This is a genomic window from Devosia sp. Root436 (assembly GCF_001426345.1).
Classification (GTDB): domain Bacteria; phylum Pseudomonadota; class Alphaproteobacteria; order Rhizobiales; family Devosiaceae; genus Devosia.
The window spans coordinates 430941-658388 of record NZ_LMEM01000001.1 but is presented as its reverse complement, the minus strand read 5'-3'; the positions used below and the strand labels follow the sequence as shown (position 1 = coordinate 658388).

Genomic DNA, 227448 nt, shown 5'->3' with positions numbered 1-227448 from the left:
GTTTTCGGATGTGCGCAATTTCACCGCCCTCAGCGAACGCACCGCGCCGGCGGACCTGGTGACCATGCTGAACCGGCTGTTCGCCGGCCTCGGCGCGGCCATCGTGGCCCATCACGGCACGATCGACAAATTCATGGGTGACGCCATCATGGCCTTCTGGAACGCCCCGGTCGATGTGCCCCGCCATGCCCGCCACGCCTGCGAGGCGGCGCTGGACATGCGGGCGGCCCTGCGCGGGCTCAATGCCCAGCAGGCCGGCGGCGAGCCCATCGCCATCGGCATCGGCATTTCCACCGGCCCGGCTTTGGTGGGCAATATGGGGTTCGAGGCGCGCTTCGATTATTCCTGCATCGGCGACACGGTGAACGTGGCCAGCCGCCTCGAAGGCGCCTGCCGGAGCGTCGGCTACGACATTCTGGTTACCGCCGAAACGCGCGCAGCGGCGCCCGAACTCGCCTTCCTCGCGGCTGGTTCGATCGTGCTCAAGGGCATCAGCCAGCCCGAACCCATCCACCTGCTGGTTGGCGACGAAGCCCTGGCGGATTCGGAAGCCTTCACCACGCTGGCCGCAGCCCATGAAGCGCTGCTGGCGGCCTGGGCCGATGATGCCGCCGACGACCCCATATTCGAGCGCTGCCGCGCCCTGGCGGGCGCTATCGATCCCAGGCTCGTCGCCTTCTACGATGCCGGCTTAAGCCGTTCTGGTGATTTCCAAATCTTGCAGTCCGTTGCCTAGAACCGGCTCATCGCCCGCCGAACCTTGTCGACGAAACCGCCAAGGCGTTCGGGCGTGGAATTGTTGACGTCGTAAAGCGCCAGGAATTTCGGCGGCAGGCGCGTGCCGAAGGTGACCCAGGCCCAGCGGCGGGCCAGCCGGCGCGGTGGATCGCCCATGATCATGGTGCGCCAGCGGCTGCCGCCATAGGTGGTGACGAAGGCGACCTTGCGGATCCTGTGGAGGTTGGAGACCACCCGGCCACGATCGCCGCCGCCATCGAGCGTGAACGACACGCCGGGCAGGAAGACGCGGTCGAAATAGCCCTTGAGGATGGCCGGATAGCCGTAATTCCACACCGGATGCACGAAAACCAGGGCTTCGGCTGCCAGCAGCCGGTCCACATAGGGGCCGACCAGCGGCGTCACGTTATCAGGCACATCGTGATAGTTGAGGCGCTCCGTGCGGCTGAGCACGGCGTCGAACCCGGCATCATAGAGGCTGAGCGCATCGACCTCGTGCCCGGCCTCGGTCAGCGCATCGACAACTGTATCGAACAGCGCGCGATTGAGGCTGCTCTCGACCGGATGGGCATGGATGACATGGACGCGCATGGCTCGTGTCTAAGCGCGGATCGCCCGGACATCAATCCATCCTGTCCGGAACTGCAATGGGCAATGGCCGTTACTGTGAGGTCGCCCGCATGCCGGGCCCGAAACAAAGCGTCCGATGCCTGATCCCGCCTCCCACATTCTCCCGACCGCGTCCGATCTCGGCGCGCCCGCCGCCGGCAGCGCTCTCTGGTCGGTCGAGCGGGCGGCGTCGCCGCTCATCGGCACGGCCATTCACAATGGGCATGCCCTGCGCGACGAGGTTGCCGCCGTCATGGGCCTCGACGATCCGGGGCGGCTGCGCGAGGAAGACCCGTTCACTGCCTATGCCATAAAAGATGTGCCCAACCGCATCGTCTTCCATCGCTCCCGCTTCGAGATCGATCTCAACCGCGATGCCGAAGGCGCGGTCTATCTGCGCCCGGACCAGGCCTGGGGCCTCGATATCTGGGCCCAACGGCCCGAAGATGGGTTGGTCAAACGCTCGCTGGATGTTCACGCCGCCTATTATGCCATGCTGCACCAGACACTGGCCGCCATCGCGGCCGAGCATGGCCAATTCGTGCTGCTCGACATCCACAGCTACAACCATCGCCGCAACGGCCCCGAGGCCGATCCGACCCCGGAAGCCGAGGCGCCGCAGATCAATATCGGCACCATTTCCATGGATCGCTCCCGCTGGGCCCATGTCGTCGATCCCTTCATCGACAGCCTGCGCAGCTTCTCCTTTCGTGGTCGGCCCATGGATGTGCGCGAAAACATCGCCTTCGAGGGCAGGGGCGAGCAGACCCGCTTCGTCCACGCCAACTTCCCCGATACCGGCTGCGCCATAGCCATCGAGTTCAAGAAATTCTTCATGGACGAATGGACCGGTGCGCCCGATATCGAGGCGCTGGCCGCCATGCGCGCCATGATCGCCGCCTCGCTGCCGGTGCTGCTGGACAGTCTCAAGGCGTCCGCATGACGGCGGCCGACGAAAAACTGCTGGCCGAGTTCGCCAAGGCGCTGGCGGCCGGAGAGCCCATCCGTCGCGATTTCGGCCGCGGCGAGCGCCTGCATATCGACCGCCCGCTGCCCTTCCTCGTTGTGCATGTCGGCCGCCGCCGCGAGCCGGCGGCGCTGGACGTGGTCAGCGCCAATTCCTCCTATCTGCTGGTGCGCAATCTCGGCACCGCCGCCACCATCATCAAGTTGGTCGCCGAGGTGATGACCGAACGCTTCGGCGCCTTCATCCTGCTCGATATCGGCGAATTGGCGCGCGACCGTCTGGCCGGCGATGCCGATTATCTCCCCCCCTTCGAAATGAGCGTATCGGCATCGGGCAATGGCCCCGCCAAGCAGGCATTGCTGGCATTTTCGGCAGCTGCCGAGCAGGCCAAAGCCAAATATCGCGCGCCCCAGATCGCCCGGCCCAGGATTGGCGACGACCCGGCGGCGAAGCTGGCACGCCTGCTGCCCGGTATCGCCTCGTTGACGGTGCGCTTCGCGCCCATCTACCGCGTCCCGGAATCCGAAGCGGTTTACCCCGAACTGCGCGAGCGGCTGGTGGCCAATATCGTCGATGCGGGCCTGCGCGCGGTGGCCAGCTTCGTCGATGCGACCGGCAGCCTGGCGCTGGCCTCGCATCGCGCCCTGGGCCGCCGGGCCTTCGTCGATGCGGTCACCCGCGCCGACCGGGCCATCGACGACGTGGCCCAGTCCTTCGACTTCCTCCTGGCGGTGACGCCGATCAATGCCCAGGCGGCCTGGGCCGAGTTCAAGGAAGCGGGCGGCGAACAGGCGCCGCGCTTTCTCTACCGGCCGCTGACGGTCGATGTCGCCAGGCAGAAGAAAGCGCTGTTCTCCGTAACGCTGGACCGCTTCGAAGACCCGGTGCTGACCACGCTCTACCGCGAAAAGCAGCAGGAGCTCGACCTGCAACTGTCCCTGCTCGCCGCGCGGGAAACCCCGCGCTATGTGGAGTTCGGGCGCGCGCTCTACGGGCCGGTGGAATCCGGCCTGCTCAAGGCAGCCAATGACATCCTTGCGGACACCAGACCCCGCCGTGGCCAGCGCAAGGGCGATGGCGACGATGCCGACGTGGCCTTCGTGGAGCGCCGCGCCCGCGCGATGATCAAGACCTATGCCGGCGATTATGACGGCTTTGCCGCCAGCGTCGAACTGCGCGATGACCTGCCTTCCGGCCTCATGGTATCGGGCGGGCGGCTGCTGATCTCGCGCAACACCACCATGGCGCGCCAGCGCGTCGAAGCACTGCTCAGCCATGAGGTGGGCGTGCATCTGCTCACCTATTTCAACGGCTCCGCCCAGGGCCTGCGTCTCTTCCGCTCCGGCCTTGCCGGCTACGAGGGCGTGCAGGAAGGCCTGGCCGTGCTGGCCGAATATCTCGTCGGCGGCATGACCGTTGCCCGGCTGCGGCTCATCGCGGCGCGGGTCGTCGCCTGTGCCGATATGCTCGATGGCGCCAGCTTCATCGAGTGCTACCGCCGCCTGGTGCGCGCGTTCGGTTTTTCCGAATCCACCGCCTTCAACCTGGCTTTGCGCGTCTATCGCGGCGGCGGGTTGCCCAAGGACGCGGTCTATCTGCGCGGCCTGCTCGAAGTGCTGGCCCATCTGCGGGCCGGCGGTTCGCTCGATCCGTTCTGGATGGGCAAGATCGCGGCCAGCCATTTCGGCGTCATGCAGGAACTGGGCACGCGCGGCCTGCTCAAGGCGCCGCGCCTGCTGCCGCAATTTCTCTCTCACCCGCAAGCGGCCGAACGGCTCAAGGCGGCTTATGCCGGCATCACCCCTCTCCAGATGCCGGAAAACTAGGAGCGTCACCCCATGCGCATTGCGTTTTTTGTCAATTCCATCGAAGGCGAAACGGCCAACTACTCCACCACCCACCTGGCGCTGGCGGCGCTTAGTCGTGGCCACGACGTCTGCTATCTCACGCCCGGCGATTTTGTCTTGCGGCCCGACGACAGCCTCTCGGTGCGGGCGCTGACGCTGCCGGCGAGCAACTACAAGAAGGCCGAAACCCTGTTCAAGGATTTGCAGGGCAATGAAACCACGGTGGAGACGCTGGACGTCTCCGAAATCGACATCCTGCTCCTGCGCAACGACCCGTCCGAGGATTCGGCGGACCGCCCCTGGGCCGCCCATGTCGGCGCGATCTTCGGCCGCCTGGCCGCCGCCCGCGGCGTTATCGTGCTCAACGATCCCGATGGCCTCGCCCGCGCCCAGAACAAGCTCTATTTCCAGGATTTCCCGGCCTCGGTGCGCCCCGAAACGCTGATCGCCAAGAGCCTCGATGAAATCCGCAGCTTCATCGAGCAGCAGAAAAAGGGCGTCATCCTCAAGCCCCTGCAGGGCTCGGGCGGCAAGAACGTGTTCAAGATCGCCTCTTCAAAAGAGTCCAACATCAAGCAGATTTTCGAGGCAGTCAGCGAGGAAGGCTACCTGATCGCCCAGAGCTTCATGCCTGAGGCCTCCGAGGGCGATGTGCGCTTCTTCCTGATGAACGGGGTGCCCCTGCAGCGCGACGGCAAATACGCCGCCTTCCGCCGTGCCCCGGCCAAGGGCGAAATCCGCTCCAATATCCATGCCGGGGGCAGCGCCGTGGCCATCGAGGTCACCGGCACCATGCTTGATATCGCTGAAACCGTGCGGCCCAAGCTGGTGCAGGACGGCATGTTCCTCGTCGGCCTCGATATCGTCGGCGACAAGCTGCTGGAGATCAACGTCTTCACCCCCGGCGGGCTCAACAATCTCAGCCAGATGTACGAGGTCGATTTCCCCATGGCGGTCATCGAAGCGCTGGAACGGAAGCTGGAGATCAAGAAGGGCTATCGCGGCGCCCTGAGTAACCGCGAACTGGCAACGCTGTAGCTATCGATTTCTTCCTCAGCGCCCGGGCTTCTTCCCCTTCTCCCCTTGAGGGAGAAGGTGCCTCCCCGTGTCGCTTCGCGCACGAGGACAGGCTCCGGGCGGACGAGGGGTGTTGAGCCATCCACGAGCACTGAAGCATGGGCGAGCGCAGCACCCCTCACCCGGTTCTTCCGCTGAACGCGGAAGAACCGCCCTCTCCCTCAAGGGGAGAGGGGCGAAGAAGCGAAATGACCTACTGCCGCGGCATGCTGGCCGGCGTGAGGCTCCGCTTCTGCGCGGCGATGCGGAAAGGCGCATTGACCGCGCCATAGCCTCGATACTCGCCCGCCCGCTGCACCACCTCGAAGAAAAAGCCTTCGCCCACATTGGTCGAATAAAGCTGGAAGAATTCCCCGCCGGCATCGCGGTCATAGAGGATATTGGCGGCCCGAAGCCGCTCCAGCATGTCCGCACCGATGCCGAGCCGCGCCTGCAGGTCGCTGTAATAATTCGGCGAGATTTCCAGCGTCTTCATGCCATTGCTGCGCAAGGCGTCGGCAGTGGCGAAAATATCGTCGCTGGCAAAGGCCAGGTGCTGGATGCTGGAGCCAAACGTTTCGGCGATGAAATGCCCGGCCAGCGTACGGTGGCTTTCGGCCCCGTTCAGCGTCAGCCGCAGCGAGCCCGAGGCATTCTCGATCACCTGGCTGCGCACCAGCCCAGAAGGATCGACCACATCGACCATGGGGCTCTTTTCGGCAACGAAGATGGACCGGTAGAACAGGATCCAGGTCAGCATCTCTTCGTAGTTCATCGTCTGGGCCACGTGATCGACCCGCCGCAACCCGGCATCCCGGCTGGGCGCGGGATCGTCCACGGAATCGAATTCGACATCCCAGACCCGGCCCAACGGGCTCTTTTCGTCGAGAAAATAGATGACACCGCCGCCAATGCCGCGAATGGCTGGAATGCTGAGCTGGTCCGGCCCCACCCGCTGGCTGAACATCTGCGCGCCCAATGCCCGCGCGCGATCCACCGTCGCCGCCGCATCATCCACCATCAGCCCCAGCGCATAGGCCGAGGTGCCATGCGTGAGATAGGCCGAATGCGCCAGTCCCTCGCGCTCGGTGTTGATGACGACATTGATATCGCCCTGGGTAAAGCGCTCCACCGCCTTGGTCCGGTGCCGGCCGGTCAGCCGGAAGCCGAGCCGGCGCAGGTGGCCGGCCAGCGCCAGCGCCTCCGCCTCGTCAGCCGCGAATTCGACAAAGGCCACGCCCCGCACATCCACCCGTGGCGGCAATAGCGGAACATCGAGGGCAATGTCCGGCTCGCTGTGGCGCACCTGGTCCATCAGGTAGACCAGCGAGCGATGCCCATCCGCCGCGATGGTGCGGGGCGAGCCGGAGCGGAACTGGTCGTTGAAGATTTCAAGCGAGACCGGGCCGTCATAGCCGGTTGCCGCCACCGCCCGCATGAAGCCGGTCACGTCGAGGTCGCCTTCGCCCGGCATGTTGCGGAAATGGCGGCTCCAATAGAGCAGGTCCATGTCGATGCGCGGGGCATCGGCCAGTTGCACGATGAAAATCCTGTCGCCGGGGATCGAGCGAATGGAATCAGGATCGATCCCGCGCGCCAGTGTGTGAAAACTGTCGAGGATAATGCCGATATTGGCATGATCGGCCCGGCGCACGATTTCCCAGGCGTCGCGGTGATCGTTGACATGCCGGCCCCAGGCCAGGGCTTCATAGCCGACGCGAAGGTTGCGCCTCGCGGCTCGCTCACCCAGTTCGCGCAGGTCGGCCGCGGCCCGGTCGATCCCGCCCAGCGCCAGCGGCGACACGCTGGAACAGACCAGCATCAGCTCGGTGCCCAATTCCCCCATCAGGTCGAACTTTCGCTCGGCTCGCTCGAATGCCTGGCTGCGCTGCGGCTCCGGCAGGCCCTCCAAATCACGGAACGGCTGGAACAGCGTGATGGTGAGCCCGAGATCGGCCACCATCGCCGCCACGTCGCGCGGCGAGCGGTCATAGGCCAGGAAGTCGTTCTCGAAAATCTCGACCCCATCGAACCCGGCCGCCGCAATGGCCTCCAGCTTCTCCCGCAGGTCACCACTGATCGACACGGTCGCAATCGAGGTTTTCAAGGCGAGTCCTCCTGTTCGTATAAAGAGTACGAACTAGTTAGTACATTTGCAAGGAGATGACTGAGAGGTGGAGCGGAGTGGGGGCACTGCTTGGCGGAGGGAGCAAAGGTGCGGGAGCACAATCCCATTCCCATCCCCTGATCGTCATCCTCGGGCTTGACCCAAGGGCTCTGCACTTACGGAGCATTGGGTAAAGTGAAGTGACCGAGGGTCGAGCCCGAGGATGACGCGCGGTGGAAGTGGCATCATGTCACCCCACCCCGATGTCATCCCGGCATAGGCCGGGATCCATCCTGAGATCGTGCCATAAGGTAGATGGGGGCCAAGCACCCCACCCTCATTCCCCGGCGCCAGATCGATCTTCAGGGGGTCATCTCGAAATGTTCAGCATCCGCGGGACAGGCTTCCCTCCCCTTGTGGGAGGGAATGAGGGGGGAGTCACGCGCACCGACTTATCCATCTTATCCCCGCCCCTGATTTCTCCCCCATACTCCTGCCGTTGCCCACGTCAGAGCCCAGTCATGACGAGTGATGGTCGTGGGGATAGCCGGGGAGGGAGGTCGCTCCCTCGTGCGGGGGAAATACGGCAGCCGCGCCTGCGATAACGGTAGCGCCTGAACCATACCCGTTCGAAATCCCGGCATGGTGGCGAGGCAATTGCCTCACACTTAAAAATTATGAGAGGCAAGCGCCTCGCCACCATCGCTCTATCCACGAGCGAAACCGACGACACGATAACCGCATCACAGGCGGCGCTTTCGCATGCCCTGCGGGCGCCTCAAATCGCGCCCAGCTTCTCCGCCTTCACCACGAACCGGATCACCATGTCCACCGTCTGCCGCCGCAGCGATTCCTGATACGCCGCGCTGCCCACGTCCTTGCCGAAAATCTTGGAGAACGTCGCCCGGTTGGAGACGTTGAAAAAGCACAGCGCGCTGATCTGCCAGTGGATTTCCAGCGGATCGAGCCCGGCGCGGAACAGGCCGTCGGCCAGCCCCTTGGCATAGATCGCCTCGATATTGCCGATAGCGGTGATATTGAGGTCGCGGATCACGCCGCTGCGTTCGAGAAATTCCCCATGATGGATATTCTCGATCATCACCATGCGGATGAATTCCTCATGCTGGTGATGGTGGTCGAAGGTGAATTCCACCAGGCGCTTCAACGCATCCAGCGGCGACAGGCCTGCCACGTCGAGCTTGGCTTCGCCCTCGCGCACCTGCCGATAGGCATTTTCGAGGGCGCTGACATAGAGGCCCTCCTTGCTGCCGAAATAGTAGTATATCATCCGCTTGCTGGAGCGCGTCTTGGCGGCGATTTCGTCGATGCGGGCGCCCGACAGGCCGTTGAGCGCGAATTCCTGTGCCGCCACTTCGATGATGTTCTGCCGTGTTCCCTCGGGATCCTGCACGCGAGCAACGCCGTCCCGGGATTTGCTGCGGGATGTCGAAACTGGAGTGCTCATGCCGTCGTCGCCTTCCTGGAGCGGCAATTGACTAAACTAACCAGTTCGTACATTTTGCCGCAAATCGCCTTGCAGCATTTATCGGGTGCCGCGAGGGAAAGACAAGGCCGCCGCCGCTTTTCCAGCGGCGGGCGGCACCAGGGAGACCGCCTTGCCCATCGCCAGCAGCCAGTCCGCGCAGCCGCTTCGCGTCTCGGTCCTGCACAATCGCTTGCCCCAGCCCGATGGCATCACCATCGGGCTGGTGGGCCGGGGCATCGGCGCGTCGCTTTCGCCGCTGATGCACGAGCAGGAAGGCGCGCGGCAGGGTCTGGACTACCGCTATCACCTGATCGATTTCGATCGCCTGGACCTCGACGATTCCCATTTGCCTCTCATGCTCGCCGAGGCCCGCGGCCTTGGCTTTGCCGGCCTCAACATCACCTATCCGTTCAAGCAGGCAATATTGCCGCTGCTCGACGATCTGGCGCCGGATGCTGCCGCCATCGGCGCCATCAACACGGTGGTTTTCAATGACAGGCGCACCATCGGGCACAATACCGATTGCTGGGGTTTCGCCGAAAGTTTCCGGCGGGAATTACCCGATGTGGCGCGGGGCAGGGTGCTGCAGATCGGTTCGGGCGGCGCCGGCGCCGCGGTGTCGCAGGCGCTGCTGCAATGCGGCGTGGAGCGGCTCGATATCTACGATACGGACGCTACGAGGGCGGAGGCCACCGCGGCGCGGCTGCGACGCCTGCGTGGCGCCGATGTCCACGCGGTGGCCGATGTCGCCGCTGCGGCGACTGGGGCCGATGGCATCGTCAATGCGACACCGGTCGGCATGATCAGGCATCCCGGCCTGCCCATCGACCAAGCACTGATCGAAAAACGGCACTGGGTGGCCGACGTGATTTATTTCCCGCTCGAAACCGAGCTGGTTCGCCAGTCCCGCGCCCGCGGCTGCCGCGTGATGCCCGGCGGCGGCATGGCTGTTTATCAGGCGGTGCGGGCGTTCGAACTGTTTACCGGCCTGCAGCCCGATGCTCCCGCCATGGCCGCGACCTTTCGGGCCGCTGTGAAGGGATAGCCGGCCCTTAAATCCGCCCTGTGCTCAGCACATAGTCCACGCCGCTGCGAATATGGCTCGTCAGTTTGTCGACAATACCCTCGGCATCGCGCCGCATGGCCAGGTCGAACAGCGCCCGGTGATCGTCCATCACCGCCGAGCCACGGAAGCTCGTCGCCAGCATGTGGTAGCGGATGAAGCGGTCGAATACCGAGGCATGCAGATCCAGCAGCGTGCGCGAGCCGCAGGCCGAAATCAGCGCATTATGGAAGGCGAAGTCATAGCGCACCCATTGGGCGGTGCGATCGATCTCGCCGGCCAGCAACTGCGCTTCCACCACCGACAGCTTATGATGGGCGGCCACGACGCGCCCCTCCCAGTCGAGATCGCCGGTCGCCAGCGACAGGCGGATGGCGTGGCTTTCGAGCAAAAGCCGCAGGTCCGCCACCTCGCGCAGATTATCCGCCGTTGCCGGCGCCACCTCGAAGCCGCGCTGCCCCTCGGCCACTACCAGATTCTCGCTGGCCAGCCGGTTGAGGATTTCGCGCAAAGTGCTGACGCTCGCGCCATATTGTGCCTTGAGGGCGTCCAGCTTGAGTTTTATCCCCGGGCGCAAAACGCCCGCTACAATATCATCCCGAATGCGCCGGAAGGCGATATCGCCGATGCCTTCTTCCGCGAGCTGCTTGTCGTCTGCCAATGCCGCCTCCATTTCGGCCCTTCTACCCGGGAAGGCCAACAACGTCAAAGCGATGATGGAATATCATATAAATTAAAAAACACATGACAGACTGAAAAGGCGCAGCTAGTTTTCCACCGATCGGAAACGGCCATTGACTTGAACGAACTATTTCGTACATTGTGCACCGGGACGGAAACGACGGCGAAGCAGCCGAGCGTCCGGTGAGGATGCCTGGATCACAGGCGACAAATGGGAGGATGACAATGCGTTTTGGATTCACGCGCCGCGCGGTGCTGCTTGGTAGCCTGATGCTGGCGGCCGCGATGCCCGCCATGGCTCAGGACAAGCCGGTGCTTCGGTTTTCGGCGGTGTTCTCGGCCGAGGATATCCGCGCCGAGATGATGGACCTGTTCGCCAGCCAGATCATCGAGGATTTCACCCTCGAGCCCTATTATGGCGGCAACCTGTTCAAGCAGGGCACCGAACTGGTCGCCTTGCAGCGCGGTAACCTGGAAATGGGCAACATCGCCCCGCAGGACGTCTCCAACCAGATTCCGGCCTGGTCGGTGCTGACCTCGGCCTATCTGTTCCGCGACGCCGCGCACCTGCGCACCTTCTTCGACAGCGATGTCGGTGCCGAGTTCAAGGCCATGGCCGAAGACCAGCTCGGCATTCACATCCTGGGGCCGACCTATTTCGGCGCCCGCCAGGTCGGTCTGCGCGGCGACAAGAAGATCACGACGCCTGCCGACATGGCCGGCATCAAGCTGCGCATGCCCGGCGGCGACGCCTGGCAGTTCCTCGGCGAGGCGCTGGGCGCCAACCCGACGCCGATGGCCTATGCCGAGGTCTATACGGGCCTGCAGACCGGCGCCATCGACGGCCAGGACAATCCGCTGCCCAACGTCGAGAACATGAAGTTCTATGAAGTGATGGACCAGATTGTCCTGACCTCGCACCTCGTCGGCTATGACCTGCTGGTCATTTCCGGCGATGCCTGGAATGCCATGACGCCCGCGCAGCAGGAAAAGGTCCAGGCCGCCGCGACGGCTGCCATCGACTTCAGCCAGCAGGCGCACCTCGATCGTGAAGCCGAGCTGCTAGAACAGTTCAAGACCGTTGGCCTCGACATCTATGAGCCGGACCTCGATGCCTTCCGCAGCCATGCCCAGCAGATGTATCTGGACTCCGACCTGGCCAAGGACTGGCCTGAAGGCGTGATCGACCGCATCAACGCCCTCTAGACTGATCTTCGGATGCGGCGGTGCCGGTAGTCCCGTGCCGCCGCATCCGGCGAGACCTCCGCCTCGGAGACTGCTGATGAATTCCCGACTTGCCGCCCTCGGCGCGTGGTTGCATGCCCGCGCTGAAAATGTCCTCGCAGCCATGCTCGCCGTCATGTTTTCGGTGTTCATCCTGCAGATCGTCTTCCGCTACATCCTCAACCTGCCCATTGGCTGGACGCATGAAATCAGCGTCGTCATGTGGTTGTGGATGGTGCTGTTCGGCACCGCTTTCGTGGTGCGCGACAGCGAGGAAATCCGCTTCGACATCCTCTATTCGGCCGTCAACGACCGCTGGCGGCGGATCATGGTCGTGGCGACCGCGGCCACCCTCATCTTCTTCTTCGCCCTCTCGCTGCCGGCGGTCATCGACTATGTGACCTTCATGAAGGTCGAGAAGACGGCCTATCTCAAGATCCGGTTCGACTGGCTCTATTCCATCTACGCCATCTTCGCGGTGGCAACGATCGTCCGCCAGTTCTGGCTCGGCTACCAGGCCATCTGGGGCAGGGGCCCCGAGGCGTCCGATCCCACCAGGGCGAGCTCGGGCATATGATCCTCTCCACCGCTTTCACCCTCGCCCTCGGCCTGATCATCGTGCTGTCGGTGTTCGGCCTGCCCATGGGCCTCTCCATGATCTGCGCCTCCGTGCTCTACCTGCTGATGCGCGGGCAGGACATGGGCATCGTAGCCGAGCAGTTCCTCAACGGCATGTATTCCAACTACATCATGCTGGCCGTGCCACTGTTCATCCTCGCTGCCGAAATCATGAATTCGGGTACCCTGTCCGAGCGCCTGCTGCGCTGGTGCGACGCGGTCGTCGGCCGCTTCCGCGGCGGGCTGGCCCAGGTCAATATCCTGCAATCCATCGTCTTTGCCGGCATGAGTGGCTCGGCCATCGCCGATGCCGCCGGCTCGGGCAAGATGATGCAGCACATGATGACGCAGGACGGCAAATATACGCCCAGCTATGCCGCGGCGCTGACCGCCGTCACCGCCGTCATCGGACCGATCATTCCGCCCTCCATCCCCATGGTGCTCTACGCACTGATCGCCGATGCCTCCATCGGCTACCTGTTCCTGGCCGGCGTCATTCCCGGCCTGCTGATGGCGGGTGCCATGATGATCCAGGTTGCCGTCACCGCCCGCACCAGGAACTTCCCGGTCGAAAAGCCGGTGCCCCTGCGCCAGTTGCCGAAGATGACCTGGCAGGCCCTGCCGGTGCTCTTCATGCCGATCGTGCTGATGTACGGCATCTATGGCGGCATCACCACGCCGACCGAAGCGGCCGCTGTCGCCGCCTTCTATGCCCTGGTCGTCTCCATCGTCGTTTATCGCAGCGTCAAGTTCCCTGATCTCTATGCGGCCCTGCTGACATCAGCCAAGACCACCGCGTCCATCGGCATGCTGATCGCTGGCGCATTGGTCTTCAACTATGTCGTCACCGTCGAGAACATCCCCCATAGCCTCAGCGCCGTTCTGCTCGCCTGGGACCTCAACCCGATCACCTTCCTGATCGCGGTCAATATCCTGCTGCTGATCCTGGGCTGCCTGCTCGAAGGCACCACGATCCTGCTGGTCATCGTGCCGGTGCTGATCCCCACCGCACAGGCGCTGGGCATCGACATGGTGCATTTCGGCGTCGTCGTGGTGGTCAACATCATGCTGGGGCTGGTGACGCCGCCCTATGGCCTGCTGCTCTTCATCATGACGCGCATATCGGGCGCGCCGATGAAGGACATCGTCGCCGACGTCCTGCCTTTCCTCCTGGGGCTGATCGCGGCGCTGATGCTCTTTACCTTCGTGCCCGAAGTGGTGCTGTGGCTGCCCAGGATGTTCGGTTATGGCGGTGTGGGCCTATGAGACCGATCTACGTCCTCAACGGCCCCAACCTCAACCGGCTGGGCAAGCGGGAGCCTGCCATATACGGCACCACGACACTGGCGCAGGTGGAACAGATCTGCCGCGCCGCCAGCGGCGAGCGGTCCATTGTATTCCACCAGACCAACAGCGAGGAAAAGCTGATCGACCTCGTGCACGAGGCCATAGACGAGGGCGCCGGGATCATCATCAATCCCGCCGCCTTCACCTTCACTTCGCTGGCGCTGCTCGATGCCCTCAAGATGTTCGAGGGGCCGGTGATCGAGTTTCACATTTCCAACATCCACCGCCGCGAGCCGATCTACCACCGCTCCTACGTCTCGATGCGCGCCGACGCGGTCATGGCCGGCCTGGGCGCAGAGGGCTATGCCACGGCGGTCTCCGCCATGCTGGCCATGCTCGCCCGGCGCGGCTAGCACAAGCAAGCCAGCGGGCGGTCGCGGCCCCTCCTAGTTGGCAGCAGGGGCCGGCGCTTGCGCCAGAAGGTCTCGAAGACTCGTTTCGCCATTTATCGCGGCGATCTCGACCAGGTATTGGGTGTCGCCGACGACAAGCTCGCAAGGCCGCATCGACGCAGCCAGAAAGCTGCTGGCCAGCCAATGCTCGATGGTCTGTTCGCTGGACGGGGCGGGTTTGGCCGTTACGTCGAAAGCTGAATCGGAAATTCGCGTGAAGCGATACTGCATGGTTGCGATCGCGACAGGCTCGTCGCTCAAGGCCAGCAAGCCGTGAGCCATGAGTTTGTTGTCGTTTACGCAAAAACCCGGGAAATAGATATAGGATGATTCTCCTATCGCAAGGTCGAAAGCCGTGCGGGTGCCGAGGTGCGTGCGCATATCGGCGGGGGAAAGATCAATGTCAAAAGCTGCAGCCGGTGTGGTGGCCAGAAACAACAAAACCAAAATTTTTCGCATAAGGGCCCCTTTCCACGCCCTCCTTAAAGACGCCCGGTTAAGCCAAGTTTACCCCTGGGAGCTCAAATATCCGCACCGAAGGGCGCCCGCTATCACGGCTGCTTTCCTGCGGGCATTCCTCTTTGTCCCATACTCCCGAAAAATGGGTCGCCGCAAAAGCCCTGTCTCGCACCTAGAAGTTTTCCCAAAACGAGAAAAGCGCCTGCTGGGCTGGCTGGTGCGACAGTTCTTCGGGATGCCATTGCACTGCAAGAATATTGTGATCGGCCGACTCATAGCCCTCAACCAACCCGTCTTCAGACTTCACGGTGGCGGTTAATTCCGGAGCGAGCGTTTTTATGCCCTGCCGGTGAATGCTGTTCACCATAAAGGGCGCCTCACCGAAGGCTCGCCCGAGCGTTCCCCCTCCGGCCACGACGGGATGGGCGAGATGGTTCCGGGGAGCGTCGGGGCGATGATTGTCTTTCCAGTGCTCCGCCGCCAGATTCTGCGTCAGCGTGCCACCAAAATAGACATTGATCATCTGGAAGCCGCGACAGATGCCGAGGATGGGAAGGCTTCGCTGCAGCGCCCCATCCATAAGCGCCCATTCCATCGCGTCGCGGTCTTCATCGACCGCCTTCCTTATGCTGGGGTCGAGCGCCTGGCCGAAGCGGGCGGGATGGACGGCGGCGCCGCCGCAGAAAATCACGCCGGCCGCTTGTTCAGGCAAGGCCTGGATTTCGCCATTGGGTACCATCGTCAGTGCCTCGCCGCCGGCCGTCTCGACCGCCCGAACATAGGGCAGGGGATCGGTGGCGGCGCCGACGGAGACGATGATGAGCGGGCGGGATGTCATGGTGCAATTCCTGTATCTGCCCCTTCTTAGTGCTCTTCGGCCCCCCGATCCACGCCATTGCCAAAGCGGAAGCGTGTATTGAGTTTTGTTATGGACATTCCTGCCAAGCGAGCCGGCAAGTGCATAATCCAGCCTTATGGAAATAGTGGGCAGCGCAATATGGTTTTGCTGCCGCAGCAGAGGCGCTAGCGTCCCGCCCGATTGCAGACCCAACGGCTTGTGACCGGAGCAGACAATTGGATTTCATGGCTGACGCGGGGAGTTTGCCCGCCGACCCCAACATCACGGTAGACTGGCGAGCGGAGGCCGAAGTGCCCCTGTTGCTATCCTTTCCCCATAGCGGATCGACCTATCCGGAAGACTTCGGCTATGACGCGAGCCTGCCCTTCAACGTGGTGGACTATCCATCTGACAAATATGTCGATGAGCTCTTCTCCGGTGGGGCCGCGCTTGGCTTGAGCTCGATCCGCGCCAATTTTCCGCGGGCTTATATCGACGTCAATCGCCACCAGCACGACATCGATGGCGCCATGCTCGAAGAGCCCGAGCTCTGGTATGGCCGCATGCAGCCGACGGGTTTGCGCGACGGCACGACGCTGTTCTGGTCGCAGGCCAAGGAGACCGCGCTCTATGATCGCAAGCTCAGCCATGCCGAGGCCAAGAAGCGCCTGGCCACCTGCCATGTGATCTATCACCAGGCGCTGACCGGCATGGTCGAAACCACGCGCCGCAAACATGGCGCGGTGGTGGTGCTCGACTGCCATTCGATGATGAAATTCGACACCACGGCCCAGGGCGGACGGGCCCGGCCGGAGGTCGATATCGGCACGCGCCGCGGCGAATCCTGCGACCCGGCCCTGGCGGCAAGGCTCGTCGAGTGCTTCGAGCGGCGCGGCTATGACGTGGGTCTCAATCGGCGTTTTGCCGGCGGGGAGATCACGCTGCGCTATGGCTGGCCGGAAATCGACCAGCACCTTTTGCAGATTGAGTTGCGTCGCGACCTCTACATGGATGAGGAGACGCGCTTGAGGAACGACCGCTTCGACGCGGTCAGGGAGGACTGTTCGGACATACTCTCCGAGTTCAGGCAGTTCGTTAGTGCGCGGCAGCAAAGCCGCAGGAACAACGGGGACAGGGAACACGAAGAAATGGAGAACACCAATGGGTAAGTCATTCCTCGCCGCGCTATTGCTCGCCTCATGCAGTGCCTTTGCCGCCGGCACCGCCAACGCGGAAACGCTGCGCATGGCCTATGGCACCGCACCGGTCAGTGCCGACCCCTATCCCTATAGCGACACCCAGACCGGCTCGCTCAGCGAGCATGTGTTCGAAATGCTGGTTGGCCTTGACGACACCCCGCTGCTCGCCACCGGCTGGGCCTGGGAAAGCGACAATGCCATTGTCTTCAACTTGCGCGAGGGCGTGAACTTTTCGAGCGGCGCGCCCTTCACGGCCCGCGACGTCGTCTACAGCATGTGCCGGATGATGTATCGGGTCGATGGCCGCGCCAACGTGGTGACCTCGGCACTGGGCCCGGTGACCGATGTGGTCGCGATCGACGATCACACCGTGCGCTTCGAGACCACCGCGCCCTATCCGATAATCACCCAGAAGCTGAAATTCCTCAAGATTCTCTCGGCCGAGGCGGCAGGGATCGCGGGCGACATCACCTTTGATCGCGACGGCGATTGCGGCATCGTGGATTCCTATCCGAGCCAGGCCGATTTCGATACCGGCTCGGCCGCCATCGGCACCGGCCCCTACATCTATGAAAGCTTCCAGGCGACCGGCGACGCCAATCTGCTGCGCAACGACAATTACTGGGGTGAACTGCCCGAATGGGACCGCGTCGAGATCCGCTCGGTGCCCAACAATGGCGCGCGTATCGCGGGACTGCTGGCCGGCGACTATGACGTGGTCGAGCGTCCCAGCGCCGAGGACCTGCAGGTGATCGAGCGCGATCCCAATTTCGCCTACAGCACCGTGCCGGGCCTGCAGACGATCTTCATCGTCCTCGATACCAATGCCGACGGCGCCGCCGGTGTCACCGCGGCCGATGGCTCGGCGCCGCTCGCAGATGTGCGGGTGCGCCAGGCCCTTTCCATGGCGATTGATCGCCAGGCCATCACCGAGCGCCTCTTTGCCGGCAATGCGACGGTCGCCAACCAGTTCGCCCCCAGCTACATGCCCGGCGCGCCGAAAATGCCTGACCTGGCCACCGATCTCGACGCGGCCAAGGCGCTTCTCGCCGAAGCCGGCTATGCCGATGGCTTCGAGCTTGAGCTCAATGTGCCGGCCGATCGCTATACCAATGGTCAGCTCGTGGCCCAGGCCATCACCCAGTACTGGACCCGTCTCGGGGTCAAGGTGATCCTGCGCACCGAGCCCTGGTCGGTGTTCCAGACCCGCCGTACCGAGGGTCAGATGGGTGTGTTCATGTATGGCTGGGGTCACCCGCAAGGCGCTGCCCAGCTGATTTCGGGCGCCTTCGCCCAGCGCAATGACGATCTTGGCCTCGGCGCTGCCAACTATTCGAGCTACGACAACCCGGTCTTTGAAGACGCCATGCAGGCCTGGGCCGTGGAAGTCGATCCTGCCCGCTCCAATGAGCTGGTGGCCCAGGCCATGGCGCAAGCCGTTGCCGACCTGCCGGGTATTCCGCTCTACTATAATCACGAACTCTGGGCGCATCGTGCCGGCCTGCAACTGGTCGGGGGTGCCGAAGGCCGCACCGTCGCCATGATGGTGAAGTCGAACTGACTGCCAGAGCTGCCAAACCCGTCCGTGGCCGCCCGGCCACGGACTTTCGCCTCATGATAACGGCACTGCTTCAGCCGACCGCCGGATTGTCCTTGCCATGATAAACTTCGTTTTGCGTCGACTGGGTCAGAGCGCCATCCTGCTCGTCATCATGTCGCTGCTCGTCTTCGTGGGCATGTATGTCGTCAGTGATCCGGTGGCGGTGATGGCGGGCGAGGACGCAACGGCCGCCGACCGCGCGGCTCTGGCCGCCGCCTATGGGCTCGACCAGCCGCTTCCGGTGCAATACCTGACCTTCCTCGCCAATATCGTGCAAGGCGATTTCGGCACCTCCTTCGTCTATGGCCGCCCCGTGCTCGACCTCATCTTCGAACGGCTGCCGGCAACGCTCGAAGTGGTGTTTCTCGCCATGGTGCTGGGGCTCGCCTTCGGCATTCCCATGGGCATTTTCTCCGGCCTCAATCGCAGGAAGCCGGCAACCAGGCTGATCAGCATGATCACCACGATCGGCTATTCCATTCCCAATTTCTGGCAGGCCTTGCTCTTCATTCTGGTCTTCGCCGTCTGGCTGCGCGTGCTGCCGGCGACCGGGCGTGGCCCGACGACGGACTTTCTCGGCCTGCAGCTCTCGTTGTTCAATGCCGAAGGCCTGCGCTACATGCTGCTGCCGGCGGCCAACCTCGCGGTGGCATTGATCTGCATGCAGACGCGGCTCGCCCGCTCGGGCACGCAGGAAGTCATGTATCAGGACTATATGATGTTCGCGCGCGCCAAGGGCATTGCGCCGCGCCGCCTTATCGGCAGGCATCTGCTGCGCAACATCCTCATTCCCATTGTCACCATAACGGCGCTGGAACTGGGCACGCTCATCGCCTTCTCGACCGTCACCGAAACGGTGTTCTCCTGGCCGGGCATCGGCAAGCTGCTGCTCGACTCCATCTATCGGTCAGATCGGCCGGTGGTCGTCGCCTACATGATCCTCATCACCCTGATGTTCGTGTTGATCAATCTCGCGGCCGACATCATCTACGCCGTTCTCGATCCCCGGATCCGCTATTCATGAGCGCCATCAAACGCCTGTCCGGACCCTCCCGCATCGACCCGTTCCTGGTGCCGTTCCGGCACTATCCCGCTGCCATTGCCGGGCTCGTTGGTATCTGCGTCTTCACGCTCGCCGCCATCCTGGCGCCGCTGATCGCGCCGCAAAATCCGTTCGACCAGGGCCAGCTCGATATCATGAACGGCCTCCTGCCACCCATGAGCGAAATGATGGATGGCAGCGTGAGCCTGCTCGGCACCGATGCGGTGGGTCGCGACATTCTCTCGGCTGTGCTCTACGGCATGCGCACCTCGCTGCTCGTCGCCATCGTGGCGGTGAGCATCGGCATGGTCGTGGGCGTCGTGCTGGGCCTGGTTGCGGTGATGCGCGGCGGCTGGGTCGATGCGGTCATCATGCGGGCCGTCGACCTGACCGTCAGTTTTCCCGGCGTGCTGCTGGCGCTGATGCTTCTCGCCGTCTTCGGCTCGGGCGTCGACAAGGTGATCCTGGCGCTGGCCATCGGCATCTGGGCGCAGAATGCGCGCATGGTACGCGCGGTTGGCCTCTCGGAGATGAAGAAGGACTACATCGCCGCCGCGCGCATCGGTGGCCTCGGCGACCTGCGCATCATGTTCCACTTTCTGTTGCCCAATGCCATTTCGCCGGTTCTGGTGCTCATGCCCATGGCAATCTCGGGCGCCATCGTCGCGGAGGCTACGCTCTCCTTCCTCGGCGTCGGCGTGCCGATCACCGAGCCTTCGCTTGGCCTGCTGATCTCCAATGGCAACGACTACCTGCTTTCGGGCCGCTGGTGGATCAGTGTCGTGCCGGGCCTGGTGCTGGTGCTGATGGTGCTTTCCATCAATGTCGTGGCCGATCGGCTGCGCGACCACGCCAATCCCTATCTCCAGGCCAGGGGTTAAAGCGATGCTGCTCACCATCGACAGGCTCTCCATCGCCTATGAACTGGCGGATGGACGTGAGCTCGAAGCCATCAAGGATTTTTCGCTGACCCTCGAGCGCGGCCGCATCGCCGGCATTGTCGGGCAGAGCGGGGCCGGCAAATCCACCATCGGCAAAGCGGTCCTCGGGCTGCTGGGCGAAAATGCCCGCATCAGCGGCGGCCGCATCCTGCTCGAAGGCGAGGATATTGCCGGCTTCTCCGAACGCCAGTTCGGCGCCATTCGCGGCAAGCGTGTCGGCTATATCTACCAGAATCCGATGACGGCGCTGAACCCGGTGCTCTCCATTGGCGAGCAGTTGATCGAGACCATCGAGACCCATACCGACAAGCGCGGCACGGCGGCGCGCAGCTATGCGGTGGAACTGCTCACCGGGGCTGAAGTCAGCCATCCCGAGGAGCGGCTGACCAAATATCCCCACCAGCTCTCGGGCGGGCTCTGCCAGCGCATCGTCTTTGCCATCGCCATTGCCGCCCAGCCCGATCTCATCATCGCCGACGAGCCGACGACGGCGCTGGACGTTACAGTGCAGAAGGCGGTGCTGGGCACGCTCAAGCGCCTGGCTGCGCAGGAAAACATCGCCATCGTCCTCATCACCCACGACATGGGTGTCGTCTCCCAGATGTGCGACGAGGTCTATGTGCTGCTGCGCGGCCAACTGGTCGAGCGCGGCCCGACCATGCAGATCATCACGGCACCCCAGGAGCGCTACACCCAGGAGCTGATGGCCGCCATTCCCAGCGTCGAGCAGCGCCGCGCACGGTTCGACGTGCTCGATGCCTTCGAGGAGACACCCGGTCGCCAGCGCGGCATCGATTATCTGCGTGCGGGCACGGTGGCCCTGGCGCATGGGGATACCATGCTCGCCATCAGCAACCTTTCCAAGACTTTTACCGGCGAGAAGGGCGGGGCGGGCTTCAAGGCGCTCGACAGTGTTGGCTTCGCGGTGCGGCGCGGCGAGACCTTCGGCATTGTCGGGGAATCGGGTTCAGGCAAATCCACCATCGGCCGGGCAATCCTGGGCCTTGTCCACCCCGATCCTGGGGCCATCATCGCGCTCGACGGGCATCCGATCGGCCAGGAGAACAGGCAGGCATTGTCGCGCAAGCTGCAATGCATTTTCCAGGATCCCTATGCCTCCCTCAATCCGCGCATGGATGCGGGCACCAATATCACCTATGGCATCCGCGCCGCTGGCCTTGTTCCCCGCAAGCATGCGCAAAGGCTTGCCGAGGATCTGCTCGAAGTCGTGGGGCTGCCGCGGGCCGCCGCCACCAAGATGCCGCATGCCTTTTCCGGCGGCGAGCGGCAGCGCATCGGCATTGCGCGCGCGCTGGCCTATCGCCCCGGACTGATCTTCTGCGACGAGCCGACCTCGGCGCTCGATGTGACGGTGCAGGCCGAAATCCTCAATCTCATGAAGGAATTGCAGGACAGCCTGGGCCTGACTCTGGTCTTTGTCAGCCATGACCTGGCGGTGGTGCGCCAGATGTGCGACAGCGTCATCGTCATGAGAGCCGGCAGGATCGTCGAGGAAGGCCCGGCCGAACAGGTCTTGACCGAGCCGGCCGACCCCTATACGCGCCAGTTGCTCTCTGCCATGCCGCGTTTCTTGCGCAGTGCCGCTGCGTCATGACCGCTGGCGAACAGGGCGCATCCGGTCCATCCGTCGCGGAGCAGGTAATGGTGCAGGCTCCACCGCGCACTATACGACGCCTGAAATATATCGAGGCCTTTTCCGCCGTCATCATGACCGGCTCGATTTCGGCTGCGGCGCGCCAGCTCAACATGTCCCAGCCCGCCATGAGCCAACTGATCAGCAATCTCGAAAAGTCGGTGGGCGTGGCACTGTTCGTGCGGCGCAACGGCGCCATCTTCCCCACTCAGCGCGCCGAGGCGCTGCATGACGATGCGCGCGACCTGCTGGCGCTCATCGATCGCATCGAGATGCATCTCAAGCCCCGCGCCGACAAGCTGCTGTCGCAGATCCGCATCTCGGCCACCATGTCGCTGGTCAGTGAAATCCTGCCCCTGGTGATCGGCGAGGTACATCGCCACCATCCTACGGGCAGTTTCTCGGTTACCTCGCAGCCGGTCGACGAGATGACCAATGCGGTGGCCGAAGGTCATGTGGACTTTGCCTTCCATACCCGCCCGCTGCAGCACGCCAATATCGTCAACCTGCTGCAATGCGAGGTGCCCCAGGTCTGCATCCTGCGGGCCGACCACCCCCTGGCCAAAAACACGCGCATCGAACTCGGCCAGATCAATGGCCACGACGTTATCTGGCCATCGCGCCGCGATCCTTATTACCAGTATTACCGCGACCTCTTTAGCCGCCACCGCCTCAACTGCCGCACGGCCTTGCAGTCACCCTTCGCCAATTTCTCCATCCGAATGACGGAGGTGCTGAATGCCCTGTCGTTCAACAATGCGCTCATGGCCTCCATCATCTGCAAATCCTCGGAAAACATGACCTGGCGCCCGGTTGACGGGATCGACGCCAGGACCAAGTTCTATCTCTCCTTCCCCGAAGTTCTCTCGGGCACCGAGACGCAGCTGCTCATGCAACGGTGCTTCGACAGCTCGATCGCCGAAGCGGTGGCTGACCTGGATTGGCTTACGACCTGATTGCCTGCGCGCCTGCCGCAGTGTGCTTCAGGACAATATCACTGACACCGGCTCAAAATCACCCAGCCGCAACGTTACTGTGCCGGTTGGCGGCACTTCGATCAGGGCGCAGAGCGAGCCGGTGGTGATGGCCATGCCGGCGCGCAGGCCGCCGAAATGGTCAAAGGGGGCGCAGGCATAGGCGATGATGGGCTCGAGTACGCCGCCGAAGGGGTGTTTGGCCGGTCCGAGGTGAGTGGCGCCGGCAGCGGTTTCCAGCGTGATCGGCAGGCCATCCACTTCGGGCAGGGTGGAGATGGCCTGCAGGCCCGTCACATAGCCGGCCGTTATCATGAAATCGGAGAGCGGACCGAATGGGCCGGCCTGCTTGTGCTGGTCGATGCGCGTGCCGATCAGTTCGATGCCGACGATGAAATGATCGATTGCCCCGAGCACGGCCGCCTTGCCCTGGCGCGCGATTTCCGGGCTGAGATCGCTTTTGAGAACGGCGGCGATCTCCATTTCGAGGCCCATCAGGTTGCGGCCATGCAGTTGCAGCGTGCCACCGCTTCTGGTCACCCAGCTGTCGATGATCGGCGCGGCCAGGGCCGGGCTCCCGGCGGGTGCCGCGACCTTTGCCACTGCTGCGGTCTCGCCCAATTGCCGTAGCACTTCACCCTGCACGGCCATGGCGCCGGCGGCGTCGAGCGCCTGCAAGATGGCGGCCGGTACCGGCCTGGCCGGGTCGCGATGGGCGGCGATATAGGCCTGGATGAGTTGTTCGGTCGATTGGCTAGACATGGCGGACCGCGATTTCCCTTTTTTCGCTATTGGCCTGATGCACCGCTTCGATGATTCCGACAATCTGGCGGGCATAGGCGCCGCTGACCGCCACCGGCGCAGTCCCGGCTATGGCATCGCGCATCGCGCGCCATTCGCGCGCCACGGCGTGGTGCATCCAGTCGGGCTCGATCGAATCCGGCACCGGCGTCCAGACGGCATCGCGACCGATCGAAACACCATGGTCGAAGTCGATACGCAAAGTGCCGCTTTCGCAGACCAGGTCCATGGCAAAGCCGACCGCGCCATTGCGATAGCCGACGCTTTGCACCTGGCCGATGCCGCCATTGGCGAAGCGCAGGCCGATCAGCGCGCTGTCATCGGCCTGCTGCTCATGAAAGAAGGTGCCGGCCAGGGCATTGACGCCCACCACATCCTGCCCCATCAGCCAGACCAGCCGGTCCAGCGCATGGATGCCGGCCGTCATCAGCATGCCGCCGCCCGAGGCGGTATTCTTGTGCCAGTCGCGGCGATTGCTCTCCATCCACAGCTTGATCATCCAGCTCGACCCCAGCACCGGCCTGCCGATCACGCCGGAGTCGAGAATGGCCTTGGCCTTGAGGCAGGGCAGGGCGAAATGCATCACATGACCGACCATCAGGTGGACACCCGCCCTGGCGACGGCAGCATTGATGGCGTCGCAGGCTCGCGTGGTCGGTGCCATCGGCTTTTCCAGGAGGATATGCTTGCCGGCCTCGGCCGCGCCGATGGCGATTTCCTCATGCAGGTGATGCGGCGTGGCGATGACGACGGCATCGACTTTTGGGTCGGCGAGGAGCGCACGCCAGTCGGAATAGGCGCTGCCGCCATGCTCTTGCGCGAACTGCTCGGCGGCCGCCCGGTCTTCCCGGCAACTGGCGACGAGCTGCACGCCGTCGACTTCCGCCATCGCCTTCGCATGTACCGCGCCGAAATGTCCGGCCCCGATGATACCAATTCCAATCATGATCTTGCCTTTGCATATGCGGCATCGATGAGGGTCATCGCCGCGAGATAGTCATCCAGGGTGATTGCCGGCGCACGGCCGTCGCGCAGGCGCTGAAGCGTGTCGGCCATGAACAGGCGATAGCGCGTGGCTGTCGGCTCGGGCGGCAGTGTTTGTGTGCGTGCATCATCGAGCGTGACGCAACTGGCGCTGTCGCCGCGATCCAGCAGCGTGGCGTTTGCCGTCACCATGCGCCATTCGAATTCGCCGCCCGGCGCCATCGAGGCATAGGTGTAGCCGGCCTCGACCGTGAACAGCGTGCCAACTGCGTCACTCAGCACCAGCAGGGCGTGGTCGTCCACCGCCTCGCTATGGATGCGGTTGGCGATATTGGCCGAGACCAGGGTGACCGGTCCCTGCGCCAGGCTCAGCACGGCATCGACGCCGTGAATGCCCAGATTGCGCAGCGCGCCGCCGCCGCCAATGGCGGGGTCGAGCAGCCAGCCGACGGCGTCCTGGCGATAGCGTTCCGGCGGGCCATTCACCAGCCGGAAGCTGGCATGGGCCAGCCGGCCGGCGCGGCCGGTTTCCTGCAACTTACTGTAAGCGCCGAAAATCGGCCCGAAGCGGTTGGGCAGCGGCACGCCGACAAAAGTGCCGCGTTCCCTCGCAAGTTTTGTCAGTTCCGCGATAGCGGCTGTGTTGCTGGCGGCGGGCTTTTCCAGAATCAGGGGAATACCGGTCTCGATCAGCGACCGCGCGCGGCCGGGCAGGGTGGATGGGTGCCCCATCAGCACGATGAGGTCGGGTGACAGCGCCAGTCCGTCGGTGATGCTCACTACGAACGGCAACCCATGCTTGTCTGCAAATCCGGCCGCGTGGGCCGGGTCTTCGTCCCACACGCCAACCACTGTCGCCCCGGCCGCGCGCACCGCATCCAGGTGCATTTCCGCGTGCCAATGGCTGGTTCCGAACAACGCGATCTTCATGTTTTGGTTACCTATCCAATATCGACTTGCAGGATATCCCATATGTTGCTATACAACAAGCGTTGACGGTGTCGATCTGTGCCGCCCAAAAAGCTGGAACAGATAAACGAGGACCACGATGTCGAATTTGAAATCGATGACGCCGTTGAGCCGGGCCCCTCTCCTCCACGTCACCGTGCAGGAGAGCCTCAAAGATTATATCGAGGCCAACCAGCTCAAGGCCGGCGACCCGCTGCCGCCCGAGACTTTCCTGGCCCAGCAGCTGGGCGTCGGGCGCAATTCCATGCGCGAGGCAATCAAGGCGCTGGAATCCCTGGGTATCCTCGAGACGCGGCGCGGCATCGGCGTCTTCGTCAAGGAATTCTCGTTCAAGCCGCTGCTCGACAACCTGGCCTATGGCCTGCAGGACTCGCTGCGCGACGTCGAGGAATTGCGCGAAATCCGCCGCGTCCTTGAAACCGGGCTGATCGGCAAGACCATCGCCATGATCAGCGAGGCGGACCTGGCCGCTTTGCGCGATGTCACGGCGCGCATGAAGGTGCGGGCGGAACGGCAGGAGAGCTTCGCCGAGGAAGACCAGCGCTTCCACCAGCTCCTGTTCCGCTGCCAGAACAATCACATGTTGAGCGCGTTGATCGACATCTTTTGGACGGCCTTCAACAAGGCTTCCAATTTCAACAATCTCGATAATCCCGAACCGCTCGATACGTGGCGGGACCATCACGAAATCGTCGAAGCGGTTGCCCGCAAGGACGTAGAGCAGGCGCGCAAGCGCCTGGACGATCACTACCGCGGAATCCAGCAGGTTATTGCCAGGAACCGCACCGAACCATCCAAAGCCTGATCTTTCCGGGGAGGAAAACCATGCATATCAGGACTATCACACAAGCTCTGGCCATCGGTGGCCTGCTGCTTGGTGCAACCGCGCTCACCACGCCCGCCTTCGCGCAGGACGTAAAGACCATTACCGGCGGCTTCGACGTCGGCCCGGGCGGGTTCCCCAAGAACTTCAACCCGCTCGCCGCGACTGGTGGCTTTACCTGGCTCAACACCTATTTCGAGCCGCTGGTGATCTACAATGCCGAGCTGAGTGCCATCGAGGGCGATCTCGCCACCGATTATACCGTCAGCGACGACATGTTGACCTATACGTTCAACCTGGCGGAAGAGACCTGGCATGACGGCGAGGCCTTCACCTCCGCCGACGTCAAGTTCACCCTCGATCTTATCCGCAATGCAGCTTCGGGCAGTGTCTTTACGGGCCGCCTGGGCAAGATAGCCAATGTCGAGGCGCCCGATGACCGCACGGTCGTCGTAACGCTTTCGGAGGCCGATGGCGGCCTGTTGTCGGTGCTGGCGCAGGTCATGATCCTGCCCGAGCATGCGCTGGCTTCGATCGCGCCCGAGAGCATCGCCACCAGCACCTGGTGGTCGACCACCCCCATCGGCACCGGCCCGTTCAAGTTCACCAAATATGTCACCGACCAGTATGTCGAACTGGCCGCCGACGAGGACTACCGTCGCGGTGCGCCCAAGGTTGACCGGCTGATCAACCGCTATTTCGAGAACCCGGCTGCCGCCGTGGCCGCGCTTCGCGCCGGTGAAATCCAGTTCACCTATGTCGAGCCGGAAGATGCAGCGACCTTTGCCGGCAACGAGGCCTTCACGGTCATCGAAGGCGACTCCTATGTGGTCAACTATATCGGCTTCAACCAGAAGGTCGATTTGTGGAAGGACGTTCGCGTCCGCCAGGCCTTCATGTATGCCATCGACCGCGCCGCGATCGTCGAGAGCCTTTATGGCGGCGCTGCCAAGCTCGCCAATTGCGGCTATGTCGCGCCGCATCTGGTGCCCGAGGGCCTCAACGACTACGCCTATGATCCGGAAAAGGCCAAGGCGCTGCTCGACGAAGCCGGCTGGGCCGACATCAACGGCGACAAGCCGATCACCTGGCTGACCTATTATGGCTCGCCCCAGGCCGCCAATGTCATGGCTGCGGTACAGGCCATGCTGGCCCAGGTTGGCGTCAATGTCGTGCCGCGCGTCGTCGACGTGCCGACCTATAACGGCACCGTCTACCAGGAGAACAATCCGGACTGGAACGAATTCCCGCTGATCTACGCGGGCCTGCAGAACGGGCCCAATCCGGCGGGTATCAATGTCGGCCTCAACAAGTCGCAGCTGCCGCCGGCCGGTGCCAACATCATGCGCATCGAGTTCGACGATCTCAGTGCCGCGTTCGACGCCGCCATCGGCGAGACCGATGCCAGCCAGGTCGACGCCCGCTGGCAGGACGTCTGCAAGGTGATGAACGAGGATCTGCCCTGGGCCACGATGTGGGTCGCTAACCGCTATGGCGTGGCATCCGCCAACCTGGTCGACTTCGTCTGGACGCCGGCGCCGGCCGGTGGCCCCTTCGCCGCCCATCCCGAACTCTGGGACATCAAGTAAGCGCGGTTCTCCCCTGCGCTCGGCGGCGCGGTCGATCCGCGCCGCCTACCCATTCACACCGGACCTGGCCATGTTGACCTACATCGCACGCCGTATCGGCATTGGACTGTTGATGCTGATTGCCCTCAGCGTCCTTGTCTTCGTGCTGCTGCGCCTGGCGCCGGGTGATGCGATCGACGCCTATATCAATCCCGCCGCGCCGCTCTCGATGGATGAGCTTGCCGCGCTCCGCGCCCGGCTCGGCCTGGACCAGCCGCTGCCGGTGCAATATTTCGGCTGGCTGCGGGCCGCCATATCTGGCGATTTCGGCTTCTCCACCCAGCGCGCCGGGGTATCCGTGCTGCCGCTGGTGCTCGAACGCATCGGGCCGACGGTCCTGCTGATGGGCACGGGCATGCTGCTCGCCATCGTGCTGGGCATCGCCGCCGGCATCATCAGCGCCGTGCGCCGCAATTCGGTGACCGACGTCGCCCTTTCGGTCACCTCGTCCATCGGCATATCGAGCCCCGCCTTCCTGACGGCGCTGCTCGGCCTCTACTTCTTCTCGGTGCAACTGCGCTGGGCCCCATCGGGCGGCATGCTGACGCCGGGCGCGCCATTTTCCGTGGCCGACCTGTTGTCCCACCTCATCCTGCCGGCCTTCCTGCTGTCCATCGGCCACGCTGCGCTCATCATGCGCTACATGCGCTCCTCGCTGCTCGAAGTGCTGAACCAGGACTATGTCCGCACGGCCCGCGCCAAGGGCGTCCGCGAATTCTGGGTCATCATCAAGCACGCCACGCGCAATGCCCTGCTGCCCGTGGTCACCCTGATCGGTTCGACCATCGGCATCGCCGTTGGCGGCGCCATCTTCCTTGAAAGCGTCTTCAACTGGCCGGGCATGGGTCTGCTGCTGGTCAATGCAGTCAACACGCGCGACTACCCCGTCATCATGTGCGCCACGCTGATCGTCGGCGCCTGCGTGATCGCGGTGAACCTGCTGACCGACATCACTTACGCCGCGGTCGACCCGCGCATCCAGGTGGCCTGACATGAGTGATGCAGCGACCGCCACCATCGAGCGAACCAAGGGTCCGACCCGCCGTTCCATCGAGCGCTTCTTCGGCAACCGCGCGGCCCTGGTCGGGCTGGCGATCTTCGTGCCCATTCTTGTCGCCATCGTCACCTATGACTGGTGGTGGGGGCTGGGGCCCAATGCCATCGACCTGCGCGCCCTCAACAAGGGGCCGTCGCCCGAACACTGGATGGGCAGCGATGGCGTCGGCCGTGACGTGATGGCGCGGCTGCTGCAAGGCGGCCGGGTTTCGCTGATCGTGGCCGTGGTCTCGGTGGCAATTTCCATCGTCATCGGCTTCCTCGTCGGCGCCTTTGCCAGCTTTGGCGGGCGTGTGGTCGATGCCTCGCTCATGCGGCTCGTCGACCTCGCCATGACCCTGCCGCCGGTAATCTTCCTGCTGGTGCTGGCCTCCATTGCCGGTACCGGCATCATGCCGACGATCCTGGTGATCTCGTTGCTGTCCTGGCCGACCCTGTCGCGCATGGTCCGTGCCCGCCTGCTCGAACTGCGCGAGCGCGATTTCGTCGTGGCCGCACGCGGCATGGGCGCCAGCGTACCCCATCTGCTGTTCAAGCATGGCCTGCCCAATTGCATCGACATCCTGGTGGTCTACGCCACTTTGCAGGTTGCCAATGCCATCCTGCTCGAGGCGGGCCTGTCCTTCCTCGGGCTGGGCATCGCGCCGCCCGAGGCCAGTTGGGGCAACATGCTCAACCTGGCGCGCTCCACCGTCGTTCTCGAGCAATATCCCTGGCAATGGATGTTCCCCGGCGCGGCCCTGGTGCTGACCGTGCTTGCCATCAACTTCATCGGCGACGGCCTGCGCGATGCGTTCGACCCTCGCTCCGCTCTCAACTGACCTGAAGGTTTTCTGAAAATGCCCCTGTTTACCGGCGTCGTCCCTCCCGTCGTAACGCCACTCAACGCCGATTTCACCGTGGACTATGCGTCCTTCACCCGCGTTCTCGAAAATCTGATCGATGCCGGCGTCCACGGCCTCTTCGTGCTCGGCTCGACCAGCGAAGTGGTGTTCCACGACTCGCAGACCCGCCAGGCCATCGTCGAACACGCCATCAAGGTCACCAATGGCCGCGTCCCGGTACTGGTCGGCACGATCGACCCCACCACGGACCGGGTCATCCAGCATTCCCGCATCGCCAAGGCCGCCGGCGCCGACGCCGTGGTGGTTACCGCGCCCTTCTATACGCGGACCAACCAGGCCGAGACCGTCGACCACTTCCGCTACATCAAGGATGCGGTGGACCTGCCGGTCATCGCCTATGACATTCCCGTCTGCGTCGGGCTGAAGCTCGAGCGCAAGACGACCGTGACGCTGGCCAGGGAAGGGGCCATCGCGGGCCTCAAGGATTCCAGCGGCGACGACGGCAACCTGCGCTACGTGCTGGCCGACATGCAGGACGATACCAATTTCTTCGGCATGACCGGCTCGGAAATCGTCGTCGACAGCGTGCTGGCCATGGGCGCCCATGGCGTCGTGCCCGGCCTAGCCAATGTCGATCCGCATGGCTATGTCAAATTGTGGAACCTGGTGCAGGCAGGCGATTTCGTCGGTGCGCGGGCCGAGCAGGAACGGCTGTGCAAGCTGTTCGAGATCGTCTGGATTTCCACGGCCCGCACCAGTGCCGGTTCGGCCGGTGTCGGCGCCTTCAAGACCGCGATGCGTCAGCTTGGCATCATTGCCACCAACACCATGGCGCGCCCGCAGCGCCACCTCAATGACGAGGAAACGGTCAAGGTCGACGCCGTGCTCAAGGCCGTCGGACTGCTCGGCTGACCATGGGTGTCCCGATCCTCGACATTGCTGGCCTACGCACCGTGTTCCGGATCGGCGGCGCCGACATTGCCGCCGTCGAGGACATGGAACTGACCATCGCCGCGGGTGAGACCGTGGCGCTGGTCGGCGAGTCCGGGTCGGGGAAATCGGTAACGAGCCTCTCGGTGATGGGCCTGCTGCCAAAGCGCGTGGGTCGTATTGCTGCGGGCAGGGTCATGCTGTCGCGCAAGAGCGGCGAGGTCGTCGACCTTGCCGCCGTGTCCGACGAAACCCTGCGCCAGATCCGGGGCAATGACATCGGCATGGTTTTCCAGGAACCCATGACCAGCCTCAACCCCGTATATACGGTGGGTGAGCAGATCGCCGAACCGATCCGTATACATCTGGGCAAGTCGCATCGTGAGGCCGCTGCCGATGCCGTGCGCCTTTTAGCCGATGTCGGCATTCCTGACCCCGCCCGCCGGGCCCAGCAATATCCGCACGAGCTTTCGGGCGGCATGCGCCAGCGCGTTACCATCGCCATGGCGCTGGCCTGCGATCCGCGCATGCTGATTGCCGACGAGCCGACCACGGCGCTCGACGTCACCATCCAGGCGCAGATTCTGGACCTGTTGCAGAAGCTGCAGCGCGAGCGCGGCATGGGCATCCTGTTCGTCACCCATAATCTGGGTGTCGTGGCCGAAATCGCCGATCGTGTCGTGGTGATGTATGCAGGCCGCATCGTCGAGTCGGGTCCGGTGGCGGAAGTGTTCGCCCATCCGCGGCACCCCTATACCAAGGGCCTGCTGCGATCGGTCCCCAGGCTGGGCCAGGCAGTCGAGCTCAAGCGTGCCGGCACGCCCCTGCCCACCATTCGCGGCAATGTGCCCTCGCTACGCAACCTGCCCAAGGGCTGCGCCTTCGCCAATCGCTGTGATTACGCTATCGCGGCCTGCAGCGCCGCCATGCCGGCATTGGTCGAGACGACGCCGGTGCAGAAAAGCCGCTGCATCCGCTGGCAGGAACTCTGATGACGCAACAGCCCTACCTATCGGTCAGAAACCTCTCCAAGCATTTCAAGCCGGCCGCCTTTTCCCGCGGGCCGGTCGTCAAGGCGCTGCAGGATATTTCCTTCGATATTCCCCGCGGCCAGGTGGTCGGCCTGGTCGGGGAATCCGGCTCGGGCAAGACCACGATCGGCCGCTCGGTGCTGCGCCTGATCGAGCCGACCAGCGGTGAGATCATGCTCGACGGCGTCGATGTCACCACGCTCACGGGCGAGCAATTGCGCCGGCAGCGGCGCAAGATGCAGTATATTTTCCAGGACCCGTTCGCGAGCCTGTCGCCGCGCATGACCATCGGGCAGATCCTGACCGAAGGGCTCGACATCCAGGGCATCGGCACGCGGGCCGAGCGGCGCGTACGTGCCGAAAAGGCGCTGATGGCGGTTGAACTGCCGGTCGACGCCTTCGACCGCTACGCCCATGAATTCTCCGGCGGCCAGCGCCAGCGCATCGGCATTGCCCGCGCATTGACGCTCGAGCCGGATTTCATCGTGGCCGACGAGCCGGTCTCGGCGCTTGACGTGTCGATCCAGGCGCAGGTCATCAATCTGCTGCGCGACCTGCAGGTCCGTCTGGGCCTGACCATGCTGTTCATTTCCCATGACCTGGCCGTGGTGGAATATATCTGCGACACGGTGATCGTGCTCTATCTCGGCCGCATCATGGAAATGGCGCCCGCTGCCGATCTCTATGCCAGGCCCAGCCATCCCTATACGCGGGCGCTGCTCTCGGCCATTCCCTCGCCCGACCCGGCAACGCGCCCGCAACGGCAGATTCTGACCGGCGATATTCCGAGCCCAGCCAATCCGCCGTCCGGCTGTGTGTTCCGCACCCGCTGCCCGTTTGCCATCGAAGCCTGTGCCGGCGACGTTCCGGCTTTGCGCGAAGTGGCCCCCGGTCACCTGCGCGCCTGCATCCGCGACGACATTCTCTGACGCCTGAAGGACAGCGATCCGTGCCGCACAATGCCCAATTCCTGACCGACCTCCAGGGTGGCCTGATCGTTTCCTGTCAGCCGGTCGATGACGGGCCGCTCGACACCATCTCCGCCATCGTCGCCTTCGCCCAGGCCGCCCGCAATGGCGGCGCGCGCGCCCTGCGCATTGAAGGAGCGGACAATGTGGCCGCGGTAGCCGGGGCCTGCGACCTGCCGATCATCGGCATCGTCAAGCGCGACCTTCCCGATAGCCCGGTGCGCATCACTCCGTTCGTCGGCGACGTCGAGGCGTTGGCCGCAGCGGGAGCGACCGTCATCGCCATCGACGGCACCGACCGGCCCCGCCCGGTGCCGGTGGCCGAACTGCTGGCTGCCATTCACGCCGCCGGGTGCCTGGCCATGGCCGACCTGGCAACGGAAGCGGAAGCAAAGCTCGCCAAACAGCTCGGTTTCGACATTCTGGGCACCACCATGTCCGGCTATACCGGTGGCCCCGTTCCCGACGCGCCCGACCTCGATTTCGTGGCGGCCTGTCGCCGTCTTGGAGGCGTGGTTGTGGCCGAAGGGCGCTACAACACGCCTGCGGCGGCAGCCTCGGCCATCGCGGCCGGCGCCTCTGCCGTCTGCGTCGGCTCGGCCATCACCCGCACCGAGCATGTAACCGCATGGTTCCGCGGCGCCGTGGACGATGCGGTCAGCAGGAGCGAGGCCACCGTGCTGGCGCTCGATGTCGGCGGCACCAAGACGCTGGCGGCGCTGGTCCGCAACGGGAAAATTCTCGACCGGCAGACGATACCGACGCCGCTGGGCGTCGGCACGGATGCCTGGTTCGCCACGATAGGCGCGCTCGCCACCGGCTGGCAGGGGCGCTACGCCGCCGTCGGCGCCGCGGTGACAGGTGTGGTACAGGACGGTCATTGGTCGGCGCTCAATCCGCGCACGCTGGCCATTCCCGATCGTACGCCGCTGGTCCAGCGGCTGACGGCTTTGTTCGGCGTACCGGCCATCGCCGTGAACGACGCGCAGGCCGCGGCCTGGGGCGAATATCGCCACGGGGCCGGTCGCGCGCAGGACATGGTATTTATCACCGTGTCGTCGGGGATAGGGGGCGGGATCGTCCTGCAGGGCAGGCTGCTGCAGGGCGCCAATGGCCTCGCCGGCAGCCTTGGCCAGACCTTGGGCGCACGAGGCGCGGAGCGTCTCGAGACACGCGCTTCCGGTTTCGGCATCGCCGCTTCCGCCTCCGCTCTTGGGCATGCCTCAACCACGCATGAGGTTTTTGCTGCGGTCGAAAGCGGCCTGCCATGGGCCGAGGCGCTGCTCGATGAAGCGGTCGAGGATCTCGCCGTGGCCCTGGGTGACTTGCAAAGATTGATCGATCCGGAGGTCGTGGTGCTGGGCGGCGGTATCGGCATGCTGCCGCAATTTCGTGACCGCCTGATCACCCGGCTGTCAATGCAGCCCGACCGTCTCCGTCCGGCGATCAGACCGGCGGCATTGGGCGGCGACGCCGGAATCGTCGGCATAGCCGATCTGTGCCACGCGCCTTGACCGTGGTTCCATGGCGATGCCTTTCGGCGGTGAGCCGATAGGCATGCGCAACGGCTCTCGACCGAAATACGCGGTTGAAGACCACGAAACCACGGGTCATTTGTCCCAGCACCATCCTGTTTCGGCTTGTTCTTGTTTGTTCACACCCGCCAAAAACAGGGTTGCGCTAAACGCCCGGAATCTCTATCTGTCCGCGCAGTCGGGGCGTAGCGCAGCCTGGTAGCGCATTTGTCTGGGGGACAAAGGGTCGTCGGTTCAAATCCGGCCGCTCCGACCATTTCTCACTCTCGTATTCGTTGCGCCGAGGCCGGCATCGGCGCCGCGTTGCCGGTCTGGAGTCTTGCCGATGCCACTGATGGCGCGTGAAGTAGAGCCCGCACTGTCGGCCTGGGCCGAGGTAGAGGGCGGTTCCGCCCGGCTCATCAACCACTCCGAGAACGAGACCTTCCAGCTCGATACGCCGGCACAGGGTAGCTTCACGCTGCGCGTGCATCGCGCCGGCTATCAGTCGCGGGGCTCCATCGAGAGCGAATTGGCCTGGCTGATGGCCCTGCGCCGTGACACCTCGCTCGCCATCCCCGAGCCGGTTCCCGGCCGCGACGGGAGCTTGCTGCAGAGCTTCCAGACCCCGCGCGGCGAGCGGATGGCCGTGCTGTTCCGCCATATTGCCGGCAGCGAGCCGCAACCCGACAGCAATCTGGGCGACCTGTTCGTGACACTTGGTGCCTATGCCGCCACCATGCACAATCACGTGACCGGCTGGCAGCGCCCGCCCGGTTTCGACCGGCAGGTCTGGCAGGCGGCGACCATTCTCGATTCCGACGGCCCCTGGGGCGACTGGCGCATGGCGCCGGGCGTCAACGAATACAACCGGCCCATCCTCGACCGGCTGGATTCGGCGCTCTGGCTGCGCCTGGCCGCCTATGGCACCAGTCCCGAGCGCTACGGGCTGATCCATGCCGATATGCGCCTGGGCAACGTGCTGGTCGATGACAGCAAGGTCTCGCTGATCGACTTCGACGATTGCGGATTCTGCTGGTTCACCTACGATTTTGCCGCGGCCATCTCCTTCCACGAAACCAGTCCGGCTGTTCCCGCGCTCAAGGCGGCATGGCTGAAGGGCTATCAGTCGGTGCGCCAGCTCGGCGCCGACGATCTGGCGGCGATCGACGCCATGGTGATGCTGCGACGCATGGCGCTATTGGCCTGGATCGGCTCGCACGCCGAAACCCGGCTGGCCCAGCAGCATATGCGCGGCTTCGCCGATGGTACGGCGCAACTGGCCGAGCGCTACCTGCGCGGCGCCATCTGGCCATAGAACAGTCAGACCAGCATCTGCTCTCGCGGCGCCCCGCGGCGGTCGTCATTGCCGATGGCGCTGGCTATGCCCCAGATCAGCCCGACCAGCAGATACCAGTGGCGCCAGTGGTCGGAGTCGATGATCGCCGATTCCCCCACCAGCATGGCAAAGGTCGCCACCAGCGGGATCATCATCAGCCTGTAGGGGGAAGGGCGGGCGAGCGCGCCGATGCCACGCCACAGGGTCAGGATGATCAGCAGGTAGTAAAGCGCCCCGCCGCCCCAGCCATAGACATGCAGCACCGTGACATAGACGTTGTGCGGCTCCTCGATGATACGCAGGTTGTGGAACTCGCTGGGGCCAAGGCCCAGGGGATGATCCAGCGCCAGTTCGAACGCATAGCCTTGGCGGCCGAAGCGCCCGGTTTCCCCTGAATCGTAATTCTGCCCGGCGGCGCGCGTCTCGAACAGGTCGGCCACCTGGGGAATGCTGAGCAGCCCCGCCAGCGCCACGACAAGCATCGCCGCACCGACCAGCGACATGATCATGATACGCACCTTGTCGCGGGCCGCCGCCTCCAGCCAGAAGCACAGCACCAGCACGATCAGCGACGACAGCGCAAAATGCCCCCAGGCCGCGCGCGAGAAGCTGACGAATACGCCCACGAACAGCACCATGTAGATGACGCTGGCGACGATGGCGGTGCGCCCCGAAGCCAGCAGCACGCGCTGCAGCGCATACATGGCCGGCAGCACCAGGAACGGGCCGAAGACATTGGGATCGTTGAATGCGGCCTTGGCCCGGCCGTAGCGCAGGAAGATGTCGGCGCCCGGCATGATGCCGAGATAGGCCAGCGTACCCACCAACGCCGAGATCACCGCGATGGCGGTATAGGCATTCATGACGATCCGCATCCGCCGCTCGGTGGCTTCCGCCACGTAATTGGCGACGAAATAGCTGGTCAGCAGCAGGAAGATGGTGACGATGGAAAAGATCAGCGCATTGCCGATCGGCGTGTAGCGCACCTGGAAACACGCAATCAGCGCGAAGGGAACGAAGGCCAGGAGCAGGGCAAGCAGCCCGAAGGTCGACCGGTAGAGCCCGAGGCCGGCAACGAAGGCCAGCGGCAGCACGATGAGAAAGGTCAGTTCGTACGGCGAGGGTTCGAACAGCACCAGCCCGCCGGTGAAAATCCATCCCCCGACCATGACATCAAGCAGGCGCATGGCGCGCAGGCGGATGACGGCAAGGCCGAGTCCACGGGCCCCGGCCTCCTGATTGCCATCAAGGGTCCCCGCTGCGCTCAATAGGCATTCTCGTTCTTGGCAACGAGCGACACCGGCGTCATCGCCACGATGTAGAGGTCGAACAGGAGCGACCAGTGCTCGATGTAATAGAGGTCGTGGTTCACCCGCTGCATGATCTTGTCGATCGTGTCGGTTTCCCCGCGCCAGCCATTGATCTGGGCCCAGCCCGTCATGCCCGGCTTCACCCGGTGGCGTGCAAAATAGCCTTCCACGGCTTCGTAATAGAGCTGGTTTTCCGCCTTGGCCTGCAGTGCATGGGGGCGGGGGCCGACGATGGACAGCTCGCCCTTGAGCACGTTGAACAACTGCGGCAACTCGTCGATGGAGGTCTTGCGGATGAACTTGCCGACGCGCGTCACGCGCGGGTCGCCCTTGGTCACCAGCTTGGCCGCTCCGGCATCGAGCATGTCGGTCCGCATCGAGCGGAACTTGTAGATCTTGATCAGCTCGTTGTTGAAGCCGTGCCGGTTCTGCATGAAGAACACCGGCCCCTTGCTCTCGAGCTTGACCGCGATGGCTGCGGCCACCATCACCGGTGACAGCAGGATCAGCGCCGTCAGCGCCACCACCTTGTCGAACACCCATTTGAAGACCAGGTTCCAGTCCGAGATCGGCCGGTCGGCCATGTCGAACACGGCGATATCGCCGACATAGGAATAGGCCTTGTCGGTGAATTTGAGCTTGCTCATATGGGCCGACAGGCGGATGTCCACCGGCAGCACCCAGAGCTGGGTCAGCATGTCCAGCACGCGCTTTTCGGCCGATAGCGGCATCGACACCATCACCAGGTCGACCTGGGTCCGCCGGGCGAATTCGATGAGATCGGCCACCTTGCCCAGCTTGGCATAGCCCGCGACGATGTCGGGCGACCGGTCGTCGATACGGTCGTCGAACAGGCCCAGCAGCAGGATGTCGTTGCTGGCGCCGGCCTTGATTTGCTCGATCAGCGTCTCGGCATCCTTGCCGCCGCCCACGATCACGGTGCGGCGGCGCAGCCGTCCCGCCGCCGTCCAGTTTTGCACCAGCGCACGCAGGCCGATGCGGAAGGCAACCAGCAATACGGCGCCGCCGAGATACCAGCTGACCAGCCAGACGCGGGAAAACAGGTCTGCGGCCTTGAAGAAGAAGATGCCGACCGTCAGCACCGTCATGACCAGCGTCCAGCCGATCAGCACCCGGCCGATTTGGTTGAACACGGTCCGGTAGGCCGCGATGCGGTGGGCTCGTGCGGCGTTGAACAGCACATTGGCCAGCAGGCACGCGGCCAGGATGACCGGGATATAAAAGGCCGGCTGGCCCAGCTCGACGTAATATTCGTAGATGCCGTAACCCAGCGCCGCCAGCAGCACGGCTTCGGCCACCTGGGCCAGCCCCACCACCACCGCGCCTGAAATGCTGCGCTCCGCCGGTGCGGCGATAATGGCCTCTGCCTGGTCGGAAAGCCGCCGCTCCTTTTCGTCTGCCGCGCTCTGCTTGGACACGTGCTCCAGCACGGCCTGCTTGGGATCAACTCGATACATGGGACGCTACCGGAACGAAAATCTCACCGGTATTGTCGCCGGAAGGGGTTTATTTCAGATGAAGCCGAAGCTTCAAGCTCGCGCCAATACGGCCCGATAGAGCGCTTCAATGCCATCGGTCATCGTCGCCAGCGAAAAGCGGCTTTCGATATGGGCCAGGCGCTCGGCCATCTCCGCCTGCGCGGCCGCCGGGTCGTCGATCGCCTGCTGCATCGCAGCGCCGAGCGCGGCGGCATCGCCGGGCGGCACCAGGCTCGCTGCGGTTGGGCCGAAAATTTCGGGAATACCGCCGACACGGGTCGAAATCACCGGCAACCGGGCCGCGGCGGCTTCGAGCACCACATAGGGCAGGGACTCGGCCAGCGACGGCACTACCGCCACCCGGCCTCTGGCAAAAGTCGGCCGCGCCGGTTGCGCGCCGAGCATGGTCACGCGCTTGCTCAGCCCCAGCCGCGCGACCTGTTCCTTCAGTTCCGCCCGGCTGGGCCCGTCGCCCGCCATGACCAATGTCGCCGGCTTGCCATCGGCGCGTTTCACGACCGCCAGGGCATCGGCCAGGACGTGAATGCCCTTGAGGTCGCGCAATTCGCCGACGAATACGAAATCGGCCGCCTCCGCCGCCGGTGGCACCGGCACGAATTCCTCGGGCGCCAGCCCGTTGTGGATGACTTCGGCGGGGCAGGTGGGCTCGCCGACCAGCGCAGAATAGGTCGCCTGCGCATAGGCGCTTTCGAAGATGATCGCCCCCGTCCGGGCCATCAGCGCCCGCTCCAGCCGGTGAAACAGCCGGCCCGATGCCGAAGCCTTGGAAAAATGCAGCACGCCGCCATGCGGCGTATAGAGCGCCACGGCATTGCCGCCGCCCAGCAGCGCCAGGCGCGCATAAAAGCCGCCCTTGGCGCCATGCCCGTGCATCACGTCGATATTGAGCCTGCGGGCCAGCCTGCGGACGGCAAAGGGCGTCCGGAGATCGCCGCCACCCAGCACGCGCGGCATGGCAAAGCGATGAATGCCGAGGCTGGCATGCGGCAACAGTTCGGCCAGCTTGCCTTCGGTCTGCGCGTCATTGGCCAGGCTGTCGACCACGAGGCCCACCGCGTGGCCATTGGCCGCCAGCGCCCGGGTCAGGTCCGCGACATGCCGGAACAGTCCCCCGACCGGCGCGCGCATGACCTGCAGGATGCGCAGCTTGCCCCCGGCCATCGATCTGCTCCTGCTAGAACCAGCGTTCGAGAATAACGACGGTATCGCCCGGATAGATTGGGAAGTCGAGGTCCACTGTGCCTTTGACCATCTGGTCGCCCTGCCGGCGGTAGACCACGGCACGGCCGCGGTCGGCGGTGTCGGAGAACCCGCCCGACGTGCTGATGGCGGCCCTTACGGTCATGCCGTAGACATATTGGAACTGCCCGGCATTCTTGACTTCGCCCTGGATGAAGAACGGCCGGTATTCCGCCACTTCCACGGCCACGTCGGGGTTGCGCATATAGCCATTGGCCAGCGCCGCGGCGAGCCGCCCGGCGGCAACATTGGTGGTGACGCCGCGCACCTGCACCGGTCCGACCAGCGGAAACGCGATCGCGCCGCTGTCGTCGATCCGATAGGTGTCGCTCAATTCCTCGTCACCGTAGACCGTGACCCGCACCGCGTCGCCGGTATCGAGCTGGTACGGCCCCTTGGTCTCGACCAGGTATGTCGCCGGGCGCGTGGTGGCGCAGGCCGCCAGTGGCAGCATCAGCGCGATCGTGAGAATGGGCAGCCAGCGCATGAGAATCCCGGGCAATTCAGCTGCGCCAATGTCGCGCTATCGTGGTTAACAAAGTCCTTCCGTGAACACCGTATTCTTGCGATCTGCACCTGGGTTAACGGATTGATTACCACGTCGAAGCGATAAATCGGCCCATAGGACGAGGGATGGCAATGGCGTTTGAGTCGCAGATGGCGCGCGACGCTCGGATCGATGTTGGCGCGGTGCTTGGTGCCGTGGTGAAGCGGCTGTCGCGCGTGGCCATTGTCACGGCGGGGCTGCTGGCCGTGACCTTCGTGATCGTCATGTTCATGCCGCGCCTCTATGAATCGTCGGCTTCCATCCTGGTCGAGCCGCGCAGCAACATCTATTTCCGCGCCTCCAACGAGCAGGTGCCCAGCCCATCGGGCAGCGATGCCAGCGTGGTGTCCAGCCAGATCGAGCTCATCAAGTCGCGCGATACGCTGCTGCCGGTCATCGACAAGCTGGACCTGCGCTCGGTGCCCGAATTCAACGGCGCCGGCGGTGGCGGCTTTTCGCCCTTCGCCATCGTCTCGCAACTGCTCGGCCGCCGGTCGACGCCGGTCAGCGTCGACGAGGTTGTGCTCAACAATCTCTACGATCGCCTGACGGTGATTCAGGAGCGCGATTCGCGCATCATTTCGGTGCTGGTGCGCTCCACCAGCCCCCAACTGGCGGCCGACATCGCCAATGCCGTCGCCAATGCCCATGTAGCGCGCCGTGCCGAGCTGTCGCTGTCCGATACCGCCGAAGCGTCCAGCTGGCTGGCCGACGAAATCGCCAAGCTGCGTGTCTCGGTCACCGCGGCCGAGACTGCCGTCGCCAATTTCAAGGTCGATAACGACCTCTTCATCGGCTCCAACAATACCAGCCTTGCCGATCAGCAGCTCTCCACCATCGCCACCCAGATCAGCGCGGCGCAGGAGCGCAAGAATACCGCTTTGTCCCGCGCCGCCCTCATCCGCGGCATGATCGAGCAGGGCCAACCCATCGACGGCGTGGCCGATGTCCGCGAGTCGGTGGTCATCCAGCAGCTCAGCCAGGAAAAGGCGCGCCTGCAGGGCGAAAAGGCCCAGCGGTCGGCCACCTTGCTCAGCAATCACCCAACCATCCTGGCGCTCACGGCCCAGATTGCCGAGTTAAACAACCAGATCACCCTCGAAGGCCGCCGCGTCGCCAATGCGCTCGAAGCCGAGGCGCAGATCGAGGCCGACCTGGAAGTGTCGCTGCGGGCCGACCTCACCAATGCAAAATCCTCGGCCTCCACCGCCACCCAGGACACCGTCACCCTCGATGGCCTCGAACGCGAAGCCAAGGCGCAGCGCGACCTGCTCGAAGGCTACCTGCAGCGCTACAGCGAAGCCATGTCGCGTACCGAATCCAATTCCGCCTTGCCCGATGTCCGCGTCGTCAGCGTCGCCGCGCCATCCGTGTCGCCCGCCTCGCCCAAGACCCAGCTCATCCTGCTGGCCGTCGGCATGGTGGCGCTGGCGACCCAGCTCGGCATCATCATCTTCGGCGAACTGATGTCCGGCCGCGCCATCGTGCCCGCCCAGGAGCCGGAACGGCTCCAGGATGAACTGGACGAGGTGCCCTTCATCGAGGCCGAACTCGAGCCAGAGCAGCGCTGGGAAGAGCCCGAGCCCCTCACCGCCATGGCGCCGCTGGCCGAAGCGGCCTTCGAGCCCGAGCCCGAACAGGAGCCCGGCCCCGAAGAAGCGCCCGCCATCATGGACGAGGCGATTGCCGAAGGTCCGGAGGCCGATGCAGAATCGGCAGGCTCCAACGTGGAGCGCTTCATCCAGGCACTGACGGATGCGACCTATGTCAGCCAGCCGGTGCCGGCGGCCGAATTCGTGCCCGAGCGTCCAGCCGTGCCACCCGCCGAGCCGGCTCCACAGCCGGAGGCGCTGTATCCAGAGCCACCGGCCCCCGAGCTTCCGAGCCTGGTCGCCCTGTCCGATCTCTCCTCCGACCTCGTGCTGGGCCGGACCCATCTGCTGATCCTGGCCGCGCATCGCAGCAATGCCGATTGCGCCGCCTTGGCCGAGGAGCTGGTCGCCGGCGCCTTGGCGCGTGGTCTCAGCGTGGCCCTGGTCGATGCCGGCAGCGTCCAGCCCGGCGACGAGCCGGGCCTGTCCGACCTCAGCCTCGATACCGCCAGCTTCGGCGACGTGGTGCAGAAATCCGCCGATAACAGCTTTGCCGAAGTGTCGTGGGGGCAGGGGCGTATCATCGATACCAGCTCCACCAAGCCTCTGACCCTGATCGAGGCCTTGGGCGACATCTACGAAGTGGTGGTGCTGATGACCGGCCGCGTCGGCAAGGGCTCCACCCTGCCGATGTTCGACGACCTGGATGGCCGCCTGGTGCTCGTGGCCGGCGATGACGACGATCTCGCCGCCGTCGCCGGGATGCGCGAGCAATTGCTGGCGGCGGGCTTTGATCGTTGCGAGGTTACGGCCGCACCCAGCCGCGTTGCGGCCTGATCCGGAGACGTGATGTCAGCCAGATATGCGGCCATCCGCGCCATGTTCGAGGCCCTGTGGCTGTCGCGGCTACCCGGCCTGATCAGGGCGCTGTCATCGTCGCGCGGGGTGATTTTTACCCTGCATCGCGTGCTGCCTGAGGAACCCGCCGATTTCTCGCCCAATGCGATCCTGCAGGTGCGGCCGGACTTCCTCGAATATGTCATCGAGCGGGTCCGCGATCTCGATATCGATATCGTCGGCCTCGACGAAGCGCTCGAACGTCTCGCCGCGCCCACGGCAGGCCGCCGCTTCGTGGTGTTGACCTTCGACGATGCCTACAAGGACAATCTGCGCCACGCTCTGCCCGTGCTGCGCCGTCAGGGGGCCCCGTTCACGCTCTACGTGCCCACGGCCCTGGTCGATGGCGTCGGCGAGCTCTGGTGGCAGGCCATCGAGGATATCATCTCCCGGCAGGAGGCCATCGCCATGGCCTCGGGTGGAGAAACCGACTACGTCGATACCAGCACCACCGCACGGAAGAACGAGACGTTCGACGCGCTTTACTGGCAGATGCGCAAGATGCCCGAGGCCGACCGCGTCAAGCTGGTCCGCAGCTTCGCCACCGCCTATGGCTACGATCTCGACCGGCAATGCCGCGACCTGATCATGGACTGGCATGAATTGCGCCTGTTTGCCGGCGACCCGCTCTGCACCATCGGCGCCCACACCGTGCATCACTATGAACTGGCCAAGCTGCCCGTCGAGCAGGCGCGCAACGAAATGGCCCAGTCCGCCGATATTCTCCTCGCCCAGTTCGGCCAGCGCCCGGCGCATTTCTCCTATCCGCTCGGCGGCCCGCTTTCCGCCGGCCGGCGCGAATTCGACCTCGCCCGCGAAATCGGCTTCAAATCCGCCGTCACCACCCGCCCCGGCGGCCTCTATGCCCACCACGCCACCGCGCCGCACGCTCTGCCGCGTGTATCCCTAAATGGTTACTTTCAATCTCGCCGCTATGTCGATGTTTTTGCTACGGGGGCGATCTTCTCGGCTATGGGTAAGCTGACTGGATAAAACGTGCCACGCCCTCGTGGTTCGAGGCGCTGAAGAAGCGCACCTCACCATGAGGGCTGTTGATACACCGAGTTGGAAGTAGCCCTCATGGTGAGGTGCGAGCTCTTCGCGAGCCTCGAACCACGAGGGCGTGCCCCTAGGCATCCGGCTTGGCCATCCACCGGATGATCCCCATCGCCGGAAACAGCCACCCCATCCCTGCCACGATGAAATAGGGCATCAGCACCCAGATCGGCAGGCCGGGCGGAAACGCCAGGTAGACCGATGTAAAAATCGACAGCCACGCCACGATCGAGCCGAGGATCAGCAGGATGCCGAGTGCTTTGCGGTTACGCTGGGTCATGTGCGGCATCGCGCCTATTGCAGGGAGGTCTCGCCGGGCATACCACTCCCGCGCATCCACCGACACCGGGAAACCGCCGTGACAGCCGTCCAAAATGCCGCACTGAGCCAGACCATCATTGCCGGGGACCGCCTGCGCCCGGTGCGCATCTGGCTCTATGCCATCGCTCTCATGGTGCTGTGCATGGTCATGGTCGGCGGCATGACCAGGCTGACCGGGTCGGGCCTCTCCATCACCACATGGCGGCCGATTTCCGGCATCATTCCGCCGCTCAGCGAAGCCGACTGGCTGGCCGAATTCGCCGGCTACAAGCTGATCCCGCAATATGACGTCTACAATCACTGGATGACCCTGGAGGACTTCAAGGGCATTTTCTGGTGGGAGTGGATCCACCGCTTCCTCGGCCGCATGATCGGCTTCGCCTTCGCCATTCCCTTCGTGGTCTTCCTGCTGCAAAAGCGCCTGACCCGCGACATGGCCGTGCCGCTGGCCTGTCTGTTCCTGCTCGGCGGCTTCCAGGGCTTCCTGGGCTGGTGGATGGTCTCTTCGGGCCTCACCGAACTGACATCGGTGTCGCAATACCGCCTCGCCACGCACCTGACCGCCGCCCTGTTGCTGCTGCTGGCGCTAGTCTGGGTCGCCCGCCGCATGCGGCCGCAACCGACCGAGGGCAGGGTCACCCGCTTCAACATAGTCTCCATCGCCCTGCTGCTCGTCCTGCTGGTGATCCAGATCGCCGCCGGCGGCTTCGTGGCAGGCATCGACGCCGGCATGGGCTACAACACCTGGCCGCTGATGGAGGGCAAGTTCATCCCCGACGGTTTGGGCGCTTATGAACCGGGCTGGCGCAGCGTGTTCGAGCATGGCCTGACCGTGCAGTTCAATCACCGCATGCTGGCCTATGCCATCGCCGCAATGACCGCCGTGCTGCTGATCCTGCAGGCGCGCCGGGCAGGGCTGGGGGGCGTGCATCGCTGGCTGGTGCTGATCGCCGTGCTGGTGCTGGTCCAGGTGGGATTGGGCATCTCGACGCTCCTCTCCATGGTGCAGATCGACCTGGCCGTCAGCCACCAGGGCCTGGCCTTCGTCCTCGCCTCGAGCGTCTGCGCCTACCTCGCCGACCTCACCAAGACACATTCGCTGGGGATGCGGTAAGATAATACCGCATCCATAAGCCTTTGAAATATAACCTTATTTTTAAGGCGCTTGACCTGCGGCGAATCCTGCTCTAGTGGAGCCCCGAACGGGCCGCTTTTATCCTCGGATGAAGGCTGCAAGCCCCAGGAAATCTAGGGAATTCTAGCATGAGCACTTACTCGGCAAAACCGAGCGAGATCGAAAAGAAGTGGATCCTGATCGACGCCGATGGCCTCGTCGTGGGTCGCGTCGCTTCGATCATTGCCTCGCGCCTGCGCGGCAAGCACAAGCCCACCTTCACCCCCCATATGGACATGGGCGACAACATCGTCGTCATCAATGCCGACAAGGTGAAGCTCACCGGCCGCAAGCTGGACCAGCACAAGTTCTATTGGCACACCGGCTTCCCCGGCGGCATCAAGGACCGGACGGCCCGTCAGCTCCTGGAAGGCCGTTTTCCCGAGCGCGTGCTCGAAAACGCCGTCCGCCGCATGATGCCGGGCGGTCCGCTGACCCGCGCCCAGCTCAAGAATCTCCGCGTCTACTCGGGCGCCGAGCATCCCCACGAAGCGCAGAACCCGGCCAAGCTGGACGTTGCTGCGATGAACTCCAAGAATGCGCGGGTGAAGTAATATGGCCGAAACCATCAACTCCCTCGAAGACCTGGGCACCACCACTGTCGCTCCGGCCGTCAACACCGCTCCGGTGCACGAGCAGAAGCTCGACGCCCAGGGCCGCGCCTATGCCACCGGCAAGCGCAAGAACGCCGTCGCCCGCGTCTGGATCAAGCCGGGCAAGGGCACCGTGACCGTCAACGGCCGCGAATTTGCCACCTACTTCGCCCGTCCCGTTCTGCAGCTTATCGTCAAGCAGCCGATCGTCGCCACCGAACGTACCGACCAGTATGACGTCGTCGTCACCGTCGCCGGTGGCGGTCTGTCCGGTCAGGCCGGTGCCGTCCGTCACGGCATCTCCAAGGCGCTGAACTTCTTCGAGCCGGCTTTGCGCCCGGTGCTCAAGAAGGGTGGCTTCCTGACCCGCGACAGCCGCGTCGTCGAACGCAAGAAGTACGGCAAGGCCAAGGCCCGTCGTTCCTTCCAGTTCTCCAAGCGCTAAGCTTCGGATCATCAATGCAAGGGCCGGGAAACCGGCCCTTTTCTTTTGTCGCGCGCCTCCTACATCCACCGCGTCATTCCCGCGAAAGCGGGAATCTCCCTTACAGGGCGAGGGGGATTCCCGCTTTCGCGGGAATGACGCCGTGAGACCAACGCCATGCAAATCCTCGTCACCCGCTTCCACCTGCTGCTGTTGACCGTGACGCTGGCCATGTCTGGCGTCGGCGCTATCAGGATTCCCGCCGATTTCATCTTCTCCGCCCACTGGTCCGGCAATGCGGCCGACTGGCTCTGGCCACGCGAGGCCATTTTCGTGGCCCCGGTCGTTCAGCTCGGGCTCATGGCCGCCTTCTTCACCCTCGGCCGCCTGCTGACCAAGAACCACTACGCCAAATCCCAGCACATTCTCGATCCGGCCTTGACCACGCTGATGGGCGTGGTCGCCTCCACCCAGCTCGGCCTGCTGCTGTCAGGCATCGGTTCCGATCTCGATTTCATCCGAGTGACCGCCTACGCCCTGGGCGTAGCCCTGCTCCTGCTTGGCGTCATTCTGTTCGAGGCCGAACGCCATACCTATGCCGGCCTGCGCATGCCCTGGCCGGTGCGGAACGACCACGCCTGGCGCATCGTCCACCGGGCCGCCGGCCTTGCCTATGGCCTGGCGGGGCTGCTTCTGCTGGCGCTGGCCTGGCTCGATATGGGCCTCGCTTTGCTCACGATGTCCTTCGCCGCGGCCCTGTTGCTCCCCGCCGTCATCGCCGGATTCGCCACGCTGCTTTTCGACCGCCGCTGACACGATCAGCATTGTCATTGCCGCGAATGGTTTCGTCCCGGCAGAAATTTTTCCGATGCGGCGCGGAATCGAAAAGCCTTGCGCAGCGAATTATCGTTCAAACGGGTAGAATCGTGCTTAATTTCGAGGCGTGCAGCCCAATTGTTGGGCGGGCGCCTTGGCTCATTGCAGGTCAAAACATGTCACCCACCACTGTCTCAGCCGCCCGGACTCCGCGCGCGCCAAAACCGCTTTATCGCTCATTCGGCTTCCAGGTCCTGGCCGCGATGGTCATCGGCCTTATCCTTGGCTACATCGCCCGCCAGATGGGCCCCGACGCTGCCGGCGGCGCCAACTGGCTGGTCCAGACCCTGTCCACCGTCGGTTCGGCCTTCGTGTCGCTGCTGCGCGCGCTGGTGCCGGTGCTGGTCTTCACCGCCATCGTGGCGTCCATCGCCAATCTCCGTGAACTCCAGAACGCGGCCAAGCTGGTCTGGCAGACCCTGCTGTGGTTCGCCATCACCGCGCTGATCGCCGTGGCCATCGGCATTGCGCTCGGCCTCATCATCCAGCCGGGCCTCAATACCGCCGTTGCGGAAACCGCAGCCCGCGCCCCGTCTTCCAGCGGTTCGTGGCTCGACTTCCTCAAGGGCCTGATCCCGTCCAATATCCTGGGCCTGCAGGCCTCGACCCGCGTCTCCGACAGCGGCGCCACCACCAGCCTCAACTTCAACGTGCTGCAGATCCTGGTGGTTTCCATCGTCGTCGGTGTTGCCGCCCTCAAGGTCGGCCCGGCCGCCGACACCTTCCTGGCCTTCAACCGCTCCTTCCTCAAGATCGTCCACAAGATCCTGTGGTGGGTCATCCGTCTCACGCCCATCGGCACCATCGGCCTGCTCGGCAATGCCGTGGCCGTCTATGGCTGGGATGCCTTGGCTCAGCTCGGCTGGTACTCGGCAGCCATCTATATCGGCCTCGCCCTCGTGCTCTTCGTGGTCTATCCGGTGCTGCTGCAGGCCCATGGGCTCAACCCCATCCGCTACTTCCAGAGCGCCTGGCCGGCCATCCAGCTCGCCTTCGTGTCGCGGAGCTCCATCGGCACCCTGCCGGTCACCGAGCGCATCACGGAGAAGAACCTGGGCGTGCCGCGTGAATATGCCGCCTTCGCCGTGCCGCTCGGCGCCACCACCAAGATGGATGGCTGCGCCGCCATCTATCCGGCGATCTCGGCCATCTTCGTGGCGCAGTTCTTCGGTGTGCCGCTCGGCATCGAGCACTACCTGCTGATCGTCTTCGTGTCGGTCATCGGTTCGTCCGCCACCGCGGGCCTCACCGGCGCCACCGTCATGCTGACGCTGACCCTCTCCACCCTCGGCCTGCCCCTCGAAGGCGTCGGCCTGCTGCTCGCCGTCGATCCCATCCTCGATATGGGCCGCACCGCGGTCAACGTCGCCGGCCAGGCGCTGGTCCCGACCATCGTCGCCAAGCGCCAGGGCATTCTCGACCAGTCCGTCTACGACGCCGGCGAAAGCATCGACTCGCTCGATATCGCAGACGCTGTCCCGGCCGAATAGGGCAGGGCACATAGCCAGGATGAAAGGGGAGGTTTTCACCTCCCCTTTTGTTTGCCCGCGGCTCGACGAGTGAACATCCTCCTGTCTGCAGTGGAGCCACCCCTCGTCCCTCGTGGAAGAGGGGGGGCTAATTTCCTCGTTCAGAGGAAATTGCCGGGTGAGGGGGCTGCGCCATCCCATGCTTCATTGCCAATTGATAACGCGGCGCCCCCTCATCCGTCCGGAGCCTGCCCTCGGGCGCGACGCGACCCGGGGGAGCGCCTTCTCCCATGAGGGCAGAAGGGGACTCCGGCGGGTGTTGCTGGGGGTGTTCGACTGCTTTGGATGGCGCGCCAGCACCTGTCTCCGGCCAGGCGTCAACGCTCATGCCACACCCTGTCAGCAGCCTGTGGCACGACATGGCGATACCTCAGGAGATATCCAATGCTGGACCATATCGGCCTTCGCACCACGCAATTCGACACTCTGATCGCCTTCTACAAGGCCGCCCTGGCGCCTCTCGGCTACAAAGTGATGATGGAATTTCCCGGCACCGCCGGCATCGGCCGGGACTACCCCGATTTCTGGATCGGAGCCGACGACAAGGGCAGTTCCAACGTCCACCTGGCCTTCAAGATCGATGATCGCGAGGCAGTAGATGACTTCCACGCCGCCGCCCTCGCCAATGGCGGCAAGGACAACGGCGCACCAGGCCTGCGCGACTACACGCCGACTTACTATGCGGCCTTCATCATCGATCCTGACGGCAACAATCTCGAAGTGGTCTGCGACAAGCAATAGGACTGGAGACACGCCCTCGTGGTTCGAGGCTCGCGAAGAACTCGCACCTCACCATGAGAGCTACTGTTAGCTCGGTGTCCCAGTAGACCTCATGGTGAGGCGGGAGCGTAGCGACCCTCGAACCCACGAGGGCGTGGCACTACCCCACCAGCTTCAGCGCCGGTTTCTTGACCTTGCGCGGCTTCTTCGCCTTGGGCATGCGCGGCACATAGTTCGCCATCACCCGCTCGATCACCTTGATCGCCTTTTCCGCCCCGTCCTCGCCATGCAGCTTCTCGGCAATATCGGCGGCGTTGCGGCGATAGTCCGCGTTGGTGGAAAGGTCCGCCAGTGCCCCGGCCAGGATTTCCGAGGTCAGCTTGCGCAGCCGCACCGGCTTGGGTCCGCAGCCCAGCTCATAGACGCGGCGCCCCCAATAGGGCTGGTCCACCGTCTGCGGCACCACGAAGGTCGGCCGGCCCAGATGCAGCCCCGCCGACGTCGTGCCCGCGCCGCCGTGATGCACTACCGCCGACACATATTTGAACAGCTTGTCGTGCGGCGCCTTTTCAATGGCGAAGATCGTCTCGGGCAGGTCCTGCGGATTGATGCCGCCCCAACCGCGCGCCACCACGGCCCGGCCGCCCCACATGGCCACCGCTTCCTTGAGGATCTTGGTATTGCGCTCCGCCCCGAACGGCATCGAGCCGAAGCCGATATAGACCGGCGCCTCGCCCTCGGAGAGAAATTGCTGGAACTCGGCCGAGGGCTGCCAGTCGGTTCGGTCATGCAATTGCCAATAGCCGGTGACCAGCGCGCTTTTGGGCCAGTCGCGCGGGCGCGGCGAGACGATCGGCGAATAGGCATAGAGCGTCGTCAGCGACGTGCCGTCGGTATTGCGGAAGAAGCCGCCCTTCTTGCGCGCATCGAGCCCCATCAGCTCGCGCCGCAGCTTGTTGCGCGGCAGGTTGTAATAGATCTGCTGCACCGTCATCGCCGTATAGGTCAGCTTGTTGAAGGCCGGCCCGAAATCGGCGCCATAGTAGATGCAGAGCGGGAATTCGCTGGTCGAGTTCAGCGGCTGCAACGCCACCATGATCGCCGGAATATGCAGCGCCTCGGCAATGTCGATGCCGAAGCTGGTATTCATGTTGAGGATCAGCATGTCGGCGCCCTGGCACATATGCCAGGCATGGCGCGCTGCCGTATCGACGATCTGCTGCCCCTGCCGCAGCAGGGAGGGGCCGTTGATGAGCATGGACTGGCTCATCGCATTTTCGAATCGCTGCTGCGTCAGGAACGACTGGATCGACGGTCCGAGCGTGTGGAACTCGATTCCATAGCTCTCCACCATGCCCTGGAATTCTTCCGAGGCACCAAGGACGACTGAGTAGCCGCGCTCCCTGAGAGAGATAGCGAGGGCCAGATAGGGTTGAACGTCGCCTTGCGTGCCGATCGTGACAAGGGCAATGCGCTTCAAAGTCTTAACCTCACCATATGACCGTCTGGAGCCGAAGGTTGGCACCCCCCGGACCATTTACAATACCCCGTGGAGGATTTATGAACGGCCTGTCGATGCTGATTTCCTTACAAAAATCGCATCTGAAGGGCAAGGGACATGCGGTCGCTGTACACTGTTGCTAAGGTTGGAGCCTCGCTCGCCGCAAGTGCAGTGGCTGTGCTCGCCTCAGTGGCGGCGGCAAACGCCCGCTAGCTCTTCCCGCATGGCCTTGCTGGGGCCGGGAAGAGCCGAACACGAGACCGGCCCTGCCAGGGGTCACTTAACCCGTTCACAACCATAATTCCGCGATAATCACGGCCTCAATGAGAGGCGTGGCGCTCCGAGCGCGTCGCGGCCAGTTCAGGTCCCCTGAGGACCGCCGAGGAAATCATGAGCGACGACTTCCACAAAATCCGCCGTCTTCCCCCATACGTCTTTGCCCATATCGATCCGCTCAAGGCCAAGGCCCGCGCCGAAGGCGTCGACGTCATCGATCTGGGCATGGGCAATCCCGATATGCCGACGCCCCAGCACATCGTCGAAAAGCTGCAGGAAACGGTCAAGGACGGCCGCACCCACCGCTATTCCACCTCCCGCGGCATTCCTGGCCTGCGCAAGGCCCAGGCCAGCTACTATGGCCGCCGCTTCGGCGTGAAGCTCAATCCCGATACCCAGGTCGTCGCGACCCTCGGCTCCAAGGAAGGCTTCGCCAACATGGCCTCGGCCATCACCGCCCCCGGCGACGTGGTGCTGGTGCCCAATCCGACCTATCCCATCCATTCCTTCGGCTTCATCATGTCTGGCGGCGTCGTCCGCTCCATGCCGGCCGATCCGAACGAAGATTTCATGCGCTCGCTCGATCGGGCCGTGCGCCACTCCATCCCCAAGCCCATCGCTTTGGTGCTGAACTACCCGGCCAACCCGACCGCCTACACGGCCTCGCTCGATTTTTATACCGAGGTGGTCAAGTACTGCCGCGAGCACGACATCTTCATCCTCTCCGATCTCGCCTATTCCGAGATTTATTTCGACGAGAATGACCCGCCGCCATCCGTGCTGCAGGTGCCCGGCGCCATGGATATCTCGGTGGAATTCACCTCCATGTCCAAGACCTATTCCATGCCCGGCTGGCGCGTCGGCTTCGCCGTCGGCAACGAGCGCCTGATTGCCGCTCTGGCCCGCGTCAAATCCTACCTCGATTACGGCGCCTTCACCCCGATCCAGGTCGCCGCCGCCGCCGCCCTCAATGGCAGCGACGACGTGATCGACGAGGTCCGCAAGATTTACAAATACCGCCGCGACGTCATGGTGGAGAGCTTCGGTCGCTCCGGCTGGGATATTCCGGTGCCCAAGGCCACCATGTTTGCCTGGGCCCCGATTCCCGCCCAGTTCGCCCATCTCGGCTCGCTCGAATTCGCCAAGCTCCTCATCAAGGAAACCGGCGTCGGCGTTGCCCCCGGCGTCGGCTTCGGCGAATATGGCGACCAGTATATCCGCCTCGCCTTCGTCGAAAACGAACAGCGCATCCGCCAGGCCGCCCGCAACATCAAGAAGCTGCTGGGCTCCAAGACCGGCGCCGGCAACGTCGTCCCGCTGGTCGGGTCGGGCGCCTCTTGAGGGAGAGGGCGCCCATGTCGTGGGCGCCCAACTGATCAAATCGGTCCCCCGCCTGCCGCTCTCTCGATCAAATGGGGGTTTCCCCATACATCAAGCTGATCGCCGACGCGCTAAGGCGGCTGGGAAGTAGCAAGGGCAGGCACTCCCGTCCCACACCCGCGGCGTCACCCGGCCTTGAGCCGGGGCCCAACCCCAAACCGCGCCGCGGCAGCGAGGTGGTGGCGTGACGATCTCGCGGCTGTTGTGACATCCCGGGTTGCCTCAAGGCCGGGACGACCTCGCCGTGGCGGAGGCCCCGCAACCCACACAGGCCGCTGACTTTCCCACCAAACTCCTATTGACGGCTAGGCATATTCCTATGCAGATGGCGCCACCATGAGTGATATCGCTTCCTTCCGCCAAGCCGTCGAAACCTTCATCTCCGCCCGTGGCTGGACGCCGACACGGTTCGGCCGCACTGTCGCGGGCGATCCGCTCTTCGTCTTCGACCTGCGCGAGGGCCGCGAGCCGCGCTCCGATACCCGCGCCCGCATCCTCAAGGCCATGGCCGATTTCGGCGAGGGCGAGGGCCTGGCGCCCCTGCGCATCGGCGTCGCGGGCCTGGGCAATGTCGGCGCCACCCTGGTCCGCATCCTGCAGAAGGACGGCGCCGAGCTGACCCGAAAACTTGGCCGCCAACTGGTGGTGACGGCCGTTGCCGCGCGCTCGCGTTCCCGCGACCGCGGCATTGATATTTCCGGGCTCGACTGGTTCGACGATCCGGTAGCCCTGGCCAAGTCCGACGGCATCGACCTTTTCGTCGAACTCATCGGCGGCGAAGACGGCCCGGCTTTCGCCGCGGTCAAGGCCGCGCTCGAAATCGGCCGCCCCGTCGTCACCGCCAACAAGGCTTTGCTCGCCAAGCATGGCGTCACGCTCGCCCGCCTGGCCGAGGAATCCGGCGCCCAGCTCGGCTTCGAGGCCGCCGTGGCCGGTGGCATCCCCGTCATCAAGACCCTGCGCGAGGGCCTGGGCTCGGCCCGCATCGCCAAGGTCTTCGGCATCATGAACGGCACCTGCAACTATATCCTCACCCGCATGGGCAATGAGGACATCAGTTTCGCCGATTGCCTCAAGGATGCGCAGGCGCTCGGCTATGCCGAAGCCGATCCCACCTTCGACGTCGAAGGTTTCGACACCGCCCACAAGCTCTCGATCCTCGCCACGCTCTGCTTCGGCTACGAGATCGCGCCCGACGAAATCCGCGTGGAAGGCATTTCCCGCATTACCCAGCACGACATCAAGGTCGCCGCCGAGCTCGGCTACAAGATCAAGCTGCTCGGCATTGCCCAGCGCACCGATCAGGGCATCGAGCAGCGCGTCCATCCGACCTTCGTGCCCAAGGGTTCGGCCATTGCCGGCGTCGATGGCGTGATGAATGCCGTGGCGCTCGAAACCGACCATGTCCACGAACTGCTGCTGGCCGGGCCCGGCGCCGGCGGCCCGCCCACGGCCTCCTCGGTGCTGTCGGATATCCTCGATATCGCCCGCGGCACCCGCGTTCCCCCGCTCGGCGTGCCCAGCGACGAATTGCTGCCCTATAAGCAGGCGCCGATGCGCGCCCACGATGGCGGCTACTATATCCGCCTCAATGCCAAGGATGTGCCCGGCGCCCTGGCCGCTATTGCGACCCGCATGGGCGAGCGCGGCATTTCCATCGATAGTGTCATCCAGCGGTCCGATTTGGGCGCTAAAGCCGTCGCGCCGGATGGCTCGCCCACTCGGACGGTGGTGATGATCACGCAACAGACTTTGGAATCGGCCGTGCGTGAATCGCTTGCACAGATCGCCGAGGACGGGTTTATCGTCGGTGAACCGCAGTTGATCCGCATAGAGACGCTGTAGCGCCTGGCTGATTGCTGTTTTCCAACGGGTCATTCCCGCGAAAGCGGGAATCTCCCTTTGCCATGCGCAAGGAAACCGGGACTCCCGCCTTCGCGGGAATGACGCGGTGATGCTGCCGACCGGTTGCGGTCCCTGGCGAGTCTTGGGGGAGGAAGTATGAGACTGAGCAAGGCCGGGGACGAAAAGAGCCCCGCCAATCTGCATCGCAGCCTGACGCTGGAACTGGTACGCGTCACCGAGCGCGCCGCCATCGCCGCCGCCGAATGGCGCGGCAAGGGCAATGAGCAGGCGGCCGACGAAGCCGCCGTTCTCGCCATGAAGGCCGAGCTCGACCGCGTCGCCATTTCCGGCCGCATCGTCATCGGCGAGGGCGAAGCCGGCGAGGTCGATACTCTGTTTATCGGCCAGTCCGTCGGGGCCGGGCAGGGGCCTGAAGTCGATATCGCCGTCGATCCGCTCGAAGGCGTCACCCTCTGCGCCAAGAACCAGCCCGATTCCATCGTCGTGCTGGCCATGGCCGAACGCGGGGGCCTGCTCAACGTCGCCCGCAACGTCTATATGCACAAGATCGCCATCGGCGCCGAATACGCCCCCGGCACTGTCCATATCGACTGGACCGCCACCGAAAACGTCAAGGCGCTCGCCAAAGCCAAGGGCGTACCGCTCAGCGAAATCACCGCCATCGTGCTCGATCGCCCGCGCCATGCCGCCCTCATCGAGGAACTGCGCACCACCGGCGTCGCCGTCAAGCTCATCAGCGATGGCGACATTGCCGGCGTCATCCACGCGGTCAACACCGAGGATACCGGCATCGACATCTATCTCGGCTCCGGCGGCGCCCCCGAAGGCGTTTTAGCCGCCGCCGCCTTGCGCTGCATTGGCGGCCAGATGCAGGGCAAGCTCATCCTCGACACCTCGTCCAAGCGCGAACGCGCCGTCACCATGGGCATCACCGACCCCAACCGCATCTACGACGTCACCGAACTGGCCGCCGGCGACGTCCTCGTCGCCGCCACCGGCGTCACCGACGGCACCCTGCTCGAAGGCATCCGCCTCCGCCGCCGCTCGGTCGAAACCTCAACCATCGTCATGCGCTCTTGGAGCCAGACCGTCCGCTGGATCAAGGCGCAGCACGCGAGATAGTGCCACGCCCTCGTGGTTCGAGGCGCTGAAGAAGCGCACCTCACCATGAGGGCTGATGATACATCGAGTTCCCAGCAGCCCTCATGGTGAGGTGCGAGCTCTTCGCGAGCCTCGAACCACGAGGGCGTGGCACTAACCCCTCGCCCCTTGAGGGAGAGGGTGGTTTTCCGCGTTCAGCGGAAAACCGGGTGAGGGGTTCTGCGCCATCCCATGTTTTGATGGTTGTGGATAGCGCAGGACCCCTCATCCGCCCTTCGGGCACCTTCTCCCTCAAGGAGGGAGAAAGGGACCTCGACCGCGCCCCTCAAATCGCCTACCTCTCCCCCATGCTCGACGCGCCGCGCCCCTTCCTTGACGTCACCCGCTCGGTCACCGGCCGCGCCTGGACCGACCGGCTGGACACCACCACCACCCGCACGGCCACCGCCATTGCCCAGCGCGCGGGCATTTCCGAAATTCTCGCCCGCATCATTGCCGCCCGCGGCGTTGGGCTGGACGAGGCGGCGGCCTACCTTGAGCCCACCATCCGCGGTCTGATGCCCGACCCGTCCACGCTCACCGCCATGGATACCCTCGCCGACCGCCTGGCCAAAGCCATCGCCGACAACGAAGCCATCGCCCTGTTCGGCGACTACGACGTCGACGGCGCCTGTTCCTGCGCCCTCATGGCCCGCTACCTGCGCCATTTCGGCATCGAGCCGCAGGTCCACATCCCCGACCGCATTTTTGAAGGCTACGGCCCCAATATCGCGGCCATGGACAAGCTGATCGACGCCGGCGCCACCCTCGTCATCACCCTCGATTGCGGCACCACCAGCGACGGCCCCATCGCCCATGCGCGCGGCCGGGGCGCCGATGTGCTGGTTATCGACCACCACCTCAGCGACCACGACCTCCCCGACGCCACCGCTCTGGTCAATCCCAACCGTCCCGACGACATTTCCGGCCTCGGCTACCTCTGCGCCGCCGGCGTCACCTTCATGGTGCTGGTCGCCGTCAACCGCGCCCTGCGCAATCGCGGCGATACCGGCCTGCCGGACCTGCTGAAACTGCTCGATCTCGTGGCCCTGGCCACCGTCTGCGATGTCGTCCCGCTCACCGGCCTCAACCGCGCCTTCGTGGTGCGTGGGTTGGAGGTCGCCCGCCGTGGCGACAACAAGGGCATTGCCGCCCTCGCATTGGCCGCCCGCCTCAGTGGCCCGCTCAATCCCTACCATCTCGGCTTCATCATCGGCCCGCGCATCAATGCCGGCGGCCGCATCGGCAATGCCGCCATGGGCACCGAGCTGCTCACCGTGGAAGACGAACACCACGCTCTCGCCCTCGCCGCCCGCCTCGACGAGCTCAATTCCGAGCGCCAGCGCATCGAGGTCGAGGCGGTGGAGGAAGCCGCGGCCGTGGCCGAAATGGAAATCGGCAATGGGGAGGGGCCGCCGGTCCTCGTTCTCGCCTCCGCCAATTGGCATCCCGGCGTCGTCGGCCTCATCGCCGCCCGCCTGCGCGAGCGCTTCGAGCGCCCCACCTTCGCCATTGCCCTGGGGCCCGACGGCACCGGCACCGGCTCGGGCCGCTCCATGCCCGGTGTCGATCTCGGTCGCGCCGTCATCGAGGCTGTCGAGCGCGGCCTCATCGCCAAGGGTGGCGGTCACGCCATGGCGGCCGGCGTCACCATCAGGCCGGGCCAGCTCGGCCCCTTCCGCTCCTTCCTCGTCGAAACGCTGTCCGTCGATGTCACCGCCGCCCGTGCCGCTACGGCGCTCTCCATCGACGCGGCCCTCACCGCCCGCGGCGCCAGCCTCGATCTGGTGCATGATCTGGAGCGGGCAGGGCCCTACGGCGCGGGCAATCCCGGCCCGCTTTTTGCCTTTCCCGCACACCGCGCCAAATTCGCCCAGGTCGTCGGCAAGGGCGGCCATGTCAGCTTCACCCTCACCTCCGAAGACGGTGCCCGCCTAAAGGCCATCGCTTTCCGCGCCGCCAGCACCGCCATCGGCGATGCCCTGCTGCGCGATGGCGACTCGGCCTTCCATTTTGCCGGCGCGCTCTCCATCGATCACTATCAGGGCCGCGAGCAGGTGCAGCTCCGGCTCACCGACCTGGCCCGGCCCAAGGGCTGACCGTTCCCACCGGACACCTCATGGTGAGCCTGTCGAACCACGAAAACTGCTGCTTGCATATCCTCTTACGGCGGCTAAACTGTCGGGAGGCATGGCCCGAAACACGGTTTTCAGAGCGGGCCCATGCCGCCAACGCTTACATTAAGGCGGCAGCTCAAGCGTCGCCGCCAGGTTTAGTAAATTTGGACAAAGCGGCCCAATGACCAAGTCCGTCGTAGAGAATACCAATACCGGCGCCACGCCGTGGACCAGTTTTGCTTCCTGGGCAGTCGAACGCATCGGCGTTGCCCTGATTGGCAAGCCACGCTATGGCGCCCTCACCGTCATCTTTCCCAATGGTCGCACCCGCACCGTCGGCAATCCGTCGACCGGCGAACACGCCACCCTGCGGCTCAACAATTTCCGCGTCCTGAGCGAGGCAATGCAGCGCGGCACGGTCGGCTTCGCTTCGGCCTATATGGCGGGCGATATCGAGTCCGATGACCTCACGGCCTTGTTCCGCTTCTTCCTGCAGAATCGCGACATGTTCGAGCATGCCAATCCCGGCTTCTTCCGCCGTGCCGCGACTGACCTGCATTATCACCTGTCGCGCCGCAACACACTGGAAGGCTCCAGGAAGAACATCGCTGAGCACTACGATCTCGGCAATGACTTTTACGGCCAGTGGCTCGACCCTTCGATGACCTATTCCTCGGCGGTATTCACCTCCGGCGACCAAAGCCTCGAGGAAGCCCAACTCGCCAAATACCGCCGCGTCGCCGACATGGCCGGCGTCACCGAGGGCTCGTCGGTCCTCGAGATCGGCTGCGGCTGGGGTGGCTTCGCTGAAACCGTTGCCCGCGACTACAAGGCCCATCTGCGCGGCATTACCCTGTCGGCCGAACAGCTCAAATTCGGCCTCGAACGCCTGGCTCGCCAGGGCCTCGACAAGTTCGCCACCCTGGTCTTCGAGGATTATCGCCATACCGAAGGCCAGTTCGACCATATAGGCTCCATCGAGATGATCGAGGCGGTGGGCGAGGACAACTGGCCCAGCTATTTCCAGACCGTGCATGATCGCCTCAAGCCTGGCGGCACTGCCGCCATCCAGGCCATCACCATCAACGAGGCCGATTTCGAGGGCTACCGCAGCGGGCCGGACTTCATCCAGCGCTACATCTTCCCCGGCGGCATGCTGCTCACCAAGACGGTGATGAAGGATTTCGGCGACAGGTACAATCTGGTGCTGGAAAACGTCGAGACCTTCCGCCTCAGCTACGCCAAGACGCTGAAACTCTGGCGCGAGCGCTTCCTCGAACGCTGGCCGATGATCGCCCCGCTCGGCTATGATGAAGAGTTCAAGCGCAAGTGGGTCTATTACCTCTCCTATTGCGAAGCCGGCTTCACCGAAGGCTCCATCGACGTCGGCATCTACAAATATCGCAAGCCGGCCTGACCGGGTTTTTCTGCGCTTTCCGTTTGCCCCAGGCCCACCACGCCACCCGGGAGACCTACTGGTGAGCCCGTGGAACCAGGGCAGGGGCTAGTGCGCCATCTGAATTAGATTTGGAACTCGGCTGTGCCCCAAAAGTGGAGCCACCCTCGCCCCTTGAGGGAGAGGGTGGTTCTTCCGCGTTCAGCGGAAGAACTGGGTGAGGGGTTTGCGCTCGCCCATGCTTCGACGCTCCGGATCATTCGCCCTTCGGGCACCGTATCTCGCAAGGGAGAAGGGAAGGGCGTATGCGAGACGGTCAGATCTCAGGCCGTGCGGGGGCGAACGGGTCGACCCAAGTACCGTTTCGCATCGAAGGGGAGGTGTTAGGATGGTATTGCTAGGAGGCCCCTTCGCTCCGGGCCCCAATGGCCCCGGATAGCGCATACCGTCATGATGGTTGGCGCCACCACAAGCTCAAATGCTGCAAGGAAGGGTTCCTGGTACGGCCACGGGGAATCGAACCCCGCTCTGCACCGTGAGAGGGTGCCGTCCTAACCGATAGACGATGGCCGCGGACCTAGGAACTTCCGGCTCAATATAGGCCATTCCACATCAAGAAGGAATGGTACGCCCTAGGGGAGTCGAACCCCTCTCTGCACCGTGAAAGGGTGCCGTCCTAACCGATAGACGAAGGGCGCCTGAGCGCTGGTGGACCGTATAGTTGGGGGATGTCCGATGTGCAACCCCCTGTGCGCCCAAAGCCGATTTTTTTAACAGCCCGAGAAGGTCACCGGCCGGCTGTAGCCACGCGGACGGTCGCGCACGTCCACATGGATGAACGATTTGCCCGGATAGCAGCCCAGGCCCCCCACGCTGCCGGTCTGCATGGCAAAGGCGATGAGCTGGCCCTTGTCGACGCCCGGAATGTAAAAATCGGCCGCCATGCATTTGGTGTGATAGGAATTGTCCGCTCCGCCCGCCGCGCTGTTATGCTGGCCGTCGCGATAGCCTGAATTCATGATGACCTTGCGGCCGAAATGGCCCTCGAATTCCCAGATCAGGAAGCGCAGCTTGGGGGCGATGCAAAGCGCATTGACCTCGCGGCTGGAAACGAAGGTGCCCCAGTCGCTGCGTTTGCCGGCATAGCCCGCACCGCTCGAGCTGGCGAACATGGCCATGGGGGCACAGGCCGCTAACGTGAGGGCGGTAACCATCAAGGCGGCGATGGAGCGGGTCTTGGTCAGCATGGCGACTTCCGGAAACCGCCTGTTGCGCGGGCGCAACAGGCAATGGTCCATTCTGTGAAGTCGCTAAAATACGAGTCTTTTCGCTAACCGCCGGCTAAGCGTGACGGTTAGCGAAATGCTAACAGTCTGCTAGCCAATTCCTACCACTTGCCGGTGTTTGGCATCGACAGCCACGGCTCCTGCGGCGGCAGCGAACCGTCCTGGATCAGCTCCACCGAAATCCCGTCCGGCGAGCGCACGAAGGCCATGTGCCCATCGCGCGGCGGCCGGTTGATGGTGATGCCCATGTCGCTAAGGTGCTGGCAGAGCTTGTAGATATCCTGTGTGCGATAGGCCAGGTGCCCAAAATTGCGCCCGCCGGTATACTCTTCGGGATCCCAGTTATAGGTCAGCTCCACCTCACCCCCGGCATCGCCGGGCGCGCGCAGGAAAATCAGCGTATAACGACCCTTCTCATTCTCGCTCCGCCGCACCTCCTCCAGCCCCAACCCCTCGCAATAGAACCGCAGGCTGTCCTCGACATTGGTCACCCGGACCATGGTGTGCAGGTACTTCATGGCGCGCTTCTCCTTGGCGAAATCGTTGCAGATGGCCTAGCAAGCGCGCGTCCGCGCTGCAACCGGTGCAATTCCAAACAGAGTCTTAACAATTGCCTTTGAATCGGACAGAGTGTCCCCCTGTCTTGTGGAGTACCTCGCGACGGCGAGGCGAGTACGAAGGGCTTGGGGAGCATGGGGGCCAAGTTTACTGGCGATGGCGAAGAGGGCGCGAACCTGTCCGGCGAGACAGGATCGGCTGCCCATACTGACGCGCTGTCCCAGGATGGCGGCCAGGACGCCACGATCGAAGTGTCCGGCGCCATCAAGTGGTTCGATGCCGGCAAGGGCTTCGGTTTCATCGTGCCCGACAATGGCATGCCCGATGTGCTGCTGCATGTGACCTGCCTGCGCCGCGACGGCTACCAGACGGCCTATGAAGGCGCCCGTATCGTCGTCGAAGCGCTCAATCGCCCCGGCGGACTGCAGGCTTTCCGCATCGTCTCGATGGACGAATCGACCGCTCGCCATCCGGCCCAGATGCCGGCGCCGCGCACTCATGTCGTCGTGGAACCGACCTCGGGCATGGTTCGGCTTGAAGTGAAGTGGTTCAACCGCATCCGCGGCTTCGGCTTCCTTTCGGCCGGCGAGGGCACGCCCGACATTTTCGTCCATATGGAAACCCTGCGCCGCTTCGGCATTACCGAGCTGCGTCCCGGCCAGTATGTGCTGGTGCGCTACGGCAATGGACCCAAGGGCCTTATGGTCGCCGAAATCCGGCCCGATGGTTGGGGCGACGCACCGTCCTCCCACTAGGAAATCCGCCATGATGATGTTTGCCCAACGCCTTGCCCCGGTGCTGCGCCGTGCCGCCGTGGTGATAGCCATCGGCGCCGTGGCGCTGCCGCTGGCGGCCTGCAGCGACGAGGGCAAGCTGGTGCTGCATTCCTCGACCGGCGACTATAGTTTCAACGTGGAAGTGGTGGATACGCCCGAAAGCCGCGCGCAGGGGCTGATGTATCGCACCGAGCTGGCCGACGATGCCGGCATGCTGTTCGACTTCAAGGAAGAACGCCCGGTGTCGTTCTGGATGCGCAACACCTTCATTCCGCTCGACATGGTGTTTGTCGGGGCCGACGGGGTGGTGAAAACCATCCATGTCAACGCCCGTCCACACGATATCACCTCCATTCCCTCCGAAGTGCCGGTGCAGTTCGTGCTGGAAATTCCGGGCGGCCGCTCGGAGGAAATCGGGCTGAAGCCCGGCGATACGATGGAACACGACCGGGTGACGAAACCGGCCAACTGACCTACAGCCGGTGGATGACCATGCAGTCGATCACCGCCCAGAGATGCAGGCTGGCCCCGGCAACCACGAAGACATGCCACAGCGCGTTCTGGAACTTGAGCTTTTCCCACAGGTGGAAAACGATCCCCAGCGAATAGGTGATCCCGCCTGCCAGCAGCAGCCACATCGTGCTGACGGGCAGCGTCTGCGCCAGTGACTGGAACACCAGGACGCCGCTCCAGCCGATCGCCAGGTAGAGCACGATGGCGAGCCGTCCGAACCGCTCCGGCACGATCAGCTTGAGCGCCACCCCGATCAGCGAAGCGCCCCAGACGAAGGTGGTCATCAAGACGCCCGTCGTGGTGCCGCCGATGACGGCCAGGAAGGGCGTATAGGAGCCGGCGATGAACAGGAATATGGCCGCCTGGTCGAAGCGGGCCAGCAGCTTCTTGATCGGCGATACCGGCCACAGATTATAGGCCAGCGACACCCCGAGCACCGCCACCAGCGAGCCGACATAGACCACCAGGGCAGGGGCGATCTCCGGCGCCGTCTCCAGAACGGCATAGGCCAGCAGCACCGAGCCGGCCACGATGGCGACGATCAGCCCCAGCACATGTACCACGCCGTCCACCACCACTTCGGCAAGGGTGAACGGCCGCTGCTCGCGGCTCCACCATGAATATCTTGCCACTGGCTTTTGCACTTATGTCTCCTTGTCGCCGACCTTGCCGCAGGGAAGTGACCAGATTATTGCGCCAAAGCGGTCATCGTGCGGCATTGTAAAGCCTCACTCAACGCATCTGGTGAATAACCCGTTGCCCGGCAAGGCGCGCGCTTGACGGGTAACGCTAGCGTTACTACTGCATCGGTGAACCGCTCTGGAACACGCATGCCCCCGCTCCCCCTCCTTGTCGCCCTGGCCGACCCAACCCGTTGCCGCATCATCGAAATTCTGCATGCCGGCCCCCAGCCGGTGCATGTGCTCACGAGCCATTTCGATATCAGCCGCCCCGCCATCTCGCGCCATCTGCGGGTGCTCAAGCAGGCCAAGCTCATCAGCGAAAAGAAATCAGGGCGGGAAAACCGCTATGCGCTCCATGCCGGTCGCCTCAAGCCGGTGCTGGACTGGCTCGATACGATGGCGGCGGCCGATAAGCCCGTAAGCGAGCCGGGGCCGGCAGCAAAGCCGGCCCTGGTCGCCGCGTCGGCTCCACCCATAATGGGACCCCCGAAGCCGGCCCGCGAAAAAGCCGCCTCGCAGATGGGCTTTGATTTCTAGTCCCGGTATTCCACGCCCAACTCCCTCAGCGCCCGCCAGGCGACGCGGCAGGTCTGCGGCCGATGCCCCGGCGCATGCAGCAGGAACACGTCCGGAATACCCGCCACCTTGGCGACTTCCAGCTTCGCACCGGTATCGGAGACGTTACGGATGATACAGGGCAGGCTGGTTTTGCCGAAGCTGATCAGGGCTTCGATACTCGTGTTCCGGCGTGGGGCCATCCTGCGTTCGAGCAGCAGGGCCGATTTTCCGGCATGGAGTTTGGACAGGTCGCGCATACCATCAGCTACCGATGCCGCCCTTGCCGAAATCTTAAGGCCCGGCTGCCGCCACGCGACGCCGTTACCCGTGTCTCTACCCATAAGCTACATTTGTAAGGAAACTGGCGATCCCGGGAGGACTCGAACCTCCGACCAACAGCTTAGAAGGCTGCTGCTCTATCCAGCTGAGCTACGGGACCAGCGCATTGGCCCCATTTAACGCATTTTCGCGTAAAGGAAATGCCCTTGTGCGAGGCTAACGCACAACCAGGGCCGGCGATAGCGACGCCGGTGCGGTGGGGGCAGGGGGGCGAGCGGTGGTGCCGCGCACGATCATTTCCGAGCTCAGCACCATATGCATCGGCACCCGGCTGCGGCGCTCACCCTCGATCAGGTCGATCAGTGCCCCGGCGGCGATCCGCCCCAGCGCCGCGCGGGGCTGGCGCATGGTGGTGAGCGGCGGCCAGATATGCGCCGCCAGCACCAGGTCGTCGAACCCCACCACCGACACGTCGTCCGGGCAGTCCAGCCCATGCTGGCGCAGGCCGGAGATAAAGCCCACGGCGCTTTCGTCATTGGCCGCGAAAATCGCCGTCGGCCGGTCGGCAATGCTGATGAAACGCCCAGCCGCGGCGCGACCGGCCTCCATCTCGAACCCGCCGGCCAGCACCCACTCCGGGCATATGGGCAGGCCCGCCGCCTGCATAGCGCGGGCATAGCCCTGTTCCCGCTCGGCGGTCAGCACATTGCCGTCGGGTCCCCTGATATGGCCGATTCGGCGATGGCCGAGGTCGATGAGATGGCGCGTGGCCCGTTCGGCGGCGTAGCCATTGTCGGTCTTGACCGTATGGAAGGGCGCGTTGGGGATTTCCTCACAGGCCACGATCAGCGGGACGGGCGTCGGGTCGCCGGTCAGCATCATCAGTTGTTCGAGGTCCACCGAGCCATCGAGCAGCAGCAGGCCGTCGACGCGGTTGGAGAGGAAGTAGTCCCGCATGCGCAGGCCCGAATCCATGCGCGGGAAACGATTGGCCACCAGCACGCCATAGCCGCGGGACGCCGCCTCTCGCTCCACCGCATCGAGGATGACCGAGAAGAACGAATTGCCGATATCGGGCAGGGCGACGAGGATCGTCCGGGCGGTTCGCTGGCGCAGCGAGCGGGCCGACTGGTTGGGTGTGTAGCCGGTGACGCGAACGGCCTCGGAAATACGCGCACGGGTCTGCTCGCTTACCCGTTCCGGGCTAGAAAGGGCGCGGCTCACAGTCGCCGTGGACACATTTGCGAAACGCGCAACGTCTTGAATTGTCGGCGTTTTCTTTACCAGAGTCATGCCTGGCAGCGCCCCCTCTCGCTGTCAGTAACCCAAACTGTCTAAATCGGTATTGACAGGTGCGCAAGGCGTGTACGAAACTAATGCAATCGATTGCAGAGGTTTCGGGAGCCGAACGATGCAATCGATTACACGCCGCCAGCACGGGATGCTTCGCAAGAAGGCAACCTTGCGGCTGGCAGCTTCGCGGGAGCGCTTCGCTCCAAGTGATCGTTGGGAGGACATTCTATGAAGAAGTTTGCAGTGGTTGCCGCTATGGCGACCGCTTTGCTCGGGTCGACTGCTGTCATGGCGGCAGACCTCGAAGTGACGCACTGGTGGACGTCGGCTGGTGAAGCCGCCGCCGTGGCCGAATTTGCTCGCGTGTTCGAAGAGCAGACCGGCAATCATTGGGTGGATAGCGCCCTTGCTGGCTCGGGCACTGGTGCCAACCCCGTCATCATCAGCCGTATCATCGGCGGTGACCCGATGGGTGCGACCCAGATGAATACCGGCCGTGACGCCGAGGAGCTGATCCAGGCTGGCCTGATCCGCGACCTGACGCCGATCGTCGAAGAAATGGGCGGCCTCGACTTCTACGTCGATCAGTCGCTGCTTGCTCCGTGCACCTACGACGGCAAGATCTACTGCTTCCCGGTCAACATCCACTCGTGGGATTGGCTGTGGCTCTCCACCAAGGCCTATGAGACGATCGGTCAGCCGGTTCCCAAGGACTGGAATGAGTATGTCGCCTCCTGGCCTGCTCTCGAAGAAGCCGGCATCCTGCCGTTCGGCCTGGCCACCGGCTGGCCGTTCTCGGGTATCCCGGGCGTGCTGATGTCGGGTCTGGGTGGTTCGGACCTCGTCCTCGCCATCAACCGCGACAAGAGCGCCGACGCTGTTCGTGGCCCCGAATTCCGCAAGGTTGCCGAGGCTCTCGACCACCTGCGCAGCGTGATCTCGCCTGACATGATGGTCCCGTCCTTCGGTGACGTCGGCAATCAGCTGCTCGAAGGCACTGCTGCCGGCAATATCCACGGCGACTGGTTGCAGGGTGACCTGCAGGTGGCCGGCGGCGTTCCCGGCGTGGACTATGAATGTCTCCCGGCTCTCGGCCTCGGCGATCAGCTGACCGGCGGCGGCGACTCGTTCTACTTCCCGGTCCTGCCTGAAGGCACCGACCCGGCAGTGATCCAGGCCCAGACCGATCTGGCCAAGATCCTGATCTCGCCTGAAGCCCAGCTCGCCTTCAACCTGAAGAAGGGCTCCATGCCGATCCGCACCGACATCGACCTGTCGGGTGCCAATGCTTGCATGGCCAAGGCATTGAAGCTGCTCGACAACGGTCTGCTGCCTTCTGGCGACTTCGCACTCTCCAGCGATACCCAGCAGCAGATGCAGGATCTCAACACCGAGTTCCTCGACGACGACAGCATCACCGTCGATGACTACATCGAGCGCTACGCTTCGATCATCGAGTCGGCGGAGTAATCCTCCGGCGACTTGGATGGGATTGAGTTCTCATCGTTGAAAGCGGTGGTCGGCCTTGATTGGCAAGGTCGACCACTTTCTTATGGAGAGACTGATGGCGGATACAGCCGTTCAGAGGGTAGAGGGCGCCGGAATATCCGGTCAGCGCGGCTTCCTTCGAAAAACCTTCGTTCACAACCTGCCCGCCAAGATTGCGGCTCTGCCGATGATCGCCACCGTGCTGATCGTCTTTGTCGGCTGCACTGTCTGGACCATCTATTATTCATTCACTAACTCGAAGCTCCTGCCGACCGGCAAGTTCGTCGGCTTCGAGCAGTATGAACGCCTTTTCGGCACCTCGCGCTGGAACGTCTCGGTCACCAACCTGATCAGCTACGGCGCGATGTCGCTGGTGTTCACGCTGGTCCTGGGCTTCCTGCTTGCCGTGCTGATGGATCAGAAGATTCGCTTTGAAAGCGCCTTCCGCACCATCATGCTCTATCCCTTCGCCCTCAGCTTCATCGTGACGGGTCTTGTCTGGCAGTGGATCATGAACCCCACGCTGGGCCTGCAGACCACGATCCGCAATCTGGGCTGGACCGGCTTCAGCTTCGACTGGATCGCCAATCCGCGCATGGTGCTGTTTGCGCTGTTGATCGCCGGGTTGTGGCAGGGCGTCGGCTTCTGCATGGTGCTCATGCTTGCCGGCCTGCGCGGCGTCGACGACGAGATTTGGAAAGCCGCCCGCGTTGACGGCATCCCCACCTGGCGTACCTATATCTCGATCGTGCTGCCCATGATGCGCGGCGTGCTGGTGACTGCCGTGGTGCTGATCGGCTCCGGCATCGTCCGCCTCTATGACCTCGTCGTGGCGCTGACCAATGGCGGTCCCGGCATCTCCTCGGAAGTGCCCGCCAAATACGTCTACAACTACATGTTCTCGGGCGGCAATATCGGCCAGGGCCTGGCCGCGGCGAGCATGATGCTGTTGACTGTCGTCATCATCATGATCCCCTGGGCCTATCTCGAATTTGGCGGAAAGGGACGTCAGTCATGAGCCAGACCGCAACCATGGCCGGCTCCGCACCGGATACTGCCGTCGGCGTCGAGCCGCGTGGACCCCGGCCCAAGCCGTTCTTCACCCCCACCAAGATCATCATCTATTCGGTGCTGGTTTTCTTCACCCTCTACTTCCTGTTTCCGCTCTATGTGATGGTGGTGACGTCGTTCAAGACGATGCCGGAAATCCGTTTCGGCAACATTTTCGCCCTCCCCAACCAGATTAATTTCGACGCCTGGATCAAGGCATGGACCAGCGCCTGCACCGGCCTTACCTGCGAGGGTCTGGCGCCCGGTTTCTGGAATTCGGTCAAGATCACCATTCCCAGCACCATCGTTTCGATCTTCATTGCGGCGGTAAACGGCTATGCGCTGATCAATTGGCGCTTCAAGGGCTCGGAACTCTTCTTCGCCATCCTCATCTTCGGCTCGTTCATCCCCTACCAGGTGTTCCTCTATCCTCTGGTGATGATCACCCGTGAAATGGGTATTTTCGGCACCCTGCAGGCCGTCATCATTGTCCACACCATCTTCGGCATGCCGATCCTGACGCTGCTGTTCCGCAACTATTTCGGCTCGCTGCCGCAGGAGCTGTTCAAGGCCGCGCGCGTCGATGGGGCAGGGTTCTGGCGCATCTTCTTCGAGATCATGCTGCCCATGTCGCTGCCGATCTTCGTGGTGGCGCTGATCCTGCAGGTTACCGGCATCTGGAACGACTTCCTGTTCGGCGTGGTCTTCGCCGGGACGAAGAACCTGCCGATGACCGTCCAGCTCAACAACATCGTCAATTCGGCTCAGGGTACGCCGGAATACAACGTCAACATGGCTGCGACCGTGCTGACGGGTCTGGTACCCCTGATCATCTACTTTGTGTCCGGCAAGCTGTTTGTTCGCGGCGTCGCCGCCGGCGCCGTGAAGGGATAATCTCAATGCAACATAGCGTTTCCATCCGCGATCTATCGCTCAACTTCGGCAACGTGAAGGTGCTCGAGACTCTCAATCTCGACATCGAGCAGGGCGAGTTCATCGTCCTGCTCGGGCCCTCCGGTTGCGGCAAGTCCACGCTGCTCAACTGCATCGCCGGCCTGCTCGACGTGTCCGCCGGCCAGATCTTCATCAATGGCAAGAACGTCACCTGGGAAGAGCCCAAGGACCGCGGCATCGGCATGGTGTTCCAGTCCTACGCGCTCTACCCGCAGATGACGGTCGAGCGGAACCTCAGCTTCGGCCTGCGCGTCGCCGGGATGAAAAAGGAAGAGATCGAGCGCCGCGTCGCCCGCGCCGCCGAAATCCTCCAGATCCAGCCGCTGCTAGGCCGCAAGCCGGCCAATCTGTCGGGCGGCCAGCGCCAGCGCGTGGCCATCGGCCGTGCCTTGGTCCGTGACGTGGACGTGTTCCTGTTCGACGAGCCCTTGTCCAACCTCGATGCCAAGCTCCGCTCGGACCTGCGCGTCGAGATCAAGCGGCTGCATGCGCGGCTCAAGAACACCATGATCTACGTGACCCACGACCAGATCGAGGCCCTGACGCTGGCCGATCGCATCGCCATCATGAAAAATGGCGTGATCCAGCAGCTCGCCGATCCGCACACCATCTACAACAAGCCGGTCAATCTCTACGTCGCCGGCTTCATCGGCTCGCCATCGATGAATTTCATCGAAGGCACGCTGGACGGTTCGTCCTTCACCGCCGAAGACGGCACGGTGGTTCCGGTCGCGACCTACGACTTTGCCGACAAGTCGAAGGCATCGGGCAAGGCCGTGCTGGGTGTTCGTCCCGAGCATATCCTCATCGGCGAAGAGGCATCCAGGATGCCCTACAATGCCGAAGTCGAGATCGAGATCGTCGAGCCCATGGGTTCGGACACGCTGGCCTGGACCAAGATCGCGGGCCGTCCCGTGACCTTCCGTGCCGCCAGCGATGTCCACCTCGAACCCGGCCAGAAGCTGGTTGTCGGGTTCGACCCGGCTCGCGGTTCGTTCTTCAGCTCCGAGACCACCGAGCGTCTCTAGCATCGGCTTCGTCAAGCTGCGGCGGCGCCTCCGGGCGCCCCGCTCCTGTCCGCCGCCGCCTCCCGGCCAGATATTACTTTTGCGGTGATTGGCCTGTCCGGCAGGCGCGACAACATCCCTGAACAAGGCTACCCCGTGCATCGCCAATCCGATGCCACCTGTCCATTCTAACGTTCCAAAAGAGGCCACGATGACCGAACTGTCATTCCAGCTCTACAGCGCCCGCAATGTTCCCTCGCTCGCCGATTTCCTCGTCACCCTGGGTTCGCTCGGATACACCCAGACCGAAGGCTTCGGCGGGCTCTATGCCGATGCCGCCGGCCTTGCCGCCAACCTCAAGAAGAACGGCCTCACCATGCCGACCGGCCATTTCGGCCCGGCGCAGGTCGCCGACGTGTCCACCACGCTCAAGACCGCCGAAACCCTCGGCATGAAGAAGATCATCGTCCCCCATATCGGGCCCGAGGGTCGCAGCGAGGACGAGTCCAAGTGGCTCGAACTGGCCGAAACGCTGGCCAAGGCCGCCGAGACCTATACCAGGGAAGGCTACGGCTTCGGCTGGCACAACCACGATTTCGAATTCAAGGCGACCAGCTCCGGTCGCACGCCGATGGAAATCATCCTCGAAACCGCGCCCAATATCGAATGGGAATGCGACGTGGCCTGGGTGGTGCGCGGCAAGGCCGACCCGATCGCCTGGTTCGACCGCTATGGCAGCCGCATCACCGCCGTCCACGTCAAGGATATCGCCCCAGCCGGGCAGAACCTCGATGAAGACGGCTGGGCCGATGTCGGCCATGGCGTGCTCGATTGGGACAACCTGATCGGCAAGGTCGAGGCCAAGACCAAGGCGCAGTATTTCGTCGCCGAGCATGACAAGCCCTCCGATGCGGTGCGCTTCGCAACGCGCTCCATCGCCGCTGCAAAGAAGTGGAAGTAATCCAAATGGCCAAGACTTTTGGCGTCGGCATCATGGGTGCCGGCAACATCTCCAGCGCCTATCTGCGCCTCGCGCCCCTGTTCAAGGGGCTCGAGGTGCGCGCCGTCGCCGATATCCTGCCGGCCGCCGCGCAGAAGCGCGCCGAGGAATTCGGCGTCAAGGCGCAGACGCCCGACGAGTTGCTCAAGAACAGCGAAATCGACGTTATCGTGAACCTGACGATCCCGGCCACCCACTATGCGGTGTCGATGGATATCGTCTCGGCAGGCAAGCATGCCTATTCCGAAAAGCCCTTCGTGCTCAGCCTCGAAGAGGGTATGGCGCTGAAAAAGGCCGCCGATGACCGTGGCCTCAAGGTCGGCTCGGCCCCCGATACCTTCCTCGGCGGCGCGCACCAGCAGGCCCGCGACATCATCGACAGCGGCAAGCTCGGCAAGATCATGAGCGGCACCACCCACGTCATGAGCCGCGGCATGGAACACTGGCATCCCAATCCGGACTTTTTCTTCCAGCCCGGCGCAGGCCCCATCCTCGATCTCGGCCCCTATTACGTCACCGACCTGATCCACCTGCTGGGCCCGGTCAAGCGCCTGTCGGCCTTCACCAACATGGCCCGCACTGAGCGCGAAGTGACCGCCGAAGGCCCCTATAAGGGCACTTTCGTCAAGGTCGGCACCCCCACCACCATTCATGGCGTGCTCGAATTCGTCTCCGGCGCCATCATCACTATGGGTGCGAGCTGGGACGTGGCGGCGCATGGCCACCACAATATCGAGCTGTACGGCACCGATGGCTCCATCTTCGTGCCCGATCCGAACTTCTTCGGCGGCGATCTGGTCACGGCCAACATTGCCGGCGAGCGCAGCAAGGTCACCCCGTGGGATCACCCCTTCGGCAAGGCCAACCAGGACCTCGACAAGGAACATCCGCGCGCCAACTATCGCGCGGCCGGCCTTGCCGACATGATGGCGTCCATCGACGGCGGCTACACTGCCCGCTGTGGCCTCGATGTGGCGCTGCATGCCGTGGACGTGATGACCAGCCTGCTCAAGGCCGGTGAAAGCGGCCAGGTGCTGACGCTGTCGACCACCTGCGAGCGCCCCAAGGCACTCACCCCGGCAGAAGCCCAGGCCCTGCTGAAGTAATGAGGTGCGTACCTCATTGACAGGCCTATGGGCCTGTCGAACAATGTGATCCAAAGTAGACCTCGTGGTGAGCCTGTCGAACCACAAGGTCGTGCCCGGATGGTGCCACGACCTCGCCCTTCGACAAGCTCAGGGTGAGGTCTGCTGTTTCAAGCGGTACAAGCTGAGGCGCCAGGCGCCAATAGGGAGAAACGATATGCGCACCATCAAGGGGCCGGCTATTTTTCTGGCGCAGTTCGCGGGCGACGCGGCGCCGTTCAATTCCTTCGACGCCATCTGCAGCTGGGCCGCCAATTACGGCTACAAGGGCGTGCAGATCCCGACCTGGGTCGGCAGCCTGATCGACCTGGAAAAAGCCGCCACCTCCAAGACCTATGCCGATGAACTGGCCGGCACCGCCGCCAAACATGGCATTGCCATAACCGAGCTGTCGACCCACCTGCAGGGCCAGCTCGTCGCCGCTCACCCGGTCTATGACACCATGCTCGATGGCTTCGCCCCGGCATCGGTCCACGGCAACCCCAAGGCCCGCCAGGAATGGGCGGTGCAGCAGCTCAACTGGGCGGCAAAGGCATCGAAGAATCTGGGCCTCACCGAACACGCGACCTTCTCGGGCGCACTGGCCTGGCCGTTCCTCTATCCGTTCCCGCAGCGCCCGGCAGGCCTCGTCGAAGAGGCCTTCGACGAACTGGCCCGCCGCTGGACCCCCATCCTCAATGCCTTCGACGAAAACGGCGTCGACGTCTGCTACGAGATTCATCCCGGCGAGGACCTGCATGACGGCGTCACCTACGAGATGTTCCTCGATCGGGTGAAGAACCACCCGCGCGCCAATCTGCTCTACGATCCCAGCCACTTCGTGCTGCAGCAGCTCGATTATCTCGACTACATCGACATCTACCACGAGCGGATCAAGATGTTCCATGTCAAGGACGCCGAGTTCAATCCGACCGGCCGCCAGGGCGTCTATGGCGGATACCAGAGCTGGATCAACCGGGCAGGGCGCTTCCGCTCGCTGGGCGACGGCCAGGTCGATTTCGCCTCGATCTTCTCCAAGATGGCGCAATACGACTTTGCCGGTTGGGCCGTGCTCGAATGGGAATGTGCCATCAAGCATCCCGAGGACGGTGCGCGCGAAGGCGCCGAATTCATCAAGAACCACATCATCCGCGTCACCGAACACGCCTTCGACGACTTCGCCTCGTCGGGCACGGACGCCGCGGCAAATCGGAAGATCCTGGGGCTGAGCTAGCCTTTAACGCAGCGGCGTAACACAGCAGTTCAAGGAGGCATCAATGGCTGAAAACGGCGCAAAGCGCATTCGCCTGGGCATGGTCGGCGGCGGCACCGGAGCCTTCATAGGCTACGTTCACCGCGTCGCGTCCCGCATCGACGGGGACTACGACCTGGTGGCCGGCGCCCTGTCGTCGCGCCCCGACGTGGCCAAGGAATCCGGTCGCAATATCGGCCTGGCCGAAGACCGCATCTACACCTCCTACGAGGACATGGCCCGCGCCGAAGCGGCCCGCCCCGATGGCATCCAGGCCGTGTCGATCGTCACGCCCAACCACATGCACTATGGTCCGGCCAAGGCCTTCCTCGAAGCCGGCATTCACGTGATTTGCGACAAGCCGATCACCAGCACATTGGAAGATGCCCGCAAGCTTGCAGCGATCAAGCCCGCCAATGGCGCCCGCTTCCTGCTGACCCACAACTACACCGGCTTCCCCCTGATCCGGCAGGCCCGCGAAATGGTCGAATCTGGCCGCCTCGGGAAGATTCGCGTCATCCAGGTGGAATATCCGCAGGATTGGCTCACCGAAGCCGCCGACGCAGACAACAAGCAGGCCTCCTGGCGCACCGATCCAGCCCGCTCCGGCGCCGGCGGGGCCATCGGCGATATCGGCACCCATGCCTATAACCTCGCCCGCTTCGTCACCGGCCTCAAGACCGATTCTGTCTCGGCCGATCTCACCAGCTTCGTGCCGGGCCGCCAGCTCGACGACAATGTCCACATCCTGCTGCGCTTCGAAGGCGGCGCCAGGGGCATGCTCTGGGCCAGCCAGGTCGCCGTCGGCAACGAAAACGGCCTGCAGCTCCGTGTCTACGGCGACAAGGGCGGTCTCGAATGGCGCCAGGACAATCCCAACTACATGTGGTTCACCGAATTCGGCAAACCCAAGCAGCTTTTCACGCGCGGCGGCGCCATTTCCGGCAATGCCGCCTCAACCATGAATGTCCGCATCCCCTCCGGCCACCCCGAAGGGTATCTGGAAGCCTTCGCCACGCTCTACAGCCAGTTCGCCGCCATCATCCGCGGCGACGGCGCCGCCTATGAAGGCCTGCTGCCCACCCTGGCCGACGGCGTCGAAGGCATGCAGTTCATCACCGCCTCGGTGCAGTCGAGCAAGAACGATGGCAAGTGGACGCGGCTCAGCGAGGTGTGAGCTCTTCACCTCTCCCTTCGGGGGAGAGGTCGGCCGAAGGCCGGGTGAGGGGGCCTTTACCGTGTGAGGTGCCTGGGAAAGGCCCTCGAAGACAGACCAACCTCTCAATTCGGGGAGAGGTTCGGTAACCTACTGAATCCGCCTGACCTCATACCCCGCATTGTCCAGCAGATCGAGCACGCTGCCATCGCCCACCAGATGCGCGGCGCCCACAATCACCAGGTTCTCGCTGTTGTCGGCCAGCATGGCTTCCAGTGGCGGCATCCAGTTGCGGTTGCGCGCATAGATCAGCCGCTCCAGGAACGCCTCTTCGAAGCCGCCCATGCCGGTCAGGAACACGTCGGTCAGCCGATCCGGCGTACCGCCGAGCCAGCTTGCCAGCATCTTGTCCATCAGCTTGGGCAGTGTGTCCAATTGCTCCAGCGTCGCCACCAGCATGGCGATCTGTTCGTCATCCGGCGCGCCCGCGAGCACGTCGAGCTGCTGTTCGCCCGTTTCGAGAAAGCCCAGCCGCTCGCCGGCTAGGTCGGCCAGCAACTGAAGCTCGACACCGTCGGTGGCGAGGCCCTTGCCGGCCATGGCCTGCACGGTGATCGTATTGGCCGCCAGCCACGGCCGCATGGCCTGCACCATGCCCACAGGCATGTTGATGTCGGCGGCCTTGGCGCGCAACTGCGCCTCCACCGTCTCGCCCAGCACGTCGGTCAGCATGGTGCCGTCGACATAGATGCCGCGCACATAGGCCTCCGCACCCACCTGCGCTGCCGCCGCCGGACGGATATCGGTCTCGAGCACCACCGTTTCGGCGTGAGCAAGGATGGTGTCGAACAAGTCGCTGCGCCATGCGGTCCCTGCGGGCAGTATATGGAAAGAGCCGAACAGCCATATGGCACTGTCATTGTCGCGTATCTCCCACATTGCCGGCTCGGCCAGTGCGGGCAGGGTGGTGAGGCCAAGGGCGGCAAGGGCGGGGAGCAGGCAGCGAGCGGGCAGCTTCATCGGCGATTCCTCGGTGTCGGCCGCTCCAAAGATAGGGTGTTCGCTGTCAAAGGCTAGAGCCAGGCGGCAACACTACCCCAGACCAGCGTCGCACCCGACACCAGGAGCAGCAGCAGGATCAGCCGGCGGAAGGTCCGCGTTGCCAGCCGTCGGAACAGCAATACGCCCAGCACCGCCGGAATAGAAAGCGCCGGGGTGATCCAGGCGAACATCACCAGCGCCTCACCGGTGATCGAGCCCGACAGCGTGTAAGCCGTCAGCGTTGCCACATGCATGGCGATGTTGAAGGCCTGCAGCACACCGCGCTGCGTGTCCTTGTCCCAGCCGCGCAAGGTGGTCCACAGCGTCGGTACCGGCCCGGAAATTCCGGCCAACCCGCCCAACACCCCGCCGGCAAAGCCCGCGACGCCATCGGCGATGCGCCCGCCATGTGGCCAACTGAAATCGGCCGGCAGCAGCAGCATCAGCGGGCAATAGATGAGCAGGAACACGCCCAGGGCAAAGCGGAACAGCGTCGGATCCAGCCACTGCAGCAGCACCGCACCCAGCGGCACGCCGATCAGCCCGCCCACCACCAGCGGCAGCAGCTTGCGCAGCTCGAAGCCGCGCCACACCCAGGGCAGGGCGACAAGCTGACCCACCAATGCGCCAAACACCGACATCGGCGCCGCCAGCTGCGGCTCCACCGCCCAGGCCCATACCGATAAAGCCACCAGCGAAAACGCAAAGCCGGACACCCCCTGCGCAAATCCGGCAGCGGCGGCACCGGCTAGTATGATCAGCAGGGCGGTGTCCATGCGCATCTCCCAAAAAGCAAATGCGCCACAATCACTTGCAGCGCATTACGGATTCTTTGCCGGAAGCGGGCGTCAATGCGTCCAGGGAGTCTTGCGGTCGGATCTGAAATTGTCAGGATAGCTCACGCGCTTGGGCGTGGCGTCATGGGCCGGCTGCACCGAATAGGCGATGCCATTCTTCTGCGCATAGGCTTCCGCTTCTTCCTGCGTCTCGAAGCTGAGGCGCACCTGCTGGCGGGTATCGCCCGACGTCGTATAGCCCATCAGCGGGTCGATCTGCTTGGACTCGGCCAGTTCGTGAACCAGCACCCAGTTCCTGGATTTCCCTTTTCCCGACTGCATGGCGTTACGGGCCGGGCGGTAGATACGGGCGGTCATGCAAGGTCCTCAACACGATGCGCTAAACGCTTCAGATGCGATGGTCGGAGTACAAAGATTCGAACTTTGGACCCCCGGTTCCCAAAACCGGTGCTCTACCAGGCTGAGCTACACTCCGAGATCGCCCATTCCGTTACCGTGTTCGGTTCCAAAGGGCAAGCAGCCGATGCACCCACCCGCACTATTGACGCCGGGGGGCATCGCCCTGCAAAAACATCGGCATGACCGATCTTACCAAGCCCTGGCCACTGGGCCTCGACGCCCGGCGCTGGCCGCTATTCTGCCTTGGCGTCGTGCTCGGCATCGCGCTGCTGTCGCAACTCGATGTCTGGGCCTCGCGCGGCGCTATCGGCTGGCCCGATCAGTGGCGCGCCCCGTTCTTTTTTATCACCGATTACGGCCTGTCGGACTGGGTGCTCATCCCATCGCTGGCGGTGTTCATCCTCGCCATGCTGGCCGTGCTACTGCTGAAACGCCTGTCCCGTCTTGCCGCCATCGAAGTGGCCATGCTGTCCGCCTTCGTCTTTCTCGGCGTCGGCGTGCCGGGGCTCATCGCCAATCTGCTCAAGCGCCTCGTCGGCCGCAGCCGCCCTAGCGAATTCGAGGTTTCCGGCGCCTTCTCGTTCCAGAATATCTTCAACGACTGGCAGTTCCAGAGCTTTCCCTCCGGCCACACCACCACGGCCATTGCCCTGGCCTTCGTCATCGGCTTCCTGTGGCCGCGCCTGTTTCCAGTGTTTTTCGTCGTCGGCGCCGTGGTGGGCCTGTCGCGCGTGCCGGTGGGCATGCACTATCCCACCGATGTTTTCGGCGGCCTGATTGTTGGCATGCTGGGCGCTTACCTGGTACGCAACCTGTTCGCCCGCCGTCGCTGGCTGTTCGAGAGGCGCCCCAATGGCCGAATCGTGCGTCGCCAACTCGCCGCCCTCAGGCGCGCATTTCAGCGCGTTCGCGCATAACGCTCGATGGCCGCCTTGAGGTCGGCCTTGAGGTCGTCGACACCCTCCAGCCCGATATGCAGCCGGAACAGGTTTCCGTCGGCGGTCCAGGGCCTGGCCGTGCGGTTCTTGCCCAGCTTTACGGGAATGCAGAGGCTCTCATAGCCGCCCCACGAATAGCCCATCGTGAACAAGCCCAACCCGTCGACGAAGGCGGCCACCGAGGCGCGCGGGGCAGGGGCCAGCAACACGCTGAAAAGGCTGCCCGACCCGGTAAAATCGCGCTCCCACAGCGCATGATCGGGGTGGCTCGGGAGGGCCGGGTGCAACACCTGCCCCACCTCCTCCTGCCCTTCCAGCCAGCGGGCGATCTCCAGCGCCCGATCCTGATGTTCCTTCATGCGGATCGCCAGCGTGCGCAGGCCTCGCGCCACGAGAAAGGCCTCATCCCCGGCGGTGAAGACGCCCAGATGTGCCCGTGTGCGCTCCACCTCGGCCCAGGCTTCCTCGGTGGTCGAAATCGTCCCCGCAAAGGCGTCCGAATGGCCCACGAACATCTTGGTGCCGGCATGCACCACCAGGTCCGCGCCCAGTGCCAATGGCTGGTGGTAGAGCGGGCTGGCCCAGCTATTGTCGACCACCAGCCGGGCGCCGCCGGCATGGGCGGCCTTGGCCAGCGCCGGAATATCCTGCACCTCGAACGTCAGTGAGCCCGGGCTCTCGGCCAGCACCGCCCGCGTATTGGGCCGCATCAACTCCGCCAGTCCCGCGCCGATCCGCGGGTCATAGTAGCGCGTCGCCACGCCCATGCGCGCCAGGAACCCGTCGCTGAACACGCGTCCCGGCTCATAGGCGCTGTCGCTGACCAGGATGTCGTCGCCCGCCTTGACGCAGCTCAGCAGCGCGATGGTGATGGCGGCCAATCCGGACGGCACCAGCCGCGTGCGATAGGCACCTTCGAGCTGGGTGACGATCGCCTCGACACCGTCGGTCGTCGGGTTGCCGGCCCGGCCATAGAGATAGCGCTGTTGCTGGGCCTCGATATCGTCGAGCGTTTTGAACAGTACGGTCGAACCCCGATAGACCGGGGTATTGACAAAGCCGAACTGCTCTTCGGGCTTCCGGCCCGCGTGAGTCAGTATCGTTTCGATGGAATGGCCGGAAATGCTGCCGTTTTTGTTGTCATTCATGCCAGGCTCGGTGCTTAAAATAGGATCATTTCGCGGTGTGTGGCTAATTAAGAGACAGCTTTACTGTCCCAAGCTGCCATCAGCCCTTGACGCAACGGTCAATAGACGCTTGCATGCTTAACAGCATCACAACCGCCATTAAAGGCGGTGGTGCAACCGGAGACGCTGGCGCAAGCCTGATGAGCTCCGGGACAGGGTCAGGAAACAAAAAAGGCAATACAATGCAAAAAACGCTCGTAACGATCGCTCTCGCGGCCTCGCTCGGCCTCGTCGCGACGACGGCACAGGCAGACATCCTCGATGACGTGAAGGCCAAGGGCTATGTTCAGTGTGGCGTGACCGGCGGTGTGCCGGGCTTCTCCGCCCCCGATTCGAACAACGTCTGGACCGGTATCGAAGTCGACTACTGCCGCGCGCTGGCCGCTGCGATCTTCAATGATGCCGATGCCGTCCGCTTCACCTCGCTGACCAGCCAGGAACGCTTCACCGCCCTTTCGGCCGGTGAAATCGACGTGCTGTCGCGCACCACCACCTGGACCATGAGCCGCGATACCCAGCTCGGCATCAGCTTCGTCGGCACTATGTTCTATGACGGCCAGGGCTTCATGGTTCGCAAGGCCGATGGCATTGCTTCCGCTCTCGACCTCAGCGGCGCCGCCATCTGCATCGAATCGGGCACCACCACCGAGCTGAACGCGGCCGACTACTTCGCCGCCAACAACCTCGAATTCAATACCGTGGTGTTCGTCGACCAGGACGAAGTCGTGAAGGCCTACGAAGACGGCCGTTGCGACGTGTACACCACGGACTCCTCGGCTCTTGCGGCCGAGCGCTCCAAGTTCGCCAACCCCGATGACCACATCATTCTGCCGGAAATCATCTCCAAGGAGCCCCTTGGCCCCGTGGTCCGCGCCGGTGACACCACTTGGTTCAACATCGCTCGCTGGACCTATTTCGCTCTGCTCGAAGCCGAAGAACTCGGCGTCTCGCAGGCCAATGTCGATGAGATGCTCGGCTCGGACAACCCGGCCATCAAGCGCCTTCTCGGCGTTGAAGGCGATTTCGGTACGCCGCTCGGCCTGACCAAGGACTGGGCTTACCAGATCATCAAGCTGGTCGGTAACTACGCCGAGACCTATGACCGCAACGTCGGTCCCGCCACCCCGATCGGGCTGGAGCGCGGCCTGAACGCGCTGTGGAAAGATGGCGGCATCCAGTACGCCGCGCCGATCCGCTAAGCTGAACAGGCCCGGCGCTCCCTTGTGGGGCGCCGGGTGCTTTTGTTCCGTTGTCCGTCGCCCCCGGGTGGCGCGTGGAGCGGTCGGCATGGCTTGGGGACATCTTTCACATGACCACACTTGATACGGGGCGCGCTGCGGCCCCCAGGGTTTCGTTTTTCAACGACCCGGTGATCCGCGGCATCATCTACCAGGTCGTCGTGGCCGGCCTGCTCGTTGGCTTCATTGCCTGGATCGTCGGCAATACCGCAGCCAACCTTGCCGCACAGAACAAGACCACCGGCTTCGATTTCCTCTGGAAGACCGCCGGATTCGACATCAGCTTCTCCCTGCTGCCCTGGTCGCGCGGGTCCTTTTATTGGGAAGCCTTTCTTGTCGGCATCACCAACACGCTGCTGGTTGCCTTCATCGGCATCATCCTGGCGACCATGCTGGGCTTTACGCTTGGTATTGCGCGCCTCTCCAGCAATTTCATCATTTCGCGCCTTGCCACGGTCTATATCGAGACCATCCGTAACATCCCGCTGCTGCTGCAACTGTTCTTCTGGTACTTCGCGGTGCTCAAGGCCATGCCGGCCGTGCGCGAGTCACTGGCTCTGCCCTTTGACATCTTCATCAACCAGCGCGGCCTGATGGTGCCGCGGCCGACGCCGGACCAGGAATTCGCCTGGGTCATGATCACCTTCGGCATTGCCGTCGTGGTGGCGACCGCCTTGAGTGTCTGGGCGATGCGCACCCGCACGCTGACCGGCCATTATCCGCGCCAGGTCGTGCTGGCCGGTAAAGCTGCCGATGCTTTCGTCACCTTCCTCATTGCCTTTGCTGCACTGCTGGTGCTGTTCGCGGTGATCTTTCCGATCTCCAATGCACCCGTGCTGGCGGCGATCCTGGCTGTCTTGCTGGCTGCCTTGTCGGTCACGCGCTTTGCGGCGCTGACGCGGGGCGTGCTGAGCTTCGTCATTGCCTTCCTGGTGCTCGATACGGCGCTGGGCAGCATGTTCTCCTGGTTGCCCTCGCTCTTCGTCACCGTGCTGGGCGCGGCCGTCGCACTGGTCATCGCCCGTGTCGTCTATACCGGCGCGCTGGAACGCCCGCCCAGCGAGGCGCGCTTTCCCCTGGCACTGATGGCGGTGATCGTGATTGGCGCGCCGGCCCTGGTCTATTGGCTGAGTGGCGCGACACTGGCCTTTGAAGTTCCGGTCCTGCAGCGCTTTAATTTCGTTGGTGGTCTGCAATTGCCGCCTGAATTTGTCGCGCTCGCCTTCGGCCTCACCATCTACACGGCGTCCTTCATCGCCGAAACGGTGCGGGCCGGCATCCAGGCCGTCAACAAGGGTCAGACCGAAGCGGCCCAGTCGCTTGGCCTCAAGGAAGGGGACCGGCTGCGGCTGGTCATCGTACCCCAGGCCATGCGGGTCATCATCCCGCCGCTGACCAGCCAGTATCTCAACCTCACGAAGAACTCCTCGCTCGGCGCCGCCATCGGCTATCCCGAGTTGGTCAACGTCTTCGCAGGGACGGCCCTCAATCAGACCGGACGCGCCATCGAATGTATCGCGCTGACCATGCTGGTCTATCTCATCTTTTCGTTGCTGACCTCGTTGATCATGAATTGGTACAACGCCCGCGTCAGTCTGGTGGAAAGGTAGGAGCCCGCCATGACCGATATCGGATTCGTTCGTGCAGACATGGTTGATGCCAAGCCCGCGCCAAATCGCACCAGTGGTGCGATTGCCTGGGCGCAGAAGAACCTGTTCGCCACACCCCTCGATGGCGTGCTCACGGTGCTGGGCGTCGTCTTCCTCCTCTGGATCGTCCCGCCGCTCTACAACTTCTTCATCGGCCACGCGGTCGGCCCCTCGGGGACGGTCGAGGAATGTCGCATGGAGAATGCCGGCGCCTGCTGGGCCTATATCAGCAGCGAGATGGAATTCTTCATCTACGGCTTCTACGACATCCCCCAGCAGTGGCGTCCCAACATCGTCTTCGCCCTCGGCGCGGCTTTGCTCATTCCGCTGCTGATCCCCAAAGTGCCGTTCAAGCGCACCAATGCCGTGCTGTTCCTCTTCGCCTATCCGGTGGTCAGCTATTTCCTGCTGGCCGGCGGGGTCTTCGGTCTCATGCCGATCCCGACGGAGAAGTGGGGCGGCCTCTTGGTCACCCTCATCATTTCGGTGGTCGGCATTACCCTGTCCTTCCCGCTGGGCATCATCCTGGCGCTGGGGCGGCAATCCAAGATGCCTGTGATCAAGACACTCTGCATCGGCTTCATCGAGCTGGTTCGCGCCGTGCCGCTGATCAGCGTGCTGTTCATGGCGTCGATCATGCTGCCGTTGTTCATGCCCCAGGGCATGACCATCGACAAATTCCTGCGTGCCCTTGTCGGGGTGACGCTGTTCACCTCTGCCTATATGGCCGAAGTGGTGCGCGGTGGCCTCCAGGCCATCCCACGCGGGCAATATGAGGCGGGTGCGTCGCTCGGTCTCAGTTACTGGCAGCGGATGTATTTCATCATCCTGCCCCAGGCCCTCAAGCATGTGATTCCGGGCATCGTGAACAGCTTCATCGCGCTCTTCAAGGATACATCGCTCGTCTACATCGTGGGCATGAAAGACCTGCTCGAAGCGGTAAAGACCAAGAACGATACCGCGCTCGAATGGCAGTCCGCCAATACGGCCACCACCGGCTACCTGTTCGCCGCCATGGTGTTCTGGGTCTTCTGCTTCAGCATGTCGCGCTATTCCATCTTCATGGAGCGCCGTCTCAATACTGGCTACAAGAGGTAGTTCCAATGTCTCAGGTTTCCGAAACTACCGGCGCGCCAACCGCGCGCTCTACAATGCAGATTTCCGATACCAACGTGGCCATCGAGGTTATCGGCATGCACAAGTGGTATGCCGACTTCCATGTGCTGCGCGACATCAACCTCAAGGTGATGGAGGGCGAGCGCATCGTCATCGCCGGCCCCTCGGGCTCCGGCAAGTCGACGCTCATCCGCTGCATCAACCGGCTGGAAGAGCATCAGGAAGGCCAGATCATCGTCAATGGCACCGAGCTGACCGCTGACCTCAAGCGCATCGACGAGGTGCGCCGCGAAGTGGGCATGGTGTTCCAGCACTTCAACCTCTTCCCGCATCTGACCATTCTGCAGAACCTCACGCTCGCCCCGATCTGGGTGCGCGGCATTCCCAAGGCCGAGGCCGAGGCGACCGCCATGCACTATCTCGAGCGGGTCAAGATTCCCGAGCAGGCCAACAAGTTCCCCGGCCAGCTTTCGGGCGGCCAGCAGCAGCGCGTTGCCATCGCGCGTTCGCTCTGCATGCAGCCGCGCATCATGCTGTTCGATGAACCGACCTCGGCCCTCGACCCCGAAATGGTCAAGGAAGTGCTCGAAGTGATGATCTCCCTGGCCGAAGACGGCATGACCATGCTCTGCGTGACCCACGAAATGGGCTTTGCGCGCCAGGTGGCCAATCGCGTCATCTTCATGGATCAGGGTCAGATCATCGAGCAGAACGAGCCCGAGGCCTTCTTCTCCAACCCGCAGCACGAGCGCACCAAGCTCTTCCTCAGCCAGATACTGCACTAGGAGCCGGCCCACAGGGTAAAATCGCGCCGGTGGCGCGATTTTAGGGTCCTAGGCCATGAGGGCTATGCCCGAATGGCCCAGGTGTCCCGCATACCCGGTGCCTTCTATGCACAGGCAATCCGCCCTCCGGCTTGACCCTGCCTCCCGGCCTGCCAATATGTGGCGAGAAGGCAAGGGAAGCCGCCGGTTTTGAGCAGATTTTTCAAGCGATTGCTGTCTTTGGCAGCAGGCTTTGCCTGCGCGCTGACGCTCGCCGTCGCTCCGGCTGCCGCCCAGACCCTCGATGCCGTGCGCGAGCGCGGCTTCCTGATATGCGGCGCCACCAATCCGCTGCCCGGTTTTGCCCAGCAGGACGCCCAGGGCCGCTGGTCGGGCTTTGACGTCGATCTCTGCCGGGGCATCGCCGCCGCCGTATTCGGCGATCCCGAAAAGATCGAGTTCCGGGCCTTGCGCGGCGAAACCCGCTTCGCGCCGCTGCAGACCGGCATGGTCGACGTGCTGACCCGCAACGGCCCCTGGACCGAGCGCCGCGACACCCTCTATGGCGCCGCCTATGTCGGCACTGCCTTCTTCGATGGCCAGGCCTTCCTCGTGCCGCAGGCGCTCGGCGCCGTTTCCGCCTTCGAACTCGACAATGTCAGCGTCTGCGTCATCGATGGGGGCGAGGAACTGGAGCGCATCCAGGAATTCTTCTTCGTCAACCAGGCCAGCTATACCGAGGTCCCCTACGAGGATGTCGCCGATCTGGCCGTGGCCTACCAGGCTGGCCTGTGCCAGGCCGTTTCCGCCTCTGGCCGCCAGCTCCAGGCTATCCGCCGCGCGCTGCCCGACCCTTCCGCCCACCGCATCCTGCCCGAGCGCATCTCCAAGGAATTGCTCGGCCCCGTGGTCCGCGAGGGCGACACGCAGTGGTTCGACATCGTCCGCTGGACCCTGTTTACCCTGATCAATGCCGAGGAAGTCGGCATCACCCAGGCCAATGTCGATTCCCTGCTCGCCGCCCGCACCCCGGCCGTGCGCCGTATCCTCGGCGTCGAGGGCGATTTCGGCACCGCGCTCGGGTTGAGGCCGTCCTTCATGGCTGATGTACTGCGCGCCGTCGGCAATTACGGCGAGCTCTACGACCGCCATTTCGGTCCGCAAACCGGTGCGGCCCTGCTGCGCGGCCAGAATGCCCTCTGGACCAATGGCGGCCAGCTCTACGCCCCGCCGGTGCGCTGACTTGAGCCCTACACGAGGCTCTCAGTCTGCCACCCTCCCCCTTTTGGGGAGGGAAGCGAGATAGGACTTAGCGTCAGCTAAGTCCGTTGAATCGAGCAGGGTGGGGGTATCTCTCCGCGAGTCAGGAGACGGTTGCGAGTTCATTTACTCCACGAAAACCACGCTCACGCGCCGGTTCTGCTTGCCCTTTTTCTCGATCTTGCCGAGGGCAAGCCTGCCGATTTCCTGCGTATTTCTGACATGCGTGCCGCCGCAGGGCTGCAAATCCACGTCGCCGATGCGGATCAGCCGTACGCGGCCCTGGCCCATTGGCGGTTTCACATTCATCGTCTTGATCAGGTCCGGATTGGCAGCCATTTCGGCATCGGTGATCCATTCCTGCGTCACCGCATGATCGCCCGCCACTAGTCCATTGAGCGCCGCTTCCAGCGCCGGCAGGTCCTCGGGCACTTCGGGCATGTCGAAATCGAGGCGCCCCTTGTCCTCGCCCACCGAGCCGCCCGTCACCGGGAAGGCAAACACCACCGACAGCAGGTGCAAGGCCGTGTGCATCCGCATCAGCCGATAGCGCCGCGCCCAGTCGATATCGGCCGTCACGGCCTCACTCACCGCCACCGTGCCCTGACCCTCCGCCGGCACATGCACGATCCGCGTCTTGTCGCCCTCGGGATGAATGGCCGCCGCGATAGCTATGGCCGACCCATCGGCCCGCCTGATCGTCCCATTGTCGCCCGGCTGCCCGCCCGAGGCGGCATAGAACACCGTCCGGTCGAGCACGATACCACCGTCCCCGGTCACTTCAACCACCTTGGCGGAAGTCGATTGCAGATAGCTGTCGTCGCGGAACAGGAATTCGGTCATGGCAGAAAAATCTCAGAGCAGGGGGGAGAACAGGCGCGCGGCCTGGGTCAGGAAGCGCATGGTCAGCGAGCGGCCCTTGACCTCGGTCATGTCGACCTGGCGGCAAAGCTTGAAATCCTCCACCAGCATGGTCTCGACATTGGCGATGGTCTGCTGGTCGGCAAACCACAACGTGATCTCGAAATTGATGGCAAAGGAGCGGTTGTCGAAATTGACGCTGCCGATGGAAGCGATCTGGTCGTCCATCAGCACCACCTTCTGGTGCAGAAACCCGTCCTGGTAGCGATAGATGGCAACGCCATGCTCGATCATGGCGTCAGCATGGGCGATGCTGGCGAGCCACACCAGCTTGTGGTCGGGCTCGTTGGGCAGCATTACCCGCACATCCACGCCCCGCAGCTTGGCCGCATAGAGTGCCGTGCGGATATCGGTATCGGGCACGAAATACGGGCTGACGATCCAGATGCGGTCCCGCGCCCGCCCGATAATGTCGGTAAAGGCGATGGCGCATTCTTCCAGCTTGTCCGCCGGCCCGCTCCCCATCACCAGCACCGGCTGGTCGCCCGGCGTCGCCACGTCCTCGGGCGGCACCGCGGGCAGCTCCTCGCCGGTCGCCCATTCCCAATCCTCGCGGAACAGCAGCGCGCACCCCAGGGCCGCCGGTCCCGAAACCCGCACATGCGTATCGCGCCAGCGCCCGAAGCGCTGGTTCTCGCCGAGATATTCCACGCCCACATTGTGCCCGCCTACCCAGGCGTGCTCGCCATCCACCACCACGATCTTGCGGTGGTTGCGATAGTTGATCCGCGTCGGGCCATAGACGCGCAGGAATTTGTGCCGCTGGTTGAAGCCCGCCACCTTGATGCCGGCCTTGCGCAATTCGGCCCGGTAGCGTTTGGGCATCCCGGTGCTGCCGATATCGTCATAGAGCAGGTAGACCTTCACCCCGGCATTGGCCCGCTCGATCAGCCTTTCCGCCAGTTCCTGGCCCAGCGCATCGTCCCGCACGATGTAGAACTGTACCAGCAGGTATTCCTTGGCCCGCGCAATGCCCTCGAAGATCGAGTCGAAGGTCGCCCGCCCATCCACCAGCAGTTCCACATCGTTGCCGTTGAGAAACGGCACTTCCGACACCTTCACCTGCACCGGCCATCTGTGGCTGGTTTCCCGGTCGATCAGCGCCAGGTCCTTGGCGCGCAAAGGACGCGCCGCGCGGCCATTGCGGATGCGGTCGGTGGCATAATCGTCAAACGCCTTCCACCCGAACAGCAGGTAGAGCAGCACGGTGGGCAGGGGCAGCAGCGCCAGCGCCAGGATCCAGGCGATGGACCCCTGCGACGTGCGCGAATTCATGATCTCGCGGACTGCGCAGACAAAGGCCAGCACATAGATCGCCGCCAGGATGGCCGCCACGATATGCAACTCGGCCAGCAGCGTACCCAGATAATACTCGATACCGATCAACATGTGCCCCGGAGTCGTGAGGCCGTCACTCTATCAGCGTGGCACGTTTGAACAATGGCGCCTTTCCCTCTCCCTCGAGGGAGAGGGTGGTTCTTCCGCGTTCGGCGGCAGAACCGGGTGAGGGGTCTGCGCTCCTCTGCGCTCTCCATGCTTCAAGGCCTGAGGAAGCGACCCCTCATCCGCCCCTTCGGGGCTCCCGCAAGGGGAGAAGGAAACGGACCGCTACTCCGCCTCGATCACACCAGAAATATCGATCGGCGTGCGCCCTTCGAGCCAGCCAGGCACCGGCAAGCCCTTGCCGTGCAAAAACTCCGGGTTGAAAATCTTGCTCGCGTAGCGGTTGCCATAGTCACACAGCACGGTGACGATGGTCTTGCCCGGCCCCAGGTCGCGCGCCATGCGCACCGCCCCGGCAATGTTGATGGCGCTCGATCCGCCCAGACATAGGCCCTCATGTTCGAGCAGGTCGAAAATGTAGGGCAGGGCCTCGGCATCGGGAATCTGGTAGGGATTGTCCACGGCCAGCCCTTCCAGGTTCGCCGTGATGCGTCCCTGACCGATGCCTTCGGTGATCGAATTGCCCGAGGATTTGAGCTCCCCATTGGCGTAGAAATTGTAGAGCGCCGCGCCCTCGGGATCGGCAAGCCCGATCTTCACATCCGGATTGCGCGCCCGCAGTGCCTCGGCCACGCCGGCCAGCGTCCCACCCGAGCCCACGGCGCAGATGAAGCCGTCGATCCGGCCACCCGTCTGCTGCCAGATTTCCGGCCCGGTGGTTTCCACATGCGCCCGCTTGTTGGACGTATTGTCGAACTGGTTGGCCCAGACCGCGCCGCCGGGCAGTTCGCGATTGAGCTTCTCGGCCAGCCGCCCGGAAATCTTGATATAGTTGTTGGGGTTCTTGTAGGGCTTGGCCGGAACCTCGATCAGCTCGGCGCCGTATAGACGCAGCGCATCCTTCTTTTCCTGGCTCTGCGTATCGGGGATGACGATCACCGATTTGAAGCCCAGCGAATTGGCCACCAGCGTCAGCCCGATGCCGGTATTGCCGGCCGTGCCCTCGACAATGGTGCCGCCCGGCTTGAGCGTGCCCGATTTCACCGCGTCATGGATGATGAAGAGCGCCGCCCGATCCTTCACCGATTGGCCCGGATTGAGAAATTCCGCCTTGCCCCAGATTTCGCAGCCGGTCAGTTCGGACACCCGGTTGAGGCGGATCAGCGGCGTATTGCCGATGGCGGAAATCAGGTCTTCGTGCTTGGACATGGATCAATCTGGAAGGTCGATGAAAGACTTATGCTAGGTGTGCGCCCGTTCGCCGGCAAGCCTTAACCGCCTCACCCGGCAAGGCTTTTCGCGCACGACCCTTGCCACGCAATGCCAGCCTGCCAGCGGCAGGGCGGCAGAAATTCATTCCAGTCTCACGCGGCTACAGTCGCCCCGCCGCCTCAAGAGCCCGAATGCGGCTCGCCTTGAGGTCGACGATCGGCCGCGGATAGGTCTGCCCGATCCGCACGCCGGCCTGCTCAAGCACCTCACGCGGCGCTTCGGCCGGCTGGTGGAGCCATTTGTCGGGCAGGCCGGCGAGTTCCGGCACCCAGCGCCGCACGTAGTCGCCTTGCGCGTCGAAGCGCTCGCCCTGCGAGACCGCATTGAAGATGCGGAAATAGGGCGCCGCATCGAGCCCGCTGCCCGCCACCCATTGCCAGCTTGCCGGATTGTTCGCCACGTCGCCATCGACCAGACAGTCCCAGAACCATTGCTCGCCCAGCCGCCAATCGATCAACAGGTTCTTGGCCAGCAGCGAAGCCACCAGCATGCGCACCCGGTTTTGCATGTAGCCGGTTTGCCAAAGCTCGCGCATGCCCGCATCGATGATTGGCAGACCAGTCTGCCCGCGCTGCCAGGCTTTCAGGTCCTTGTCGGCGCGCCGCCAGTCCATACCGGCATATTTGCTCTGCATCGGCACGGTGGCGATATCGGCGCGATGGTAGAGCTGGTGGTAGCTGAAGTCGCGCCAGGCCAGTTCCGACAGGAACTTGCCCACGGCCGCCTGCTTGCCGTGGTCGGCATGCGCCACGGCCTGGGCCGCGTGCCACACCTGCCGAGCAGAAATCTCCCCGAAGCGCAGATGTGGCGACAGCCGCGAGGTCGCATCCTGGCTGGGAACGTCGCGCCCCTGGGCATAATCGTCGAGTTGCCGGTCGAGGAAGTCATCGAGCCGCTCCCGCGCCCAGGTTTCGCCGATGCTCCAATGCGCCGCGAGCTTTGCGCTCCAGGCTGGCGCGGTATAGCCGCCGTCACCTTCGGCCGCTTTCACCGGCTTCGCCGCATCCGGTCGCCGCTGTGGCTGCGCGATCGGCATGTCCCGCAGTGTATTCCAGAACGGCGTGAAGACGGAATACGGCTTGCCCTGTCCCGTGGCGATCTCCCAGGGTTCGACCAAAACATTGCCGGCAAAGGACTCGACTGCGACGCCATCTGCCCTGAGCCGCGCCTTGATCGCGGCATCGGCGCCGCGCTCGCCCGGCGCATAGCGGCGGTTCCAGAACACCGATCCTGCGCCGTGCTCGGCAGCAAGGCCGGGCAGAACCTCCGTTGCATCGCCATCTCGTACGACCAGCTTTATGCCGCGTTCCGCCAGCGCCACCTTGAGCGCTTCGAGGCTGCAATGCAGCCACCAGCGCGCCGCCGCGCCGGGTGGCCGCACTCCTGGGGTGGTCTCGTGGACATAGACGGCAAGCGTCGTCTCGCCCACGCGAACCGCCGCGCTCAGGGCGGGGTTGTCGGCAATGCGCAGGTCATTGCGCAGCCAGGCTATACTGCTGGACGTCATTCCGATCTCCAATTGGAGATACGTGGGGGATGCCCGTTGGTTTCAGGCTATTCCATAACCTCGGCCAGATGCTCCAGCGCCGCATTCCAGGCCTCCATGGAGAAGATGCGCGATTCCGGGTCGGCATGCGCCAGGCCCCGTTCGGTGAGCGTCACCCGCGTCTGGTCCTCTCCCACCGCCTGGAAGGCAATTTCGAGCACGAAGATCAGCTCTTCGGCATCGTCCTCATCGCTATCCCGGTGCACCCAGGACATGACCAGTTTTTCGTTTTCCTTGAATTGCAGGATTTCCCCGCTGACCACGTGATCGTCCGGATCCTCGTCGTCGCCGAAGGTGGTGAATTTGTATTCCCCACCTTCGAAGGCATCGAGTTCGGCCTCATCGGCCTGCCATTGCTCGATCAGCGCCGGATCGGTCCAGGCCGAAAACACGTCGGAGACATTGGCATCGATGGTCCGCGTCAGCGTGATCTGGCTTTCGCCATCGGTGTCGTGGCCGTTGCCGTTTGCGCTGCTCATGCGGGTACCTCGTGTAGCTCTTTGTGTCGCGGCAGGAAGATGGTGAGGAATCCGAGGAACGGCAAGAAGGCGCAGAGGCCGAATGTAGCGACGATGCCGATATGGTCGGCCAGTAGCCCCAGCACCGCCGCCCCGATGGCGCCGATGCCGAAGGCAAAGCCGAACACGAATCCCGCCACCATGCCCACCTTGCCGGGTACCAGTTCCTGCGCATAGACCACGATGGCCGAAAAGGCCGACGACAGGATCAGCCCCACCGCCACGCTGACGATGGCGGTGCCCATCAGGTTCATATGCGGCAACAGCAGCGTGAAGGGCAGGGCGCCCACTATGGAGCACCAGATCACCGTCAGTCGCCCGAACCGGTCGCCCACCGGCCCACCGATAAAGGTGCCGGCGGCGATCGCGCCGAGGAACAGGAACAGATAGAGCTGCGCTTCTTCGGCGGAGAGCCCGAATTTCTCGATCAGGAAGAAGCTGTAATAGCTGGTGATCGAGGAAATATAGACATACTTGCTCAGCAGCAGCCCGCCGATGACGAGGAAGGCCACCGTCAGCCGCCGCCGCGACAGGATTTGCCGCGCTGCCTTGGGCACCGGCTTGCCCAGGCTGGCCCGCTGATGCGCCGCATACCAGCGGCCGACCGCGCTCAGGATCACCAGGGCGGTGATGGCCACCACCGCAAACCAGATCGTGCTGCCCTGGCCGCGCGGCAACAGGAAATAGGCGGCGGCCAGCGGCCCGATGGCGGTGCCGAGATTGCCACCCACCTGGAACAGCGATTGCGCAAAGCCCAGCCGTCCGCCCGAAGCCAGCCGCGCCACGCGCGAGGCCTCCGGATGGAAGATGGCCGAGCCGACGCCGCCGACCATTCCCGCCAGCACCAGCAGGCCGAAAGTGTTCGCCGTGGCGATCAGCACGATGCCCACCAGCGCGAACACCATCGAAACGGCCAGCGCATAGGGCATGGGATTCTTGTCGGTATAATAGCCCACCAGCGGCTGCAGCAGCGACGCGGTCATCTGCTGCGCCAGCGTGATCAGCCCGATCTGCACATAGTCCAGCCCGTAGGTGTCCTTGAGCAGCGGGTAGAGCGCCGGCAGCAAGAACTGCATCAGGTCGTTGAGCAGATGCGAGGCGCTGACCGCCAGGATGATGATGACTGATGTCCGCTGCACCGCCGGTGCAGTCTTGGCCGAAACGGCGTCCATGGGGAAGAAGTCCAAAATGCCTAGAATATGAGCAGGCACCCGTACCTCGCCCCACTGGCTCTGGCAATGGTCACCACAGGTGCAACGACAATGGCGCGCCTGCGTTTTGTCGCAGGGAGGATACCATGACCATCGATCATTTCGTCGTATCGCAGCGCGACAGCGTCTGGCAATTCAGTTTCCGGGGCGACGTCACTGCTCCCTTCGCCGACCGGAAGGCCGCTATCGATGCCGCCATTGCCGCTGCGGGCAAGATCGCGGAATCCGAGGTGGTCCTGCGGGACGGGGACGTCCATAGCGAGACCATCTGGCGCAGCGGCCAGGCCGATCTCAGCGCGCGCGAATCCGAGCGCCTGGCGGCCGATATCGAACGCGACAGGGACGCCTGAATGACTGCAATAGGAAGGAAATGGCTCCGCGAGCTGGACTCGAACCAGCGACCATTCGATTAACAGTCGAACGCTCTACCAACTGAGCTATCGCGGAACATCGATGCTTCCTTGCCGGAAGCGAGGTCCATGTAACGGACTTGTTTTGGTTTGCCAAGCCCTTTCGCCCCTATGTGCAAAAGTCGGGCGAGGGGCTATTCGCGCCGCCCCAGCGACAGCAGGTGCGCCATCGTATTGACGTTGAGGAATGGATCGGCCGCATGCCGCCTCGTCCAGTCCACCCGCCGCGCCCCCATGCCGGCCTGCAGGGCCTTGAGGCTGCCCGGCGCCGTGCCGGCGATCACCCGCTGCGGCAAGTCACGCAGCGCCTCGATCCGCCAGATGGCATTGGGCGGGTAGAAATCCGTCCCCCACGCGGCAAAAGCCGCCGGTGCATCGCCCAGTTCGCCCTCCATCACCACCACGAAATCATCAGGCAGGAAGGGCGTATCCACCGCCGCTGACACCAGCAGCCCCTCGCCGATTCCGCGGGCCTGCAGGTTCGCAACCGCCGCCGCCAATCCCGCCAGCGGGCCACCCACTGGCGCTTCGAGGTCGGGGACTGGAAGAGCGTTGACCCGCCTCCCCCGTCCATCATCGACCGGCCCCACCGCGATCATCAGCGGCGATGCGACCATGCCCAGCGCCCCGGCGACACGATCGACCAGCCGCAGCCCGCCGATCCGCAGGTCGGCCTTGCGCACGCCGCCAAGCCGCTCGCCCTTGCCCCCGGCGATGATCACCCCATGCGGCAGGCTCAATTGCCCGTCGTCCCCGGATCGAGCCGGATGCCGAAGCGCAGCACCACCATCATGCAGATGCCCGCCACCAGCCCCCAGAACGGCGCGCCGACCCCGATAATGGTAATTCCGGACGCCGTGGTGATGAAGGTCAGCGCCGCCGGCAGCCGCGTCTCCTCGACCACCAGCGCCCCCGATAGCGCCGCCGCCAGGCTGGACAGCAGCGCCAGCCCGGCCACCGCCTGGATCAGCAGCGGCGGCGAGGCGGCGATGAAGGCCGCCGCCAGGCTCGCCCCCGGTGCCAGCAGCAGGTAGACCACGCCCGCCGATACCGGAGCCGGCCAGCGCCGGGCCTTTTCAGGATGCGCCTCCGGTCCGGCGCAGATGGCCGCCGTGATCGCCGCCAGATTGCTGCTATGGCCGCCAAAGAACGCCGTCGCGGCGCTGGCAATGCCGGTAATGATAAAGAGCGGCGCCGGCTTGAGCTCGTAGCCATTGGCTTTCATCACCGCCAGCCCCGGCAGGTTCTGCGACGCCATGGTGACCACGTAGAGCGGCAGGCCGATGCGCAGAATCGCGTCCAGCGTGAAGACCGGCACGACCGGCACCAGGCTCGGCCAGCTGCCATCCAGCGCCCCCGCCGGCAGATGCGTCGTCGTCGCCAGCACGATCCCGGTCACCACCACGGCGATCGGCACCGCATAGCGCTTGGCAAAGCGCAGTCCGATCACCCAGGCCAGCAGGATCGGCAGCGCTAGGCCGGGCATTTCGGCGACGGCGCTGATCGGGGCGAGGCACAGCGTGAACAGCATGCCCGCCAGCATTCCATTGGCCAGCGGCGCCGGAATGGCCGCGATCAGCCGCGCCAGCGGCTTGATCAACCCGGTCAGCACGATCAGCGCCGCCGCCACGAGGAAGGCTCCCGCCACCGCCGGAAATCCCCCCACCGGCTCACCCACCGTCAGGATGAACGCCACGCCCGGCGTCGACCAGGCGAAGCTCACCGGTAGCTTCACCCGCGCGCTGACCACGATATTGAGGATACCGATGGCGATGCAAACGCTCATCAGCCCCGAGCCCGCCTGCTGCGGGGACGCCCCGGTCGCCGTCAGCGCCGCCAGGACCAGCGTGAAGGTGCTGGCATAGCCCACGATCGCTGCCAGCGCCCCCGCCATCACCGGCTGCAGATATTCACGCCGGCCGCCGCCGGCTTCCAGTCGTTTGCTCACCGCTTGTCCCCGCTTCATGCGCCAGCAACCTATGCAAGCCCAGGGTTCGGGTGAAGCGCAAAACGGAATCGAGCGCGCCGTTCACGCGGCCGTGAGAAAATAACCCTTTGGCAACCCGATGCCTTGCATAAGAAAGGGCGCTGGACTAGAACCCCGCGCCAGAGGCCACGTGGCGGAGTGGTGACGCAGCGGATTGCAAATCCGCGTACTCCGGTTCAATTCCGGACGTGGCCTCCAATGATTTTCCAGATACTGTCGGGTGATTATCGGTCGTTCCGGGAGGACGTCGTGAACTACGCCTTGTTCTGCAAGCGCGCCGTCACGATCCTGCTGTCCGAGCTGGCAATCTCTGCGCTACTGCTCCCGGCTGCTCCCGCCGATGAAATGCCGCCTGCACGATTTCCGCGTGGTCGAACGATACCGACACAAACGGGCTCAATATCCGGGCAGGCGCCGGAAGCGATGCTCCGGTCATTGGCCAGGTCCCGGTGGGTGGGGAAGTCTCGATCACCGGAGCGAAGGATGGCTGGTTCAGAATCGATCAAGCCGTACTGGTCGGCTACGATTCAGATGAAACCACCGATGTCTTGCCGGCGAGGGCTGGGTTTCCGGGCGGATGCTCGGCCTTGGCCTCCATGACGATCTGCATGCCGCCCCTTCGGACGACAGCCCGGTCGTGGCCCGGTTGTTCTCCGAGGATGCGCAGCGACATGTCGGCGGGGCGGATTCCTTTGGAGTCAGCCGAATCCTCGCCTGCCAGGGAGACTGGGTTCTGGTTGAAGGGACGTTCTTCGACACCCCGTTGACCGGCTGGGCGACCCGGACCTGCTCAAATCAGGTGACCACCTGCTCCTGACCGCTTGCCCAGCCAGGGCGAAGGAGGCGTCGGCCAGGGCCGGACGAATATAGCGCCTCGCATGGCCGCCATGCACCGCCATTTTACCGCATCGCGTTCTCACCCCTTGCCATGCTCCATGCCCGACTATATTCACGTCCGGCATATGGTTTTGCCCGGGGCGGGTGGTTTCAATGGTCGATTTCGAGCGCGCGCGGGCGCAGATGGTGGAAAGCCAGTTGCGCGGCGGCGGCGTCACCAGCGCACCCATTCTGGCCCGCATGCGCGCCATTCCGCGCGAAAACTTCGTCGCCGCCGACCGGCGCGCGCTGGCCTATATAGATGACATCCAGTGGCTTGGCGACAAGGCGTCCGGCCGCTTCATGGCGGCGCCGGCCACCCTGGCTAAATTGCTCAAGCTCGCCGACATCGCCGAAGGCGAAACCGCCCTCGATATCGGCGCCTGCACCGGCTATTCCACCGCCGTCATTGCCGGCCTTGCCGCATCGGTCGTCGGCCTCGAAGCCGATGCGGGGCTCGCCGCGGCCGCCTCGGCCAATCTTGCCGCGCTCGGCCTCGCCAATGCCACGATCGTCGCCGGCGATACCGGGGACCTTGGCCCCACCCGCTTCGATGTCATCCTGGTGCAGGGCGCGCTCGATCGCGTGCCTGATGCTTTTTTCGACGCCTTGGCCGATGGAGGGCGCCTCGTGGCGCTTATTCGCGCCGGGGCGGTTTCGGTGGCCCATGTTTTCGTAAAGTCCGACAGGGGCGTAACTGCGCGGGCCGAGTTCAACGCCTTCCTGCCGCCGCTGTTTGCGGCGCGGACCAACGAGGAATTCGTGTTCTGAGGCGATGCCGCCGGCCGGTGTTGCCTCCGGGGCACGCGACTGCATGAATCGCACATTAATGTTTCGTAGGGATTGTCGCGGCTGGTTGTCTACCCCATGTGCCGCGCATAGTGTTTCGGGGTTTTGGAGGCGGGCAATGGGCTTTCGCGTTAAATTGGTTGCCAGTGCGCTGGCCCTGGCTCTTGCGGCCGTTTCGGTGGGTGGCGCGCAGGCGCAGTCGATCACACAGGCGCTGACCATCGCCTACGATCATGCGCCCGATCTGCAGGCGGCTTTGCTGAGCGCCAAGTCGGCGGCGGAAAACGTTGCTTTGGCGCAGGCCGGCAAACGGCCGACCATCGGCGCTTCGATCAGCGGCGCACACAATTGGAACCTGGTCGGTGGCAACGTCACCGAGGGAAATTCCTTCACCACCGGCCTCTCCTACAACCAGACTGTTTTCGACAATTTCAAGACCGACGCGCAGATCGAGGCAGCGCGTGCCGGTGCCGAGGCCGCCGAGTACCAGATCCGCAATACCGAGCAGAACGTGCTGCTCGCGGTGGTCCAAGCCTATATGTCGGTGCTGAGCGGTCGCCAGTTGGTCGCCCTCCGGCAGGAAAATGTCAGCTTCTTCCAGGCCCAGTTGCAGTCGGCGAAGGATCGGCTCGATGTCGGCGAGGGCACGCGCATCGACGTGGCTCAGGCCGAAGCCCGCCTGTCCCAGGGCGATGCGAGTTATCGCGCCGCCGTCAGCAGCCTCGAAATCAGCCAGGCGACGTTCCAGCGCTATGTCGGCACGGCGCCGCAGAACCTCGATGCCTCGCATAATTATGGCCGCCTGATCCCCTCCAGCCTGCAGGCCGCCATTTCTCAGGCCGAAACCGGCCACCCCGCCATCCTGCTGTCCAAGGCGGCCATCCGTGCCGCCCAGGCCGGCACCGATGCGGCCCAGGCCTCCTTCGGCCCCACCGCTTCGGTCACCGGTTCGGTTGGCAGCCGTTATACCGGGGGCGGCCCGACCGACGGCTTCAGCGGCTCGATCGGCTTCCAGGTCACCATTCCGCTTTATGCCGGCGGCGCCATCGGCGCCAATGTGCGCAAGGCCAATATCGAGCAGATCAAGTCCGAGGTCGACGCCATGTCGGCCTATGACCAAATTCGCGAGGCGGTCATTTCCGCCTGGGCCGGCATCCAGAGTGCCGATGCGCAGATTTCCGCCGCCAATGCCGCTGTCTCCGCCGGTCGCACCGTGCTCGATGGCGTCATCCAGGAGCGCGACCTGGGCACCCGCACCACGCTGGACGTGCTCAACGCCCAGGCCGAACTGACCACGGCGCGCGAAGGGCTCATCAATGCCTCGACCAACAAGGTCGTCGCCACCTTCTCGCTGCTGGCCGCCATGGGCCATCTCACCGCGACCGATCTGGGCCTGGCTGTCGAGGTCAAGTCCGCCGTGCAGTATAATCAGGCCGTCGATGACGTCTGGCAGGAATTGCGTACCGTCGCCGACTGATCGGCGGCTCGCGCGGGCCGTTTTTCGGTAAACTGCGTCCGCTGTCTTTGCTGTTCTGCAATCTCTTGCGGCCAGCATCACTATCGAGCCGTGGTGGTCGGGTCATGCCCGGCCACAACTTTTAGTGGAAGACCGCTTTGAGCATGCTGTGGCGATTCCTAATTGGGACGGCTGGCGCTAAGGTGTTGGTGACGAATCAGGTTGGCGGCACCGGCGGATGCTGCGGTCGGTTCGGGCGCACGAGTAAGAGGCACTGATGAACAAGCCGGCACCCAAAGAACCCTCCATGGACGAAATCCTGTCGTCCATTAGGCAGATCATTGCCGATGACGATGCCGCCGGGGTGCCGCGCCGTCCGACAATTCAGGCCGCGCCACCCCCGATGCAGGCCACTCCGGCCCGCCCCATGGCCGATTCGCTGGATCGCGACCTGAGCGACATGCTCGACGATATCGAGCCGCTGGCGCTGTCGCCCAACCAGATCGTCGATGGGGGCGATGACGATATCGGCGGTTTCAGCTTTGACTCCATCCTGGCCGATACCGCGACCGAGGAGCCCTCTGCCGCCGCCGCGCCGCAACTGGTCGAGCCGGACGATATAACCTTCGACGTCGCCGAGCCGGCCGAGGAAGAAGAACTGCCCGCCTTCGACCCGCCGCCGGTGGCTGCGCCGCGCCCGCAGGCCAGCGTGGCCCAGGCTGCACCTTTGCCCGATCCGACCCTGTCCAGCGACATGGCCGACCAGTTGCTCGGCCCGGCCACCCAGGCCGCCGTGCGCAGCTCCATCACCAAGCTCAATGGCCTGGGCCTCGGCAATGCCGGCGCCACCATCGAGTCGCTGATGCGCGACATGCTCCGCCCCATGCTCAAGGAATGGCTGGACGAAAATCTGCCTTCCGTCGTCGAGCGCATGGTGGAACGTGAAATCACCCGCCTCTCCCGCGGGGAATGAGTTAGGCCAAGAGCCTCCACACCCTCGGTGTCACCCCGGCGAAGGCCGGGGCCCATCTCGAGATCTCTCAACGGCCGCAAGGTCGTTCGAAGTTCGATTGAGCGAGTTGAAGCCTCTCAGGATGGATCCCGGCCTTCGCCGGGATGACATCGAGGACTTGCCTAAGCCGTTGATCGGCCAAACGCGCACTTCCAGTTGACCCCGCACCCCGCATTTGCTTGAAGTCTGCCAACCTGTCCATTCCGGCCCGCCAAGTCCTTCCTGAAAAGGAACTCGTCCTGGCGGGTCGCTGCTGTTGCGAGTGACCTATGCTTGAAAAGTCCTATGAGCCCGGTGCCGTCGAAGACCGCGTCTATGCCGATTGGCTCAAGGCCAATGCCTTTGCCGCCGGGGCAGGGGCTGCCGAGGGTGCCGAGACCTTCACCATCGTCATTCCGCCGCCCAATGTCACCGGCTCGCTCCATATCGGCCATGCACTGAACAACACGATCCAGGACATCCTGATCCGCTTCAACCGCATGCTTGGCAAGGACGTGCTGTGGCAGCCCGGCACCGACCATGCCGGCATCGCCACCCAGATGATCGTCGAGCGCCAGCTCATGGAACGCCAGCTTCCCGGCCGCCGCGATATGGGCCGCGAAAAGTTCGTCGAGCGGGTGTGGGAATGGAAGGCCGAAAGCGGCGGCACCATCATGAACCAGCTCAAGCGCCTCGGCGCCTCGGCCGATTTCTCCCGCGAACGCTTCACCATGGGCGAGAACGGCGCCGCCGACGACCAGATGGTCCGCGCCGTCATCAAGGTCTTCGTCGAGCTGCACAAGCGCGGCCTGATCTATCGCGCCAAGCGCCTGGTCAACTGGCATCCGGGCCTCGAAACCGCCATTTCCGACCTCGAAGTCGAAAATATCGAGGTCAAGGGCCACATGTGGCATCTGCGCTATCCGCTGGCCGATGGCGTCACCTACCAGTTCCCGATTCTGGACGAAGAGGGCAATGTCACGGGCCACGAGAGCCGCGACTACATCGTCGTCGCCACCACCCGCCCCGAAACCATGCTGGGCGACAGCGGCATTGCCGTTCACCCCGAAGACGAGCGCTACGCGCCGCTGGTCGGCAAGTTCGTCACCCTGCCATTGGTTGGCCGCCGCATCCCTATCGTCGCAGATGAATACGCCGACCCCACCCTGGGCACCGGCGCCGTGAAGATCACGCCCGCCCACGATTTTAACGACTTCGAGGTCGGCACCCGCAACAATCTCGACCAGATCAATGTCTTCACCACCAACGGCGCGATCATTTCGGCTGATTTCATCCCGGCCGCCTATCGCGGCCTCGACCGCTTTGCAGCCCGCAAGGCCATCGTCGCCGACCTGACCGCCCTCGCCGAGGAAAACCCCACCCGCGGCCTCGATCACATCGAGGACAAGAAGATCATGGTGCCGCATGACGAGAAGAGTAAGCTCGTCGTCATCGAGCCTTTCCTGACCGACCAGTGGTGGGTCAAGGCCGACGTGCTGGCCCAGCCGGCGCTTGCTGCCGTCCGCGAAGGCCGCACCAAATTCGTGCCCCAGCAATACGAAAACACCTATTTCGCCTGGCTGGAAAACATCAAGCCCTGGTGCATTTCCCGCCAGCTCTGGTGGGGCCACCAGATTCCAGCCTGGTACGGCCCGGACAATCACGCCTTCGTCGCCTATAGCGAGGCCGAGGCGCAGGCGCAGGCCGATGCCCATTATATGAAGCCGACCCAGCTCACCCGCGACCCCGACGTGCTCGATACCTGGTTCTCCTCCGCGCTCTGGCCCTTCTCCACCCTGGGCTGGCCGGATGACACCGCCGAGCTGCGCCGCTACTATCCCACCGACGTTCTCGTAACGGGCTTCGACATCATTTTCTTCTGGGTTGCCAGGATGATGATGATGGGTCTTGAATTCCTGGATGAAGAGCCGTTCCACACGGTCTACATGCACGCTCTGGTCCGCGACGAGAAGGGCCAGAAGATGAGCAAGACCAAGGGCAACGTCATCGACCCGCTCCAGCTCATCGATCAATACGGCGCCGACGCCACCCGCTTCACCCTCGCCGCCATGGCCGCGCAGGGCCGCGATCTCAAACTCTCGCTCCAGCGCGTGGAGGGTTACCGCAACTTCGTCACCAAGATCTGGAACGCCGCTCGCTTCCTGGAGATGAACGAGTGCCGCCGCGTCGAGGGCTACGATCCCAAGGCCAACAAGCTCCCGCTCAATCGCTGGATCGTTGGTGCCACCGCACGTGGCGCGGCAGCGGTCACCCAGGGCATTGTCGACTACAAGTTCAACGAAGCCGCCAATGCCGCCTACGATTTCGTCTGGGGCACCTTCTGCGACTGGTATGTCGAATTCGCCAAGCCCGTCCTCATGGGCGAGGACGAGGCCGCCAAGGCCGAAACCCGCGCCACCGCCGCCTGGGCGCTTGACCAGATTTTGGCCATCCTGCATCCCTTCATGCCCTTCGTCACCGAAGAGCTCTGGGCCGAAACCGGCAAGTTCGGCTCCCCGCGCCCGTCCATGCTGATCCTCAGCCGCTGGCCCGACCTCGCTGGCCTCGAAGACCCGGCAGCCGATGCCGATCTCAACTGGCTCATCGATGTCATCACCAATGTCCGTTCGGTCCGTAGCGAGATGAATGTCCCCGCCGGCGCCAAGCTGCAGATGGTCGTGGTCGGGGCAGGGGAGGACACCCTGCGCCGCCTCGTCGCCGGCACGTCGCTGATCACTCGCCTCGCCCGCCTCGACGAGATTTCGCCGCAAGTCGAGGTTCCGGGTGAGTCCGCCCAATTCGTCGTCGGCGAAGCCACCTGGGCCCTGCCTTTGGCCGGCGTCATCGACATCGCGGTCGAAAAGACCCGCCTCGAAAAGGAAGTGACCAAGCTCGACGCCGAAATCGCCCAGATCGACAAGAAGCTCGGCAACGAGCAATTCGTCGCCAAGGCCCCCGAAGAGGTTATCGACGAACAGAAGTCCCGTCGTGAGGCTGCCGTGGAACGGCGCCATCATATTCTCGAAGCCCTCAAGCGCCTGAGCTAGTAACAGATGGAGGACACCGTCCCGCGCGAACCACCGGCCCGCCATGTCGCTAACGGCATGGTTGGCGTTGGCGCGGTGCTGGTCTTCGACGGCAGGGGCGGGGTCGTGAGGCACGAGCCCACCGCCGCCGAACCCAAGGTGCCCGTCCGTGGCTTCAAGCTGGTCTGCGGCAATTCCAAGGCGCCCGAATTCAAGGTCTGGCTCAAGCAGGAGCTGGGCGAATTCAATGCCGACCTGCTGACCGTCCCCAGCACGCGCTCGCGCTGTACCGTCATCGAGGATCGCGCCATGGTGGTGCTGCGCGTTGCCCGGCCCGGCGCTGAGCCCAATGATATCGGCCGGCAGTTGCTGACGCTCTGGATCGAGAAGGGCCGCGTCATCATCGCGTCCGAGCTGAACATTCTCGATTTCCTGGGCATCACCAAATGGGTGGCCTCCCACCACGCGCCGGTTTCCCCGGCCGATCTTGTGGCGCGGCTGGGCCTGCGGGCTGCCGACCGGCTGGAACCACTGGTGGAAATGCTGGGGGACCGCCTCGACGACATTGAGGAAGCCCTGATCGTCCAGAACAATGCCAAGGCCAATAATCGCCTGGCCGAGCTCCGCCGCACCCTCATCAATTTCCGCAAGATCGTCTGGCCGCAGCGCGATGTGCTCAACACGCTGGAAATCGAAGACCTGTCCCATTTCACCGCCCGCGATCGCCTTCGGCTGCGCGAGGCCTCGGCCCGTTCCGCCCGACTGGGCGACGAGTTGCAGGCACTGTCCGAACGGGCTGTGCTGGTGCATGAACAGATCATCGATGCCCGCGCCGAGCAGATGAACCGCACCATGCTGATCCTGGCCGCGGTCACCGTGGTCTTCATGCCGCTGACCCTGCTCACCGGCGCGCTCGGCATGAATGTCGCCGGCATTCCCTTTGCCGATAATCCCCACGCCTTCTGGTCGGTCTGCGTCGCCCTCTTCGTGCTCTCGCTCGGAATCGTCTGGTGGATGCGCGGCCGGCGCTGGCTCTAGCGCCGACCACTGCCATTAAATGCGCGCCGAAACCCGATGCAGCCCGGCATAAAGCCCATCTGCGGCCATCAGCGTCTCATGCGTGCCCTCCTCGCCGAGCCCCTCCGGCGTCAGCACCAGGATGCGGTCGGCATGCCGCACCGTCGACAGCCGATGCGCGATGACCACCGTCGTCCGCCCCGCGGCCAGCTCCAGCAGCGCCTGCTGCACCGCCCTTTCGCTCTCATTGTCCAGCGCGCTGGTCGCCTCGTCGAAGATCAGCACCGCCGGATTCTTGAGAAACGCGCGGGCAATGGTCAGCCGCTGCTTCTGCCCGCCCGAGAGCTTCACCCCACGTTGCCCGATATCGGTGTCATATCCATCCGGCAGGGCTATGATGAAGTCATGCGCATTGGCCGCCTTCGCCGCAGCAACCAGCTCCTCGTCGCTGGCCCCCGGCCGGCCATAGCGCAGGTTCTCCGCCACCGTGCCGCTGAACAGATAGATGTCCTGCTGCACCACCCCGATGCTGCGCCGCAGCGAGGCCAGCGTCACGTCGCGGATATCTTTTCCGTCGATGGTGATGGCTCCGCCGCCGACATCATAGAACCGCGGGATCAGCGCGCAGAGCGTGCTCTTGCCCACGCCCGACGCCCCCACCAGAGCCACGAACTCGCCCGCAGCGATATCAAGCGATAGCCCGCTGAACACCGGCGCTCCGCCATCGCCATAGCCGAAGCTGACATCGCGAAAGCTGATCGCCCCGCTGATCGGGCCGATATCCACCGCGCCGGGCGCGTCGGCAATGTCGGGCTCCTTCTCCAGCAGTTCCATGGCGCGCACGAAGCCGGTCGCGCCCTCCTGCCAGAGCCGGATGAAGTTATCCAACCGTCGCACCGGATCGACCAGCACGCCCACGCAGAGCAGGAAGGTCAGCATGTCCGCCACACTCAGATCGGCGTGAAGGATGCGGATGGCGCCGCCCACGATGACCATGATGGTCACCAACTGCGCAAAGCCGTCCATGCCCACCCAGAGCAGGGCTTCGCTGCGATAGCCGTCGCTGCGGCTGCGCAGGAAGTTCCGGTTCTCCACCTCGAAGCGCTCCAGCTCCACCGCCTCATTGGCGAAGGACTGCACCACCCGCACGCCGCCCAGCGCGTCCTCCACCCGCTCGTTGATGGCCGCAATGCGCTCCTTGGTGGTCTTGAGCGCCACATTCATCCGCCGGTTGAAATGGCGGGCATAGAGCACGGCCGGTGGCACCAGCAGCGCAATCAGCCCTGCCAGCACCGGATCGATAATGGTCAGCACCGTCATCGCGCCGCCGAGTTTGAGCAGGCTGATGGCGAGGTCTTCCGGGCCGTGATGGAACAATTCGCCCAGCCACAGCGAGTCATTGCTGATCCGGCTCATCAATTGCCCGACGCGCTGCCGGTCGTAGAAGCCGAAGGAGAGTTTCTGGCAATGCTCGAACAGCTCCTTGCGCAGGTCGGCCTCGATCCGCGCGCCCATCACATGGCCCCGGTAATCGACGAAATAGGTAGCCAGCGATTGCACGATGAAGACGGCCAGCATGATGCCGCCCATGCCCAGGATTTGCGCCAATGCGTCATCCGCTTCGGCCAATACTGGCAGGCGCGTGGTGATGTAGCTGGCGCAAAGCGGCAGGGCGATCGCACTGGCCGCAACCAACACTGCACAGGCCAGGTCTGCCAGCAGCAGCGGCACATAGGGGCGATAATAGCCCAGGAATTTCCGGGCGCGCGCCACGGCGCGGCCGGGATCGCTGCCCCGATTTCCGGTCAGCCTGGCGAGAAGTTTGAAGAAGAGCTGGTTTTTGAAGGAGAGGTGGCTACGGCCGGCGTCGCTGCGCTGCTCCGTCCACGAATTTTGAGACTGCATGAATGATCATGTCCTGATTGCGTTTGCTTCCTTTCACGTTGGACAGGGTTTTCATGCTGCGCTCCTTGGATTCGCGATGGCTACGAGTATGCCGATCGGGCGAGCGGGCACAACCTTCCGGCAGGGCATGGTGGCGATGCGTTGCTGTTGGGAAACAGTTTGGCGACGACTCTGTGACGATTCCGCAACAATGCGTGTGAATCGATTTCAGGACGGGGCGCGGCAACGATTTGGCGATATTTGTCGCCACAATCTCACCCTAAACGAGACGGCATAGGCATCTGGGGGCGGATGACCTGTAGGCGGTCGGGCGTTTGCCTGCCCGCTTGCGCGTTTTCTCCCTCGAATGTCGAACCGACGGTGAAGCTCCTGGCTTGGCTCTCTCGGGGTGAACGACGCAGTGCCCGCATCATACCTCCCGATCGCCACGCGGTCGGCCGAATGCGGTCACAAACGGGGTTTACCGAAATCTTAACGCCCGCCCTCCCGATCCGGGAGATACCGGGCGACACAGTTCGCCCGCTCCACCGCGGGCAAGAAGGAGCAAGATGCGGACCATTAGGGACCATTCCCTGATTTCCGTTACGACGGCAGCGCTCTTCGCCCTTGCGGCGGCGGCGATGCCCGTACACGCCCAGACGGCAGCCGATGCGGCGCTGAACATGGCCAACATGCTCGACGGGGCAGGGGGCGGTGTGTCCGGCGACGATCTGCTTGCGGCGCTCGAAGATGCTGCCAGCGCCGGCCAGCCCATGGCCATGTGGCAGCTCGGCACGATGTATGAAAATGGCGAAGGCGTCGACAAGGACCCGGTCAAGGCCTTCGGCTATTTCGCCCAGATCGCCAACCAGCATGCCGATGCCGCTCCACGCGGCGTCGAGGCCGACATCGTGGCCCAGTCCTTCGTCAAGGTCGGCGATTACTACAAGGAAGGCCTGCCCGATGCCGGCATCCCTGCCGATGCCGAGCGCTCGCATGCCTTGCTGCTGCACGCCGCCACCTATTTCGGCGATGCCGATGCGCAATATCGCGTTGGCCTGCTCTATACGCAGGAAAACGAAATGGGCATCAACCCGCTGCAAAGCGCCCGCTGGTTCTCGCTGGCCGCCCGCAAGGGCCATTGTCCGGCCCAGGCCCATCTCGGCGACATGGTGTTCAACGGCGTCGAAGGCATCGAGGCCCAGCCAGTCGAAGGCCTGATGTGGCTCACCATTGCCCATGAGCGTTGCGCCGGCACTGGCGATGCTGCCTGGATCGATGAAATGCTCAACCGCGCCGTCTCCATCGCCACGCCCGAGCAGCGCACCGAAGCCTTCGCCCTCGCCGAGAGCATCGCGCCGCAATTCGCCGGTTTTTGAGGGTGATGCCACACACCTAAAACCGAAACTCCCCCTCCACCGGCACGTGATCGCTCGGCTTGTCCCAGCCGCGCACATCCTTGTGTACGATCACATTCTCCAGCCGATCCGCCGCCTGCGGCGACACCATCAGGTGGTCGATGCGGATGCCGGCATTGCGCCGCCAGGCGCCGGCCTGGAAGTCCCAGAAGGTATAGGCCGGCTCCGCGTTGACTGCGCGCAGCGCATCGGTCAGCCCCAGATTGCCAAGCGCGCGCCACCGCTCCTGGCTCTCGGGCCGGTAGAGCGCGTCGCCCCACCACGCCTCGGGATCATGCGCGTCGATCGGCGCCGGAATGATGTTGAAATCGCCGAGCAGGATGAAGGGCTCTTCCAGCGCCAGCCGGCCCTCGACATAGGTTTCCAGCCGCCGCATCCAGTTGAGCTTGTAGGGAAATTTCTCGCTGTCGACCGGATTGCCGTTGGGCAGGTAGATGCCGCACACCCGGATGGCGCCGGTCTCCACCGAGAACACGCCCTCGATCAGCCGTGCCTGCTCGTCGCTGTCATCGCCCGGCAAACCGCGCGACACCTCGTCGAAGGGCAGCAGCGACAGGATGGCCACGCCGTTCCAGCTCTTCTGCCCATGCGTTTCCACATTATAGCCCAGCGCCTCGATTTCGAGCCGCGGGAACCCCTCGTCCACCGTCTTGATTTCCTGCAGCACCACGATGTCGGGCTTTTCCTCGCTCAGCCACTTCAGCAGCAGCTCGAGCCGGGCTTTGACGCCGTTGATGTTCCAGGTGGCAATGCGCATGGCGAGTCTCCGTTGGCGCCAAGCTAGACGCAGGCCGGGCAGGGGGCAACCGGTGAGGCTCGTCAGGCGTAGACGGCTTGCAGGATATCGTCGCGGAACGGGCCGTTGCAGCCCTCGAAGGTCGTATTGGTGCAGACGACGATGGTCATGCGGTTGACTGGATCGACCACCCAATTGTGTCCCCAGGCGCCACCCCAGTCCACCGTGCCGGCGGGGCAGGGATTGTTCGCCGCTTGCGGGTCGGCGAGCACCGCGCCGAGAAAGCTGAAGCGCTTGCCGGCGTCGTTGGCGCGCCGTGGCAGGTCGCCGATCTGGTTGGCCAGCGCCATGGCGACGGTTGCGGGCTCGAGCAGCCCCGGCCTTCCACTATAGACTTCCAGCATCTTCATGATGTCGTCGGCCGTTCCCGCCATGCCCGCCCCGCCATTCTGCGGCGCGGCCGGGTTGAAGATGCGGCTCGGCGAAAACGTCGTGCTGCCATATTGATCGCCCAGCACATGCGGCTCGCCCATGCGCACCGGTGGCCTGCCATCGCCATAGGGCACCGCCAGCCGCGCTGGGTCGGTCACATAAAAATGCGCATCCGCCATGCCCAGCGGCCCGGTCACATAGCGCCCCAGCGCATCCTCGACATTGGACCCGTTGATGGCAGCCAGCACCCCGCCCAGCACATCGATGCTGGTACCATAGTCCCAGCCGGTGCCCGGCGCGAAGGCCAGCTTCACCTTGGCGATATTCTGCAGGGTTTCGGTCAGCGAGTTGAGCGGCCCCGACAGGCCGCCGGTGGCATTGTCAGGCACATTGCCATAGGCCAGCCCCGACGTATGGCTCAGCAGGTGCCGGATGCGGATATCGGCCATGCTGCCATCCGGATTGGCGGGCGTGAACCACGGCAGGTAGCGCGTCACCTTGTCATTGAGCCCGATCAGCCCCAGGTCGACCAGCCGCAACACCGCCGTCGCCACGATAGGCTTGGTCACCGACGCCAGCCGGAAGATCGCGTCGCGCCGCATCGGCACATTCGCCTCGCGATCCGCCAGCCCCGCGGCACGGGCATAGATCTCCTCGCCGTCCCGGTTGATGAGGATCACGCAGCCGACAATGCGCTGCCCCAGGGCGGCGTCCACCGCCGCATCCACGCGTTCACTCAGGCCCATGCGTCTCTCCATCGTTGGCGAGACGCTACGGCCTGGTCGTCAGGATTTCAATGGTTTAGACGGCAAAGCTCGTCCCGCAGCCGCAGGAGGCGACCGCATTGGGATTCTTGATCTGGAAGCTCTGCCCGATCAGGTCGTCGACATAGTCAATCTCCGCCCCACCCATGAATTCGAGGCTCATCGAATCGATCAGCACCACCGCGTCGCCCTTGGAAAGAACGATATCGTCGCTGGCCGGCTTTTCCTGTACGAGATTGTATTCGTACTGGAATCCCGAGCAACCGCCGCCCGCCACCGAAATGCGCAGCACCGTACCTTCCGGTTCCTTGGACAGAATCCGCGACACCCGCTTGGCAGCGCGATCGGTCAGCACGACGTCGGGAGAAGCAAGGGCAAGAGCGGTCATCTGATATCCATGCCGTAATGTCATAACGGTAGGGCTAAAATAGTAACTCTTGCCGGAAATGAAAAGGCTTTTGTCATCACCGATGAGCGAGACCGCCCCATACGCCAGTAAGCCCGAGCTGTCCCTTGGCCGCCTGCATGGTACTGGCCCCAGTCCCACGCGCTCCGAGTTCCAGCGCGACCGCGACCGCATCATCCATTCCACCGCCTTCCGCCGCCTGCAGCAGAAGACCCAGGTGTTCCTCCAATATGGCGGCCACTTCCGCAATCGGCTGACCCATACGCTCGAAGTCAGCCAGATGGCCCGCTCAATGGCCCGCGCTTTGCGGCTCGATGAAGACCTGGCCGAAGCCGTCGCCCTCAGCCACGATCTCGGCCACACCCCGTTCGGCCATGCCGGCGAACGCGCCCTGCACGCGGCCATGGCGCCCTATGGCGGCTTCGACCACAACATCCAGGCCATGCGCGTCGTCACCCGCCTCGAAAACCGCTATGCCGAACATGACGGCCTCAACCTCACCTGGGAAACGCTGGAGGGCATCCTCAAGCACAATGGCCCCCTGACCAATCCCGACGGCACCCCCCACGGCAAATATGCCGGCGAGGGGCTGCCCGCCGGCCTCGACGATATCCCCGCCATTGCCGACCTGCGCCTCGCCAGCTTCGCCTCCCTCGAAGCCCAGACCGCCGCCATCGCCGACGACATCGCCTATAATGCCCACGATATCGACGATGCCCTGCGCGCCGGCCTCATCACCCTCGCCGACCTGGCCGAGGTGCCGCTGGCTGGCCCCATCGTCCGCGAAGTCCTCGCCCGTTACCCCGATATCGCCCCCAAGCGGCAGGCCCACGAAGTCCAGCGCCGCCTCATCACCCGCGGCATCGAGGACGTCATTTCGACCACCGCCGCAAATATCCGCGTCTCGAGCGTCGCCTCCGCCGAGGCGGTCCGCCAGGCCGGCCGTACGCTGGTTACCTTCTCGCCATCGGCCGCTGCAGCCGAACATGGCCTCAAGAGCTTCCTCTTCGAACGCGTCTACCGCCACGAAACCGTCATGCGTCCCGTCCGCCAGAGCGAGACCGTCGTCACCGCGCTCTTTGCCCGCTATATGGAAGCCCGCGACCTGCCCGGCCGCTGGGGTATTGCCGCCGCCGCGGCGCCCGATGACAGCAGTCTCGCCCGCATCGTCGCCGATTTCATAGCCGGCATGACCGATCCTTATGCCCTCGACGAATACCAGCGCCTGTTTGACGCTCGCCCGGATTTCCGTTAACCCCGGCGCACTTTACCATCCGGGTTCATCATGGACGTTTTCGCGCTCTTTTCCGCACGCATCGGCAATGCCATGCAGGTTCTCTTCCCCCAGGCCGGGGCGGACCTGCTGGCCCGCATCGTCGTGGAGCCGCCGCGCGATCCGGCCCACGGTGACCTCTCGACCAATGCCGCCATGATCGTGGCGAAGCCCCTGGGCATGAATCCACGCGAAGTCGCCAATGCCCTGGTGGACCACTTCAAGCACGATACCGACGTCACCTCCGTCGAGGTCGCCGGCCCCGGCTTCATCAATTTCCGCCTGGCCGCGCCGATCTGGCACCAGGTGCTGCGCTCCATCGCCAGTCTTGGCGCCGATTACGGCCGCTCGACCCTGGGCGGCGGGGAGGCGGTCAATATCGAATATGTCTCGGCCAATCCCACCGGCCCCATGCATGTCGGCCACACCCGCGGCGCCGTCTTCGGCGACACCTTGGCCTCGCTCATGGCCTTTTCCGGCTATGAGGTGACGCGCGAATATTACATCAACGACGCTGGCAGCCAGATCGATACGCTGGCCAATTCCACCCTGCTGCGCTACCGCGAGGCCCTGGGCGAGACCATCCAAATCCCCCCCGGATTCTATCCCGGCGATTATCTGATCCCGGTCGGCCAGGCGCTCAAGGCCGAGTTCGGCGATAGCCTGCTGTCGCGTCCCGAGGCCGAGGTTATCCCGCTGGTCAAGGATCGCGTCCTCGCCGCTATGCTGGAGCTGATCAAGGCCGACCTGGCCCAGCTCAATATCCATCACGACGTGTTCTTCTCCGAGCGCACCTTGCACGGGCAGGGGGGCGACATCCAGCTCACGCTCGATTGGCTGCGGCACGAAGGCATGATCTATGAAGGCCGCCTCGAGCCCCCCAAGGGCAAGACGCCCGACGAATGGGAAGACCGCGAGCAGACCCTGTTCCGCGCCACCGACTATGGCGACGATGTCGATCGGCCGCTGGTCAAGTCCGATGGCTCCTACACCTATTTCGCCGCCGATATCGCCTATCACCGCAACAAGTTCCTGCGCGGCTTCAAGCACATGATCAACGTGCTCGGCGCCGACCATTCCGGCTATGTCAAGCGCCTGCAGGCGGCGGTCAAGGCCGTATCGCTCGATGCCGCCGATATGGATGTGCGCATCTGTCAGCTCGTGCGGCTGCTCAAAAACGGCGAGCCGTTCAAGATGAGCAAGCGCTCCGGCGACCTGGTCACCCTGGCCGATGTGGTCGAGGAAGTGGGCGCCGACGCCACCCGCTTTATGCTTATGTACCGGCGCAATGACGCGGCGATGGATTTCGACTTTGCTTTGGTCAAGGAGCAGACCAAGGACAACCCGGTCTTCTACGTCCAATATGCCCATGCCCGGACATACTCGATCTTCAAGACTGCCGCGCGCGACCTGCCGGCGCTCGATTTCTCGCCCGCCGCCCTGGCGGCGGCAGAGATCGAGCGCATCGTCACGCCGGCCGAACTCGACCTGGTCCGGGTGCTCGCCGCCTGGCCGCGCACCGTCACCGCGGCGGCCATCGCCCATGAGCCGCACCGCATCGCTTTCTATGTCCACGAGCTGTCGGCGGCCTTCCATGGCTTCTGGGCCAAGGGCAAGGACGATCCGCATTTACGATTTGTTAACGATGCCGATCCAAAGCTCACTTTGGCCCGACTCGCGCTGGTCGATGCCGTGCGTCAGGTTATCGTCAACGCCCTAGCAATTCTGGGCGTTTCCGCGCCCGAGGAGCTTTCATAATTCGGGCGCATTACTATGATGACTCGCGGCACAATGCCCTCAGTTCGGGCGCCGAAGTAGTCGTAATTGAGAGGGCGCTGGTTGATGTCAGCGAAACCGCAGCCAATGGCCGGACAACCCGACGCCGCAGATGATCTGATTGCCGAGCTTGCCAAGCTCATGGCCCAGGATGCCAAAGGCGACCGTCCGGCGGAACCGGCTGCTCCTGCCTTTACCGTGCGTATTCCCGGTGATGACACGCCCGCTGCGCCTGCGGCCAGCGCGCCGACCCCGCGTTTCGATTTCGACCACACCATGGCCATGGCCGCCGAGCGGCCTGCCGCAACCGTGCCGGCCGTGCCCGACGAACCGGTTGTCGCCGCTCCCGCGCCGTCAGCCGAAACGCCCCAGCCCTTCCGGTTCGATTTCGACCTCGCCACGCCCCGGCGCAGCCCGGTCGCGGCCGTTCCGCCCGGGCCGCCCGCCACGCCGGTTGCTCCGGCCGAACAGCCTGCCGCGCCGGTCCTGGCGGCGGCTGTCATCGATGATCACGATGGCATTGCCGATCTGATCGCCGCCGAACTCTCGGCCGAGCCGATCTCGGCGCCTGCTGCGTCGGAGCCCGTGGCGCCCCCTATCTCTCCTTCCACGCCGCAGACCGGCCACGGCTGGGTGCCGACGACCGTCGCCGCCAATCTCGGCGGCCAGGACAAGTCGGCGCGCCCTGAATTGCGTGCGCTCAACCTCCAGCCCGCGCCGCGGCCCGAGCAGGACCGTTTCAAGGTTCCACCCGTCTTCGGGCTTGGCTCCAAGCCAGTGCCGGTCGAGCCATCGGTCAGTCCTGTCGTAACGGAGCCAGCGGCTTCCGAGCGATCGGCGCCTTTCGCCGGGCTGCATCAGCCCGCGCCTTCCGTGGTGCCCGCTGCGGCGCCGCAGGATGATGGCCTCGGCAGCGATCCGATAGACGAGATCGAGCATCTGATCGGCCGCGCCATGCGCGTCGAGTTCGACAAGCCGGTCGAGACCACCGGCGTTGAACGGCCCGTTCCGAGCCCGGCGTTGCGCAGCCTCGCCACGCCGACCGCTCCGGCTGCGCCCGTCGAGGACGCTGCCCAGGCTGCGCCCCGCGCGCTGTCCGGTGCCGACGAAGCCATTCTTGCCGCGGCACAGGCCACCGGCGCCGAAATTGGCTGGGTCGAGGCCCCCGAGGTCGATGATGCCGGTGCGGTTGCCCCTCCGGTCCGTCGAGGCTTCCGCTCCCGTGGCATGACGCGCGCCGTTGCCGGTCCGCTGGTCGCTGTCACCCTGCTGCTGGCCGCCGGCTTCGGTCTTTATTGGGTGCTTGGCCTCGGTCGCGATTCTGGCCCGGCGCCGCTGCTCACCGCCGATACCAGCCCGGTCAAGGAAACCCCCGCCGTCGAGCCCGATGCCGCTGCGGCCCCGCAGTCCATCGTGTTCAACGAGATCAACGGCGTCGTCCCCGGTGCCGAAGAACAGCTCGTGTCGCGCGATCAGGCCGACGTCAACGAAGTCACTCAGGTTCCGCCCACCAGCGATCTGAGCGAGGAAGGCCTGGCCAATCGCAAGGTGCGCACCGTCACCGTCCGTCCTGACGGCACCATTGTCAGCGGCGACGAAAGCGTTGCCGGCAGCGCCATCCTGCCTGTGGATCGCCCCAATGTTCCCGCGGTTCCGGGCGCGGAAACGGCTAGCCCCGATCTGGTGGCCAGCGTCCAGCCCGAGCCCGCCGCCCCGAGCACGCCTGAGCCGGCTGCTGCCACCGAGGCTCCGGTGACGCCGGTTACCCCCGGTTCGACCGTTCCGGCCATCGATCTGGCCGGTAACCTGCTGGCCGGCAAGTCCGCGCCGGTTCCCATGCTGCGCCCCGCCGGCCTCGTGCAGGCGACCGCTCCGACCGTCACCGCGACGTCGCCGGTCAACGCCGTGATCGATACACCCGCCGCCGGTACCGGCAACCTTTTGCCGCCGCCACCCGCCAATTCCACGCTCGGCGCCTTGCCCGCAACGCGACCCGCTATCACCCAGCCGGCTGCCCAGCCTGCTGCCGCTACCCAGATACCGGGCGCAATGGAGGTCGAGGCCCTGCCCAATTCGGCGCCCGCCTATGCCCAGCTTGCCTCCCTGCGGAGCGAGGAAGAAGCCCGCCAGGCCGCACAGGCTCTGGTTACTCGCTTCGGCCCGCTGTTCGGCGGCGCCAATATGGAAGTACAGCGCGTCGATCTTGGCGCCCGTGGCATCTACTATCGCGTCCGGGTTCCGGCCGCCTCGACCTCGGCTGCCGGCAACATCTGCACCAACGTCATTGCCGCGGGCGGCGATTGCGTCCCGATGTAGTCGGGGCAGCCAGGTTCGCCGCGCCATTCTCCTGCCCACGACGTCATTCCCGCGAAAGCGGGAATCTCTCGTCTTCAATGCTTGACGCCTGCGGACCCAGCGGCCAAGGATGACCGGACGTTCCTGCAGCGCGGCACTGAATTTATGACGACTGCCCAGACCGACTGGTTTGACACGCCCGCCGAGCCGGCGGCCGAAGATGTCATGTATGTCGATGTCGGCGGCTATGAAGGCCCGCTCGATCTGCTGCTCGATCTCGCCCGCCGCCAGAAGGTCGATCTCGCCGCCATTTCTGTGCTGGCTCTGGCCGAGCAATATCTCGCCTTCATCGAAACCGTGCGCGAGAAGCGCATCGAGGTCGCCGCTGACTATCTGGTGATGGCCGCCTGGCTGGCCTATCTCAAGAGCCGGCTGATGGTGCCGCAGGCGCCATCCGACGACGAACCGTCAGGCGAAATGCTGGCCGCCATGCTGCAATTCCGGCTCAAGCGCCTCGAAGCCATGCGCCGTGCCGCCAGCCAACTGATGAACCGGCCGCGCCTCGGCTACCAGGTCTACGCCCGCGGCATGCCCGAGCCGATCGAGATCAAGCGCACCAGCCTCTGGGAAGCCAGCCTCTACGACCTGCTCAAGGCCTATGCCGGCCAGCGCGAACGCGGCATCACCACCGACTATTCGCCCATCCAGCGCACCGTCTGGTCGCTGCAGGAGGCGCGCGATATCCTCCAGCGCCTGATCGGTGATAGTTTCGAGTGGGTGTCGATGGATTCCTACCTGGTCGACTACCTCGCCACCCCGGCCGAGCGCGCCACCGTCCGCGCCTCGAGCTTCGCCTCGAGCCTCGAACTGGTCCGCCTGGGTCAGATCGATCTCCGCCAGACCGAAACCTTCGGCCCGCTCTTCATGCGCCGCCGCAAGGCAGACCGCCCGTGAGCGCGCTTTCCGATGATCACAGCGAGATAGTGGAGCGTCACCTGCGGGTGCTCGAAGCTCTCCTTTTCGCGTCAAGCGAGCCTCTCGATGCTAACAGTCTGCTAACGTATCTGGGGGAAGGCGCCAACATCGGTGAACTGCTGCTGACGCTCCAGGCGCGCTATGCCGATCGGGGGGTAAACCTGGTCCGGCGTGGCGACAGATGGGCCTTCCGGACCGCGGAAGACCTGGGTTTTCTGCTCCGCCGCGACGAGCAGGAAAACCGCCCGCTCTCCCGCGCCGCGCTCGAAACCCTTTCCATCATCGCCTACCACCAGCCCGCCACCCGCGCCGAGATCGAAGAGGTCCGCGGCGTCGCCACCGGCAAGGGCACCATCGACCTGTTGATGGAAGCCGGCTGGATCCGCATGCGCGGCCGCCGCCGCACCCCGGGCCGCCCGGTAACCTACGGAACCACTGAGGCTTTTCTCGATCACTTCGGCCTCGAAACCCTCAGCGATCTGCCTGGCCTCGATGAGCTCAAGGGCTCGGGCCTGCTCTCCGGCCGACTACCGCCCAACCTGCAAATTCCGCTCCCCTTCGATGGCGCCGCCCTCCGCGACGACGAAGACCCGCTCGACCCCGACGATCCGGGTGGCGACGAGGATCAGGACTGATGGTCGAAAAATCCAGCTCTGACTGGGGCTTGCGCGGCACCACCGGCGTCAGCTTCGCCGCCACGCTCGAATTCGACGCTGTCGAGGTGAAACTCGGGGGCAGGGTGGTGCTCGACCGCTTCAGCCTCGCCCTCAAACCCGGCGAGATCGTCTGCCTGCTCGGCGAATCCGGTTCGGGCAAGTCCACCGCCTTACGTGTCGCGGCCGGCATCCAGCCGGTTCATGCCGGCGCTGTCCGAATCAATGACGAGATTGTCTCGGCCCCAGGCCTGACGATGCCGCCAGACCGGCGCGGAATTGGCCTGATGTTTCAAGACTTTGCCCTCTTCCCGCATCTAACCGTCTTGCAGAATGTCCTCTTCGGCCTGCGCCAGCTCGGCCGCACCGCCGCACTCGCCCAGGCCCGCGCCGCCCTGCGCCGCGTTGGTCTGGCGGACCGCGAAGCCGATTATCCGCACCGGCTCTCCGGCGGCCAGCAACAGCGCCTGGCGCTGGCTCGCAGCGTCGCCCCGCGCCCCGGCGTCCTGCTGCTCGACGAGCCCTTCTCCAGCCTCGATGCCCGTCTGCGCGAGACGGTGCGCGAGGAAACCCTGGCCGTGCTGCGCGAAACCCATGTCACCAGCCTCATCGTCACGCATGACCCCGAAGAAGCCATGGTGCTGGGCGATCGGGTGGCTTTGCTGCGCCACGGCCGCATCGCCCAGATCGGCACTGCCGCCGAGATTTACCGCCGGCCGGTCGACCTCAACGCCGCCCGCTTCTTCTCGCCGCTGAGCGAGATCGACAGCGTGGTTTCCCGCGGCCGCGCCGATACGCCTCTGGGTTCCGTGCCCACGCCGGGCCTGGCGGAGGGCGCTCCCGTCACCATCGCCATCCGCCCCGCAGGAGGTGCCGCCATGGCAGTGGGCGGCCCCGGCACGCCCGGCCGCATCGTCAGCAAGCGCGATGCCATCGGCACCGACATCTGCGAAGTCATGGTCGATGGTCTCGACGCCCCGCTCGGCCTGCGCCAGCCGTCCGACGCAGCCCTGCGGGTGGGACAAGACGTTTTCGTGACTCTGAACCCTGAGCACGTTCTTGTGTTTGCGCGCGATTGACCCTATTTCTGACCTATCTTTCGCGTGTAACGCGTTCTGAAATTTAGGGAGACCAATATGCACGCGCCAGGAATTTGGGGCATTCTCGTTGTTGCCGTTGTCGTGATCCTGCTGTTCGGCCGTGGCAAGATTTCCGGCATGATGGGTGAAGTCGCCTCGGGCATCAAAGCCTTCCAGAAGGGCATGAAGGACGACGACAAGCCGGTGGAACGGGTAACGACCACCGCCGCCGCGCCTGTCGGCGAGCCGGAAAAGAAAGACGTCTGAAGACGTTACTGCCGACCCCGCCGCCGCTTTGAAGGAATAGGACTATGCTCGGCTTGGGCTGGACAGAGATGCTGGTGATCGGTGTCGTGGCGCTGATCGTCATCGGACCGAAAGACCTGCCCGTGGTGATGAACCGCATCGGCAAGATAGCCGGGCAGATTAGGCGCATGGGCAACGACTTCCAGCGCGAGATCAACAAGACTACGGGGCTCGATGAAGTGCGCAACCTGCGCAATTCCATCACCGCGCCGCTCAAGAAGACCAGCGATGAAATCCGCAAGGAGTTCAACGCCATGACCCCGACTGGCACCAAGCCGACCGGCGTCATCAAGCCTGCCGATCCAAAGGCCGAAAGCGTCGTCGACGAAATCAAGGCCGCCGCCGGGATGACGCCGCCCAAGACCGCAGCCCAGATCGGTGCCGAAGCCGGGTTCCGGGCCGAAGGCCCCATGGTAACGCCGCCGACGGCCCCCCCCATGAAACCGCCCGCCAAAAAGGCCGTCCGGGCCAAGGCTGCTCCGACGCGCCCTGTTGTCACCTCCGACCTGGCCCCGCTCGAGGCGCCGGCACCGGCAAAAAAGGCCGCCGCGAAGAAGCCTGCGGCAAAAGCCGCCAAGGTTCCTGCAGCGAGCAAGCCTGTTGCCACTGCCAAGCCGGCGCCGAAGAAGCGCTCGGCAAAGCCTGCCGCGACTGCCAAGGCCGGAGACGCATAGACCATGGCCGATACCAAGCAGATCGAAGGCAAGACCGAAGAACCCGAAGACGAACTCGCCGGCAGCGAGGCGCCGCTGCTCGAGCATCTGGTCGAGCTGCGCAAGCGGCTGATCTATTCGGCGATCACCATCGTCGTGCTGATGGCATTCTGCTTCATCTTCGCCAGCACCATCTACGAATGGCTGCTGATTCCCTATAAGCGCGCCGTTCCCGATGCGAATCTGATCTTCACCGCGCCGCAGGAACTGTTCTTCACCTATCTGAACGTCGCCCTGTTCGGCGCGATTTTCCTCGGTTTCCCCATCGTCGCCAGCCAGATCTACATGTTCGTCGCGCCCGGCCTTTACAAGCACGAGCGCCGGGCGTTCATCCCCTATCTCGTTGCCACGCCGATCTTCTTCGTCGCCGGTGCGGCACTCGTCTACGTCGTCGTGCTGCCCATGGCGTTGCATTTCTTCGCTGGCATGCAGACCGAGGATATCCAGATGCTGACCAGCGTCAGCGAATATCTGGGCCTGGCCATGCTTCTGATCCTGGCCTTCGGTGTCTGCTTCCAGCTGCCAGTGATCCTGACGTTGCTGGCGCAGATCGACCTGATCCATGTCGATGTGCTGAAGAAGGGCCGCCGTTACGCCATTGTCGGCATCCTGATCTTCGCCGCCTTCATCACCCCGCCCGACCCGATCTCCCAGATCGGCCTTGCCGTGCCCATGTACCTGCTCTACGAACTTTCGATCATCTCCGTCCGGATGGTCGAGAAGCGTCGTGCCGCGGCTTTGGCGGCGGGGGAAGCTGAACTTTCCAGCTCATCGTCCGAATAGCAGAGTAGACCTCATCCTGAGTATGTCGAAGGACGAGGTCGTGGCACCGTTCCGCCACGCCCTCGTGGTTCGACAAGCTCACCATGAGCGCTATTGACAGTTTACCAACCAGAGGCGGGCAGCGTCCCGTAGCAACCGATGTTCGATATCAAGTGGATCAGAGCCAACGCCGAAGCCTTCGACGCCGCCGTTTCGCGGCGCAAGGGGATTTCCGTGCGTGCCTCCGACCTGCTCGCCATCGACGACAAGCGCCGCGACATCATCACCCGCCTCAATGAGGCGCAGGAAAAGCGCAACGTGCTCTCCAAGCAGATCGGCCAGGCCAAGGCGCAGAAGGACGAAACCAGGGCAGCCGAACTGATGGCCGAAGTTGCCAGCCTCAAGGATTTCATTCCCCAGGGCGAAGCCGATGAACGCGCCGTCGAACTCGAACTGCGCAATGCCCTCTCGGTCATCCCCAACCTGGTCTTCGACGACGTGCCCGACGGCACGGACGAAACCGGCAATGTCGAGTATTTCGGCCGCAACGGCTCGCCCGAAACCGCCGCCCAGCTCCGCGCGCCCAAGCCCGTTCTCAGCTTTGCCCCCAGGGAGCATTACGAGATCGGCGAAGCCATGGGCCAGATGGATTTCGAAACCGCCGCCAAGCTCTCGGGCAGCCGCTTTGTGGTGCTGAAAGGGCAGGTGGCCCGGCTCGAGCGCGCCATCGGCCAGTTCATGCTCGACCTGCACACGACCGAGCACGGCTATACCGAAGTCCAGCCGCCGCTGCTGGTGCGCGACGAAGCCTTGTTCGGCACCAACCAGTTGCCCAAATTCGAGGAAGACCTGTTCTTCACCCCGCATGGCGATAGCCGGCTGGCCCTCATCCCCACGGCGGAAGTCCCGCTGACCAACTTCGTCCGCGAGTCCATCCTGGCCGAGGACGAACTGCCCCTGCGCCTGACCGCGCTGACGCCCTGCTTCCGCTCCGAGGCCGGCTCGGCCGGGCGCGATACGCGTGGCATGCTGCGCCAGCACCAGTTCAACAAGGTGGAACTGGTGTCGATCACCACGCCGGAAACCTCCGTCGATGAGCATGAGCGTATGCTGGCCTGCGCGGAGACGGTGCTGCAGCGGCTGGGCCTCCACTATCGCGTCATGAATCTCTGCACCGGCGATATCGGTTTCGGCGCCCAGAGGACCTATGACCTCGAAGTCTGGCTCCCCGGCCAGGATACCTATCGCGAGATTTCCTCGGTTTCGGTCTGCGGCGATTTCCAGGCCCGTCGCATGGACGCCCGCTATCGCCCGGCGGGCGAGAAACAGGCGCCGCGCTTCGTTCACACGCTCAATGGCTCCGGCACCGCAGTCGGCCGCTGCCTGATCGCGGTGATGGAGAACTACCAGCAGGCAGACGGCTCGGTCACCATCCCCGATGTGCTCCAGCCCTATATGGGCGGCGTCAAATCCATCGGCATCCTTGGATGAGCCTGCGCATCCTCATCACCAATGACGATGGCGTGGACGCGCCCGGCATCGCCATCATGGCCGATATCGCCCGCGCGCTGAGCGACGATGTGTGGATCGTGGCCCCCGATGGCAACCAGTCGGGGGCAGGGCACCGCTTCACCCTCGGCCGCGAGTTGCATCTCGATCGGCGCGATGAACGCACGTTTTCCGTAGTCGGGGGCTCGCCCGCCGATTGCGTCGTCGCCGGCATGACCCACCTGTTGGGCGATCGCCCCGCCGATGTCGTGCTGTCTGGCGTCAATGCCGGCCAGAACCTGGGCGACATCATCAACTGTTCGGGCACCGCGGCCGGCGCGCGCGAAGGCGCGTTACAGGGTGCCATCGGCATCGCCATGAGCCAGGGCATCAACTACGAGCAGGGCCGCGAGGTGGATTGGTCCAATTCCATCCGCCACGGCGCCGCCGTCGCTCGCGCCGTCATCGCCGCGGCGCAGGGCAGGGACCACTACTACAACGTCAACTTTCCCTTCTGCGCCCCCGACACCACCAAGGGCATCGCCGTGGTGCCGCACCAGCGCTTCTCGCGCTCGCCGTTTCGCTATTTTCCCAGCGACAATGGCGGCAAGTTCTTCGTCGCCATTCCCGAAACCCCGATGCCACTGGATCGGACTGCCGATTTCGAGGTGATGCGCCAGGATGGCTATGTGACGGTGACGCCGATGCTGCTGCAACAGACCGATACGGCACTGGTGGCGCGACTGCGGGGCACGCTGTCGCTTTAGCGGCCTCGAACCACGAGGGCGTGACACCGGGGTACCGCCTTAACCTTACCCAATCCAGAATCCCACCGACACGATTTCGCTCAAATCGCATCGGCTTTAAACTCGTCTTTACCTTACCGGCCTAGTCTCAAACTCGTGTTGAGTACCTGCGTACGAGTAAGCTGATGAGTATCCGCGTATCCCGTCGGGCGCCCAAAGGTGCCGTTGCGATGGTTGGCCTGGTCGCCACTGCCGTTGCACTATCCGGGTGTTCCAGTCTCGGTAGCCGGTCGTTTGGCGATCCGACGACAACCGGCTCCCTGCCGCAGAGCGCTCCCACAAGCTATAGCCAGCCCATGCCGGCCAGTCTGGGTTCGCCTCAGAACATGGTGGCCGAGAGCCGCTTCCTGCCGCCCGCCAATGTCGGCGGTGGCTGGAACGCTCCAACGACCGCTGGCGTCCAGCCGGCCTGGAACCAGCCCGCTGCGGGCTATCCCCAGCCGATGGGGACGGCCAACGCCATGCCATCCGTCCAGTCCCAAGACCTTCCTGTACTGAGTAACCCGTCTTCTCAGGGATCCCTGCCCACCATGCAACCACAACCCGCTTTCGCTTCGGCCGCGCCGATGCCGTCTCCTGCCGTTCTCGGCACCCTGCCGACCAACAGCTCGGTCCCATCGCTGGCGGCGGCTTCGCCCAGCCCGACTTTGCCGGGTGCCGCCGGCACCGGCTTTACCCACACCATCGCCAGCGGCGAGTCGCTCTATACCATCGCCCGCCGCTACGAGGTGACGACCCAGGCCATCGTCCAGGCCAACAATCTCTCCTCGCCCGACAAGATCGTCGTCGGTCAGAAGGTGATCATTCCTGGCCGCGCCGACCTGCTCGCCACCAAGGCGCCGACCACCCAGGTCGCCAGCACCACGCCGATCACCACGCCCGCTCCGGCCCAGCAGACGCTGCCGCAGGCCGCTCCCAACGCGCTCCAGGCCGCGGCCACGCCGGCGGTGACGCCCACGCTGCCGCAGCAACAGGCCGCGCCGGTCGCTCAGCCGACCCAGGTCGCCAATGTTCCGGCCGCGGAGCCCGCAATGTCGGGTAGCGACAAGTTCCGCTGGCCCGCCAGCGGTCGCGTTCTGGTCGATTTCGCCTCGTCCAAGGGCACCGGCATCAATATCGAAGTGCCCGAAGGCTCGGCCGTCAAGGCCGCAGAGAATGGCACGGTGATCTATGTCGGTTCCGGCGTTGAAGGCTATGGCAACCTGGTGCTGATCCGTCACCCCAATGGCTACGTGTCGGCCTATGCCCATCTGCAGTCGATGAGCGTCGCCAAGGGCGCCGTCGTCGGTCGCGGCGACACTATCGGCGCCGCCGGCATGACCGGTTCGGTCACCAAGCCGCAACTGCATTTCGAGCTGCGCAAGGGCGCAACCCCGGTCGACCCAGTGCCACTGCTGGCAAGCTGATAAAGCCAGGATGTCACGAAGGCCCCCGCGAAAGCGGGGGTTTTCGTTTGTGGCCAGGCTTCGCCAACCGGCGATCGGGCGATGACGAGCTTTCGGACGCTTCTGCTAGATGGCCTTGCCCAGTTCGCCTGCCAGCGTCCGCACCAACTGGATCGCCACGCGGCCCGAACGGGCGCCGCGGGTAGCCGACCATTCGATGGCGCGTGCCCTCAGCGTCTCATCGTCGATATCGAGCCCGTAATGGTCGGCATAGGCCCGCACCATGCCCAGGAAAGTCGGCTGGTCGCAATTGTGGAAGCCCAGCCATAGCCCGAAACGGTCCGACAGCGACACCTTCTCCTCGACGGCTTCACCCGGATTGATCGCGGTCGAGCGCTCGTTCTCGATCATGTCGCGCGGCATCAGGTGGCGGCGGTTTGAGGTGGCGTAGAACAGCGCATTCTCCGGCCGCCCCTCCAGCCCGCCATCGAGGATGGTCTTGAGCGATTTATAGCTGGTCTCGCCATTGTCGAAGCTGAGATCGTCGCAGAAGATGACAAAGCGCGCCGCCTCGCCGCCGATGCGGCGCATCAGGGCAGGGAGGGTTTCCAGGTCCTCCCGTGCGATCTCGATCAGTACCAGTCGCTGGAAGCCCTCGGCCCGCCGCTCGACGATGTTGCCGTGGATGGCCTTGACCAACGAGCTCTTGCCCATGCCGCGCGCGCCCCACAGCAGCGCATTGTTGGCGCCATGGCCGCGGGCAAACTGTTCGGTGTTGCGCAGGAGAATATCCTGCACGGAGTCGATCCCCTTGAGCATGGCCAGCGGCACCCGGCTCACCTGGGGCACATCAATCAAAACCCCGGCATCGCCATCCCAGTGGTAGGCATCGGCCTCCGACAGCGCCGGAATCGGTTCGTTCGGAGCCGGCGCCAAAGCCTTGAGCGACAAGGCGATTTCGTCAAGCGTGGCGGCAATCCGGGCGAGGTGGTCTGGGTTTGTCAAAGCAGGCATTTCCCGTGGTAGACGCGGCAATTTGCGACCCCCGGAATGGCTTTGCAATCGGCAGGGTGCAAATGTATAGTCCGCGCGATTTTGACCGGGGTGCAAGTGCAACAAACCCCATATGCGTCCAGTAGCGTCGCAACGTTGATGCTGGTCTCTGGCGCCGCCCCTCCACAAGCCAAGAAGAAACGATAGGAGCCTCGCCTCATGTTTGTAACGCCCGCTTATGCCCAGGCAGCCGGTGCCGCGCCCGCCGGTGGTGGCATCAACGACATCCTCATCCAGTTGATGCCCATCCTGTTGCTGGTGGTGATCTTCTGGTTCCTGATCTTCCGCCCACAGCAGAAGCGTCTCAAGGCCCAGCAGGCCATGCTGTCGGCGATCAAGCGCGGCGATACGCTGGTGACCACCGGTGGCATCATCGGCAAGGTGACCAAGGCCGTCGATGGTGAAGACCTCGAAGTCGAGATTGCCACCGGCGTCAAGGTGAAGCTGGCGCGTGGCATGGTTGCCGACGTCCGCTCCAAGGGCGAGCCTGTCAACGACAACAAGCCTGCCTAAACGGCAGCGCCCGACCAACACCGGAGCTTACGAGCTCCGGTTTTCTGCTTTCAGGACGTCCTTTCATGCAGTTTTCGCCTGTTCGTACCGCCATCATCGCCATCGTTGCCCTGCTGGGAATTCTGTTCACCATCCCCAGTTTCCTGCCGCAGAATGTGCGCGACGCCTGGCCGGGCTTCCTGCCGAGGCAGACGGTGGTTCTGGGGCTTGATCTGCAGGGCGGTTCGCACCTGCTGCTGCAGGTCAACGAGGACGGTATCGTCTCCGAACGCCTGCAGACGCTGCGTCGCGACGTACGTAACACGCTGGCCAACGACAACGGCATCGGCAACCTGATCACGACGGACGAGGCGGCGAAGTCGCTGACCATCGAGCTCACCGATCCGACGCAGAAGGAGGCGGCCCGCACGGCCATTGCCGGCCTGCAGAATGCCATCAGCAATTCGCTGATATCGGTCGGCGGCGTGAACGAGCTGGCCTTCGGCGAAACGGCGGACGGCAAGCTGACCGTGACGCTCACCCCCGAGGGCATCAGCGAGCGCATGTCGGCTTTGGTGGCGCAATCCATCGAAGTCATCCGCAAGCGCGTAGACGAGCTGGGCACCACCGAGCCGTCGATCCAGCGCCAGGGCACCAACCGCGTGCTGGTGCAGGTTCCCGGTTTTGGCGACAGCCAGCGCCTCAAGGACATCATCTCGCGCACGGCGCGCCTGACCTTCCACATGGTCTATCCGGGCATGACCGCGGACCAGGCCGAGGCCCAGGGCCTGCCGGCCGGCACCATGGTTCTGCCCAGCCAGGACGGCGGCAAGGAACTGCTCTATGAAGATGTCGCCCTTGGCGGCGAGTCGCTGGTCGATGCCCAGCCGAGCTATGACCAGCAGCGCGCCATGCCGGTTGTCAGCTTCAAGTTCGATACACGCGGCGCCATCACCTTTGGCCAGATCACCGGCGCCAATGTCGGCAAGCGCTTCGCCATTGTGCTCGACGACACCGTCATCACCGCCCCGGTAATCCAGCAGCCCATTACCGGCGGCTCCGGCCAGATCAGCGGCAGCTTCACCACCGCCACGGCCAACGACCTCGCCGTGCTGCTGCGCGCCGGTGCGCTGCCGGCTTCGCTCGACGTGATCGAAGAGCGCACCGTGGACGCCAGCCTGGGCGCCGATTCGATCCGCGCCGGCCTGACCGCCGGTGTGGTCGCGGCCGTTCTCGTCGTCGCCTTCATGGTGGCGGCCTATGGCCTGTGGGGCGTGTTCGCCAATGTCTCGCTGGTGCTCAACATCATCCTGATCTTCGGCGCGCTCTCCATGCTGGGGGCGACGCTGACCCTGCCGGGCATTGCCGGCATAGTGCTGACCATCGGCATGGCCGTGGACGCCAACGTGCTGATCTATGAGCGCATGCGTGAAGAGCAGCGCTCCGGCAAGTCGCCGATCCAGTCGATCCAGGCCGGCTTCGAGCGCGCCTGGGGCACCATTGTCGACTCGCACCTGACCCAGCTCATCGCGGCCATCGTGCTCTACTTCCTGGGCTCCGGCCCGGTACAGGGCTTTGCTGTCACCCTGGCGCTCGGCATCCTGACCTCGCTCTTCACCTCCTATACGGTCACCTCCTACCAGGTGCATGCCTGGTACCGTGCGGTGCGGCCAAAAGTGCTGAAGATCCAGCATTTCCGCTTTGTGCCTGATGGCACGAAGATCCCGTTCATGAAGATATCGCGCTATGTGATCGCCTTCTCGATCGTGGCAAGCCTGCTGTCGGTTGGCTCGGCCTACTTCAAGGGCTTCAACCTGGGCATCGACTTTGTCGGCGGCACCGCCATCGTCATCCAGCATGATGACGGACCGGCCGATGTCGGGCAGGTGCGTGAACTGCTTGACGGGCTCGAACTGGGCGAAGTGCAGGTGCAGGGCTTCGGCACGCCTGAGGACGTCCTGGTGCGCGTGCAGGCCCAGGAGGGCGGGCAGGACGCCGACCAGGTCGCCGTGGCCAAGGTGCGCGATGCCCTCGCCACCGAGAACTATACCGTGCGCAGCACCGAGGCCGTCAGCGGCACCGTTTCGGGCGAACTCGCCTGGAAGGGCGCCATCGCCGTCATCATCGCGCTGGCCGCCATCCTGATCTACATCTGGTTCCGCTTCGAGTGGCAGTTCGCCCTGGCCGCGATCACCACCACGACGCATGACATCATCATGACCATCGGCCTGTTCTCGATAACCGGGCTGGAGTTCAACCTGACATCCATCGCGGCGGTGCTGACATTGGTGGGTCTGAGTTTGAACGAAACCGTGGTGGTGTCGGACCGCGTGCGCGAGAATCTGCGAAAGCATCGCAAGATGCCGCTGCCCGAGCTGATCGACCTGTCGATCAACCAGACCATCGTGCGCACCACCATCACGCAGTTCACCGTGTTCCTGGCCCTGATTCCGCTGGTGCTGTTCGGCGGCGAAGTCATCCGCAGCTTCACCATCGCCATGACCTTCGGGTGTCTTGTCGGCATGTATTCGTCGATCATCGTCAACGGCCCCATCCTCATCAACTTCGGCCTCAAGTCGAAGGCTGAGGAGGACAAGCCGGTGGCCAAGGCCGCCGACGGGGCTTCTGTCTGAGACGAGGCTAACGTGACCGACACGCCGCATTATCCCGGCCAAGTTGGCATCGACGCCTATGGCAATGGGGGTTTCCGCTTTGCGGGGATCTCCCATCGCGGCTCGTTGCTCTGCCTGCCCCAGGGCATGTTTGCGTGGAATGTCGCCAATGCGGGCGAAATCACCGCCGAAACGCTGGCCCCGGTCTTCGCCGTCGCCGACGATATCGACGTGCTGCTGATCGGGGTTGGCCCCGACATCGCCGCCATCCCGCGCGAGTTGCGCGAGGCCCTGCGCGAGCGGAAAGTGATCGTCGAGGCTGTGAACACGGGCAGCGCCATCCGCACCTATAATGTGCTGTTGGCCGAGGAACGCGCCGTCGCGGCTGCCCTGATCGCCGTCGACAAGGTGCGCTGATGGCCGAGGCCAGCTTTGCCCACGCCGCCCAAGTCCTGCGCCAGAGCGACCGCGACCGCTATCTCTCGACCCTGGTGCTATCGGGCGCCCAGCGCGGCGCGGTGACCGCGCTCTATGCCTTCAATGCCGATGTGGCTTCGGTGCGCGAGCGCGTTTCCGATCCGGCCCCCGGCGAAATCCGCCTGCAATGGTGGAGCGATGCGCTCGACGGGGAGGGCCACGGCGCCGTGCGCCAGAACCCGGTGGCCGACGCATTGCTCGACACCATCGCGCGCTACGCCATTCCGGCCGGCACGTTGCTGCGGCTGATCGGCGCCCGGCGCTTCGATCTTTATGACGACCCTATGCCCGACCTCGAAAGTTTCGAGGGCTATGCCGGCGAGACCGTCTCGACGCTCTACCAACTCGCCGCGATGATCCTCAACGAGGGCGAGACCATCGAGACCGGCGACGCCGCCGGCCATCTCGGCGTCGCCCATGCCATGATCGGGCATCTGCGGGCCTTCGGTTCGGTATCGGCGCAGGGCCGCATCATGCTGCCCTGGTCGGTCTTCGCCGCCAATGGCGTGCGCGAAGGGGAGATTTTCTCCGGCACCGAGAGCGAGGGCCTGTTCGAGGCATTGGGGCAGATCGAAGAATTGGCGGCAGACCATCTCGGCAAGGCCGAGACGGCGATTGCAGCCCTGCCAGGGCGGCTCAAGCCGGCTTTTACCAGCATTGCCGTGCTCAAGGCGCAGCTCGGGCTGCTGGGCCGAAGACCGGGGATTTTTGCCCTGCCTGCCGATGATCCGGATTGGCTTAAGATTGCCCGGCTGGCCTGGTGGAGCTGGCGGAACCGGTAGTGCCACGCCCTCGTGGTTCGAGGCGCTGAAGAAGCGCACCTCACCATGAGGACTACTTCTAGCTCGGTGTTCCAGTAGCCCGCATGGTGAGGTGCGAGTTCTTCACGAGCCTCGAACCACGAGGGCGTGGCATCAAAGCCTATCCTTGCCGAAGGCCACGAACTCGCCGTGGAACTGGCCAGCTTTCTGGCCTTCATAGTCCAGCGCAGCCTTTAGCGCGATCCGCCCGCGGCCCTTGCGGGTGAGCATGCGCAGGAAGGCATCCCAATCGCCATCTAGTGTCGCCGTGGCGGTGAAGTCGCCGGCAATCGGCGCCAGGTAGTCCATAATGCTGGATTGGATCACGACGCGGCTGGGCAGGCCGGCATTGGTCAGTCGCAGATGCAGCAGCGACCAGGCAGCCAGAGTAGCGATCGAGGCGGCGCTGCCGCCAAACACCGTGTCGCGGTGATTGATATTGGGCGCCAATGGTGCACCGAGTGTAACCCGTTGATCGGTAATCGAAATCACTCGCACGTCCATGGCCCGCGACAGCGGGATATGCTCGTGCAGGTAGGTTTCGAGTTCCGCTTCGGTCATGCCCAGGCTTTCAGATCCTCCAGCGCCCGCGCGGTAATGGCCCGGCGCTTGGCGATGGTCTTGTCATTGCCGCGCCAGCGCCCCGCGCCTTCGGGCTTGCTGACGGTCACCTCGGGAAACAGGCCGAAATTGACGTTCATCGGCTGGAAGCTGCGGGCGCCGCTATAGCTTTCGGATTCGATATGTCCGCCGGTAATATGGTCGACCAGCGCTCCGAGCGCGGTGGTCCTGGGCGGCGTAGCCATCGTTTCGCCCCGCGCTTCGGCGGCGGCGAGGCGGCCGGTGATGAGGCCGACAGCGGCGCTTTCCACGTAACCTTCCACGCCCGTCACCTGGCCGGCGAAGCGGATACGTGGATCATTTTTCAGTTTAAGATCATTTCGCAAAACTTTGGGGGAGTTGATGAATGTGTTTCTGTGCAGCCCACCCAGACGCGCAAACTGCGCATTCTCGAGGCCGGGGATCATGCGGAAGATATCGGCCTGGATGCCGTAGCGCATCTTGGTCTGGAAGCCGACCATGTTCCACAAAGTGCCCAGCGCATTGTCCTGCCGGAGCTGGACGATGGCATAGCATTTGACGGTGGGGTTGCGCGGATTGGTCAGGCCGACCGGCTTCATCGGTCCATGGCGCAGCGTCTCGACGCCGCGCTCGGCCATGACTTCGATGGGCAGGCAGCCGTCGAAATAGGGGACCTTTTCCCAGTCCTTGAATTCATGCAAAGGTGCGGTTTTCAGCGCCTCGACAAAGGCAAAATACTGGTCCTTGTCCATGGGGCAGTTGAGATAGTCGGCGCCTGTGCCGCCCGGACCGGCCTTGTCGTAGCGCGACTGGGCCCAGACCACGTCCATGTCGATGCTGTCCTTGTGGACGATTGGCGCGATGGCGTCGAAAAAGGCCAGCGCGTCCTCGCCTGTCGTGGCCAGGATGGCGTCGGCCAGGGCGGGGGAGGTCAGCGGCCCGCTGGCGATGATGACGTTGCCCCATTCGGCCGGCGGCCAGCCTGCGACTTCCTCGCGCAACACCGTGATTTTGGGGTGATTGTGGATGGCGCGGGTCACTTCGGCGGAAAAGCCATGCCGGTCCACCGCCAGCGCGCCGCCCGCCGGCAGCTTGTGCGCATCGGCCGCGCGCATGATCAGCGAGCCGCAGCGGCGCATTTCCTCATGCAGCAGGCCGACGGCATTCTGCTCATGGTCGTCGGAGCGGAAGCTGTTGGAGCAGACCAGTTCGGCAAAGCTGTCGGTACTATGCGCATCGGTCTCTTTGACGCCGCGCATTTCGTGGACGATCACCGTAGCGCCGGCCTCGGCAGCCTGCCATGCGGCTTCGGAGCCGGCGAGACCGCCGCCAATGATGTGAATGGGTTCTGATGTGGACATGGCGGGCAGATAGCAAGCGCGGAGAGGGGGCGCAACCGGCACTTGTGGTTGCCAGCACGCAGATTAGCATGCGCCGCGAAACGGGAGGATAACTTTGAGTCCAAATCTGACGCTATGGGGACGCGCCAACTCTGCCAATGTGCAGAAAACACTATGGGCATTGGAGGAACTGGGACTGCCCTATACGCACAAGCTGGTCGGCGGGGCCTATGGCGGGCTGGACGAGCCGGGCTATCGGGCGATGAACCCCAACGGATTGGTGCCGACGCTGCAGGATGGCGAGATGACCGTGTGGGAGAGCCACGCGACCCTGCGTTATCTGGCTGCCAGCTATGGCGAAAATACGCTCTGGCCGGCCGATCCACGCGAACGGGCCCTGGTGGATCAATGGACCGACTGGACCGCCACCACCTTTCAGCCGGGCTGGATTGCGGTGTTCTGGCTATTGGTGCGGACGCCGCCGGAGCAGCGCGACGAGAAGGCAATCGCGGCGGCGCTGGCCAGGACGGTCGCGGCTTTGCGCATACTCGATGCGAACCTTGCCGAGCGGGATTATGTGGCCGGGGACAAGTTGAGCTATGCCGATATCGCAGCCGGCGTGGCGCTCTATCGCTGGTTCACCATGGAGATCGACCGTCCGGCCATGCCCGGCGTGGAGAACTGGTATCGGCGGCTGCAGGAAAGACCGGCTTTCCGCAAGGCGGTCATGGTCAGTTATGACGAGCTTGCCGGCAGATCAGCCTTCTGACCACAAAATAAAAACAGCCGCATCTCAAAGAGAGGCGGCTGTTCGATTTGCGCAGGCTGAAGGTTCAGTCGAGCAAATATTAGAGGGCGCTGGCATGATCGCGGGCAATGCGATTGATGTCGGTGCGCGAAATGCCCAGATCGTTGAGCTGACGATTGTCCAGAGCGGCGAGCTCACGAACGGTCTGCTGATAAGCGGCCCACTTCTTGAAAGTCTTGCGGATGTCCATTGGAAGTCTCCTTTCGTTTACGAGATGATATCTAGGGCAGTGCCCGCCGGATGAGCAGTGCGATATTGATCAAATGGGTCATGCACTCAGCGCGGGGCTTTAACCAGGCTCATTCATATGACGTTAAGGCGTCGGGCAAAGTCATGGCCGCTCGGTGGCGATCCGGCGGCCATGCGAACTCGTCAGGACGACAAACGCTCAGCGATCGAACAGCGATCGCGTCATCTTGGAGAAGTCGGGGCCGGTAAGCCCCAGAAGATCGGCATCACGCGTCGAGGGAACGTCCATTTCCCGCAACGTCTGCTTGATGTCGATCAGGCGCTTCAGGCGCCAGACGGCACGTACAAACATCGGTCTATTCCCTTCAGGTCAGAGTGCTGACACCGGCAAGATGGGATGATTTGCGCGACGGCGCCATGCCGTAACCGTCAAGCGCTGCATGCGTGAGGTGCATGGCAGTTTTTATGACTCTGTCATTTTCTGAACTTTCGGCATCATCCCCGCCCAAGCGGGAACCCACTTTATGCCGCAGGGAGATTCCCGCTTTCGCGGGAATGACGCCGTGGAAGCAAGGGGCATTCACCAGCCCCAAAACCATTCACCACCCCGCCGCATACGCTAGCAGACTGTTAGCATCGACGAAGGGGATGGGTGAATCGGGATGGCCCTATTCGGCGGCCCTGGTGGCGAAATGCGGGCGCCTGGCCATGACTTCCTTGAGGAACTGGCCGGTATAGGAGCGGGCATTGGCGGCCACGTCCTCGGGCGTGCCGACGGCGACAATCTCGCCGCCGCCATCGCCGCCCTCGGGACCCAGGTCGATGACCCAGTCGGCGGTCTTGATGACTTCGAGATTGTGCTCGATGACGATCACCGTATTGCCGCCCTCAACCAGTTCATGCAGCACGTCGAGGAGCTTGGCCACGTCGTGGAAATGCAGACCCGTGGTCGGCTCGTCCAGCATGTAGAGCGTGCGGCCGGTGGCGCGCTTGCTGAGCTCCTTGGAGAGCTTGACGCGCTGCGCCTCGCCGCCTGACAAAGTGTTAGCCGGTTGTCCCACTTTCACGTAGCCCAGGCCGACCCGCTGCAGGGTGGCGAACTTGTCGCGGATGACCGGCACGGCGGAGAAGAAGTCGACGCCTTCGTCGATGGTCATGTCGAGCACGTCCGAGATGGACTTGCCCTTGAACTGTACTTCCAGCGTCTCGCGATTGTAACGCTTGCCCTTGCACACGTCACAGGTGACGTAGACGTCGGGGAGGAAGTGCATCTCGATCTTGAGGACGCCATCGCCCTCGCATTTCTCGCAGCGGCCGCCCTTGACGTTGAAGCTGAAGCGGCCGGGGCCATAGCCGCGGGTCTTGGCCTCGGGCAGGCCGGCGAACCATTCGCGCAAAGGCGTGAAGGCGCCGGTATAGGTGGCCGGATTGGAACGCGGCGTGCGCCCGATGGGCGACTGGTCGATATCGATGACCTTGTCGAGGAATTCGAGGCCGGTGAGCGATTCATGCGGGGCAGGGACCACGCGGGCGCCGTTGAGGCGGCGGGCGATGGCCTGGTACATGGTGTCGATCATCAGGGTCGACTTGCCGCCGCCCGACACGCCGGTAATGGCGACGAAGAGACCAAGCGGCACGTCGACCGAAACATTCTTGAGATTGTTGCCGGTTGCCCCTTTGACGCTCAGCACCTTGCCCTTCTTGCCCTCGCGGCGTTCGGCCGGCATGGCAATGCCCATGCGCCCGGAGAGATATTTGCCGGTGAGGGAATCGGGGTGGTTGATGATGTCCTGCGGGGTGCCCTCGGCCACGATATGGCCGCCATGCACACCGGCGCCGGGGCCGATATCGACGACATAGTCGGCGGTCATGATGGCGTCTTCGTCATGTTCGACCACGATCACGGTATTGCCGATGTCGCGCAGCCTTTGCAGGGTTTCGAGCAGGCGGGCATTGTCGCGCTGATGGAGGCCGATAGAGGGCTCGTCGAGCACATAGAGCACGCCGGTCAGTCCCGAGCCGATCTGGCTGGCGAGGCGGATGCGCTGGCTCTCGCCGCCCGACAGGGTGCCCGAATTGCGCGCCATGGTGAGATAGTCGAGGCCCACATCGATGAGGAAGTTCAGGCGCTCGCGGATTTCCTTGAGGATGCGCTCGCCGATGAGCTTCTGGTTGGGCGTGAAGGCATCGGGCAGCGCCTCGAACCACTCGGCGGCCTTGCGGATGGATTTCTCGGTGACCTGGCCGATATGGAGGCCATCGATCTTGACCGCCAGCGTCTCCGGCTTGAGCCGGTAGCCGCCGCAGGCAATGCAGGGCTTGGCCGACATGTATTTTTCGATCTCTTCGCGCATGCCGGCGCTTTCGGTTTCCTTGTAGCGGCGCTCAAGGTTGCCGATGACGCCTTCGAAGACCTTGGTGGTCTTGTACTGACGCAGGCCATCGTCATAGACGAAATCGATCTTGGTCTTGTCGGTGCCGTAGAGCACGGCATGCTGCACGTCGAAGGGCAGCTCGTTCCAGGCGGTGCCGGTCGAAGCGCCGTAATGCTTCACCACGGCCTGCAGGGTCTGCTGGTAATAGGGTGCACTGGTCTTGGACCAGGGCAGGATGGCGCCGTCGCGCAGCGACAGGGTTGCATCCGGCACGATCTGGTCGGGATCGATCTTCTGTTCTGTGCCCAGCCCGTCGCAGACCGGGCAGGCGCCGAAGGGGTTGTTGAAGGAGAACAGGCGCGGCTCGATCTCGGCAATGGTGAAGCCGGAAACCGGGCAGGCGAATTTTTCCGAGAAGGTGATCTGGCGCGGCGTGCCATCCTCGTTCTTCTCGTCGGCCAGTTCGACCAAAGCGATGCCATCGGCCAGCTTCAGCGCGGTCTCGAAACTCTCGGCCAGGCGGCCGGAAATATCCGGCCCGACCACGAGGCGATCCACCACCACTTCGATATCGTGCTTGAACTTCTTGTCGAGCGCCGGAGCATCCTCGATCTCGTGATACTCGCCATCGATCTTGACGCGCTGGAACCCCTTGCGCATCAGGTCAGCCAGTTCTTTCTTGTACTCGCCCTTGCGGCCGCGGGCAATCGGCGCCAGCAGATAGAGGCGGGTGCCTTCGGGCATTTCCATGACCTTGTCGACCATCTGGCTGACGGTCTGGCTCTCGATGGGCAGGCCGGTGGCTGGCGAATAGGGTATGCCGACGCGGGCATAGAGCAGGCGCAAATAGTCGTAGATCTCGGTGACGGTGCCGACCGTGGAGCGCGGATTGCGGCTGGTCGTCTTCTGCTCGATGGAGATGGCCGGCGACAGCCCCTCGATGTGCTCCACATCGGGCTTCTGCATCATTTCGAGGAACTGGCGGGCATAGGCCGACAGCGATTCCACATAGCGGCGCTGGCCTTCGGCATAGATGGTGTCGAAGGCGAGAGAGGACTTGCCCGAGCCGCTGAGCCCGGTCATCACGATGAGGCTATCGCGCGGCAGTTTCAGATCGATACCCTTGAGATTGTGCTCGCGGGCGCCGCGCACGATGATCTCACGGTTCTGGCTCTGTCTTGGCGTCATCATTTCAGTCCATGGCTCTCTGCACGCAATGGCAGCGCGGCGGCAAAATCAGGATGGGCATCGGGTCGGGAAGAGCTGACACATAGGCTCGGGCCGCCCTTGCTGCAAGCGGCCCGTGTGCATGGCCGACCGGCATCACAGTAACCTTAGCGTGTCCCCGATGGCTTGCCAAAGCACCATTCCTGCTTTGGAACATAAGCGGAACAATATAGATTCGGTCAAGGGCCGACATGCTGGGTCAATCCGTGCCAGGCGGTGAACAGAGCCGCCGCGACGAATAACGCGCAGGCGCCGCGACCGATCCAGACGGTAACTTCGGGATGGCCGACCAGCGCGTCGCGGCCCCTGCTGGCGGCCAGCGCCAGCCCGCCATAGATGAGCAATTGCATGGCCACCGTCATCAGCCCCATGATCAATGCCTGCGACCAGATCGGGCCGTATTCGGGCCGCATGAACTGGGGGAAGACGGCGAGGACGAAGAGGTAGGCCTTGGGATTGAGCAGGCAGGTAACGAGACCCTGGCGGAAGGCGACCCAGTCCGAGCGGGTCGTGGCGCTGCCGATACTGTCCACGGTGATGGTGCTGCGTAAGAGGGTATAGCCGATCCACGCCATATAGGCGGCGCCGATCAGGATCATCGCCTGGAAGATCGTGGTAGGTAGCTGGGTGAGCACGCCGACCGCCAGCGCGCCGAACAGCGTATGCACTGCGCCGCCCAGCATGATGCCGGCGACGGCGGCGAACCCGGCGCGGCGGCCCCGCGTCAGCGCATTGGCGAGGACGAAGAACATGTCCATGCCGGGCACGACGATGATGCCGAACAGCAGGATGAGATAGAGCCAGAGGGCCTGGGCGTAGTCCATGACGGGTTTCCGAGTGAGGAAGTGGCTTTGGGGCAAGGCTGCTGACAGGGCATGTCAGGAGCGGGCGGGGGGATCTTTGTCGGGGTAGGTCGACCCGAAGGGTCGGGGTGAGGGGTTCGGCGTCGTGCTTCTCACCAGCCCTGAACCCCTCACCCCGCCCTCTCCCCTCAGGGGCGAGGGAGCCCACGCTCGGTGGACTGATGAACTGGCCCCAACAACAAGGCACGCCGCTTGACATAGAACATAACAAGAACATATATTGGAACGACCGGGCCGCGACGGGCGTTTCTTAGGTGTTCAAAACATCGGCTTGGGCCGCGCGTTCGGGCGGGGGAAGCATTATGGTGGGTTATCCAGCATGGCCCAGGAAACGACCCGCGCATGGGCGGGCAGGCTTGCGCAACGGTAAGTAAGCGTCCCGCGACCACGGCAGACCGGGACTGAATCGAAAAGGAATTTCGCCATGGCAGGCAGCGTGAACAAGGTTATCCTGGTCGGCAATCTCGGCGCCGATCCCGAGGTGCGCAACCTTCCCAGCGGCGGCAAGGTGGTCAATCTCAGCGTCGCCACCTCCGAGAACTGGAAAGACAAGAATACCGGCGAGCGCCGCGAAAAGACCGAATGGCACCGCGTGGTGATCTTCTCGGAAGGGCTGGCGCGCGTGGCCGAGAGCTACCTGAAAAAGGGCAGCAAGGTCTATCTCGAAGGCCAGTTGCAGACCCGCAAGTGGCAGGACCAGTCCGGCCAGGACAAGTACAGCACCGAAATCGTGCTACAGGGTTTCAACTCGAACATGACCCTGCTCGATGGCCGTGGCGAGGGCGATAGTGCCGGCGGCGGCTATGGCGGTGGCGACACCGGCTTCCGCGGCGTGCGCGACAACAACAATGGCGGCGGTGGCGGTGGACAGCGTCCACGGCCCAGCGCCCCGGCCTTCGAGCCGGGCGGCATGGACGACGATATTCCGTTCTGAGGACGGATATGGGAGGCGCCCCGGTGGGCGCCTCTTTCGTATTCAGCCGGCGAAGCGCTCCCGATAGGCCTGCGGAGTGACGCCGAGACGCCGCAGGAATGTCCGGCGCAGTGTTTCCTCGGTGCCGAAACCGCAGCGGCTGACGATGCGGGTCAGGGATTGCTTCTGTTCGAACAACAATGGCACTCAATATCGGTTTTCTTGTCTTTCCCAATGTGCAGCAGCTAGACCTGACAGGGCCTTATGAAGTGTTCGCCTCGGCTGGTTTGGCGGTTCACCTGGCCTGGAAGGGGATGGAGCCGGTGCGAAGCGCCACCGGGCTGATGCTGACGCCCACCGTCACCCTCGATGGCTGCGACAGCGGCACGCCCGAGACCGCAACGCCCGAACTGGTGGCACTGGCGCGCCATCGCATGGCGGGATCGCGGGCCGAGCGGGAACGACTGCTGCCCCCGCTGGAGCCGGCCCGGCAGTGAATCAGGCCGCGAAGGTGCGGCTGGTGGCGCGGCCGGCGGCTTTGGCGGCGTAGAGGGCGGTGTCGGCCTGGCGGAACAGGTCCTCCGACGAGCCGCCGCGATTGTGGGCCACGCCCACCGAGGCGCCGAGCTTTAGCGTCTGGCCTATCCTGGTGATGGGGCGGGCCATTATCTCGACAATGCCTGATGCCAGCATGTCGGCATCGCGCCGGCTCGTGCCCTCGTTGAGCAGGACGGCAAATTCGTCGCCGCCGATGCGGGCCACCAGGTCCGCGCCGCTGCAGCTTTCGACCAGCCGCAGCGCCGCTTCCTTGAGGCATTCGTCGCCGATGGCGTGGCCATAGGTGTCGTTGACCTGCTTGAAGCCGTCGAGATCGACCAGCAGCAGCGCGCCGATGGCCTGGCGGCCCTCATCGAGTGCGCTGAGGCGGGCCTGGAACAGGCTGCGATTGGCCAAACCCGTCATCACATCGAACTCGGCGAGATAGCGGGTGCGGTCAGCCATCAGCTTTTCTTCGGTAATGTCCTGCTTCATGCCGAAAATGCGATGGGCAACCCCGTCGCGGCTTTCCACCGCCCCGGTCAGCCGCATCCAGCGGCGCTTGCCCTTGACGGTGATGATTTCGGCATCCAGCGAGAAATCGGAACAAGTGGCGATGGCCACGGCCCGGGCCGCCTCCATTTGCTGGCGCGACGCATCGGTATAGAGCGCCAGCGTCATGTCCCGCGTGACCGGGGTGTTGCGGGGGATTTCGAACAGGTCGTAGACGCCGTTGGTCCAGGTCAGGCTGTTGTCCCCGAGATTGCATTGCCAGATGCCGATATGGGCGGTGGCCGAGGCACGATCGAACAGCGTTCGCCGCTGATCTTCCAGCGCCGCATAATCGGCGATCGTCCGCGCCAGCTCCTCGATCTGGCGGCGCTGGCGCGCCATGGCCGCCTGCGCCAGCACCTCGCCGGCCAGCGCGGCAATGGTGGTGGCCATGCCGGGGCTGCGCGGGTGCGGATCGAACAGGCTCAGCAGCCGGGCGGGGCGGTCGCCCTCTTCAGGCAGCACGATGCCGGCATAGAAGCGCGCAGCGGGCAGACCTGTATCGCCAAGGACCAAAGGCTGGCTGGCCGCAGTCATGCGGGCTTCTAGCGCCGACAGTGCGGCTTCCGTGCCGGCCGTTGCAATCGGGGAAAGACCATCGGCCGCGAGAGTGCTCAACCGCGCCCCGGCAATGCCGAGCAGGCCGCACAGGCGCTGCAGGCGCACGCTGATGGCTTCATCCGGGCGCGGTTCGGCGGCACGAGAAGGCAAGGCGGAGTCTATGGTCACGGCGAGGCTGCGCAATTGGGCGCTCCTGTAGAATGCAGGAACGGTAGCGCAAAGCTGGTTAAGACTTCTTCAGCCGCAAAGTCCTGAGAACAAAACCAAATCGGCTACGATTTGTCGTCCGGCCCCGGAAACGTTACCGGGAAAACGGCACCTCCGCGCGCAGGCTATCCCCGCTCTCGACATAGACCACTTCGAAGGCCACCTCGATGGCGTCGTCCTTGAGGCTGATCTGCGCGGAAATGCTGAGATCCTTGCCCTCTTCGTCCTTGTCGCGCTCGCGCAGGTTGAATACCAGCCCGCTGCCGCGCTTCTGGCCGATGGCGACGCCGGTAAAGGTGGCGTTGGAACTCATGGCCGCCTCGAAGCGCTTGCTGGCCTCGATATAAGCCATGGTGCCGGCCACCGTCAGCCGCGTGCCGGCCAGGGTGCAGCGACCGCTGTAGTTAACCTTGTCCTGGTTGCCCTGGGTCAGCGACATGCGGCACCGCACGGTTTCGGTATTGGCGCCAATGAGAACACCGGTCCCGCTCCAGTCCCCTATATAAGATTGCAGCAGGGCCACGTCGGCCGGCGCCGCAAGGGCCGGGGCCGCGCCGGCCGCAGCCAGCAGGCCTGCCATGGCCGCGGCGCGCGACAGGGGTCCGAATTTGCTCATTTGTCCAAAGCCTCCAGTGAAACATGCCCCCGGCAGATTTCATCCCCAATCGATACCAAGTTCCTGCATGCCGCAAACCCCCGATTCGGGGCCGCTGCAGAATCAAAAGCGCGACCATGTAAGCGGGCGCCGCTTGGGCTCGCAAGCGCCTGCCCATCATGTCGTATGCGGCTGCCCGCCTTCGGTGCCGCCTTCGCCGGTCACGGTGTCGCCGGTGGGATCGTCGGGCGTCGGGTCGTGGTCGGCGGTGCGCACCTTGATCTTGCCGAGCGGCTGGAAGAACTTGCCGCCCGCCGCCAGCAAGGCCGGCAGGATGAACAGATCGCCGATGACGGCAAAGGCCAGCGTCGAGACAAACAGCGTGCCGAACAGGGCCACCTGTGGCAGCTCGGAGAAGGTGACGATCACTACCCCCGAGCACAGGATGATGGTGGTGGCGACGATGGCGCCGCCGATACGGTCGAGCGTATGCTTGACCGCCTCCAGATGCGGCCGCTTTTCCTCGCGCCGGGAATGCAGGTAATGCGACAGGAAATGCACCGTGTCGTCCACCGCGATGCCGAAGGCGATGGTGAGGGCGATGACCGTGGTCAATTGCAGCCCCTGGCCGGTGAAATAGAGCCAGGCAATGGTGCCCAGCACCGGGAACAGGTTGGGAATGGCCGAGGCCAAAGCCACCCGGAAGGACTGGAAGGCGAAGCCGATCAGGCCGATATTGACCAGCACCGACAGGGTCAGGTCGAGCTGCAACCCATAGACGATCTGGTCGGTGGCGAAGGTGGTCAGGATGCGGAAGCCGCCGATTTCGGCGCCCTCTATCCCCGCCGCCTTCATTTCGGCGGTGACGTTTTCCACCAGCAGCTTGAGGTCTTCGGAGTCGATGATGGTGGGCATGAAGCCGGTCACCAGCGCCTGGCTGCCGTCATCGGTAACGAAGCGCTTGCGCATGAAGGGGCCGACCGCGTCGAACACCTCCTCGCGGGTAAAGCCGCTATCGGTATAGTTGGTCAGCGCCGCGGCGGAGATGACCTTGTTGACGCCCAGATGGGATTCGAGAATTTCGTGCACGGCCCGAATGGTCTCGAAATCGCGCGGCGTGACATTGGGATCATTGTCCTGCAGCGGCACGCGGATATAGAGCGGCGCCACGCCCCCTACGCCATCGTCGATCTCTTCGGCGGCCGTCAGCGCCGTCGAGTCCTTGGCCACGAAATCCTCGAACGAGAAATGCGGCTTGATCAGGCCATAGGGGATGAAGAGCAGGAGGGTGACGACGATGGCCAGGATCGAGAGCAGCCGCCCGAAGCGGCTGGCGATGAACCAGGCCAGCGGCAGCGGCGCCGTCAGCACCAGGCTGCTCCGCTTGGGCGCCTTGAAGCCCATGCGCACGGCGGCCTTGAGCATCAGCGGCAGGAAGGTCATGAGGCAGACGAACAGCAGGAAGGTGCCGATGGCGCCGGCAATGGAAAACTCCTGCACGCCCTGGCCGGGCGTCAGCCAGAGCGAGGCGAAGCTGACCAAAGTGGTCAGCATGGTCAGGCCCGCGGCAGGACCGACCAGCTTGACCGTGGCATCCACCGCCTTGTTGGGCTCCATGCCGTCGCGCCAATAGGCCAGCCAGTTGAAGATGAAGAACATGGATTCGGCGAAACTGATGACCAGCACCAGCGTCGTGACGATGATGGTGAGGAAGGAGAAGGAGCCGAAAAAGAGCAGGATGATGCCCATCGACCACATGACCGCGAGGAACGGCATGGCTGCCACCAGCAGCGCGCCGGGCAATGAGCGCAAGGCGAGCAGGGCGATGACGGCGCCGAGGCCAAAGCCCCAGACGGTGAACTTGACCTGGTCGTCCACCGCCGCATTGAGCATTTCCGAGGTCCAGATCGGCGGTCCGGTCAGCTCGATGGAAATGTTCTCGTCCTGATAGGGCGCGATGGTTTCGCGCAGCGATGCGATCATCCGCTTGGTGCCGTCGCCCTTGGTCATCTCCTGATTGGGGAACATGATGAGCACCACGCCGCTGAGATCGGGCGTGATGAGATTGCGCATCATCGGGTCGTTCTGCTGCAGGTCGCCCAACGCCACGGCGACTTCGGCGAAATCGTCCATCCCCTCGGGTACGGCCGGCACCGAACCGCCGCGGCCATCGGGTTTGCGCAGGGTGAAGGGCGACATGGTGCCCACGGCAAATTCGTTGAGCTCGAGATCGAAGGCCAGTTCGCGGACCCGCTCCAGCGTTTCCGGCTCGGTCAGCCGCGGGGAGGAGACCAGCACATAGATGTCATTCTCGAAGGTGCCGAAGGTTTCCGACAGCTGCGCATAGGCATCGTAATGCTCGCCGGAATGGGCATAGACGCGCAGCAGGTCGCCATCGACATTGGCCTTGGGAATCTGGGTGAAGCAGAGAATGGAGAAGGCCAGCACCGCGAGGGCGACGGCGCGCGGATAGCGCAGGGTGGTAAGGCCGATATATTCGAGGCCGAAGCCGATAGAACGGTCATAGGCAAAACGTGCCCAGACACGGCTGAAGAACGAACCAACTGACACGGCGACCCCGACTCCGCGAATGCAGCGACAAATTGGCGCGATTTCGGCGGGTTGTCACCTATGCGTCCGGCAAGGACCGGTGTTCGGGGCGGATTGTTGCAAGAATGTTGGGATGCCTACCGAAAAACCACGGCGTCATTCCCGCGAAAGCGGGAATCCCTTTCATATGGCAAGAGAGATTCCCGCTTTCGCGGAAATGACGCCGTGCAGGTGGATGGCCTTTACGGCGTCAGCGCCGCCTTGTTCTCTTCCAGAAACGCCGCCAGTGCCTGCGGCTTCCGCCCGGAATAGCGCTCGACGGCGTCGGTCGTAATGGCGTGGTAGCCGGCGGCGGCGTCGCGGTCGAAGGCGACGAGGAGGGCGGCATAGAAGCCGGGGAGACCGGCGGCTTCGAGGCCCGCTTGCAACTGCTCGGCGCTGAGGCCGATGCGGGCCACCGGCTTGCCAGTGAGCTTCGTATAGAGCGCCGCGACCTCGGCCTGGGTGACCGGGGCAGGGCCGGTGACGTCGATTATGTCCTTGCCCGTTGCCGACAGCAGGGCGCCGGCGGCGGTGCGGGCGGTATCGGCGCGGCTGACATAGTTGCGGCCGCCGCCATCGGTAGCGTCGAACAGCTGGCCGCTCGACAATGCTGACGCCGCGCCGACAATGGTCATGTCGGCATAGATGTGGTTGCGCAGCAGGGTGAAGTCGAGGCCCGAGGCGGCGATGGCCTGCTCGGTCCAGTAATGGTCGGCAATGCCGCCCGCGTCGGCATTGGGGCGGGCATGGGGCGCCGAGGTATAGGCGAGATAGCTGACGCCGGCCGCCTTGGCGGCTGCGACGGCGGCAACCTGCTGCTCGCGGCGGTTGTGGGCAACGGTGCTGATGATCAGGGTCCGATCCACTCCGGCAAAGCCGGTGGACAGCGAAGCGGCATCGTCGAAATCGAGCCGGCGGACGTCCACACCCTGCGCCGCCACATCGGCAAGCTGGGCCGGATCGCGGGTGCCGGCGACAATGCGGGTCGCGCCGCGCGCCAGCAATTCGGCCACGGCCAGCCGGCCGAACTGGCCTGCCGCGCCGGTCACCAGCAGCGTCTTGTCCTTGAACTGCGTCATCGCAAATCTCCTGATTGCCCTGCTTGCGGCACATGCCGGCGGGGAGTAAGTATCGAATGGAGAGTGCTATCTAGTATGCGCGAGGCAGCGCCGAAAGGAGGCACTTTTGCCGCATAACGTCACCTGGAGGTGCCCCCCATGCTCAGCGCGCTGGAAGAAGCCGGTCTCTATGTCGCCAAATGGGCCGAGCAGAGCGCCGGCGGCTCGCTCGCCGATTGCCCGGTGCGCGGCGTGCTGGACCGCATCAGCGACAAATGGAGCATGCTGCTGGTGATGACGCTGGCCGACGGCCCCAGGCGCTTCAACCAGCTGCGGCGCGAAGTGCCCGATATTTCCCAGAAAATGCTGACCCAGACCCTGCGCGACCTGCAGCGCGATGGCCTGGTCGCGCGGCGCGTCTACGACACCAAGCCGCCCTCGGTGGAATATCGGCTGACGCCGATGGGCGAGTCGATCATCGTGCCCTTCGGGCATCTGATCGAATGGGCGAGCGAGAACCACAAGCGGATCAGCTCGGCGCGGACAGTGTTCGACGCCGCCTGAGGCGCCTCAGCCGAGTTCCTCGGCGAGCCCGATGAGAAGCCCTTCGGGGCCGCGGATGTAGCAGAGGCGGTAGACGTTTTCATACTGCACTACCTCGCCGACGAGCTGCGCACCGCGCGCGGTGAGCCTTGCAAGCGTCGCGTCGATATCGTCCACCGTGAACATGGCGCGCAGATAGCCCAGTGCATTGACCGGGGCGTTGCGGTGATCCGCGAGGACGGTGGGCCTGATGAAGCGGGAAAGCTCCAGCCGGCTGTGGCCGTCCGGCGTGCGCATCATGGCAATCTCGACATGCTGGTCACCCAGGCCGGTGACCCGGCCGGCCCATTCGCCTTCGACCGTAGCCCGCCCTTCGAGCTCGAGCCCGAGTTCGAGAAAGAAATCGATCGTCGCGCCGAGGTCCTCGACGACGATTCCGATATTGTCCATCCGCTTGAGCGCCATAGTCCGATCTCCGAAGTGTCGTTTGAGACTACAGGGTGTCGCTTCGCCGGACAAGAGATTGCAAAGATATGTTTGCAAATAATTCTTTGCGCTGGTAGGGCTGGGCCATTGACGAGGTCGAGCCATGCCCGAACAGCCGTTGCGCGATATCAAAAGCGTCGTCCCCGATGCGACGGCGCTCAAGGCGCTGACCCATCCCCTGCGGCTGCGCATGCTGGGGCTGCTGCGCATCGAGGGTCCGGCCACGGCTTCCGGTCTGGCGGCGCGGCTGGGGCTGAATTCAGGGGCAACGAGCTATCACCTGCGGCAGTTGGCGCAGCACGGCTTCATCGAGGAGGATGCAGCGCGGGGCAGCCAGCGTGACCGCTGGTGGCGGGCCCGACACGAAGCGACCAGTGTCATGCCGGCACATGCGGAAGGCGAGGCGCTGGAACTGGGGCTGGCCTTCGAACAGGCGGCCCTGCACGGGCAGATGCGGCAGATGCAGCGCGCCCTGGCCGCTTATCCCGAGCTGCCGCAGGCATGGCGGCAGGCGTCCACGGTCAGCGATTATACCATCCCCATGACCGCTGAAGCGGCAAGAGCGCTGGTGGAAAAGCTGCAGACCCTGCTGTGGGAGGCCATGGCGGCGGCGCCGGCACTGGGTACGCCGCTGCCGGAAAATATGCGGCCGATGACCTTCATCCTCCACGCGGCGCCCAATGTCGGCGAACCGCAGGCCGGAGAGGCGCAATGAGCGTGCACCGCGCCTTCGTCGCCCTGGCCGGCGCCACGGTGCTGTCGACTTCGGGCACGCGGCTTTCCGCCATTGCCATTCCGTGGCTGGTGCTGACCACGACCGGCAGCCCGGTTCTCACCGGGCTGGCCGGCTTTGCCGAGATGCTGCCCTATGTGGTGGCAAAGGCGCTGGGTGGCCCATTGATCGACCGGATCGGCGCCAGGCGCGTCTCGCTTTGGTGCGACATGCTGTCGGCCGCCGCCGTGGCGCTGGTGCCGCTGCTGTTCTGGGCCGGCTTGCTCTCCATCTGGGTCCTGTTGCCGGCGGTGGCGCTGCTCGGCGTGCTGCGCGCGCCGCCAGACGCCGCCAAGCAGGCGCTGGTGCCCATGGTGGCGGCGCTGGGCCAACTGCCGATGGAACGCGTGACCGGTGTCATGGGCGCCAGCGACCGGCTGGCCGGAACGCTGGGCGCGGCGGGGGCAGGGGTTCTCATTGCGCTGCTCGGACCGGCGCCGGCCTTGCTGGTCAATGCGCTGGCCTTTGTGCTGTCGGCCCTGGCCGTCGGCCTCGGCATTCCGGCGCAGCGCGCGCCATTCCAGCAGCGCGACACCACCTATCGCGCCGAATTGACAGCGGGATGGACGGTGCTGCGCAGCGATCCGGTGCTGGTCAGCCTGGTGATCATGATCGCGATAACCAACCTTTTCGACATGGCCTATTCCGCGGTGCTGTTGCCGGTCTGGGTGCGCAGTTCGGGCCTCGATGTGAGCTGGGTCGGGATTCTGCTCGCCACATTTTCGGCCGGCGCCATTCTTGGGGCAGCGATCGCGGCCGCCGTCGGCCACCGCCTGCCGCGGCTCCTGCTCTATACGGCGGGCTTCTTCTGCTGCGGGCCGCTGGCCATGAGCGTGCTGGCGCTCGATCTGCCACTGCCGGTCATCGTTACCGTGCTGCTGTTCGGCGGCATATCGGCCGGGTCCATCAACCCGATCATCGGCGTTATCCTGTTCGAGCGCATCCCCGCGCCGGTGGTGGGCCGGGTCATTGCGCTGTTTGGTGCACTGGCCTGGGCGCTCATGCCGTTTGGTGGCGTCTATGCCGGGCTTCTGGTGGACTCCTGGGGCATATCCGTCGCCCTGGGCGTCACCGCTATGCTCTACCTTGTAGCGGCATTTGCACCCCTGATCGTGCCGAGTTTCCGGCAGATGAAAAGGCAGCCTCTGGCGCCGGCCTGATCTCCACAGGCCGTTCGGGGCAAAATTGGCAATTCCCCCCGGAATCGCCTAGATAGAGAGCAGTTCGAACAACCAAGAATCATCCCAGTGACCGATACGCCTCAAGACGGAACCGGCGCACCGCCGCCCTCCGACATTTCGCTGATTGCCATCACCGACGAGATGCGGAAATCGTATCTCGATTATGCGATGAGCGTGATCGTCAGCCGTGCGTTGCCTGATGTCCGCGATGGCCTCAAGCCGGTGCATCGGCGCATCCTGTTCTCGATGAGCGAGAACGGCTACGAATACAACAAGCCCTATCGCAAGTCGGCCCGCGTGGTCGGCGACGTGATCGGTAAATATCACCCCCACGGCGACAGCGCGGTCTACATGGCCCTGGTGCGCATGGCGCAGGATTTCTCCATGGGAGAAATGCTGGTGGAAGGGCAGGGCAATTTCGGCTCGGTCGATGGCGATATGCCCGCCGCCATGCGCTATACCGAAGTGCGCATGCAGAAGATCACCAATTCCCTGCTCGATGACCTCGACAAGGACACGGTGGATTTCCGTGACAACTACGACGGCTCCGAGCATGAGCCGACCGTGCTGCCGGCGCGCTTCCCCAATATGCTGGTCAATGGCGGCAGCGGCATCGCCGTCGGCATGGCGACCAACGTGCCGACCCACAATCTGGGCGAAACCGTCGATGCGGCCCTGTTGCTGCTCGACAATCCCGATGTGCTGACCGAGGAACTGATGGAGGTCCTGCCGGGGCCGGACTTTCCGACCGGCGGCATCATCCTGGGGCGTGCAGGCATCCGCTCGGCCTATGAGACCGGCCGTGGCTCGGTGCTGGTGCGCGGCCGCGTCGCGGTGGAAGAAATCCGCAAGGAGCGCGAGGCGCTCATCATTACCGAACTGCCCTATCAGGTGAACAAGGCGACCATGGTCGAAAAGATCGCCGAACTGGTGCGCGACAAGCGCATCGAGGGTATTGCCGACATGCGCGACGAAAGCTCGCGCGAAGGCATGCGCGTGGTCATCGAGATCAAGCGCGACGCGCTGCCCGACGTGGTGCTGAACCAGCTTTATCGCTTCACCGCGTTGCAAAGCTCGTTCGGCTGCAATTTCGTGGCGCTCAATGGCGGCAAGCCGCAATTGATGAACCTGCGCGAAATCCTGGGCGCCTTCATCGATTTCCGTCACGAAGTGGTTACGCGTCGCGCCCGCTTCCTGCTGAACAAGGCCCGCGACCGCGCCCATATCCTGGTCGGCCTGGCCGTGGCCGTGGCCAATATCGACGAGGTCATCGCCCTGATCCGCACCGCGCCCGATCCGGCGACGGCGCGCGAACAGTTGATGACCCGCCGCTGGCCGGCACAGGACGTGGCCCCGCTGATCGCGTTGATCGACGATCCGCGCCACCGCATCAACGAGGACGGCACGTTCAACCTTTCCGAGGAACAGGCGCGCGCCATCCTCGAACTGCGCCTGGCGCGTCTCACGGCGTTGGGTCGCGACGAAATCGGCGACGAACTCAATGGCCTGGGCACCGAGATCGAGGACTATCTCGCCATCCTGCGCAGCCGTGAACGCGTGGTCGAAATCATCCGGCAGGAGCTGACCGAGATCAAGGAGCAGTTCGCCAGCCCGCGCCGCACCGAGATTTCCGACGTGGTCGGCGATTTCGACGACGAGGACCTGATCGCCCGGGAGGACATGGTGGTGACCGTGTCGCACGAGGGCTACATCAAGCGCGTGCCGCTCTCGACCTATCGCTCGCAGAACCGCGGCGGCAAGGGCCGCTCGGGCATGGCGACGCGCGAGGAAGACTTCGTCTCTCGGCTGTTCGTGGCCAATACCCATACGCCGGTGCTGTTCTTCACCGACCGTGGCATTGCCTACAAGCTCAAGGTGTGGCGCCTGCCGCTGGCCCAGGCCAATGCACGCGGCAAGGCCCTGATCAATATCCTGCCGCTGGAGCAGGGCGAGCGGCTGACTACCATCATGCCGCTGCCCGAGGACGAAACCAGCTGGGCCAATCTCGACATCATGTTCGCGACGACCCGCGGCACGGTGCGCCGCAATTCGCTGGCCGATTTCGTGGAAGTGCGCCAGAACGGCAAGATCGCCATGAAGCTGGACGACGGCGACCAGATCGTCGGCGTCGAGACGGCAACCGCCAATGACGACGTGCTGCTGACCACCGCGCTCGGCCAGGCCATCCGCTTCCGTACCGACGACGTGCGCCTGTTCAAGGGCCGCGACTCCATGGGCGTGCGCGGCATCCTGCTGGCCAAGGACGACGTGGTCATCTCCATGGCCGTCATCAATCACTCCGATGCCTCGGCCGAAGAACGCGCCGCCTATCTCAAGATGAGCCGCGCCGTGCGTGGCGAAGGTGCCGAGGACGAAGCCAGCACGGACGAAGGCGACGTGGTGGCCGGCGAGCTGAACCAGGAGCGCTATGCCCAGATGAGCGCCACCGAGCAGTTCATCCTGACCATTTCCGAAAACGGCTATGGCAAGCGCACCTCCAGCCACGAATACCGGATCACCGGACGCGGCGGCAAAGGCATCGTCGCCATGGCGGTCAACAAGCGCAATGGCAACCTGGTGGCCAGCTTCCCGGTGGAAGACAGCGACCAGATCATGCTGATCAGCGATGGCGGCCAGACCATCCGCCTGCCGGTGGGCGGCGACAAGCCGATCGGTATCAAGGGACGCAGCACGCAGGGCGTGATCGTCTTCGATACGGCCGAGGGCGAGAAGGTGATGTCGGTGGAGCATATCAAGGAGCCGGAGGGCGACGAGGAAGAGCCCGAGGCGCCGGACGCGCCGGAGGCTCCGGTGACAGAATAAGAAAAAGGGGCGCTCCGGCGCCCCTTGGTTTTTCTGGAATGGTTCTGGCGACATCAGTCGAACTTGACCAAGTCCTTGAAGATCAGGTGGCCCCAGCTCTTTCCGTGCGCCTGCACCAGCAGGCCCCCTTCTGAAAGCCCGCCCAGCTTGATCGGCGCGAATCCCAGCTTTTCGGCAACCGTTGCAATCTCCGCAGCGGCGCCGTCATTGTCGCTCGCCAGGAACACGACTCGGCGGCCGCCCTGTACGGCCGGATCCTGGCCAAGGACCGCAGCGGCCAGATGGTTGAAACCCTTGACCAGCTTGCCGCCGGTAAAAGCCTGGGCGACGACCTTGGCGGACGGCTGTCCGCCGAGTTCTTCAAGCGGCACACCATAGGCATTGGTCACGTCGACAATGGTCTTGCCCTGCCAGTTGGGAAGCGCCTTCGCAACATCGGGGTGCGATCCGTAACGGACGGCCAGAAAGATGACGTCCGCCTTGACCGCTTCCGCGAGTGTTTTGGGAATAATTCCGGGTCCGATCGCGGCCGCGACGGCGGCAAAGCTCTTCGGGTCGCGCGTCGTTGCAACCGATACTTCGACGCCCTTGCGGGCAAACGCCCTGGCGAGAACCTGACCGATCTCGCCGAAACCGATAATTGCGTAGCTCATAAAACTGCTCCTTTGGTTGGCACGCCGACCGCTGCCGGCGCGTCCTGCCCAGAGCTAGGTTCGATAAAGCGCGAGCCTCAGTGGGAAACGCCACACAAGGGCGGTGCGAAAATGCACCACCCCTGCACCGGGTCTCGTGGTACCTTGCGTTTTTGCGGCAGGGGGCCGAACGGTGATCGATTGGGACGATGTGCGGTTTTTTCTGGCCGTGGCGAGAAGCGGATCGGTGCGATCCGCAGCCGAGAGCCTCAAGGTCAACCACACCACCGTATTGCGCCGGATTTCGCACCTCGAGGCACGCCTGGGCGCGCGCCTGTTCGAAAAGAAGCCGGCCGGCTACCAGTTGACCGGGTCGGGTCAGGAGGTGCTGGCATTGGCCGAGGAGATGGAACTCTCATCGAGCCAACTTGAAGGCCTCGTCTGGGGGCGGGACGAAGGCATTGCCGGCCCCCTGCGTGTGGCGATGGCCCAGACGATTGCCACACACCTGCTGATGCCCGACTTCGCCGAATTCTGCCGGCGCCACCCAGAGATCGAACTGACCATCCTGTCATCGGAAGCCACGGTGAACCTGACCAACCGCGAAGCCGACGTGGCCCTTCGCGTGGTGATCGACCGCGACGCGCTGCCGCTCAACCTGCATGGCCTGCAGGGGCCGGAACTGCGCATCGGCGCCTATCTGTCCAGGTCATTGCTGGAGCAATGGTCCTCAGGCGCGCTGCCGCATGTGCCATGGGTCACCAAAGGGTTTGACGAGCCTCCCGAATGGGTAAGCTGCGGCGACATCCCGATAGAGGGCACGTTCCGCGCGCCGGAAACGGCCACCCACCTTGCTGCCCTTCGCCAGGGAATTGGCGTGGGGACGTTGCCCCGCTTTGTCGGGGACACGGAGCCGGGCCTGGTGCATGCGCCCGGCACGCTCGACGGGTCGCATGGCGCGTTGTGGATCCTGTCGCAAGGCGAAACCCGGCGAACCAAGCGGGTGAGGCTTTTCATCGACTTCATCTCCCAGCGCCTGGCCGAATACGCACCGCGCCTGCTGGGATCGCCATCCGAAGTCGCCGGCGTGCCAGAGAAATGACGATTGCCGACGTGCGGCGCTAGATAAACCGGTCCGGAGCGGCCAGGCCGTCATAGCCGACCGAGGGTGGCCGCGCTGCATTGTTGCCCATGCGCACCTGGCGCGGAATGGTGCTGTAGCGCGGCTGCCCATAGCGCGGCTCGTAGCTGTTGGGGGCGGGGTCGTCATAACTGTTTCTGCCTGGCTCGGAGGCGCAGCAGGCCCAATAGAGCAGCACGAGACCGGCAAACGGCACGAAATAGAGCAGATACCAGAAGCCGGAGCGGCCGATATCATGCAGGCGCCGAACGCCCACGGTGATGCCCGGAATGAAGTGCACGATGCCGACAAACAGGATTGCTGTCATTTGCGGGTTTTTCAGATTCCGGAAGCCGCCCATCTGGTAGTCGATAGCCACCGCCCCAATGGTCAGCAGGAACTGAACGACAAAGAACATCCAGTATTGCAGGCGGGTGCTGCGCCCCGAAATCTCGAAATAGCGCAGCATGCCGTCAAAATAGGAGCGCATCCAGGTCCCCGGTCGGATGTGTTGTTGCTGGTGTCCTAGTCTATCCGGCCTAATTTTTTGATGTGGCAACTGGTTAAGGTTTTACCATTCGCCTCGCGACGGCCCTTGCCAAGCGCCGCGCGCAGTGGCTTGCTCTGGCCGGAGGAGACACGCCGTGATCGAAGCCACCATCATCCTGCCCTATATGCTCGCCTGCCTGCTGTTTGCCGTTATTCCCGGTCCCTCGGTTTCGGTGGTGATCGCCAATTCGCTGGCCGGCGGCACGCGGGCGGGGCTGTTCACCATCCTGGGCACGGCGCTGAGCATGGTCAGCATGGTCTTCGTCGTCGCCGTGGGGCTGGAAGCGGTGATGACGCTGGTTTCCGGCGCCTTCGAGATCATCAAACTGGCGGGCGCCGGCTACCTGATCTGGATCGGCTGGAAGATGTTCCGCTCCAACGGCCAGCTCGCCATCGCCGATGGCGACCGGCTGCCCATCGGGCGCTATGTCTGGCAGGGAGCGCTGACCAACTGGTCCAACCCCAAGACATTGCTGTTTCTCAGCGCCTTCCTGCCGCAGTTCGTCGATCTCAGCCGCCCGGCCTTCGGCCAGATCATGACGCTCGGCCTCATCTGCCTGGCGGTGGCCGCCATCAGCGACAGTATCTACGCGCTGGCGGCGGGCCGGGCCCGGCATCTGTTGTCGGTGGCGCGCGTGCGCATGCTGAACCGCGTTTCCGGCGTGATCCTGATGGCGGGCGGCATCTGGCTGGCGTTGCAGAAGCGGGCGTGAGCGGCACGGTCGACAGCGTCTTGCCAGCAATCCCGCCTCATGACAAAAGCCATGCAACAACAATGGGGAGGGTGTCATGAGCAAGCTGGTTGGGTTCTATCCCGGCTCGTTCGATCCGCTGACCAATGGGCATCTCGATGTCATCGAGCGCGCCTGCAAGCTGGTCGACACGCTGGTTGTTGCCGTCGGCATCAGCGCCACCAAGAAGAATCCGCTGTTTGCGCACGAGGATCGCATCGCTGTTCTCGAACAGGTACTGGGGCCGGTGGGCCAGCGCACCGACACCGAATTCCGCATCGTCGATTTCTCCGGCCTGATGGTCAATGCGGCGCGCGAGCATGGTGCCAGGCTGATCATCCGTGGCCTGCGCGACACCACCGACTACAATTACGAAATGCAGATGGTGGGCATGAACGCGCAGATGGCGCCCGACCTGCAGACGGTTTTCCTGCCCTCCAGCCCCCCGGTCCGGCATATCTCGGCCACATTGGTCCGGCAGATCGCTGAAATGGGCGGCGATATTTCCGCCTTCGTTCCGCAAATCGTTCTCAAGGCCCTGAAAAGCAAATGACCGTCCTTTCCCGCCGCCTGTTCGGCGCCCTCGTCATCGGCGCCGTGGCGCTGACTGCCGTCCCCGCTTTCGCCCAGACCGGCACGCCGCACCTGATCCTCACCATCAAGGGCGGAGATGTCGATATCGAGCTGCTGCCCGCCCTCGCGCCCAAGCATGTCGAGCGCGTCATCACGCTGACCGAGCAGGGCGCCTATGACGGCGTGGTGTTCCACCGCGTCATCGATGGCTTCATGGCCCAGACCGGCGACGTGAAATTCGGCAAGACCGGCGCCGAGGGTTTTGATCTCTCCATGGCCGGCATGGGCGGTTCGGACCTGCCCGATGTCGAGGCCGAGTTCAATTCGGAAAGCTTCCAGCGCGGCGTGCTGGGCGCGGCGCGCTCGCAGGATCCCAATTCCTTCAACTCGCAGTTCTTCATAACCACCGCCGATGCCAGCTTCCTGGATGGGCAGTATACGGTGTTCGGCAAGGTGGTCAGCGGCATGGAACTGGTGGATGGGCTCGAAAAGGGCCCTGCGGAACAGAACGGCGCCGTGGCCAATCCGGACCAGATCATCAAGGCCGTGATCGAATATAAGTAGCAGTGCCACGCCCTCGTGGTTCGAGGCTCGCGAAGGGCTCGCACCTCACCATGAGGGCTACTGATCGCTCGATTTCAAAGTAGCCTCATGGTGAGGTGCGAGCGCCGCGAGCCTCGAACCACGAGGCGTGCCGCCTTGCGCCAATCGCCCAATGGCCTTACATGCGGGCCACAAATTCCCAACCGAAAGTTGCAAAACATGGCCGAATACGCCGATCCCGAAAACACCCTCGTCATCGAAACCACCAAGGGCAATGTCGTCATCGAGATGCGCCCCGACCTGGCGCCGAACCATGTCGCCCATATCAAGAAGCTGGCGCGCGAAGGCTTTTACGACGGCATCGTGTTCCACCGCGTGATCGACGGCTTCATGGCCCAGACCGGTTGCCCGCAGGGTCGTGGCACCGGCGGTTCGAAATATCCGGACCTCAAGCAGGAATTCAACGCCGAGCCCCACGTGCGCGGCACCGCCTCCATGGCCCGCTCGCAGATGCCGGATTCGGCCAATTCGCAGTTCTTCATCTGCTTCGACGATGCGCCCTTCCTCAACAAGCAGTATACAGTGTGGGGCAAGGTCATCGAGGGCATGGAAAATGTCGACCAGATCAAGCGCGGCGAGCCCGTCATCAACCCGGACAAGATGGTCTCAGTCAAGGTCGCGGCCGATATCGCGGCCTGATCCTTTGCTCTGTTAGACCGCCGATCGTACCACGGCCTCGCCCCTCGACAAGGCGAGGCCTATTGGTGAGGCCATGCGCGTTTCCGATTTTGATTTCGAGCTGCCCGAAAAGCTCATCGCCCTCCATCCGGCCGAGCCGCGCGACTCCGCGCGCCTGCTGCTGGTCGATCCCGAGGTCGGCCTGTCCGACCGGCATGTGCCCGACCTGCTGTGGCTGCTGAAACCCGGCGACGTGCTTGTTATCAACGATACGCGGGTGCTGCCGGCCGAATTGCGCGGGACGCGCATACGGGGCGAAAATCGCGCCAATATGTCGTTCAACCTGCATAAGCGCGTCGATGCCCATACCTGGCGCGCCTTTGCCCGGCCGGCGAAGAAGCTGGCTCTTCTCGATCGGCTCGAACTGGGCAATGGCCAGGCCGACGCGCTGGTGGCGCGGGTCGCCGGCAAGGGCGATACCGGCGAAGTAACACTGGAATTCGACCTCGGCGGGGCGCAGCTCGACGAAGCGATCAAGTCGCATGGCGCCATGCCGCTGCCGCCCTATATCGGCGCCAAGCGGGCGGTGGAAGACCGCGACCTGGTCGATTACCAGACCGTCTATGCCGCCGAGGACGGCGCCGTGGCGGCACCCACTGCGGGGCTCCATTTTACCGAAAGCCTGCTGCAACGGCTCACCGACAAGGGCGTCACCATCGAGCGGGTGACGCTGCATGTGGGGGCAGGGACCTTCCTGCCGATGAAGGTGGACGATACCGACGACCACGTCATGCATGCCGAATGGGGCGAAATCGACGCCGCCACGGTGAGCCGCATCCACGCGAAGCAGGCGCTGGGCGGAAGGGTGATCGCGGTCGGTACCACCAGCCTGCGTCTGCTGGAAACCGCCTCGCGGGCAACCGGGACGCTGCAGCCTTTCATCGGCGATACCGACATCTTCATCACGCCGGGCTTCCGTTTCCACACGGTGGACGCGCTGATGACCAACTTCCACCTGCCCAAGTCGACCCTGTTCATGCTGGTGAGCGCCTTCTCGGGCATGGACGTGATGAAGGCGGCGTATGCGCATGCGATCGCCGAGGGGTATCGGTTCTATTCGTACGGGGATTCGTCGCTGCTGCTGCGGGCGGCGCAGGATGAGCCGGAGGATGACCTCTGACCTTCCCCTCATCCGCCCTTCGGGCCCCTTCTCCCTCAAGGGGAGAAGGGGGATCGGTGGGTGTTGTGGCAACACGCCCAACCCGCTAGAACCCGCCGCATGAAACAAGTCACCTTCACACTTTCCGCCAGTGACGGCATGGCGCGGCGGGGCCGCATCGACACGCCGCGCGGCGATATCCAGACGCCGGCCTTCATGCCGGTGGGCACCGCCGGCACCGTCAAGGCCATGTATCCCGAGCAGGTGCGCGAAACCGGCGCCGATATCCTGCTCGGCAATACCTATCACCTGATGCTGCGGCCCGGCGCCGAGCGGGTGGCCAGCCAGGGCGGATTGCACACCTTCATGGACTGGCAGCGGCCGATCCTCACCGATAGCGGCGGTTTCCAGGTCATGTCGCTGGCCCAGCTCCGCAAGCTGACCGAAAAGGGCGTGACCTTTCGCAGCCATATCGATGGCTCGTCATATGAACTGACGCCCGAGCGGTCGATTGAGATCCAGACGCTGCTCGACAGCGACATCATCATGCAGCTCGACGAATGCCTGAAGCTGCCGGCCGAGCGCAAGGAAATGGAGCGGGCCATGGAGCTGTCGCTGCGCTGGGCCGACCGCTCCAAGACCGCCTTCAACAACCAGCTCAATCGCGCACTGTTCGGCATCGTGCAGGGCGGCGATGACCCTGAATTGCGCGCGAAGTCGGCGGCGGGCCTGCGCTCCATCGGTTTTGACGGCTATGCCGTGGGCGGTCTCGCCGTGGGCGAGCCGCAGGAGGTGATGTTCCGGGTGATCGAGGAGATCACGCCCGAACTGCCGGAGGACCGGCCGCGTTACCTGATGGGGGTGGGCAAGCCCGACGACATTCTCGGCGCCATCGGGCGCGGCATCGACATGTTTGATTGCGTGCATCCGACCCGTGCCGGCCGGCATGGCCATGTCTATGCCCGCTTCGGTGTCATCAACCTGAAAAATGCCCGGCATAGGGATGACCATCGGCCGATCGACGAAGCTTCGCCCAACCCCAATTGCCGGCGCTGGAGCCGGGCCTATCTGCACCATCTCGTTAAGACAGAAGAGTTTTTGGGCGCGATGATCCTTTCGCAGATCAACCTGGCCTATTATCAAGAGCTGGTGCAGGGCTGCCGGGGCGCAATCGAGGGCGGCCGGTTCAGTGATTTTGCGGCAGAGACGCGCGCGGCATGGGCCGCCGGCGACCTGCCGCCGCTTTGAGGAATGATCATGGCTAAAGGCTCCGCTCTCAACCCGCTGATGAAGCACCGCAAGCGCCTCGCCGAGGTGACGATGCGCGAGCAGTTCGCCATCGATCCGAACCGCTTCAAGCGCTATTCGGCATCGGGCGCCGGCATCCTGCTCGATTATTCCAAGAACCGCATCGACGAGGACGTCATGGCGGCCCTGTTCGAGCTGGCTCGATCAGCCGGAGTCGAGGAACGCCGCGACCAGATGTGCGAAGGCGAGCATATCAACATCACCGAAGACCGCGCCGTGATGCACATGGCCCTGCGCTACCAGGGCGACAAGCCGGTGCCGGTCGACGGCAAGGACGTGATGCCCGACGTGCGCGGCGTGCTGGCTGCCATCAAGGCCTATACCGACGCCATCCGGTCAGGCGAAATCCGCGGCCATGGCGGCGAACAGTTCACCGATGTCGTCAATATCGGCATTGGCGGCTCCGACCTTGGCCCGGCCATGGTCACGCTGGCACTGGAACCCTATACCCGCGCCGACCTGCGCGCCCACTATGTCTCCAACGTCGATGGCGCCCATATCCACGATACGCTGAAGCGCCTCGATCCGAAGAAGACGCTGTTCATTGTCGCCTCCAAGACCTTCACCACCGACGAAACCATGACCAATGCCGGCTCGGCCCGCGACTGGATCGCCGACACGCTGGGCGAAGAGGCCGTGCCGAACCACTTCGTCGCCGTATCGACCAATATCGAAGCCTGCGCCAGGTTCGGCATCCGCGAAGACCGCATCTTCGGCTTCTGGGACTGGGTCGGCGGACGCTATTCGGTCTGGTCGGCCATCGGCCTGCCGATCGCGCTGGCGGTGGGCTACGACAATTTCGCCAAGTTCCTGGCCGGCGCCGATGCCATGGACCGCCATTTCCTGTCGGCCCCGCTGGAAGACAACCTGCCTGTCATCATGGGCCTGCTCGGCGTGTGGTATCGCAATGCCTGGGGCTTTGCGACCCAGGCCGTGATCCCCTATGACCAGCGTCTCAGCCGCTTCCCGGCCTATCTGCAGCAGCAGGACATGGAGAGCAACGGCAAGTCGGTGACACTGGACGGCAAGCCGGTGGAATGGCCGACCGGCCCTGTGGTCTGGGGCGAGCCGGGGACCAATGGCCAGCACGCCTTCTTCCAGCTCATCCACCAGGGCACCGATATCATTCCGGTGGATTTCCTGATCGCGGCGCGGCCGCATGAAAGCCTGCCGCCGCATCACGACAAGCTGGTGGCCAATGTGCTGGCGCAATCCGAAGCGCTGATGCTGGGCAAGACCAAGGTGGAAGTGGTCGCCGAGCTCAAGGCGCAGGGCCTCGACAAGGCGCATATCAAGGAACTGACGCCGCACAAGATGTTCCCCGGCAACCGTCCGTCCAACACGCTGTTCTACGAACAGCTGACGCCCGAGACCCTGGGGTCGCTGATTGCGCTCTATGAACACAAGGTCTTCACCCAGGGCGTGATCTGGAACGTCAATTCCTACGACCAGTGGGGCGTGGAACTGGGCAAGCAACTCGCCAAGGCTTTGCTGCCCAAGGTCGAGGGCAAGGAGACGGGCGAGGGGCATGACAGTTCCACCCAGGGCCTGCTCGCCTATTACCTCGCCAACAAGGCCTGATCGCTTGACCATCACCACCGAAGAACAGCTCGAAAAGCTCAAGGCCATCGGGCGTATCTGCGCCATCACCCGCGACGCCATGGCTTCGGCCATGCGCGTGGGCATGACGACGGGGGAACTGGACGAGATCGGCGCCAGGCTGCTGGCCGAAAACGGCGCGCTGTCCGCCCCGGTCGTGACCTACGACTTCCCCGGGGCCACCTGCATTTCGGTGAATGAGGAAATCGCCCATGGCATTCCCGGTGACCGGGTGTTGCGTGAGGGGGACCTGGTCAATATCGACGTGTCGGCGGTCAAGGACGGTGTCTACGCCGATTGCGGCTCTTCGTTCGTCCTCGGCGAGGGTGACAAGCGTCTGGTGGCGCTCTGCCGCGACGGCAAGAAGGCCATGTGGGCCGGCATCAATGCGGTGAAGGCCGGCGCTCCGCTGGCCGATATCGGTGAGGCTATCGGCAAATTTGCGAAAAAAGGTGGCTATACGCTGATCCACAACCTGGCCAGCCACGGCGTCGGCGATAGCCTGCATGACGAGCCGGGCGAAATCGCCACCTGGCCCGACCGGTCGGAGCGCCGCCGCATGACCAATGGCCTGGTCTTCACCATCGAGCCGTTCCTGTCGCTCGGTGGAAAAATGGCCGACCAGAAGTCGGACGACGACGAATGGACGCTGGTGAGCCGCCCGAGCGCGCCCTGCGTGCAATATGAGCATACGATAGTGGCCACCCCGCGCGGGGCCGTGGTGGTGACGCTGGCGGCTTGAGGCAAAGCCGCACCGCTGACCGATGCCCTCAACCCGCGACGTATGTCCGCACCCCCGCCGCGTCATTCCCGCGAAAGCGGGAATCTCCCTCGTCGGGCGCCCGCGAAAGTGAGATTCCCGCTTTCGCGGGAATGACGTGGCGATCGGGCGAGTGCCCTACAACCACACCAGCAGCATTGGCCCCATCACCACCATCGCCGCACCCACCACGAAGCGCAGATTGCCCAGCCGGCGCAGGTTCTGCACGCTGAGCATGGTGGAGAGTACGAGAAACGCCGCCAGCGCCACGAAGACCGGGGTCAGCGGCGTCAGCGAAAAGGCGGTACCTTCGCTCAGTTGCAGATAGACCATATGGCCGCCGACAAAGCCGAGCAGGGCGGTAATGACCACCGCAACGGCCTTGGAGGTGATCAGCAGCGCCATGTCGATGGTGTTGCTGGCTATGAACAGAGCCAGCCCGGCGGCGGTGACATGGGCTGCGGCCAGCGTCGTGAACAGCCTGTTATCGGCCAGCATCGGCACCATTTCCGGTGGCGCACTGAGCGGGAGCGAGCCCACCATCGGCAGGTTGGCGCCATACTGGGCCAGCAGATAGATCACATAGAGCATGACCAGGGTGCCGACCGCGAATGTAAGCGCGGTTGCGGCAAGCACCTTGAGCAGATCGGTAAAATCCTGGGACAAAGCAGCGGCCTGTTCAGAAGTTGGGAATGGTATGCCGGGAGGGGGTCGAACCCTCGACCATTCGATTAAAAGTCGAATGCTCTACCACTGAGCTACCGGCACGCACCAAGTCTGACGCTGCTGGCGTCGCGGCGGAACATAGCGGCGCATCATCTGCTGTCAACCGCAATCGCTGCATGGCCGGACACTGTTGCCAACAGTCTTCCTAATAGGCCAGCGGCGTTCCGGTGAACGGCATGGGCAGGCACGATACGGACATGCGCTCGAGCCTGGCGCAGAGCGCGGTGGCCTCCGAGAGCTGGGTTATGGGGCCGACGACGATGCGCTGGTCGTCGCCATTGGCCTCCTCGACCAGGAGCGGCGCCAGCCCGAACAGCAACGGGCCGAGTTTCATGGACAGGTCGCGCCACGCTTCGGGCGCTGCTTCGAACGGAATGGACGGACCCAGCGCAATGCCGAATTGCTGCTCATTGGGCATGGGGATGGCGGCCATCTGCTGCACTGGAGCGGGCAGGGGCTGCTCGCCGGCCACGGCAGGCTTGGCCTCGGCCATGGGCTGGTGGCGCACCACCACCGAGCCGCCCTCGGCCTGATAGACCAGCGCCGGGTCCTGGCCGATTGCCGCCGTCAGGCTGTTGCGGTCGATATTGCCGCCATCGGGCAGGGTTTCGAGCAGGCGCGGCAGGCTGACTTCCAGCGCGCCGACGCGCCGCGTGATGTCATTGCCCTGTTGCTCGCCCAGCGAGAAGCGGGCGGTGAGTATGCCGGTTTCGCGCTTGAGCCGCAGCTGCTCCTCGCGCAGGTCGGCCACCTGCAGGCGCAACTGGTCGAGCGAAGCGCCTTCGAGGCGGGTCTTGTGCAGCCCCGCCAGCAGGTCTCGCGGCATCAGCGCGGAGACATTGGCCCCCATCACCGCAATGGCTGACAGCACCAGGGCAACGATGCCCCAGGTGGTGACGTCCGATTGCCGGAATTGTTCCGATGCTTTGGCCAATGCAGCTATCCTGGCGGTGCAATCGAATCAGGCGCTGCACCGGTATCGACCATGGCGCCGCGATTGTGTATTCGCCAACGGTTGCTTGCCATAATCTTGTGAAAATGCGCATTGAAAACATCGCCTGCCGGAGAATCTTCCATGACTGAGCTGCTGTCGATCATTCTTGCCGCGGGCGAGGGCACGCGCATGCGATCGGCGGTGCCCAAAGTCCTGCATCCCGTAGGGGGCATGCCGATCATCGGCCATGTGGCGCGCGCCGCCCGCGAGGCCGGCTCGACGCAGATCGCGCTGGTGACCGGGCCGAAACATGACGCCATTCGCAAGGCCGTGACGGCTTTGCATCCCGATGTGGTGCATTTCGAGCAGACCGAGGCCAAAGGCACGGCGCATGCCGCGTCCATGGCGCGCGACCTGTTCAGCACGGCCATGGGCTATGTCGCGGTGGTCTATGGCGACCACCCGCTGCTGCGCGGCATCAATTTCCGCGCGGTGCTGGACCGGCTCGATGCGGGGCTCGACGTGGCGATCCTGGGCTTCGAGCCCAAGGATCCGAGCGGCTATGGCCGCTTCATCACCGATGGCGATACATTGCTGGCCATCCGCGAGCACAAGGACGCCACCGAGGACGAGCGCCGCATCCGGCTGTGCAATGCCTGCATCCTGGCGTTCCGGGCCGACGTGTTCCGTGACCTGATCGACAAGGTCGAAACCAATAACGCCCAGAGCGAATACTATCTCACCGACCTGGTGGGCCTGGCCAATGCGGCGGGCAAGAAGGTCGGTTATGGCCTGGCGCCGGAAAACGACGTGATGGGCGTCAATGACCGCAGCCAGTTGGCCCGCGCCGAGGGCCTGTTCCAGGATGTGCGCCGCGAGGACTTCATGAAGGCCGGCGTGACGCTCAAGGACCCCAAAAGCGTCTGGTTTTCCTATGACACCGAGATTGCCCGGGACGTGACCGTGGAACCCAATGTGGTGTTCGGGCCGGGCGTCAGGATCGAGGAAGGCGCAGTTATTCATGCCTTCAGCCATATCGAGGGCGCGCATGTGGGCAAGAATGCCTCGGTGGGGCCCTTTGCCCGGCTGCGGCCCGAAGCAAACCTGGGCGAAGGCGCCAAGGTGGGCAACTTCGTCGAGATCAAGAAAGCCGAGATCGGCAAGGGCGCCAAGGTGAGCCACCTGACCTATATTGGGGATGCTTCCATTGGCGCCGGGGTCAATATCGGCGCCGGCGTCATCACGGTGAACTACGATGGCTACAACAAGCATCGGACCGTGGTGGGCGACGGGGCCTTCATCGGCTCCAACGCGTCGCTGGTGGCGCCAGTAACTGTCGGCGCCGGGGCGCTGGTGGCCAGCGGCAGCGTCATCACCGAGGATGTGGAAGCCGATGCACTGGCGCTGGGCCGCGCCCGGCAGGTGGGCAAGCCCGGACGGGCGAAAGAAATCTTCGCCGCCGCCGCGGCCAAAAAGCAGGCAAAGAAGGACAAATAGCATGTGCGGAATTGTCGGCATTGTGGGCACCGAGCCGGTCGCCATTCGCATGGTGGACGCGCTCAAGCGCCTCGAATATCGCGGCTATGACAGCGCCGGCGTGGCGACGCTGGAAGAGGGCGGCATTTCCCGGCGCCGCGCCGAGGGGAAGCTTGGCAACCTGGCGCAGAAGCTGAATTTCGAGCCGCTGGCCGGGCGCATCGGCATCGGCCATACGCGCTGGGCCACCCATGGCGCGCCGACCGAGCAGAATGCCCATCCCCATGCCACCGACCGGGTTGCCCTGGTCCACAATGGCATCATCGAGAATTACCGCGACATGCTGGCCGACCTGGCCCGCGACGGCTACCTGCCCAAGACGCAGACCGATACGGAAGCCGTGGCCCTGTGGGTGACGCGCGAGCTGGCCAATGGCGCCGACCCGGAACTGGCCGTGGCCCGCACGCTGAAACACCTCAAGGGTGCCTTCGCGCTGGCCTTTCTGTTCAAGGACGAGGAGGGATTGCTGATCGCCGCGCGCCATGGCGCGCCTTTGGCCATCGGCTATGGCACGACCGAAATGTATCTCGGCTCCGACGCCATGGCTTTGGCCCCTTTCACCTCGCGCCTGACCTATCTGGAGGATGGCGACTGGGCCGTCATCACCCACAATGGCGTCACCATCCGCGACGGCAAGGACACCATTGTCGAGCGCGAGCTGATGCTCTCGCAGACCTCGGCGCTGCTGGTCGACAAGGGCAATCACCGCCATTTCATGGCCAAGGAAATCTACGAGCAGCCCGAAACCATCTCGCATACGCTCAGCCATTATGTGGATATGGGCGCCGAAAAGGTGGCCATCCGCGAGGCTCTGCCCTTCAATTTCGCCGATCTGAGCCGATTGACCATCAGCGCTTGCGGCACCGCCTATCTGGCTGGTGCGGTTGCGAAATACTGGTTCGAGCGCTATGCGCGGCTGCCTGTCGATATCGATGTGGCGTCCGAATTCCGCTACCGCGAGCCGCCGCTGGAAAAGGGCGGGCTGTCGCTGTTCATCTCGCAGTCGGGCGAGACGGCCGATACGCTCGCGGCCCTGCGCTATTGCGCCAGCCAGGGGCAGCATGTGGCGTCGCTGGTGAATACCCTGGAATCCACCATTGCCCGGGAATCCGGCGTGGTGTTCCCCATTCTCTGCGGGCCGGAAATCGGTGTCGCCTCGACCAAGGCGCTGACCGCGCAATTGACGGCATTGGCGAGTCTCGCCATCGCGGCCGGGCGGGCGCGCGGCGTGCTGGATGTGGGAAAAGAGCAGGAATTCGTGCAGGCATTGACCGGATTGCCGGCGGCAGTCTCGCAGGCCCTGGCGACCGAAACCCAGATCATGGACATCGCCAAGCGGCTCAGCAAGGCCAAGGACGTGCTATATCTCGGCCGCGGCCCGATGTTCCCCATCGCCATGGAAGGCGCGCTGAAACTCAAGGAAATCAGCTACATCCACGCTGAAGGTTATGCAGCAGGTGAGCTAAAACACGGCCCTATCGCCCTTGTCGACGAGGACATGCCCGTCATCGTCGTCGCCCCTTCGGATGAACTGGTCGACAAGACCCTCTCCAACATGCAGGAAGTCGCCGCCCGCGGCGGCAAGATCATCCTCATCACCGATGCCGAGGGTGCCGGCACAGTCGGGCACGGCGTGGCGGATATCATTGTTATCCCACACGTTTCCAGCTTCGTGGCCCCCATCCTGGCCTGCATTCCGGTGCAGTTGCTGGCTTATCATACGGCGGTGTTCATGGGGACGGATGTGGACCAGCCAAGGAATCTGGCGAAGTCGGTTACGGTGGAATAGAAGTTACCCCGCCCGTATCAGCGGAATCGCCAGGTCTTTCCTGAACAAATACAATAGCGTACGGGCGGCTTCGCCCTCAGGCCCCGATAGTCCTGGATTGCGCGTCAGCAGGGCCTTGGCGTCGTCATGGGCGTAGTCGAGCAGGTGCCGGTGCACGTCCGGCACGGCGAGGCGGTAGCCGGGCATGCCGGATTGTCTGGTGCCGAGCACGTCGCCCTGGCCGCGCAGTTCGAGGTCCTTTTCAGCGATCTCGAAGCCGTCTTCGGTGGATTTTATCGTTTCGAGACGGGCCTTTGCGGTTTCGCTGAGCGGCTCCTTGTAGAGCAGCAGGCAGGCCGAACGGGCCGAGCCGCGACCGACGCGGCCGCGCAGCTGGTGGAGCTGGGCGAGGCCGAAACGCTCGGCATGTTCGATGATCATGATCGAGGCATTGGGCACATCGACGCCGACCTCGATGACGGTGGTGGCGACTAACAGCTTGAGTTCGTTGGCGGAAAAACGCTGCATCACCGCCTGCTTGGCGGCGGCGCTCATGCGGCCATGCACCAGTGCGACCTGGTCGCCGAAGACTTTCTGCAGTTCGGCGAAGCGATCTTCGGCGGCGACGACATCGAGATGTTCGCTCTCCTCGACCAGCGGGCAGACCCAGAAGGCTTGCGCGCCTTCTGCCAGCCGGGACTGCAGGCGGGAGATGACGCGGGCGTAGTCGCCGATGGAAAGGACTGCTGTATCAATTGGTTGGCGGCCGCGCGGCTTTTCGCGCAGCACGCTGACGTCCATGTCTCCAAAATGGGTGAGGACCAGCGTGCGCGGAATGGGCGTGGCGGTCATGACCAGGAGGTCGGTGTGCCTGCCCTTGTCGGAAAGGGCGAGGCGCTGGTGGACGCCGAAGCGGTGCTGCTCATCGACCACGGTCAGGCCGAGATTGTGGAACTCGACGCCGGACTGGAACAAAGCGTGGGTGCCGACGACGATGGTTGTCTCGCCGCTGGCTATGGCGGCGAGCTTGGCGCGGCGCTCGGCGGCGCCCATCTTGCCGGTGAGCAATTCGCAACCGAGGCCGGCGGAATCGCATAATGGTTTCAAGGTCTTGAAGTGCTGGGCGGCGAGCAGTTCGGTGGGCGCCATCATGGCGGACTGGGCGCCGCTTTCGGCCATGGCGGCCATGGCCATCAGGGCGACTACGGTCTTGCCGGAGCCGACATCGCCCTGCAAGAGGCGCGACATGCGGTCGGGCGAAGCCAGATCGGCGCGGATTTCACCGATGGCCTGCAACTGCCCCTCGGTGAGGGAAAAGGGTAACACACTGCTAACCTTTGCCGTCACCGACCCGGTGAAAGTACGACTGATGCCGCGCGCCGCGACCATGGTCGAGCGAATCAGCTGCAGCGTGAGCTGGCCGGCCAGATATTCATCATAGGCAAGGCGTTGGCGGGCGGGCGCCCAGAGCTCGGCTTCGCCCGGACTGGCCGGAAGATGGACCATGCGCATGGCATCGGCGAAGCTCGGCCAGTTGCGCTCGGCCATTGTATCAGCGGCGATCCATTCGGGGATAACCGGAAGGTTATCCACCACCTGCCGGACCAGCTTGGCCAGAGCCTTGGAGCTGAGGCCCTGGGTGAGCGGGTAGACCGGTTCCACCAAGGGCAGGGTGGCGAACTTGTCGGGCTCGACGATGTAGTCGGGATGGGTGATCTGCTTGTCGCCGTTGAAAAAGCCGATCTGCCCGGAAACGAAGCGCTCCTCGCCGATGGGAAGAGCCTTTTCCACCCAGCCGCCCTGGGCGCGGAAGAAGACGAGCTGGACGTCGCCGGTCTCGTCATGGGCGAAGACCCGGTGCGGAATGTGCTCCCGGCCGCGCGGCGGCGGCTGATGGCGGTCGATATGCAGGCGCAGGGTGACGATCTGGTTGAGATAGGCCTCGGCTATCCCCACCTGCCGGCGCCGATCGACGACGCCGGAGGGCATGTGCATGAGAATATCGAGGGCGATCGCTTCCTGGCCCTCGGGCGCCCCGAAATAGCGGGTGAGCAGCGCAGCCAATTTGTCGCCGACACCCTTGATCGAGTGCAGCGAGCGGAACAGCGGCGAGAGCGTTTCGGGGCGGGCCAAAGGCGGTGATTCTCCTTTGGTGGAGGGTATGTTTGCCCCGCATTTCTCACAACTGCCGTGTCATCCCGGCGCAGGCCGGGATCCATCCTGAGGTCTTTCCTCGCTCGCGCCAGGCCGATCATCTCAGGATGGATTCCGGCCTGCGCCGGAATGACATCGAGATTGTAGGTCGTCCAAGGGCTGACAAGCCGGCTTAATCCGCGTAAACAAGCGTCCAAATCGGGAACAAACTCAGGATCATGGCGTCAAATGACAGCCGGTGAAGACATTTCCATGCGCCGCAAGAAGCTGCGCTACCGGGCATGGCACCGCGGTACGCGGGAGATGGACCTCGTGCTGGGGCCGTTTGCCGACGCCCATACCGAGGCCATGGACGCGACCCAGCTCGATCGGCTGGAAGCGCTGATGAGCGAGGAAGACCCGCCGCTGCTAACCTGGGTCATGGGGCAGGCCGAGCCACCGGCCCATATCGACCGGGCATTCCTCGACGCGGTTATCGCCGACCATCAGGCGCGGCTGGCCCGATGAACGACGTCGTTCCGCAGCGCCCGGCGCGCACCATTGCCAATGTGCCCGACGGCATGCAGCCCATGGTGCTGGCGCGCCTGGTGCAGCAGCGCATCGAGGCGGCACCGGAGGATGCGGCGAGCCTGGTCTTCGTGGCGCGTGATGGACGGCGCATGCAGCGCATGGCCGATATCCTGAGCGCCATGCTGCCGGGACACACCATCCTGACTTTACCGGCCTGGGACAGCCTGCCTTATGACCGGGTTTCGCCCAATAACGTCACTATCGCGGCGCGGATGAACACGCTGGCGGCGCTGACATCGGGCGCCAAGGGCGCCGTAGTGCTGACGGCGGTCAACGCGCTGATCCAGAAGCTACCGCCGCGCGACGTGGTGGAAACCATGAGCTTTTCGGCGGCGACCGGGCGGATCGTCGACAGCGACAAGCTGATCGCCTGGGCGGCCAATAATGGCTATCTGCGCGTGCCGACGGTGCGTGAAAGCGGCGAATATGCGGTGCGCGGCGGGCTGGTGGACCTGTTCCCGGCCAGCGCCGAGGCGCCGTTGCGCTTCGACTTTTTCGGCAGCCAGCTCGAATCGATCCGTACTTTCGACCCGGACAGCCAGCGCACAACGGGTACGCTCAAGCGCGTCGATCTGACGCCGATGAGCGAAGTGGTACTTACCGAGACGACGATAAGACGGTTCCGGCAGAATTATACGGCGACGTTTGGCGGCAATACCGTGGACGACACGCTCTATGCCTCGGTCAGCGGCGGTTCGCGCTATTCGGGCACAGAGCACTGGCTGCCGTTTTTCTACGAACATCTCGACACCCTGGCCGATTATGTAGGCGATGCGCCTTTCGTCTTCGACGAGCAGGCGGTGGAAGCCTATGCCGACCGCGTGACGCAGGTGCGCGACTATTACGATGCGCGCGAGGCGGCCCGGTTGCTGCCGGTGGTGGCCGGCTCGGGAGCGCCCTACAAGCCGATCAAGCCGGAATTGCTCTACGACGTGGATGCGCATCCCTACGCGCTGGCGGGCGCTTCGGTGATCCAGCTCAGCCAGTTCATGGCGCCGGACACCAAGGCAAGTGACGATGCCGGCGGGCATATCGCGCCCAGCTTTGCCGCCGAGCGGCAGGCGACCGACACCAACCTGTTCCAGTCGGTGGTGGACCGGCTGCTGGCCGAACGGCGCGCGGGCAGGCGGGCTATCGTAGCCTGCTGGAGCACGGGCACGCGCGACCGCATGGTGCAGGTGCTCAAGGACCATGGGTTGACCAATCCGCGGCTGGCGGAAAACTGGCGCGATGCCGAGACGACGAGCGCCGCCACGACCTCGCTGGTGGTGCTGCCGCTCGAAACCGGCTTCGAGACCAAGGACCTGCTGGTTCTCAGCGAGCAGGACATTCTCGGCGAGCGCATCCTGCGGCCGCAGCGCAAGAAGAAGGCATCGGACGCGCTGACCGAGGCGGCGAGCCTTTCGGCCGGCGACCTGGTGGTGCATGTCGATCACGGCATCGGCCGCTTCATCGGGCTCAAGGTTATCGAGGCGGGCGGGGCGCCGCATGAATGTGTCGAGCTTGAATATGGCGGCGACACCAAGCTCTACCTGCCGGTGGAAAATATCGAGCTGCTGACCCGCTATGGCAGCGACGACGGCAATGTGACACTCGACAGGCTGGGCGGCGTGGCCTGGCAGGCCAAGAAGGGCAAGCTCAAGAAGCGCATCCGCGAAATGGCGGAGCAACTCATCAAGATCGCGGCGGCGCGCCTGCTGACGCGGGCCGATGTGGTCGAGATCAATCCCGGCGCCTATGACGAATTCGCCGCCCGCTTCCCCTATGAGGAAACCGAGGACCAGATGGCCGCCATCGAGGCGGTGTTCGACGACGTGACCTCGGGCCGGGTCATGGACCGGCTGGTCTGCGGCGATGTGGGGTTCGGCAAGACCGAAGTGGCCCTGCGCGCCGCCTTTGCCTTGGCCCTGAGCGGCAAGCAGGTTGCCGTGGTGGTGCCGACGACCTTGCTGGCGCGGCAGCATTTCAAGACTTTCTCCGAACGCTTCAAGGGCCTGCCGGTGCGGGTGCGCCATGCCTCGCGCATGGTGCCGGCGGCAGAACTGAAGGCGACCAAGGACGGGCTGGCCGACGGACAGGTCGATATCGTCGTGGGTACGCATGCGCTGCTGAGCAAGACGATCAGGTTCAGGGATCTCGGCCTGCTGATCATCGACGAGGAGCAGCATTTCGGCGTGGGCCACAAGGAAAGGCTCAAGGAACTCAAGGCCAATGTGCATGTGCTGACGCTGACGGCGACGCCGATCCCGCGCACGCTGCAACTGGCGCTGACCGGGGTACGGGACCTGTCGCTGCTGGCGACGCCGCCGGTGGACCGGCTGGCCATCCGCACCTTCATCTCGCCCTTCGATGCGCTGTCGATCCGCGAGGCGCTGCTGCGCGAAAAATATCGTGGCGGACAGAGCTTCTACGTGGTGCCGCGCATCCGGGACCAGCACGAGATCGCCGATTTCCTCAAGGCGCAGGTGCCCGAAGTCAGCTTCGTGGTGGCCAATGGGCAGATGGCGCCGGGCGAACTCGACGACATCATGAATGCCTTCTACGACAACAAGTTCGACGTCCTGGTGGCGACGACGATCGTTGAATCGGGTCTGGACATTCCCAATGCCAATACGCTGATCGTGCATCGCGCCGACCATTTCGGGCTGGCGCAGCTTTACCAGATCCGCGGCCGCATCGGCCGGGCCAAGCAGCGCGCCTATGCGCTGTTCACCGTGCCGCCCGACCGCAAGCTCACCGATACCGCCGAGCGGCGGCTGGGCGTGCTGCAATCGCTGGAAAGCCTGGGCGCGGGGTTCCAGCTCGCCAGCCACGACCTCGATATCCGCGGCGCCGGGAACCTGCTGGGCGACGAGCAATCGGGCCATATTCGCGAGGTGGGCTACGAGCTCTACCAGGCGATGTTGGAAGAGGCGGTAGCCAACCTCAAGAGCGGCGACGAGGAATACGAGGATCGCAACGAATGGAGCCCGCAGATCTCGCTGGGCATGCCGGTGATGATCCCCGAGCATTATGTGCCCGACCTGCAATTGCGCATGCAGCTCTATCGCCGGCTGGGTGACCTCACCGATATCCGCGATATCGACGCCGCTGGCGCAGAATTGATCGACCGCTTCGGGCCGCTGCCGGAAGAGGTGGAAGCGCTGCTTAAGGTGATCCTGGTCAAGGCGCTCTGCCGCCAGGCCAATGTCGAAAAGGTGGATGCCGGCCCCAAGGGCGCGGTGATTAGCCTGCGCAACAACGAATTCCCCAATCCGACGGCCTTGGTGCGGCTGGTGAGCGACCCGGCCAACCAGGTTCGCATCAAGCCCGATCAGAAACTCGTGTTCGCCCGCAACTGGCCAACCCCCAACGACCGGCTCAAGGGAGCCGCCGCAATCCTGTCACGCCTGGCAAAATTGGCCGAAAATGCGTCCTGACCGGGTCACATCAACCCTGTCCTGCCATAATGCTTTGGCAAGCAGTATCGGTCATGTTATTGCCCGAATTCAGCACTTGAAGGGCTGTTCAATTCTCAAGGTGGCACAAGGTCACCGGGACCGCCAAAGAAGCCAAGGAAATTCTATGAACATCAGGAAACCTCTCGTCGCCGGTTTTGCGGTGGCCGCGCTCATGCTGTCCCCCCTGTCCGCCTATGCCCAGGAAGCCACGCCAGCCGAAGCCCCGGCCGCCGAGGCGCCTGCTGCCGAGGCCCCCGCAGCGGGTGCTGCTGCTGCTCCCGCCGACGCCGCCGCGGCTAGCCAGAACTGGCTCAAGGTCTGCGATCCGCTGCCCGATGGGCAGCAGGCCTGCATCATGCGCCAGGTGGTTCTCGCCAACGGCCAGTTCCTTGGCTCGTTCCTGCTGCGCGACGATCCGGGCCAGGAAAGCCGGCTGCTTGCCGTTGCGGCCGTTCCGCTCGGCGTGTTGCTGCCGTTCGGCCTGACCTGGCAGATCGATGGCGCCAAGCCGATCCGCGTGCCCTACATGCTGTGCGACCCGACCTCATGCGCCACCCAGCTTGTCATCAACGAGCAGTATGTGAACTCGCTCAAGAAGGGCGGCACGCTCAAGCTGACCGCCAAGAACCGCCAGAACCAGGACCTGACCATCGAGATCACCCTGGCCGGCTTCACCGCCGCCTATGATGGCGACGCCGCGCTGACCTTTGACGAATTCCGCCAGGAAACCTCGGGCGAGAACGCGCTGGAGCAGGTGCTGCAGGACCGCGCCGAGGAACTCCGCCGCCAGCTCGACGGCACGGCCGCCCCCGCCGCGGGCACCGACGCCCCGGCAGCGGAGACGCCGCCGGCCCAGTAAGGGTTCGGTATCGGAATTTTAAAAGGGCGCCGGTGACGGCGCCCTTTTGTTTGGTGGGCGTGGCGGAGTATCAGCGATCCCCCATGCCCACCGCAAAAGCCTGCTTGCGCAGGCCCGGCGTCAGCTTGAGCGCCCATAGGCCTCCGGCCCGCAAAGCCTGGGCCGGGATCATCTCGGCCAGCAGCGAGCGGAACAGGGTGTCCACCATGCCGCCGGTGCGGGCGAGGTCGGCGGCGCGGCGGGCGGCATAGTCGGCGCTGACGCGGCTGGCCCAATCGGGCGTGGTGCGGTCGATGGCGGCAAGGGACGCGGCGAGGTCGGCGACATCGCGCAGGCCCAGATTGAGCCCTTGCGCGCCGATAGGCGGGAAGGCGTGGGCGGCTTCGCCCACCAACACTACGCCATCGGCTCCGGCGCTGTCGACGCCCAGCGTGCTGAGCGGGAAGACGAAGGCCGGGCTCGCCAGCGTGATGGCGCCGAACAGGCGCTGCGACTTGTCGAGGAAGGTGGCGACCAGCGCCTCGGGGCCCGCGGCCTTGGCGGCTTCGAGGACCGCGCGGTCCTCGATCCACACCAGATTGGCGCGATTGGCGCCTGCCGGAACCAGGGTGAACGGCCCCTGCGGATAGTGGAACTCGATGGAGGCGCCGCCGATGGGGCGGCCGAGATCGAGGTCGCAGACCAGGGCCGCCTGGGTGAAGGCGGTTTCGCGGGTCTTTATGCCGGAAGCAGCACGGACCAGCGATTTCTTGCCATCGGCGCCGACGATCAGCGGGGCGCTGAGACGGGAACCGTCGGCGAGGGCGATGCCGATGCCGGACAAATCGGTAGCCCCGACGTTACGGGTTTCGAGATTGGGCAGGGTGGCGGCGACAGCGTGAAAGCGCTCCAGCAGCCGCATATTGGCAAAGTTCCAGCCAAAGGCGTCCATGCCGGCCTCGGTGGCGTCAAACAGGGTTTCGGGCGCGCGGATCAGCCGGCCGGTGGCGTCGATGATGCGGATCTGCGTCAGCGCATGGCCGAGCGCGGCCGGCTCGTCGATCAGCCCGGCGCTGCGCAGGAAATCCACGCTCGGCATCATCAGCGCCGAAGTGCGGCGGTCGGGCGGGCCGGATGGCGCCAGATGGATGGTCCTGAGCCCGGCCCTGGCGACGGCAATGGCGGCGGCGGCCCCGGCAAGGCCGCCACCTACCACGATGGCATCGGCGTCATAGCCGCTCATTTTGCGTCTGCCAGGCGTCGGGCGTGGCCGCTCGGCACGATGAAGCTACCGGCCAATGAGCCGGCGAACATGGCGACGAGGAAAATCCAGAGATTGTCGGGCAGGAAGCCGATCAGCGAAATGGCCGGGCCGGGGCAGATGCCGGCCATGCCCCAGCCGATGCCGAACAGCACGGCGCCGCCGATCAGCCGCCGGTCGATCTTTTTGTATTCGGGCTCGTGGAAGCTGGTGTCGAACAGCGGCGCCGCGCGGCCCCTGCCGATGCGGACGGCGACAAACATGACGATGAGCGCCGCGCCCATGACGAACGCGAGACTGGGGTCCCAGCCGCCGCTGGGAATGGCGCCGAAATCGAGGAAGTGCAGCACCTTGAATGGATCGACCATCTGCGAAACGTAAAGGCCGGAACCGAACAGCAAGCCGCTGAGCGCGGCGGTGGCGAGGTAGGGCAGCCTGAGATTGGCCATCACACCACCCCCGTCACGGCGACGGTGACGATGGCGACGCCGAAAAACACCAGCATCGCCACCAGCGAACGCAGCGACAGCCTGGCCAGCCCGCAGACGCCATGGCCCGAGGTGCAGCCATTGCCGATCTTGGTGCCGAGGCCGGTGAGCAGGCCCGCTATCGCCAGCCAGACCGGCGTCGGCACGCCCCAGGCGGGCGGCGCCTCGACCAGCCGGGCCGGAGCCTCGCCGCCCACGCCAAGGCCGGGAAAGAGCTGTGCTGCGGCAAAGGTCGCGGCCACCAGCGCTACGAGGAACACCACGCGCCAGACTACCGTCTGCGCCGGTGGCAAAAGCTGGCCAAAAATGCCGGATATGCCGGCGATACGGCCATTGCCCAGCCACAGCACGGCGGCGGCAAGGCCGATAAGGGCGCCGCCAAGCGCGGCGGTGAGCGGCGTGAACGATTCCATTTGTGTTACTCGCAAAAACAGACTGGCGCCAAGGCTATCACCCGTCGCCATACCGGGGCCAGCGCCAGAGCAGCGACTTTGTGCCGCCAACGGCGCGCCGCGCGGAAAACTCTGCCAAGTGGCCTTTCCTGCGCGCCAAGCTCCGCTAAGATGAGCAAAACGTATGTGACTCGAAATGGAGCCGACAATGCTTGAGCTATTGGCCGATCCCAATGCCTGGATCGCCTTCGGTACCCTCACGGTGATGGAAATCGTGCTGGGTATCGACAACATCGTCTTCATTTCCGTGCTGGTGTCGCGCCTGCCCAAGGCGCAGGCCGACCGTGCCCGCCAACTGGGCCTGGCGCTGGCGCTGATCTTCCGTATCCTGCTCCTGCTGGTCATCTCCTGGATCATCAGCCTGACCCAGCCGGCCATTTCCGCCTTCGGACTCAATCTGTCCTGGAAGGACCTGATCCTGATCGCTGGCGGCGTGTTCCTTGTCTACAAGGCCACGCACGAAATGCACGCCGCCATCGAAGAGCCGCACGAGGCCGACCTCAAGGCCGGCGCTTCGGCGGTGTTTTCCGCCATCATCGCCCAGATCATCGTCATCGACATGGTGTTCTCGATCGATTCCATCGTCACCGCCGTCGGCATGGCCGAACATGTCGAGGTGATGATCGCCGCCGTCATCGTCGCCGTCGGGGTGATGTTCGTCGCTTCCGGCCCGGTGGCCAAATTCGTCGCCGACCACCCGACCACCAAGATGCTGGCTCTGGCCTTCCTGCTGCTGATCGGCGTGTCGCTGGTGGCCGATGGCCTCGGCTTCCACATTCCCAAGGGCTATATCTACGCCGCCATGGGCTTCTCGGTACTGGTGGAAGCGATCAATATCATTGCCAAGCAGCGCAAGGCCGGCAGCAAGGGCGGGGCCGCTCGGCCCAAGATGACGCCCTTTACCGGGGATACCGGTTCGGTCTCGTCGGCAGCCGGTGTCGCTGCGGTCGCCGGCAAGAAGCCGAGCGCCAAGAGCAGCCCCACGGCCCGCGCCCAGTCGCGGCCGAAATCGGCGCCGCGCAAGCCCAAGGTGTCGAAATGAGCCGGGCCGTTGTCGTCCACCAGACCGGTGGCCCCGAAGTCCTGCTGCTGGAGGACCAAACGCTCGGCGCGCCCGGACCGGGGCAGGTGGCCCTGCGGCAGACGGCCATTGGCCTCAATTTCATCGATACCTACCAGCGCTCGGGACTCTATCCGGTAAAGACGCCTTTCGTGGCGGGCAATGAAGGCGCCGGGGTGATCACCGCCATCGGCGAGGGCGTGAGCGGGTTCAAGGTGGGTGATCGCGTGGCCTATCAGGGTCACATCGGCGCCTATGCCGCCGAGCGCATCGCCGCGGCCGACCGCATGGTGCCCATCCCTGACGGTATCGACGACCGCACGGCCGCCGCCATCATGCTCAAGGGGCTGACCGCCTATTACCTGCTGTTCCAGACCTGGGCCGTTGCCAAGGGAGAGACCATCCTGTGGCATGCGGCGGCGGGCGGGGTCGGGCTCATCGCCACGCAATGGGCCAAGGCGCTGGGCGTCACCGTGATCGGCACGGCGGGCAGCGACGAGAAAGTGGCGCTGGCCGGGGCGCATGGCTGCGATCATGTCATCAACTACAACAAAGAGGATTTCGCCGCCCGCGTGCGTGAGATCACCGGCGGCAAAGGCGTCGACGTGGTCTATGACGGCGTCGGCAAGGCGACATTCGACAAATCGCTCGATTGCCTCAGGCCGCGTGGGCTGATGGTGAGTTTCGGCAATGCCTCGGGCGTGGTGACCATCCCTGACATTACCGTGCTGTCGCGCAAGGGCTCGCTCTACGTGACGCGGCCGACCACCGCAACCTATCTGGCCCAGCGCGCGGACCTGCTGGAAGGCGCGGACAAGCTGTTTGCGGCCGTGCTGAGCGGCGCCGTCAAGATCGAGATCGGCCGGACATTCCCGCTGGATCAGGTGGCGGATGCGCATCGCGCGCTGGAAGGGCGCGAGACGACGGGTTCGGTGGTGCTGCTGCCGTAGCACTGTGCCACGCCCTCGTGGTTCGAGGCTCGCGAAGAGCTCGCACCTCACCATGAGGGCTACTTCTAGCTCGGTGTTGCAGTAGCCCTCATGGTGAGGTGCGCTTCTTCAGCGCCTCGAACCACAAGGGCGTGGCACTGGACAGCCCGCTGCTCTGCGGCTAAACGCTGGGCGGATGGAAGGGTGGCAGAGTGGTCGATTGCAGCGGTCTTGAAAACCGCCGATGTGCAAGCATCCGTGGGTTCGAATCCCACCCCTTCCGCCATAGACCAGAGGAAGCGCCGTGAGCCGTAAGGAATTTGATGTATCGCGGATGCGGCGGCTCAAGCGCTACGCGGCGCGATATGGCCTGACCATTCTCACCGACGAGAAGATGAAGGTTCTCGGCACGACTGGCGGCCATGCCATCCGTGACGAAAATTACACCATACTCTACGGCAATGTGCCCAAGCCATTTTCGGCGAGCCTCGACGAGATCGAATCCTGGCTCGAGGCAAACACGGCGCCGGAAGAGTAAGCGCCGCTGCCCTTTCTGGCAATTGCCCTCCGGCCGGGCAGCCCGCAATTTCCATTATTTATTCCGTAACGGGAATCGCCGCACACTGCCTCCATTGGCTAACTTGGAGGCGCGTTATTGTGTTCACTCTGATCAACGCCGACGCCGAAGACGACGACGCCGAAATCACCGATCCCCAGGAAATCGCAGAGCTGTTCGCTGCCATTGCCGCTGTCGCCATCGAGGCGATCGGCGTGGGGCAGGCCAGGGAGCTTTTCGATGCCGTGATCGAACAGGACGGCAAAGACCCCAACTGACCGAATGGACGTTTAGTCCCGGCAGGTCAAATCCGGCCGCTGCCTGAGGGCGACGGCGCTATCGAACGGTCTTCCGAGCGCGGCAGAGTTCCGCCGCTTATGGACCGGGTTGACTGATCCGGGCTGGTCCATGCAGGACATGGCTCCATGTTCCGGCCGAGGAGGCTGCGTCGTGGCTGGCTCGTCCGCCCCCCAGACATTTCCCACGCCGACCATCGTTCCGCTGGGCGACAGGAGCCTGCTGGTGCGCTTCGGTACGGCGCTGACCGACGCTGCCAACCGCGCAGCCATTGCGCTGGCCCTGGCGCTGGATCGCGAACCCATTGCCGATGTGGTCGAGGTGGTGCCCAACCTGGTCTCGGTCCTGCTGCGCTACGATCCGCTTGTCTCGCCCGCAACGATTGCCGGGGAGTTGCGGCTGCGCCTGTTCGCGCTGGGCGACGCGGCCCTGGCGACGGCGCATTGGACCATTCCCGTTATCTTCGACGGGCCGGACCGCAATGAGGTTGCGGCTTTGCTGGGTCTGTCGGCCGCCGATTTCATCGCCGCGCACAACGCCGCCCCGCTGCGCGTGCTGGCGACGGGCTTTGCGCCGGGTTTCGTTTATTGCGGGCTGCATGCCGACAAGCTGGTCCTGCCGCGCCGAACGGCGGTGCGGTCAGCGGTGCCGGTGGGGAGCGTGTTGTTCGCGGCGGGGCAAACGGCGATTGCGGCGACGGAGATGCCGACGGGCTGGCATGTGATCGGGCGGACGGATTTTCGCAATTTCGATCCCCAAGCCGAGCCGCCGACGCGGCTGGGTGCCGGCGACAGCGTAGCCTTCGAGGCGGTGTCGTGAGTGCCGTGCTGACCATTGTGCGGGCAGGGCCGCTGACCAGCATCCAGGACGAGGGGCGCTTCGGCATGCTGCGGCATGGCATCAGCGCGTCGGGGCCGATGGACGGGGGCGCCTTCGCCCAAGCCGGGGCGCTGGCCGGGGGCGGACGGGGCGGCGTGGAATTCACCATGGCCGGGCTGGACATCAGGCTGGCGCGGGGGCAATGCCGGGTCGGCTTTGCCGGCGGCGATTTCACCATAAGGCACAATGGCGCGGCGCTGGACTGGCCCGGAGCCGTGACGCTGGCGGCGGGCGATATGCTGGCGGTGACGCCGGGCCGCTGGGGCAATTACGGCTATCTGCGGTTTGACGCCGATATGGATATGGCGCCGGTGATGGGCAGCATTGCCACCAACAGCCGGGCGCGGCTGGGCGGGCGCGTGCTGCAGGCGGGCGACGAGGTTGCATTGACCGGTGGGAGCGCTGCCGTGCCGGTGCGGGCGGGTCCGGAGGCGCAAGATGACGGCCCGATCCGCGTGGCCTGGGGGCTGCATGCGGACCTGTTCTCGCCGGAGCTGCGGCAACGCTTTGCAGCGGCGGAATTTGTGGTGTCGCTGCGGCTCGATCGCATGGGGGTGCGGCTGGAGGATGCCGGGCGGGTCTTCGCCGATGCGGCGATCCTGTCGCTGGCCTCCGATGCCATCGTGCCGGGCGATATCCAGATCCTGGGCGACGGCACGCCCATCGTGCTGATGCGCGACCATCAGCCGACCGGCGGCTATCCGCGCATTGCCACGGTCATCTCGGCCGATCTCGATCGCTTTGCGCAATTGCGGCCCGGAACGCCGGTTGCCTTCGAGCCGGTCAGTGTGGAACATGCCCGGGCGCTGTTGCGGAGCCGCCGAACATGATGTCAATCGACCTCAATGCCGATCTGGGCGAGGGCATGGGGACCGACGAGGACCTGCTCGAAATCGTCTCCAGTGCCTCCATCGCCTGCGGCGGCCATGCGGGGGATGCCCCGACCATCCGGCACATCCTGAAAACCTGCAAGGCGCGCGGGGTGCGGGCCGGGGCGCATCCGGGCTATGCCGACCCCAAACGGTTCGGCCGCTTTCGCGTGGTCATGCCGCTCGACCAGTTGCTGGGGCAAATCCGCAGCCAGCTTTTCCTCATCCGCTTCATCGCCGACGAGGTCGGCGTGCCGCTCAGCTATGTGAAGCTGCATGGCGCGCTGGCCAACCAGACGGCGGAGGAGCTGGCTTTCGCCGTGGGTATTTTCGCCACCATCCAGGCCATGGACCCGAAAATGGCGGTGCTGGCGCTCGACAATAGCGAGCAGGTGCGGGCGGCAAAGGCGGTGGGCATGCCGCTGATCCGCGAGGCCTATGCCGACCGGGCCTATACGGGCGAGGGCCTGCTGGTGCCGCGTTCCCAGGAAGGCGCGGTGATCCACGATGTGGAGGCGGTCATCGCGCGCTGCCTGCGGCTGGCCAAGGCGGGCGAGATCGTCGCCATCGACGGCACGGTGCTGAAATCCACTTCGCGCTCGATCTGCCTGCATGGCGACACGCCGGGCGCGGTCGACCTGGCGCGTGACGTGCGCGATGCGCTGGAAGGCGAGGGGATCGCCGTCGCCGCGCAGCAACCGGAAGTGCCGGAGTAGAAAACGTACCCTGGGCCTCTCTGGGGAGAGGTGAGATCGGCGGAATGCCTTGGTCGAAAGACCCAGGGTAGCTCTAGATCGCCAGATACTCAGATGGCCAAGTATTCGTGGCGAAGTTCGGTATTGTCGAGAACCTCCTTGGCGGTGCCGGCAAAGGCGACCTCGCCGGTATCGAGGATGACGGCGCGGTCGGCCAGCTTGAGGGCGGCCACGGCGTTCTGTTCGACGATTATGGTGGTGATGCCCAGCGGCTTGATCGAATGCAGGATGCGCTCGATCTCGTGCACGATGACCGGGGCGAGCCCCTCATAGGGCTCGTCGAGCAGCAGCAGCTTGAGGTTGCGGGCCAGGGCACGGGCAATGGCCAGCATCTGCTGCTCGCCGCCCGACAGGGTCACGCCTTCCTGCTTGCGGCGCTCGGCCAGCCGCGGGAAGCTTTCGTAAATCTGCTCGATGCTCCAGCCATTGCCCGGCGCCACCTTGGCAAGGGTAATGTTCTCTTCCACGGTCAGGCCGGAAATAATGCGGCGATCCTCGGGCACCAGCTGGATGCCGGATCGCGCCGCTTCATAAGATTTCATCTGGTGGATCGGCTTGCCGTCCAGCCAGATCTCGCCCTGCCGCATCTGCGGATTGTCGGTGCGGGCGATGGTGCGCAAAGTCGACGTCTTGCCGGCGCCGTTGCGGCCGAGCAAAGCCAGGATTTCACCCTGGCGGATATCGAGCGACACACCCTGCACGATGTAGCTCTCGCCGTAATAAGCGTGCATGTCGCGGATCGAGAAGAAGGGCCGCGTGGTTTCGACGCTGGCGGCCTGGCTGTCCGACATGATCTGAGTCTCCATGGCGATGGCGCTCATCAATGGGCCCCTCCGAGATAGGCTTCCTGCACTTTGGGGTTGCCGCGCACCTGATCGGGCGTGCCGTCGGCGATGATCCGACCCTGGGCAAGCACCGATATCTTGTCGGCCAACGAAAACACGACATGCATGTCATGCTCGATGATGACCTTGGTCATGCCGCGGCTCTTGATCTTCTTGAGCAGCTCGATCGTCGTGTTGGTATCGTGGCGGCTCATGCCGGCGGTCGGCTCGTCCAGCAGCAGCAGGCGCGGATGCTGGATCAGGCACATGGCCAGCTCCATGCGGCGCTTGTCGCCACGGCTGAGGCTGCCGGCCGCCATGTCGCGGCGGCTGTGCATGCCCACATCCTCGAGCATCGCCTCGGCCTCCTGACGGATGCCGGTTTCCCGCTCCAGCGCCCGCAATATGTTGAATTTGTACGCGCCATCGCGGCGGGCGAGGGCGGGTATCATCACATTGTGCAGCACGCTGAGGTCGGTGAAAATCTCGGGCGTCTGGAACACCCGGGCGATGCCCATCTGGTTGATCTCATAGGGCTTGCGGCCGGTCAGCACATTGCCGTCGAACACGACGGCCCCGCTGCTGGGCGCCAGCTTGCCGATGATCACGTTGAGCAGGGTCGACTTGCCGGCCCCGTTGGGGCCGATGATGGCGTGGGTCTGGCCTTCCTCGACCTGCAGGTCGATATCGGCGAGGGCATGCAGCCCCCCGAAGCGCTTGTGGACGTCGGCCACATGCAGAACGACATTACCTTTGGTTTCCGACATGACGCTCTCCTATTCCGCGGGGCTGGTCTTGAGGGCCCCGGTCGGGCCTGGCTCGCGCCGGTTTCGGAAGATGGAAGAAAAGCGCCTTATGCCTTCCATGACACCGCCGGGCAGGAACACCACGACGAGAACGAAGATCAGGCCCAGCGAAAGCTGCCAGCCCTCGCCGACGAACTTGCTCGTTATGGCGACCACCACATCCTGGGCGCCCTGCGGCAGCCAGGAGAAGGTGTGATGCAGCATGGCATCGTTGAAGCCGGAGAAGATGTTTTCGAAATACTTGATGAGCCAGGCTCCGATGACGGGCCCGATCAGGGTGCCGACACCACCGAGGATGGTCATCAGCACCACTTCGCCCGATGCCGTCCACTGCATGCGCTCGGCCCCGGCCAGCGGATCGGTCGCCGCCAGCAGCGACCCGGCCAGGCCGGCATACATGCCCGATATGACGAAGGCCGTCAGCGCATAGGGCCGGGTGTTGAAGCCGGTATAGTGCATGCGCGTCTGGTTGGACTTGATGGCGCGCAGCATCATGCCGAAGGGCGACACGAAAATCTTCTGGGCGATGTAGAAGGCGATGAGCAGGACCACCGCGACCACATAGAAGGCCTCGATGCCCGACATGCCCTGTCCCAGCAGCGATGGCGAGGGCAGGCCCGCGCCACGCTCGCTGAACATCAGGTCGAGGACGCGCGGATCGTTAATGGTGAGCTGCAAAGCAGTCTCGCCATTGGTGATCGGCGTCAACACCGAATAGGCCAGATTGTAGCACATCTGGGCAAAGGCCAGCGTCAGGATGGAGAAGTAGATGCCCGAGCGCCGCAGGCTGACAAAGCCGATGGCCAGGGCGAACAGGCCTGAAACGATGACCGCGAAGATCATCGCCGGGATGACATTCATGGTCATCAGCTTGAAGGTCCAGACCGCGGTATACGAGCCGACGCCCAGAAAGGCGGCATGGCCGAAGCTGAGATAGCCCGTCAGGCCGAAGAGCACGTTATAGCCCACTGCGAAGATGGCGAAGATGGCGAATTTCTGCATCAGGCCTGGATAGGCGGCGCCGAACGGCACCAGCCAGATCGGCATGGTCAGCACGACAAGGGCGAAAACGGCCAGGGTGATGGCATCGCGCCGGGGCAGGTAGAAGATGTTCATGGCTCAGGTCTCCATGACGCCGCGGCGGCCCAGCAACCCACGCGGGCGCACAAGCAGGATGACGACGGCAACAAGGTAGATGATGATCTGGTCAATGCCGGGAATGATCGCCTTGATCTCGGTCATGGAGGCAAAGGACTGCAGGATGCCCAGCAGGAACCCGGCCGCAACCGCACCGGGCAGCGAGCCCATGCCGCCGACCACGACGACCACGAAGCTGAGAACCAGGAAGTCCATGCCCAGGTGATAGTTGGGCGGCACGAGCGGCGTATACATCACGCCCGCCAGCCCGGCGACGACGGCGGCCAGCCCGAACATGATGGTAAAGCGCCGGTCGATGTTGATTCCGAGGATGCCGACGGTTTCACGGTCCGCCATGCCGGCGCGCACCACCATGCCGAAGGTGGTCAGCCGCAGGAAGGCGAAGACCGCACCGATAATGCTGGCCGAGAACAGGAAATAGATCAGCCGCCAGATCGGATAGGTGACCATGCCCGGCGTCAGGCCCAGCATGGCGCCGATATCGGCGCTGCCGCGCAGCTCGACCGGCATCGGCTGGGAAATCGGATTGGCGCCGAAAATGGCCTTCACCACTTCCTGCAGCACGATGGCCAGGCCAAAGGTGACCAGGATCTGGTCCATATGGGCGCGCTTGTAGAAATGCTTGATGAGGCCGCGCTCCATGGCGATGCCGATGACCAGCATCACCGGAATGGCCAACAGGATCGAAATCGGCACCGACCAGTTGATCAGCACCGCGCCGAAATCGCCGAACCAGATCTGCGCCATGGGCGTCTTGATTTCGAGCGGGGCGCCCCAGGGCGACAGCTTGGTGGGGTCCAGCGTCACCGTTTCGTAGGTGATGAACTGGCGGAAGGCCACGGCACAGAAGGCCCCCAGCATGAAGAGGGCGCCATGGGCAAAATTGACGACGCCGAGCGTGCCGAAAACCAGGGTGAGGCCGAGCGCGATCAGCGCATAGGCGCCGCCCTTGTCGAGGCCGTTCAAAAGTTGCGCGAGGATGGTTTCCATCCGCCCGGCTCCTTAAATCGAGGGAACCCGGCTGCCTTGGCAGCCGGGCCGGATACGGTGCGATTGGTCGATCAGGCGCACAAGGCGGCGTCGTACGGACCCAGTTCGCCTTCGAAGATCGAGGCGTCATAGTCGGCCACGTCGCGGCCCACCTTCTGCACGGTCTGCAGCACGTCAAAGGTGGTCGAGGGGTTTTCGCGGCCCTGAACCACAAGCACTTCCTTGAGGCACTGATGGTCTTCGGCACGATACAGCGTCGGGCCATTGCCCATGCCGTCAAACTCGAAGCCTTCCAGCGCCTTGATGACTTCGGGCGGATAGAAGGTGCCGGCGCGTTCGACCGCGTCTGCATAGAGCAGGGCCTGCACATAGGATGTCTGCGCGATCTGGCTCGGCGGCTGACCATATTTGGCGCCGAACGAGCGGGTGAAGGCGCCGCTGGCCGCATCGTCGAGCTGCCAATCCCAGTTGGCTGTGCCGTAGATGCCCTTGATGGCCTCGCCGGCGCCCTGCGCCATGAGGTCGGACACGAGCGGCAGCACGATCTGGAAGTCCTTGCCGTTGGCCTGGCGGTCGCGCAGGCCGAACTGCACGGCCTGGGTGAGCGAGTTGACGCCGTCAAAGCCGTAGTGGTTGAGGATCAGCACGTCGGCGCCCGAATTCAGGACCGGCGTGATGTACTGGCTGAAGTCGCCGGCGCCAACCGGCGTACGCACGGCCGCGACGGTTTCCCAGCCCATGGCTTCGGTGGCGTTCTTGATCGATTCTTCCTGCGTCCAGCCCCAGGTATAGTCCGAGGTCAGGTGGTAGGCGCGACGATCCTTGCCATAGGCTTCGCCGAGAACCGGGGCGATGGCGGTGCCCGACTGATAGGCGTTGAAGAAGTGGCGGAAGCCGTAGCGCTTCTTGTCCTTGCCGGTGGTGTCGTTGGAGTGGGTGAGGCCCGCCATGTAGATGACGCCCATTTCCTGGCACAGGGCCTGCTCGGCAATGGCCACGCCCGAGGACGAGGCACCGCTGATCATGATGGCGCCGTCGCGCTCGATCATGCGGCGGGCAGCGTCACGGCCGGCATCGGACTTGGTCTGGTCGTCGCCGGTGACATAGGCCACCTTCTTGCCCAGGATGCCGTTGCCCTTGAGAACCTTGGACGAGAAGGTCGGCAGCAGGCCGCCATCGCCTTCACCATTGAGATGTTCCACGGCGAGCAGGAATGCGCGCTGCTGATCGGCGCCTTCATCGGCATAGGCGCCGGTGAGGGGCATGACGAAGCCGAGCGTCACGGTGTCGCCGGTCGGATTGTTGCAGAATTCCTGCGCCCAGGCGCCCTTGGTGAACATCAGGGGCGCAACGCCCGAGCCGATAATGCCGGCCATACCGGTCTGCAGAACCCTGCGACGAGTCAGACCACGCTTCAAAAGTGTCATTGATTTCCTCCTTTTGGCGCGGGGCGACTGATACATGGCCAGCAGCTCACCGCGCGCAGATTATGGCCATTGGAAGAAAATGACGGCAATAGCCCATTGTAATTGCAGCGATATTCTGTAAATTGTTGTTCTTATAGAGAGTTAGATTTGTCAATACGTTGACACGGAGCCTCCATCATGCGCGCACCGATCGGCTTTCGCATCAGCAACAGACGGAAATCGCTCAAGATTTCCCAGGCGGCGCTGGCGCGCCTGGTCGGCATTTCGCCGAGCTATCTGAACCTGATCGAGAACAACAAGCGCGATATCGGCGGCGCCTTGCTGAACCGGGTGGCGGCGCAACTCGATATCGACATCGATGAACTGGCCGGAAGGGCCGAGCAGAAACTGTTGCAGGACCTCGAAGAGGCCTTCGCCGACCCCATGGTCGAGTCGCTGCCATTCCGTCCCGACGAGCGGCGCGAGCTGGTGGCGCAATACCCGGCCAGCGCCGCGGCCTTGGCGCGCCTGCACCGGGCCTATTCCGGCGCCATCGCCAATGCCGACGCCTATGCCGACCGGCTGCGCTCGGACCCGCTGCTGAGCCAGCTGCTGCACCAGATCCTGTCGGGCATCACCGCGGTCCGCTCCAGCGCGGAAATCCTGGAGGACGTCAGCGACCTCGACGACGCAGAGCGGCGCCGCTTCCGCGGGGCGATCGCGCGCGAGGCCCGTACCCTGTCGGACGTGGCCCGCAACCTGATCGGCCAGTTCGAGACCTCGAGCCGCAACCGGCGCAGTGTCTCACCGGCGCGCGAAATCGATGACCTCATCATCGAGCAGGATAACCACTTTCCCGAACTGGAACAGGTTGCCGACACCTTGCGGCAGGAGATCGAGCGGGCCGGGCCCTTTGGCATCGGCACGCTGACCGACCTGCTGGCCAGCGCGTTCAACATCGCTGTCGTGGTGGGGGGCGAACCGCCGGACCCCGAATTTCCCGGCCAGTACCGCTTCGACGCGCCGCGGCGCGTCATGTGGTTCCAGGGCGCCTCGACCCTGGCGACGCGACAGTTCCAGCTCGCCCGGCTCTATGGCGAACTGGCCGCGGCCGATGCCATTACGCACACGCTGGAAAACGCGACCCTGTCCACGCCGACGGCCCGGCGGCTGGCCTCGCGCGCCATCGGCTCATACCTGGCCGGGGCCATGGTGTTTCCCTATTCGCGGATGCTGCAGGATGCCGAGGCGGCTTCCTACGACATCGATCACCTGCGCCAGGTCTACCATGCCAGCTTCGAGCAGGTGGCCCATCGCCTGATGACGCTGCGCCGGCCCGGCGAGGAGGGCATCGCCTTCGGCTTCCTGCGCTCCGATCCCGCCGGCAGGCTGACCAAGCACTTTCCGCTGCCCGGCCTGCTGCTGCCCAATAGCGGCCATGCCTGTCCGCTCTGGGCCATCTATGGCGCCTTCCGCACTCCCGACACGATGCTGCGGCAGGTGGTCCGTTTCTCGGACGGCTCGCGCTACCTGTTCCTGGCGCGCACAGTGCAGCGGCGGGCCGGATCGTTCCGCGAACAACCCGCCATGTCGTCGGTGATGCTGGCCTGCGACGTGCTGCATGCCGACCGCACCATCTACGGCTCTGGCCTCGACCTGCTGGATTTGTCGGCCGACATTCCTGTGGGGCCGCGCTGCCGGCTCTGCACGCGACGCAACTGCGCCAGCCGGCAGGAAGAGGCGCTTTCGCCCGGCGGTGGGCGTGCCGAAATCCGGGCGCCGCTGCTTCCGGCCGATTTGGACCTTGGCGATCCGGCCTGATTGCGATTTAGTGCCGATACGGGCGGAGGGGAGACCGCCAGTGCCGAGGGGGGATTTTGGCAGTCGACATACTCATAGCCGAGGACGAGCCGAGCATTCTCGAATCGCTCGACTTCATCCTGCGGCGCGCAGGCTGGACGATCAGCGCGGTTACCGATGGCGAGGCGGCGCTCGAGGGCGTGCGGCGACTGCGCCCGCGCGTGCTGGTGCTCGACGTGATGCTGCCCAAGCGCAGCGGCTTCGAGGTGCTCAAGCAGATCAGGGCCGACGCCGAAATCCGCACGCTGCCGGTGCTGATCCTCACGGCCAAGGGCCAGCAGCAGGACAGGCGCATCGCCGAGGAGTTCGGCGCGGACGTGTTCATCACCAAGCCCTATGCCAATGCAGAAGTCGTAGACGCGGTCCGTCAGTTGCTGGGCGAAAATGGCGGAACGCCGTAAGCTCCGCGGCGGCATGCTGCTACTGACCGTGCTGGGTGCAGTGTTGATGCTGCCGCCGCTGGTGTTTGTCTTCGACCAGCCCATCGCCCATTTCGGCATCCCGCAGATCGTCTTCTACCTGTTCGCGGTCTGGGCCCTGCTGATCGTGGGCACGGCGCTGCTCACCCATGCGCTGCCGCATGAACGACCCGATGCCGAGCCGCGCGAGGGTGAGCGCTGATGCTGTCGGCCGATTTCGTCATCGCAACGGCCGTGGGCTATGTCGGCCTGCTCTTCGTGCTGGCCTATTTCGGGGACCGGCGCGCCCGGGTGAACACCAAGTCGTTCCTGCATTCGCCGGCTGTCTATACGCTGTCGATCTCGGTCTATTGCACGAGCTGGACCTTCTATGGCGCCGTCGGCAATGCCGCGCGCTCGGGGCTGGAATTCCTCACCATCTATCTGGGGCCGACACTGGTCTTTGTCGGCTGGTGGTTCCTGTTGCGGCGGCTGGTCCGCATCAGCCACAACCAGCGGCTCACCTCGGTCGCCGACCTCCTGTCCTCGCGCTTCGGCAAGTCCAACCGGCTCGCCGTGCTCATCACCTGCATCGCCGTCATCGGCATAGCGCCCTATATCGCCCTGCAGCTCAAGGCGGTGACTTCGTCGATCCAGGCGGTAGCCGGCTCGTCCGAATTCGGGCGGGGCAGCCTCAAGGGCATCGACGATGTCGGACTCGCCTTCGGGGTCGCGGCCGCGATGGCGCTGTTCACCATCCTGTTCGGCACGCGCCATGTCGATGCCAAGGAGCAGCATCATGGCGTGGTGGCCGCCATCGCCTTCGAGGCGGTGGTGAAGCTGGCGGCCTTGCTCGCGGTCGGTATCTTCGTGGTTTTCGTCGGCGGCGGCTTCGAGAACATCTTCAGCAAGGCCGCCGAGGTCGGCGTCGTCGTCGATGCCACCAATACCTTCGACTCGCGCTGGCTGACCACGTTGGCCTTGTCTGTGGCGGCCATCGTCTGCCTGCCGCGCCAGTTCCAGGTGACGGTGGTGGAAAATTCCGACGAGAACCACCTGCGCGTCGCCAGCTGGGCCTTCCCGGCCTACATGCTGCTGATGAGCCTTTTCATCCTGCCCATCGCCGTGTTCGGGATGACGACCATGCCAGCAGGCTCCAACCCCGACATGTTCGCGCTGACGCTGCCGATGGCCTTCGGGCAGGACGCGCTGGCCATGTTCGCCTTCATCGGCGGCTTCTCGTCGGCGACCTCGATGATCATCCTCGAATCCATCGCGCTGTCGATCATGGTCTCCAACCACATCGTCATGCCGCTGATCCTGCGGCTCAGCCCGGCGGGAAGCGGGGACGGGCAGGGGGTGACCAGCATGCTGCTGATCGCCCGGCGCTTCTCCATCGTGCTGATCCTGTCGCTGGGCTTCTTCTACTTCTTTTTCACTCGCGACTCCGATGCCCTGGCGCCGATCGGGCTGATTTCCTTCACCGCCATCGCCCAGTTCTTCCCCGCCGTCATTGCCGCCCTGTTCTGGCGGGACGCTTCGCTCAAGGCCGCCACCGCGGCAATCGCCGCCGGCTTCGTCTTCTGGGTGTGGTGCAGCTTCCTGCCCTCGTTCGAATCGGTATCGCCGCAGGTGGCCATGCTGCTGGACGAAGGCCCCTGGGGCATTTCCTGGCTGCGCCCCGAGGCCATGTTCGGGCTGGACGGCATCGATCCGCTCGCCCATGCGGCGTTCTGGAGCCTGCTGGTGAACGTGCTGACGCTGACGCTGGGGTCGCTGCTCACCACCCAGTCGGCGCTGGAGCGCATCCAGGCCAGCGTCTTCGTGGACGTGTTCAAGCGCGGCCAGGCGACGCGCGGCAATTTCGTGCGCGGCTCGGCCACCGCCAATGACCTGTTCTTCGTGGCCGAGCGGGTGCTGGGCGAGCGGCGCGCCGCCGCCCTGTTCGAAACCGAGGCGCGCGACAGCGGGGTCGACCCCGATATGCTGGAGCCGTCGCCCGAATTCATCGGCAGGCTGGAGCGTGAGCTGGCCGGCTCCATCGGCGCCGCCTCGGCGCATGTGATGCTGTCCAAGGTGGTATCGGGCAGCGATGTGTCGCTGGAAGAAATGATGCAGATGGCCGACGAGACCCAGCAGGTCATCGAATATTCCCAGCAGCTCGAAAAGACCTCGGCCGAATTGCGCTCCACGGCGCGCCAGCTCGAGGATGCCAATGCGCAACTGCGCGAGCTCGACAGCCAGAAGGACGAATTCCTGAGCCAGGTGAGTCACGAAGTGCGCACGCCGATGACGTCCATTCGCTCCTTCTCGGAAATCCTGCTCGACAGCGACGATATCGACGTGGACCAGCGCCAGCATTTCGTCTCCACCATCCACCAGGAAAGCCTGCGCCTGACCAAGCTGCTCGACGAAATCCTGGACCTCAGCGCCCTGGAGCGCGGTGAGCGGACCTGGGACAATGTGCCTATCGATGCCGAAGCGGCGCTGGACCGGGCGCTGGCGGTGTGCGAGGCGCTTTTGCGCCAGCGTGGCATGAAGGTGGAACTGGGCGAGCGGGCGCAGCCGACCATGGTGGAGGGCGATGCGGACCGGCTGTGCCAGGTGTTCATCAACCTCATTTCCAATGCGGTGAAATACAACGACTCCGACAAGCCGGTCATCCGCATCACCTCCACGATCAAGGCGGGCAGCTATGTGGCCGAGATTGCCGATAACGGGCCGGGCATCGCCAAGCGCGAGCGCAAGCTGATCTTCGAAAAGTTCTGGCGGGGCCCCGGCGGCATGGCCGATCAGGGCGGGGCCGGCCTGGGGCTGGCCATCTCGCGGCAGATCGTGGCCCGCATGAACGGCTCGCTCGATCTCGCGCCGGGACCGCTGCCCGGCGCATGCTTCCTCGTCCGCCTGGCGGTGATAAAGTAGAGTTTGGCCTTAGTGCCCGTCGTCGGGGATATTGAGCAGGTGCCCGCAGGCCTTGCAGTGGACGGCGTCCGGGTCGTGCTTTTGCAACCCGCATTGCGGGCAGGGGAAATGCACCTTGGCCGGCCGGAAAATCGCCTGCGCCAGGCGCACGAACAGCGAAATGCCGGTTATCATGATGACGATCGAGGCCAGCTTGCCCCAGGTGCCCGGCAGCACGATATCGCCAAAGCCGGTGGTGGTGACGGCGGTAACGGTGAAGTAGAGGGCATCGACATAGCCGGCAATGCTGGCATGTTCGTCACGGTTGGCGAAGGCGGTATAGACCATGCCGGTCATCACGAAGAGAAAGACCAGCAGGTTGATGACGGCCTGCACCGGCTCCCGGTAGGGATCGAGCCCGCGCTTCTGCAACGGGTGCCAGAATGTGGTGGTGCGGGTCAGCGTCCACAGGCGCAGGATGCGCAGGAAGCCGAGATTGACCAGCCAGGTCGGCGCCAACAGCGTCGCCAGGATGAAGATATCGATGATGACGGGCATCTGCCGCAGCCAGCGCAGGATATTGGTGGAGGCCAGCGCCCGCGCCACCAGGTCCGCCGCCAGCAGGGCGGCGATGGAATAGTCGATCCACAGGAACGAATCGTCATCGCGCAGCAGCGGCGTGGCGATGAAGAAGGCAATGATCGCCAGATCGACGATCAGCACGGCAAACTGGAAGCGCTGCGCGCCGGGCGACTGGCTGTGATAGAGCAGCCGCAGCGTGGAGCGCAGCCTGCGGAAACCGGTCGGATTGTCCGCGGCGTCTTCCGCCGTCTTGTCTTTTTTCGCACTCATGACCGATTGCCTTGCCAGCCTGCAACGGCAGGCGCAAGAAGACAGTTCCCGTTCGGGACGCGACAATCAACTAACTTTTGCAAGGCAATTTGCGATGACCATCTCCGTCTATGGCATGACCGTGCCGATCTTTACCCGCATGCTGACCAACCTGCTGGCGGTCATGGATAAAGCCGAGGCCAATGCGGCCGAGCGCAAGTTCGATACGCTGGTGCTGTCCAACATGCGGCTGGCGCCGGACATGATCCCGTTCCGCGGGCAGGTGATGATCGCCACCGACCACGTAAAGGGCTGCGTGTCGCGCCTGGCCGGCCGCGAAGTCCCGTCCTGGCCCGATACCGAAGAGAGCTTCGAGCAGTTGCGCGCCCGTATCCGAAAGGCGCTCGACCTGCTGGCGACGATCAGGCCGGAAGACCTCGACGGCGGCGACACGCGCGAAGTGACGCTGAAACTGGGCGGCAAGGATGTCGCCATGTCCGGCCAGGCCTATCTGACCGAGCGGGCGCTGCCGAACTTCTTCTTCCACGTCACCACCGCCTACGCCATCCTGCGCCATGCCGGCGTGCCAATCGGCAAGCGCGACTATATCGGCTGACGCCAGCTAAATCTTGCCGCCGCCCCTTATGGGGGGAGGAGGGGGTGGCGGCGGAGGCGTTGGCTTGGGTGTTGGTGTTGGTGTTGGCGTAGGTGTCGGCGTGAGCGGGCCAGCGCTGTCAGTACTGCTCTGCGAGAATTGGTCCTCGGGCGCCTCGGCGCAAAGGGCTGTGCCACCCACCCGGAAGGGTGGCAGCAAAGGCGCCTGGAAGCGCGCATATCGGAACTGGTAGCTCAACGGCAGGCGCTGTGGGTCGTTGCGCACGAACAGGCTCACCGCGTCGCGGCTGGCGGCGGCGACTTCGCAGCGGCGGGTGACCTCCTGGCAGAGTCCGCCCGGATTGCAGAGCTGCAGGGCACCCTCATATATCATGACCTTGGTATCGCCGCGCTCGACGATGATGTCGAACTCGGTGCCGCGCACGGCGATGGCAGCGGTTGGGGTGCGGATGGAATAGGCCGGCTTGGGGCTGTTGCCGGTAATGAAGCGGAACGAGCCGCCCAGCGCATTGATCGTCAGTTGCTGGGCCGTATTGCTGCTGGCCATGAGATAGGTCTCGATCAGCAGCGTGCTGTGCGGGCCGACCACGAGCCTCGTATCGTCGTCGAAGACGATCTGCACCTGGCCCTCGGAGCCGGTGACGATGCGCTCGCCCACCGAGACGTCGGCACCCACTTCGAGGATGCGGTCGGGCGAATTGAGCTGCGCCACTGCGTCGGGGTTGACGCCGACGGCCGTGCCTTCCCCGGCTGCAAAGGCAGCGGGCACCGCGGAGGACAGCAGAACCACAAGCAAATGTCTCAACAGAAGCTGTTTCATCATGCCCCGCTTGTCGCAACACGCGACTGAACGCTGTATGAACGTAGTATTGGCGCTATTCTAGCAGAAGCGGCGAGGAAGCGCGTGGACTATCGCGAAGTCGGCAGTCTTGCCCGGCAACAAGCGGGAAAAGGTGCCGTCCTCTGTTGCCGTTGCCGCGGCCAGCGGCTATTTGCAGGCGATTGCGGCGCTCCGCTCGCAGCCCAGCAAGAGGCAGCCATGAGAAAACTGGCATTCGTCATACCGGCCTATAACGAAGAGGCGCTGATCGGCAAATGCCTCGAATCCGTGGTGGCGGAAATTGCCCGTTCCGGTGCGGATGCCGAAATCATCGTGGTCAACAATGCCTCGACCGACCGCACCGGCGAGATCGCCCGCAGCTTCCCCACGGTGCGCGTGGTCGATGAGCCCAAAAAGGGCCTGGTCAATGCGCGCGACGCCGGCTTTGCGGCCAGCGAAGGGTTCGAACTGATCGCCAATATCGACAGCGACACCATTGTTCCATCAGGCTGGCTCGACACCGTGCTGTCCGAATTTGCCCGCGATCCCGGGCTGGTCTGCCTTAGCGGCCCCTATGTCTACTATGACATGAGCGCCTGGAGCCGGTTCCTGGTGAACATGTTCTATGGGCTCACCTGGCTGATCTACGTCATCAACCGCTACGTGCTGCGCGTCGGCTCGGTGGTGCAGGGGGGCAATTTCGTGTTCAAGCGGGCCGCCTGGCAGCAGGTCGGCGGCTATGACCGCTCCATCCAGTTCTTCGGCGAGGACACCGATGTCGCCGTGCGCCTGTCCAAGGTCGGCGGCGTCAAATGGACCTTCGCGCTCAAGATGAAAACTTCAGGCCGACGCCTTGAAAAAGAAGGCGTGTTCCGTACTGCAGGCACCTATACGTTGAATTTTTTCTGGGTGACCTTCCGCGGCAAGCCGGCGACCAAGGAATACACCGATATCCGTCCGGACTGACGGCCCGAGGCCCGTCGCGGCCAACCTGTTCGGAATAACGCTGGCTTTTGGTCAGGCGATGTTAAGTTTCCCAACAGGCGGGAATCATCGGATGCTGATGCCGCGCTAGAATGGGTTGCCGCATGGAGCGGCAGAGGGCCGGAACGCCATGTCGATCCCCTCGCAACTGCCCCAGTTCGTCACCGCCGCCCGCACCGGGGCGCTGCAGGCATTGGCGTTGCAGTCAGGCCAGGTCCTGGATGCAAAAATCGTCGGCCCGGCGCCCAATGGCGGCACGCAGGTCGAGATCAAGGGGCAGTTGCTGAACCTGGTGCTGCCGACGCTGGTCAAGGCCGGCGAGATCATCAAGCTGGAAGTGCAGGGCAGCGGCGCGCAATTGCGCCTGGCGCTGCAGACGGCCACCACGCCGGTTGCCTTGCCACCGGCCAGTCCGGCCCCGGCCGCGCCAGGCCCGCAGGCCAATATTCCCCTGCCGCCGCAGGCAGGCATGGCTTCGCCACCACCACCGCCCGCCAGCGCAGTGCCGGCGCCCGCCGCATCTTTGGCGCAGCCTGCAACGGTAAGCTCGCCGGTGCCGGCCGCGACGGTCGTGACGCCACAACCAGCCGCCAGTGCCGGTGCTCCCATGCCGGCACAGGCAGCATTGCCGCAAGGCGCGCCACCGCCGGTCCAGGCCGCACCGGCGACGACACCAGCGCCGGCCGCTCCGGCCACTATCGCGCAGCCGCCCGCCCCGCCACCGGCCGCTACTGCCGCGCCGCCGTCGCAGCCGGCGGCCGCACCGGCAGCGATCTACCCGCAGGCGGCGACGCCCGCGCCTCGCAATCCCCTGGCGGCAGCCGCGGCGGCAACGGCGACCGTACCGGCCCGGCCGGCATCACCCGCGGTGGTTGCGGGTGCCGTGCGCCCGGTGGTCGCCACTACCGTCACGGCCAATGCCACCGCGCATTCCTCGCCGGGCAATGCGCTGCCGCAACAGCCGGCCCCACCGGCAGCGACGCCGCAGGCCGCCCTGGCCCAGATGGTGCAGGCTTCGGTGCCGCGTCAGGGCTCGGTCACGGCGCTGACCACGGCGCTTTCGAGCATTGCCGGAAGGGTCGTGCTGCCCGAGCCGGTCGCGCGCGCCGCCCAGCAGGTGCTGGCGGCCCGCACGGCAATCGATGGCCCGCGCTTCGACGGCACCGCCTTGCAGACGGCTATTCGCGGCTCCGGTGTGTTTCAGGAGGCCAATCTGGCGCGCGGCCAGCCCCTGATGCAGCCGGACATGAAATCGGCGTTGCTGGCCCTGCGCCAGACGCTGACCTCGTGGCTTGGCCAGCAGGCGCCGGTCGCTCCCGTCGCGCAAATTCCGCCGCCTTTGCGCGGCAGCACGCCAAGGGCGCGGGCCGCCGAAGCGCCACCGCTCGATCCGAAAGCGGCCCCCGAACAAGTGGGCAAGCACCTACTGGAGCGCACGGAATCGGCGCTGGCGCGGGTGCGGCTGCACCAGCATGCCTCGCTGCCCGATCCGGTGGGCCGCACGGCCGACCTGAGCATGGACCTGCCCGTCATGGTGGGGACGCACCAGACGCTGATGCAACTGCAGATTCACCGTGACCAGCACAATGAGGCCGAGACCGCCGCCGAGCGTGGCTGGCAGATGCGCTTCGCGCTTAGCCTGCCCGATATGGGCGAGGTGGGGGCGCAGGTCACCCTGCGGGGCGGGGCTGTCGGGGTGATGCTGTGGGCCACCGAGCCGGCGGCCTCGGCAGCGCTCGACGCCGAGATTGCCACACTGCGCGAAGCGCTGGCCGGGGCGGGTCTGCAACCCAGTGCCATCATCGTCCGTCACGGCGAACCGCTCGCGGCTCCCGCCGCGCCGTCGGGCCATTTCGTGGATGCGCGCACATGAGCGACGAGAGCAAGCCCCGCGCCCTCGCCGTGGCGCTGCAGTATGAGAAGGGGACGCGGGACGCCCCCCGCGTCGTCGCCAAGGGCCGGGGACTGCTGGCCGAGCGCATCGTGGACCTGGCGCGCGACAACGGTGTCGTCATCGAGACCAATCCGGTGCTGGCGGAGGCACTGAGCGGCGTCGAGCTCGACGACACCATCCCGCTCGAACTCTATGAGGCCGTAGCCATCGTCATCGGCTATGTGCTGCGGGTCAGCAGCCAGAAATAAGCAGAAAAAACCCGGCATGCTCGCTGCATGCCGGGCGCTTCCTGCGTAGAGGGCCGGCGTTACTGGACGCCGAGCATCTGCTTGGTGGCGGTTTCGGCCATGTCGCCGGCCTGCTTGATCTGCTCGGCCGTGAGGCCCTGCGCCGTGGCGGCATCCTCGGCCGCCTTGCGCGCCGCGGCGATGGTCTCGGCCTTCTGAGCGTCGGTCATGGTCGCAGCCTGCTCCTGGATGGCCTGCATGGCCTGATCCGGCGTAACCGCGGTCGTATTGGCGGCGGGGGCCATTGCCGGCTCGGCGGGAGCCGGCGCCACGACTTCGGCGGCCGGAGCGGTATCGGTGGGGGTTTCGGCTGGCGTTTCCGGGTTGCTGCAGGCGGCCAGGGTGAGCATGGCGACGGCGGCGAGCGGCAGCAGGATCTTGGTGTTCATTGGTATTTTCCCTGTAGATTCGGCAACTTGGGTGGCCGATCACAGTCTCGTTACACCGCCGCTTCCGGCAAAGTTTGGACCGACTGATGGCATTTTTGCGGCAGATAAAATGCCACCCATTGCAACCCACGGTCGGGCTGCCCACTTCCTGTGCATCATCAGTCGCTCAGGGAGTGGACACATGCCAAACCAGCAAGACCAGCAGGCGATCGACGGGCTGTTCGATCGCATCGAGGATGTGGCCCGCAACAGCCCGCCGCGCGATCGCGATGCCGAAGGGCTGATCCAGCAGCGGCTGCGCGAATTTGCACCGGCGCCCTACTACATGGCGCAGACCATCCTGATCCAGGAGCAGGCGCTGCAGCAGGCGCAGCAGCGCATCGAGCAGCTCGAGGCCAGCCAGCGCCCGACGGGCGGATTTCTCGGCGGACTGTTCGGCGGGGACGAGGCGCCGCAGCGGCGCCCGGCGCGCTCGCGCGGCCCATGGGATCGCCAGCAGGGCGACTATGACAACAGGCGCGGGCAGGGCGGCGGCTTTCTGGCCGGGGCGGCGCAGACGGCCATGGGAGTCGCGGGCGGCATGCTGCTCGGCAGCGCCATCGCCGGCATGCTGACCGGGGACGCCCATGCGCAGGAACATGGCGGCGACACCTCGGTCGACCAGGACTACCATACCGGCGGCGATGACTTCGACGGCGGCGACTTCGACATCGGCGGCGATTTTTAAATGCCAGCTGAATGGGCGCGCCAGCGTCCGTTCATTGCCTGCCTGCCATACCGGCTCTCATCGCAAAGCCAATGAGGGTCATGGCCATGCTCACTACCCGTCACCGTCGCGCCCTGGTGCGCAATTCACTCGTCTTCGCCGGGTTTGCCGCGCTGATCGTCCTGCTCGGGCTGCCGGCCAAGGCCTACGAGGTGCAGCAGGTCTTTGCCAATGACGAGGGGCAGGTGGCGTTCGTCATGCCCTCTGGCAATATCGGCTGCATCTATACGCCGGCAGGCGGCACCTCGTTCTACGAGACACAGGATGGCCTCGCCGAAATCCAGTGCGACCGGGTCGAGCCGAACTATGTTCGTGCCATACTGGGCGGGCAGGGCGAGGGCTACCTGATCGAGGATGTCGGCGATGCCAGCTGCTGCTCGCTGACCCAGCAGTTCCAGTATGACCACGTCGTCACGCTCGGGCCGTTCCAGTGCCTGTCGGAGCGGCGCGGCCTGACCTGCGCCCGTGCCGATGGCCACGGCTTCTTCCTCAGCCGTGCCCTGGTGCAGGCAAGGTAGCCGTCAGAACGTGCCGGGGGTCCGCTTCTCGTAGAACTCGTTGCCGCCCGCTTCGAGCACGTAATACATGTTGTTATAGGGGAAACGCAGCCCGGCCGTGTGGAAATGCTGGGCATTCTGCACGCCGGGATGCCGTGCGCCGCGCAACACCTGATCGGCCATCTGCGAGGCCAGAATGGCGCCGCTATCGGTCATCTTGCGGGTGAGCACGCCTTGGGCGAACTGATTTTTCTGGCCCACCACGCCGCACACGGTCCTGGGGTAACGGGCGTCGTTGACGCGGTTCATCACCACCGTTCCAACGGCCAGCATGCCCTCGGCGCTGGAGCGGTTGGACTCGAAATACATGGCGCGCATCATGCATTCCTTTTCGGAAAGCTGGGCCATGCCGAAATTGAGGCCGAGAAAACTGCACCCGCCGAGACTCGTCGCGGCGACGGCAAGGGCGGCCAAACGCAGGAGGGCTCTGGAAAGCGCCATGGGATATCTCCGGTCTGTTGCAATTGTGCAAGCCTGACCGAAAATGCCCCACCAGACTTAAGGAAGGTCTGAGCGAGAGGGTTAACGAATTCGCAAAAGCTAGTCGCGCGTGAAGAGGAGTGCCGAAAGCAGGGCGATGGTGCCAAGCGCCACGAGTACCGGCACCGGATTGTCCTGGATCGCCTTGCCGGCCACGCTGGCCTGGCGGTTGACCTGGCGCGCCATCACGGCGCCCTGGTGACGGACTTCCTTGGCCAGAGCCAGCGCATTGTGCTGCACATCGCCCAGATGATGACCGCCATAGTCGCCGACCGCATCGGCCACGGCGGCGATTTCCTTACGCAGGGCGGCGATCTGGTCGAACAGCGCGTCCGACACGCTTTCCCCGGCGTCTTCGACAGTCTTGAGTGTGCGTTTTGCTGCTGTGGCCATGGGAAGGCTCCGGGTGAGTGGTGGTTGCAGGCTCAACTCATGCTGAGCCTGGAGGTTCCCGACGGTGACGCAGCGCATGCTTTCAAGGCCGGTTCCCGCGAAAATGTGACCCCGCCCCTCTTGGCCCGCCGCCTTCGTCACCCCAGATTGCAGTTGGAGCATTGCCAGAAGAGGGGACCGACCATGGCAACCAAGAGCCGCGCCCGCCTCAACCGCCAGTTCGACCGCCTGCAGCGCCGCATACCCGACTTCGCCGCGCGCCTGCTGCAGCGTATCCGCCGCCCCGAGGCGCGCTGGATCCGCATCCCGCTGGGGCTGTTGCTGGTGCTTGGCGGCATCTTCAGCTTCCTGCCGGTCCTCGGCATCTGGATGCTGCCGCTCGGCCTGCTGTTGCTGGCGCTCGATCTGGTGTTCCTGCAGGGACCGGTCAATTCGGCCATCGTGCGTGGCACGCGCAAATGGAACATCTGGAGCCGCGCGCGCCGCGACAAGAAGGCGGCCGGGCGCTAGCGGGGGCCCTACAGGATAGCCGCCTCGATGAGGTCGATGGCGGCTGCCAGCTTCTCGTCGATGATATGCAGGTATTGCCGCCAGTCATCGACATGGCCGAGTTCGGCCGTGCCATCGGAAATACCCCGCAGGGCGAGCAGCGGCACGTCAAACGCCTGGCAGGCGCGCAGCACCGCATAGGTTTCCATATCCACCATCTCGGCGTCGATGCCGTCATAGGCGGTGCCCGAAACGACATTAGCCCCGGTCGAGAGCGTGGCGCTGGGCAAGCCGTCGATTACGCGCAACGGCAGCACCGGCGGCAGATCGAGCAGCGGCGTCTGCCCCTTGGGGAAACCGAGAGCGGAGGCATCCATGTCCCGATAGGAAACGCTGCTGGCCTGGTAGAGGCCGCATTGCTCCAGTACGCGCGAGCCGGCCGAACCGAGCGAGACGACGAGGTCGGGCGCGGTGCCGGCATGATGCGCGTCGGCCAGCGCCTGTGTCACGGCTACAGCCGCTTCCACCGGGCCGATTCCTGATATCAGCGGCGTGATCCGGGCTTGCAGATGCGGCCCGTATTCGGCCTCCACAGCCATGACATAAAGGATGTTCATGCCGCCAAGGCTAGCATGACCCGGCCGCTTGCCAAGCGCCCTCATTACCGGTTCGGTAATCGGGACGTGGCAATCTGATGCGACAGGCAGCGCCAGAAGGCATGCTGTGGGGCTTCAGGGGACTGACGTGCGTTTCGCGGTGATCGAGGAGAGCAGGGAATGGACCGAGCCGGCGCGGCGCGGTTCCGATCCTGCGATGATGTCCGTATTGGTCGAGGATGTTGAGGCCGAGGCCCGCCGCCGCCTGCGATCCTGCCGCCTGCAGGAATGGCGCAACCGCGAATTCATCACCGGCCGTCCCATGCCCGACGATATCCGCCATTTCGCCCTGCAGGTGGAATTTGCCGCACTGGCCATTTCGCGGCTCTCGCCGATCCCGCAAGACTTCGACAGCGACGTCTATTGGCCCCGCCAGCCGGGCTGCTGAGCCCGGCGATCAGGCGGCCTTCTTGACGCGCGGCGCCCGCTTGCGCGGCGGCGCGACTATCTGCGGGGCAACCGCCGGTACGGCGGTTGCCAGTTCGGCCATGGCCGCGAACCAGTATCGCTGATCCTGCCCCTGCGGGCGCCCATCGGCCTCCCACAATTCATAGGCACGGTGTCTCACCTGATCTTCCATCGGTTGCCTCACGCTGACTGATGGCCGCAGCCTGCCCGAACATGGTTTCCGGAGGGTGAATGCCGGCATGGGTGCCTCTGTCGGCGCCGGCCGGCCTGCCACGTCCTTGCGGCAAGGTCCGCTGCCGACACCGGCTGATGCCGCCGCGCGTTACCGGTTGGAATTCGGACCGAATGCCAATAGTTTGGCTCGCCCGGCGAGCCGTTTCAGGTGACATGATGACCAAGCCATTCCACCACATCCTGGCCAACAATCTGGTGGCCAACATCACCAATTTCACCGTGTGGTTCGCACTGACCTTCTGGGTCTATATCGAGACGCAATCGGTTTTCGCCACCGGCATGATCGCCGGCGTCTACCTGGTGTTCACCGCCGCCTTCGGCTTCTGGCTGGGCAGCATCGTCGACCACAACCCCAAGAAGCTGGCCATGATGGGGTCGAGCCTGGTGTCGCTCGGCTTCTATGTGCTGTCGCTGGCCATGGTGCTGTTCGAGCCCGAAGGTGCCTTTGCCAATCCCTATGGCTGGTATCTCTGGGGCTTCGTATTCCTGGTGATGCTGGGCGTCATCGCCGGCAATATCCGCAGCATCGCCCTGCCGACGCTGATGACCATCCTGATCCCCGAGGATGAGCGCGACAAGGCCAACGGCCTGGTCGGCATGGTCAGCGGCATCGGCTTTCTCACGACATCGGTGATATCGGGGTTTCTGGTCGCCTGGGGCGGCATGTTCGCAACCCTGCTGCTGGCCTTGGCGCTGACCTTGCTGGCCTTCATGCATCTGAATTTCGTGCGCATTGACGAGGGCCGGGCCGAGCCGACACCGGACGAACCGGCTGCGCCCAAGACAGTGGACATCAAGGGCACCATCCGCGTCGTCGCCGCCGTGCCGGGGCTATTTGCACTGATCTTCTTTGCCACCTTCAACAATTTCCTCGGCGGCATCTTCATGGCCTTGCTCGATGCCTATGGCCTGTCGCTGGTATCGGTCCAGGTCTGGGGGCTGCTGTTCGGCGTGCTGTCGACGGCCTTCATCATCAGCGGCATCGTCATTTCGCGGACCGGGCTGGGCAAAAATCCGTTGCGGACGCTGCTGATGGTCAATGTGATCACCTGGTCGGTCTGCTGCGTGTTTACGCTGCAAAGCTCGATCTGGCTGCTGGCCGGCGGCATGTTCGTCTGGATGCTGCTGGGCCCCTATGCCGAAGCCGCTGAGCATACCACCCTGCAGAAGGTGGTGCCGCTGGAGCGGCAGGGGCGCGTCTTCGGCTTCGCCCAGTCGATCGAGCAGTCCGCCTCGCCGCTGACGGCCTTTCTCATCGGCCCGCTGACCCAGTTCTACTTCATCCCGCTGATGACCGATGGCGCCGGGGCCGACACTATCGGCAGCTGGTTCGGCACCGGGCCGGAGCGGGGCATCGCCCTGGTCTTCACGCTGGCCGGCGTGGTCGGAGTGATCGTCACCATCCTGGCATTCAACTCGCCGCAATACCGGCAGCTCTCGGCATTCTACGCCAGGGGGTCCGATGACGATGCGGCCGGTGGCGGTACACCGGCCGCCAATCCGGCCTAGGCTGGCTGCAACTGCCCTTGCTGCGGCACGCCTGGCCGGGGGAAGGTGAGGGCGACCAGGGCTGCTGCCAGTCCGATGGCGGCCGAGCTGACATAGAGCCAGTGATAGTCGCCATAGGTATCGAACAGCCAGCCGCCACCCACCGGGCCGAAGGCCATGCCGATGCTCGACGTCATGGTGATGCCGCCCAGCACCGTGCCCATGACATGGGCCGGGAAATAGTCGCGGGCCAGCACGGCATAGAGCGGCATGACGCCGCCATAGGCCAGGCCCAGCACCATGGCCAGCATGTAGAACTGGGTCAGCTCGCCGATATAGATGTAGGTATAGATGCCCACCGCCTGCAGCACGAGGCCGCCGACGATGACCCGCTTGACCCCCAGCCGGTCGGCCAGCACGCCGAAGATCAGCCGGCCGAACAGCCCGGCCACGCCCTCGACGCTGTAGATGCTGGCTGCGGCCAGGGCCGAGGCGCCGCACAGCATGGCATAGCTCACCGTGTGGAAGATCGGCCCGGAATGGGCGGCGCAGCAGAGAAAGAACACGCCGGCCAGTACGATGAATTGCGGCTTGCGGAAGACGCTGGCAATGGAGGGACGCGCGGCGGGCATGGGCGTCTCGCCACCCTCGGCCGGGGCGTTCATGACGGCGGGCGGCCGGCGGATGAGCATGGCGGTGGGCAGAATGAGAACAGTCGCCACCAAGGCGGTCGTCATCATCGCATTGCGCCAGCCCATCTGCTCGATGAGCACGGTGGCCAGCGGCGTGATCACCATGGGCGCGACGCCGCCGCCCAGCGAGACCAGCGACACGGCAAGGCTGCGATGCTTGTCGAACCAGCCGATGACGGTGGCCATCAGCGGCGCGAAAAAGGCGCCACCGGAAGCCCCCACCAGCCCGCCATAGGCGATCTGGAAGACCAGCAGGTCATTGGCCCGGCTGGCGATGAACAGGCCCAGCCCCAGCGTGACGGCCGCGATCAGCACCACCGGCCTGGCGCCGATGCGATCGGTCAGCGTGCCCCAGAGGAAGCCGGCCACGCCCATGACGATGAAGCCGATGGTCATGGCGCCGGAAATACCGGCCCGCGTCCAGCCGGTTTCGTCGGCCATCGGTTGCAGATAGACGGGCAGGGCGAACATCGCGCCCATCGCCAGACAGGTGATCAGCGCACCGGCGCCGACGATGACCCAACCATATCGATTTTCCATTTTTCGCCGCTCCTCAAGCGTTTGCACCTTAAAGACGAACGCTAGCCGTTGAAATCGACATGGTGGGAGTAACATTGTTGACGGGCGGCCGAGCGCCGATTTGCCCCGCAGCGGTTTACATCTGGGCCTCAGTCCCTACATTGGACCCTCGCTGTCGCGCACCTTGCGCGGCCTCGCTGGAAAAGGGCGTCGAGCAATCCGCCCGCACTCACAGAAGGAAACAGCCATGACGGAAGCCAAGATGGGCGACGTCGTCCGCATCAACTATACCGGGCGCCTGACCAACGGCACGCAGTTCGACTCCTCCGCCGGCAAGGAGCCGCTGGAATTCACCATCGGCCTGGGCCAGGTCATCAGGGGCCTCGAAGCCCATGTCGCCGGTATGGAGCCGGGCCAGAAGGACACCGTGACCATTCCCTGCGCCGAGGCCTATGGCCCGCACCGTGCCGAAGCCATCCAGACGCTGGACCGCGCCAAGGTGCCTTCGGGCATCGATGTGCGCCCCGGCACGCAATTGCAGGCGCGAACCGCCGATGGCGGCATGTTGCCGATTACCGTGGTGGAAGTGGATGACAGGAGCGTCAAGGTCGACGCCAACCATCCGCTGGCCGGGCAGGACCTGGTGTTCGACGTCGAACTGCTCGAGATCGTCCAGGCGGCCTGACGGCCGGATGAAGCAGGGCGGGCGCGCCGTCGCCGCATGGGCTAGTGTTGCCCTCCACGCCTGAGGAGGAGATGCAGCATGGACCGATTTACCGGCGGATGCCTCTGCGGCAATGTTCGCCTCGTGGCGACGGGGCGCCCGCTTCGCGTGGGCATCTGCCACTGCCTCGATTGCCGCAAGCATCACGGCGCGCTGTTCTACGCCGCCGCGATCTTCCCGCAGGACGCGGTGACCATCGAAGGGGACGCACACGCCTATCAGGGCCGCCACTTCTGCCCCCGCTGCGGCTCATCGGTCTTCGCCCGCAGCGGCGACGAAGTGGAAGTGCATCTGGGCACGCTGGACGCGCCGAACCAGTTCGTGCCGAGCTATGAAGGCTGGACCCTGCGGCGGGAGGCGTGGCTGCCGGAATTTCCGGGTATGATGGGATATGAGCGCGACCGGGGCTAGGCGTGCCGAGGCCGACTTGCTGTGATCGCGGATTGGTTGCGGCAGCGGGGAGGGACCGGACAGCCGAAATTGCCGCCCGGCTTGCGCTTGCGGTTACACGGGTAATGGGCGGCCTTTGACTCGCCGCCCATCACGATCCGCTTTTGCATGAGGTATGGTTCAGGCGGTACCAGTATTGCAGGTCCGGCTGCCGTATTTCCCCTCACTGAACAGGCGCCCCCGTCCCACGGTCTCCCCGCCCGGCCCTGCGTCGGGGCCGCGTGAATGGCGGGAATGACGGCATGATGGCATGGGCGCCCGGAGCGGGGATAAGTTTTTTCCCGGCGGTTCAGACATGCTTGGATGGAAAGCCGTCGCTATCGAGCGCGGGGGCAGGCGCCGGCGCGCGCGTCAGGTACTCATAGCGCTCCTCGAAGGCCAGCGATGCTGCCGTCAGCCGCGACACCAGAATGGCGAAATCGGCCACGGTCAGCGGCCGCTCCAGATCGATCCACAGGAAGCGCGGCATGGCCGGTTCGCGGGCGAACAGGCGGTTGGCCGCGTGGCAGATGGCGTTGAACTGGCGCAGCGTCAGATCGCCCACCATGCCCGTCGGCTTGGCCTTGCGCAGCACGTAGTTGAGCGCGGCCAGGTCCTTGGAGAAGCGATTATAGGCAATAATGGCACGGCGGCTGAGTTTGGGTTGGGTCATTTGGGGTCCCTCCGGTGAGAGGACAGGATAAGGCAACGGGGCGGGAGGGGGAGAAGTGAGGCTGACGCGGCCGGTCCGGACAAAATGCCGGGCGATAGAAGGGTTTCACACCAGCGCGATTTGTCCGTCTGCGCGTTGCCGTGCGGGCGCAACGCGCCTATCTGGACGGCATGAAACGCGCCGCGAAATCCGCTGACGAAGCAAAGCTGACCCGGGAATGGGCGCTGCCATCAGGCGCCACGCTGGGCTCGTCAGTGCGCGCCAGGGGCATCATGCTCGAAATGCGGGCCCGGCTGCCGCTGAAGCTGCGCAAGGCGCTCGATATCCGGGGCAGCGAACTGCTGCTGCGCCTGCCCGAAAGCGAGGCGGCAGCGTTTCGCGACGCGGCGGCACTCGTCTCGGCTGGCCTGGTCGGCATCGAGAGCCTGCCGGTCATTCCGCGCGAGATCGAGGATATCCTCGATATCAAAACCACCGAGCGGCACCGCTGGCTCAAGGACGGCCGCCTGCCCAGCGCCGGCATCCGCACGGTGAAACTGCGCGGCCGCGCCCGCAAGATCACCTTCCACGTCTTCGACCCACGGATGGTGGAAGACCTGCTCGACAGCGGCGTCATCGACGACTGGCGCGAACAGGACGCCGAAACGGCGCGGGAGAACCGCCAGCGGGCGGCCTGGCAGCGCAAGCTGGCGCGGGCGGAGAAGACGGGACAGGGGGTGCCGGATGGGGATGGCGAGCGCGTGGAACTGGTGGACTGGGCGGCGTTCGAGCGCGAAGGACTGTTGCGGTAAGGTCGGAGGGCTTGCCCGAATCGCCGTGTCATCCCGGCGAAGGCCGTAATCCATCCTGAGGTCTTTCCATGCCCACGGAACGCCCGGCCATCTCAGGATAGATTCCGGCCTGCGCCGGAATGACACCGAGAGAGTTGAAAGCGCAGATCGTTCATGCTTTGTTCGAGCCATGAGCAGGATTTATCTCGTCTACATCATGGCCAACCGCAAGCGCGGCGCGGTCTATACCGGCGTGACCGGCAATCCCGAAGGGCGTGTCTGGCAGCACAAGAACCACGTCTTCAAGGGCAGCTTCACCGACCGCTACGACTGCGACAAGCTGGTCTGGTACGAAGTGCATGAGGACGTTGAGGCCGCCATCCTGCGGGAGAAGCGGATCAAGGAATGGCACCGGCCCTGGAAGGATCGGCTGATCGAGGCGATGAACCCCGGTTGGCGGGATTTGTCCAAGGATTTGGGGTTCTGACGCCGCTGTCGCCCGCATGCCCGCCCACCCACGGTGTCACCCCGGCGAAGGCCGGGGTCCATCCTGAGGTCTTTCCGCATCTACGGCAGGTTGGGCCATCTCAGGATGGATTCCGGCCTTCGCCGGAATGACACCGAGAATGTTGAAAGTTGCGTGCCCCAAGTCATCATGGCCAACCGCAAGCGCGGCGCGATCTAGACAGCTCCACCGATCGCTACGATTGCGACAAGCTGGTCTGGTACGAAGTGCATGAGGACGTCGAGGCGGCCATCCTGCGGGAGAAGCGGATCAAGGACTGGAAACGTCCCTGGAAGGACCGGCTGATCGAGGCGATGAACCTGGACTGGCGGGATTTGTCCAAGGATTTGGGGTTCTGAAGCGCCCGTCAGCCCGCATGCCCGCCCACCCACCGTGTCACCCCGGCGAAGGCCGGGGTCCATCCTGAGGTTATTCCGCATCTACGGCAGGCTGAGACATCTCAGGATGGATTCCGGCCTTCGCCGGAATGACATCGTGGGTGTTGATATGACTACTCAGGCAACTTAGGTCGCCAATGGAAGTTTGCCTCGGTACGGCTTAGGTGGCTTAAGACGACTGGAATATCGCTGGTTCCAGTCCGCAGCCTTAGCGGGCAACTTGCTCTCCCAATCGGTCAACGGTGTAAAGTTGCCCTTTTCCAATTCTTTACGTTCCATCTGACGAAAAGCCTGCGCTCTCGCTAGGTCCCGCAGGATTTGATTGGCGTCATCATCGCCAATTGAAGACAATCCCAAGTTTCCTTTGAAGTAGCGCGCGTGAATCCATCTAAAGACTTCGTGGATAGCTAATATTGCCTTACTGACCTTTCTGCGCGTTGCGCGAGCCAAAAGGTTGACCTGTCCCGTTATCTGCTCGAAGTCGTTGTGACCAATGTGTTTATCGCGCCACGATCTGGCAAACGCACACTTCAGTTTCGCCGCTCTAATCCGTCTGTTGAGTCCTATCTTGTGACGTGTAGGATCCAGGAGCAGCAAAGCGTCTATCGAGAGGTTTGTGCGGCCCCGCATTTGTGGTGCGTCTGTGAGGCGGCATAGGCCCAATAAGACGTGCTCGAAGAGCATGTTTTGCAGTACGTGAGAAAAAAGACCGCTACTTTTGTTCAGGATATCGACGGCTTCCTGCGACCCGTAGAGCGTTTCATAGCGATCCCAATTTGCGGAAACCCGCCACAGTTCTTGGAGCGCATGATGAAATGCTTTACCATACTGGGCTCCAAGCACTCGCTGGTCGTTAGCGAGTGCTTCCTCTGCAGTTCTATGACCCATCGGCAGCAATCGGCACTAGCGGCCTCAGCTGCACCCCGTCGTCGTCCCGCACGTATCGCATTTCAAGCACGTGCCGTTCCGGACCATCGTAAAGTTGTGGCATTCGGTGCACTGGTCGCCCGTATAGCCCTTCATCTGGGCTTCGGCCCGCAGCAGGCCGGCGTCCTTGGATGGGGGCGGGCTGGGGATGGGGTTGAGTTCGGCGGCGGGGAAGGCGGCCGGGGCGAGTTGGGTGTCCTGCTTGAGGGCGGTGGCGGAGCGCAGCGCCGTCACGGTTGAGGTCTGCATGGCCTGGACCGGGTTGAACTGGGGCTGGTCGCCCGAGACGATCATCAGGTTCTTGTTGGCCACGCGGCCGCGGGTCATGCCGCGGGAGACAAAGCGCTCGGCGGGCACCGGGGCAGGGGCGGACGCCGCAGCGCGCGCACCCTTCTCCTCGGCAACGCCCTTGCCGAGCGAAGTCGGGCTGTCCGGATTGACATGGGCCAGATCATCCCGGTCGAGATAGGAAACGGCCAGTTCGCGGAACACGTAATCGAGAATGGAGGTCGCGTTCTTGATGCGGTCATTGCCCATGACCATGCCGGCGGGCTCGAAGCGGGTGAAGGTGAAGGCCTCCACGAATTCGTCCAGCGGCACGCCATATTGCAGGCCGATCGAGATGGCGATGGCGAAATTGTTCATCATGGCGCGGAAGGCGGCGCCTTCCTTGTGCATGTCGATGAAAATCTCGCCGAGGCGTCCATCGCCATATTCGCCGGTATGGACATAGACCTTGTGACCGCCCACGACCGCCTTCTGGGTATAGCCCTTGCGGCGGTCCGGCATCTTCTCGCGGGAGCGGATTTCCACTTCGCGCTCGATGATGCGCTCGACGATCTTTTCGGCGATCGCGGGGACGCGGGCATCGGCATTCATGGCGGTGAGGGCTTCGACCGCGTCGTCGTCCTCGTCTTCATCGGCGGCTGACAGCACCGAGGAATTGAGCGGCTGGCTCAGCTTGGAGCCGTCGCGATAGAGCGCGTTGGCCTTGAGCGCCAGGCGCCAGGACAGCATGTAGGCTTCCTTGGCTTCTTCCACCGTGGCGTCGTTGGGCATGTTGATGGTCTTGGAAATCGCACCCGAAATGAAGGGCTGCGCCGCCGCCATCATCAGGATGTGGCTTTCGACCGAGAGATAGCGCTTGCCGATCTTGCCGCAGGGCGTGGCGCAATCGAAGACGGGCAGGTGCTCATCCTTGAGATGGGGGGCGCCTTCCAGCGTCATGGCGCCGACAACATGCAGGTTGGCAGCCTCGATATCCTTCCTGGAAAAACCGAGGAAGGGCAGCAGCTCGAACGAGAAATCGTTCATCTGCTCGTCGGTAACACCGAGCGACTTGAGGAAATCGACACCCAAAGTCCACTGGTTGAAGATGAACTTGATGTCGAAAGCCGAGGCGGTCGCGGCGTTGAGCGCGGCGATCTTCTCGTCGGTAAAGCCCTTGCTGCGCAGGGTAGACGGATTGACACCCGGCGCCTGGTTGAGATTGCCATGGCCGACCGCATAGGCCTCCATTTCGGCAATCTGGCTCTCGGAATAGCCCAGGGTGCGCAGAGCCGGGGGAACGGCGCGGTTGATGATCTTGAAGTAGCCGCCACCGGCGAGCTTCTTGAACTTGACCAGCGCGAAATCGGGCTCGATGCCGGTCGTGTCGCAATCCATGACCAGGCCGATCGTGCCGGTCGGGGCGATCACCGAGACCTGCGCATTGCGGTAGCCGTGCTTTTCGCCCAGCGCCAGGGCATTGTCCCATGCCACCTTGGCGCGTTCGGAAAGGTTGGCGTCGATCAGCGAGGCATGGTCGAGCGGCACCGGGGCGATGCTGAGCGCTTCGTAGCCGGTAGCATGGCCATGGGCGGCGTTGCGATGGTTGCGGATGACGCGCAGCATATGCTTGGCATTGCGCTTGTAATCCTTGAAGGCGCCCAGCTCCTTGGCCATTTCGGCCGAGGTGGCATAGGAAACGCCGGTCATGATCGCGGTGACGGCGCCGGCAATGGCGCGGCCCTCAGCCGAGTCATAGGGAATGCCCGAGGTCATCAGCAGCCCGCCGATATTGGCGTAGCCGATGCCGAGGGTCCGGTATTCGAACGAGCGTTCGGCAATGGCGCGCGAGGGGAACTGCGCCATCATCACCGAAATTTCGAGCACAATGGTCCACAGGCGCACGGTATGCTCATAGGCGGCCGTGTTGAAGGAACCATCGGCATTGCGATAGGGCAGCAGGTTGACCGAGGCCAGGTTGCAGGCCGTGTCGTCGAGGAACATGTATTCCGAGCAGGGGTTCGACGCATTGATCGGACCGGCTTCGGGGCTGGTGTGCCACTCGTTGATGGTGGTGTGATACTGGATGCCGGGATCGGCCGAGGCCCAGGCGGCATAGCCGACCTGTTCCCAGAGATCGCGGGCCTTGAGCGTCTTGGTGACCTTGCCGGATGAGCGGGCCTTGAGATCCCAGTCGCCATCGCCTTCGACGGCGCGCAGGAAGTCATCGGTGACGCGGACGGAATTGTTGGAATTCTGGCCGGACACGGTGAGATAGGCTTCGCTGTCCCAATCGGTGTCATAGACCGGGAATTCGATATCGGTATAGCCCTGCCTGGCGAACTGGATGACGCGGAAAATGTAGTTTTCCGGCACCAGCGCCTTCTTGGCGGCGCGGACTTCGCGCTTGAGGGCGGGGTTCTTGGCCACGTCGAAGCAATCGTCGCCGCTGCCTTCGCAGTTGACGGCCGCTTTCATGATGAGCTTGAGGTGTTTGGAGACCACCTTGGAGCCGGTCACCAGGGCCGCAACCTTCTGCTCTTCCTTGACCTTCCAGTTGATATATTCCTCGATATCGGGGTGATCGATATCGAGCACCACCATCTTGGCGGCACGGCGCGTGGTGCCGCCCGACTTGATGGCGCCGGCAGCGCGGTCGCCGATCTTGAGGAAGCTCATCAGGCCGGAGGACTTGCCGCCGCCCGAGAGCTTTTCGCCCGAGCCGCGCAGGGCCGAGAAGTTGGTGCCGGTGCCCGAGCCATACTTGAACAGGCGCGCCTCGCGGACCCAGAGGTCCATGATGCCGTTTTCGTTCACCAGGTCGTCGTTCACGGACTGGATGAAGCAGGCATGGGGCTGCGGGTGCTCATAGGAGCTCTTGGAGCTGACCAGCTTGTGGGTGAAGGGATCGACATAGAAGTGGCCCTGGCCGGGGCCGTCGATGCCATAGGCCCAATGCAGGCCGGTATTGAACCACTGGGGCGAGTTCGGGGCCACGCGCTGGGTGGCGAGCATGAAGGCGAGTTCATCGCGGAAGGCGAGGGCGTCTTCCTCGGAGGCGAAATAGCCACCCTTCCAGCCCCAATAGGTCCAGGTGCCGGCGAGGCGGTCGAAGACCTGGCGAGAATCCATTTCCGAGCCATAGCGCTCGGCTTCGGGGAGCTTGGCCAGCGCAGCCTCGTCGGGAACGGAGCGCCACAGCCAGGAGGGAACGGAATTCTCCTCGACCTTCTTGAGAACCTTGGCGACGCCGGCCTTGCGGAAATACTTCTGCGCAATGATATCGGCGGCAACCTGGCTCCAGGCCGCCGGGATCGCGATGTTCTCGAGCTTGAAGACGACCGAGCCGTCGGGATTGCGAATCTCGCTCGTGGCCGAGCGGAATTCGATGGACCCGTAGCGGTCTTCATTGGCAGTCGTGAACCGGCGTTCGATGTGCATAGTCGTCGTATTCCCCAATAGAACGAGCACACGAATGCCCGCGAGCCGAAACCCGGCTTCTCACCCAAATCTGTCTTGACGCTTCACCAACCGAGCCCGGGAGGCGGGCTCGAAAATCTTGCCTGTTGCCCGGGCTCGGCACCGGTCTTTTGCCAGCGCTCCTACCCGGGGCTTGCCCGCCGCAGAAACTGCACCGGACCGTCGAAAACATTCCTCCGATTCAGCAGCCGCGTCAACGCAACAAATCACAAGGTCTAGTGGTCGGGATGAGCATCACGACAACCACTAGTAGGGGTAATATGTGGATTACGGGGACAAACTGCAAGGAAAACACGGCGCTTGGCTGGGCCATTTGAGGCTTTTCCGCAGGTGTGTTCAGCGCCGAAATCCAGGCCGAAGACTCCCCGCTAAGGCCACGGAAATCCTTGAGGATCACGCGCCACCACCCGCTGTTAACCGGCGATTCACCATGCCGGCGAAAGCCAGAATCGAGCGGCGGGAAAGCTGTCAAGCGCAGAAATTTCGCCGATTTTCATCGCCGCCAAATGGACACTAGCGCTTGTGGGTCAGTCGGGCGTCCGCACACCATGGCGTTGTGCATGCCAGACCCGCAGCGCGACGGCAGCATTGTAGTTTCCGGGGAGGCGGCGGAGATTCCTGTCGCATCCTGCCTGGAAGGAATGGGTCGGCGCCATCAGAAGCCCAGCGCCGTGGCGATGTCGAGCCAAGCCGCCAATTCGGTCTAGGCTCCGTCCGCGACCCATGTTACACCCGGCCAACTCGCATATCTCGACGGCGGAATCGACACGTGGCCCAATCCGGTATCAAGCAGTTCCTCACTGAAATCTTCTCCTGGTGGAGCGGCCAGACCTGGGGCACGCGGCTGTGGATCTGGCGCTTCGGCGACTATGTCGGCAGCGATGAATTCGGCAACAAATACTACCAGGATCGCAAGGCCGACCGGCGCTACGTGACCTATGGCGGCGGCTATGCCGACGCTTCGTCCATTCCGCCCGGCTGGCACGGCTGGATGCACCACCGCACCGATATCGTGCCAAGCGATGCCAAATATGCCGCCCGCGGCTGGGAAAAGCCGCACGAGCCCAACCTGACCGGCACGGCCGCGGCCTATCGGCCCGATGGCAGCCTGCTCAACAAGGGCGAACGCCCGCGTGTGACCGGTGACTACGACGCCTGGTCGCCCGAATAAGGACCGCGGCGCCTTGCGCCCGAGCAGCCGATCCATCCTGACCCTGGCCCGAGCGCTGGTTCCCCTGCTGGGGCTGGCGCTTGCGACGCCTGCTGCCGCCCAGCCGATCGCCAATCCGGTGGCAACCTTTGCCGGCCTCGACAAGATTACCGGCCGCATAACCCGCTTCGATGTCTATATCGACGAGACGGTGCTGTTCGGCGCGCTCGAGATCACCCCGCGTGCCTGCTACAACCGCCCGGCCACCGAAACGCAGCGCGTATCGGCCTTTCTCGAAGTCGACCAGCGCAGCCTGACGGGTGTGTCCAAGCGCATCTTCACCGGCTGGATGTTCGCCGACAGTCCGGCGCTCAACGCCGTCGATCACGCGATCTATGACGTCTGGCTGATCGAGTGCAAAACCAGCACCGACGTTCCCCCGCCCGACGAGCGGTAGCTCCGGCGCCGATGTCGTCGGAATCACTGTCGGAATCCTCGACGCCCGGCCGTCCTTGACCTCGGGACAGCGCAGCACTGTGCTGCGGCAAGCCGGGAGGTATTCATGTTGCTCAAGGACAAGACCGCCATCGTCTACGGTGGCAGCGGTGCGGTCGGTGGCGCGGTCGCCAGAGCCTATGCGCGCGAGGGGGCGCATGTGTTCCTCGCGGCGCGCCATCGCACAAGCCTCGACGCCGTTGCCGCCGATATCCGGGCCACAGGGGGCAGGGCCGAAGTCACCCTGGTCGACGCTACCGACAGGGCCGGTATCGAGGCGCATCTGGCCGATGTTGCCGCCAAGGCCGGGCCGGTCAGGCTGATGTTCAATGGCGTATCCTGGGACGATACCCAGGGCGAACTGCTGACCGACATGAATTTCGACCGCATGCTGGCCCCGATCCGGACCGCGATGGCCACCTGGTTCCATACCGGCGCCGCCGTGGCACGCCATATGGGCGACAATGGCGGGGGCGTCATCGTCGGCATCACTGCCAATGTGGGGCGCTGGCCGGTGCCGTATGTCGGCGGTTTCGGCGTGGCCTGTGCGGCAGTCGAGAATTACCTGCGCCAGCTTGGCATGGAAAACGGCTCGCAGGGCGTGCGCGTCTGCTGGGTGCGGTCGCCGGGTTCGCCCGATGCTCCGGGCGTGCGCGAGGCCTGGCAGTTGCGCGCCAACGAACTCGGCATCACCTTCGACGAGGTCCATCGCGAATTCGCCAAGGATACGCCACTGCGCAAGGTCACGGCGCTGGCCCAGGTGGCCGATGCCGCAGTCCTGCTGTCGAGCGACCTGGCGGCGGGCATGACCGCGACGCTGGCCAATGCCACCGGCGGCGCCCTGGTGGACTAGCCTTCCTGCTTCTCCTCCAAAGGCGAGGTAAGATCGCAAGCCCGATCAAGCTGCGGTGGATGGCCCGGTCCAGTCTGCATCATCGACAAGAGGAGACCAGGAACAATGCTGACCGAACCCAGGATCGTCGAGAAGACGCCCCAGCCCTATGCCGCCATCCTGCTGACGCTGCGCCAGCCGGAAATTTCGCGGCAGGCGCCGCCATTGATCGAGGACGTCATCAAATGGGTGAAGGGGCAGGGCGGTGAACTCACCGGCGCGCCGTTTTTCAACTACGTCACCTTCTTCCCCGGTGACATGATGGAAATGCAGGTGGGCATGCCGACTGTCACCGTGCTCAAACCCGAGGGCCGTTTCGCCACCGGCACCATTCCCGGCGGCAAATATGCTTCGCTTACCGCAACCGTGCCCTATCACGAACTGCACGGTGCCAACATGACGCTCGGCGACTGGGCCAAGGCCAACGGCTACCAGCTCGATGGAGTGCCCGATGGCGACAATTTCATCAACGCCGTCAGGATGGAAATCTACCACAAGGATCCCGGCGAAGACCCTTCCGGGCATCCGGTGACCGAACTCGCCTTCAGGCTGAAGCCGTAGCGTCCCAGGCAGACCAGTCGCCATGGATGGGGAGCGCTTCGGCAAGGCGCTCCTCATAGGCGCTGCGCGGAATCTCGACGCCCCCCAGCGAGGCCAGATGGTCGGTGACAAACTGGGTGTCGAGCAGCACGAAGCCGCCGGCCCTGAGCCGTTCGACCAGGTGGGCCATCGCCATCTTGCTGGCATTGGTCCGGCGGTGGAACATCGATTCCCCGAAGAACGCGCCGCCGATGGCCAGCCCATAGAGCCCGCCGGCCAGCTCGGTCCCGTCCCACACCTCCACCGTATGCGCCACGCCGCGCCGGAACAGCTCGCCATAGACCGAGCGGATGGTGCGGTTGATCCAGGTGGTGTCGCGATCCGCGCCGACAGTGGCGCAGCCCTCGATGACCGCCTCGAAATCGGTATCGACCTTGACCGTGTAGCCCGATTTGCGGATCGCCTTGCGCAGGCTGGTCGACAGACGGAAGCCATCGAGCGGAATGATGCCCCGCATTTCCGGGCTGACCCAGAACAGGTTCTCATCCGCCGCATCCTCCGACATCGGAAAGATGCCGGCGCGATAGGCGCGCATGATCAGCTCGGGGGTGATCTCGATATCGAAGGGGTCTTGTCGCCGGGCCATCTGGGTTCCCTTCTACACCTCTCCCTTTGGGGGAGAGGTCGGCGCACAGCGCCGGGTGAGGGGGCCTTTACCACGCACCGTATCCAGCAAAGGCCCTCTCACCCGACCCAAGAGGGTCGACCTCTCCCCCAAAGGGAGAGGTGAAGAGGGGCATGCCGCACTAAACCTTGTTCGCCGCCAGATACTTTTCCAGCCAGTGGATGTCATAGTTGCCGGTCAGGATATCCGGTTCCTTGATCAGGCGCTGGAACAGCGGCAGCGTGGTCTTGACACCATCCACCACGAATTCATCGACCGCGCGGCGCAGGCGCTGCAGGCATTCGTCGCGAGTGCGGCCATAGACGATGAGCTTGCCGATGAGTGAATCGTAGTAGGGCGGAATCTTGTAGCCCTGATACACCGCCGAATCGACGCGCACGCCGACGCCACCGGCCGGATGGTAGAAGGTGATGGTGCCGGGCGAGGGCGCAAAGGTCTGCGGGTCCTCGGCATTGATGCGCACCTCGATGGCATGGCCGTAGAACTGCACATCCTTCTGCGCCATGGAGAGTTTCTCGCCAGAGGCGACGCGGATCTGCTCATAGACGATGTCGATGCCGGTGATGCGCTCGGTGACGGGGTGTTCCACCTGCAGGCGGGTGTTCATCTCGATGAAGTAGAATTCACCGTTCTCGTACAGGAACTCGATGGTGCCGGCGCCCGAATATTTGAGCTTGCGCATGGCCACGGCGCAGATTTCGCCAATCTTGTCGCGCTCTTCGGGCAGGATGGTGGGGCCACCGGCCTCTTCCCACACCTTCTGGTGGCGGCGCTGCAGCGAACAGTCGCGCACGCCCAGATGCACGGCATTGCCCTGGCCATCACCCAGCACCTGCACCTCGATATGGCGCGGCTTGCCGAGGTATTTTTCCATATAGACGGAATCGTTGCCAAAGGCGGCCTTGGCCTCGGAGCGGGCGGTCGACCAGGCGACCAGCACGTCCTTTTCGGTCTGCGCCACCTTCATGCCGCGCCCACCGCCACCGGCGGTTGCCTTGATGAGCACCGGATAGCCGATTTCCCTGGCGGTCTTCCTGGCGTCGTCCTCGCTCTCGACCGCACCGGCCGAGCCGGGAACCACGGGGATGCCGAGCTCCACGGCGGTCTTCTTGGCGGTGATCTTGTCGCCCATGATCTCGATATGGTGCGACGAAGGACCGATGAAGGTCACCTTGTGTTCGGTCAAAATCTTGGCGAAACGGGCGTTTTCAGAGAGGAACCCATAGCCCGGATGCACGGCATCGGCGCCGGTTATCTCACAGGCGGCCATGATCGAGGGAATGTTGAGATAGCTGTCCTTGGCCGCTGGCGGCCCAATGCAGACGCTTTCGTCGGCCAGGCGCACATGCATGGCATTGGCGTCGGCGGTGGAGTGGACCGCCACGGTCTGGATGCCCAGTTCCTTGCAGGCGCGCAGGATGCGCAGGGCGATTTCGCCTCTATTGGCGATGAGGACCTTCTGGAACATGAGGTCCCCCTTACTCGATGACGACGAGCGGCTCGCCGTATTCCACCGGCTGGGCATCCTGGACGAGGATGCGCGTGACGGTGCCGGAGCGGTGCGCCGGGATCTGGTTCATCGTCTTCATCGCCTCGATGATAAGCAGGGTCTGCCCTTCGGTAACCTTGGTGCCGACTTCGGCAAAGGTCGGCTTGCCCGGTTCGGGCGAACGATAGGCGGTGCCGACCATGGGAGAGGTCAGCGTGCCCGGATTGGAGGCGAGGTCTTCGGCGGCGGCGGGAGCGGCCGATGGCACGGAACCGGCCGGCGTCAGCGGAGCGGGAGCGGCGGCCTGCTGCGGCACGTAATGCTGCGGCGGCGCTGCATAGGTCACGCCTTCATTGGCGTAGGAGCGGGTGACGCGGACCCGGAAGTCCTCCTGCTCGATCTCGATCTCGGCGAGATTTTCCTTGTTGAGCAGCTCGGCAATGGCCCGGATCAGATCCTGATCCACTTGCGATGACTTGGTCATTCTTGTCGGTCTCCCGCGCAGCACGCGTTGATCGTTATTTGAGTTTTTCGGCGAGCGCTATCAGCGCCAGTCTATACCCGGTGACGCCAAAGCCGCAAATGACGCCAAAGGCGACGGACGACACAAAAGAGTGGTGCCGCACCGCTTCCCGCTGGTGGATATTGGAGATGTGAACCTCGGCAACCGGCAATCCGACACCCTTGAGCGCATCGTGGATGGCCAGCGAGGTATGCGAATAGGCAGCCGGGTTGATGAGGATGGCATCGGCGGTGTTGCGGGCCTCCTGAATCCAGGTGACCAGCTCGCCTTCATGGTTGGATTGACGGAAATCCACGCTGAGGCCGAACTCGGCGCCGGTCGTCTTGCACAGCGCCTCGACATCCCCAAGCGTTGCGGCGCCATAGATGTCGGGCTCGCGGGTACCGAGCATATTGAGGTTCGGGCCGTTGAGGACGAGAACGCGTTTAGCCATGATTTTGCCTTTTGCACCGGCGCTTCCGGCCGGCGCAAGTCCGGTTATACGAAATGCACCGAAAAGGCAAAGAACACGGCAGAAGTGGGAGTTAGCTTCTCCCTTCTCCCCTTGAGGGAGAAGGTGCCCGAAGGGCGGATGAGGGGTGCTGCGCTATCCTTGAGCATCAAAGCATGGGAGGGCGCAGCACCCCTCACCCCGTTCTTCCGCTGAACGCGGAAGAACATCCCTCTCCCTCAAGGGGAGAGGGGAAGAGCGGCGCTACCCCTCGCACTGCGTCTCGCCGCAGGCCCGCATATTGGCGATGCGGGCGCGCAATTCGTCCAGCCCGATGGCGCCGGGGATGATCTCGTTGCCGATGATGTAGGTCGGGGTGCCGGTGATGTTGAGCGCGCGGGCGATCTCGTAGGAGGTCTGGATGGTCTGCGATACCGCCTCGGTCCCCATGTCGAGTTCGAGCGACACCGGCGACAGGCCCAGATCGGCGGCGGCGGCGAGGGCCACCTGCTTGTCCACCTGGCTGCGGCTGGTGAACAGGGTTTCGTGGAAGGTCCAGTAGTCGACATCGGCATCGCCAACCAGCACGGCGACGCGGGCAGCGTCGATCGACTCATTGGAGAGGATGGGAAATTCCTTGAGCACGACGCGCAGGTTGGGGTCTTCGGCCAGAAGCGTCGCCATGTCGGGCAGGGCGGCGCGGCAATAGCCGCAATTGTAGTCGAAGAACTCGACCAGCGTGACGTCGCCCTGCGGATTGCCGAGCACAACCTGGCCCGGATCGTTGAAGATGGCCTCCTGCATCGAGGCGATAGCGGTGGTGGCCTGGCTGCGCTCCTCAGCCTGCAGCGTGGTATCGAGCGCCACCGACATGCGCTGGAGGATTTTGGGGTCGCTCATCAGGTAGGATTCGATCAGCGGATTGAGCGTTTCCGGATCGATCGCCGCCACGTCCTGGGGCGCCGCGCTGGCTTCCACGAGGCGTTTGGCATCATAGGCCGAAATCGCCTCGTCGATCAGCGCCTGCACCGCCACGGCATCGGTTTGCGGCGCCGGCCTGCTGACGGCCGCATAGCCAAGGGCCCCGGCAAGAATGCCGACGAGAGCGACAAGAGCAAGAGTGACGCGCGACATGACGTGTGGCTCCATTGGATGGTCGGCCAGCCTTCTAGCAGACACGACGCCATTTTGGCACCAGGGAGTGAATATGGGACTGACGGCCGCATCAATTGTTGTTGAGGGCAAGGACGGAAGCGGCTAGGCCCTCTTCACCTCTCCCTTTGGGGGAGAGGTCGACCCTCTTGGGTCGGGTGAGGGGGCCTTCCCCACGCACCGAGCCAAGAAAAGGCCCCCTCACCCGGCGCTGCGCGCCGACCTCTCCCCCAAAGGAGAGGTAAGGAAGAACCCGTGACCGAACAGCCCACTGATGGCCTGATGCCCTTCCATGCCATGGAAATCCTCAAGCGCGCCAAGGCGATCGAGGCGACCGGCCGCATTGTGTGTCACCTCGAGGTCGGCGAGCCCGGCTCGCCCCCGGCGCCGCGGGTCATCGAGGCGGTGGCGCGAGCCCTGCCACAGGCACAGGGCTATACCAATGCCAAGGGGCTGGCCGAATTGCGTGATGGGCTGGCCGCCTATTACGCCGATCAGCACGGCGTTGCCGTGGATGCCGATTCCATCCTCGCCACCATGGGCTCGTCGGCCGGCTTCATCATCGCCTTTCACACCGCCTTTCGCCCTGGCGCCAGGATCGCCATTACCCGCCCCGGTTATCCGGCCTATGTGAATACGCTGCTGGGCCTCGGCTTCGGCATGGTGGAAATTCCCCTCGAAGCCGATAATGGCTGGCGGCTGACCGGCGCCGCTATCGCCGCTGCCCATGCCGCAGAGCGTTTCGAAGGCCTGCTGTTTGCCAGCCCCGCCAATCCAACCGGCGCCGCAGTGGACCGCGCAGGGCTGGCCGATATCGTCGCCACCTGCCGGCGCCTTGGCGTGCGGCTGATTTCCGACGAGATCTATCACGGCCTCGATTATCGCGGCCCCTCGGTCAGCGCGCTGGAACTGACCCGCGACGCCATCGTCATCAACAGCTTCTCCAAATATTACTGCATGACCGGCTGGCGCATCGGCTGGATGGTGCTGCCGGACGAGCTGGTGCGGCGCGCCGAAATCCTGCAGCAGAACCTCTTCATCTCGGCACCGACCCTGAGCCAGATCGCCGCCACCGTGGCACTCGGCGAGCGGGACTATGCCGAGGAGCAGAAGGCGGCCTATGCGGTCAATCGCGGCCTGCTGGACCACGGTCTGCACGCCTTGGGCTTCGATATCGGCAGCCCGGCCGATGGCGCCTTCTATGCCTATGCCGGCATTTCCCGCTTCTCCAACGACTCCATGCGGTTCTGCGAAAGGCTGCTCGACGAAGCCGGTGTCGCCGCCACGCCGGGCATCGACTTCGACCGCGTCGGCGGCAATCGCTATGTGCGGTTTTCCTATGCGGGCACGCGCGACAGCATCGACATGGCGCTGCAGCGGATGGCCGCGTTCCTGCGCTAGGGGCGCCGCCACACATGCCGACAAATTTATCTATCGGCGGCAGGCGCCCTTAAGGCCCGGCCATTATACTATGGGAGCATTGGTAGGATGGAGGTCCACGCCATGCAGGCCCATGAAGCCGATCCGGGCGTCCTCGCCCACTGCGCCGCTATCGTGGTCGCCCACGACGAGCCTGATACCGCCGCCCTGATCTCGCTGGGCGAAAAGGTCGGCTTCGGGGTGGTTTCCGGCTCCGCCGATTTCAGCGGCAATGACTGGCATATTCACCGCATCCTGTTCTTTCTCGTCCACTACGGCATCGGCATGGACGCCAAGCGGCAATTGCTCGACCGCGTGCGCCACGCCGGCTCGGTCAATATCTGCTTCGCGCCGGTGGTGCTGTTCCTGCAGGACGGGCCGGGCGACGAGATGCTCGAATATATCGAGATGGGCTTCGACGACGTCATTTGCCTGCCCGAAAACAGCCATATCGTCAGCACGCGGCTGGCAGCCCAGATCGGGCAGGAACATACCTATATCGAGACCCGCCGCTACCTGGGCCCGGACCGGCGGCGCATGGACCTGCCTGGACACAACCATCCCGAGCGGGCCGCCGATCAGGACCACACCAACCTGACGCTGCTGCGCACGCCGGAAATGGGCGTGCAGATCCTGCGCCGGCAGTTGATCGTCAAGGCGCGCCCTGTCTGACCCCGGAAAATAAAAAGGCGGCCCGCGGGCCGCCTTTGTTGTTTCAGAACGTCGCCGCGCTCTAGCCGAGGCCGAGGCGGCGCTGCCACCAGCCGGCCTTCTTCTTGGGCTCGGCCTCGCCTTCGGCTTCCGCCTTGGCTGCGCTCGACGACACCACGATGCCTTCGGCCGGCAGTTCCTTCTTGGCACGGCGCGGCTTGGGTGCGTCCGCCTTGGCTTCCGTGACCGGGGCGGGAGCCGCCTCGGCGACCGCCGCGGCCGGCGCGGCTTCGGCGGTTTCCGCCTTGGGTTTACGGGCACGCGGCTTGCGCTTGGGCTTTTCGTCTTCGGCCGGGGCCGCGGCTTCAACCGGCGCCACTGCGGGCGCGGCATCAACAGGCGTCGCCTCAACGGTCTCCTCGACCTTCTTGCGGCGGGTACGCTTGGGCTTTTCGGCAGGTGCCGGCTCGGCAATGACGGCCGTTTCTTCCGCCACGATCTCGTCCTGGGCCAGCAATTCGTCCGCGACAGCCGAAGTCTCGGCTGCCGTCAGGCCCTCACCTGATGGCGAGGGCGCCTTCTCGACACCCTCTTCGCCATCGCGGCGGTTGCGGCGACCGCCACGACGGCCGCGGCGGCGGCGCTTGCGCGTCTCGCCATCGGATTGGCCTTCGCCGGTCGGACGAGCCGGATTTTCATCCTCGTCGCCTTCACCATCCTCGTCGCTGCCCTCGGCATCGCCTTCCACGGCAGGCGCCTGTGCGGCGCTTTGCTGCTGCGGACGCTGGCCATTGTCTTCGCCACGCTCGGAACCGCCACGACGGCGGCGGCGGCGGCGGCGACGGCCGCCTTCACCTTCGCTGCCCTCGGCTGCGGCGGACGGACGTTCTTCGGCTTCCTCGTCCTCGATTTCCTCGGCGATGTCTTCTTCCTCGACCTCGTCATCGATGACGGCGCTGTCGACGCGGACATGCTCGGTGGCGCGCTGCTCGGCATAGGCCATGACGCGGGTCTCGCCCTTTTCAATGGCGAACTGGTTGCCCGTCATCTTGCCGTCGGCGGTGATGGTGATCGACAGCTGGTTGCGGATTTCCAGCGCCGTCAGCGTCTCGCGCTTGAAGTTGAGGATGTAGAGCGCGACTTCCACCGGCACGCGCACATTGATCGACTGGCCCTGGCGGCGCAGCACATGATCCTCGATATGACGCATGATCATCAACGCCAGCGATTCGGTGGAGCGCACGAGACCCGTGCCATCGCAGATCGGGCACTTATGGGTGGAGCTTTCCACCACGCCGAAACGGATGCGCTGGCGGCTCATTTCCATCAGGCCGAAATGGCTGATGCGGCCGACCTGGATGCGGGCGCGATCGTCCTTGAGGCAATCCTTGAGCTTGCGCTCGACGGCCCGGTTGCTCCGGTTCTCCATCATGTCGATGAAGTCGATGACGATGAGGCCGGCGAGGTCACGCAGGCGGAGCTGGCGGCTGACTTCCTCGGCGGCTTCCAGATTGGTCTGGAGCGCGGTGTCCTCGATATTGTGCTCCTTGGTGGAGCGGCCCGAATTCACGTCGATGGAAACCAGCGCTTCGGTCGGGTTGATGACGATATAGCCGCCGGAGGGCAGGGTGACTGTCGGCGAGAACATCGAGTCGAGCTGGGCTTCGATATTGTACTTGCTGAACAGCGGCTGGTCTTCGACATACGGCTTCACGTTCTTGGCGTGGGACGGCATGATCATCTTCATGAAGTCCTTGGCCTCGCGATAGGCGCTGTCGCCCGCCACGAACACCTCGTCGATATCCTTGTTGTAGAGGTCGCGAATGGTCCGCTTGATCAGCGAGCCTTCCTCATAGACGAGGCACGGCGCCTGGCTCTTGAGCGTCAGCGAGCGCACGCTTTCCCACAGGCGCATCAGATATTCGAAGTCGCGCTTGACCTCGGCCTTGGTGCGCGATGCGCCGGCCGTGCGCAGGATCACGCCCATGCCCTGCGGCACTTCGAGATCGCTGGTGATTTCCTTGAGCCGCTTGCGGTCGGCTGCATTGGTGATCTTGCGCGAAATACCGCCGCCGCGGGCGGTATTGGGCATCAGCACCGAATAGCGGCCGGCCAGCGACAGATAGGTGGTGAGAGCCGCGCCCTTGTTGCCGCGCTCCTCCTTGACCACCTGTACCAGCATGACCTGGCGGCGCTTGATCACTTCCTGGATCTTGTAGTGACGGCGATTGCTGCTGGAACGGCGACGCTCCGGCACTTCCTCGAGCGCATCGGCGCCACCGATCGATTCCACCGGCTCGGCATTGGCCGGCGCCTGTTCGATGTGGCTGTCGTCATCGTGGTCCTGCGGGTCGGCTTCGGCGTCCGGCTCGGTCACGCCCTCGGGCAGGGAGATGTTCTCGTCGCCATCGTCGTGATGGTCGTCCTCGGCTTCCTCGTCGCGCAGCAGGGCTTCGCGGTCGGCAACCGGAATCTGGTAATAATCAGGGTGGATTTCGCTGAAGGCGAGGAAGCCGTGGCGGTTGCCGCCATATTCGACGAACGCCGCCTGCAGGGACGGCTCAACGCGCGTGACCTTGGCGAGGTAGATATTGCCCCGCAACTGGCGGCGGGTCGCCGATTCGAAGTCGAATTCGTCGAGCCTGTTACCCGATGTGACGACAATCCGTGTTTCTTCCGGGTGGATGGCATCCACCAGCATTCTCTTGGTAGCCATAATGAACTCCGCGCGCTCGCGCGCCGACAAGAGGGCGCCGGAAAGCCGGAATCCTTCTCATAGCGCTGTGCGAGGCGAATGGTTTGGGGTGTGTGGCGCGCGGAAGCTCTGCCTTGGGCGCGCCGATATGTGTGGTCACGGCCGGAAGATGCAGCGTGGCAAAACGGCAATCGGGAAATTCGATCGCGTCGCGTTCTGTCCGCCTGCGGGCCATCTGACCTCTTCCTATTGGGCTGCCGGCATCCGGGGATGAATGGCAGCCGTCCGGTCCGGTGGGACCGAAATTCGTAGCGAAGCGCAGGATTTGCCGCTTCTGAACCAGCCGTCGGGATTTCTCTTCGTTCCCTTGGGCCGGCCACTTCCTGGCACCGCTGTCGTTGGCCCTGGGCCGACGCAAACTGGTTCTGCAGGAAGCATGCGCCTCGCGTCTAGCGTGTAGGGATGTTGCGACCGAATGGCAACAGGAAAGTCAAAACCGGCCGGGGCAAACCATTTCACCGCCCGTTTCTTGGCCCGGTCGGCAAATCATCGCATAAGGGCATTCGCGCCGCAGAATCGCCCGATCCGGGTGGCACATGGCGCCTGCTGAATTTGGGGCCGGTCTGCGCTTGTTGAAACCCGTTCGTCTGCTTGTCCTGCCGCTGCTGGCGGCGCTGTTTGCGGCATTGTTGCTGTCGGCCATGCCGCAGGCACAGGAAAGCGCTGCCGGAACCGCTCCGGCCACCCCGCTGGTCGGCCTGCCCAATGTGATGGATGTCCGTGTCTCGGTCACCCCGGAGCGGGCCCGGCTGGTGATCGACCTGGCGGCCCCGACCGAATTTGCCCTGGTTTCGCTCAGCGATCCCGATCGGCTGGCCATCGACGTACGGGCAGCCACCTTCTCGGTACCCGAACCATCGGGCAAGCCGGCCGGCGAGGGCGGCAGCATTGCCCAATACCTGGTCGAGCAGGCTGCGCCCGATCGCGTGCGGACCACCTTGACCCTGTCGGCGCCGGCACAGGTGCAGCAGGCCTATATGCTTGACCCGTTCGAGGACCAGCCGGCGCGGCTGGTGGTGGATGTGATCCCGGCTACGGCAGAGGAATTTGCAGCCAATGTGGCGCGCGACCTCGCAGCATCCAGCGCCGCCGCGCCTGTCGCCGATGTATCGACGCCCGCCGGCGGCTCCGAACTGCCCATCGCCACGCGGCCGCTGGTGGTCATCGATCCCGGCCATGGCGGCATCGACAGCGGCGCCGAAACCGCCGACGGCATCAAGGAAAAGGACATCGTCCTCGCCTTCGCACTGCGCCTGCAGGCCCTGCTGGTCGCTTCCGGGCGGTTCGATGTGGCGCTGACCCGCGAGGACGACACCTTCCTGCGCCTGGAGGAGCGCGTGGCGCTGGCCCGCACCAACAAGGCGGACCTCTTCATCTCCATCCATGCCGACAGCTTCCAGCAGCCCGAGATTCGCGGGGCCAGCGTCTATACGCGCGATGAGAACGCGACCGACGTGCTCGACAAGATCCTGGCCGACAACGAGAACAAGACCGACGTCATCGCCGGCTTCGCCATGCCGCAGATGGCCCCCGAAGTGGTGGATATCCTGCTCGACCTGATGCGGCGCGAAATGCGGCACCAGTCATTTACGGCGGCGCAGGCCATCGTCCACCAGCTCGAACCCAGTGTCGCCCTGCGCCGTTTCCCGGTGCGGCAGGCCGATTTCTTCGTGCTGCAGGCGCCCGACGTGCCTTCGGTGCTGGTGGAACTGGGGTTCCTCTCCAACGCCGCCGATATGGCCAACCTGCTCGCCGATCCGTGGCAGGACCGCACGGCCGACGCATTGGCGCGCGGCGTCTCTACCTATTTCGACAGCCTCGCCCCCGAGGACTGATGTGACAATTGCGCCACGCGCGCTGCCATTGCGGGCTTGTGATCCACTTTCGGGCTGCCGTCTGCTATGATTCTGCTTCCAATCCGCTGCGCGGAATGACTATGGCGGGCCGAATGCCCGTCTCGGAGAGAACGACTATATGCTGCGCTTGCTCGGCTGGATTTTTGGCTTTGGGATGTTCGCCGCCTTGGCCGGCATCGCCGCAGTGGCGGTCTACCTGACCACCGTTTCCGCCGGCCTGCCGGACTATACCGTGCTCAAGGACTACCAGCCGCCGGTGACGACGCGCGTCCATGCTGCCGACGGTACGCTGCTGGCCGAATTCGCCCGCGAACGCCGGCTTTTCCAGCCCATCGAAACCGTGCCGCCGCTGCTCGTCCACGCCTTCCTGTCGGCCGAGGACAAGGACTTCTACTCCCATGGCGGCATCGCCATCGACGGCGTGTTCCGCGCCCTGCGCGACAACCTCATGGCGCGGCTGGACGGCAACAGCGCCATCCAGGGCGGCGGCTCCTCGATCACCCAGCAGGTGGCCAAGAATTTCCTGCTCACCTCCGAGCAGACCTGGGACCGCAAGCTGCAGGAAGCCCTGCTGGCGATCCGCATCGAGTCGACCTTCTCCAAGGACCGTATTCTCGAACTCTATCTCAACGAGATATTCCTGGGCCTCAACTCCTATGGCGTGGCCGCGGCGGCCCTGAATTATTTCGACAAGGCACTCTATGAACTCACCCTGAGCGAGGCCGCCTATATCGCCGCGCTCCCCAAGGGGCCCAACAACTACCACCCGTTCCGCCGCCCGCAGGCCGCCATCGAGCGCCGCAACTGGGTCATCGACCGCATGGTCGAGAATGGCTACGCGACGCAGGAAGAGGGCGAGATCGCCAAGGCCGACCCGCTCAACGTCATCCCGCGCGCCGGGGGCAGCCAGCTCTATTCGGCCGAATATTTCACCGAGGAAGTGCGGCGCGAACTGGCCAAGCTCTATGGCGAGGACCAACTCTATGGCGGCGGCCTGTCGGTGCGCACCACGCTCGAGCCGCGCCTGCAGGAATATGCCCGCCGGGCCCTGATGGACGGGCTGATCGCGTATGACCACGGCAAGGGTTTCCGCACCCCGGTCGCCAGCATCGAGATCGGCGAGGACTGGGGCCTCGACGTGGCCAAGATCATCCCGCTCGGCGACGTGCCCGAGTGGCAGCTCGCCGTGGTGCTGGAAATGGGCAGCAACGAAGCCCGCATCGGCCTGCGGCCGGACGGCCTCGCCGGCGGCGCCGTGGCCGAAGATCGCGTCGAGGGCACGCTATCCGGGCCGGAGATCAAGTGGGTTTCCAAGCCTTTGCAGGATATTCTTAAAGTAGGAGATGTGGTCTACGTCTCCCCGGTTGCTGGCAAGACCGGCATCTATACGCTGGAGCAGGTGCCCGAGATCGAGGGCGCCCTGGTCGCCATGGACCCGCGCACAGGGCGCGTGCTGGCCATGGTCGGCGGCTTCTCCTATTCGCTGAGCGAGTTCAATCGCGCCACCCAGGCCCTGCGCCAGCCCGGTTCCTCGTTCAAGCCCATCGTCTATGCCGCGGCGCTCGACAATGGCTATACGCCGGCCTCGGTGGTGCTCGACGCGCCGGTGGAAATCCGCAATGCCGATGGCTCGATCTGGCGTCCGGAAAACTACGCGCAGGAATTCTACGGCCCCCAGACCCTGCGGCGCGGCATCGAGCGCAGCCGCAACGTCATGACGGTGCGCCTGGCCCGCGATATCGGCATGCCCCTGGTGGCCGAATACGCCAAGATGTTCGGCGTCTACGACACCATGCAGCCGGTGCTGGCCATGGCGCTCGGCGCGGGCGAAACCACCGACATGCGCATGACCGCCGCTTACGCCACCATTGCCAATGGTGGCCGCAAGATCGTGCCGACGCTGATCGACCGTGTCCAGGATCGCTATGGCGTCACCGTCTATAAGCATGACCAGCGCCTGTGCCAGGGTTGCGAGGCCGATAGCTGGACCGGGCAGGGCGAACCCCTGATCGTGGACAACAGGGAGCAGGTGCTCGACCCGATGACCGCCTATCAGGTCACCTCGATGCTGGAAGGCGTGGTGCAGCGCGGCACCGGCACGGCCGCCAAAGTGCTCAACCGCCCGGTGGCCGGCAAGACCGGCACCACCAATGACTACAAGGATGCCTGGTTCGTCGGCTTCACGCCCGAGCTCGCCGTCGGCGTCTATGTCGGCTACGACCAGCCGCGCTCCATGGGGTCTTCGGTCACCGGTGGCACCTTTGCCACGCCGATCTTTACCGCATTCATGCAGAAAGCCCTCGAAGGCAAGCCGCCGACCCCGTTCGTCGTGCCACCGGGCATGACGACGGCCTGGATCAACCCCAATTCCGGCGTCAAGGCCTTCGATGGCGAAGCCGCCATCGAGGAGACCTTCAAGCCGGGCACCGGGCCGAACCTGATGACCTCGGTCATCGGCGTGGACGTCAACGCTTTCGACGCCATCCAGCGCCAGCAGATGATGCAGCAGCAATATGGCTCGGGCTTCACCACCCAGCCCGGCTTCCAGCAGCAGCCGGCTCCCAGCGACCAGCCGGTCTACGACCCCAGGACCGGCACCTGGATCAACGCCCAGGCCGGACGCGGCGGGCTGTTCTAGGGCAGGGCGGTTGATCCGGTCGCCATGCTCCGCTAAACGGGGCGCCACTATCTTAAGGAATTGTCCAATGCGTACGGAAATCGAAAAGACCGTCGCCGAAATCGAGCAGGTGCTGACCCTGCTGAGGAGGCATCTTTGACTGGGATACTGCTGAACTGCGCCTCGACGCGCTGACCGCCGAGACCGAATCCCCTGATTTCTGGAACGACCCCGAAACGGCCCGCGCCAAGATGCGCGAGCGCGACGAGCTCGACGTGGCCGTCAAGGCTGTGCGCGAGCTGGAATCGGGCATCCGCGACAATGCCGAACTGATCGAGATGGGCGAGGCCGAAGGCGACGCCGAAATCGTCAAGGACGCTGAAAACGCGCTGATCGAACTCAAGCAGAATGCGCGCCGCCGCCAGATCGAGACGCTGCTCTCGGGCGAAGTGGACGCCAATGACGCCTATGTGGAAATCCATTCCGGCGCGGGCGGCACCGAGAGCCAGGATTGGGCCAACATGCTGCTGCGCATGTATACCCGCTGGGCCGAGCGCCGGAAGATGAAGGTCGAAGTGCTCGAAATGCACGACGGCGAAGAAGCCGGCATCAAATCGGCGACCATCCTGGTCAAGGGCCACAATGCCTATGGCTGGCTCAAGACCGAAAGCGGCGTGCATCGCCTCGTCCGCATCAGTCCCTACGATTCGGCGGCGCGCCGGCATACGAGCTTTTCGAGCTGCTGGGTCTATCCCGTTGTCGATGACTCCATCGATATCGAAATCCGCGAAGCCGACCTCAAGGTCGATACCTACCGCGCCTCGGGCGCCGGTGGACAGCACGTCAATACGACGGACTCGGCCATCCGCATCACCCACATCCCCTCGGGCATCATCGTTGCCTGCCAGCAGGAACGCAGCCAGCACAAGAACCGTGCGACGGCGATGGCCATGCTGAAGTCGCGCCTCTACGAGGCTGAATTGCAGAAGCGTGAGGAGGCGGCCAACGCCCAGGCCGCCAGCAAGACCGATATCGGCTGGGGCCACCAGATCCGCTCCTACGTCCTGCAGCCCTACCAGATGGTCAAGGACCTGCGCACCAGCGTCGAAAGCGGCCAGCCCTCCGTGGTGCTGGACGGCGACCTCGACGAGTTCATGGAAGCAGCCCTGGCTCAGCGGGTCGGCGTGGCGACGGATGTGACGGCGGAAGAATAGGGGGCACGCCCTCGTGGTTCGAGGCGCTGAAGAAGCGCACCTCACCATGGGGGCTACTCCTGGTTCGATTTATCAGCAGCCCTCTTGGTGAGGTGCGAGCCCTTTTGCGAGCCTCGAACCGCGAGGGCGTGGCACTAACCCAACAATGCCAGCAATCGCTTCCCGGCCTCAAGGAACGCTTTCGGATTGATCGCGCTATCGGCCTTGCGCACCTCGAAATGCAGGTGTGGCCCGGTGGAGCGTCCCGTAGAGCCCACCTTGGCGATCGGCGTGCCGGTATTGACCGCCTGGCCGACTTCGCTAAGGAAGCCCGAGAGGTGGCCATAGCGGCTGATCAGCCCATTGGCATGGGTCACTTCCACCACATTGCCATAGCCGGATTTCGTGCCGACAAAGCTGACCACGCCCTTGCCGGCACTGAGAACGGTGGTGCCCTTGGGTGCGGCAAAGTCGAGCCCCGAATGGAAGGCGCGGCCGCCGGTGAACGGGTCGGTCCGGTTGCCGAAGCCGGAACTCTGGCGGAAATTGCCCGATATCGGCATGTGGATCGGTGCGCCGTCTATGCCGTCGCGCGCCGCCTTGTAGCGGATCAGCGCCGCCATCACCGCATTGGCGTCGTCCACCGTCGCCGAAGCCTCGCCATCGTCCCGTGGCAGCAGCAGCGGGCCGCCGACGCCTTCCAGTTCCGATGGCAGGTCGACTGCAATTCCCAGGCCGGACAGCTCCGCCACGATACTGTCGGTGCGCTTGGTCGCCGTTTCGGCAATGGACGTCATGGCAAACTGGGTTTCATCCATCATCTGGGCGATGGCAGCGGCGGTCGCGTCGATATCGGGATTGCCGCCAGAGCTGGGGGCAAGCGCCATATTGCCTGCCTCGTCCGCCGGCAATGCGGCGGCCTCGATGCCCAGTTCATCCGCCTTGTCGACCAGCACGCGCACCAGTTGATGCTGCTCTATGAGCACTTCCTGCTGCTGCGCCAGTTCCTGCAATTGCAGGTTGATGTCGCCGGCCTGCGCATAACTGCGCGAATGCAGGCGATCGACCTCGACACGCAGCTGCGCGATGCGATTCTCATAGGCCTCGATGACCTGCTCGTTCTGGCCGCTCAGCAGGCGGGCGATATCGGGGGCCAGCAGCAACGCGGTGACAAGCAGGCCATTGCCGGCAAACAGCACGGCGAACATGCCGTAGAACAGAGCGGGGTGGATTCCCTGACGTGGCGACCTTGTATGCGACCCATGGTCCGACCGCCCGAAACTGGCCTGTTCACGCACCCAACTCTACCCCGTCCACGCCCCGAATATGGTGTGCGGAGTATGATGCGGCATGGTTAACAAAGGCTATTTACGAGGCGCGCCAGACACATGCGCCTCAAGCGCTTCCAGCATTTTCTGGGCATGTCCGAGGATGCGCGTCGCGCGGATGATGCGGGCCACCTTGCCGTCCGCGCCGACGATGAAGGAAGTGCGGATCAGCCCCATGAACTCGCGGCCATAGAGTTTCTTGAGCTTCCACAGCCCAAATCCCTCGATTGCCTTGTGCTCCGGATCGGCCGCCAGCGGCAGGACCAGCCCATATTTCCTGCGGAACTTGATGTGGCTCTCGATGCTGTCGGGCGAAATGCCGATCAGCCTGGCCCCCAGCCCGGCAAAGGCTGCGGCCCGCTCGGAAAACTCCCGATTCTCATCCACGCAGCCGCCCGAATCGTCTTCGGGATAGAAATAGAGCACCACCGGCTGGCCCCGCTGGGCGGAAAGCTGGAACATGCTGCCATCGTCGAGGGGCAGGGTGAAATCGGGGGCGAGGTCGCCTTCGGTCAAATCGGCCATTGCAAACCTTCCATTCAGCACTTGCGAGCCACAATGTGGTGTCAGTGCCATAGTCCAGCCGGTATCATTGGGCAAGAGACCGCCTTCTGCGGTTGATTCTCGAGGTGCCAGCAGATAACGGCAAGGCCTCTTTCTGGAAGCAAGTGAGCGCGTCAACCTTACCCGCAGACACCTCGGTTCCGCCGTCTGCACAGCGTAAACGGCCCCCTGCACGGCATGCAGCCAAGCTGGCTGTGTGGCTGCTCGGCATTCCCTCGGTACTGGCGCTGCTGCTCTATCTCGTCCTGCTGGTGACGCCGATACGCCTGCCTTTTGGTGGCCAGGCGGTGCGCTCGCTGATCCAGTCGGCTCTTCCGGTCACGTCCAGCCTCGAGCTGGGAGAAATGAACCTGGCACTGGAAAATGGCATCTGGCCGGTCGTCCAGTTTGCGCCGGTCCTGCTGACCGACAGCAAGTCGGGCGCCCGTGTTGCGATGGACGCACTGGAAGTCGGCTTTTCGCCGGCCCGCGCCCTGTTCGGCCAGCCTGGCGCCACCGTGACCATCGTCCGGCCGCATATCCAGATGGTGCAGGATTTGTTCGGCCCGCGCATCACCAGCTTCGAGCTGCTCGACGATCCCGCCGGCGGCCCGCCTACGGTCCGGGTGCAGGAAGGACAGGATGCGTTTCCATCCGTGGGCATTTCCGCCGATGGCGTCGATATTTCCGGCAGCGGCCAGCCCGTGGCCATGCGCTCCGACAATG

The 227448-nt window shown here is 64.2% G+C and carries 212 protein-coding genes, 9 tRNA genes and 3 pseudogenes (2 of these 224 running past the window's edge); 136 read left to right on the top strand and 88 right to left on the bottom strand.

Annotated features, from left to right (window positions below):
- Positions 1 to 736 carry the final stretch of an adenylate/guanylate cyclase domain-containing protein gene (locus ASD04_RS03275; protein ID WP_056252387.1) on the top strand. Its footprint begins 1364 nt before the window's first position, so the window shows 736 of its 2100 coding nt (coding positions 1365–2100); the start codon falls outside the window, past its left edge; its stop codon occupies positions 734 to 736.
- Here the strand turns inward: ASD04_RS03275 and ASD04_RS03270 are convergent.
- A complete protein-coding gene (locus ASD04_RS03270) occupies positions 733 to 1329 on the bottom strand; it encodes an NAD(P)H-dependent oxidoreductase (RefSeq protein WP_056252384.1) in 597 nt (198 codons plus the stop codon). The two genes, ASD04_RS03275 and ASD04_RS03270, sit on opposite strands and share 4 nt — an antisense overlap.
- A 115-nt stretch (positions 1330 to 1444) precedes the next feature.
- On the opposite strand from ASD04_RS03270, the gene ASD04_RS03265 reads away from it, so the two are divergent.
- The 3 genes from ASD04_RS03265 to ASD04_RS03255 are packed head-to-tail and all read left to right on the top strand — an operon-like array spanning position 1445 to position 5199.
- Positions 1445 to 2290 carry an N-formylglutamate amidohydrolase gene (locus tag ASD04_RS03265; protein WP_056252381.1) on the top strand — a complete coding sequence of 282 codons (846 nt, stop codon included), beginning with the start codon at positions 1445 to 1447 and terminating at the stop codon, positions 2288 to 2290.
- Entirely contained in the window at positions 2287 to 4140 is a 1854-nt protein-coding gene (locus ASD04_RS03260; protein WP_056252379.1) for a flavohemoglobin expression-modulating QEGLA motif protein, read from the top strand. The genes ASD04_RS03265 and ASD04_RS03260 overlap by 4 nt, the downstream gene beginning before the upstream one ends.
- A 12-nt stretch (positions 4141 to 4152) precedes the next feature.
- Positions 4153 to 5199 (top strand): glutathione synthetase, encoded by a 1047-nt coding sequence (locus ASD04_RS03255; protein WP_056252376.1) that lies wholly within the window; start codon positions 4153 to 4155, stop codon positions 5197 to 5199.
- A gap of 232 nt (positions 5200 to 5431) precedes the next feature.
- Here ASD04_RS03255 and ASD04_RS03250 read toward each other — a convergent pair whose 3' ends face one another.
- Complete coding sequence (locus ASD04_RS03250) at positions 5432 to 7324, bottom strand: sugar phosphate isomerase/epimerase and 4-hydroxyphenylpyruvate domain-containing protein (protein WP_056252374.1); 1893 nt, start codon at positions 7322 to 7324, stop codon at positions 5432 to 5434.
- Positions 7325 to 8102: 778 nt separating this feature from the next.
- Positions 8103 to 8789, bottom strand: coding sequence for a TetR/AcrR family transcriptional regulator (locus ASD04_RS03245; protein ID WP_056252863.1), 687 nt, complete (start codon positions 8787 to 8789; stop codon positions 8103 to 8105).
- A 151-nt stretch (positions 8790 to 8940) separates the two neighbouring features.
- Here ASD04_RS03245 and ASD04_RS03240 point away from each other — a divergent pair, with 151 nt between their 5' ends.
- Positions 8941 to 9855: a shikimate dehydrogenase gene (locus tag ASD04_RS03240; RefSeq protein ID WP_348271013.1), complete on the top strand. Its 915-nt coding sequence runs from the start codon at positions 8941 to 8943 to the stop codon at positions 9853 to 9855.
- Between the two features lie 7 nt (positions 9856 to 9862).
- Here the strand turns inward: ASD04_RS03240 and ASD04_RS03235 are convergent, their stop codons facing one another.
- Positions 9863 to 10534, bottom strand: a complete 672-nt coding sequence (locus ASD04_RS03235) for a GntR family transcriptional regulator (protein ID WP_244488232.1) — start codon at positions 10532 to 10534, stop codon at positions 9863 to 9865.
- A gap of 245 nt (positions 10535 to 10779) precedes the next feature.
- On the opposite strand from ASD04_RS03235, the gene ASD04_RS03230 reads away from it, so the two are divergent.
- The 4 genes from ASD04_RS03230 (at position 10780) to ASD04_RS03215 (ending at position 14096) form a co-directional block, all read left to right on the top strand.
- The gene (locus ASD04_RS03230) at positions 10780 to 11760 is read left to right on the top strand and encodes a sialic acid TRAP transporter substrate-binding protein SiaP (protein ID WP_056252367.1); all 981 of its coding nucleotides are present in this window, start codon (positions 10780 to 10782) and stop codon (positions 11758 to 11760) included.
- Positions 11761 to 11836: 76 nt separating this feature from the next.
- Positions 11837 to 12355: a TRAP transporter small permease subunit gene (locus ASD04_RS03225; RefSeq protein ID WP_056252365.1), complete on the top strand. Its 519-nt coding sequence runs from the start codon at positions 11837 to 11839 to the stop codon at positions 12353 to 12355.
- A complete protein-coding gene (locus tag ASD04_RS03220; RefSeq protein ID WP_056252356.1) occupies positions 12352 to 13662 on the top strand; it encodes a TRAP transporter large permease in 1311 nt (436 codons plus the stop codon). The genes ASD04_RS03225 and ASD04_RS03220 overlap by 4 nt, the downstream gene beginning before the upstream one ends.
- The gene (locus ASD04_RS03215) at positions 13659 to 14096 is read left to right on the top strand and encodes a type II 3-dehydroquinate dehydratase (RefSeq protein WP_056252354.1); all 438 of its coding nucleotides are present in this window, start codon (positions 13659 to 13661) and stop codon (positions 14094 to 14096) included. The genes ASD04_RS03220 and ASD04_RS03215 overlap by 4 nt, the downstream gene beginning before the upstream one ends.
- Positions 14097 to 14129: 33 nt before the next feature.
- Here the strand turns inward: ASD04_RS03215 and ASD04_RS03210 are convergent, their stop codons facing one another.
- Positions 14130 to 14594: a hypothetical protein gene (locus ASD04_RS03210; protein WP_056252351.1), complete on the bottom strand. Its 465-nt coding sequence runs from the start codon at positions 14592 to 14594 to the stop codon at positions 14130 to 14132.
- Between the two features lie 172 nt (positions 14595 to 14766).
- Positions 14767 to 15432 (bottom strand): gamma-glutamyl-gamma-aminobutyrate hydrolase family protein, encoded by a 666-nt coding sequence (locus tag ASD04_RS03205; RefSeq protein ID WP_056252348.1) that lies wholly within the window; start codon positions 15430 to 15432, stop codon positions 14767 to 14769.
- Between the two features lie 245 nt (positions 15433 to 15677).
- On the opposite strand from ASD04_RS03205, the gene ASD04_RS03200 reads away from it, so the two are divergent.
- From ASD04_RS03200 to ASD04_RS03175, 6 genes are all read left to right on the top strand, one after another.
- On the top strand, positions 15678 to 16601 hold the full coding sequence (locus ASD04_RS03200; protein ID WP_244488245.1) for an N-formylglutamate amidohydrolase: 924 nt from the start codon (positions 15678 to 15680) through the stop codon (positions 16599 to 16601).
- On the top strand, positions 16594 to 18192 hold the full coding sequence (locus tag ASD04_RS03195; protein ID WP_056252343.1) for an ABC transporter substrate-binding protein: 1599 nt from the start codon (positions 16594 to 16596) through the stop codon (positions 18190 to 18192). The genes ASD04_RS03200 and ASD04_RS03195 overlap by 8 nt, the downstream gene beginning before the upstream one ends.
- A gap of 97 nt (positions 18193 to 18289) precedes the next feature.
- A complete protein-coding gene (locus ASD04_RS03190) occupies positions 18290 to 19255 on the top strand; it encodes an ABC transporter permease (RefSeq protein WP_056252341.1) in 966 nt (321 codons plus the stop codon).
- Complete coding sequence (locus ASD04_RS03185) at positions 19252 to 20154, top strand: ABC transporter permease (RefSeq protein ID WP_056252338.1); 903 nt, start codon at positions 19252 to 19254, stop codon at positions 20152 to 20154. Before ASD04_RS03190 ends, ASD04_RS03185 begins: the two co-directional genes overlap by 4 nt.
- 4 nt (positions 20155 to 20158) lie before the next feature.
- The gene (locus tag ASD04_RS03180; RefSeq protein WP_056252335.1) at positions 20159 to 21829 is read left to right on the top strand and encodes an ABC transporter ATP-binding protein; all 1671 of its coding nucleotides are present in this window, start codon (positions 20159 to 20161) and stop codon (positions 21827 to 21829) included.
- Positions 21830 to 21876: 47 nt separating this feature from the next.
- Positions 21877 to 22824, top strand: coding sequence for a LysR family transcriptional regulator (locus tag ASD04_RS03175; protein WP_056252332.1), 948 nt, complete (start codon positions 21877 to 21879; stop codon positions 22822 to 22824).
- A gap of 27 nt (positions 22825 to 22851) precedes the next feature.
- Here the strand turns inward: ASD04_RS03175 and ASD04_RS03170 are convergent, their stop codons facing one another.
- The 3 genes from ASD04_RS03170 to ASD04_RS03160 are packed head-to-tail and all read right to left on the bottom strand — an operon-like array spanning position 22852 to position 25557.
- Entirely contained in the window at positions 22852 to 23604 is a 753-nt protein-coding gene (locus tag ASD04_RS03170) for a hypothetical protein (RefSeq protein ID WP_056252329.1), read from the bottom strand.
- On the bottom strand, positions 23597 to 24589 hold the full coding sequence (locus ASD04_RS03165; RefSeq protein WP_056252327.1) for a Gfo/Idh/MocA family oxidoreductase: 993 nt from the start codon (positions 24587 to 24589) through the stop codon (positions 23597 to 23599). Before ASD04_RS03165 ends, ASD04_RS03170 begins: the two co-directional genes overlap by 8 nt.
- Complete coding sequence (locus tag ASD04_RS03160; RefSeq protein ID WP_056252325.1) at positions 24586 to 25557, bottom strand: Gfo/Idh/MocA family oxidoreductase; 972 nt, start codon at positions 25555 to 25557, stop codon at positions 24586 to 24588. Before ASD04_RS03160 ends, ASD04_RS03165 begins: the two co-directional genes overlap by 4 nt.
- Positions 25558 to 25675: 118 nt before the next feature.
- Here ASD04_RS03160 and ASD04_RS03155 point away from each other — a divergent pair, with 118 nt between their 5' ends.
- From ASD04_RS03155 to ASD04_RS03110, 10 genes are all read left to right on the top strand, one after another.
- The gene (locus ASD04_RS03155; RefSeq protein ID WP_056252322.1) at positions 25676 to 26401 is read left to right on the top strand and encodes a FadR/GntR family transcriptional regulator; all 726 of its coding nucleotides are present in this window, start codon (positions 25676 to 25678) and stop codon (positions 26399 to 26401) included.
- A 20-nt stretch (positions 26402 to 26421) separates the two neighbouring features.
- Positions 26422 to 28008 carry an ABC transporter substrate-binding protein gene (locus ASD04_RS03150; protein WP_056252320.1) on the top strand — a complete coding sequence of 529 codons (1587 nt, stop codon included), beginning with the start codon at positions 26422 to 26424 and terminating at the stop codon, positions 28006 to 28008.
- Positions 28009 to 28078: 70 nt separating this feature from the next.
- Positions 28079 to 29038 carry an ABC transporter permease gene (locus ASD04_RS03145; RefSeq protein WP_056252316.1) on the top strand — a complete coding sequence of 320 codons (960 nt, stop codon included), beginning with the start codon at positions 28079 to 28081 and terminating at the stop codon, positions 29036 to 29038.
- A 1-nt stretch (position 29039) separates the two neighbouring features.
- A complete protein-coding gene (locus ASD04_RS03140; RefSeq protein ID WP_056252314.1) occupies positions 29040 to 29924 on the top strand; it encodes an ABC transporter permease in 885 nt (294 codons plus the stop codon).
- 18 nt (positions 29925 to 29942) lie between these two features.
- Positions 29943 to 30860, top strand: a complete 918-nt coding sequence (locus tag ASD04_RS03135) for a dihydrodipicolinate synthase family protein (RefSeq protein ID WP_056252311.1) — start codon at positions 29943 to 29945, stop codon at positions 30858 to 30860.
- Positions 30861 to 30862: 2 nt separating this feature from the next.
- Positions 30863 to 31870: an ABC transporter ATP-binding protein gene (locus ASD04_RS03130; RefSeq protein WP_056252309.1), complete on the top strand. Its 1008-nt coding sequence runs from the start codon at positions 30863 to 30865 to the stop codon at positions 31868 to 31870.
- Positions 31870 to 32838, top strand: a complete 969-nt coding sequence (locus ASD04_RS03125; RefSeq protein WP_056252307.1) for an oligopeptide/dipeptide ABC transporter ATP-binding protein — start codon at positions 31870 to 31872, stop codon at positions 32836 to 32838. Before ASD04_RS03130 ends, ASD04_RS03125 begins: the two co-directional genes overlap by 1 nt.
- A 20-nt stretch (positions 32839 to 32858) precedes the next feature.
- Complete coding sequence (locus tag ASD04_RS03120; protein ID WP_056252303.1) at positions 32859 to 34391, top strand: putative N-acetylmannosamine-6-phosphate 2-epimerase; 1533 nt, start codon at positions 32859 to 32861, stop codon at positions 34389 to 34391.
- A gap of 200 nt (positions 34392 to 34591) precedes the next feature.
- Positions 34592 to 34668: transfer RNA gene (locus ASD04_RS03115), tRNA-Pro, on the top strand.
- A 69-nt stretch (positions 34669 to 34737) separates the two neighbouring features.
- Positions 34738 to 35709, top strand: coding sequence for a phosphotransferase (locus ASD04_RS03110; RefSeq protein ID WP_056252300.1), 972 nt, complete (start codon positions 34738 to 34740; stop codon positions 35707 to 35709).
- Positions 35710 to 35714: 5 nt separating this feature from the next.
- Here ASD04_RS03110 and ASD04_RS03105 read toward each other — a convergent pair whose 3' ends face one another.
- The 4 genes from ASD04_RS03105 to ASD04_RS03090 all read right to left on the bottom strand — a co-directional run bounded on the left by ASD04_RS03105 (position 35715) and on the right by ASD04_RS03090 (position 40286).
- Positions 35715 to 36998 (bottom strand): O-antigen ligase family protein, encoded by a 1284-nt coding sequence (locus ASD04_RS03105; RefSeq protein WP_056252297.1) that lies wholly within the window; start codon positions 36996 to 36998, stop codon positions 35715 to 35717.
- Positions 36995 to 38518: an undecaprenyl-phosphate glucose phosphotransferase gene (locus tag ASD04_RS03100; RefSeq protein ID WP_056252294.1), complete on the bottom strand. Its 1524-nt coding sequence runs from the start codon at positions 38516 to 38518 to the stop codon at positions 36995 to 36997. The genes ASD04_RS03105 and ASD04_RS03100 overlap by 4 nt, the downstream gene beginning before the upstream one ends.
- Positions 38519 to 38590: 72 nt before the next feature.
- Positions 38591 to 39721: a glycosyltransferase family 4 protein gene (locus tag ASD04_RS03095; RefSeq protein ID WP_056252291.1), complete on the bottom strand. Its 1131-nt coding sequence runs from the start codon at positions 39719 to 39721 to the stop codon at positions 38591 to 38593.
- A gap of 13 nt (positions 39722 to 39734) precedes the next feature.
- Entirely contained in the window at positions 39735 to 40286 is a 552-nt protein-coding gene (locus tag ASD04_RS03090; protein WP_056252289.1) for a polysaccharide biosynthesis/export family protein, read from the bottom strand.
- A gap of 152 nt (positions 40287 to 40438) precedes the next feature.
- Here ASD04_RS03090 and ASD04_RS03085 point away from each other — a divergent pair, with 152 nt between their 5' ends.
- Together ASD04_RS03085 and ASD04_RS03080 are read left to right on the top strand one after the other, a co-directional pair.
- Positions 40439 to 42775 (top strand): GumC family protein, encoded by a 2337-nt coding sequence (locus ASD04_RS03085; protein ID WP_056252284.1) that lies wholly within the window; start codon positions 40439 to 40441, stop codon positions 42773 to 42775.
- Positions 42776 to 42787: 12 nt separating this feature from the next.
- A complete protein-coding gene (locus ASD04_RS03080) occupies positions 42788 to 43828 on the top strand; it encodes a polysaccharide deacetylase family protein (protein WP_056252282.1) in 1041 nt (346 codons plus the stop codon).
- Between the two features lie 136 nt (positions 43829 to 43964).
- Here ASD04_RS03080 and ASD04_RS03075 read toward each other — a convergent pair whose 3' ends face one another.
- The gene (locus ASD04_RS03075) at positions 43965 to 44171 is read right to left on the bottom strand and encodes a DUF2842 domain-containing protein (RefSeq protein ID WP_162245097.1); all 207 of its coding nucleotides are present in this window, start codon (positions 44169 to 44171) and stop codon (positions 43965 to 43967) included.
- Positions 44172 to 44249: 78 nt separating this feature from the next.
- Between ASD04_RS03075 and ASD04_RS03070 the strand changes: the two genes are divergently transcribed.
- The 6 genes from ASD04_RS03070 to ASD04_RS03045 all read left to right on the top strand — a co-directional run bounded on the left by ASD04_RS03070 (position 44250) and on the right by ASD04_RS03045 (position 49549).
- Positions 44250 to 45326, top strand: a complete 1077-nt coding sequence (locus ASD04_RS03070) for a COX15/CtaA family protein (RefSeq protein WP_056252277.1) — start codon at positions 44250 to 44252, stop codon at positions 45324 to 45326.
- Between the two features lie 149 nt (positions 45327 to 45475).
- On the top strand, positions 45476 to 45940 hold the full coding sequence (rplM, locus tag ASD04_RS03065) for a 50S ribosomal protein L13 (RefSeq protein WP_056252274.1): 465 nt from the start codon (positions 45476 to 45478) through the stop codon (positions 45938 to 45940).
- Position 45941: 1 nt separating this feature from the next.
- Positions 45942 to 46424: a 30S ribosomal protein S9 gene (gene rpsI / locus ASD04_RS03060; protein WP_056252273.1), complete on the top strand. Its 483-nt coding sequence runs from the start codon at positions 45942 to 45944 to the stop codon at positions 46422 to 46424.
- A 156-nt stretch (positions 46425 to 46580) separates the two neighbouring features.
- A complete protein-coding gene (locus ASD04_RS03055) occupies positions 46581 to 47216 on the top strand; it encodes an SdpI family protein (protein ID WP_056252270.1) in 636 nt (211 codons plus the stop codon).
- 179 nt (positions 47217 to 47395) lie between these two features.
- Entirely contained in the window at positions 47396 to 48769 is a 1374-nt protein-coding gene (locus ASD04_RS03050) for a dicarboxylate/amino acid:cation symporter (protein WP_056252267.1), read from the top strand.
- Positions 48770 to 49192: 423 nt separating this feature from the next.
- Entirely contained in the window at positions 49193 to 49549 is a 357-nt protein-coding gene (locus tag ASD04_RS03045) for a VOC family protein (protein ID WP_056252264.1), read from the top strand.
- Positions 49550 to 49688: 139 nt separating this feature from the next.
- Here ASD04_RS03045 and ASD04_RS03040 read toward each other — a convergent pair whose 3' ends face one another.
- Positions 49689 to 51008: a glycosyltransferase gene (locus ASD04_RS03040; protein WP_056252260.1), complete on the bottom strand. Its 1320-nt coding sequence runs from the start codon at positions 51006 to 51008 to the stop codon at positions 49689 to 49691.
- A 411-nt stretch (positions 51009 to 51419) separates the two neighbouring features.
- Here ASD04_RS03040 and ASD04_RS03035 point away from each other — a divergent pair, with 411 nt between their 5' ends.
- From ASD04_RS03035 to ASD04_RS03015, 5 genes are all read left to right on the top strand, one after another.
- On the top strand, positions 51420 to 52646 hold the full coding sequence (locus tag ASD04_RS03035; RefSeq protein ID WP_056252257.1) for an LL-diaminopimelate aminotransferase: 1227 nt from the start codon (positions 51420 to 51422) through the stop codon (positions 52644 to 52646).
- A 543-nt stretch (positions 52647 to 53189) separates the two neighbouring features.
- Positions 53190 to 54530, top strand: coding sequence for a homoserine dehydrogenase (locus ASD04_RS03030; protein WP_056252858.1), 1341 nt, complete (start codon positions 53190 to 53192; stop codon positions 54528 to 54530).
- 156 nt (positions 54531 to 54686) lie between these two features.
- On the top strand, positions 54687 to 55673 hold the full coding sequence (gene glpX / locus ASD04_RS03025) for a class II fructose-bisphosphatase (RefSeq protein ID WP_056252254.1): 987 nt from the start codon (positions 54687 to 54689) through the stop codon (positions 55671 to 55673).
- A 326-nt stretch (positions 55674 to 55999) separates the two neighbouring features.
- A complete protein-coding gene (gene recJ / locus ASD04_RS03020) occupies positions 56000 to 57790 on the top strand; it encodes a single-stranded-DNA-specific exonuclease RecJ (RefSeq protein WP_056252854.1) in 1791 nt (596 codons plus the stop codon).
- Positions 57791 to 57989: 199 nt separating this feature from the next.
- Entirely contained in the window at positions 57990 to 59225 is a 1236-nt protein-coding gene (locus ASD04_RS03015; RefSeq protein WP_082530939.1) for a cyclopropane-fatty-acyl-phospholipid synthase family protein, read from the top strand.
- Between the two features lie 477 nt (positions 59226 to 59702).
- Here ASD04_RS03015 and ASD04_RS03010 read toward each other — a convergent pair.
- From ASD04_RS03010 to ASD04_RS02995, 4 genes are all read right to left on the bottom strand, one after another.
- A tRNA-Glu gene (locus ASD04_RS03010) sits at positions 59703 to 59777 on the bottom strand.
- 50 nt (positions 59778 to 59827) lie between these two features.
- Positions 59828 to 59902: transfer RNA gene (locus tag ASD04_RS03005), tRNA-Glu, on the bottom strand.
- Positions 59903 to 59974: 72 nt separating this feature from the next.
- Positions 59975 to 60451, bottom strand: a complete 477-nt coding sequence (locus ASD04_RS03000) for a D-Ala-D-Ala carboxypeptidase family metallohydrolase (RefSeq protein ID WP_162245096.1) — start codon at positions 60449 to 60451, stop codon at positions 59975 to 59977.
- Positions 60452 to 60591: 140 nt separating this feature from the next.
- Entirely contained in the window at positions 60592 to 61008 is a 417-nt protein-coding gene (locus tag ASD04_RS02995; protein WP_056252248.1) for a VOC family protein, read from the bottom strand.
- 174 nt (positions 61009 to 61182) lie between these two features.
- Between ASD04_RS02995 and ASD04_RS02990 the strand changes: the two genes are divergently transcribed.
- Together ASD04_RS02990 and ASD04_RS02985 are read left to right on the top strand one after the other, a co-directional pair.
- Positions 61183 to 61803 carry a cold-shock protein gene (locus ASD04_RS02990; protein ID WP_082530938.1) on the top strand — a complete coding sequence of 207 codons (621 nt, stop codon included), beginning with the start codon at positions 61183 to 61185 and terminating at the stop codon, positions 61801 to 61803.
- Positions 61804 to 61813: 10 nt separating this feature from the next.
- On the top strand, positions 61814 to 62296 hold the full coding sequence (locus ASD04_RS02985; protein ID WP_056252245.1) for a DUF192 domain-containing protein: 483 nt from the start codon (positions 61814 to 61816) through the stop codon (positions 62294 to 62296).
- A 1-nt stretch (position 62297) separates the two neighbouring features.
- Here ASD04_RS02985 and ASD04_RS02980 read toward each other — a convergent pair whose 3' ends face one another.
- A complete protein-coding gene (locus ASD04_RS02980) occupies positions 62298 to 62969 on the bottom strand; it encodes a hemolysin III family protein (protein WP_244488231.1) in 672 nt (223 codons plus the stop codon).
- A gap of 198 nt (positions 62970 to 63167) precedes the next feature.
- Here ASD04_RS02980 and ASD04_RS02975 point away from each other — a divergent pair, with 198 nt between their 5' ends.
- The gene (locus ASD04_RS02975; RefSeq protein ID WP_056252237.1) at positions 63168 to 63557 is read left to right on the top strand and encodes a metalloregulator ArsR/SmtB family transcription factor; all 390 of its coding nucleotides are present in this window, start codon (positions 63168 to 63170) and stop codon (positions 63555 to 63557) included.
- Here ASD04_RS02975 and ASD04_RS02970 read toward each other — a convergent pair.
- The 3 genes from ASD04_RS02970 to ASD04_RS02960 form a co-directional block, all read right to left on the bottom strand.
- Positions 63554 to 63835 (bottom strand): PilZ domain-containing protein, encoded by a 282-nt coding sequence (locus ASD04_RS02970; protein WP_056252233.1) that lies wholly within the window; start codon positions 63833 to 63835, stop codon positions 63554 to 63556. The genes ASD04_RS02975 and ASD04_RS02970 overlap by 4 nt on opposite strands.
- A 105-nt stretch (positions 63836 to 63940) precedes the next feature.
- Positions 63941 to 64017, bottom strand: a tRNA-Arg gene (locus tag ASD04_RS02965).
- Between the two features lie 56 nt (positions 64018 to 64073).
- Positions 64074 to 65150: a LacI family DNA-binding transcriptional regulator gene (locus ASD04_RS02960; protein ID WP_082530937.1), complete on the bottom strand. Its 1077-nt coding sequence runs from the start codon at positions 65148 to 65150 to the stop codon at positions 64074 to 64076.
- Between the two features lie 228 nt (positions 65151 to 65378).
- Between ASD04_RS02960 and ASD04_RS02955 the strand changes: the two genes are divergently transcribed.
- From ASD04_RS02955 to ASD04_RS02920, 8 genes are all read left to right on the top strand, one after another.
- Complete coding sequence (locus ASD04_RS02955) at positions 65379 to 66620, top strand: ABC transporter substrate-binding protein (RefSeq protein ID WP_056252228.1); 1242 nt, start codon at positions 65379 to 65381, stop codon at positions 66618 to 66620.
- Positions 66621 to 66714: 94 nt separating this feature from the next.
- Positions 66715 to 67656: a sugar ABC transporter permease gene (locus ASD04_RS02950; RefSeq protein ID WP_082530936.1), complete on the top strand. Its 942-nt coding sequence runs from the start codon at positions 66715 to 66717 to the stop codon at positions 67654 to 67656.
- A complete protein-coding gene (locus tag ASD04_RS02945) occupies positions 67653 to 68582 on the top strand; it encodes a carbohydrate ABC transporter permease (RefSeq protein ID WP_056252226.1) in 930 nt (309 codons plus the stop codon). Before ASD04_RS02950 ends, ASD04_RS02945 begins: the two co-directional genes overlap by 4 nt.
- A 5-nt stretch (positions 68583 to 68587) precedes the next feature.
- Positions 68588 to 69670: an ABC transporter ATP-binding protein gene (locus tag ASD04_RS02940; protein ID WP_056252224.1), complete on the top strand. Its 1083-nt coding sequence runs from the start codon at positions 68588 to 68590 to the stop codon at positions 69668 to 69670.
- Positions 69671 to 69860: 190 nt separating this feature from the next.
- Positions 69861 to 70610 carry a sugar phosphate isomerase/epimerase gene (locus ASD04_RS02935; protein ID WP_056252221.1) on the top strand — a complete coding sequence of 250 codons (750 nt, stop codon included), beginning with the start codon at positions 69861 to 69863 and terminating at the stop codon, positions 70608 to 70610.
- Between the two features lie 5 nt (positions 70611 to 70615).
- Positions 70616 to 71755, top strand: a complete 1140-nt coding sequence (locus ASD04_RS02930) for a Gfo/Idh/MocA family oxidoreductase (RefSeq protein ID WP_056252218.1) — start codon at positions 70616 to 70618, stop codon at positions 71753 to 71755.
- Positions 71756 to 71951: 196 nt separating this feature from the next.
- Positions 71952 to 73007, top strand: a complete 1056-nt coding sequence (locus ASD04_RS02925) for a sugar phosphate isomerase/epimerase (RefSeq protein WP_056252216.1) — start codon at positions 71952 to 71954, stop codon at positions 73005 to 73007.
- Positions 73008 to 73050: 43 nt separating this feature from the next.
- Positions 73051 to 74202 (top strand): Gfo/Idh/MocA family oxidoreductase, encoded by a 1152-nt coding sequence (locus ASD04_RS02920; RefSeq protein WP_056252213.1) that lies wholly within the window; start codon positions 73051 to 73053, stop codon positions 74200 to 74202.
- 129 nt (positions 74203 to 74331) lie between these two features.
- Here the strand turns inward: ASD04_RS02920 and ASD04_RS02915 are convergent, their stop codons facing one another.
- From ASD04_RS02915 to ASD04_RS02900, 4 genes are all read right to left on the bottom strand, one after another.
- Positions 74332 to 75201 carry a TraB/GumN family protein gene (locus tag ASD04_RS02915; RefSeq protein ID WP_056252211.1) on the bottom strand — a complete coding sequence of 290 codons (870 nt, stop codon included), beginning with the start codon at positions 75199 to 75201 and terminating at the stop codon, positions 74332 to 74334.
- A gap of 53 nt (positions 75202 to 75254) precedes the next feature.
- Positions 75255 to 75998, bottom strand: coding sequence for a sulfite exporter TauE/SafE family protein (locus ASD04_RS02910; RefSeq protein WP_056252208.1), 744 nt, complete (start codon positions 75996 to 75998; stop codon positions 75255 to 75257).
- A gap of 72 nt (positions 75999 to 76070) precedes the next feature.
- On the bottom strand, positions 76071 to 76376 hold the full coding sequence (locus tag ASD04_RS02905) for an ETC complex I subunit (RefSeq protein ID WP_056252206.1): 306 nt from the start codon (positions 76374 to 76376) through the stop codon (positions 76071 to 76073).
- Positions 76377 to 76417: 41 nt separating this feature from the next.
- Positions 76418 to 76494, bottom strand: a tRNA-Pro gene (locus ASD04_RS02900).
- A 103-nt stretch (positions 76495 to 76597) separates the two neighbouring features.
- Between ASD04_RS02900 and ASD04_RS02895 the strand changes: the two genes are divergently transcribed.
- Positions 76598 to 77335 (top strand): phosphatase PAP2 family protein, encoded by a 738-nt coding sequence (locus ASD04_RS02895; protein WP_056252203.1) that lies wholly within the window; start codon positions 76598 to 76600, stop codon positions 77333 to 77335.
- Here ASD04_RS02895 and metC read toward each other — a convergent pair.
- Positions 77317 to 78504: a cystathionine beta-lyase gene (metC, locus tag ASD04_RS02890; protein ID WP_056252201.1), complete on the bottom strand. Its 1188-nt coding sequence runs from the start codon at positions 78502 to 78504 to the stop codon at positions 77317 to 77319. The genes ASD04_RS02895 and metC overlap by 19 nt on opposite strands.
- Before the next feature lie 221 nt (positions 78505 to 78725).
- Here metC and ASD04_RS02885 point away from each other — a divergent pair, with 221 nt between their 5' ends.
- From ASD04_RS02885 to ASD04_RS02865, 5 genes are all read left to right on the top strand, one after another.
- On the top strand, positions 78726 to 79742 hold the full coding sequence (locus tag ASD04_RS02885) for an amino acid ABC transporter substrate-binding protein (RefSeq protein WP_056252196.1): 1017 nt from the start codon (positions 78726 to 78728) through the stop codon (positions 79740 to 79742).
- Positions 79743 to 79852: 110 nt separating this feature from the next.
- Entirely contained in the window at positions 79853 to 81391 is a 1539-nt protein-coding gene (locus tag ASD04_RS02880) for an ABC transporter permease subunit (RefSeq protein WP_056252192.1), read from the top strand.
- Positions 81392 to 81430: 39 nt separating this feature from the next.
- Entirely contained in the window at positions 81431 to 82528 is a 1098-nt protein-coding gene (locus ASD04_RS02875; RefSeq protein ID WP_244488244.1) for an amino acid ABC transporter permease, read from the top strand.
- A 5-nt stretch (positions 82529 to 82533) separates the two neighbouring features.
- The gene (locus tag ASD04_RS02870; protein ID WP_056252187.1) at positions 82534 to 83331 is read left to right on the top strand and encodes an amino acid ABC transporter ATP-binding protein; all 798 of its coding nucleotides are present in this window, start codon (positions 82534 to 82536) and stop codon (positions 83329 to 83331) included.
- A gap of 189 nt (positions 83332 to 83520) precedes the next feature.
- Positions 83521 to 84552 (top strand): amino acid ABC transporter substrate-binding protein, encoded by a 1032-nt coding sequence (locus tag ASD04_RS02865; RefSeq protein ID WP_162245095.1) that lies wholly within the window; start codon positions 83521 to 83523, stop codon positions 84550 to 84552.
- Between the two features lie 144 nt (positions 84553 to 84696).
- Here the strand turns inward: ASD04_RS02865 and ASD04_RS02860 are convergent, their stop codons facing one another.
- The 6 genes from ASD04_RS02860 to ASD04_RS02835 all read right to left on the bottom strand — a co-directional run bounded on the left by ASD04_RS02860 (position 84697) and on the right by ASD04_RS02835 (position 91442).
- Positions 84697 to 85413 carry an alanyl-tRNA editing protein gene (locus ASD04_RS02860; protein WP_056252181.1) on the bottom strand — a complete coding sequence of 239 codons (717 nt, stop codon included), beginning with the start codon at positions 85411 to 85413 and terminating at the stop codon, positions 84697 to 84699.
- A 12-nt stretch (positions 85414 to 85425) separates the two neighbouring features.
- A complete protein-coding gene (gene cls, locus ASD04_RS02855; RefSeq protein ID WP_056252179.1) occupies positions 85426 to 86880 on the bottom strand; it encodes a cardiolipin synthase in 1455 nt (484 codons plus the stop codon).
- 219 nt (positions 86881 to 87099) lie between these two features.
- On the bottom strand, positions 87100 to 88143 hold the full coding sequence (locus ASD04_RS02850) for a cysteine synthase A (protein ID WP_056252177.1): 1044 nt from the start codon (positions 88141 to 88143) through the stop codon (positions 87100 to 87102).
- Positions 88144 to 88306: 163 nt separating this feature from the next.
- Positions 88307 to 89713 carry a deoxyribodipyrimidine photo-lyase gene (locus ASD04_RS02845; protein ID WP_056252174.1) on the bottom strand — a complete coding sequence of 469 codons (1407 nt, stop codon included), beginning with the start codon at positions 89711 to 89713 and terminating at the stop codon, positions 88307 to 88309.
- 47 nt (positions 89714 to 89760) lie between these two features.
- Positions 89761 to 90231, bottom strand: coding sequence for an SRPBCC domain-containing protein (locus ASD04_RS02840; protein WP_056252171.1), 471 nt, complete (start codon positions 90229 to 90231; stop codon positions 89761 to 89763).
- A complete protein-coding gene (locus ASD04_RS02835; RefSeq protein ID WP_056252169.1) occupies positions 90228 to 91442 on the bottom strand; it encodes an MFS transporter in 1215 nt (404 codons plus the stop codon). The genes ASD04_RS02840 and ASD04_RS02835 overlap by 4 nt, the downstream gene beginning before the upstream one ends.
- A 125-nt stretch (positions 91443 to 91567) precedes the next feature.
- Between ASD04_RS02835 and ASD04_RS02830 the strand changes: the two genes are divergently transcribed.
- The gene (locus tag ASD04_RS02830; protein ID WP_056252167.1) at positions 91568 to 91831 is read left to right on the top strand and encodes a hypothetical protein; all 264 of its coding nucleotides are present in this window, start codon (positions 91568 to 91570) and stop codon (positions 91829 to 91831) included.
- A 21-nt stretch (positions 91832 to 91852) separates the two neighbouring features.
- On the opposite strand, the gene ASD04_RS02825 is transcribed toward ASD04_RS02830, so the two are convergent.
- The 3 genes from ASD04_RS02825 to ASD04_RS02815 all read right to left on the bottom strand — a co-directional run bounded on the left by ASD04_RS02825 (position 91853) and on the right by ASD04_RS02815 (position 93839).
- A tRNA-Asn gene (locus tag ASD04_RS02825) sits at positions 91853 to 91928 on the bottom strand.
- Positions 91929 to 92025: 97 nt separating this feature from the next.
- The gene (locus ASD04_RS02820) at positions 92026 to 92631 is read right to left on the bottom strand and encodes an NTP transferase domain-containing protein (RefSeq protein ID WP_056252163.1); all 606 of its coding nucleotides are present in this window, start codon (positions 92629 to 92631) and stop codon (positions 92026 to 92028) included.
- Positions 92628 to 93839 carry a benzoate/H(+) symporter BenE family transporter gene (locus ASD04_RS02815; protein WP_244488230.1) on the bottom strand — a complete coding sequence of 404 codons (1212 nt, stop codon included), beginning with the start codon at positions 93837 to 93839 and terminating at the stop codon, positions 92628 to 92630. Before ASD04_RS02815 ends, ASD04_RS02820 begins: the two co-directional genes overlap by 4 nt.
- A 163-nt stretch (positions 93840 to 94002) precedes the next feature.
- Here ASD04_RS02815 and ASD04_RS02810 point away from each other — a divergent pair.
- Positions 94003 to 94076 (top strand) — tRNA-Cys (locus tag ASD04_RS02810).
- 322 nt (positions 94077 to 94398) lie between these two features.
- On the opposite strand, the gene ASD04_RS19800 is transcribed toward ASD04_RS02810, so the two are convergent.
- Positions 94399 to 94551, bottom strand: coding sequence for a hypothetical protein (locus tag ASD04_RS19800; RefSeq protein ID WP_244488229.1), 153 nt, complete (start codon positions 94549 to 94551; stop codon positions 94399 to 94401).
- Positions 94552 to 94868: 317 nt separating this feature from the next.
- Between ASD04_RS19800 and ASD04_RS02800 the strand changes: the two genes are divergently transcribed.
- The 5 genes from ASD04_RS02800 to ASD04_RS02780 all read left to right on the top strand — a co-directional run bounded on the left by ASD04_RS02800 (position 94869) and on the right by ASD04_RS02780 (position 102054).
- Positions 94869 to 95525 (top strand): methyltransferase domain-containing protein, encoded by a 657-nt coding sequence (locus ASD04_RS02800; RefSeq protein WP_056252159.1) that lies wholly within the window; start codon positions 94869 to 94871, stop codon positions 95523 to 95525.
- A 136-nt stretch (positions 95526 to 95661) separates the two neighbouring features.
- A complete protein-coding gene (locus ASD04_RS02795) occupies positions 95662 to 97020 on the top strand; it encodes a TolC family outer membrane protein (protein WP_056252156.1) in 1359 nt (452 codons plus the stop codon).
- A 256-nt stretch (positions 97021 to 97276) separates the two neighbouring features.
- Positions 97277 to 97972 carry a DUF2497 domain-containing protein gene (locus ASD04_RS02790; protein ID WP_056252153.1) on the top strand — a complete coding sequence of 232 codons (696 nt, stop codon included), beginning with the start codon at positions 97277 to 97279 and terminating at the stop codon, positions 97970 to 97972.
- A gap of 308 nt (positions 97973 to 98280) precedes the next feature.
- Positions 98281 to 101037, top strand: a complete 2757-nt coding sequence (locus tag ASD04_RS02785) for a valine--tRNA ligase (protein ID WP_056252151.1) — start codon at positions 98281 to 98283, stop codon at positions 101035 to 101037.
- 6 nt (positions 101038 to 101043) lie between these two features.
- Complete coding sequence (locus ASD04_RS02780) at positions 101044 to 102054, top strand: CorA family divalent cation transporter (RefSeq protein ID WP_056252148.1); 1011 nt, start codon at positions 101044 to 101046, stop codon at positions 102052 to 102054.
- Positions 102055 to 102069: 15 nt separating this feature from the next.
- Here the strand turns inward: ASD04_RS02780 and ASD04_RS02775 are convergent, their stop codons facing one another.
- Positions 102070 to 103938 carry an ABC transporter ATP-binding protein gene (locus ASD04_RS02775; protein WP_082530931.1) on the bottom strand — a complete coding sequence of 623 codons (1869 nt, stop codon included), beginning with the start codon at positions 103936 to 103938 and terminating at the stop codon, positions 102070 to 102072.
- A gap of 548 nt (positions 103939 to 104486) precedes the next feature.
- Here ASD04_RS02775 and ASD04_RS02770 point away from each other — a divergent pair.
- Positions 104487 to 105296, top strand: coding sequence for a tetratricopeptide repeat protein (locus tag ASD04_RS02770; RefSeq protein WP_056252145.1), 810 nt, complete (start codon positions 104487 to 104489; stop codon positions 105294 to 105296).
- A gap of 16 nt (positions 105297 to 105312) precedes the next feature.
- On the opposite strand, the gene xth is transcribed toward ASD04_RS02770, so the two are convergent.
- The 3 genes from xth to ASD04_RS02755 form a co-directional block, all read right to left on the bottom strand.
- Entirely contained in the window at positions 105313 to 106092 is a 780-nt protein-coding gene (xth, locus tag ASD04_RS02765) for an exodeoxyribonuclease III (protein ID WP_056252142.1), read from the bottom strand.
- A 62-nt stretch (positions 106093 to 106154) separates the two neighbouring features.
- Complete coding sequence (locus ASD04_RS02760; protein ID WP_056252132.1) at positions 106155 to 107249, bottom strand: serine hydrolase domain-containing protein; 1095 nt, start codon at positions 107247 to 107249, stop codon at positions 106155 to 106157.
- 55 nt (positions 107250 to 107304) lie between these two features.
- A complete protein-coding gene (locus tag ASD04_RS02755) occupies positions 107305 to 107655 on the bottom strand; it encodes an iron-sulfur cluster assembly accessory protein (protein WP_056252128.1) in 351 nt (116 codons plus the stop codon).
- Positions 107656 to 107737: 82 nt separating this feature from the next.
- On the opposite strand from ASD04_RS02755, the gene ASD04_RS02750 reads away from it, so the two are divergent.
- The 12 genes from ASD04_RS02750 to ASD04_RS02695 all read left to right on the top strand — a co-directional run bounded on the left by ASD04_RS02750 (position 107738) and on the right by ASD04_RS02695 (position 121205).
- On the top strand, positions 107738 to 108928 hold the full coding sequence (locus tag ASD04_RS02750) for a deoxyguanosinetriphosphate triphosphohydrolase (protein ID WP_056252125.1): 1191 nt from the start codon (positions 107738 to 107740) through the stop codon (positions 108926 to 108928).
- A 30-nt stretch (positions 108929 to 108958) separates the two neighbouring features.
- Positions 108959 to 110704 carry an arginine--tRNA ligase gene (argS, locus tag ASD04_RS02745; RefSeq protein WP_056252122.1) on the top strand — a complete coding sequence of 582 codons (1746 nt, stop codon included), beginning with the start codon at positions 108959 to 108961 and terminating at the stop codon, positions 110702 to 110704.
- 105 nt (positions 110705 to 110809) lie between these two features.
- Positions 110810 to 113038, top strand: coding sequence for an SPOR domain-containing protein (locus ASD04_RS02740; protein WP_056252119.1), 2229 nt, complete (start codon positions 110810 to 110812; stop codon positions 113036 to 113038).
- A 144-nt stretch (positions 113039 to 113182) separates the two neighbouring features.
- Positions 113183 to 113971 carry a ScpA family protein gene (locus ASD04_RS02735; RefSeq protein WP_056252116.1) on the top strand — a complete coding sequence of 263 codons (789 nt, stop codon included), beginning with the start codon at positions 113183 to 113185 and terminating at the stop codon, positions 113969 to 113971.
- Complete coding sequence (gene scpB / locus ASD04_RS02730) at positions 113968 to 114627, top strand: SMC-Scp complex subunit ScpB (protein WP_056252113.1); 660 nt, start codon at positions 113968 to 113970, stop codon at positions 114625 to 114627. Before ASD04_RS02735 ends, scpB begins: the two co-directional genes overlap by 4 nt.
- Positions 114627 to 115724 (top strand): ABC transporter ATP-binding protein, encoded by a 1098-nt coding sequence (locus ASD04_RS02725; protein WP_056252110.1) that lies wholly within the window; start codon positions 114627 to 114629, stop codon positions 115722 to 115724. The genes scpB and ASD04_RS02725 overlap by 1 nt, the downstream gene beginning before the upstream one ends.
- Before the next feature lie 57 nt (positions 115725 to 115781).
- Positions 115782 to 115991, top strand: coding sequence for a twin-arginine translocase TatA/TatE family subunit (tatA, locus tag ASD04_RS02720; protein WP_056234417.1), 210 nt, complete (start codon positions 115782 to 115784; stop codon positions 115989 to 115991).
- Between the two features lie 44 nt (positions 115992 to 116035).
- Positions 116036 to 116704, top strand: coding sequence for a Sec-independent protein translocase protein TatB (gene tatB / locus ASD04_RS02715; protein WP_056252108.1), 669 nt, complete (start codon positions 116036 to 116038; stop codon positions 116702 to 116704).
- A gap of 3 nt (positions 116705 to 116707) precedes the next feature.
- Complete coding sequence (tatC, locus tag ASD04_RS02710; protein WP_056252105.1) at positions 116708 to 117526, top strand: twin-arginine translocase subunit TatC; 819 nt, start codon at positions 116708 to 116710, stop codon at positions 117524 to 117526.
- A gap of 138 nt (positions 117527 to 117664) precedes the next feature.
- A complete protein-coding gene (gene serS / locus ASD04_RS02705) occupies positions 117665 to 118996 on the top strand; it encodes a serine--tRNA ligase (protein ID WP_056252101.1) in 1332 nt (443 codons plus the stop codon).
- Positions 118993 to 119760: a 5'/3'-nucleotidase SurE gene (gene surE / locus ASD04_RS02700; protein WP_056252099.1), complete on the top strand. Its 768-nt coding sequence runs from the start codon at positions 118993 to 118995 to the stop codon at positions 119758 to 119760. The genes serS and surE overlap by 4 nt, the downstream gene beginning before the upstream one ends.
- Positions 119761 to 120329: 569 nt before the next feature.
- The gene (locus tag ASD04_RS02695; protein WP_056252095.1) at positions 120330 to 121205 is read left to right on the top strand and encodes a M23 family metallopeptidase; all 876 of its coding nucleotides are present in this window, start codon (positions 120330 to 120332) and stop codon (positions 121203 to 121205) included.
- 105 nt (positions 121206 to 121310) lie between these two features.
- Here the strand turns inward: ASD04_RS02695 and ASD04_RS02690 are convergent, their stop codons facing one another.
- On the bottom strand, positions 121311 to 122198 hold the full coding sequence (locus ASD04_RS02690) for an ATP-binding protein (RefSeq protein WP_056252091.1): 888 nt from the start codon (positions 122196 to 122198) through the stop codon (positions 121311 to 121313).
- Between the two features lie 198 nt (positions 122199 to 122396).
- On the opposite strand from ASD04_RS02690, the gene yajC reads away from it, so the two are divergent.
- The 4 genes from yajC (at position 122397) to ASD04_RS02670 (ending at position 126600) form a co-directional block, all read left to right on the top strand.
- Positions 122397 to 122750, top strand: a complete 354-nt coding sequence (gene yajC / locus ASD04_RS02685) for a preprotein translocase subunit YajC (RefSeq protein ID WP_056252088.1) — start codon at positions 122397 to 122399, stop codon at positions 122748 to 122750.
- A 65-nt stretch (positions 122751 to 122815) separates the two neighbouring features.
- Positions 122816 to 125362: a protein translocase subunit SecD gene (secD, locus tag ASD04_RS02680; RefSeq protein WP_056252086.1), complete on the top strand. Its 2547-nt coding sequence runs from the start codon at positions 122816 to 122818 to the stop codon at positions 125360 to 125362.
- Positions 125363 to 125374: 12 nt separating this feature from the next.
- The gene (locus tag ASD04_RS02675; RefSeq protein WP_056252083.1) at positions 125375 to 125758 is read left to right on the top strand and encodes an MTH938/NDUFAF3 family protein; all 384 of its coding nucleotides are present in this window, start codon (positions 125375 to 125377) and stop codon (positions 125756 to 125758) included.
- Positions 125758 to 126600, top strand: a complete 843-nt coding sequence (locus ASD04_RS02670; protein WP_056252080.1) for a phytoene/squalene synthase family protein — start codon at positions 125758 to 125760, stop codon at positions 126598 to 126600. Before ASD04_RS02675 ends, ASD04_RS02670 begins: the two co-directional genes overlap by 1 nt.
- 132 nt (positions 126601 to 126732) lie before the next feature.
- On the opposite strand, the gene ASD04_RS02665 is transcribed toward ASD04_RS02670, so the two are convergent.
- Positions 126733 to 127179: a YiiD C-terminal domain-containing protein gene (locus ASD04_RS02665; protein ID WP_056252077.1), complete on the bottom strand. Its 447-nt coding sequence runs from the start codon at positions 127177 to 127179 to the stop codon at positions 126733 to 126735.
- On the bottom strand, positions 127176 to 128561 hold the full coding sequence (trmFO, locus tag ASD04_RS02660) for a methylenetetrahydrofolate--tRNA-(uracil(54)-C(5))-methyltransferase (FADH(2)-oxidizing) TrmFO (protein ID WP_056252074.1): 1386 nt from the start codon (positions 128559 to 128561) through the stop codon (positions 127176 to 127178). Before trmFO ends, ASD04_RS02665 begins: the two co-directional genes overlap by 4 nt.
- A gap of 94 nt (positions 128562 to 128655) precedes the next feature.
- On the opposite strand from trmFO, the gene ASD04_RS02655 reads away from it, so the two are divergent.
- Positions 128656 to 129309, top strand: coding sequence for a glutathione S-transferase family protein (locus ASD04_RS02655; RefSeq protein WP_056252071.1), 654 nt, complete (start codon positions 128656 to 128658; stop codon positions 129307 to 129309).
- A 79-nt stretch (positions 129310 to 129388) separates the two neighbouring features.
- Here the strand turns inward: ASD04_RS02655 and ASD04_RS19025 are convergent, their stop codons facing one another.
- The 4 genes from ASD04_RS19025 to ASD04_RS02645 form a co-directional block, all read right to left on the bottom strand.
- Complete coding sequence (locus ASD04_RS19025) at positions 129389 to 129538, bottom strand: DUF1127 domain-containing protein (RefSeq protein ID WP_082530928.1); 150 nt, start codon at positions 129536 to 129538, stop codon at positions 129389 to 129391.
- A gap of 198 nt (positions 129539 to 129736) precedes the next feature.
- Positions 129737 to 129889, bottom strand: a complete 153-nt coding sequence (locus ASD04_RS19305; protein ID WP_156461100.1) for a hypothetical protein — start codon at positions 129887 to 129889, stop codon at positions 129737 to 129739.
- A 316-nt stretch (positions 129890 to 130205) separates the two neighbouring features.
- Positions 130206 to 133103, bottom strand: a complete 2898-nt coding sequence (gene uvrA / locus ASD04_RS02650) for an excinuclease ABC subunit UvrA (protein ID WP_056252070.1) — start codon at positions 133101 to 133103, stop codon at positions 130206 to 130208.
- 215 nt (positions 133104 to 133318) lie between these two features.
- Positions 133319 to 133963, bottom strand: coding sequence for a LysE family translocator (locus tag ASD04_RS02645; RefSeq protein ID WP_056252067.1), 645 nt, complete (start codon positions 133961 to 133963; stop codon positions 133319 to 133321).
- Positions 133964 to 134426: 463 nt separating this feature from the next.
- Here ASD04_RS02645 and ssb point away from each other — a divergent pair, with 463 nt between their 5' ends.
- Positions 134427 to 134936 (top strand): single-stranded DNA-binding protein, encoded by a 510-nt coding sequence (ssb, locus tag ASD04_RS02640; protein ID WP_056252064.1) that lies wholly within the window; start codon positions 134427 to 134429, stop codon positions 134934 to 134936.
- 42 nt (positions 134937 to 134978) lie between these two features.
- Here ssb and ASD04_RS19020 read toward each other — a convergent pair whose 3' ends face one another.
- Positions 134979 to 135113, bottom strand: a complete 135-nt coding sequence (locus ASD04_RS19020; protein ID WP_348271012.1) for an AraC family transcriptional regulator — start codon at positions 135111 to 135113, stop codon at positions 134979 to 134981.
- A 2-nt stretch (positions 135114 to 135115) separates the two neighbouring features.
- Between ASD04_RS19020 and ASD04_RS19795 the strand changes: the two are divergent.
- Positions 135116 to 135292: pseudogene (locus ASD04_RS19795) on the top strand (DJ-1/PfpI family protein); the annotation flags it as partial.
- Positions 135293 to 135413: 121 nt separating this feature from the next.
- Here the strand turns inward: ASD04_RS19795 and ASD04_RS02630 are convergent.
- From ASD04_RS02630 to ASD04_RS02615, 4 genes are all read right to left on the bottom strand, one after another.
- Positions 135414 to 136748, bottom strand: a complete 1335-nt coding sequence (locus ASD04_RS02630) for a sensor domain-containing diguanylate cyclase (protein WP_244488228.1) — start codon at positions 136746 to 136748, stop codon at positions 135414 to 135416.
- A gap of 118 nt (positions 136749 to 136866) precedes the next feature.
- Positions 136867 to 137388 carry a hypothetical protein gene (locus ASD04_RS02625; RefSeq protein ID WP_056252059.1) on the bottom strand — a complete coding sequence of 174 codons (522 nt, stop codon included), beginning with the start codon at positions 137386 to 137388 and terminating at the stop codon, positions 136867 to 136869.
- A 156-nt stretch (positions 137389 to 137544) separates the two neighbouring features.
- On the bottom strand, positions 137545 to 139938 hold the full coding sequence (locus ASD04_RS02620) for an efflux RND transporter permease subunit (RefSeq protein WP_056252057.1): 2394 nt from the start codon (positions 139936 to 139938) through the stop codon (positions 137545 to 137547).
- A 221-nt stretch (positions 139939 to 140159) separates the two neighbouring features.
- Entirely contained in the window at positions 140160 to 141038 is an 879-nt protein-coding gene (locus ASD04_RS02615; RefSeq protein ID WP_056252053.1) for an NAD(P)H-binding protein, read from the bottom strand.
- 138 nt (positions 141039 to 141176) lie between these two features.
- Here ASD04_RS02615 and ASD04_RS02610 point away from each other — a divergent pair, with 138 nt between their 5' ends.
- Entirely contained in the window at positions 141177 to 141581 is a 405-nt protein-coding gene (locus tag ASD04_RS02610; RefSeq protein ID WP_056252051.1) for a helix-turn-helix domain-containing protein, read from the top strand.
- Positions 141582 to 141587: 6 nt separating this feature from the next.
- On the opposite strand, the gene ASD04_RS02605 is transcribed toward ASD04_RS02610, so the two are convergent.
- Entirely contained in the window at positions 141588 to 142025 is a 438-nt protein-coding gene (locus ASD04_RS02605; RefSeq protein ID WP_056252048.1) for a VOC family protein, read from the bottom strand.
- A 124-nt stretch (positions 142026 to 142149) separates the two neighbouring features.
- Here ASD04_RS02605 and ASD04_RS02600 point away from each other — a divergent pair, with 124 nt between their 5' ends.
- The 3 genes from ASD04_RS02600 to gyrA all read left to right on the top strand — a co-directional run bounded on the left by ASD04_RS02600 (position 142150) and on the right by gyrA (position 146822).
- Complete coding sequence (locus ASD04_RS02600; RefSeq protein ID WP_056252046.1) at positions 142150 to 142761, top strand: winged helix-turn-helix domain-containing protein; 612 nt, start codon at positions 142150 to 142152, stop codon at positions 142759 to 142761.
- The gene (locus tag ASD04_RS02595) at positions 142758 to 143978 is read left to right on the top strand and encodes an MFS transporter (RefSeq protein WP_056252043.1); all 1221 of its coding nucleotides are present in this window, start codon (positions 142758 to 142760) and stop codon (positions 143976 to 143978) included. Before ASD04_RS02600 ends, ASD04_RS02595 begins: the two co-directional genes overlap by 4 nt.
- 87 nt (positions 143979 to 144065) lie before the next feature.
- Entirely contained in the window at positions 144066 to 146822 is a 2757-nt protein-coding gene (gene gyrA / locus ASD04_RS02590) for a DNA gyrase subunit A (RefSeq protein ID WP_056252041.1), read from the top strand.
- Between the two features lie 53 nt (positions 146823 to 146875).
- Here the strand turns inward: gyrA and ASD04_RS02585 are convergent, their stop codons facing one another.
- Positions 146876 to 147475, bottom strand: a complete 600-nt coding sequence (locus ASD04_RS02585; protein WP_056252038.1) for an NAD(P)-binding domain-containing protein — start codon at positions 147473 to 147475, stop codon at positions 146876 to 146878.
- Between the two features lie 172 nt (positions 147476 to 147647).
- On the opposite strand from ASD04_RS02585, the gene ASD04_RS02580 reads away from it, so the two are divergent.
- Positions 147648 to 148556: a LysR family transcriptional regulator gene (locus ASD04_RS02580; RefSeq protein ID WP_056252035.1), complete on the top strand. Its 909-nt coding sequence runs from the start codon at positions 147648 to 147650 to the stop codon at positions 148554 to 148556.
- A gap of 19 nt (positions 148557 to 148575) precedes the next feature.
- On the opposite strand, the gene ASD04_RS02575 is transcribed toward ASD04_RS02580, so the two are convergent.
- Complete coding sequence (locus ASD04_RS02575; protein WP_056252033.1) at positions 148576 to 149064, bottom strand: DUF805 domain-containing protein; 489 nt, start codon at positions 149062 to 149064, stop codon at positions 148576 to 148578.
- A 154-nt stretch (positions 149065 to 149218) separates the two neighbouring features.
- Here ASD04_RS02575 and ASD04_RS02570 point away from each other — a divergent pair, with 154 nt between their 5' ends.
- From ASD04_RS02570 to map, 8 genes are all read left to right on the top strand, one after another.
- Positions 149219 to 149836 carry a LysE family translocator gene (locus tag ASD04_RS02570; protein ID WP_056252029.1) on the top strand — a complete coding sequence of 206 codons (618 nt, stop codon included), beginning with the start codon at positions 149219 to 149221 and terminating at the stop codon, positions 149834 to 149836.
- Between the two features lie 76 nt (positions 149837 to 149912).
- On the top strand, positions 149913 to 150407 hold the full coding sequence (coaD, locus tag ASD04_RS02565) for a pantetheine-phosphate adenylyltransferase (RefSeq protein WP_056252026.1): 495 nt from the start codon (positions 149913 to 149915) through the stop codon (positions 150405 to 150407).
- Complete coding sequence (locus tag ASD04_RS02560; protein WP_056252023.1) at positions 150404 to 150991, top strand: peptidylprolyl isomerase; 588 nt, start codon at positions 150404 to 150406, stop codon at positions 150989 to 150991. The genes coaD and ASD04_RS02560 overlap by 4 nt, the downstream gene beginning before the upstream one ends.
- A 198-nt stretch (positions 150992 to 151189) precedes the next feature.
- Positions 151190 to 151669 (top strand): peptidylprolyl isomerase, encoded by a 480-nt coding sequence (locus tag ASD04_RS02555; RefSeq protein WP_056252021.1) that lies wholly within the window; start codon positions 151190 to 151192, stop codon positions 151667 to 151669.
- A 73-nt stretch (positions 151670 to 151742) separates the two neighbouring features.
- Positions 151743 to 152828 (top strand): tRNA preQ1(34) S-adenosylmethionine ribosyltransferase-isomerase QueA, encoded by a 1086-nt coding sequence (gene queA, locus ASD04_RS02550; RefSeq protein ID WP_056252018.1) that lies wholly within the window; start codon positions 151743 to 151745, stop codon positions 152826 to 152828.
- Positions 152829 to 152927: 99 nt separating this feature from the next.
- Entirely contained in the window at positions 152928 to 154055 is a 1128-nt protein-coding gene (gene tgt, locus ASD04_RS02545) for a tRNA guanosine(34) transglycosylase Tgt (protein ID WP_056252015.1), read from the top strand.
- A gap of 9 nt (positions 154056 to 154064) precedes the next feature.
- A complete protein-coding gene (gene pgi, locus ASD04_RS02540; protein ID WP_056252831.1) occupies positions 154065 to 155696 on the top strand; it encodes a glucose-6-phosphate isomerase in 1632 nt (543 codons plus the stop codon).
- 4 nt (positions 155697 to 155700) lie between these two features.
- Positions 155701 to 156456: a type I methionyl aminopeptidase gene (gene map / locus ASD04_RS02535; RefSeq protein WP_056252012.1), complete on the top strand. Its 756-nt coding sequence runs from the start codon at positions 155701 to 155703 to the stop codon at positions 156454 to 156456.
- A gap of 156 nt (positions 156457 to 156612) precedes the next feature.
- On the opposite strand, the gene ASD04_RS02530 is transcribed toward map, so the two are convergent.
- The 3 genes from ASD04_RS02530 to ASD04_RS02520 form a co-directional block, all read right to left on the bottom strand.
- The gene (locus tag ASD04_RS02530) at positions 156613 to 157140 is read right to left on the bottom strand and encodes a hypothetical protein (RefSeq protein ID WP_056252009.1); all 528 of its coding nucleotides are present in this window, start codon (positions 157138 to 157140) and stop codon (positions 156613 to 156615) included.
- Between the two features lie 27 nt (positions 157141 to 157167).
- Positions 157168 to 157242 (bottom strand) — tRNA-Lys (locus ASD04_RS02525).
- Between the two features lie 103 nt (positions 157243 to 157345).
- Positions 157346 to 158134: a hypothetical protein gene (locus ASD04_RS02520; protein WP_056252007.1), complete on the bottom strand. Its 789-nt coding sequence runs from the start codon at positions 158132 to 158134 to the stop codon at positions 157346 to 157348.
- 141 nt (positions 158135 to 158275) lie between these two features.
- On the opposite strand from ASD04_RS02520, the gene glmU reads away from it, so the two are divergent.
- Entirely contained in the window at positions 158276 to 159631 is a 1356-nt protein-coding gene (gene glmU / locus ASD04_RS02515) for a bifunctional UDP-N-acetylglucosamine diphosphorylase/glucosamine-1-phosphate N-acetyltransferase GlmU (RefSeq protein ID WP_056252004.1), read from the top strand.
- 1 nt (position 159632) lies between these two features.
- Positions 159633 to 161459 (top strand): glutamine--fructose-6-phosphate transaminase (isomerizing), encoded by a 1827-nt coding sequence (gene glmS / locus ASD04_RS02510; RefSeq protein ID WP_056251999.1) that lies wholly within the window; start codon positions 159633 to 159635, stop codon positions 161457 to 161459.
- 3 nt (positions 161460 to 161462) lie between these two features.
- On the opposite strand, the gene recG is transcribed toward glmS, so the two are convergent.
- Positions 161463 to 163571: an ATP-dependent DNA helicase RecG gene (gene recG / locus ASD04_RS02505; protein WP_056251997.1), complete on the bottom strand. Its 2109-nt coding sequence runs from the start codon at positions 163569 to 163571 to the stop codon at positions 161463 to 161465.
- 249 nt (positions 163572 to 163820) lie between these two features.
- Here recG and ASD04_RS02500 point away from each other — a divergent pair, with 249 nt between their 5' ends.
- From ASD04_RS02500 to ASD04_RS02490, 3 genes are all read left to right on the top strand, one after another.
- A complete protein-coding gene (locus tag ASD04_RS02500; protein ID WP_056251994.1) occupies positions 163821 to 164099 on the top strand; it encodes a succinate dehydrogenase assembly factor 2 in 279 nt (92 codons plus the stop codon).
- On the top strand, positions 164096 to 167581 hold the full coding sequence (gene mfd / locus ASD04_RS02495) for a transcription-repair coupling factor (protein ID WP_056251991.1): 3486 nt from the start codon (positions 164096 to 164098) through the stop codon (positions 167579 to 167581). Before ASD04_RS02500 ends, mfd begins: the two co-directional genes overlap by 4 nt.
- A gap of 145 nt (positions 167582 to 167726) precedes the next feature.
- Entirely contained in the window at positions 167727 to 168461 is a 735-nt protein-coding gene (locus ASD04_RS02490; protein WP_056251988.1) for an invasion associated locus B family protein, read from the top strand.
- Positions 168462 to 168531: 70 nt separating this feature from the next.
- Here ASD04_RS02490 and ASD04_RS02485 read toward each other — a convergent pair whose 3' ends face one another.
- From ASD04_RS02485 to ASD04_RS02475, 3 genes are read right to left on the bottom strand one after another with little or no spacing between them, the layout of a single operon-like run.
- The gene (locus tag ASD04_RS02485) at positions 168532 to 169683 is read right to left on the bottom strand and encodes an FAD-dependent monooxygenase (protein WP_056251985.1); all 1152 of its coding nucleotides are present in this window, start codon (positions 169681 to 169683) and stop codon (positions 168532 to 168534) included.
- Complete coding sequence (locus ASD04_RS02480; protein ID WP_056251982.1) at positions 169680 to 170150, bottom strand: DUF6691 family protein; 471 nt, start codon at positions 170148 to 170150, stop codon at positions 169680 to 169682. The genes ASD04_RS02485 and ASD04_RS02480 overlap by 4 nt, the downstream gene beginning before the upstream one ends.
- Positions 170150 to 170602, bottom strand: a complete 453-nt coding sequence (locus ASD04_RS02475; RefSeq protein WP_056251979.1) for a hypothetical protein — start codon at positions 170600 to 170602, stop codon at positions 170150 to 170152. The genes ASD04_RS02480 and ASD04_RS02475 overlap by 1 nt, the downstream gene beginning before the upstream one ends.
- Before the next feature lie 187 nt (positions 170603 to 170789).
- On the opposite strand from ASD04_RS02475, the gene ASD04_RS02470 reads away from it, so the two are divergent.
- From ASD04_RS02470 to ASD04_RS02440, 8 genes are all read left to right on the top strand, one after another.
- Entirely contained in the window at positions 170790 to 171683 is an 894-nt protein-coding gene (locus ASD04_RS02470) for a TerC family protein (RefSeq protein WP_082530925.1), read from the top strand.
- Complete coding sequence (locus tag ASD04_RS02465) at positions 171680 to 172651, top strand: quinone oxidoreductase (RefSeq protein ID WP_056251975.1); 972 nt, start codon at positions 171680 to 171682, stop codon at positions 172649 to 172651. Before ASD04_RS02470 ends, ASD04_RS02465 begins: the two co-directional genes overlap by 4 nt.
- A 177-nt stretch (positions 172652 to 172828) precedes the next feature.
- A tRNA-Ser gene (locus tag ASD04_RS02460) sits at positions 172829 to 172916 on the top strand.
- A gap of 18 nt (positions 172917 to 172934) precedes the next feature.
- Positions 172935 to 173168 carry a hypothetical protein gene (locus ASD04_RS02455; protein ID WP_156461099.1) on the top strand — a complete coding sequence of 78 codons (234 nt, stop codon included), beginning with the start codon at positions 172935 to 172937 and terminating at the stop codon, positions 173166 to 173168.
- Positions 173169 to 173287: 119 nt separating this feature from the next.
- Positions 173288 to 173464 (top strand): hypothetical protein, encoded by a 177-nt coding sequence (locus ASD04_RS19295; protein ID WP_156460475.1) that lies wholly within the window; start codon positions 173288 to 173290, stop codon positions 173462 to 173464.
- Positions 173465 to 173636: 172 nt separating this feature from the next.
- Positions 173637 to 174302, top strand: a complete 666-nt coding sequence (locus tag ASD04_RS02450; RefSeq protein WP_056251968.1) for a carboxyltransferase domain-containing protein — start codon at positions 173637 to 173639, stop codon at positions 174300 to 174302.
- Positions 174299 to 175192 carry a biotin-dependent carboxyltransferase family protein gene (locus tag ASD04_RS02445; RefSeq protein WP_056251964.1) on the top strand — a complete coding sequence of 298 codons (894 nt, stop codon included), beginning with the start codon at positions 174299 to 174301 and terminating at the stop codon, positions 175190 to 175192. The genes ASD04_RS02450 and ASD04_RS02445 overlap by 4 nt, the downstream gene beginning before the upstream one ends.
- Positions 175189 to 175947 (top strand): 5-oxoprolinase subunit PxpA, encoded by a 759-nt coding sequence (locus tag ASD04_RS02440; protein ID WP_056251961.1) that lies wholly within the window; start codon positions 175189 to 175191, stop codon positions 175945 to 175947. The genes ASD04_RS02445 and ASD04_RS02440 overlap by 4 nt, the downstream gene beginning before the upstream one ends.
- 89 nt (positions 175948 to 176036) lie before the next feature.
- Here ASD04_RS02440 and ASD04_RS02435 read toward each other — a convergent pair whose 3' ends face one another.
- The 5 genes from ASD04_RS02435 to ASD04_RS02415 form a co-directional block, all read right to left on the bottom strand.
- Complete coding sequence (locus ASD04_RS02435) at positions 176037 to 176777, bottom strand: ABC transporter ATP-binding protein (protein WP_056252828.1); 741 nt, start codon at positions 176775 to 176777, stop codon at positions 176037 to 176039.
- A 29-nt stretch (positions 176778 to 176806) separates the two neighbouring features.
- A complete protein-coding gene (locus ASD04_RS02430) occupies positions 176807 to 177577 on the bottom strand; it encodes an ABC transporter ATP-binding protein (protein WP_056251957.1) in 771 nt (256 codons plus the stop codon).
- Positions 177578 to 177586: 9 nt separating this feature from the next.
- Positions 177587 to 178732 carry a branched-chain amino acid ABC transporter permease gene (locus ASD04_RS02425; protein ID WP_056251954.1) on the bottom strand — a complete coding sequence of 382 codons (1146 nt, stop codon included), beginning with the start codon at positions 178730 to 178732 and terminating at the stop codon, positions 177587 to 177589.
- A 3-nt stretch (positions 178733 to 178735) separates the two neighbouring features.
- Entirely contained in the window at positions 178736 to 179764 is a 1029-nt protein-coding gene (locus ASD04_RS02420; protein ID WP_056251951.1) for a branched-chain amino acid ABC transporter permease, read from the bottom strand.
- Positions 179765 to 179835: 71 nt separating this feature from the next.
- Entirely contained in the window at positions 179836 to 181191 is a 1356-nt protein-coding gene (locus ASD04_RS02415) for a substrate-binding protein (RefSeq protein WP_056251949.1), read from the bottom strand.
- Positions 181192 to 181368: 177 nt separating this feature from the next.
- Here ASD04_RS02415 and ASD04_RS02410 point away from each other — a divergent pair, with 177 nt between their 5' ends.
- The 4 genes from ASD04_RS02410 to ASD04_RS02395 are packed head-to-tail and all read left to right on the top strand — an operon-like array spanning position 181369 to position 186350.
- A complete protein-coding gene (locus ASD04_RS02410) occupies positions 181369 to 182991 on the top strand; it encodes an XRE family transcriptional regulator (RefSeq protein ID WP_056251946.1) in 1623 nt (540 codons plus the stop codon).
- Positions 182992 to 183047: 56 nt separating this feature from the next.
- On the top strand, positions 183048 to 183431 hold the full coding sequence (locus ASD04_RS02405) for a response regulator (RefSeq protein WP_056251943.1): 384 nt from the start codon (positions 183048 to 183050) through the stop codon (positions 183429 to 183431).
- On the top strand, positions 183415 to 183651 hold the full coding sequence (locus ASD04_RS02400) for a hypothetical protein (RefSeq protein WP_056251941.1): 237 nt from the start codon (positions 183415 to 183417) through the stop codon (positions 183649 to 183651). Before ASD04_RS02405 ends, ASD04_RS02400 begins: the two co-directional genes overlap by 17 nt.
- The gene (locus tag ASD04_RS02395; RefSeq protein WP_056251938.1) at positions 183651 to 186350 is read left to right on the top strand and encodes a sensor histidine kinase; all 2700 of its coding nucleotides are present in this window, start codon (positions 183651 to 183653) and stop codon (positions 186348 to 186350) included. The genes ASD04_RS02400 and ASD04_RS02395 overlap by 1 nt, the downstream gene beginning before the upstream one ends.
- Positions 186351 to 186359: 9 nt before the next feature.
- Here ASD04_RS02395 and ASD04_RS02390 read toward each other — a convergent pair whose 3' ends face one another.
- Entirely contained in the window at positions 186360 to 187181 is an 822-nt protein-coding gene (locus ASD04_RS02390; protein ID WP_056251935.1) for an ion channel, read from the bottom strand.
- Positions 187182 to 187275: 94 nt separating this feature from the next.
- Here ASD04_RS02390 and ASD04_RS02385 point away from each other — a divergent pair, with 94 nt between their 5' ends.
- Positions 187276 to 187776: a DUF1993 domain-containing protein gene (locus ASD04_RS02385; protein ID WP_056251933.1), complete on the top strand. Its 501-nt coding sequence runs from the start codon at positions 187276 to 187278 to the stop codon at positions 187774 to 187776.
- Positions 187777 to 187782: 6 nt separating this feature from the next.
- Here the strand turns inward: ASD04_RS02385 and ASD04_RS02380 are convergent, their stop codons facing one another.
- Positions 187783 to 188580 carry a FecR domain-containing protein gene (locus ASD04_RS02380; RefSeq protein WP_162245094.1) on the bottom strand — a complete coding sequence of 266 codons (798 nt, stop codon included), beginning with the start codon at positions 188578 to 188580 and terminating at the stop codon, positions 187783 to 187785.
- 234 nt (positions 188581 to 188814) lie between these two features.
- Here ASD04_RS02380 and ASD04_RS02375 point away from each other — a divergent pair, with 234 nt between their 5' ends.
- From ASD04_RS02375 to ASD04_RS02365, 3 genes are all read left to right on the top strand, one after another.
- A complete protein-coding gene (locus ASD04_RS02375; RefSeq protein WP_056251928.1) occupies positions 188815 to 189561 on the top strand; it encodes a glycosyltransferase family 2 protein in 747 nt (248 codons plus the stop codon).
- Positions 189562 to 189709: 148 nt separating this feature from the next.
- A complete protein-coding gene (locus tag ASD04_RS19940; protein WP_056251924.1) occupies positions 189710 to 191452 on the top strand; it encodes a flagellar hook-length control protein FliK in 1743 nt (580 codons plus the stop codon).
- Positions 191449 to 191721 (top strand): EscU/YscU/HrcU family type III secretion system export apparatus switch protein, encoded by a 273-nt coding sequence (locus ASD04_RS02365; protein ID WP_056251922.1) that lies wholly within the window; start codon positions 191449 to 191451, stop codon positions 191719 to 191721. Before ASD04_RS19940 ends, ASD04_RS02365 begins: the two co-directional genes overlap by 4 nt.
- Positions 191722 to 191780: 59 nt before the next feature.
- Here ASD04_RS02365 and ASD04_RS02360 read toward each other — a convergent pair whose 3' ends face one another.
- Positions 191781 to 192149 carry a hypothetical protein gene (locus ASD04_RS02360; protein ID WP_056251920.1) on the bottom strand — a complete coding sequence of 123 codons (369 nt, stop codon included), beginning with the start codon at positions 192147 to 192149 and terminating at the stop codon, positions 191781 to 191783.
- 181 nt (positions 192150 to 192330) lie between these two features.
- Here ASD04_RS02360 and ASD04_RS02355 point away from each other — a divergent pair, with 181 nt between their 5' ends.
- Both ASD04_RS02355 and ASD04_RS02350 read left to right on the top strand, forming a co-directional pair.
- Positions 192331 to 192876 carry a DUF2076 family protein gene (locus ASD04_RS02355; RefSeq protein ID WP_082530921.1) on the top strand — a complete coding sequence of 182 codons (546 nt, stop codon included), beginning with the start codon at positions 192331 to 192333 and terminating at the stop codon, positions 192874 to 192876.
- An 86-nt stretch (positions 192877 to 192962) separates the two neighbouring features.
- The gene (locus ASD04_RS02350) at positions 192963 to 193433 is read left to right on the top strand and encodes a hypothetical protein (RefSeq protein ID WP_244488227.1); all 471 of its coding nucleotides are present in this window, start codon (positions 192963 to 192965) and stop codon (positions 193431 to 193433) included.
- Positions 193434 to 193454: 21 nt separating this feature from the next.
- Here ASD04_RS02350 and ASD04_RS02345 read toward each other — a convergent pair.
- Positions 193455 to 193811, bottom strand: a pseudogene (locus ASD04_RS02345) (cell wall hydrolase); the annotation flags it as partial.
- A 201-nt stretch (positions 193812 to 194012) separates the two neighbouring features.
- Positions 194013 to 194345: a hypothetical protein gene (locus ASD04_RS02340; protein WP_056251914.1), complete on the bottom strand. Its 333-nt coding sequence runs from the start codon at positions 194343 to 194345 to the stop codon at positions 194013 to 194015.
- Between the two features lie 183 nt (positions 194346 to 194528).
- On the opposite strand from ASD04_RS02340, the gene ASD04_RS02335 reads away from it, so the two are divergent.
- Positions 194529 to 194855, top strand: a complete 327-nt coding sequence (locus ASD04_RS02335) for a hypothetical protein (protein WP_056251911.1) — start codon at positions 194529 to 194531, stop codon at positions 194853 to 194855.
- Positions 194856 to 194863: 8 nt separating this feature from the next.
- Here ASD04_RS02335 and ASD04_RS02330 read toward each other — a convergent pair whose 3' ends face one another.
- A complete protein-coding gene (locus ASD04_RS02330) occupies positions 194864 to 195451 on the bottom strand; it encodes a 5'-methylthioadenosine/S-adenosylhomocysteine nucleosidase (protein ID WP_244488226.1) in 588 nt (195 codons plus the stop codon).
- A 127-nt stretch (positions 195452 to 195578) separates the two neighbouring features.
- Here ASD04_RS02330 and ASD04_RS02325 point away from each other — a divergent pair, with 127 nt between their 5' ends.
- A complete protein-coding gene (locus tag ASD04_RS02325; protein WP_056251906.1) occupies positions 195579 to 195878 on the top strand; it encodes a hypothetical protein in 300 nt (99 codons plus the stop codon).
- 87 nt (positions 195879 to 195965) lie between these two features.
- Here ASD04_RS02325 and ASD04_RS20030 read toward each other — a convergent pair.
- A pseudogene (locus ASD04_RS20030) lies at positions 195966 to 196070 on the bottom strand (DUF2934 domain-containing protein); the annotation flags it as partial.
- A gap of 218 nt (positions 196071 to 196288) precedes the next feature.
- On the opposite strand from ASD04_RS20030, the gene ASD04_RS02315 reads away from it, so the two are divergent.
- Positions 196289 to 197641, top strand: coding sequence for an MFS transporter (locus tag ASD04_RS02315; protein WP_200940213.1), 1353 nt, complete (start codon positions 196289 to 196291; stop codon positions 197639 to 197641).
- Here ASD04_RS02315 and ASD04_RS02310 read toward each other — a convergent pair.
- Positions 197638 to 198852, bottom strand: a complete 1215-nt coding sequence (locus ASD04_RS02310; RefSeq protein WP_056251900.1) for an MFS transporter — start codon at positions 198850 to 198852, stop codon at positions 197638 to 197640. The two genes, ASD04_RS02315 and ASD04_RS02310, sit on opposite strands and share 4 nt — an antisense overlap.
- Before the next feature lie 226 nt (positions 198853 to 199078).
- Between ASD04_RS02310 and ASD04_RS02305 the strand changes: the two genes are divergently transcribed.
- Positions 199079 to 199516: a peptidylprolyl isomerase gene (locus tag ASD04_RS02305; protein ID WP_056251897.1), complete on the top strand. Its 438-nt coding sequence runs from the start codon at positions 199079 to 199081 to the stop codon at positions 199514 to 199516.
- Between the two features lie 78 nt (positions 199517 to 199594).
- Positions 199595 to 199966: a GFA family protein gene (locus ASD04_RS02300; protein WP_056251894.1), complete on the top strand. Its 372-nt coding sequence runs from the start codon at positions 199595 to 199597 to the stop codon at positions 199964 to 199966.
- 328 nt (positions 199967 to 200294) lie between these two features.
- Here ASD04_RS02300 and ASD04_RS02295 read toward each other — a convergent pair whose 3' ends face one another.
- Complete coding sequence (locus ASD04_RS02295) at positions 200295 to 200657, bottom strand: hypothetical protein (RefSeq protein ID WP_056251893.1); 363 nt, start codon at positions 200655 to 200657, stop codon at positions 200295 to 200297.
- 170 nt (positions 200658 to 200827) lie between these two features.
- On the opposite strand from ASD04_RS02295, the gene ASD04_RS02290 reads away from it, so the two are divergent.
- The 3 genes from ASD04_RS02290 (at position 200828) to ASD04_RS02280 (ending at position 202291) form a co-directional block, all read left to right on the top strand.
- A complete protein-coding gene (locus ASD04_RS02290) occupies positions 200828 to 201448 on the top strand; it encodes a hypothetical protein (RefSeq protein ID WP_056252822.1) in 621 nt (206 codons plus the stop codon).
- A 169-nt stretch (positions 201449 to 201617) separates the two neighbouring features.
- Positions 201618 to 201914, top strand: a complete 297-nt coding sequence (locus tag ASD04_RS02285) for a GIY-YIG nuclease family protein (RefSeq protein WP_056251888.1) — start codon at positions 201618 to 201620, stop codon at positions 201912 to 201914.
- A 149-nt stretch (positions 201915 to 202063) separates the two neighbouring features.
- Complete coding sequence (locus ASD04_RS02280; protein WP_056251885.1) at positions 202064 to 202291, top strand: GIY-YIG nuclease family protein; 228 nt, start codon at positions 202064 to 202066, stop codon at positions 202289 to 202291.
- A 165-nt stretch (positions 202292 to 202456) separates the two neighbouring features.
- Here ASD04_RS02280 and ASD04_RS02275 read toward each other — a convergent pair whose 3' ends face one another.
- Together ASD04_RS02275 and ASD04_RS02270 are read right to left on the bottom strand one after the other, a co-directional pair.
- On the bottom strand, positions 202457 to 203218 hold the full coding sequence (locus ASD04_RS02275) for a hypothetical protein (protein WP_056251881.1): 762 nt from the start codon (positions 203216 to 203218) through the stop codon (positions 202457 to 202459).
- Positions 203219 to 203242: 24 nt separating this feature from the next.
- On the bottom strand, positions 203243 to 206965 hold the full coding sequence (locus ASD04_RS02270) for a vitamin B12-dependent ribonucleotide reductase (RefSeq protein ID WP_056251878.1): 3723 nt from the start codon (positions 206963 to 206965) through the stop codon (positions 203243 to 203245).
- Positions 206966 to 207788: 823 nt separating this feature from the next.
- Between ASD04_RS02270 and ASD04_RS02265 the strand changes: the two genes are divergently transcribed.
- The 4 genes from ASD04_RS02265 to ASD04_RS02250 all read left to right on the top strand — a co-directional run bounded on the left by ASD04_RS02265 (position 207789) and on the right by ASD04_RS02250 (position 210102).
- Positions 207789 to 208175, top strand: coding sequence for an NADH:ubiquinone oxidoreductase subunit NDUFA12 (locus ASD04_RS02265; RefSeq protein WP_056252818.1), 387 nt, complete (start codon positions 207789 to 207791; stop codon positions 208173 to 208175).
- 55 nt (positions 208176 to 208230) lie between these two features.
- On the top strand, positions 208231 to 208611 hold the full coding sequence (locus tag ASD04_RS02260) for a DUF2155 domain-containing protein (protein WP_244488241.1): 381 nt from the start codon (positions 208231 to 208233) through the stop codon (positions 208609 to 208611).
- A 105-nt stretch (positions 208612 to 208716) separates the two neighbouring features.
- Positions 208717 to 209502, top strand: a complete 786-nt coding sequence (locus tag ASD04_RS02255; protein ID WP_056251873.1) for an SDR family NAD(P)-dependent oxidoreductase — start codon at positions 208717 to 208719, stop codon at positions 209500 to 209502.
- Between the two features lie 105 nt (positions 209503 to 209607).
- Positions 209608 to 210102 (top strand): GyrI-like domain-containing protein, encoded by a 495-nt coding sequence (locus ASD04_RS02250; RefSeq protein WP_056251870.1) that lies wholly within the window; start codon positions 209608 to 209610, stop codon positions 210100 to 210102.
- Here the strand turns inward: ASD04_RS02250 and aat are convergent.
- The 5 genes from aat to ASD04_RS02220 all read right to left on the bottom strand — a co-directional run bounded on the left by aat (position 210086) and on the right by ASD04_RS02220 (position 214342).
- On the bottom strand, positions 210086 to 210727 hold the full coding sequence (gene aat, locus ASD04_RS02245) for a leucyl/phenylalanyl-tRNA--protein transferase (protein ID WP_056251868.1): 642 nt from the start codon (positions 210725 to 210727) through the stop codon (positions 210086 to 210088). The two genes, ASD04_RS02250 and aat, sit on opposite strands and share 17 nt — an antisense overlap.
- Positions 210728 to 210887: 160 nt before the next feature.
- Positions 210888 to 212234, bottom strand: a complete 1347-nt coding sequence (accC, locus tag ASD04_RS02240) for an acetyl-CoA carboxylase biotin carboxylase subunit (RefSeq protein WP_056251864.1) — start codon at positions 212232 to 212234, stop codon at positions 210888 to 210890.
- A 10-nt stretch (positions 212235 to 212244) separates the two neighbouring features.
- A complete protein-coding gene (accB, locus tag ASD04_RS02235) occupies positions 212245 to 212739 on the bottom strand; it encodes an acetyl-CoA carboxylase biotin carboxyl carrier protein (protein WP_056251861.1) in 495 nt (164 codons plus the stop codon).
- A gap of 34 nt (positions 212740 to 212773) precedes the next feature.
- Positions 212774 to 213211: a type II 3-dehydroquinate dehydratase gene (gene aroQ / locus ASD04_RS02230; protein ID WP_056251859.1), complete on the bottom strand. Its 438-nt coding sequence runs from the start codon at positions 213209 to 213211 to the stop codon at positions 212774 to 212776.
- Between the two features lie 261 nt (positions 213212 to 213472).
- Positions 213473 to 214342, bottom strand: a complete 870-nt coding sequence (locus tag ASD04_RS02220) for a DsbA family protein (protein WP_056251854.1) — start codon at positions 214340 to 214342, stop codon at positions 213473 to 213475.
- 273 nt (positions 214343 to 214615) lie between these two features.
- Between ASD04_RS02220 and ASD04_RS02215 the strand changes: the two genes are divergently transcribed.
- Positions 214616 to 215761 (top strand): aminotransferase class I/II-fold pyridoxal phosphate-dependent enzyme, encoded by a 1146-nt coding sequence (locus ASD04_RS02215; protein ID WP_244488224.1) that lies wholly within the window; start codon positions 214616 to 214618, stop codon positions 215759 to 215761.
- 102 nt (positions 215762 to 215863) lie between these two features.
- Complete coding sequence (locus ASD04_RS02210; protein ID WP_156461098.1) at positions 215864 to 216451, top strand: hypothetical protein; 588 nt, start codon at positions 215864 to 215866, stop codon at positions 216449 to 216451.
- A 61-nt stretch (positions 216452 to 216512) separates the two neighbouring features.
- Here the strand turns inward: ASD04_RS02210 and ASD04_RS02205 are convergent, their stop codons facing one another.
- Positions 216513 to 219146, bottom strand: coding sequence for a ribonuclease E/G (locus ASD04_RS02205; RefSeq protein WP_056252812.1), 2634 nt, complete (start codon positions 219144 to 219146; stop codon positions 216513 to 216515).
- A 608-nt stretch (positions 219147 to 219754) separates the two neighbouring features.
- On the opposite strand from ASD04_RS02205, the gene ASD04_RS02200 reads away from it, so the two are divergent.
- The 3 genes from ASD04_RS02200 to prfB all read left to right on the top strand — a co-directional run bounded on the left by ASD04_RS02200 (position 219755) and on the right by prfB (position 224872).
- Entirely contained in the window at positions 219755 to 221020 is a 1266-nt protein-coding gene (locus ASD04_RS02200) for an N-acetylmuramoyl-L-alanine amidase (protein ID WP_162245093.1), read from the top strand.
- 139 nt (positions 221021 to 221159) lie between these two features.
- On the top strand, positions 221160 to 223679 hold the full coding sequence (locus ASD04_RS02195; protein ID WP_082530918.1) for a penicillin-binding protein 1A: 2520 nt from the start codon (positions 221160 to 221162) through the stop codon (positions 223677 to 223679).
- A gap of 67 nt (positions 223680 to 223746) precedes the next feature.
- Positions 223747 to 224872, top strand: a protein-coding gene (prfB, locus tag ASD04_RS02190; protein WP_156461097.1) for a peptide chain release factor 2 whose coding sequence is annotated in 2 segments (ribosomal slippage) — positions 223747 to 223815 and positions 223817 to 224872 — 1125 coding nt in all. Because the reading frame shifts where the segments join, the coding sequence is not laid out codon by codon here.
- A gap of 134 nt (positions 224873 to 225006) precedes the next feature.
- Here prfB and ASD04_RS02185 read toward each other — a convergent pair.
- Both ASD04_RS02185 and ASD04_RS02180 read right to left on the bottom strand, forming a co-directional pair.
- A complete protein-coding gene (locus ASD04_RS02185; protein WP_056251841.1) occupies positions 225007 to 226059 on the bottom strand; it encodes a M23 family metallopeptidase in 1053 nt (350 codons plus the stop codon).
- Between the two features lie 156 nt (positions 226060 to 226215).
- Positions 226216 to 226704: a peroxiredoxin gene (locus ASD04_RS02180; RefSeq protein WP_056251840.1), complete on the bottom strand. Its 489-nt coding sequence runs from the start codon at positions 226702 to 226704 to the stop codon at positions 226216 to 226218.
- Between the two features lie 233 nt (positions 226705 to 226937).
- Here ASD04_RS02180 and ASD04_RS02175 point away from each other — a divergent pair, with 233 nt between their 5' ends.
- On the top strand, positions 226938 to 227448 hold the 5' end (the start) of the coding sequence (locus ASD04_RS02175; protein WP_056251837.1) for an AsmA-like C-terminal domain-containing protein. Its footprint extends 2888 nt past the window's final position; the window shows 511 of its 3399 coding nt (coding positions 1–511); it begins with the start codon at positions 226938 to 226940; the stop codon falls past the right edge of the window.

Coding starts and splice junctions, on each gene's coding strand:
- ASD04_RS03270 (WP_056252384.1), bottom strand. CDS start 1,329: ATGCGCGTCCATGTCATCCATGCCCATCCGGTCGAGAGCAGCCTCAAT.
- ASD04_RS03265 (WP_056252381.1), top strand. CDS start 1,445: ATGCCTGATCCCGCCTCCCACATTCTCCCGACCGCGTCCGATCTCGGC.
- ASD04_RS03260 (WP_056252379.1), top strand. CDS start 2,287: ATGACGGCGGCCGACGAAAAACTGCTGGCCGAGTTCGCCAAGGCGCTG.
- ASD04_RS03255 (WP_056252376.1), top strand. CDS start 4,153: ATGCGCATTGCGTTTTTTGTCAATTCCATCGAAGGCGAAACGGCCAAC.
- ASD04_RS03245 (WP_056252863.1), bottom strand. CDS start 8,789: ATGAGCACTCCAGTTTCGACATCCCGCAGCAAATCCCGGGACGGCGTT.
- ASD04_RS03230 (WP_056252367.1), top strand. CDS start 10,780: ATGCGTTTTGGATTCACGCGCCGCGCGGTGCTGCTTGGTAGCCTGATG.
- ASD04_RS03225 (WP_056252365.1), top strand. CDS start 11,837: ATGAATTCCCGACTTGCCGCCCTCGGCGCGTGGTTGCATGCCCGCGCT.
- ASD04_RS03220 (WP_056252356.1), top strand. CDS start 12,352: ATGATCCTCTCCACCGCTTTCACCCTCGCCCTCGGCCTGATCATCGTG.
- ASD04_RS03215 (WP_056252354.1), top strand. CDS start 13,659: ATGAGACCGATCTACGTCCTCAACGGCCCCAACCTCAACCGGCTGGGC.
- ASD04_RS03210 (WP_056252351.1), bottom strand. CDS start 14,594: ATGCGAAAAATTTTGGTTTTGTTGTTTCTGGCCACCACACCGGCTGCA.
- ASD04_RS03205 (WP_056252348.1), bottom strand. CDS start 15,432: ATGACATCCCGCCCGCTCATCATCGTCTCCGTCGGCGCCGCCACCGAT.
- ASD04_RS03200 (WP_244488245.1), top strand. CDS start 15,678: ATGGCTGACGCGGGGAGTTTGCCCGCCGACCCCAACATCACGGTAGAC.
- ASD04_RS03195 (WP_056252343.1), top strand. CDS start 16,594: ATGGGTAAGTCATTCCTCGCCGCGCTATTGCTCGCCTCATGCAGTGCC.
- ASD04_RS03190 (WP_056252341.1), top strand. CDS start 18,290: ATGATAAACTTCGTTTTGCGTCGACTGGGTCAGAGCGCCATCCTGCTC.
- ASD04_RS03185 (WP_056252338.1), top strand. CDS start 19,252: ATGAGCGCCATCAAACGCCTGTCCGGACCCTCCCGCATCGACCCGTTC.
- ASD04_RS03180 (WP_056252335.1), top strand. CDS start 20,159: ATGCTGCTCACCATCGACAGGCTCTCCATCGCCTATGAACTGGCGGAT.
- ASD04_RS03175 (WP_056252332.1), top strand. CDS start 21,877: ATGGTGCAGGCTCCACCGCGCACTATACGACGCCTGAAATATATCGAG.
- ASD04_RS03170 (WP_056252329.1), bottom strand. CDS start 23,604: ATGTCTAGCCAATCGACCGAACAACTCATCCAGGCCTATATCGCCGCC.
- ASD04_RS03165 (WP_056252327.1), bottom strand. CDS start 24,589: ATGATTGGAATTGGTATCATCGGGGCCGGACATTTCGGCGCGGTACAT.
- ASD04_RS03160 (WP_056252325.1), bottom strand. CDS start 25,557: ATGAAGATCGCGTTGTTCGGAACCAGCCATTGGCACGCGGAAATGCAC.
- ASD04_RS03155 (WP_056252322.1), top strand. CDS start 25,676: ATGTCGAATTTGAAATCGATGACGCCGTTGAGCCGGGCCCCTCTCCTC.
- ASD04_RS03150 (WP_056252320.1), top strand. CDS start 26,422: ATGCATATCAGGACTATCACACAAGCTCTGGCCATCGGTGGCCTGCTG.
- ASD04_RS03145 (WP_056252316.1), top strand. CDS start 28,079: ATGTTGACCTACATCGCACGCCGTATCGGCATTGGACTGTTGATGCTG.
- ASD04_RS03140 (WP_056252314.1), top strand. CDS start 29,040: ATGAGTGATGCAGCGACCGCCACCATCGAGCGAACCAAGGGTCCGACC.
- ASD04_RS03135 (WP_056252311.1), top strand. CDS start 29,943: ATGCCCCTGTTTACCGGCGTCGTCCCTCCCGTCGTAACGCCACTCAAC.
- ASD04_RS03130 (WP_056252309.1), top strand. CDS start 30,863: ATGGGTGTCCCGATCCTCGACATTGCTGGCCTACGCACCGTGTTCCGG.
- ASD04_RS03125 (WP_056252307.1), top strand. CDS start 31,870: ATGACGCAACAGCCCTACCTATCGGTCAGAAACCTCTCCAAGCATTTC.
- ASD04_RS03110 (WP_056252300.1), top strand. CDS start 34,738: ATGCCACTGATGGCGCGTGAAGTAGAGCCCGCACTGTCGGCCTGGGCC.
- ASD04_RS03100 (WP_056252294.1), bottom strand. CDS start 38,518: ATGTATCGAGTTGATCCCAAGCAGGCCGTGCTGGAGCACGTGTCCAAG.
- ASD04_RS03095 (WP_056252291.1), bottom strand. CDS start 39,721: ATGGCCGGGGGCAAGCTGCGCATCCTGCAGGTCATGCGCGCGCCGGTC.
- ASD04_RS03090 (WP_056252289.1), bottom strand. CDS start 40,286: ATGCGCTGGCTGCCCATTCTCACGATCGCGCTGATGCTGCCACTGGCG.
- ASD04_RS03085 (WP_056252284.1), top strand. CDS start 40,439: ATGGCGTTTGAGTCGCAGATGGCGCGCGACGCTCGGATCGATGTTGGC.
- ASD04_RS03080 (WP_056252282.1), top strand. CDS start 42,788: ATGTCAGCCAGATATGCGGCCATCCGCGCCATGTTCGAGGCCCTGTGG.
- ASD04_RS03075 (WP_162245097.1), bottom strand. CDS start 44,171: ATGACCCAGCGTAACCGCAAAGCACTCGGCATCCTGCTGATCCTCGGC.
- rplM (WP_056252274.1), top strand. CDS start 45,476: ATGAGCACTTACTCGGCAAAACCGAGCGAGATCGAAAAGAAGTGGATC.
- rpsI (WP_056252273.1), top strand. CDS start 45,942: ATGGCCGAAACCATCAACTCCCTCGAAGACCTGGGCACCACCACTGTC.
- ASD04_RS03055 (WP_056252270.1), top strand. CDS start 46,581: ATGCAAATCCTCGTCACCCGCTTCCACCTGCTGCTGTTGACCGTGACG.
- ASD04_RS03050 (WP_056252267.1), top strand. CDS start 47,396: ATGTCACCCACCACTGTCTCAGCCGCCCGGACTCCGCGCGCGCCAAAA.
- ASD04_RS03045 (WP_056252264.1), top strand. CDS start 49,193: ATGCTGGACCATATCGGCCTTCGCACCACGCAATTCGACACTCTGATC.
- ASD04_RS03035 (WP_056252257.1), top strand. CDS start 51,420: ATGAGCGACGACTTCCACAAAATCCGCCGTCTTCCCCCATACGTCTTT.
- ASD04_RS03030 (WP_056252858.1), top strand. CDS start 53,190: ATGGCCGATTTCGGCGAGGGCGAGGGCCTGGCGCCCCTGCGCATCGGC.
- glpX (WP_056252254.1), top strand. CDS start 54,687: ATGAGACTGAGCAAGGCCGGGGACGAAAAGAGCCCCGCCAATCTGCAT.
- recJ (WP_056252854.1), top strand. CDS start 56,000: ATGCTCGACGCGCCGCGCCCCTTCCTTGACGTCACCCGCTCGGTCACC.
- ASD04_RS03015 (WP_082530939.1), top strand. CDS start 57,990: ATGACCAAGTCCGTCGTAGAGAATACCAATACCGGCGCCACGCCGTGG.
- ASD04_RS03000 (WP_162245096.1), bottom strand. CDS start 60,451: ATGCTGACCAAGACCCGCTCCATCGCCGCCTTGATGGTTACCGCCCTC.
- ASD04_RS02995 (WP_056252248.1), bottom strand. CDS start 61,008: ATGAAGTACCTGCACACCATGGTCCGGGTGACCAATGTCGAGGACAGC.
- ASD04_RS02990 (WP_082530938.1), top strand. CDS start 61,183: ATGGGGGCCAAGTTTACTGGCGATGGCGAAGAGGGCGCGAACCTGTCC.
- ASD04_RS02985 (WP_056252245.1), top strand. CDS start 61,814: ATGATGATGTTTGCCCAACGCCTTGCCCCGGTGCTGCGCCGTGCCGCC.
- ASD04_RS02975 (WP_056252237.1), top strand. CDS start 63,168: ATGCCCCCGCTCCCCCTCCTTGTCGCCCTGGCCGACCCAACCCGTTGC.
- ASD04_RS02970 (WP_056252233.1), bottom strand. CDS start 63,835: ATGCGCGACCTGTCCAAACTCCATGCCGGAAAATCGGCCCTGCTGCTC.
- ASD04_RS02960 (WP_082530937.1), bottom strand. CDS start 65,150: ATGACTCTGGTAAAGAAAACGCCGACAATTCAAGACGTTGCGCGTTTC.
- ASD04_RS02955 (WP_056252228.1), top strand. CDS start 65,379: ATGAAGAAGTTTGCAGTGGTTGCCGCTATGGCGACCGCTTTGCTCGGG.
- ASD04_RS02950 (WP_082530936.1), top strand. CDS start 66,715: ATGGCGGATACAGCCGTTCAGAGGGTAGAGGGCGCCGGAATATCCGGT.
- ASD04_RS02945 (WP_056252226.1), top strand. CDS start 67,653: ATGAGCCAGACCGCAACCATGGCCGGCTCCGCACCGGATACTGCCGTC.
- ASD04_RS02940 (WP_056252224.1), top strand. CDS start 68,588: ATGCAACATAGCGTTTCCATCCGCGATCTATCGCTCAACTTCGGCAAC.
- ASD04_RS02935 (WP_056252221.1), top strand. CDS start 69,861: ATGACCGAACTGTCATTCCAGCTCTACAGCGCCCGCAATGTTCCCTCG.
- ASD04_RS02930 (WP_056252218.1), top strand. CDS start 70,616: ATGGCCAAGACTTTTGGCGTCGGCATCATGGGTGCCGGCAACATCTCC.
- ASD04_RS02925 (WP_056252216.1), top strand. CDS start 71,952: ATGCGCACCATCAAGGGGCCGGCTATTTTTCTGGCGCAGTTCGCGGGC.
- ASD04_RS02920 (WP_056252213.1), top strand. CDS start 73,051: ATGGCTGAAAACGGCGCAAAGCGCATTCGCCTGGGCATGGTCGGCGGC.
- ASD04_RS02915 (WP_056252211.1), bottom strand. CDS start 75,201: ATGAAGCTGCCCGCTCGCTGCCTGCTCCCCGCCCTTGCCGCCCTTGGC.
- ASD04_RS02910 (WP_056252208.1), bottom strand. CDS start 75,998: ATGGACACCGCCCTGCTGATCATACTAGCCGGTGCCGCCGCTGCCGGA.
- ASD04_RS02905 (WP_056252206.1), bottom strand. CDS start 76,376: ATGACCGCCCGTATCTACCGCCCGGCCCGTAACGCCATGCAGTCGGGA.
- ASD04_RS02895 (WP_056252203.1), top strand. CDS start 76,598: ATGACCGATCTTACCAAGCCCTGGCCACTGGGCCTCGACGCCCGGCGC.
- metC (WP_056252201.1), bottom strand. CDS start 78,504: ATGAATGACAACAAAAACGGCAGCATTTCCGGCCATTCCATCGAAACG.
- ASD04_RS02885 (WP_056252196.1), top strand. CDS start 78,726: ATGCAAAAAACGCTCGTAACGATCGCTCTCGCGGCCTCGCTCGGCCTC.
- ASD04_RS02880 (WP_056252192.1), top strand. CDS start 79,853: ATGACCACACTTGATACGGGGCGCGCTGCGGCCCCCAGGGTTTCGTTT.
- ASD04_RS02875 (WP_244488244.1), top strand. CDS start 81,431: ATGGTTGATGCCAAGCCCGCGCCAAATCGCACCAGTGGTGCGATTGCC.
- ASD04_RS02870 (WP_056252187.1), top strand. CDS start 82,534: ATGTCTCAGGTTTCCGAAACTACCGGCGCGCCAACCGCGCGCTCTACA.
- ASD04_RS02860 (WP_056252181.1), bottom strand. CDS start 85,413: ATGACCGAATTCCTGTTCCGCGACGACAGCTATCTGCAATCGACTTCC.
- cls (WP_056252179.1), bottom strand. CDS start 86,880: ATGTTGATCGGTATCGAGTATTATCTGGGTACGCTGCTGGCCGAGTTG.
- ASD04_RS02850 (WP_056252177.1), bottom strand. CDS start 88,143: ATGTCCAAGCACGAAGACCTGATTTCCGCCATCGGCAATACGCCGCTG.
- ASD04_RS02845 (WP_056252174.1), bottom strand. CDS start 89,713: ATGACGTCCAGCAGTATAGCCTGGCTGCGCAATGACCTGCGCATTGCC.
- ASD04_RS02840 (WP_056252171.1), bottom strand. CDS start 90,231: ATGAGCAGCGCAAACGGCAACGGCCACGACACCGATGGCGAAAGCCAG.
- ASD04_RS02835 (WP_056252169.1), bottom strand. CDS start 91,442: ATGGACGCCGTTTCGGCCAAGACTGCACCGGCGGTGCAGCGGACATCA.
- ASD04_RS02830 (WP_056252167.1), top strand. CDS start 91,568: ATGACCATCGATCATTTCGTCGTATCGCAGCGCGACAGCGTCTGGCAA.
- ASD04_RS19800 (WP_244488229.1), bottom strand. CDS start 94,551: ATGTCGCTGCGCATCCTCGGAGAACAACCGGGCCACGACCGGGCTGTC.
- ASD04_RS02800 (WP_056252159.1), top strand. CDS start 94,869: ATGGTCGATTTCGAGCGCGCGCGGGCGCAGATGGTGGAAAGCCAGTTG.
- ASD04_RS02795 (WP_056252156.1), top strand. CDS start 95,662: ATGGGCTTTCGCGTTAAATTGGTTGCCAGTGCGCTGGCCCTGGCTCTT.
- ASD04_RS02790 (WP_056252153.1), top strand. CDS start 97,277: ATGAACAAGCCGGCACCCAAAGAACCCTCCATGGACGAAATCCTGTCG.
- ASD04_RS02785 (WP_056252151.1), top strand. CDS start 98,281: ATGCTTGAAAAGTCCTATGAGCCCGGTGCCGTCGAAGACCGCGTCTAT.
- ASD04_RS02780 (WP_056252148.1), top strand. CDS start 101,044: ATGGAGGACACCGTCCCGCGCGAACCACCGGCCCGCCATGTCGCTAAC.
- ASD04_RS02775 (WP_082530931.1), bottom strand. CDS start 103,938: ATGCAGTCTCAAAATTCGTGGACGGAGCAGCGCAGCGACGCCGGCCGT.
- ASD04_RS02770 (WP_056252145.1), top strand. CDS start 104,487: ATGCGGACCATTAGGGACCATTCCCTGATTTCCGTTACGACGGCAGCG.
- xth (WP_056252142.1), bottom strand. CDS start 106,092: ATGCGCATTGCCACCTGGAACATCAACGGCGTCAAAGCCCGGCTCGAG.
- ASD04_RS02760 (WP_056252132.1), bottom strand. CDS start 107,249: ATGGGCCTGAGTGAACGCGTGGATGCGGCGGTGGACGCCGCCCTGGGG.
- ASD04_RS02755 (WP_056252128.1), bottom strand. CDS start 107,655: ATGACCGCTCTTGCCCTTGCTTCTCCCGACGTCGTGCTGACCGATCGC.
- ASD04_RS02750 (WP_056252125.1), top strand. CDS start 107,738: ATGAGCGAGACCGCCCCATACGCCAGTAAGCCCGAGCTGTCCCTTGGC.
- argS (WP_056252122.1), top strand. CDS start 108,959: ATGGACGTTTTCGCGCTCTTTTCCGCACGCATCGGCAATGCCATGCAG.
- ASD04_RS02740 (WP_056252119.1), top strand. CDS start 110,810: ATGGCCGGACAACCCGACGCCGCAGATGATCTGATTGCCGAGCTTGCC.
- ASD04_RS02735 (WP_056252116.1), top strand. CDS start 113,183: ATGACGACTGCCCAGACCGACTGGTTTGACACGCCCGCCGAGCCGGCG.
- ASD04_RS02725 (WP_056252110.1), top strand. CDS start 114,627: ATGGTCGAAAAATCCAGCTCTGACTGGGGCTTGCGCGGCACCACCGGC.
- tatA (WP_056234417.1), top strand. CDS start 115,782: ATGCACGCGCCAGGAATTTGGGGCATTCTCGTTGTTGCCGTTGTCGTG.
- tatB (WP_056252108.1), top strand. CDS start 116,036: ATGCTCGGCTTGGGCTGGACAGAGATGCTGGTGATCGGTGTCGTGGCG.
- tatC (WP_056252105.1), top strand. CDS start 116,708: ATGGCCGATACCAAGCAGATCGAAGGCAAGACCGAAGAACCCGAAGAC.
- serS (WP_056252101.1), top strand. CDS start 117,665: ATGTTCGATATCAAGTGGATCAGAGCCAACGCCGAAGCCTTCGACGCC.
- surE (WP_056252099.1), top strand. CDS start 118,993: ATGAGCCTGCGCATCCTCATCACCAATGACGATGGCGTGGACGCGCCC.
- ASD04_RS02695 (WP_056252095.1), top strand. CDS start 120,330: ATGCAACCACAACCCGCTTTCGCTTCGGCCGCGCCGATGCCGTCTCCT.
- ASD04_RS02690 (WP_056252091.1), bottom strand. CDS start 122,198: ATGCCTGCTTTGACAAACCCAGACCACCTCGCCCGGATTGCCGCCACG.
- yajC (WP_056252088.1), top strand. CDS start 122,397: ATGTTTGTAACGCCCGCTTATGCCCAGGCAGCCGGTGCCGCGCCCGCC.
- secD (WP_056252086.1), top strand. CDS start 122,816: ATGCAGTTTTCGCCTGTTCGTACCGCCATCATCGCCATCGTTGCCCTG.
- ASD04_RS02670 (WP_056252080.1), top strand. CDS start 125,758: ATGGCCGAGGCCAGCTTTGCCCACGCCGCCCAAGTCCTGCGCCAGAGC.
- ASD04_RS02665 (WP_056252077.1), bottom strand. CDS start 127,179: ATGACCGAAGCGGAACTCGAAACCTACCTGCACGAGCATATCCCGCTG.
- trmFO (WP_056252074.1), bottom strand. CDS start 128,561: ATGTCCACATCAGAACCCATTCACATCATTGGCGGCGGTCTCGCCGGC.
- ASD04_RS19025 (WP_082530928.1), bottom strand. CDS start 129,538: ATGGACATCCGCAAGACTTTCAAGAAGTGGGCCGCTTATCAGCAGACC.
- ASD04_RS19305 (WP_156461100.1), bottom strand. CDS start 129,889: ATGTTTGTACGTGCCGTCTGGCGCCTGAAGCGCCTGATCGACATCAAG.
- uvrA (WP_056252070.1), bottom strand. CDS start 133,103: ATGATGACGCCAAGACAGAGCCAGAACCGTGAGATCATCGTGCGCGGC.
- ASD04_RS02645 (WP_056252067.1), bottom strand. CDS start 133,963: ATGGACTACGCCCAGGCCCTCTGGCTCTATCTCATCCTGCTGTTCGGC.
- ssb (WP_056252064.1), top strand. CDS start 134,427: ATGGCAGGCAGCGTGAACAAGGTTATCCTGGTCGGCAATCTCGGCGCC.
- ASD04_RS02625 (WP_056252059.1), bottom strand. CDS start 137,388: ATGAGCAAATTCGGACCCCTGTCGCGCGCCGCGGCCATGGCAGGCCTG.
- ASD04_RS02615 (WP_056252053.1), bottom strand. CDS start 141,038: ATGACGCAGTTCAAGGACAAGACGCTGCTGGTGACCGGCGCGGCAGGC.
- ASD04_RS02610 (WP_056252051.1), top strand. CDS start 141,177: ATGCTCAGCGCGCTGGAAGAAGCCGGTCTCTATGTCGCCAAATGGGCC.
- ASD04_RS02605 (WP_056252048.1), bottom strand. CDS start 142,025: ATGGCGCTCAAGCGGATGGACAATATCGGAATCGTCGTCGAGGACCTC.
- ASD04_RS02600 (WP_056252046.1), top strand. CDS start 142,150: ATGCCCGAACAGCCGTTGCGCGATATCAAAAGCGTCGTCCCCGATGCG.
- ASD04_RS02595 (WP_056252043.1), top strand. CDS start 142,758: ATGAGCGTGCACCGCGCCTTCGTCGCCCTGGCCGGCGCCACGGTGCTG.
- ASD04_RS02585 (WP_056252038.1), bottom strand. CDS start 147,475: ATGAGCTACGCAATTATCGGTTTCGGCGAGATCGGTCAGGTTCTCGCC.
- ASD04_RS02575 (WP_056252033.1), bottom strand. CDS start 149,064: ATGCGCTCCTATTTTGACGGCATGCTGCGCTATTTCGAGATTTCGGGG.
- coaD (WP_056252026.1), top strand. CDS start 149,913: ATGAGCAAGCTGGTTGGGTTCTATCCCGGCTCGTTCGATCCGCTGACC.
- ASD04_RS02560 (WP_056252023.1), top strand. CDS start 150,404: ATGACCGTCCTTTCCCGCCGCCTGTTCGGCGCCCTCGTCATCGGCGCC.
- ASD04_RS02555 (WP_056252021.1), top strand. CDS start 151,190: ATGGCCGAATACGCCGATCCCGAAAACACCCTCGTCATCGAAACCACC.
- queA (WP_056252018.1), top strand. CDS start 151,743: ATGCGCGTTTCCGATTTTGATTTCGAGCTGCCCGAAAAGCTCATCGCC.
- tgt (WP_056252015.1), top strand. CDS start 152,928: ATGAAACAAGTCACCTTCACACTTTCCGCCAGTGACGGCATGGCGCGG.
- pgi (WP_056252831.1), top strand. CDS start 154,065: ATGGCTAAAGGCTCCGCTCTCAACCCGCTGATGAAGCACCGCAAGCGC.
- glmU (WP_056252004.1), top strand. CDS start 158,276: ATGACTGAGCTGCTGTCGATCATTCTTGCCGCGGGCGAGGGCACGCGC.
- glmS (WP_056251999.1), top strand. CDS start 159,633: ATGTGCGGAATTGTCGGCATTGTGGGCACCGAGCCGGTCGCCATTCGC.
- ASD04_RS02500 (WP_056251994.1), top strand. CDS start 163,821: ATGACAGCCGGTGAAGACATTTCCATGCGCCGCAAGAAGCTGCGCTAC.
- mfd (WP_056251991.1), top strand. CDS start 164,096: ATGAACGACGTCGTTCCGCAGCGCCCGGCGCGCACCATTGCCAATGTG.
- ASD04_RS02490 (WP_056251988.1), top strand. CDS start 167,727: ATGAACATCAGGAAACCTCTCGTCGCCGGTTTTGCGGTGGCCGCGCTC.
- ASD04_RS02485 (WP_056251985.1), bottom strand. CDS start 169,683: ATGAGCGGCTATGACGCCGATGCCATCGTGGTAGGTGGCGGCCTTGCC.
- ASD04_RS02480 (WP_056251982.1), bottom strand. CDS start 170,150: ATGGCCAATCTCAGGCTGCCCTACCTCGCCACCGCCGCGCTCAGCGGC.
- ASD04_RS02475 (WP_056251979.1), bottom strand. CDS start 170,602: ATGGAATCGTTCACGCCGCTCACCGCCGCGCTTGGCGGCGCCCTTATC.
- ASD04_RS02470 (WP_082530925.1), top strand. CDS start 170,790: ATGCTTGAGCTATTGGCCGATCCCAATGCCTGGATCGCCTTCGGTACC.
- ASD04_RS02465 (WP_056251975.1), top strand. CDS start 171,680: ATGAGCCGGGCCGTTGTCGTCCACCAGACCGGTGGCCCCGAAGTCCTG.
- ASD04_RS02440 (WP_056251961.1), top strand. CDS start 175,189: ATGATGTCAATCGACCTCAATGCCGATCTGGGCGAGGGCATGGGGACC.
- ASD04_RS02435 (WP_056252828.1), bottom strand. CDS start 176,777: ATGTCGGACAGCCAGGCCGCCAGCGTCGAAACCACGCGGCCCTTCTTC.
- ASD04_RS02430 (WP_056251957.1), bottom strand. CDS start 177,577: ATGTCGGAAACCAAAGGTAATGTCGTTCTGCATGTGGCCGACGTCCAC.
- ASD04_RS02425 (WP_056251954.1), bottom strand. CDS start 178,732: ATGAACATCTTCTACCTGCCCCGGCGCGATGCCATCACCCTGGCCGTT.
- ASD04_RS02420 (WP_056251951.1), bottom strand. CDS start 179,764: ATGGAAACCATCCTCGCGCAACTTTTGAACGGCCTCGACAAGGGCGGC.
- ASD04_RS02415 (WP_056251949.1), bottom strand. CDS start 181,191: ATGACACTTTTGAAGCGTGGTCTGACTCGTCGCAGGGTTCTGCAGACC.
- ASD04_RS02410 (WP_056251946.1), top strand. CDS start 181,369: ATGCGCGCACCGATCGGCTTTCGCATCAGCAACAGACGGAAATCGCTC.
- ASD04_RS02400 (WP_056251941.1), top strand. CDS start 183,415: ATGGCGGAACGCCGTAAGCTCCGCGGCGGCATGCTGCTACTGACCGTG.
- ASD04_RS02395 (WP_056251938.1), top strand. CDS start 183,651: ATGCTGTCGGCCGATTTCGTCATCGCAACGGCCGTGGGCTATGTCGGC.
- ASD04_RS02390 (WP_056251935.1), bottom strand. CDS start 187,181: ATGAGTGCGAAAAAAGACAAGACGGCGGAAGACGCCGCGGACAATCCG.
- ASD04_RS02385 (WP_056251933.1), top strand. CDS start 187,276: ATGACCATCTCCGTCTATGGCATGACCGTGCCGATCTTTACCCGCATG.
- ASD04_RS02375 (WP_056251928.1), top strand. CDS start 188,815: ATGAGAAAACTGGCATTCGTCATACCGGCCTATAACGAAGAGGCGCTG.
- ASD04_RS19940 (WP_056251924.1), top strand. CDS start 189,710: ATGTCGATCCCCTCGCAACTGCCCCAGTTCGTCACCGCCGCCCGCACC.
- ASD04_RS02365 (WP_056251922.1), top strand. CDS start 191,449: ATGAGCGACGAGAGCAAGCCCCGCGCCCTCGCCGTGGCGCTGCAGTAT.
- ASD04_RS02360 (WP_056251920.1), bottom strand. CDS start 192,149: ATGAACACCAAGATCCTGCTGCCGCTCGCCGCCGTCGCCATGCTCACC.
- ASD04_RS02355 (WP_082530921.1), top strand. CDS start 192,331: ATGCCAAACCAGCAAGACCAGCAGGCGATCGACGGGCTGTTCGATCGC.
- ASD04_RS02350 (WP_244488227.1), top strand. CDS start 192,963: ATGCTCACTACCCGTCACCGTCGCGCCCTGGTGCGCAATTCACTCGTC.
- ASD04_RS02340 (WP_056251914.1), bottom strand. CDS start 194,345: ATGGCCACAGCAGCAAAACGCACACTCAAGACTGTCGAAGACGCCGGG.
- ASD04_RS02335 (WP_056251911.1), top strand. CDS start 194,529: ATGGCAACCAAGAGCCGCGCCCGCCTCAACCGCCAGTTCGACCGCCTG.
- ASD04_RS02330 (WP_244488226.1), bottom strand. CDS start 195,451: ATGAACATCCTTTATGTCATGGCTGTGGAGGCCGAATACGGGCCGCAT.
- ASD04_RS02315 (WP_200940213.1), top strand. CDS start 196,289: ATGACCAAGCCATTCCACCACATCCTGGCCAACAATCTGGTGGCCAAC.
- ASD04_RS02310 (WP_056251900.1), bottom strand. CDS start 198,852: ATGGAAAATCGATATGGTTGGGTCATCGTCGGCGCCGGTGCGCTGATC.
- ASD04_RS02305 (WP_056251897.1), top strand. CDS start 199,079: ATGACGGAAGCCAAGATGGGCGACGTCGTCCGCATCAACTATACCGGG.
- ASD04_RS02300 (WP_056251894.1), top strand. CDS start 199,595: ATGGACCGATTTACCGGCGGATGCCTCTGCGGCAATGTTCGCCTCGTG.
- ASD04_RS02295 (WP_056251893.1), bottom strand. CDS start 200,657: ATGACCCAACCCAAACTCAGCCGCCGTGCCATTATTGCCTATAATCGC.
- ASD04_RS02290 (WP_056252822.1), top strand. CDS start 200,828: ATGAAACGCGCCGCGAAATCCGCTGACGAAGCAAAGCTGACCCGGGAA.
- ASD04_RS02285 (WP_056251888.1), top strand. CDS start 201,618: ATGAGCAGGATTTATCTCGTCTACATCATGGCCAACCGCAAGCGCGGC.
- ASD04_RS02275 (WP_056251881.1), bottom strand. CDS start 203,218: ATGGGTCATAGAACTGCAGAGGAAGCACTCGCTAACGACCAGCGAGTG.
- ASD04_RS02270 (WP_056251878.1), bottom strand. CDS start 206,965: ATGCACATCGAACGCCGGTTCACGACTGCCAATGAAGACCGCTACGGG.
- ASD04_RS02255 (WP_056251873.1), top strand. CDS start 208,717: ATGTTGCTCAAGGACAAGACCGCCATCGTCTACGGTGGCAGCGGTGCG.
- ASD04_RS02250 (WP_056251870.1), top strand. CDS start 209,608: ATGCTGACCGAACCCAGGATCGTCGAGAAGACGCCCCAGCCCTATGCC.
- aat (WP_056251868.1), bottom strand. CDS start 210,727: ATGGCCCGGCGACAAGACCCCTTCGATATCGAGATCACCCCCGAGCTG.
- accC (WP_056251864.1), bottom strand. CDS start 212,234: ATGTTCCAGAAGGTCCTCATCGCCAATAGAGGCGAAATCGCCCTGCGC.
- accB (WP_056251861.1), bottom strand. CDS start 212,739: ATGACCAAGTCATCGCAAGTGGATCAGGATCTGATCCGGGCCATTGCC.
- aroQ (WP_056251859.1), bottom strand. CDS start 213,211: ATGGCTAAACGCGTTCTCGTCCTCAACGGCCCGAACCTCAATATGCTC.
- ASD04_RS02220 (WP_056251854.1), bottom strand. CDS start 214,342: ATGTCGCGCGTCACTCTTGCTCTTGTCGCTCTCGTCGGCATTCTTGCC.
- ASD04_RS02210 (WP_156461098.1), top strand. CDS start 215,864: ATGCAGGCCCATGAAGCCGATCCGGGCGTCCTCGCCCACTGCGCCGCT.
- ASD04_RS02205 (WP_056252812.1), bottom strand. CDS start 219,146: ATGGCTACCAAGAGAATGCTGGTGGATGCCATCCACCCGGAAGAAACA.
- ASD04_RS02195 (WP_082530918.1), top strand. CDS start 221,160: ATGCTGCGCTTGCTCGGCTGGATTTTTGGCTTTGGGATGTTCGCCGCC.
- ASD04_RS02185 (WP_056251841.1), bottom strand. CDS start 226,059: ATGTTCGCCGTGCTGTTTGCCGGCAATGGCCTGCTTGTCACCGCGTTG.
- ASD04_RS02180 (WP_056251840.1), bottom strand. CDS start 226,704: ATGGCCGATTTGACCGAAGGCGACCTCGCCCCCGATTTCACCCTGCCC.